The organism is Stappia sp. 28M-7 (assembly GCF_014252955.1).
Classification (GTDB): Bacteria; Pseudomonadota; Alphaproteobacteria; order Rhizobiales; family Stappiaceae; genus Stappia.
On the sequence record NZ_JACMIA010000001.1, the window covers coordinates 225,938 to 454,239 of the forward strand.

A 228,302-nucleotide genomic window follows, 5' to 3' on the forward strand; every position below is an offset into this window, starting at 1 on the left:
AGACGGTGCTCCGCCTCATCGATGTGCCGCAATACATCAACCGCGTGCAGAATCGCGACTTCGATATGGCCACCTTGGTCTGGGGGCAATCGCTGTCGCCCGGCAACGAGCAGCGCGATTTCTGGGGTTCGGACGCCGCCGACCGGCCGCAGTCGCGCAACTATGGCGGCATCAAGAATCCTGCCGTCGACAAGCTGATCGAGCGCGTCATCTTCGCCAAGGACCGCGACGAACTGGTGGCCGCGACCCATGCGCTCGACCGGGTCCTGCTGTGGAACCATTATGTGGTGCCGCAGTTCTATTCCGACGTCGACCGCACCGCCCGCTGGAACAGGTTCTCCCACCCTGCGGAACTGCCGGAATATACGCATGGTTTTCCGGCCATCTGGTGGTGGGATGCAGAAAAGGCGGCGGCTGTTCGGGGGGCGCAGTGATGACGGGTGGCCCGCTGGAAGTGGATCGCAGGCAGGTTCTCGGTGGAGCGATGGCCTTTTGCGCGACGACGCTGTTGCCGCTCGCCTCTCGCGCGGCATCGGCGGCCAGCGGCGCGGATGCGCCGCGGCACGGGCTTTCCGTGTTCGGCGACCTGAAATACGCTCCGGATTTCACCCACTTCGACTATGTGGTGCCGGATGCCCCGAAGGACGGCCGCATCGTGTTCTCGGCGCCGTCCTGGGCCTATAACCAGAACCCGCAGACCTTCAACAGTTTCAACACCTTGATCCTGAAGGGCGACGCGCCGCCGCGTATGGAGCTGTGTTTCGACACGCTGATGGTGCGCGCTCTGGACGAACCGGATGCCGTCTATGGTCTCGTTGCCGAGACGGTGGAGGTCTCCGGGGACGGCAATGTCTATACCTTCTCCCTGCGGCCGCAGGCGCGGTTCCATGATGAGAGCCCGCTGACTGCGGAAGATGTTGCCTTCTCGCTGGTGACGCTCAAGGAGCTTGGGCATCCCTCGATCCGCCAGGTCTTGCGCGAACTTTCCGAGGTTCGTGTCGAGGGCCCGCACAGGGTCGCGCTGCAATTTTCCGGAAAGCAGTCGCGCAAGGTGCCGTTGATCGCGGCGGGCATGCCGATCCTGTCGAAGGCCTATTATTCCCGCTACGACTTCGCCCAAACGACGCTGACCCCGCCGCTGTCCTCCGGTCCCTACAAGGTGGGCCGGCACGAGGTCGGTCGCTTCGTCGAGTACGAGCGGGTGAAGAACTGGTGGGCGGCGGACCTGCCCGTCAGCCGTGGCCACTACAATTTCGACCGTATCCGGCTGGAGTTCTTCCGTGACCGGCAGGTGGATTTCGAGGCGTTCAAGAAGGGCGTGATGACCTTCCGCGAGGAGTTCGTCGCCCGGACCTGGGCGACGGAATACAACTTTCCTGCTGTCGAGGACGGCCGGGTGATCCGCGAGGAGCTCTCGGACGGCCGGCCAGCGGGTGCGCAGGGCTGGTTCCTGAACCTCAGGCGGGAGAAATTCTCGGACCCGCGTGTCCGCAGGGCGCTGGGTCTGGTGTTTGATTTCGAGTGGACCAACACCGCGCTCTTCTTCGACGCCTACAAGCGCACGACGTCCTTCTTCCAGAATTCGCCGATGCTTGCGCAAGGCGAGCCAGATGCTGCCGAACTGGCGCTCTTGGAGCCGTGGCGCGGCAAGGTGCCGGACGAGGTGTTCGGCCCGGCGATCCTGCCGCCGGTTTCGGACGGGTCCGGACAGGACCGCTCCATGCTGCGCGAGGCCGACCGCCTGTTGCGCGAGGCGGGATGCCGGCGAGAGGGGGCACGCCTGCTCCTTCCGAGCGGCGAGCCTTTCGCCTTCGAGTTTCTTTCGAACACAACGACCTTCGAGCGCGTGGTCCTGCCCTATGTCGGCAATCTGGAGCGCCTCGGCATCAAGGCGAATTTCCGTGTGGTCGATCCGGCGCAATACCAGTCGCGGATGAACGACTACGACTTCGATGTCGTCTCTCGGCGATATGCCCTGTCGCCGACCCTCGGCGAGGAAATCCGTCAGATGTGGGGCTCGGAGGCGGCTGACCAGCCCGGCTCGACCAATCTGTCCGGCATCGCCGACCCGGCTGTCGACGCAATGATCGACAAGATTCTTTCCGCATCCACCCGCGAGGAGATGACGGTTGCGGCTCGTGCGTTGGACCGGATCCTGCGTGCCGGCTACTACTGGGTGCCGCATTGGTACAAGGCGGTGCATACGGTCGCCATGTGGGATGTGTTCGGACACCCCGAGAAGCCGCCCACGCATGATTTCGCGCCCGAACTCCATTGGTGGTACGACCGGGAGAGCGCGGAGCGAATCGGCATGCGCTGACATGCAGTACACGTTCCAGGGCACCAGACATTACGGTCGCGGCACGGCGGATGAGCCGGCCGGCGCCCGGAAAACAAGGGATCGCTGACACGATGGGCGCCTACATCCTGCGGCGGCTGTTGCTGATCGTACCGACTCTCGTCGGCATCATGGCCATCAACTTCATCATCATCCAGTTCGCCCCCGGCGGGCCGGTGGAGCGGGTCATCGCCCAGCTTCAGGGGACGGATGTCTCCGCCACCGCGCGCATCTCGGGTGGAGGCAGCGACTTCGCCGGCAGCGGCGCCGATACGGTCGGGGATGCCGCTTCCGCGGGATCGAAATATCGCGGTGCCCAGGGCCTCGATCCGGAGTTCATCAAGGAACTGGAGCGTCAGTTCGGCTTCGACAAGCCGCCGCTGGAGCGCTTCGCCGGGATGCTGTGGGATTATGCCCGCTTCGACTTCGGCGAGAGCTATTTCCGAGATATTTCGGTGATCGACCTGATCGTCGAGAAGATGCCCGTGTCCATCTCGCTCGGGCTCTGGATGACGTTCATCTCCTACGCGATCTCGATTCCGCTCGGCATCCGCAAGGCGGTGCGGGACGGCACGCGCTTCGATGTATGGACCTCCGCCGTGATCGTGGTGGGCTACGCGATCCCCGGCTTTCTCTTCGCGGTGCTGCTGATCGTCCTGTTCGCCGGCGGCTCGTTCCTCGACTGGTTCCCGTTGCGGGGCCTCACATCGGATAACTGGGAGCAGCTGTCCTGGCCCGCGCGCATCGTCGACTATTTCTGGCATCTGGCCCTGCCGCTGACCGCGATGGTGTTGTCGGCGTTCGCGACGGTGACGCTGCTGACCAAGAACTCGTTCCTCGACGAGATCCGCAAACAGTATGTCCAGACAGCCCGCGCCAAGGGGCTGAACGAGCGGCAGGTGCTCTATGGCCACGTCTTCCGCAATGCGATGCTGATCGTGATCGCCGGCTTCCCGGGGGCCTTCATTTCGTCCTTCTTCGCCGGCTCGCTGCTGATCGAGACGATCTTCTCGCTCGATGGGCTCGGCCTGCTCGGCTTCGAGGCGGTGATCAACCGCGACTATGCGGTCGTCTTCGCGACGCTCTACATCTTTTCGCTGATGGGCCTGCTGGTGAATCTCGTTTCCGACCTGACCTACACCTGGATCGATCCGCGGATCGATTTCGAGAGCCGGGAGGTCTGAGGCCATGGACCTGCGGACAGAAACTGCCGGCACCACCGCAACCGCCGCAGTCGGCGCGCATCCCGGCCGGCCGAAGGGCTGGCTGTCGCCGATCAACCGGCGCCGCCTGACCAACTTCAAGGCGAACCGGCGCGGCTACTGGTCGTTCTGGATCTTCCTCGTCCTGTTCGGCCTGTCGCTCATCGCCGAGTTCCTGGTCAACGACCGGCCGGTCGTCGTCGTCTACAAGGACGAGGTGCTTGCACCGATCTTCGTGGACTATCCGGAGGAGAAGTTCGGCGGCTTCCTGGCGGTGACCGATTATCGGGACCCGTATATCCAGGAAGAGATCAACGCCAACGGCTGGATGCTGTGGCCGCCGATCCGCTATTCCTATCGCACGGTCAACAACGAGATCCCGGTGCCGGCACCCGCGCCGCCCTCGTGGCTGCTGGACAAGCAGGAGCGCTGCAGCCGCTATCCGCTCGGCGCCGAGGACCCCAATTGCACGCTCGGCAACTGGAACTGGCTCGGCACCGACGACCAGGGCCGGGATGTCGTCGCGCGGCTGGTCTACGGCTTCCGCATCTCCGTCCTGTTCGGCCTCGCCCTGACGCTTGCCTCCTCGGTGGTCGGCATCGCCGCCGGCGCGGTGCAGGGCTATTACGGCGGTTGGGTCGACCTGCTGTTCCAGCGCTTCATCGAGGTCTGGACGGCGATCCCGACGCTTTACCTGATCCTGATCGTTTCCTCTGTGCTCATCCCGGGCTTCTGGACGCTCTTCACCATCCTGCTCGCCTTCTCGTGGGTGGCGTTGGTGGGCGTGGTGCGGGCGGAGTTCCTGCGCGCCCGCAACTTCGAATACGTGACGGCGGCGAAGGCGCTCGGCGTCGGCAATGCCACGATCATGTGGCGGCACCTGCTGCCCAACGCGATGGTAGCGACGCTGACCTTCATGCCCTTCATCCTGAACGGCTCGATCTCGACGCTGACGGCGCTGGACTTCCTCGGTTTCGGCCTGCCGCCGGGCTCTGCCTCGCTCGGCGAATTGCTGGCGCAGGGCAAGAACAACCTGCAGGCGCCCTGGCTCGGCATCACCGGCTTCATCGTCATCTCGACCATGCTCAGCCTGCTGATTTTCATCGGCGAAGCGGTGCGCGACGCGTTCGACCCGCGCAAGAGCTTCGTGTGAGGACCCCATGACGAGCGAACAGACCAAACGGCCGCTGCTCTCCGTCCGCGAGCTCTCGGTTGCCTTCACCCAGAACGGCGTCACGCAGACAGCGGTCGACCGCATCTCCTTCGACATCGGTCCTGGCGAGACGGTGGCGCTGGTCGGCGAATCCGGTTCGGGCAAGTCGGTCTCCGCCCTTTCGGCGGTGAAGCTGCTGCCCTATCCCTCGGCATCGCACCCGACCGGTGAGATCCTGTTCAAGGGTGAGGATGTGCTCAAGGCCGACGAGGCCGCCCTCCGGCGCATTCGCGGCAACGAGATCTCGATGATCTTCCAGGAGCCGATGACCTCGCTCAATCCGCTGCACAAGGTGGAAAAGCAGATCGCCGAGGTCTTGAAGCTGCATCGCGGCATGGGCGAGACCGCGGCGCGTGCGCGCGTGGTGCAACTGCTCGACCAAGTCGGCATCCGCGATCCCGAGAGCCGACTGCAGAGCTATCCGCACCAGCTCTCCGGCGGTCAGCGCCAGCGCGTGATGATCGCCATGGCGCTCGCCAACGAGCCGGATCTGCTCATCGCGGACGAACCGACCACCGCGCTCGATGTCACCGTGCAGGCACAGATCCTCAAGCTTCTGAAGGAGCTGCAGCGCGACGTCGGCATGGCGATGCTGTTCATCACCCATGATCTCGGCATCGTGCGCAAGGTCGCCGACCGGGTCTGCGTGATGACGAAAGGCAAGATCGTCGAAAGCGGGACCGTGCGCGAGGTCTTCGAGAATCCGCAGCATGAATACACCCGCCACCTGATCGCAGCCGAGCCCAAGGGCAAGCCGCCGGTGACGGACGAGAGCCGGCCGGTGGTGGTGGAAGCGCGCGACGTGAAGGTGTGGTTCCCGGTGAGGCGCGGCCTGCTGCGCCGGACCGTCGATCACATCAAGGCGGTCGACGGCATCGACGTGACGGTCCGCGAAGGCCAGACGCTCGGCATCGTCGGAGAAAGCGGCTCCGGCAAGACGACACTCGGCCTCGCCCTGCTGCGGATGATCTCTTCCACCGGCAAGATCCGGTTCGGTGCCCGCGAGATCGATACGCTGTCGTGGAAGGACATGCGTCCGCTGCGCCGCGACATGCAGATCGTCTTCCAGGATCCGTTCGGCTCGCTCAGCCCGCGCATGTCGGTGGCCGACATCGTCGGCGAAGGCCTCGCCGTGCATTTCCCCGGCATCACCGCGGACGAGCGGGACGCGAGGGTCGCCGCTGCGCTGGTCGAGGTGGGGCTCGATGCCGAGACCCGCTTCCGCTATCCGCACGAGTTCTCCGGCGGCCAGCGCCAGCGCATCTCCATCGCCCGCGCCATGGTGCTGCAGCCGAAATTCGTCATGCTCGACGAGCCCACTTCGGCGCTGGACATGAGCGTGCAGGCGCAGGTGGTCGACCTGCTGCGCGACCTGCAGAAGCGCCATGGCCTTGCCTATCTCTTCATCTCGCACGATCTCAAGGTGGTGCGCGCGCTCGCCAACGAGGTGATCGTCATGCGGTCCGGCAAGGTGGTGGAGGCGGGAGCGGCCGTCGATGTCTTCGACGCGCCGAAGACCGACTACACCAAGGCGCTTATGGCCGCCGCCTTCCGCATGGAAACGGCGGACACCGGCATCGTCAGCGAGTAGGAGCGAGCCGTTCCTTGCGAGGGTGGAAAGACCACGAGGGCAGTCGCGCTCCCCCGGAGCCATCTTTTGCGTGTAAGGCGAGAGGGTATCTTGCTAAACTCGCATGATTGCGAGGGAGAGTTCGATGTATTCCATTAAGGTTCTGATTTGCCTCTCGATTCTGAGCTTTGCGGCGGCCGTTCCGGCATTGGCGCAACAGCAGCTGTCCGGAGATCAGGTGAGGGCGCTCATTGTCGGTAAACGGTTCGGTTCGTCCATCTGGCCGCCTCCAGGCATTACTTTCAAGAAAGACAACCATTTTCGCCTTGCCAACGGAAAGGCATGTGGAGGGAAAGATCCGCATACATACAAGATTGATCGGCATGGGCTTCTGACAATCGAATTCAGAACCTGCGAGGGAAAGAAGGAGCACTCCGACTACTTCTATATTCTGAAAGCGGGAAGCAACTATTACATATCCTCGGCAAGCGGCGGCTACTCTCTACCGTTGCGACGTCGCTGAAGCGGGCGACTACCGGAATCTGGCAAGGGTCTCACTCCAGCCAGCAGGTGGCGCGGCGACCGGCCTTCTCCTGTTCGAGGCCGAGGGTGCGGCGGGTCTTGAAGCCGATCAGCCCGTCGGCCCCGCCGACATCGTGGCCCTTGGCCTCCAGGTCAAGCTGGAGATCGCGCACGGCGCCGCGCGAACGGGTCTTCACGTCCTTCCAGCCTTGCACGAAGCCGGCATTGTTGCCGTAGCGGTCCGCCAGATGGCCGACGAAAAGCGCGTAGACGTCGGACTCGTTGTAGGCCTTCAGCACATAGAAATTGTCGGTGGCGATGAAGGCCGGGCCGTTGCGTCCGGCCGGCATCAGGAGAAAGCCCGGCTGCGCGAGCTCGTGTTGCGGAAACGGGCGGTCCTTGACCCGGCTGACGCCTTCCCTGACCCAGGCCGAGATCGGCTGGCCCCGGTCGGGTCCCTCGCGCGAGCAGGAGACGGAGGCCGGAACCTCGGCCTCATAGCCCCAGTCTCGCCCCTTCACCCAGCCGTGCCAGGCGAGATAGTTGGCGATCGAGGCCAGCGTGTCCGGAACCGAGCGCCAGATGTCGCGCTTGCCGTCGCCGTCGAAATCCACCGCAAGGCGCAGGAAACTGGAGGGCAGGAACTGCGGCTGACCGAGCGCGCCGCCCCAGGAGCTGCGCAGATCCGCGCGAGTGATGTGCCCGTCGGCAAGGATCTGCAAGGCCGCGACGGTCTCCTCGGCGAAGAAGTCGCGGCGGGTTCCCATGAAGGCGCGGGTCGCAAGGGTTCGCAGCGCATCGTTGGGGATACGGGCCGCGCCATAGCCGGACTCGCGGGCCCAGATCGCCAGGAGGATCCGTGACGGCACGCCGTAACGCGCCTCGATCCGCGACAGGGTTGCGGCATGCGTCTGCGCCAGGCGGCGGCCCTGTGCGGCCAGCGCGTTGAACTGGTTGTCGCGGAAATAGCCGGCCGGGGCGCGGAACTCGGACTGGTAGTTGACCGAGGGCGGCCGCTCCGGCCCGTCGGGATCGCCGAGGCCCGGCAGCGAGGTGTCGGGCGACAGGCCCGAGAGCTCACGCCGGATCACGTCCTGCGGCACGCCGGCCGCGCGCGCGGCCGGTATGATGCGCGTTTCGAGGAACCGGTCGAACTTGGCTTGCAGCCCCTGCTGCGCCTGGGCGGTCGGGGCGCAGAGCGTTGCGAGCAGAACTGAAAGCGAAGCGAGAAGGGCGGGCAGGGCGCGGTGCATGACGATCCGTTGCGGGTGGCTGGCTGCGCCAAACCTAGCACGGTGCACCGCGCGGGACGATATGCGGGATCAGAAGGAGGTACGGGCCTTCAGCGCCTGGACCAGCGTCCCCTCGTCGAGATAGTCGAGCTCGCCGCCGACCGGAACGCCATGGGCGAGGCGCGTGACCTTCACGTCCATGCCGCGCAGGCGGTCGGTGATGTAATGGGCCGTGGTCTGTCCCTCGACCGTCGCATTCACCGCCAGGACGATCTCGGTGACATCGCCGGCAGCGACACGCTCGATCAGCTTGTCGATGGTCAGGTCATCGGGCCCGATACCGTCGAGCGGCGACAAGGTGCCGCCGAGAACGTGATATCGGCAGTTCAGCGCCCCGGCACGCTCCAGCGCCCACAGGTCGGACACGTCTTCCACCACAACGATGGTCGCCGTGTCGCGGCGCGGATCGGAGCAGATGGTGCAGGGGTCGCACGTATCGACGGTGCCGCAGGTCTGGCACACGGTCACCCGGTCCACCGCAACGCCCATGGCCTGAGCCAGCGGGACCAGCAGCTGGTCCTTCTTCTTGATGAGGTGCAGCGCCGCACGCCGGGCCGACCGGGGACCCAGCCCCGGCAGCTTGGCGAGCAGCTGGATCAGCCGTTCGACCTCGGGTCCGGCGACCGCCCGGTTGGCCATGGGATCAGAACGGCAGCTTGAAGCCGGCGGGCAGGCCGAGACCGCCCATCAGTTCCTGGGTCTTCTGCTGCAGCAGGGCCTCGGCCTTGGCCTTGGCGTCCTGGTGAGCCGCAAGGATCAGGTCCTCGAGGATCTCGACCTCGTCGGGCTTGGCCATGGACGGGTCGATGCGAATGGACTTGAGCTCGCCCTTGCCGGTCATGGTCAGAGTGACCATGCCGCCGCCGGCGGTGCCTTCCACCGCGACCGAGGCGATCTCTTCCTGCAGCGAGCCCATCTGCTCCTGCATCTGCTTCGCCTGTTTCATCATCTTCAGGAAGTCCATGGGTCTCTCCTTGGGGGCGGTGCGAAAGGGCGCCGGGTCAGTCCCTGCGGATCGGCAGGACGGACCGTGCCGGCTCCCGCCGCCGGATCATGTATCGGGGTCGATTTCGTCTTCGACCGGGGCCATGTCAAGGGGCGCGTCCTCGACGGCGGTCATTCTCACGTCGACGACCTTGGCACCGGGAAAGGCCGAGAGCAGGGCAGCCACGGTGGGCTCGGCCTTGGCATCGGAGAAGAGCTGGCGCTGGCTGGCCTCGCGCTCCTCGTGCAGCGTCGGCCGTCCCTGCGTGCGGGAGACGCTGACGATCCAGCGGGTGCCGGTCCATTCCGAAAGCCGGCGGCCGAGCCGGCCGGCAAGATCGGGGTCGGCGTTTTCGACCGGCTGAAACTCGATTCGCCCCGGCTCGAAGCGCACGAGCCGCATCTGCCGCTCGATCTCGACCTTCAGGCGAATGTCGCGTTTTTCCGCGGCAAGGGCGGCGCAGTCGGCCAGCGAGGCAAGCCCGTGGGACGGCGCCGGCTGGCTGTCGGCAGCGGGCTGGGCGCGGGTCGTCTCCGGGGCAAGTCCTCCTGCCAGGGCCTGCAGGCGCGGCGGCGAACTGGGGGCGGGCTGAGCGTGCGGCGCTTCGCCCGGCAGGGCCTGTGCGGAGGTTCGCATCTGCGCGGAGACGGCGACGGGCTCGCTCGTCGAGGTGGAGGAGGGGGCTCCGGACGAAGTGGCCTGCGCCTGGGGCGCGCTTGCAGCCTGCCCGGCGAAGGAGGTCTCCCCGCCGGACGTCTGCGGCCGGGACGGGGGTGCCGGCAGGCTGGAGCCGAGCGCGGCCGCCTTGCCGTCGCGCAGCATGCGCAGGGCGTCTTCCGGATCGGGCAGGTCGGCAGCATAGGCAAGGCGCACCAGGACCATGTCGGCGGCCAGATGCGGCTTGGGAGCGGCCTGGACTTCCTCGATGCCCTTCAGGAGCATCTGCCAGGCACGCGACAGGAGGCGCAGCGACAGACGCCCGGCAAGCTCGCGACCGCGGGCCCGTTCGGTCTCCGTGACAGAGGCATCATCGCCCGCGTCGGGGACGATCTTCAGCCGGGTGACCAGATGGGTGAACTCGGCAAGATCCGACAGCACGACCACCGGATCGGCGCCGACATCGTATTGCTGGCGGAACTCGGCCATGGCCGCCGCCGCGTCGCCCCGCATCAGATATTCGAAGAGTTCGATGATGCGGGCGCGGTCGGCAAGGCCGAGCATCGCACGCACCGTCTCCGCGCCGATCGCATCGCCGCCGCCTTGGGAAATGCTGCCATGGGCGATGGCCTGATCGAGCAGCGACAGGGAATCGCGCGCCGAGCCTTCGCCGGCCCGGGCGATCAGCGCCAGTGCCTCGTCGGCGACCGCGATGCCCTCGGCCTGCGAGATGCGCCGCAGCAGCCCGACGATCTTGTCGGCATCGATGCGGCGCAGGTCGAAGCGCTGGCAGCGCGACAGGACCGTGACCGGCACCTTGCGGATTTCGGTGGTGGCGAAGATGAACTTCACATGCTCGGGCGGCTCCTCGAGCGTCTTCAGCAGGCCGTTGAAGGCCGACTTCGACAGCATGTGCACTTCGTCGATGATGTAGACCTTGTAGCGAGCCGAGGCCGGCCGATAGCGCGCCGCGTCGGTGATCTCGCGAATATCGTCGATGCCGGTATGCGAGGCGGCGTCCATCTCGATCACGTCGACATGGCGACCATCCATGATCGCCTCGCAATGCACACCCAGCTTTTCGAGGTTCACCGTCGGCCGGTCGGCTTCGCCTGGGACCTCGTAATTGAGCCCGCGCGCGAGAATGCGCGCCGTCGTCGTCTTGCCGACGCCGCGCACGCCGGTCAGCATCCAGGCCTGGGCGATGCGCCCGGTCTCGAACGCATTGCGCAGGGTCTGGACCATCGGCTCCTGGCCGACCAGATCATCGAAGCTTCGGGGGCGATACTTGCGCGCGAGCACCCGGTAGGCGGCGTTGCCGCTGCCCGCGCCGGGAGTGTCTTCGGAAGAAGTGGGGATGAGACCGTCCATGGGTCCAAGCTTAGCGGCGCGGCCGCCGGATGTTGAGGCCTATTCGGTGCGCCAGGCAGGATTTCCCCGCTGCCGCTGACCGGAGCGAGCGTTCTGGCGCCGTTGCACTGCCGCAACCGCGGCCTCGGGCGCAAGTTGCGCCAGATCGGAACCTGAAGGGGAAAGGGTGGGAGGCTGGCACGGTGACCCGTGCCGCGACTCGTTGGGGCTGCTTCCTTCCGGACCTGACCCGGTTGGCGAGTGGCTCGTCCACCACCAACCTCCCGCGCCCTATATCGTGAGTTTCGCCCGCCGATGCAAGGGGAAATCCCGCAAAGATCACCGGTGGCTGTCGCTCTACCCGGTCTCCTGGGCGGCTCTGGCGCGCAGATCCTTGCGGATGATCTTGCCGGTCGTCGTCATCGGCAGGGCATCCACGAAGGCGATCTCGCGCGGATATTCGTGCGCCGCGAGCCGCGACTTGACGAAGTCCTGCAACTCGCTGGCCAGCGCCTGCGACGGGGCATGTCCCTCTGCCAGCACCACATAGGCCTTGACGATTTCGGTGCGCGCCGGGTCCGGCTTGCCGACGACGCCTGCCATGGCGACGGCCAGGTGCCCGATCAGGCAATCCTCGATCTCGCCCGGGCCGATGCGATAGCCGGCCGAGGTGATGACGTCGTCGTCCCGGCCGATGAAGCGCAACCAGCCATCGGCATCGCGCACGCCCATGTCGCCCGTGAGAAGGTATTCACCGGCGAATTTCGCCTGCGTCGCCTCCGGATTGTTCCAGTAGCCGAGAAACATCACTGGGTCCGGGCGTCGGACGCCGATATTGCCTTGCTGCCCGTCGGGCAGCGGCGTTCCCGCAGCATCGACGATGGCGAGGTCGTGACCGGGCACGGCGCGGCCCATGATGCCCGGCCGCGCCGGCATCAGCCGGGCGCAGGACGAGACGATCATGTTGCACTCGGTCTGGCCGTAGAACTCGTTGATGGTGACGCCGAACACCCGCCGGCCCCATTCCACGAGCTCCGCGCCCAGTGTCTCGCCGCCGCTGGCGACTGTCCGCATGTCGAGGCGCAGGTCCGCTGGCGGTTCGCCATACGCCCGCATCATCTTCAGCGCGGTGGGCGGCAGGAAGGCGTTGCGGATCTTCTCGCGGGCGATGAGATCGAAGGCGGCTTCCGCCGTGAACTTGCGGAAGCGGCAGGCGACGACGGTGATGCCGTGATGCAGTGCCGGCATCAGCACGTCCAGCAGCCCGCCGATCCAGGCCCAGTCGGCGGGGGTCCAGATCCGGTCTCCCGGCGCAGGGAACAGGTCGTGGCTCATCTCGACGCCGGGCAGGTGGCCGAGCAGCACCCGCTGGGCATGCAGCGCGCCCTTGGGCTGGCCGGTCGTGCCGGAGGTGTAGATGATGATCGCCGGGTCGTCGGCCAGGGTATCGACTGGCGTGAACGCCGCGGATTGCCCGGCGAGCTCCGCGTGAAGGTCGCTCGCTCCGGGTGCAGCGCCGTCGATCGTGTAGATCGAGGCCAGCTCCGGCAGCTGGTCCCGGATCCGCGCGAGCTTGGCCGCGCCCTCCGCATTGGTCACGACCGCCCGGGTGCCGGAATTGCCGAGCCGGTAGGCCAGCGCCTCATCCCCGAACAGCATGAAGAGCGGAATGGTGATCGCGCCCATCTTGAGCGCGGCGATGTGGGTTGCAGCCGTCTCGATGGCCTGCGGCAACAGGACAGCGACCCGGTCGCCCCGCCGGATGCCGTCGCGCACCAGGAGGTTGGCGATGCGGTTGGACAGGGCCTTCAGGTCGGCAAAGCTGACGACCTCGCGGCGGCCGTCTTCGGAGATGGCGATGATCGCGGTGCGCTCGGGGTCAACGTCGGCCCACTTGTCGCAGATGTCGACGCCGATATTGTAGCGCTCCGGCACCTGCCAGACGAAGCGTGCGGCAAGGTCCTCATAGCTCGTTGCCTCAGGCAGCATCCGCGTCCTCCCCGATGTCATGCCCCGCGCCGGTGCTTCCGGCCTCGTCGTTTCCCTCGTCTGGCATGCCCTCCCGCGGGGAAGGCCGTCAACGGGAAATGGTGTGGTGAACTGCAAGGGGGAGGGGCTGGCGCTCGCATGCGCTCCCGTTATAGTGCGGCTCTCTGTGTCCCTGCCGCCTTCGACGGAGCCTCCATGCAGCCCTTCAGTCTCGACCCGCGGCTTGCGGCCGACAGCCTGGCTGTCGCCGATCTGCCGCTGTCGTCCCTGCGCCTGATGCGCGACAGCCGGTTTGCCTGGTTGATGCTGGTCCCGCGCAAGCCGGAGCTGGTCGAGCTGCTGGATCTGGCGGACGACGAACGCGTCCAGCTGATGCGCGAGATCGCCCTGGTCGGCGAGGTGCTGAAGGCGGAGACGGGGTGCGACAAGCTCAATGTCGGAGCGCTCGGCAATATCGTTGCGCAGCTACATGTCCATGTGATCGCGCGCTTTTCCGGCGACGCCGCCTGGCCGGGACCCGTCTGGGGGTCGGGCGCTGCCGTACCGTACCCTGCCGGCGCGGCCGAAGCCCTTGCGCTGAGGATCGCCGAGCGCTTGCCGAAGATCGCCTGATCCCTTTCCCGCCAGACGCGCCTGATCGAACGAGGACCGCTCCAGCATGACCCACGCGCCCGACACCGCCTTCGGGTTCTCCTATCACGGCAATCCGCTGGACCGCCTGTCCGAGCACAGGGGAGATGCGGACTGGTTGGCTGCGCACCGGGCAGCGCCTGCCGCCCGGTTTGTGTTCCTGTGCGAAGGCAAGCCGCTGGTCGACACGTCCGGTTCGCAGCTCTCGATCCTATGGGAAGAGAAGGCAGGGGCTGCGCTCGCTCCCATCGGCGAGGAAGTGGTCCTGCTCGGCTTCCAGCCGGAGACCGAGGCGCCGGTCTTTGCTGCCACGCTTGCCGCCGACCCGGAGCGGGTCGAGACCGACGGGCGCAAGCTGATCGACCTGCGGTCCCTCGCCTTGCAAGGCGTCCTGCCGCCGGGCCACATGGGCATGCTCGCCCAGGCCAGCTCCCTGCTGCATTGGCACGTCAGCCACCGCTTCTGTTCCAGGTGCGGCTCTCCCAGCACGATGACGCAGGGCGGCTACCGTCGCGACTGCCCAGCCTGCGGCGGGCTGCATTTCCCGCGCACGGATCCGGTGGCGATCATGCTGGTGACCGATGGCGACGCCTGCCTGATGGGTCGGCCGCCGCGCCTGCCGGAAGGCGTGTTCTCGACGCTTGCCGGCTTTATCGAGCCCGGAGAGGCCATCGAGGAGGCAGTGCGCCGGGAAGTGTTCGAGGAATCGGGCATCCGCGTCGGCGATGTCAGCTACATGGCGAGCCAGCCCTGGCCGTTCCCTGCCTCGCTGATGATCGGATGCCACGGCACGGCGATCAGCCGCGACATCACCATGGACGAGGCCGAGCTGGAGGCCTGCCGCTGGTTCTCCCGCGAGGAGGTGACAGCGATGCTGGCGGACACGCATCCGGGCGGGCTCAAGGTGCCGCCCCCGCTGTCCATCGCCCATTGGCTGATTCGCAGCTGGGTCGAAGGGCGGAGCTGATCATGATCCTCGCGCCTGCCGACTGCATCTATCTCACGCATCCGCAGGTGCGCATCGATCCGGCTGTTCCCGTGCCGCAATGGGGGCTGTCGGAGGAAGGGGCTCGGCGCGCGCGGGCAGGGGCCGGGCGGGGCGAATTCGCGTCCCTCACCAATGTCGTCTCCAGCGCCGAGACGAAAGCGGTCGAAACGGCCGAGATCATCGCCGCGCAACTCGGTCTTCCGGTCGTCGTGGACGAACTGATGCACGAAAACGACCGGTCGGCGACCGGCTTTCTGCCGCCGGAAGAGTTCGAGCGCGTGGCCGACGCCTTTTTCGCACAGCCGCAGAACAGCGTACGCGGCTGGGAGCGGGCATGCGACGCCCAGGCGCGGATCGTCGGGCGGGTCGAGGCGCATCTGGAGCGCATCCCGCAGGACGCGCGCGTGCTTTTCGTCGGACACGGCGCTGTCGGCACATTGCTCAAGTGCCATCTTGCTGGCTGGGCGATCGATCGCCGCCACGACCAGCCGCCCGGCGGCGGTTTCTGGTATGTGTTTTCGCGCAGCGCCCTGCGGGAGAAAAACGCCTCCGGTGTGGACTGGCGACCGCTCGACGGATAAGCCGGGCCTGCTTGTGGTCGGCGTGCCGGCTTCCTAAGTGTGAGGCAAGGCAGACGGCGACAAGGACCGCGTTCCCGACATGATTTCTTCCGCTTTGCGCGCGCTTTCCCAGATTTTCGAGCCCCCCTTGCGGGCGATCTTCTGGAAGACGCTGGGCTACACCCTGGTGCTGCTGTTCCTCGTCTGGCTCGGCCTGAATGGCGCCGTCGCAGCCTTTGTCAGCCTGCCCTACCCTTGGCTCGAGACGGTCCTGTCGCTGCTGACCGGCATCGGCGCGGTCTTCCTGCTCGGTTTTCTCGTGGCGCCGGTGACGGCGATCATCGCCGGCCTGCTGCAGGACGACATCGCCGAGGTCGTGGAGAGCAGCGACTATCCTGGCGATCCTGCGGGCAAGGCGCTGCCCCTGTCGGTGGCGCTGCCCCAGGCGATCAAGTTCACCGGCATCGTCATCGCCGGCAACCTGCTGGCGCTGGTGCTGCTGCTGGTTCCCGGCGTCAACCTGATCGCCTTCTTCGTGGTCAACGGATACCTGCTCGGCCGTGAGTTCTTCGAGTTTGCGGCCAGCCGGTTCCGCTCGCCGGAAGAGGCGCGGGCCCTGCGCCGGGCCCATTCCGGCACGGTGTTTATCGCCGGCCTGGCGATTGCCGGCTTTCTTGCCGTGCCGCTGCTCAACCTGCTGACGCCGATCTTTGCGACCGTGATGATGGTGCATCTGCACAAGCGGTTGACCTATAGGTAAGCATCCGCGCGCCGCCCCTTTGCCGACCAAGGAGCCGCATGGCCGGCACCTGCCTTTGGCACGGTGAAAAAATCCGTGTTCCGTCTTATCCGACAGGATATTTTGACGTACCCGTCCGATGGAGTTAGAAGGCGGGTATTCAAGGCCCTGATTTAGCTAACGTTTACGTAAGCGTAAGCCGATGAGGGAGACGGGAGAACAATCCATGTCGGACGTCGGGACGAGAAACAGCCGGCCGCTTTCGCCGCATCTCCAGATCTACAAACCCATCTTCACCATGGTCATGTCGATCGTGCACCGCATCACCGGCTGTGCATTGTATTTCGGCACGATCCTGATGGTGTGGTGGCTGGTGGCCGCAGCGGCGGGCCCGGACTATTTCAACTTCGTCAACGATCTTTACGGCTCGATCCTCGGGCGGCTGGTGCTGTTCGGGTTCACCTGGGCGCTGCTCCACCACATGCTGGGCGGGTTGCGGCACTTCATCTGGGACATGGGGCATGGTTTCGGCCCGCAGGCGCGCGAGTGGCTCGCACGCGCCTCGCTGATTGGCTCGGTGTCCCTGACGATCCTGCTCTGGGTCGTCGGATATGCGGTTCGCTGAGGGAGGCTTGATCCATGACTGACATGCGCACTCCGCTCGGACGTGTTCGCGGCCTCGGCTCGGCCCGGGACGGCACGACTCATTTCTGGCGCCAGCGGGTCACCGCCGTTGCCAACGTCTTCCTCATCACCTTCTTCGTGATCCTGGTGATCTCCCTGCAGGGGGGCGACTACGAGACGGTCACGGCGGCTCTCGCCAATCCCCTGGTGGCGATCGTCATGCTGATGGTGGTGATTTCCGGCGTCTATCACATGAAGCTCGGCATGCAGATCGTCATCGAGGACTATGTCCACGACGAGCTGCCCAAGTTCCTGACGCTGATGGCGAACACCTTCTTCTCGGCATTCATCGGCCTTGCGTCGATCTTTGCTGTCCTCAAGATCAGCTTCGGAGGCTGAACAACATGGCAGGACAAGCCTATTCCTTCGTCGACCACCGCTACGACGTGGTGGTCGTGGGAGCCGGCGGCGCCGGCCTGCGGGCGACCCTCGGCATGGCCGAGCAGGGCCTCAGGACCGCCTGTATCTCCAAGGTCTTTCCGACCCGTTCGCACACCGTTGCGGCGCAGGGCGGCATCGCCGCCTCGCTCCAGAACATGACGCCCGACTGCTGGCAGTGGCACATGTACGACACGGTGAAGGGCTCCGACTGGCTCGGCGACACCGACGCCATGGAGTATCTGGCTCGCGAGGCGCCCAAGGCGGTCTACGAGCTGGAGCACTACGGCGTGCCCTTCTCGCGTACCGAGGACGGCCGCATCTACCAGCGTCCCTTCGGTGGCCACATGCAGAACTACGGCGACGGTCCTCCCGTGCAGCGCACCTGCGCCGCGGCCGACCGGACCGGCCACGCGATCCTGCACACGCTCTACGGCCAGTCGCTGCGCAACAATGCCGAGTTCTTCATCGAGTATTTCGCGCTCGACCTGATCATGTCCGAGGACGGCGTCTGCCAGGGCGTCATCGCCTGGAACCTCGACGACGGCACCATCCACCGTTTCGCCGCCAAGATGGTCGTTCTGGCCACCGGCGGTTACGGCCGTGCTTATTTCTCGGCGACCTCCGCCCATACCTGCACCGGTGACGGTGGCGGCATGGTGGCGCGTGCCGGCCTGCCGCTGCAGGACATGGAATTCGTGCAGTTCCACCCGACCGGCATTTACGGCGCGGGCTGCCTGATCACCGAAGGCGCACGCGGCGAAGGCGGCTACCTGGTCAACTCCGAGGGTGAGCGCTTCATGGAGCGCTATGCACCCTCCGCCAAGGATCTTGCCTCGCGCGACGTCGTCTCGCGCTGCATGACCATGGAGATCCGCGAAGGCCGCGGTGTGGGCAAGAACAAGGATCACATCTTCCTGCATCTCGATCATCTCGATCCGGACATCCTCGGCGAGCGTCTGCCGGGCATCTCCGAATCGGCGAAGATCTTCGCCGGTGTCGACGTCACCAAGGAGCCGATCCCGGTCCTGCCGACCGTCCACTACAACATGGGCGGCATTCCCACGAACTACTGGGGCGAGGTGCTGAACCCGACGGCGGACGATCCGCATGCGATCCAGCCGGGCCTGATGGCCGTCGGCGAGGCCGGCTGCGCCTCGGTGCACGGCGCTAACCGTCTCGGCTCCAACTCGCTGATCGACCTCGTCGTCTTCGGACGCGCGGCGGCGATCAAGGCGGGTGAGGTGATCGACCGCAAGTCGGCCGTTCCGACGCCGAACGAGGCCTCCTGCGACCGGATCATGGGGCATTTCGACCGCATCCGTCACTCCAATGGCGGCACGCCGACCGCGCAGCTGCGCGAGAAGATGCAGCGGGCCATGCAGGAAGACGCGGCCGTCTTCCGTACCCAGGAAAGCCTCGAGCAGGGCTGCCAGCGCCTGTCCCAGATCTGGGGCGAGATGGCCGACCTCAAGGTCACCGACCGCTCGATGATCTGGAACTCCGACCTGGTGGAGACGCTGGAGCTGGAGAACCTGATGGCCAATGCCATCACCACGGTCTACGGCGCCGAGGCACGCAAGGAGAGCCGTGGCGCCCATGCCCGCGAGGACTACAAGGACGGTCCGATGGGCGGTCGCGACGACGAGAACTGGCGCAAGCACACGCTGGCTTGGGTCGACGAGGCCGGCCAGGTGACGCTCAAGTATCGCCCGGTGATCACCGAGCCGCTGACCACCTATGAGGAAGGCGGCATCGACCCGAAGAAGATCGCGCCGAAGGCGCGCGTCTACTGATGGAGACCGCGTACCGGCCGGGCCTTGTCGAGGGCCGTGCCGGTGCGCCTGGAGCCCTGCGGACATGACGGCGGCAGCCACCCTTGTCGACACGACCTCTCCTTTCGGGACCTATCGGGCCCGGGGACTGGCGCGTTTGGCTTGGCGGTTGGCCGACTGGCACGATCTCGCGCCGACCCTGCGCAAGAAGCTCCGGGCGATTGTCGCCCGCCTCTTCGCCGGGCCGTTCGACACCGAGGTCGAGGGGCTCCGTTTCCGGCTCTATCCCGGCTCCAACTATGACGACCGCAAGATCCTGGCGCGCCAGCGACTGCCCGAGCGGGCCGAGCGGCGCTTTCTTGCCGCTCACCTGCGCCAGGGTACGGTCTTCGTCGATGTTGGAGCCAATGTCGGCAGCTACAGCCTTGCCGCCGCGCGTTGCGGTGCCAGTGTGCTGGCGGTGGAGGCCAATCCCGAGACGGCGGGGCGCCTTGCGTTCAACATCGCCGCCAACGGACTGGCGGATATCGACGTGGCGACGGTGGCGGTCGGGGAGAGCTGCGGCACCATGGACCTTTGGAGCGAGCCGAGCAATTGCGGCTTTGCGACCCTGGTGCCGGAACTGACGGAAGAGTGGCAGGGCGACTGGCATGCGCGCCAGGTCCGAGTGCAGCCGCTGGCAGAGATCCTGGCAGGGTACGGCGTGAAACGCGTCGACGTGTTGAAGGTCGATGTCGAGGGATACGAGGACCGGGTTCTGCTGCCCTATATCAGGGCGACGGACCCCAGCGATCATCCCGGCGCGATCCTGCTGGAAACAAACTGCCGCGAGCACTGGCAGGAAGACTGCCTCGCCGTGCTTGCCACCTTCGGCTACCTCGCCGAAGGCGAAACGGAAGACAATGTGCTGTTGAGGCGGTCTGCCTGAACGGCTGAAAACTTGAACGGAATGGATGGCCGGCCCGATCCGGTCGACCGAAACGCGGAGCGACGAGATATGGTACAGCTGACGCTTCCCAAGAACTCCCAGGTGACCCAGGGCAAGGTCTGGGACAAGCCGGCCGGCGCCACCAACCTGCGGGAATACCGCATCTATCGCTGGAACCCGGATGACGGCCGCAACCCGCGCGTCGATACCTATTTCGTCGACCTCGACGATTGCGGTCCGATGATCCTGGACGGGCTCATCTACATCAAGAACAACATCGATCCGACGCTGACCTTCCGCCGGTCCTGCCGCGAGGGCATCTGCGGATCCTGCGCGATGAACATCGACGGGACCAACACGCTCGCCTGTACCCGCGGCATGGACGAGATCGGCGATGGCCCGGTCAAGATCTACCCGCTGCCGCACATGCCGGTGGTGAAGGATCTCGTGCCGGACCTGACGCGGTTCTACGCCCAGCACCGCTCCATCGAGCCCTGGCTGCAGACCACGACGCCGGCCCCGGAGAAGGAGTGGCGCCAGAGCCACGAGGACCGCGCCAAGCTCGACGGCCTCTATGAGTGCATCCTGTGCGCCTGCTGCTCGACCTCGTGCCCGAGCTACTGGTGGAACGGCGACCGCTATCTCGGCCCGGCCGTCCTGCTGCAGGCCTATCGCTGGCTGATCGATTCGCGCGACGAGGCCACCGGCGAGCGCCTCGACAATCTCGAGGACCCGTTCCGCCTCTATCGCTGCCACACGATCATGAACTGCAGCCAGGCCTGTCCGAAGGGCCTGAACCCGGCCAAGGCGATTGCCGAGATCAAGAAGATGATGGTCGAGCGCCGCGTCTAACGCACTCGCCTGTCGCATTTCACCGCGTTTCGAAAGGCCGTCCGGAGCGATCCGGGCGGCCTTTTGCGTTGCCTCAGCTCCAGACCGGGCTTGTGAAGATCGCGATGCTGGACAGGAAGCCGACGGCCCAGGCGAGCGAGCGCGGCGTTGCCCGGTCGGTCCAGTAGCAGAAGATGAAGATCAGCCGCGCGCCGATGAACAGCCCGGCCAGACGGTCGATCCACTCGGCATTCCCGCCCTGCCAAAGCCCGACGATGACGGCAGCGGCAAACAGCGGCAGGGCCTCGAAGCCGTTCGCCTGGGCGGCGGCGGCACGGGCGCGGAAACCCTCTTTCCAGTAGTCCGGATCCCTCGGGCGCGCATTGTCGAAGTCCTTCGACAACTTGCCCGGAAAGGCGGAGAGGATCGGCAGGACAGCGGCGGCGAGGATGCACCAGATGGCGAAGGGCATGAACGGCGTTCCGGTTTGTTGCGCTTCGCAAGAGGTGACCGGATGCCGCCGGAGGGTCAAGCGCGAACCGGTGGACGGGTTGATCCAGCGCAAGGAGTGCCCGGCAGGAGATCGCTAGTTTCGCGCCGATGAAACCAGCGAGGGAACCTTGCATCATGGCCGTGAGCGACTGGAGTGCCTTTCTCGAACAGACGGATCGCCGGATGGGTGATCTGCGTAGCGGAATGCCGGGCGTTGCCAAAGGCTTCCATGAGGTCGCGAAAGCCGCGATCGGAGCCGGCGCGCTCGACTCCAAGACCAAGGAACTGATCGCGCTCGCGATCGGCATTGCCGCGCGCTGCGACGGGTGCCTCGGCTATCACGCCAAGGCGGCTGCCAAATATGGCGCGACCCGCGAGGAAGTGATCGAGGCGATCGGCGTCGCCGTCTACATGGGCGGCGGGCCCTCGATGATCTACGGAGCCGAGGCTCTGGCGGCGTTCGACGCCCTGGCATGATCTGCAAGGGTTGCGGCGGAGAGCGTCTCGCGCCTTCCGATTGCCGCCTTTTCGCCCTGTACAGTCTCCCGGCTCGTCATATTCGCGTTTCCGATCTTCCGTATCACCTGCCCGGGGGCGGAAACGCGATTCGCTTACGCCGCCGGATCTTCTGGCCGGTGGTGGAAACCGGTGCGCGCAATTCCCATCTGCGGTTGCAGGTAGGGCTTGCGTGCAGCAAGGAGTGAAGATGACTGTGAATGTCCTGTTCCTGTGCGATGACAACGCCAGGCTCGGTCCGATGGCCGAGGCTTATCTCAATGCAGATGACGGCCGCAGCATTCGGGCATTTTCCGCGGGTCTGTCGCCCGCTCCCCGCCTGGCCGAGGGGGTGGAGCGCGTTCTGGCCGCCCATGGGCTCCAGAGCGAGGGATTGCAGCCGAAAAGCTGGCAGCTCTTCGCCTTGCCGCACGCGCCGGTTCCCGACGTCGTGGTCGGCCTCAGCGCAGCGGCGCTCGCCGCAACGCGCCGGGTCTGGCCGACTCATGCACGTCTGCTGGAATGGTATGTGGGGCCGCACACGTCGCGACTGGTCGGGCGGGATGCCTTGCGCGACGCGTTTCACGAGCTGCGGCGACGCATCAACCTCGCCCTTGAGGAGGGGCTGTTTCGGCCGGTTGCCCTGCGCCGTATCGCCTGATCGCCGAGGCCGGCTGTATGCCGGTCTCAGCCTCCCAGCGGTTTGCGCGGGCCGTCCGTCAGCGCACCGATCATCCCGAACATGTCCGCAAGCCCTTCGCGCAGGAGACTGAACGCGGAGAAGCTGCGCGGCTCGATCCGGCCGACGATATCGCCCATCTCGAAGGTCAGGTCTGCGGTGAACTTGCGGGCAAGTTGCTGCATGGCCCGGTTGGTCGCCAGGCAATTCATGTAGATGTGCCGGCACCCGCGGTTGCGTGCCGCGATCAGCGTCAGCTCCATCAACCGCGTGCCGATGCCGGCCTGCTGGCAGTTCTGCTCGACGGAGAATGCTGCCTCGGCATTGACGCCATCTTCGAACGGACGCAGTTCCGCTACCGCGCGCAAGAGACCCTCGGCGAAGTAGCCATGGATGACCGTTCCCAGGGTGAAACTGGTATCCGCATAGCACCGCAGGAAAGCATCGCTCGCGGGCATGGCGAAGCGGGCTCGGCGGGCGATCGGATCGAGACGGAGAAGGTGGTCGCGAAACTGCGCGATATCGTTGTAGGTCAGCTTTCTGTAGTAGCCGGTTGCCGGCTTGTCGGTTCGAAACGACATGCGATGCTCCTGATGAGGACAGCACCGCTCCTCGGGTCTCCCCAGACCTGTCATTTTTATATAGAGGGTTCGAGGCGAATTCATGACCGCCACGATCATGTCCGATCACGCTGGTCGGGTCATGATTTGGACCAATTGCCCGCCCATTGAAGGCTCGTCAACCATTTGGTCACCAAAACCGACAAGAATCGGCCGGGACTGCGATAGTCGGTTGCGTTGCAGGTCGAGCGCGTCGTGGCAGGGCTGCCGACTGCCGCTCTAGGGGCCTGCGAGCCGACCGCCAAGGCATAGAACGAGCAAGGACAGACACATCATGACCCGTTCCTCCCGGTATAGCGCGCCTCTCGCTGCTGCGCTTTGTCTGACCGTGGCGCTCGCTGGCTGTCAGCGCCTGGGATACGGAAGCCGGAGCGCGCCGCTGCCGGCCACCCCGACCGCTCCGGTGGCGAGCCAGTCCCTCGAGCCTCTCCAGCCGATGTCGCCGACGCTCGGCCCCGACGGCCAGCCGATTCAGGGCGCCCCTCTCGACGGCAGCCAGACAAACGTTGCCGCCGTCGACCCGTCCGCCGGCACCGCCCCGAGCGGCCCGCCCGCCGGCGCGCGCGAGATCGGCCGCAGCGACATGCTCGGCGGCTGGTCGATTGCCTCCGGCGCGGACAACTGCAAGCTCTTCATGACGCTGACCACCTGGAGCGGCGGCTACCGCGCCAACTCCCGCGGCTGTGCCTCGCCGCAGATGCAGACGATCTCGGCCTGGGACCTGCAGGGCAAGCAGGTGCTGCTGAAGGATGCCAGCGGCGCGACGGTGGCCGAACTCTATGCGACCGGCGCCGAGAACTTCTCCGGCCGCACGACCTCCGGCGCTCCGATCCAGGTCTATCGGTAAGAGCGGCCTGTCGGTCAGCGCCCGTTGTCCGCAATTGCGGCCGGCGGGCAGATAAGCGGAAGGGGCAAGGCAATGTCGGTGTGGCCGGTTCTGGAAGACAGCGAGCTCTCGCCCCGCGCTGCCGCGGTGATCGCGGATATCCGCGCCACCCGGAACACGGACTTCATCAACAATTTCTGGCGGGTTCTTGCCAATGATCCGGCGCTGCTGGAGCGGACCTGGGCCAGCCTGAAGGACGTGATGGCGCCGGGCGCGCTCGATCCGCTGGTCAAGGAAATGCTCTACGTGGCGGTGTCCATCGCCAATGGCTGCGAATACTGCATCCGCTCGCACACGACCGCGGCCCGCGCCAAGGGCATGAGCGAGGCCCAGCTCGGCGAACTCCTGGCGGTCGTCGGCATGGCCAGCGAGACCAATCGCCTGGCGACCGGCCTGCAGGTGCCGGTCGACGACGCCTTCCTCCCCCAAAAGTAACTCTGCGCCGCGGGCGGAATCCTCGGCGCTTGCTCTTGCCCGCTTGCTCGGGCTATCCAGCGAAGCGGAGGCAACCTGCGGGCAACGGTTGCGTTTTCCGGGACCCGGCCCCGGGATCCCGGTTCTTTCAAGGACTGGATCATGGCTTCGACGCAACCGGCAGGACGGACGATTCCGATCGCGCATACGGTCACGGGGCGCTACGACGCGCTGGTCGAGGCCGGTGAAATCGAAAGGGATCCGGCCCAGACCGAAGTCGCGGCCCTGCTCGACCGGCTCAATGCGGTGCTGGCCGAGACCGGCCCGGCCTCCAAGAAGAGCGCGCTCGGCTGGCTGTTCGGCAAGCGCGGCGCCGCCAAGGAACCCATCAAGGGACTTTACGTTTGGGGCAAGGTTGGCCGCGGCAAGACCATGCTCATGGACCTGTTCTTCGACATCGCCGTGATGAAGAAGAAGCGGCGGGTGCATTTCCACGAGTTCATGGCCGATGTGCACGAGCGGGTGCATGCGGTGCGGGCGGCGATCCGCGACGGCAGCATTTCTGGCGACGATCCGATCCCGCCGGTGGCCGCCGACCTTGCCGCCGACACCCGTCTCCTGTGCTTCGACGAGTTCGCCGTCACCGACATCGCCGATGCGATGATCCTCGGCCGGCTGTTCACGCGCCTGTTCGAGCTGGGCGTCGTCGTCGTCGCCACGTCGAATGTTGCGCCCGACGATCTCTATCGGGACGGGCTCAACCGCGGGCATTTCCTCGGCTTCGTCGAGCTGCTCAAGACCCGGGTCGACGTGGTCTGCCTCGACGCACGCACCGACTACCGTCTGGAGAAGCTCGCCGGCGCCCCTCTCTATCTGTCGCCGCTCGGGTCGGAGACCGACCGCGCCGTCGACGATCTCTGGCGCAAGCTCACGCATGGATTGCCGGCGCATGAAGAGGTGCTGGAGATGAAGGGGCGCAAGATCCCTGTCTCGCGCACGGCCGCCGGCGTCGCACGCTTCACGTTTGCGGAACTTTGCGAAAAGCCGCTGGGCGCGGCGGACTATCAGCGCCTGGCGCTGTCCTATCACACCTTCGTAGTGGAAGGCGTGCCGGTGATGGACCTGCCCCAACGCAATGCGGCCAAGCGCTTCATCAACCTGGTGGATACGCTCTACAACAACCGCAACAAACTGATCGTGTCCGCCGAGGCGGAGCCGGAGGGGCTCTACATCGCCACCTCGGGAACGGAATCCTTCGAGTTCCAGCGCACGGTCTCACGCCTTGTCGAGATGCGCTCGCAAGCCTGGCTCAGCGATCCGGCCTGAGGAAATCCGGCTCCGCATTCCGGTTCGCCAGCCCGCCTCTATTCCTTCGATTAGCTTGCACCCACGCGCCAAAGGGTTTAGTGCCATGCGCGGTCGTTGAGAACGGCCGATGCTCCATTTTACGTAAAGGGAAGCAACAGGATATGGCTCGGAACAAGATCGCTCTGATCGGCTCAGGACAGATTGGCGGCACGCTCGCCCACCTCGCCGGCCTGAAGGAACTCGGCGACATCGTCCTCTTCGACATCGCCGAAGGTACGCCCCAGGGCAAGGCGCTCGACCTTGCCGAATCCTCTCCGGTTGACGGCTTCGATGCCAAGCTCTCCGGTGCCAACTCCTACGAGGCGATCGCCGGTGCCGATGTGGTCATCGTCACCGCCGGCGTGCCGCGCAAGCCCGGCATGAGCCGCGACGACCTGCTCGAGATCAACCTGAAGGTGATGGAGCAGGTGGGCGCGGGCATCAAGGCGCATGCCCCGAACGCTTTCGTCATCTGCATCACCAACCCGCTCGACGCGATGGTCTGGGCCCTGCAGAAGTTCTCCGGCCTGCCGGCGAACAAGGTTGTCGGCATGGCCGGCGTGCTGGACTCCGCCCGCTTCCGCTACTTCCTCGCCGAGGAGTTCAACGTCTCCGTCGAGGACGTGACGGCCTTCGTGCTGGGCGGCCACGGCGACACGATGGTGCCGCTGACCCGCTACTCCACCGTCGCCGGCATTCCGCTGCCGGATCTGGTCAAGATGGGCTGGTGCACCGCCGAGCGTCTGGAAGAGATCGTCCAGCGCACCCGTGACGGTGGCGCCGAGATCGTCGGCCTGCTCAAGACCGGCTCGGCCTTCTACGCTCCGGCTTCTTCTGCCATCGCCATGGCCGAGAGCTACCTCAAGGACAAGAAGCGCGTGCTGCCTTGCGCTGCGCATCTGACCGGCCAGTACGGCCTGAACGACACCTATGTGGGTGTTCCGGTGGTGATCGGCGCCGACGGCGTCGAGCGCATCATCGAGATCTCTCTCGAGGGCGAGGAAAAGGCCAACTTCGACAAGTCCGTCGCGTCTGTCGACGGTCTGGTCGAGGCCTGCAAGAAGATCCAGCCGGCGCTTGCCTGAGGACAGTTTCACGGGAGGCCGCTGGCCTCCCGTCTCGCATTGGGCGAGCTCTGTCAAAACCATCCGGGGATAGACACATGAACATCCACGAATACCAGGCCAAAGAGGTTCTCAAGGCCTATGGCGCGCCGGTGGCCAAGGGCGTGGCCATCTTCTCGGCCGACGAAGCCGAGGCCGCCGCAAAGCAGCTTCCCGGCCCGCTCTGGGTCGTGAAGTCCCAGATCCATGCCGGCGGTCGCGGCAAGGGCAAGTTCAAGGAACTCGGCCCCGACGCAAAGGGCGGCGTTCGTCTCGCCTTCTCGCTGGACGAGGTGAAGTCGCACGCGGCCGAAATGCTCGGCAACACGCTGGTGACCAAGCAGACCGGCGCGGCCGGCAAGGTCGTCAACCGCCTCTATATCGAGGACGGCGCGGACATCGAGCGCGAGCTCTACCTCTCCATTCTCGTCGACCGCACCGTCGGCCGTCCGGCCTTTGTCGTTTCGACCGAAGGCGGCATGGACATCGAGGCCGTGGCCGAGGAGACGCCCGAGAAGATCCACACCCTGCCGATCGATCCGGACACGGGCGTGACCGAGGCCGATGCGGCCAAGCTCTGCGATGCGCTGGAGCTGACCGGTGCGGCGCGCGAGGACGGCATGAAGCTGTTCCCGATCCTGCACAAGGCCTTCGTCGAGAAGGACATGAGCCTGCTCGAGGTCAACCCGCTGATCGTCATGAAGGACGGCCGCCTGCGCGTTCTCGACGCCAAGGTCTCCTTCGACGGCAACGCGTTGTTCCGTCACCCGGAGATCGTCGAGCTTCGCGACGTCACCGAGGAGGACGAGAAGGAAATCGAGGCCTCCAAGTACGACCTCGCCTATGTGGCGCTCGATGGCGACATCGGCTGCATGGTCAATGGCGCCGGCCTGGCCATGGCGACCATGGACATCATCAAGCTCTACGGCGCCGAGCCGGCGAACTTCCTCGATGTCGGCGGTGGCGCCTCCAAGGAGAAGGTCACGGCCGCGTTCAAGATCATCACCTCCGATCCGAACGTGAAGGGCATCCTGGTCAACATCTTCGGCGGCATCATGCGCTGCGACGTGATCGCGGAAGGCGTGCTGGCGGCGGTGAAGGAAGTCGGCCTCCAGGTGCCGCTCGTCGTTCGCCTCGAAGGTACCAATGTCGAACTCGGCAAGAAGATCATTTCCGAAAGCGGTCTCAACGTGATCGCCGCCGATGATCTCGACGACGCCGCGCAGAAGATCGTCAAGGCCGTTAAAGGTTGAGCCGCACGCACGCTCGAAACCACGTAGGGCAACGGAAGCTTGGGAGTCGATAGGAGCTTTGGTTCCAATAAACAGCCCGTTGGGAGGAGTTGTGCTGGCATCGTTGGTGCTGAGCATCTTCTCGTTTACAGCGGGTCGCTGCGCCGGTTGGGTGAGATTTGAGAAATGGGTGTCTCTGGCATCCGTTGCCTTGTCTGGCTTGATCTGCGTCGCGGGTTGGATTTTCGCCAGCTATCTATCGGGAAGTGCAAATAACGGGCTCCATCCGATGATGGTTGCTTACTTTGCGTTCCTTGCTTCCGTAGTCTTCCTGATCAACGCCCTAGTGGCATTGTTTGGAATGTGGTTTCGCAGGCGTGCCGTGAAAATGAAGGAAGGCAGCTAGATGTCCATTCTCGTCAACAAAGACACCAAGGTCATCGTCCAGGGCCTGACCGGCAAGACCGGTACGTTCCACACGGAGCAGGCTCTGGGCTACTACGGCACCCAGATGGTGGCCGGCGTGCACCCCAAGAAGGGCGGTGAGAACTGGACCTCCGGTCTCGATTCCGCCGCGTCCCTGCCGATCTTCGCCACTGTCGGCGAGGCGCGCGAGGCAACCGGTGCCGATGCGTCCGTGATCTACGTGCCCCCTGCAGGCGCGGGCGCGGCGATCATCGAGGCGATCGATGCCGAGGTTCCGTTCATCGTCTGCATCACCGAGGGCATCCCGGTCGCCGACATGGTCAAGGTCAAGGCCCGGCTGGAGAAGTCCAAGTCGCGCCTGCTCGGCCCGAACTGCCCGGGCATCCTGACGCCGGAAGAGTGCAAGATCGGCATCATGCCGGGCTCCATCTTCAAGAAGGGCTCGGTCGGCGTCGTCTCGCGCTCCGGCACGCTGACCTATGAGGCGGTGTTCCAGACCTCGAACGCCGGTCTCGGCCAGACCACGGCCGTCGGCATCGGCGGCGACCCGGTCAAGGGCACCGAGTTCATCGACATCCTGGAGATGTTCCTCGCCGACGACGAGACCAAGTCGATCATCATGATCGGCGAGATCGGCGGCTCGGCCGAGGAAGAGGCCGCGCAGTTCATCAAGGACGAGGCCAAGAAGGGCCGCAAGAAGCCGATGGCCGGCTTCATCGCGGGCCGTACGGCGCCTCCGGGTCGCACCATGGGCCATGCCGGCGCCGTGATCTCCGGCGGCAAGGGGGGAGCCGAGGACAAGATCGCGGCGATGGAAGAGGCGGGCATCCGCGTTTCTCCCTCGCCGGCCAAGCTCGGCGAGACCCTCCTTGAGGTCCTGAAGGGCTGATTTTTCGCGATTATCGGTTTTTTTACCGAGTTCGCAGCCACATATGGGGCACGGGAGCTTCCCTCAAGGAAGTTTCCCGTGTACCGCTTTGAACAGGAGCGGCGCGGGACACGCATCGCGCTGCTTCATCCCACATCCGTTTAAACGGGGCGCTGCGTGAAAGGGCTCCCCTCAACAGGCGGGCGGGGGTAACCTCGCTATAGTGATGGCTCGGCAGGACGCGAACAATGCCTTCGCGATGACGTCGTTTCTTTACGGCGGCAACGCAGCGTATATCGAAGATCTTTATGCGCGCTACAAGGAAGACCCCGGCTCTCTCGACGAGACGTGGCGCGACTTCTTCTCCAACCTGGCTGACGAAAAGGCCGACGTGCTCAAGGAGGCGCGTGGCGCATCCTGGAAGCGTGCCGACTGGCCGCCGGCGGCGAATGGCGATCTCGTCAACGCCTTCGATGGCAACTGGGCGCCGGTGGAGAAGGCTCTCGGCGACAAGCTGAAGGCAAAGGCCGAAGAGAAGGGCAAAGCCCTGACCGACGCCGATGTGCAGCAGCAGACGCGCGATTCCGTTCGCGCGCTGATGATGATCCGCGCCTATCGCATGCGCGGCCATCTGCATGCCGACCTCGATCCGCTGAACCTCAAGGAGCAGGTCGATCACGAGGAACTGCATCCCTCGTCTTACGGGTTCACCGAGGCCGACTGGGACCGCAAGATCTTCATCGACTACATGCTGGGCCTCGAGTTCGCGACGCTCCGCGAGATGCTCGAGATCCTCAAGCGCACCTATTGCTCGACGCTCGGCGTCGAGTTCATGCACATCTCCAATCCGGCGGAGAAGGCATGGATCCAGGAGCGCATCGAGGGCCCGGACAAGGAGATCGAGTTCACGCCCAAGGGCAAGAAGGCGATCCTCAACAAGCTGATCGAGGCCGAGGGCTTCGAGAAGTTCCTCGACGTCAAGTATACCGGCACGAAGCGCTTCGGTCTTGACGGCGGCGAGGCCCTGCTGCCCGCGCTCGAGCAGATCATCAAGCGCGGCGGCGCGCTCGGCGTGCAGGAGATCGTCTTCGGCATGGCCCATCGCGGCCGCCTCAACGTGCTGTCCCAGGTCATGGGCAAGCCGCTGCGCGCGATCTTCCACGAGTTCAAGGGCGGGTCGTTCACCCCCGACGACGTGGAAGGCTCCGGCGACGTCAAGTACCACCTCGGCGCGTCCTCGGACCGCGAGTTCGACGGCAACAAGGTTCACCTGTCGTTGACCGCCAACCCTTCGCACCTGGAGATCGTCGATCCGGTGGTGCTCGGCAAGGCACGCGCCAAGCAGGACCAGCTCTCGGCCGTTAACGGCCGCTGGGTCGAGACCACCGAGGTCGATCGCTCCAAGGTGCTGCCGCTGCTGCTGCACGGCGATGCGGCCTTCGCCGGCCAGGGCGTGGTCGCCGAGTGCTTCGGCCTGTCCGCGCTGCGCGGACACCGGACGGGCGGTTCGATCCACTTCATCATCAACAACCAGATCGGCTTCACGACGAACCCGCGCTTCTCGCGCTCCTCGCCGTACCCGTCCGATGTGGCGAAGATGATCGAGTCGCCGATCTTCCACGTGAACGGCGACGACCCGGAAGCGGTGGTCTACGCGGCGAAGGTGGCCACGGAGTTCCGTCAGCTCTTCGGCAAGCCGGTGGTGATCGACATGATCTGCTACCGCCGCTTCGGCCACAACGAGTCCGACGAGCCGGCGTTCACCCAGCCGATCATGTATCGCAAGATCCGCAGCCATCCGACGACGCTGCAGATCTATGCCGAGAAGCTGATCAAGGAAGGCGTCATCACCTCCGACGAGCTCGAGGGGATGCGCGGCGAGATGCGCGCCCGTCTCGACCAGGAGTTCGAGGCAGGGCAGGCCTACAAGCCGAACAAGGCCGACTGGCTGGACGGCAAGTGGTCGGGTCTGAAGCAGGCGCAGGATCTCGACGATCCCCGCCGCGGCCAGACCGCGATGCCGATGGAAGACCTTAAGCTTGTCGGCAAGGCCCTGACGGGCGTGCCGGACGGCTTCAACGTCCACCGCACCATCCGCCGCTTCCTCGACAATCGCGAGAAGATGTTCGAGACCGGCGAGGGGATCGATTGGGCGACCGCGGAAGCGCTCGCCTTCGGTACGCTGCTGCTGGAGGGCCATGCCGTCCGTCTGTCGGGCCAGGATTGCGAGCGCGGAACGTTCTCGCAGCGCCACTCGGTCCTCTACGATCAGGAAGACGAGCAGCGCTACATCCCGCTCAACAACCTGCGCAAGGATCAGGCCCGCTACGAGGTCATCAACTCGATGCTCTCGGAAGAGGCGGTGCTTGGCTTCGAATATGGCTACACGCTGACGGAGCCGAACGCGCTGACCCTTTGGGAAGCGCAGTTCGGCGACTTCGCCAACGGCGCTCAGGTGGTCTTCGACCAGTTCCTGTCGTCGGGCGAGCGCAAGTGGCTTCGCATGTCGGGCCTCGTCTGCCTTCTGCCGCATGGCTATGAGGGCCAGGGGCCGGAGCACTCCTCCGCCCGCCTGGAGCGCTTCCTGCAGATGTGCGCGGAAGACAACATGCAGGTCGCCAACTGCACGACGCCGGCGAACTACTTCCACATCCTGCGCCGTCAGCTGAAGCGCGACTTCCGCAAGCCGCTGATCCTGATGACGCCGAAGTCGCTGCTGCGCCACAAGCGCGTGGTCAGCCGCCTCGACGAGTTCTCGGACGGTTCGGCGTTCCACCGGCTGTTGTGGGACGACGCGCAGCTCGAGGGCTACAGCGACATCAAGCTGAAGCCGGACGACAAGATCCGGCGCGTGGTGATGTGTTCGGGCAAGGTCTATTACGACCTGTTCGAGGAGCGCGAGAAGCGCGGCATCGACGACGTCTATCTCCTGCGCGTCGAGCAGCTCTATCCGTTCCCGACCAAGGCGCTCGTCTCCGAACTGTCGCGCTTCAAGGATGCGGACTTCGTCTGGTGCCAGGAAGAGCCGAAGAACATGGGCTCCTGGTTCTTCGTCCAGTCCTACCTGGAGTGGGTGCTGAGCCAGATCGACGCCAAGCATCCGCGTCCGCGCTATGTCGGCCGTGCCGCTTCCGCGGCGACGGCGACGGGCCTGATGTCGAAGCACATGGCGCAGCTGCAGGCCTTCCTCGACGAGGCCTTCGCCGAGTAGCCTTTGCGGCTCCCGGGCAACGATCCGGGAGCCGGCCTATTCCCGGCCCTCTAGGAGCCGGACACGCAAGACTCCATCGCTAGCGCGCGGAACCGAAGGCGGCTCCGTGCAGCCACCGGATGAAAGAGATTTTGATCATGGCGACCGAAATTCGAGTGCCCACCCTCGGAGAATCCGTGACCGAGGCGACCATCGCCCAGTGGTTCAAGAAGCCCGGCGACAAGGTGAACGCGGACGAGCCCATCGTCGAGCTGGAGACGGACAAGGTGACCGTCGAGGTTCCGGCCCCGGCCTCCGGCACGCTGACCGATATCCTGGTCAAGGAAGGCGACACCGTCGAGGTCGGCGCCCTGCTGGGACAGATTTCCGAAGGCGCCGGCGCGGCCGCCGCCTCACCCGCCAAGGCTTCCGCGCCGAAGGCCGAGAGTGCCAAGTCCGCTCCGGCCGCCTCTGCCTCGGCAGAGACCGTCGACGTGGTGGTGCCGTCCGCTGGTGAGAGCGTCACCGAAGCCGATGTCGGCGAGTGGTTCGTCAAGGTCGGCGACCAGGTCAAGGCCGACGATGTGCTCGTCGAGCTGGAGACCGACAAGGCCGCCCAGGAGATCCCGGCGCCGGTTTCCGGCACCGTGGTGGAGATCTCCGCCAAGACCGGCGACACCGTCACGCCGGGCCAGCTGCTGCTGAAGATCGCAGCCGGTGCTGGCGCTGCCGCTCCGGCCAAGGCGCCTGCTGCCGAGACGCCGGCTCCGGCCGCCAAGGCCGGCACCGACATGCCGCCGGCTCCGGCCGCCGCCAAGATGATGGCGGAGAAGGGCATTGCCGCTGATCAGGTTGCCGGTTCGGGCAAGCGCGGCCAGGTGCTCAAGGGCGATGTGATCGCCGCCGTGGCCACCGGCATGGCGCAGCAGTCCTCCGCCTCTTCGGCTCCCGTTGCCGCGCGTGCGCCGTCGGGTGCCGAGGATGCGGCCCGCGAGGAGCGGGTGCGCATGACCAAGCTGCGCCAGACCATCGCGCGCCGCCTGAAGGATGCGCAGAACACCGCTGCCATGCTGACCACCTACAACGAGGTGGACATGGGTCCGGTGATGGAGCTGCGCTCCACCTACAAGGACCTGTTCGAGAAGAAGCATGGCGTGAAGCTCGGCTTCATGGGCTTCTTCACCAAGGCCGTGTGCCATGCACTGAAGGAGATCCCGGCGGTCAATGCCGAGATCGACGGCACGGACATCATCTACAAGAACTACTGCCACATCGGCGTCGCCGTCGGCACCGACAAGGGCCTGGTGGTTCCGGTCGTGCGCGATGCCGACCAGATGTCCATCGCCGAGATCGAGAAGAAGATCGCCGAGTTCGGCCGCAAGGCGCGTGACGGCAAGCTCGGCATGGACGAGATGCAGGGCGGCACCTTCACCATCTCCAACGGTGGTGTCTACGGCTCCCTCATGTCCTCGCCGATCCTCAACGCCCCGCAGTCGGGCATCCTCGGCATGCACAAGATCCAGGAGCGTCCGATGGTCGTGAACGGCCAGATCGTGGCGCGGCCGATGATGTATCTGGCGCTGTCCTACGACCACCGGATCGTCGACGGCAAGGAAGCCGTCACCTTCCTGGTGCGCGTCAAGGAGAGCCTCGAGGACATCAAGCGTCTCGTCCTCGATCTCTGACGTCGGCGACACGGGTATCGGGCGGACTGCGCCCGGTATCCGCTCCTCGCGAAAGGGCGCAAGGTCACGGGACTGTCCAGCGGAGGCGGGGGATGAACGACACCGTCCGGCGGTTGCAGGCACACTGGGTCTATGGCGGCGCGCTTTCCGGCGCGGTGCTTCTGGTCCTGAGCCCGCTGCTGACCGCCGGCTGGCCCCTGGCCGAACGGCTCGTCTACCTCGCCCTGCCCGTCTACATGCTGCACCAGTTGGAGGAGCATGACGGCGACCGTTTTCGCGCCTTCGTCAATGAGGTGATCGGCAAGGGGCGTGAGGTCCTCAGCGTCCGGACCGTCTTTGTCGTCAACGTCGTTGGCGTGTGGGGCGTGATGGTGCTGACGATCTGGCTGATGCGCTCGGTCTCGCCCGGCTGGGGCCTGATCGGTGTGTACCTGCTGCTCGTCAACGCCGTGCTGCACGTCGCACAGGCCGTGGCCCTGCGCAGGAGCAATCCCGGCCTCTGGACTGCGGTTCTGCTCTTCCTGCCGTTGGGGGTGGTGGCTTTCTCGCAAATCGCCACAATGGCGAACAGCACCCAGCACGCCGTGTCGCTGGCCGTTGTCCTTGCGTTGCATGGCGCCATCGTCGTCGGCGTTCGCCGTCGCCTCGCAGCCAGCTGAGGGAGACTTCCATGGGACTGGATTTCCTGCTCACCGCTCTTGTCGTCGTCCTCGTTCCGGGAACGGGCGTGGTCTACACGGTGGCGACCGGCCTGGCGCGCGGGCGCGTTCCCGGTATCGCCGCCGCCTTCGGCTGCACGCTCGGCATCCTGCCGGCGCTGATCGCGGCGACCTTCGGCCTTGCGGCGCTGCTGCATGCCAGCGCACTGGCCTTCCAGGTGCTGAAATATGCCGGCGCGGCCTATCTCTTCTATCTGGCCTGGCAGGCCTTCCGCGAGGCCGGACCGCTGGCCTTCGACCGGCAGGCAGCCCCCGCCGATCTCGTTGCGGTGGCGCGTACGGGTTTCCTCATCAACGTGTTGAATCCCAAGCTGTCGCTGTTCTTCCTTGCCTTCCTTCCGCAGTTCATCGTGCCGGGCGAGGGAGCCGTCTCCCTGCAGATCCTGTCGATGGGCAGCGTGTTCATGGGGCTGACGCTGGTCGTGTTCATCGGTTACGGGGTCTTCGCCGCCGCGCTCGGTGCCCGCATCCTGCGCAGCCGGCAGGTCATGACCTGGATGAGCCGGACGGTCGCGCTCGCCTTCGCCGGGTTCGGCGCAAGGCTGGCCCTTGCCGATCGCTGACCTGCGCCGCACATGTCCTGAACGGAGAAGCCCATGACCGAGAATGTCGTGATCGTCACAGGCGGCAGCCGCGGCATCGGAGCCGCGTCAGCACTGCGCCTTGCAGGCCCCGGCACCACGATCCTTCTGACCTACGTGTCGAGCCCCGGGCGCGCCGAGGATGTGGTCTCGCAGATCAAGGCCAAGGGCGGGCAGGCGGTGGCGCTGCAGGCGGATGTGGCGAGCGAGGACGACTGCCTGAAGACCTTTGCCGAGGCCGACAGGCTCGGCCGCTTGACCGGTCTGGTGAACAATGCCGGCGTGGTCGACGTCGCGGCGCGGCTGACGGACATGTCCTTTGAGCGGCTGCGGCGCATCTTCGACATCAACGTGCTGGGCACGATCCTGTGTTCCCGCGAGGCCGTGCGACGCATGTCGACGGCCCATGGCGGCAAGGGTGGGGCCATCGTCAACGTCTCGTCGGCCTCGGCCAAGATCGGCTCGCCGGCGCAATATATCGACTATGCCGCGGCCAAGGGGGCGGTCGACACGTTCACCGTCGGTCTTGCCAAGGAAGTGGCGGCCGAGGGCGTGCGGGTCAACGCCGTGCGCCCCGGCATCATCGATACCGAAATCCACGCCTCGGGCGGCGACCCCGACCGGGCGAGGCGCGTGGCGGGCGATCTGCCGATGCAGCGAGCCGGACGGGCCGAGGAATGCGCCGAGGCGATCGCCTGGCTTCTGTCGGACGCTGCCAGCTACACGACGGGCGCGATTCTCGACGTGTCCGGCGGGCGGTCGATCCTGCCCTGACACTGGAACATGGCGGCACGTCCGCCCGAACGAACGAAACAAGAGGCGAATGCTATGTCACAGTTTGATCTCGTCGTCATCGGCACCGGCCCCGGCGGCTATGTCTGCGCCATCAAGGCGGCCCAGCTCGGCCTCAAGGTTGCCGTTGTCGAAAAGCGCGCCACCCATGGCGGCACCTGCCTGAACATCGGCTGCATCCCCTCCAAGGCGATGCTGCACACGTCCGAGCTGTTCGAGGAGGCGGCCGAGCATTTCGAGGACTTCGGCATCAAGGTCGGCAAGCCGAAGCTCGATCTCAAGGCGATGATGGGCCACAAGCAGAAGACCATCGACGGCAATGTCAGCGGCATCGAGTTCCTGTTCAAGAAGAACAAGGTGACGCCGTTCCACGGCACGGGCCGCATTCTTGCCGCCGGCCGGGTCGAGGTGACCGCCGAGGATGGCTCCAAGCAGGAGATCGGGGCGAAGTCCATCGTCATCGCCACCGGCTCCGACGTGGCCCCGCTCCCCGGTGTCGAGATCGACGAGAAGCAGATCGTCTCCTCCACCGGCGCGCTGGAGCTGGACAAGGTCCCGGGCAAGCTGGTCGTCGTCGGCGCCGGCGTTATCGGCCTCGAGCTCGGCTCCGTCTGGCGGCGTCTTGGCTCCGAGGTGACGGTCGTCGAGTTCATGGACAAGATCCTCGGCCCGATGGACGCCGACATTTCCCGCAACTTCCAGCGCATCCTCAAGAAGCAGGGCGTCGAGTTCCACCTGTCCTCCAAGGTCACGGCCGTGGAGAAGACGGGCAAGCAGCTCATCGTCACGGTTGAGCCGGCCGCCGGCGGCGAAGCGGCTGCCAAGACGCTCGAGGCCGATGTGGTGCTCGTGGCCATCGGTCGCCGTCCCTATACCTCCGGCCTTGGCTTGGAAGAGGCCGGCGTGGCGCTCGACGAGCGCGGCCGGGTCAAGACCGACAGCCACTACCAGACCAATGTGCCCGGCATCTATGCCATCGGCGATGTGATCGCCGGCCCGATGCTCGCCCACAAGGCCGAGGACGAGGGCGTTGCCCTTGCGGAGATCCTCGCGGGCCAGGCCGGCCACGTGAACTACGGGGTCATCCCCGGCGTGGTCTATACCAGCCCCGAGGTTGCCGAGGTCGGCAAGAGCGAAGAGTCGCTGAAGGCCGAGGGCATCTCCTACAAGGTCGGCAAGTTCGCCTTCATCGCCAATGGCCGCGCCAAGGCAACCAACCATACCGAAGGCTTCGTCAAGGTGCTGGCCGATGCGGAGACCGACAGGGTCCTCGGCGTTCACATCATCGGCCACGGCGCCGGCGAGATGATCCACGAGGCGGCGGTCCTGATGGAGTTCGGCGGCTCGGCCGAGGATCTGGCGCGCACCTGCCACGCTCACCCGACCATGAGCGAGGCCGTGAAGGAGGCCGCGATGGCCGCCTTCGCCAAGCCGATCCACGCCTGACGACGGGCTCTTCCGGCGCGTTTGCGCCGGGCGGCAAGATGAAAAGGCCCGCGCCGGAGTTCCCGGCGCGGGCCTTTTTCGTGATCGATGCGAGAGGCGTCTCCCGCCGCTGTGTCACTCGGCGGTCTGGGTGTTGGTCTCCTCGGCGGTGTTGCCCGCAACGATGAGGTCGTCGCTGAGATCGTTCGTCGCGACGGAGCCCTGCGGTGCCTCTGCGGTCGTCGTCGGCGTCGTCTTCTGCGACATCTTCGACCAGTTGCACTGGGCCATCGCCGGTGTGGCGGAGAAGGCGATGAGGGCCGCGACGCTCGTCAGTCCTGCAAGAATGCGCATGCTTCTCTCCCTTGCTGGCGGCATGTCGGGGCGACATGCTTCCGGTCTTCCCTCATCAGGGCCGCAACGGATCTTGCGGCCGAAAGTCAAGGAAGACGCTACGTCATAAGGGTAGCGCGCAAGCATGCGGGGGACCAGTTCCCCGGCGTTGAAAGTCGGAAGGCTTAATCGCGTTCGAGAATGGCTGCGTGGAAGCCGTCCTGCACGCCGGCCGTATGCGACTGGATCTTCACCAGGGCCTCGATGCGATGGTTCATCGGGATGATCTCGACCTCGCGGGCGCCGAAAAGACCGGGAAACCGGGCCAGCAATCGGCCATTGGTCAGCCGGATGGCATCGGCCCAGCCCCATTTGCAATCCCGCGGCGAGCAGCGAGTGAAAACGCGCATGCGGGAGACGATCCGGCCGTTGCTGCAGTGGCTTTCGATCTCGATGATGCGGATCTGCTGTGTCGACGCGCGCGGATTGTACCAGCGGCCGGCTTCGGGGATGCGGCAGCGGTTTTCAGCGAAGACGGGAGTGGGAGCGGCGACAATCACCGTCAGGGCGACGACGAAGGGAATCAGGAGGCTCCACATGCCCGATTCTTGTCCGCCGCGCGGAGCGCCGCAAGGGAATTCGATGTTGCAATGCGTCGCGGGTCGAAAAGACCGCGCAGGCCGCCGCCATTCCGCTCATCCGGGCTTGCGGCTGCGCGGATGGGCGCGGTCGTAGGCATCCAGCAGCCGCGCGGCGTCCACCTCCGTGTAGATCTGCGTGGTGGACAGGCTGGCATGGCCAAGCAGTTCCTGGATGGTCCGCAGGTCGCCGCCGCCCGCCAGAAGATGCGTGGCGAAGGAGTGGCGCAGGGCGTGCGGCGTGGCGCTTTCGGGCAGGCCGAGCGCGCGGCGCAGCTTCGCCATCGCCAGCTGGACGATTCGCGGTCCGAGCGGCCCGCCGCGCACGCCGAGGAACAGCGGTCCATCCGCCTGCGGCACGTAGGGGCAAAGGCGCAGATAATCCTCCACCGCATCGCAGACGATCGGCAGCACCGGCACGACGCGTTCGCGCCCGCCCTTGCCGATGACGCGCAGGCTTCTCGTGCCGCGGCGCGGCGCCGTGCGGCCGGTCAGCGACAGGGCCTCGGAGATACGCAGCCCGCAGCCGTAGAGCAGGGTCAGGACCGCGGCGTTGCGTGCCGCGACCCAGGGCTCGGCCTCGTCAGCCGCGTCCGCATCCACCAGGGTCATCGCGTCGCCGGCCGAAACCGGCTTGGGCAGCGAGCGCTTTTGCCGCGGTGGGCGGATCGCGGCGCTGGCGGCGGCATTCACCTCGCCGAGCGTTTCCAGGTAGCGCAGGAACGAGCGGATGCCGGCAAGACCGCGCGCCAGCGTCCGGCTTTCCGCGCCCGTCTGCCGGCGCGAGGCGAGAAAGCCGCGAAAATCGGCCGGCCGCAGCTCTTTCAGAGCTTCCAGCCCCGGCGGCTCGGCAAGATGGTTGGTCAGGAAGCGCAGGAACTGGCGGACGTCGCGCTCGTAGGCGACCAGCGTCCGGTCGGCGAGCCGCCGCTCCGATCCGAGATGGTCGAGCCAGTCTCCGACGGCGGCATTCACGTCGGCTTTGGCCGACACCAGCAGGGAATCAGGGGCGCTCATGGGCTGCCATCCTATCATGCCTGCAGGCAGATCGAGCGGACCGGCCGGGGGGGGGGCGGCCGGTCCGCAGACAAAAGATCAGGACAGAAAATCAGAGGATGCTCTGTCCGGTCTTGGCCCAGTCGGCCAGGAACTGCTCGAGACCCTTGTCGGTCAGGGGATGCTTGACCAGGCCCTTGAGCACTGCCGGCGGGACGGTCGCGACATCCGCGCCCACCAGCGCGCATTCGCGCACATGGTTGGCGGTGCGGATCGATGCGGCCAGGATCTCGGTCTCGAAGCCGTAATTGTCGTAGATGATCCGCATCTCGCGGATCAGGTCCATGCCGTCGATGTTGATGTCGTCCAGCCGGCCGATGAACGGCGAGATGAAGGTCGCGCCGGCCTTGGCGGCGAGCAGCGCCTGATTGGACGAAAAGCACAGGGTGACGTTCACCATGTGGCCGGCGTCGGTCAGGGTGCGGCAGGCCTTCAGGCCGTCGAGCGTCAGCGGCAGCTTGACGGCGATGTTGTCGGCGATCTCGGCCAGCGCGCGGCCCTCGGCGATCATCGCGTCGGCATCGGTCGCGGTGACCTCGGCGGAGACGGGACCCTCGACGATGTCGCAAATCTCTGCAATGACGTCCTTCATCGGGCGTCCGGACTTGAGGATCAGCGACGGATTGGTGGTGACGCCATCGAGCAGGCCGGTCGCGGCGAGATCCCGGATCTCCCCGGTGTCTGCGGTGTCGACGAAGAACTTCATGGCGGCTCTGGCTCCTTATCGGAAACGGGCTTTTGCGGAGTTTCGGGTCGGCGGGGCATCTGCCTCGCCCGGGCCTGACTGCATACCTTAGGATGACGCGCGGCGACAGCCCCGATTCGCCCGCGACCGGGCGGCATGCGGGCGCCGATCTTGGGCAACCGGCAGCAACCGAGCAGGAACGAGGACGCGGGTGAGCGATCTGTTTGGCAATAGCGGCGAGGTGCGGCCGGCGACGGTCGCCAGGGTTCTGCTGCCGGTCGCCATCGGCATGGCCTACAGCTACCGCGTGCCGCCGGGGATGAGCGTGCGGCCCGGTTCCATCGTCCGTGTGCCGCTCGGCCCGCGCGAGGTGGTGGGGGCCGTGTGGTCGCTGGAACCGGAGGGCGGTTCTGCCGCAGGGTCCGTTTCGCCGTCCCGGCTGAAGAACATCCTGCATGTCTATGACGATGCCCCGCCGCTCGACGAGGAACTGCGGACGCTGGTCGACTGGGTGGCCAACTGGACGCTCGCCGCGCCGGGTATGGTGTTGCGCATGGTCCTGCGCTCGGAAGAGGCCCTGGAGAGCGAGCCGCCGCTCGCCGGTGTGCGCCTGTCGTCCGCCGGCACGCGGCCCGAACGCATGACCCCGGCGCGCCAGCGGGTGCTGGAGGTCCTTCAGGACGGCACGGGCTTTACCCGCAGCGGTCTTGCCCACGCGGCCGGGGTGAGTTCGTCCGTGGTCGACGGGCTGCTGACCCATGGCGTTCTGGAAAGCATCGAGCTTCCGGCCGTCCCGCCTTTGCCCAGACCCGATCCGGACTGGTCGCCGCCCCGGCTCACGCCCGCGCAGGCACGTGCCTCGAAAGAACTGGTCGCGGCCGTGGGGCAGGGGTTCCGCACCTTCCTCATCGACGGCGTGACGGGATCGGGCAAGACGGAAGTCTATTTCGAGGCGGTGGCCGAGGCGCTGCGCCAGGGGCGCCAGGCGCTCGTCCTCATTCCCGAGATCGCGCTCACCAGCGCCTTTCTGCAGCGGTTCGAGCGCCGTTTCGCCGTTCTGCCGGCCGAGTGGCATTCGGAGATCGCCACCCGACAGCGCGCGCGGGTCTGGCGCGGGGTTGCCAGCGGCGATGTGCGCGTGGTGGTCGGCGCCCGTTCGGCGCTGTTCCTGCCATTCCGCGAACTCGGTCTCGTCGTCGTCGACGAGGAACATGACGGAGCCTACAAGCAGGACGACCGGGTGCCCTACAACGCCCGCGACATGGCGGTGGTGCGTGGGCATATTTCGCGCTTTCCCGTGGTTCTCGCCTCGGCGACTCCCTCGGTGGAAAGCCGGGTCAATGCCGACCAGGGCCGCTATGTCCGCCTGGAATTGCCCGAGCGCGCCACCGGTGCGCCCATGCCGGAAATCTCGATCATCGACATGCGCCAGGACGGCCCGGAACGCGGGCAGTGGCTGGCGCCCACGTTGCGCCACGCGATCGGCGAGACGCTCTCCGGCGGCGGTCAGGCGCTGCTTTTCCTCAATCGCCGCGGCTATGCGCCGCTCACCCTGTGCCGCTCCTGCGGCCATCGCTTCCAGTGTCCCAACTGTTCGACATGGCTGGTCGAGCACCGTTTTCGTGGTCGCCTGTCCTGCCATCACTGCGGCCACGAGGAACCGAGCCCCGATCATTGCCCGGCCTGCGGCGACACCCAGTCGCTGGTCGCTTGCGGTCCCGGCGTCGAGCGGATCGCCGAAGAGGCGGCGGACCTGTTTCCCCAGTCCCGGGTGCTGGTCCTTTCGTCGGACCTGCAAGGCGGACCCGACCGCCTGCGCCGGGAAATGCGGATCATCGAGGAGGGCGGTGCCGACATCGTCGTCGGCACGCAGCTCGTCGCCAAGGGGCACAATTTTCCGCTGATGCGTCTGGTCGGGGTGGTGGATGCCGATCTCGGCCTTGCCAACGGCGATCCGCGGGCGGCCGAGCGGACCTTCCAGCTTCTGGCACAGGTAACGGGCCGTGCGGGGCGTATCGGCGGCGGCGGGCGCGGCCTGCTGCAGACCTATGCGCCGGAGCATCCGGTCATCCGGGCGCTGGCCTCGGGAGACAGCACGGCTTTCTACGAGGCCGAGATCGCCGCCCGCAAGGCCGCCGGCCTGCCGCCGTTCGGCCGGCTCGCGGCGCTCATCGTCTCCGCGCCCGACAGGGCGAGGGCACAGGACTACGCCCGGCAGGTGGCGCGGCTGTCGCCGGCGAGCCCCGGCCTCACGGTTCTCGGTCCGGCGGAGGCCGCGTTGGCGCTGGTGCGGGGGCGCTACCGATTCCGTCTGCTGGCGATGGCGCCGCGCAATATCGACCTGCAGGCCCTCATGCGGTCGTGGATCGCCCACCTGCCCAAACCCTCCGGCGGGGTGCGCCTGCAGGTGGATATCGATCCCCAGAGCTTCTTCTGAGCAGGGTAAAGGCCCCGTCCGCGGGCATGTTTGCGGGCCGATGACACCTGCTTCGACCATTTTCGGGCCGAATTGCGGCATTTGGACCCCGTGGCGATGTTGCCCCGCATTGAAGCCTGTGCTAATCGAAGCGCGGCTTTCCGGGGGATATGCGACCAAGCGCACTCCGGTGCCAAAGAAAGTTCAGATTTTCCAAAGCCTTGCGATCAGCCCAGCTGGGCGCATCGGCTCAAACCTGCCTAAGAGAGCACGGACCCTGTGACCGACAACGTATCTCTCATTTCAGGTGTGGCGCACCGTTACGCGACGGCACTGCTCGACTTGTCAGAGGAGCAGGGCTCCGTGGCGGACGTCGAGAAGACGCTGGAGGCGTTCGACAAGCTCCTCCAGGACAGCGCAGATCTGCGCCGCCTCGTGGAAAGCCCGGTGTTTTCCGCCGATGAACAGCTCAAGGCCCTGACGGCAGTCCTGGATAAGGCCGGCGTTACGGGGCTGGCCGCCAACTTCCTGAAGCTCGCCGCGAAGAATCGGCGTCTCTTCGCCGTCCCGGGCATGATCGGCGCCTTCCGCGCGGATCTGGCTCGTCGCCGCGGCGAAGTGCCGGCGGATGTCGTGTCCGCGGCGCCGCTCTCGGATGCGCAGCTCTCCGCCCTCGCCGACGCGCTCAATGCGACGACCGGCAAGAAGGTGGTGATTTCTTCGAAGGTCGATCCTTCTCTGATCGGTGGCCTGGTGGTCAAGGTCGGCAGCCGGATGATCGACACTTCGCTCAAGACAAAACTCAACTCCCTCAAGTTCGCGATGAAAGAGGTCGGCTGATGGATATTCGGGCAGCGGAAATCTCCGCCATCCTCAAGGACCAGATCAAGAATTTCGGCCAGGACGCCGAAGTTACCGAAGTCGGTCAGGTTCTTTCGGTAGGTGACGGTATCGCGCGCGTCTATGGCCTCGACAAGGTCCAGGCGGGCGAGATGGTCGAGTTCCCCGGCGGTATCCGGGGTATGGCGCTGAACCTCGAAACCGACAATGTCGGCGTCGTGCTCTTCGGCTCGGACCGTGACATCAAGGAAGGCGACACGGTCAAGCGGACCGGCGCCATCGTCGAGATTCCGGTCGGCAAGGGCCTGCTCGGCCGCGTTGTCGACCCGCTCGGCAACCCGCTCGACGGCAAGGGGCCGATCGAGGGTTCCGAGATGCGCCGCGTCGACGTCAAGGCGCCGGGCATCCTGCCGCGCAAGGGCGTTCACGAGCCGATGTCGACGGGCCTCAAGGCCATCGACGCCCTGATCCCGGTCGGTCGCGGCCAGCGCGAGCTGGTCATCGGCGACCGTCAGACCGGCAAGACGGCGATCATTCTGGACACGTTCCTGAACCAGAAGCCGATGCATGCGACGGACAATGAGGGCGAGAAGCTCTATTGCATCTATGTCGCCGTCGGCCAGAAGCGTTCGACCGTTGCCCAGTTCGTCAAGCAGCTCGAGGAATCGGGCGCTCTCGAGTATTCGGTGATCGTCGCCGCGACGGCGTCCGATCCGGCGCCGCTGCAGTTCCTGGCGCCGTTCTCCGGCACCGCCATCGGCGAGTTCTTCCGCGACAACGGCATGCACGCCGTGATCGGTTATGACGATCTGACCAAGCAGGCCGTGGCCTATCGCCAGATGTCCCTGCTGCTCCGTCGTCCGCCGGGACGTGAAGCCTTCCCGGGCGACGTGTTCTATCTCCACTCTCGCCTGCTCGAGCGTTCGGCCAAGCTCAACGAGGCCAACGGCTCCGGTTCGCTGACCGCCCTTCCGGTCATCGAGACCCAGGGCAACGACGTGTCGGCCTTCATTCCGACCAACGTGATCTCGATCACCGACGGCCAGATCTTCCTCGAGACGGATCTGTTCTTCCAGGGCATCCGCCCGGCGGTGAACGTCGGTCTGTCGGTGTCGCGCGTGGGCTCCTCGGCCCAGATCAAGGCGATGAAGCAGGTTGCCGGCAAGATCAAGGGCGAGCTCGCCCAGTATCGCGAGATGGCGGCTTTCGCCCAGTTCGGTTCGGATCTCGACGCCACGACCCAGCGCCTGCTGAATCGTGGTGCGCGCCTGACCGAGCTTCTGAAGCAGGGCCAGTTCCAGCCGCTGAAGACCCAGGAGCAGGTCGCCGTCATCTATGCCGGCGTCAATGGCTACCTGGACAAGCTGCCGGTCAACAAGGTCCGGGACTTTGAAGAGGGCCTGCTTCTGAACCTGCGCGGCGAACATGCGGATCTCCTGGACGGTATCTGGGAGAAGAAGGCGCTTGACGCTGACCTTGAGGCCCGTCTCAAGGCGGCCATCGAGGCCTTCGCCAAGAACTTCGCCTGACGCGACTGACGGCATCCAGGACAAGGGGCGGCCATGCCGAGCCTGAAGGACTTACGAAACCGGATCGCCTCCGTTAAGGCGACGCAGAAGATCACCAAGGCCATGCAGATGGTGGCCGCGGCGAAGCTGCGTCGTGCCCAGGAGGCGGCCGAGGCCGCGCGGCCCTATGCGGAACGCATGGAGGCCGTCCTCGCCAACCTCGCCAGCGCCTTCGAGGGCCGGGACGATGCTCCGCGCCTCCTCGCCGGCACCGGCAAGGATGACGTGCATCTCCTGCTGGTCGCGACCGCGGAGCGCGGCCTGTGCGGCGGCTTCAACTCGTCGATCGCCAAGCTGGCGCGCGAGCGGGCGAAGTCGCTGATCGCGCAGGGCAAGACGGTGAAGATCGTCTGCGTCGGCAAGAAGGGCTTCGACGCCCTGAAGCGCGATCTCGGCTCGCACATCGTCAAGACGATCGAGCTGCGGCACGTCAAGCGCGTCGCGTTCGAGAATGCCGAGGAGATCGGCACTCTGATCCGCGAGATGTTCGACGCGGGCGAGTTCGACGTCTGCACCCTGTTCTATGCGCGGTTCCAGTCGGTGATCAGCCAGGTCCCGACCGCCCAGCAGCTCATCCCGGCGACCTTCGGCGAGGCGGCGAAGTCCGCCCAGACCGACGCGGTCTACGAGTACGAGCCGGACGAGGGCGAGATCCTGGCGGATCTGCTGCCGCGCAACATTTCGGTGCAGATCTTCCGCGGGCTTCTGGAAAATGCAGCGTCCGAGCAGGGTGCGCGCATGTCCGCGATGGACAACGCCACGCGCAACGCCGGTGACATGATCAACAAGCTGACGCTCAACTACAACCGTCAGCGGCAGGCTCAGATCACCAAGGAGCTGATCGAAATCATTTCGGGCGCCGAGGCGCTCTGACCGGATCGAGACGAGGATAGCAAAATGGCTGACAAAGCAGTCGGGCGGATCACTCAGGTCATCGGCGCCGTCGTCGACGTTCAGTTCGACGATCACCTGCCGGCGATTCTGAACGCCCTTGAAACCGACAACAACGGCAACCGCCTGGTTCTCGAGGTTGCTCAGCACCTCGGCGAGAACACCGTTCGCACCATCGCCATGGATGCGACCGAGGGTCTCGTTCGCGGCCAGAAGGTCGTCGACACGGACGAGCCGATCTCGGTTCCCGTCGGTGCCGGCACGCTGGGCCGCATCATGAACGTCATCGGCGAGCCGGTCGACGAGGCTGGCCCGATCGTCCACGAGACGAAGCGCGGCATCCACCAGGAAGCCCCGAGCTTCACCGAGCAGTCCACCGAGGCCGAGATCCTCGTGACGGGCATCAAGGTCGTCGACCTGCTCGCGCCTTACGCCAAGGGCGGCAAGATCGGCCTGTTCGGTGGCGCCGGCGTCGGCAAGACCGTTCTGATCATGGAGCTCATCAACAACATCGCCAAGGCGCACGGCGGCTACTCCGTCTTCGCCGGCGTGGGTGAGCGTACCCGTGAGGGCAACGATCTCTACTGGGAGATGATCGAGTCCAACGTGAACCGCGATCCCAAGGAGCACGGCGGTTCGACCGAGGGTTCCAAGTGCGCGCTGGTCTACGGCCAGATGAACGAGCCCCCCGGAGCCCGTGCCCGCGTGGCGCTGACCGGCCTGACCGTCGCCGAGCATTTCCGCGACGAAGGCCAGGACGTGCTGTTCTTCGTCGACAACATCTTCCGCTTCACGCAGGCGGGTTCGGAAGTGTCGGCGCTTCTCGGCCGTATTCCTTCGGCCGTGGGCTACCAGCCGACGCTCGGCACCGACATGGGTGCGATGCAGGAACGCATCACCACCACGACCAAGGGGTCGATCACCTCGGTGCAGGCCGTGTACGTGCCGGCCGACGACCTTACCGACCCGGCGCCGGCTTCGACCTTCGCCCACCTCGACGCGACGACGGTTCTTAACCGCTCGATCGCCGAGAAGGGCATCTACCCGGCCGTGGATCCGCTCGACTCGACCTCGCGTATCCTTGATCCGCGCATCATCGGCGACGAGCACTACGAGACGGCCCGTGCCGTGCAGGCGACCCTGCAGCGCTACAAGGCGCTCCAGGACATCATCGCCATTCTCGGCATGGACGAGCTCTCGGAAGAGGACAAGCTCACCGTGGCACGCGCCCGTAAGATCGAGCGCTTCCTGTCGCAGCCGTTCTTCGTCGCCGAGATCTTCACCGGTTCGCCGGGCAAGCTCGTCGCGCTCGAGGACACCATCAAGGGCTTCCAGGGCCTGGTGAACGGCGACTACGACCACCTGCCCGAGGCTGCCTTCTACATGGTCGGCTCGATCGACGAGGCGGTCGAGAAGGCACAGCGCCTGGCCGCCGAAGCGGCCTAAGCACGGGAAGGATCGAGGAACGACATGGCGGGAGCATTCCAGTTCGAGCTCGTTTCCCCGGAGCGGCTTCTTCTCTCGGAAGAAGTCACGATGGTGGTGGTGCCGGGCTCCGAGGGCGAGTTCGGCGTGATGGCCGGACATGCCCCGATGATGTCGACCCTGCGTCCGGGCCTTCTGCGCGTGTCGCGTGAGGCCGGTGCGGATCAGGTCTACTTCGTCCGCGGCGGCTTTGCCGAGGCGGGGCCGAAGGGCCTGACGGTGCTGGCCGAGCATGCGACGTCGCTGAACGATCTCAAGGCGGAAGACATCGCCCGCCAGATCAAGGATGCGGAAGAAGACCTTTCGGACGCCTCCGACGACGAGACGCGCGCACGGGCGACGGCAACGCTCGCTCACCTGCGCGAGGTTCAGGCCGCTCTCAAGGCGGCTTGAAGCCTGCGTCTGGACCCGGCTCCGGCCGGCATCATCGCGAAGATTGAAAAAGGGCGCCTCCGGGCGCCCTTTTTGCGTTTGCCGTTCGGGCGCGGTGAGAGGTAGGACGTCCGCTTCCGGGTGGACAGGACGAGCCAATAGCGGCGAGACTTCCCGCATGCAGGACAGACAGTCACAGGAAACCGAGAGCAGGCCGGCGGCGGCACCGGCGGGGTTCCGCTTGCTGCCGGGGCGGCTCGACCGCGAGGCCCAGCAGGCGCTGCTAGGCGAGATCCGCGCAGTCGTCGCGGCCGCGCCCCTCTTCACGCCGGTCATGCCGCGCACCGGTACGCCGTTCTCGGTGCGCATGACCAATTGCGGCCCGCTCGGTTGGGTGTCGGACAGGGCCGGCTATCGCTATCAGCCGCTGCACCCGGTGACGGGGCAGCCCTGGCCGGCAATGCCGCAGCCGCTGCTGGATCTCTGGCAAGAGTTGGTGCCGGATGCGCCGCCGCCGGAAGCGTGTCTCGTGAACTTCTATGGACCGAAGGCGCGCATGGGGCTGCATCAGGACAAGGACGAGGCGACATTCGAGGCGCCGGTGGTGTCCGTCTCGCTGGGGGCGACGGCGCTGTTTCGCCTCGGCGGCCGGAGCCGCAAGGATCCGACCCGCTCGTTCCGACTGGCCTCGGGCGATGTGCTGGTTCTGGGCGGCGAGGCGCGCCTTGCCCATCACGGGATCGACCGGCTGTTGCCCGGCACCTCGACGCTCGTGCGCGACGACGGGCGCATCAACCTGACCCTGAGGCGGGTGACGCCAGGCTGAGAGTGCGCCGGGCTGCCCCGGCGCGGTCAGGTAAAGACGGCGACGGCGATCAGCGCGGCAATGACCCACAGCGCGATACGGCCCGAGCGGCTGTGCCGGGCCTCCGCGCGGCCGATAGCCTCGGCGGTCGCCGCGTCGAATCGCAGGCCCTTCTCCGCCATGGTTTCGATCTCGCCGGACAGGCGGCCCGCCCGCTCGGCGAGAATCGGCAGATCTGCGGCGAGCCGGCCGAGGGCGGCAAGCCCGCCGGCGGCATCCTGCAGGCGCCCCGCGGGGCCGAGATTGCGCTCGATCCAGCCGCGCACCACCGGCTCGGCCGTCCGCCACATGTCGAGATGCGGGTCGAGCGTCCGGGCGACGCCCTCGACCACGACCATCGTCTTCTGCAGCATGATCAGCTGGGTCTGGGTTCGCATGTTGAACAGCTCGGTCACCTCCAGCAGCTGCGTCAGCAGCCGCGCCATGGAGATCTCCGAGGCATCGTGTCCGTGGATCGGCTCGCCGATGGCGCGGATCGCCTGGGCGAACACGTCGACATCCTGGTCCGATGGAACGTAACCGGCCTCGAAATGCACCTCCGCCACCCGCCGATAGTCGCGGGTGATGAAGCCGAACAGGATCTCGGCCAGAAAACGCCGCTCCGCCTTGCCGAGGCGGCCGGTGATGCCGAAATCGACCGCGACCAGGTTGCCGTCCTCGTCGAGGAAGAGGTTGCCCTGGTGCATGTCGGCATGGAAGAAGCCGTCGCGCACCGCGTGGCGCAGGAACGACTGGATCACCAGCGCGCCGATGGCCGGCAGGTCGTGGCCGTCGGCCTCGATCCCGGCGACGTCGGACAGCTTGCGCCCGGAGATCCACTCCATGGTCAGCACCGCCTTGGCCGTGCGTGTCCAGTTGACCTCCGGCACCCGGAAGCCGGGATCGTCGCGGGTGTTTTCCGCCATCTCGGACAGGGCGGCCGCTTCCAGGCGGAAATCCATCTCCAGCTCGACCGAGCGGGCCAGCGTGTCGACCACTGCGACGGGGCGCAGTCGGCGCGAGGGCGGATGGAACCGCTCCATCAACCGCGCCATCAGATAGTAGCTCTTCAGGTCGCGGCGGAACCGCTCGGCAACGCCGGGACGCAGCACCTTCACCGCCACCTTGCGGCGGGTGCCGTCGGCATCCTCGATCTCTGCCGGGTGCACCTGCGCGATCGAGGCAGCCGCGACCGGCTCCTCGAAACTGGCGAACAGCTGCTCGACCGGGCGGCCGAAATGGCTCTCGATCACCCGCTTGGCCTCTTCCATGCCGAAGGAGGGGATCTGATCCTGCAGCGCGGTCAGGTCGGTGGCGATCTCGCGGCCGACGACATCGGGCCGGGTCGCCAGGAACTGGCCGAGCTTGACGTAGGACGGGCCGAGCCGGGTGAGGGCGTCGGACAGGCGCTTGTCGGCCGCCTTGTCGCGCACCGCGCGCCGCTCCAGCAGACGGATCGTGCGCAGGGCCAGCCGCTGTGCCGGCGGCAGGTCGGGCAGATCGACGACGCCGAAGACGCCTTCGCGCGCCATGACGAAGCCGGCGCGGGCCAGCCGGAAGAGGGATGCTATCGGCATGGGTTCCTCAGATCGCCCAGCCGGAATGCAGGCAGGCAATACCGCCCGAATAGTTCCGATAGCTGACGCGGGAGAACCCGGCCTCGCGGATCATGTCGGCGAAGCGCTCCTGATTGGGAAACTTGCGGATCGATTCCACCAGATAGCGGTAGGGCTCGCCGTCACCGGTGACCATCCGCCCCATGACCGGGATCGCGTTGAAGGAGAAGAAATCATAGACCCTGTCGAGCCCGGCGACGTCCACCTGGCTGAACTCCAGGCACAGGAAGCGCCCGCCACGCTTGAGCACGCGGCGCGCCTCGCTCAAGGCCCTGTCGATGCGCGGCACGTTGCGGATGCCGAAGGCGATCGTGTAGGCGTCGAACGAACGGTCGGGGAAGGGCAGGTCCTCGGCATTGCCTTCGACGAAGCTCAGGCGATCGCCAAGCCCGGCCTTGGCGGCGCGCGCCTTGCCCACTCCCAGCATGGAGCCGTTGATGTCGCAGACCACGGCGCTGGTCGTCTTGCCGCCGCGCTCGACAATGCGCGTGGCGATGTCGCCGGTGCCGCCGGCAACGTCGAGCACCCGGAACGCACGCCGGTCGGCGCGCGGCGGGGCCAGCGACGACACCATCGCGTCCTTCCACAGCCGGTGCAGGCCGCCGGACATCAGGTCGTTCATCAGGTCGTAGCGGTCCGCGACCTGATGGAACACCTCGTTGACGAGGGGCTGCTTTTCGCCGCTGGCGACCTTGCGAAAGCCGAAGCTCGTCGCCATTTCCGGGCCGCTCGTCCGTCCCCGGTCGCTGTCCATGCTGGCCGCCATGAGGCTCTCCATGCGCCTGTGTTTCCGCTGATCGAGGCTTGGCTTACAGCATTTTCGTCAAGAGGTCACGGCTGCTCGCTGCCGCCATCCGCCGCATGTGAAGAGCGCCCGTGCAGGGTCGCTGAACGGCCCCCACTGGAGGATTGACGGGAGCACCGTCTACTTTATGCAGAGGGAGCGCGCGGCCCTGTCCTTCGCGCGCCCTGTCTTGCGGAGATGTCCATGCCCGAATTGCCCGAAGTCGAGACGGTCCGCCGCGGCCTTTCCCCGGTCTTCGACGGGGCGATGATCCTCAAGGTGACGCTCAACCGGGGCGACCTGCGGTTTCCCCTGCCGGCGGACTTTCGCGACCGGCTCGGCGGGCAGCGGATGGTCGCGCTCGGCCGGCGGGCCAAGTATCTGCTGGGCGATCTGGAGGACGGCACCGTTCTGGTGATGCATCTGGGCATGTCCGGGTCCTTCCGCATCGAGGAAGTGGGCGAGGACCGGCCGCAGCCGGTCGCGGCCGATGCGTTCCACTACCCGCGTTCGGTCGACCGGGCGCATGATCACGTCATCTTCCATCTTGAGCATGGCGGCGCGGAGCGGCTGCGCATCGTCTACAACGATCCGCGCAGGTTCGGCTTCATGAGCCTCGTTGCCCGTGCCGAGATCGAGCACCATCCCTGGTTCGCCGCGCTCGGCCCCGAGCCGACCGGCAATGCGCTGGATGCCGGGCATCTGGCGCGGGTTGCGGCAGGTCGGGCAACCCCGCTCAAGGCGCTGCTGCTCGACCAGCGCGCCATTGCCGGGCTCGGCAACATCTATGTCTGCGAGGCGCTGCACCGGGCAAAGCTCAGCCCGCTGCGCAGCGCCGGCACGCTGGCCACCGCGACCGGAGCGCCGACGGCCGGGGCAAAGCGCCTGGTCGACGCCATTCGCGAGGTCATCGCCGAGGCCATCGTCGCCGGCGGCTCGACCTTGCGCGACCATCGCCAGGCCGACGGCGAGCTCGGCTATTTCCAGCATTCCTTCGCCGTTTACGGGCGGGAGGGGGAGCCGTGCCCGCGCCCTGCATGCGGCGGCACGGTCGAGCGTATCGTGCAGTCGGGTCGTTCGACTTTCCATTGCCCCCGCTGTCAGCGGTAGAAGTGGCGCCGGCAGGCCTCGTTCGGGGCCCGCTCGCGAGAAACTGCAAGGTTGCGGCGGCGGGGGCCTTCGGATACCCCTTGAGCCGCGAAGGCGGCGCTGGCTGACGACGCGCCGTCCCATTCCGGGAGGTCCCATGGGATACGAGAATATTCGGGTCGAGAAGCGCGGGCGGGTCGCCCTCGTCACCTTGAACCGTCCGAAGGCGCTGAACGCCCTCAACTCCGAGCTGATCGCCGAGCTCAACGCCGCGCTTGCGCTGTTCGAGAGCGACGACAAGATCGGCTGCGTCGTGCTTACCGGCTCGGAAAAGGCCTTCGCGGCCGGCGCCGACATCAAGGAGATGTCTTCACTCTCCTTCGTCGAGGCCTACAAGACCGACTTCATCACCTCCTGGGATCAGGTGTCGCGGTTCCGCAAGCCGATCGTCGCGGCGGTCGCGGGCTACGCGCTCGGCGGCGGCTGCGAGCTGGCGATGATGTGCGACTTCATCCTGGCGGCCGACAATGCCAAGTTCGGTCAGCCCGAGATCACGCTCGGCGTCATGCCCGGTGCCGGCGGTACCCAGCGCCTGACCCGCTTCGTCGGCAAGTCCAAGGCCATGGAAATGTGCCTGACCGGCCGGATGATGGACGCTGCCGAAGCCGAGCGCTCCGGCCTTGTCAGCCGGGTGGTGCCGCTCGACGAGCTGCTTGAGGAAGCGATGCGGGTCGCCGAGAAGATCGCCGACTTCTCGCTGCCCATCGCCATGATGACCAAGGAAAGCGTCAACCGTGCCTACGAGACGACCTTGGCCGAGGGCGTGCGGTTCGAGCGCCGGGTCTTCCACTCGATGTTCGCCACCGACGACCAGACGGAAGGCATGAATGCCTTCGTCGAAAAGCGCGCACCGCAGTTCAAGAACACGTAAAGAGCCCCCTGCCGGTCGCCAGCGCGGGAGTTTTGCGAGTTTTCGTGACTTTCGCGTTGACGACGGGCAGGTGGCCGCCTATAACGCGGTCGACCGGTGGCGGCCCGTTCCGCCGCCGCTTTCGTTTGACACAGGTGGCTTTGACGCCTTGGTTTGAACGAGTCGGATTGTTCACGTAACGCATCAGGACAGAACATGGCCAACACCCCTTCGGCCAAGAAGGCGGCGCGCAAGATCGAGCGTCGCACGGCCATCAACAAGGCCCGCCGCAGCCGGGTGCGCACTCAGCTGCGCAAGGTTGAGGAGGCGATCGCCTCCGGCGACAAGGCGGCAGCGACGGACGCCCTCAAGGCGGCCCAGCCCGAACTCATGCGGGCGGTCACCAAGGGTGTCTACCACCGCAACACGGCGTCGCGGAAGATCTCCCGCCTGAGCTCCCGCATCAAGGTGCTGGGCGCCTGAGCGTTGCGATCATCGCTAAAGACTTCGAACCCGGCCTTTTGGTCGGGTTTTTCTTTTGCCGGCGTCGCGTCGCGGAGCCGCTAACCGCCTAATCAAGACGAGCGATTCGGGTGCTTCCGAGTGCTTCCGACGTGGCATGAAAACTATTTGTTAATCAACAAGTTAGGATCATGTTGAGGAATGCGGCGATTGCCTCTCGCCGTTTCAGCTCTGTCAAGATTGAGGGTGAGAATTTTTTTTTAGTGCACAGCAAAATGGGCTCGCGCGGGGCTTTTGCGTCGGAAACGCATTGAGTCAAAACGCATTCCAAATGACACCTGCCGCCTCGCCCTCCGGGCATCGCCGACCCCCTGCGCACTGCGCTATCGAAATGGCCGGTGAGTCTGTTGCGGCCCCTGAGGGGGCTGTGTATGGTCTTGTTTATCGGGCGCTCGCCCGGGCAAAATCGCAAAACTAAGAAGACAGAGGCCTCCAGGAGAGCAATGTTATATTTGTGTGAAAAATATACATTGAGTGGTAGTCGCGCGTTCTCCTGGCGGCGGTCCAGTAGTTTACCGGACCTGCGGCTCGCGTATCTGAAGTCGTAGACCGGAAGGACTATCTCCCCTCGTAAGAACCGGATGTTTTTGACTTGCCGTGTCCTTCGGCAGGCCGGGATTTCTGTGTCTTGCGGGCTGCCGTTTGCGGAGACGGCAGGAGATCGGCGCCTGTCGCGGACAGCCAGTGTGGTCTGCCTGCGACGGTTGCGCCCAGGGAAGCCGAAGACTGGAAAGAGGGGCTTGACGATGACTGCACAATCTACTTTCTGTGCCGCTCCGGCGTGGCTGCCATCTGATGGCATCTCGCCCTGATCCATCCCTGCGAGCCGTCGAGCGCGCAAGCGCCGTACGGCCCTCTCGCATCTAGCGACCCGCCCGTATCCGGGGCCGATCAATCGCCCACGTGACCCGCAGGAGGTTGAGGCACGGAAAGCCCCAAGGGGCAGAAGAGATTTCAAGCCGGGCGGGCAGCGCTCACCCGGCGAGGGTTACCTGTCGCTCTTGCGACACCTGGCGGGCCGATGACGGCCTGCGACAAGACCGCGCCGAAACGGCGAAAAACACAACAAGTGCAACGGGTTCTGCGGCGGCGGAGCATCTCGTTGACCATTTGGAGGCGATCACGATGAACTTGCAGGAACTGCCGGCATCCGAGACCGCAGGAATTGATCACTGGACACGCGTCAAAAAGCGCCTGCGCGCCGAGCTCGGCGAGGATGTCTTCACCAGCTGGTTTGCCCGTGTCGATCTGGAGGACCACTCCGACGGCACCGTGCGGCTCTCCGTGCCGACCCGGTTTCTCAAGCAGTGGATCCAGTCCCACTACCGCGAGCGGCTGATGGGCCTTTGGAAGCACGAGTGCGACGACGTTCATCGCATCGAGCTGACCGTGCGCGGCGCCGTGCGTGCCCGCCCGGCGGTTGGCGGCGTGGCGCGCCCCGTGCCGGCGGCCCCGCGGGCGTCCCAGCAGATCAAGCTTGTCGAAAGCCCCGCCTCGGGCAGGGTCGAGACCGTCTCGTCCGGTGTGGCGCGGCCTGCGGCTGCGACCCCGCGCGAAGGCTCCGACGGTCTGGAGGGCGCTTCGCTCGACCCGAAATATACGTTCGATTCCTTCGTGGAGGGCGAGTCCAACGCGCTGGCCCTGGCCGCCGCCCGTCAGGTCGCGACCGCCGCGGCCGTGACCTTCAACCCGCTCTACATCCACGCGTCGGTGGGCCTGGGCAAGACGCACCTGATGCAGGCCGTCGCCTCGGCGGCGCAGGCCTCGGGCCGCCGCGTGCTCTATCTTACGGCCGAGCATTTCATGTACCGCTTCGTCGCGGCGCTGAAGGCCCAGTCCGCCCTTGCGTTCAAGGACACGCTGCGCACCATCGACCTGCTGTTGATCGACGACATGCAGTTCCTGCACGGCAAGCAGGTCCAGCAGGAATTCTGCCATACGCTCAACGCGCTGATCGACGGTGCCCGCCAGGTGGTGGTCGCTGCCGACCGTCCGCCCGCAGATCTCGAGACGCTCGATGATCGCATGCGTTCGCGTCTGGCCGGCGGCCTCGTGGTCTCGATCTCCGAGCCCGATTTCGGCCTGCGCCGCGCCATCCTGACCAACCGCATCGATTGCGTGCGCCGTTCGCATGCCACCTTTGCCGTGCCGGAGGCCGTGCTCGACTACGTCGCGCGCCATGTCGGCAATTCGGGCCGCGACCTGGAGGGCGCGCTCAACCGCCTGATCGCCCACAACCAGCTCACCAACCAGCCGGTGACGCAGGAAATGGCCGAGGCGACGCTGCGCGATCTGGTGCGCAATGCCGAGCCGCGCCGGGTGAAGATCGAGGACATCCAGCGCATCGTCTCCAAGCACTACAACGTGTCCAAGGCCGATCTGCTGTCGGCCCGCCGTACCCGCACCATCGTACGCCCGCGGCAGATCGCCATGTATCTCGCCAAGGTCCTGACCCCGCGCTCGCTGCCGGAGATCGGCCGCCGCTTCGGCAACCGCGACCACACAACCGTGCTGCACGCCGTCCGCAAGATCGAGGACCTCGCGCGATCCGACACCGCGCTCGCGCAGGAGCTCGACCTCCTGAAGCGGATGCTGGACGCCTGATCCTTCATCCGGCAGGCATCGCGGGTGGCATCCCCTTGTCGGGGAGGGCCGCCCGCTTGCGGTTTTCGCAAGGCATTTGCCAAGGATCGCCGGCACTTGCTTTTCGCAGCGCAAAAGGGCAGTGTCTTCGCCCATTTGACCGTCGCGGTTCCCACGATTTTCGACAATGGACGATGCAATGAAAGTGACCCTCGAGCGGACCGATCTTCTGAAGTCCCTGACCCATGTTCATCGTGTCGTCGAGCGCCGCAACACTATCCCGATCCTGTCGAACGTGCTGTTGCGCGCCGACGGCGGACAGCTGTTGCTGAAGGCGACCGATCTCGATCTGGAAATTTCGGAAAAGGTCGCGGCGCTGGTCGAACAGCCAGGCGCGACCACCGTGCCCGCGCACATGATCTACGACATCGTCCGCAAGCTGCCCGAGGGCGCGCAGGTGGCGCTGGAGACCTCGTCGGACAATGCGACGCTGGAGATCCGGGCCGGCCGCTCGCGCTTTGCCCTGCAGATGCTGCCCGAGACCGACTTCCCGGACATCACCGCCGGCGAGTTCACCCATCGCTTCACGCTGGCGTCTCGCGAGCTGCGCTCGCTGATCGATGCCACCCAGTTCGCGATCTCCACCGAGGAGACCCGCTACTATCTGAACGGCATCTACATGCATTCGGTGGCGACCGACGGCGGCGACCGGCTGCGCGCGGTGGCAACCGACGGTCACCGGCTGGCACGCGCCGAGATCCCGGCGCCGAACGGCTCCGTTGGCATGCCGGGCATCATCGTGCCGCGCAAGACGGTCGGCGAGATCCAGAAGCTGCTGGAAGCGCCGGACGCGGAAGCCGCCATCGAGATCTCCGAGACCAAGATCCGCATCACCACCGGCGATGTGATCCTGACCTCCAAGCTGATCGACGGCACCTTCCCGGACTACGGCCGGGTGATCCCGCAGAACAACGACAAGGAAATGCTGGTCGAGCGCGACGAGTTCAAGGCAGCCGTCGACCGCGTGTCCACCATCTCCTCCGAGCGCGGCCGTGCCGTGAAGCTGGCGATCTCCGAAGGGCGCATGATCCTGACGGTGGTCAACCCGGACAGCGGTTCGGCGACCGAGGAACTGGCCATCGACTACGACAGCGATCCGCTGGAGATCGGCTTCAACTCCCGCTACCTGCTGGAGATCACCGGCCAGCTGCGCGGCGACACCGCCTGCTTCCGCCTGGCCGATGCCGGCGCACCGACGCTGATCCAGGACAAGGGCGTGGAAGACGCGCTGTATGTCCTGATGCCGATGCGCGTCTAGCAGCAGCCGGGCTTTTGCCCGCGGCCGACATCTGGTGCCGCGTGCGCCTTGAACGGCCCTGCAGGCGAGCCGCAGGCAAGCGACCCGTAATGGAGGCCGGATGGGCGAGCCGGTCCAGGTTGCCCTCAGCAGCCTGACACTCACCGATTTCAGGAACTATCAGCAGGCGAGCGTCGCATTCGGCGCCCGCCTCGTGGCGCTGGTCGGCGACAACGGCTCGGGCAAGACCAACCTTTTGGAAGCGGTCTCGCTGCTGACGGCCGGACGGGGCCTGCGCCGGGCCCAGCTCGACGACATCCGCCGGCAGGGCGCGGCTGCCGGCTGGAGCGTTGCCGCCCGCGTCGAAGGAGCGGCCGGCGAGACCCGGATCGGCGTCGGCCATGCCCCGGGCGAAACCGGGCGACGGGTGCGCATCGACGGCGCGGATGCCCGCTCCTCGGAACAATTGCTCGATTACATGCGGGTGCTCTGGCTGCTGCCGGCGATGGACGGGCTGTTCACCGGCCCGGCCGGCGACCGCCGCCGCTTCCTCGACCGGCTCGTGCTGGCGATCGATCCCGGACACGGCCGCCGCGTCGCCGATCTGGAAAAGACCCTGCGGGCCCGCAACCGCCTGCTGGAAGAGGGCGGGTCTGCCGCATTTCTCGACGCGGTGGAGGCGCAGCTTGCCCCGCTTGCGGTTGCCGTCGGCTTCGCCCGGCGCGAGACCGTCGCGCTGCTGCAGGCGCGGATCCGCCAGCAGGGCGATCTCGGCCTTCCCTTCCCGCTGGCCGGGGTGGAGCTCGCCGGCGAGTTCGAGCGCGACTGCGAGGGCGTGCCCGCCTACGACATCGAGGACCGCTACCGCGAGCAGCTGGCCGCGACCCGCATGCGCGACCGCGCCGCCGGGCGCACCCTTTACGGCCCCCATCGCAGCGATCTTGCGGTCCGCCACCTTGCCAAGGACATGCCGGCGGCGCTTGCCTCCACCGGCGAGCAGAAGGCGCTGCTGATCGGTCTTGTGCTGGCCCATGCGGAGGTGACTTCGCAGACCGCCGGCATGACGCCGGTGCTGCTGCTGGACGAGGTTGCGGCCCATCTCGACCCCGGCCGGCGCAAGGCTCTGTTCTCTCGTCTGTCGGAACTGGGGCTGCAGGTGCTGATGACCGGCACCGACAGTCAGCTCTTCGTCGATCTTCCCGCAGGCAGCCAGATTCTCCAGGTCGCACAATCGACCATTTCACCCTATATGAAGGACTGAACGGCCGCTTGCGGCGCCGCTGTCAGGCTCGCTCTCCGGTCTCTTGCAGGATTACGCTTTCCATGGATGTTTCCGCGCTGCTCGTCTTCGCTGCGGCCCTGTTCGTCGCGGCCGTCATTCCCGGACCCGGCATCGCCGCCATTGTCGCACGGGTGCTCGCGCGCGGCCGCGAGGGGGCTTTTGCCTTCTGCTTCGGCATCGCGCTCGGCGACGTGATCTGGCTGGGCTTTGCCGTGGCGGGACTGGCCGTGCTGGCCAAGACATTCGGCACCGTATTCCTGATGCTCAAATATGCCGGTGCGCTCTACCTGGCTTATCTAGCCTGGAAGATGTGGACGGCGCCGGCCGATGGCGGCCTGGCAACGCTCGGCCCGGTGCGCAAGGAAAGCCCCTTCGCGCTGGCCATGGGTGGCCTCGCCGTCACCATGGGAAACCCCAAGGTGATGGTCTTCTATCTGGCGCTCCTGCCCAACATCATCGCGTTGGAGACGGTGACCGTGCTCGGGTATGCCGAGCTGTCGCTGATCACCTTTGCGGTGCTTGCCGTGGTTCTGGGCGGATACTGCGTGCTTGCCGAGCGGGCGCGGAAGATGCTCGCCAGCCCAAGGGCCGTGCGACTTCTCAACAGGGTCGCGGGCTCGGTCATGGCAGGGGCCGCGGTCGCGGTTGCGACGCGGTGATCGGCAGAGATCGGAATGCGCCGGTAACGCATTGACTTGAAACGGGAAAACCAAGGCGCATCCGGCCTGCCCCGAAACAGGGCGGCGCCTCCCGCGTCGGGACGGTGCGCAAGGGGCCGAAAGTGGCCGGAAAGCTTGGCGACAGCCGGTTGAACCCCTGTTGCAAGCCCGTATAACTGAACGACACACAAGATCCAGCGAGCGTTTGATTCGAATGAGCGACACTCCGACGGGCAGCGAAAGCGAACCGCAAGCCACCAACGGCGCAGACGATTACGGCGCCGACTCGATCAAGGTTCTCAAGGGCCTTGATGCGGTGCGCAAGCGCCCGGGCATGTATATCGGCGACACCGACGACGGCTCCGGCCTCCACCACATGGTGTACGAGGTGGTCGACAACGCCATCGACGAGGCCCTGGCCGGCCACGCCGACCGCGTTACCGTGACGTTGAACGCCGAAGGCTCGGTCACCGTGACCGACAACGGCCGCGGCATTCCCACTGACCTGCACTCCGAGGAGGGCGTGTCCGCTGCCGAGGTCATCATGACCCAGCTGCATGCCGGCGGTAAGTTCGACCAGAATTCCTACAAGGTGTCGGGCGGCCTGCACGGCGTCGGCGTTTCGGTGGTGAACGCCCTGTCGACCTGGCTCGACCTGCGCATCTGGCGTGCCGGCAACGAGCACCGCATGCGCTTCCGCAACGGCGAGGCCGAGGCCCCGCTGGCGGTCGTCGGCCCGGCGGAAGGGCGCAAGGGAACCGAGGTGACCTTCCTGCCCTCGCCGGAGACCTTCACTCGCATCGAGTTCGATTTCGGCACGCTCGAGCACCGTCTGCGCGAGCTCGCCTTCCTGAATTCCGGCGTGCGCATTCTGTTGACCGACCGCCGCGGCGTCGAGGAGAAGGCCGTCGAGCTGTTCTACGAGGGCGGCCTGGAGGCCTTCGTGCGCTATCTCGACCGGGCCAAGCACCCGCTCATCGAGGCGCCGATCGTCTTGCGGACCGAGAAGGACGGCATCACGGTCGAGGCGGCCATGTGGTGGAACGACAGCTACCACGAGCAGGTGCTGTGCTTCACCAACAACATCCCGCAGCGCGACGGCGGTACCCATCTCGCGGGCTTCCGCGGCGCGCTGACCCGGCAGATGACCGGCTATGCGGAGCAGTCGGGCATCCTCAAGAAGGAGAAGGTCTCGCTGACCGGCGACGATTGCCGCGAGGGGCTGACCTGCGTGCTTTCGGTCAAGGTACCGGATCCGAAATTCTCGTCCCAGACCAAGGACAAGTTGGTCTCGTCCGAGGTTCGTCCGGTGGTCGAGAACGCCATCAGCGCCGCGCTCGCCGAGTGGCTGGAAGAGAACCCGGCGCCGGCGCGCGTGCTCGTCTCCAAGATCGTCGAGGCCGCCTCGGCACGCGAGGCGGCGCGCAAGGCGCGCGAACTGACCCGGCGCAAGGGCGCGCTGGACGTTGCCTCGCTGCCCGGCAAGCTTGCCGACTGCCAGGAACGCGACCCGGCCAAGTCCGAGCTCTTCCTGGTGGAGGGCGATTCGGCCGGCGGCTCCGCGAAGCAGGGCCGCAGCCGCGAGAATCAGGCGATTCTTCCGCTGCGCGGTAAGATCCTCAACGTGGAGCGGGCGCGCTTCGACAAGATGCTGTCGTCGAACGAGATCGGCACGCTGATCACCGCGCTCGGCACGGGCATCGGCAAGGAAGAGTTCAACCTCGCCAAGCTGCGTTACCACAAGATCATCATCATGACGGACGCCGACGTCGACGGCGCCCACATCCGCACGCTGCTGCTGACCTTCTTCTTCCGGCAGATGCCGGATCTGATCGAGCAGGGGCACGTCTATATCGCCCAGCCGCCGCTCTACAAGGTGAAGCGGGGCAATTCCGAGCAGTACCTGAAGGATCAGGAAGCGCTCGAGAACTACCTGATCGACACGGGCCTGGAGGATTGCACGCTGACCCTTGCCAGCGGCGAGGTGCGCAGCGGACACGACCTGCGCGACGTGGTCGAGAAGGCACGGGCGGTCGCCGGGATTCTCGACGGCCTGCATTCGCGCTACGACCGCGACGTGGTCGAGCAGGCGGCCATCGCCGGCGCGCTGAACCCGGACGTGCACGACGATCCGGTGCGCGCGGCGGAAGCGGCCGCCTATATCGCCCGCCGGCTGGACATTCTGGCCGACGAGTTCGAGCGCGGCTGGGAAGGCAAGGTGCTCGACAACGGCGATCTGGTGTTCGAGCGCACGGTGCGCGGTGTTCGGGAGGCGGCGACCATCGACGCGGCGCTGCTCGGCTCGGCCGACGCCCGCAAGCTGGACGCCCGCACCCAGAACCTGCAGGAGGTCTACGTCAAGGCCGCGACGCTGGCCCGCAAGGGCAGCGAGACGGCCATTCGCGGCCCGCGCGCACTGCTCGACGCGGTCTTCGTCCAGGGGCGCAAGGGCATCGCGATGCAGCGCTACAAGGGTCTGGGCGAGATGAATGCCGAGCAGCTCTGGGAAACCACGCTCGATCCGAACGTGCGCTCCCTGCTGCAGGTGAAGGTGCGCGAGGCGGATGCCGCCGACGACATCTTCACCAAGCTGATGGGCGACGATGTCGACCCGCGGCGCGCCTTTATCCAGGAGAACGCCCTCGCGGTCGCCAACCTGGACGTCTGACGCTCTTCGGCCCGCCGGCCGGAATGCTCCAGGCTCGAAACCGGACGCCGGAATCGTGCCGCGGGCATTCCGACGCGGCGGAAAACGCCGGGAAGCGGGATTCTCCCTTTGACAAAGCGGGCCGCCCCCCCTATACGAAGCGGCCAAGACATTCCTCAAAAACAAGCTGCAAGCAACCTATGCCGACAATCAACCAGTTGGTTCGCCTGAACCGTAAGCCGACCGTCAAGAAGTCCAAGACCCCCGCGCTGGGCGGTAACCCGCAGAAGCGCGCGGTTTGCACCCGCGTCTACACCACGACGCCGCGCAAGCCGAACTCGGCTCTTCGTAAGGTCGCGCGTGTTCGCATGACCAATGGCAATGAAGTCACCGCCTACATCCCGGGCGAGGGTCACAACCTGCAGGAGCACTCCGTGGTGCTCGTGCGTGGCGGCGGCCCGAACGACCTTCCGGGTGTGCGCTACCGCGTGATCCGCGGCGTGCTCGACACCCAGGGCGTCAAGGACCGTAAGAAGCGCCGTTCGCTCTACGGCTCCAAGCGTCCGAAGTAAGCTTCCGGCCGGGTCGCACCCGGCAGGGAATTGTCTTGTCGAGGCCTTCCGGACACCCGTCCGGGAGGCCTTGATGTTTTTGGGCTTCAGGATTAGCGGGCACGCGACCTAGAGCGTGCCGGCCTCCAGCCGTTTCAGGCTGCGCGCGGCGGCGTTGAGATAGTCCTTGCGGGTCTCCGCCGACATGCGGTCCCAGGTCCGGTAGGGCTGGGCAAGGCGCGGATTGGCGCCGAGCTTCTCGCGGTTGCGGATCAGGAAGTCCCAATACAGTGCGTTGAACGGACAGGCGTTTTCGCCGGTGCGGTCCTTCACGTCGTACTGGCAGCCGCGGCAATGGTCCGACATCTTGTTGATGTAGTTGCCGCTCGCCGCATAGGGCTTGGAGGCGAGCAGCCCGCCATCGGCGAACTGGCTCATGCCGACCGTGTTCGGCAGCTCCACCCATTCGAACGCGTCCGCATAGACCGCGAGATACCACTCGTGCACCTGGTGCGGGTCGATGCCGGCGATCAGCGCGAAGTTGCCGGTCACCATCAGCCGCTGGATGTGATGCGCGTAGGCCTCGTCCCGGGTCTGGCCGACGACCTCGCGCAGGCAGGCCATCTTCGTCTCCGCGCTCCAGTAGAAGTCCGGCAGCGGCCGGCTCGCGCCGAAATGGTTGGCGTCCGCATAGTCCGGCATTTTCAGCCAGTAGATGCCGCGCACATATTCCCGCCAGCCGATGATCTGGCGGATGAACCCTTCGGCCGAGTTGAGCGGCACGGCACCGTCCAGAAACGCTTGCTCCGCCTCGCGGCAGACGTGCAAGGGGTCGAGCAGGCCGGCATTGATGTAGGGCGACAGGACCGAGTGGTAGAGATACTTCTCCCCGGTCAGCATGGCGTCCTGATAGTCGCCGAAACGCGGCAGGGCCTCCTTGATGAAGCGCTCCAGCGCCGCCTCGGCGTCCTCGGCGGTGACGGCGAAGCGGAACGGGGTGAGCGTGCCGAACCCGTCCGGAAAGCGCGCCTCGACCAGTTCCAGCACCGCCCGCGTCGTCGCGTCCGGCTCAAAGTCCAGCGGGCGCGGCATGAAGAGGTCGGTGTCCGCCGGCTTGCGGTTCTCGCTGTCGAAGTTCCAGCGGCCGCCGGCGGGCTCGTCGCCCTCCATCAGCAACCCGGTCTTGCGCCGCATCTCGCGGTAGAAATACTCCATCCGCAGCTGCTTGCGGCCGTCCGCCCAGGCGGCGAACTCCTTGGCGCTGCACAGGAAACGGCTGTCGGGCAGGATATCGACCGGCAGATTGTGCTCGCTCTCAAGCCCGCGCAAGATCTCCAGCACCCGCCATTCGCCGGGCTCGGTCACCCGGATCCGCGAGGGGCCGTGCCGCGCCACGGCGCGGCCGATCTCGCCCGCAAAGCTGCCGGTATTGTCCGGATCGTCGAGCTCGACATAGTCGACCTGCCAGCCAGCCCGGCGCAAGGCGGCGGCGTGATGGCGCATGGCGGCCAGGATGAAGGCGATCTTCTTGCGATGATGCGGGACGTAGGTCGTTTCCTCAGCGACCTCCATCATCAGCAGTCGTGCGGCGCTCTTGTCGACGTCCTGCAGCGCCGAGAGGCCGAAGGAGAGCTGGTCGCCGAGGATCGGGATGAGGACAGGTTGGGTCATGGCTCGCGGGAGCTGCGGGGAAAGAAGGGTCTCTTCCCGGTTACGCATCCCGGCCTTGCGCGGATCTTGCCCCTCTCGCATCGGGGGCGGGCGGGGACAGCCTGCCGTGTCCCCCATCCCGCCCACGGGGACAAACGAAAGACGCCCGGTCGGTGTCCCGCCGGGCGTCTTCATCAAACTGGCTTTGCAAATTTCGAGACGGATTTTGCAAAATCCCGTCTCAATTTTCGTGTTTTTTGCGACAGCTCGCGCAATCTCGCTCCGCGCGAAGCGGGGACAAGCGCCGGCGTCGGTATCAGGCGGCGATGCGGCGCTGCGCCTTGAAGGCGACCGGGGTGTTCTCGCGGTTGCGGCGACGCTCCTCGGGGGAGATATACACCAGCGCGTGATGCTCGCTGCAGTAGGAAATCCCCGCCTCGACGCGGTTGCGGCACGGGAAGGTGTAGTTGCCGCCGGTGCCTTCGGCCCACTTGCACTGGCCGGCGCGCGGCAAACGGAGTTCGGTCATCGTCCTGTCCTTCAGTCTGGTGACGCCTTTCACTCCGAAGCGCGATCCACGGGGCTTGCCGAGGCATCGGTGTCAGGAGCGCCTGCCAGCGGCCGCGCGTCAAAAAAGCCGGGCCAAGGCCCGGCATCGATCCGATGACTGTAATATAGGTGTCACATTGCCAAAGGCCAAACGCATCTCCGGCATGGGAGCCATGCCTATATTGCAGTGCAGCGATGTGGTTAATGCCGAGCGGTTGCAGTCTTACTTCACCGTTCGCGTTCTTCGCGAAGGTTGGTGACCACCCGGCGGTTCTGCGCCTTGCATTCTTCTTCGGCGCAGTCGCGCACCTTGCGCTCGGTGCCGTAGCCCTTGGCCCAGAGCCGGTTCGGCGAAACGCCCTTGCCGACCAGATAGGCCATGACCGCATTGGCCCGGCGCGTCGACAGGGCCGTGTTGTCGCCGGCGCTGCCCGGATCGTCCGCAAAGCCCTGGATCTTGGCGAACCAGGTCCGGTTGGTCTTGAGCCACTCGGCCTGCTTGTCGAGCGTCATGCGCGCCGTCTCGTCGATGTCGGCCGAGCCGGGCGTGAAATAGGTCCGCCGCCCGACATTGAGCATGAAGGCTTCCTCGCTGCCCGGCTCCATGTTGGCGAAGCCGAGCACCGGCGCGTTGGTGACGTCCGGTGAGGCGACGTTCTCGACCGTGTTGCAGCCGGCCAACAGGGCCGAGGCGACGAGCCCGGCAAAAAGCAGGGGCGAGAGCGGGGCGCGCGGCCGCGCGGCGGGGCGGCCGGTTTCGGGCATCGGAAAGACGGTCACGTGCGCTCCTGATCCTTCGGGGTGCCGGCGCCCAGATGCTCCAGAACCGATACGCGGGTTCCCACGGGGCAACGCTGGTAGAGGTCGATGATGTCTTCTGGGAACATGCGGATGCAGCCCGACGAGACGTCGCTGCCGATGCTCCAGGGCTCCAGCGTGCCGTGCAGCCGGTAGCCGGTATCGGCGCCGCTGTCGTGGTGCAGGTAGAGCGCACGCGGCCCCAGCGGGTTGTTCGGGGCGCCGCCCTCGACCAGTTTCGGCAGGTCGGGCTGGCGCTTGCGCATCTCCGGAGGCGGCACCCAGCGCGGCCACAGCGACTTGCGGCGGACTTGCGCACGGCCGAACCACTGGAAGCCCTCGCGCCCGACGCCGACGCCGTAACGCAGCGCGGTGTTGTTTTCCCAGATCCAGTAAAGGAAGTGGTTGCGGGTATCGACGACCACCGTTCCGGGCGATTCTTGCGAGAAATACTTGACCATCTGCCGGCGCCAGTGCGGCTTGATCACCGAGAAATTGGTGCGCCGATACTGGAACCCGTTGTCGGAGGCGGCCCCGTCGAACCATTTCGAGGACGCGAATGCAGGCATGGGCAGCGAAATGTTCGTCGCCATCGCACCGGCGCCGACCAGCAGCGCACGCCGTGTCATGGATGCCGTCATGCCGTCTCCTCCTCCTGACGGGCAGCCGCTCCCGCTCCGCCCTCGTCAGTATCTGCGAGCGCGGAACAGTCCTATTACTGTCCATCGCGGAGAAAACGTCAATCCTTCGAAGTTTTTCAGTTTGGTGACGGGCGCGGAGAAGGCGTTTCGCCGAAGTCCGCGCCGGCCGCCGACAGCGCCTCGCGCGTGTCGAGATCGAGGCGCGCGGCCTCGCCGATCTCCACCTCTCGCATGGCCGAGGCGTTCTGCCCGATCAGGTGACGGGCGCCCGTGTCGCCCTCCAGCCGCGCCAGCGCGTCGAAATGGCTGCGGTCCCAAAGGACCGGATTGCCACGTTTGCCGTGGGTGGTGGCAAGCACGAGGGTGACGCCCTCATCCGGCCGGTAGGCCTCGATCAGCCGGTCGAGAACGGGGCCGTCGATGCCCGGCATGTCGGCGAGCAGGATCATCGCGGCATCGGCATCCGGTCCCAGGGCCTTGATACCGGTGCGGATCGAGCCTGCCATGCCGTCGGCATAGTCGGGATTGTGCACCAGCGCGACATCGAGCCCGGCAAGCGCGTCGGCGACCTGCTCGGCCATGTGGCCGGTCACCACGGTGAGGCGGGACAGCCCGCTTGCCAGCGCCGCCCTTGCAGCGATGCGCACCAGGGGGTGGCCGCCGATCCGGGCCAGAAGCTTGTTGACGCCGCCCGCCCGCCGCGACTGCCCGGCGGCCAGCAGGATGCCCTCGATCCGCCGACCGCGCGGTGCCGCCTGCAGCGGCTCCAGCGTCGCCTCGCGTGCGGGTTCGCGCGCCACCTCGCGCGGCTGCGGCCGCGTGCCGATCTCCATCAAGAGGCCGCCGACTCCCATGCCGGTGATCTCATGGGGGGTGACCGGCAGGTCCGCCATCAGCCGGTCGAGCACCCAGTCGAAGCCGTTTTCCTTGGGGCTGCGGGCGCAGCCCGGCGCGCCGAGAACCGGCACTCCGCCGACCTCGCCGACGAGCAGCAGGTTGCCCGGGTCGACGGGCATGCCGAAATGCGTGACCGTCCCGCCGGCCTGCCGGATCGCGGACGGGATGACGTCCTCCCGGTCGACGATGGCCGAGGCGCCGAAGACCAGAACCAGCTCCGCCCCGTCCGCGATCAGCGCGGCGATGGCCTTGGCCGTCTCGCCCGCCTCGTGGGCGACCCGGAGCTCGCGGGTGAGCTGCGATCCATAGACGGCCAGGCGGCTTTCGGTGATCCGCCGGGTCTTGTCGAGGGTGGCGGGCTTGAGATGCGCAAGCTGGGTTGCGACCAGCCCGACGGGGCGCGCGCGGAACGGGGCGACGCGCACTGCCCCGCGCACCGCCTGGCAGGCGGCCTCCACATCGGCGCGCGGCGCGGCGAAGGGAATGATCTTGGCCGTCGCCACCATGCGGCCACGGGTGATCCGGGCGTAGGCGGGCAAGGTGGCCAGCGTGATGGCCGGATCGATGCGGTTGGTCCGGTCGACCGCGTCCCTGTCGACCACCAGCAGGCCGTCGGCATCGGCATGGAAGTTGACGCGGCCAGTAAAGGGCGGCTCCAGCGTCATGCCGCCGCCGGACGCAGCCTGCGCGATGCGCCGCGCCGCCTCGTCCTCGTGGCAATCGTCCGGGCCGAGCCGGGCGGCAACGACCTCCGCGATGCCCGCATCCGCGATCCGTGCGATGTCGCTGGCGGTGAGCAGGTGGCCCTTCTTCAGCGCGCCGTCAGCAAGCCGCAGCGTGTGGGCGAGCAGGGCGCCTTCCGCCTCTCGCGTGGCGAGCGGGCCGAACTTCACGGCCGGCCTCCCTCTCCCTTGGGTTCGGGGCTCTTGCGAAGGGCGGCGATGATGTTGGCGAGCACGGCTACGGCGATCTCGGCCGGCGAGGCCGCGCCGATATCGGCGCCGATCGGGGCATCGATGCTGTCGAAAGCGGCCGGTGTCACGCAGGCCTCCAGCAGGCGCTCGCGCCGCTTGCCATGGGTCTTGCGGCTGCCGAGCGCACCGACATAGAAGCACCCGGCCGACAGCGCGGCGGCAAGCGGCACGTCGTCGATCTTCGGGTCATGGGTGAGCGCGGCGAGCGCGGTGTAGGGATCGAGCGCCAGCTGGTCGAGCACGTCGGCCGGCCATTCGGCGAGCAGCGTGCCGTCCGGAAACCGCTCGGGCGTGGCAAAGGCGGTGCGCGGGTCGACGACGGTCACATCGAAGCCGGCGATCTGCGCCATCGGCACCAAGGCCTGGCTGATATGGACGGCGCCGATCAGCACGATGCGCGGCGGCGGCACGCTGACGGTCAGGAAGGCCTGGCCGCCGCCTGCAAGCTCGACCAGCCCGGACTTGCCGGACCTCAGCCTGGCGCGCAGCTCCGCCGCCAGCGGATCGGCGTCCGTGATGTCGCTTGGGGCGACGAGGCGCTGGGCGCCGCTGCCGATCTCGGTGACGAGGATCGCGGGCTTGCGGCCGCTGCGGGCGGCGTTGAAACGGGCAAGGAGCTGTAGGTCCATGAAAGCGGTCCTGAAAATGGGGAGGCGCCGGCGAGCAGCACCTTGAGGCAGGCAAGGCGGATGGCGCGGAAGGGACCTTCCGCGCGCGGGTCAGGACGGCCGTGCCACCGGCTCCACATAGACGCGGATGCGCCCGCCACAGGACAGGCCGACGCGCCAGGCGGTCTCGTCGGCAACGCCGAATTCCAGCATGGCGGGCTTGCCGGTCTCGATCACCTCGGCCGCCTCGGCCACGACCGCGCCCTCGACGCAGCCGCCCGACACCGAGCCCTCGAAGTTTCCGTCCGCATCGATGACGAGATGCGCGCCGACCGGGCGCGGCGCCGAGCCCCAGGTCTCGACCACGGTGGCAAGGGCGACGCGGCGCCCGTCGCGGCTCCAGCTTTCCGCCAGAACCAGCGGATCGATGTCCGTCCGGATTGCATCCTGTTGCATGTCCGTCTCCTTCGTTGCCTCGAATATAGGCCGAGGCCGGCGACCTGCACAGGCTTCCCGTCGCTGGCCTTTGGTCGGAAGGGGATGGCCTCTCCTCGTCATCGCGCACAGCGCTCCAGCGCGGGTGCGGGACCCATTGGCTCCCTTGGCGGGTGTTTTTGCTGCAACCCCTCCCAACATCTTCCCGGATCTTCGGCCTTCGGCCTCGTCCGGGAAGACGAAGGAGAGGCGGAGCAACGTCGGCGGGTGAGGGAAGGTGGTGCCACTTTCTCAAGGTGTCGTCCCGGTTTCGGCGCAGCCGAAGACCGGGATCCAGTAACCCCGGACGGTTCAGCCTGAGCTTCGGCGCTGTTGCCGGAACGCAGCTGGCTTCGCGCCACCATTCGCTCCGGCGGATACTGGACGCCTGCCTGCGCAGGCGTGACAGCCGGGGCCTATTGGTTGCCAGAGCGGTTGCGGGAGTGCGCGTGTCCCTCCATGCGTCTTCCCGGACGAGGCCGAAGGCCGAAGATCCGGGACCGGCGAGCCGGGGGCGCATGAGGTGCGCTCCGAAACCATTCCACCGCCGCCGTGCCTCCCCGGTTCCGGCTCGCGCTTCGCTTGGCCGGAATGACGAACGGGAAGGGTGGTGCAAGGAGGGCGGCGGTCGCTCCCCGCACACAGCTGCAGCAAAGAAAAAGGGCGCCGCAAGCCTGCGGCGCCCTTCGACGTGTCAGCTGTCCGCTGCGGCGTTATTCGGCCGCGGCGCGAAAGGACGGGGCAGCAGCGAGGATCGCGCCGTCCACATGGCTTTCGAACTTGGCGAAGTTGGTGACGAACATGTCCACCAGCTTGGCGGCCTGCGCGTCGTAGGCCTCCTTGTCGGCCCAGGTCGAGCGCGGGTCGAGGATCTTCGGATCGACGCCCGGAACCTCGACCGGAACGGCGAAGCCGAAATTCGCGTCCGTGCGGCACTCGACGTCGCGCAGCGAACCGTCCAGCGCGGCGGAGAGCAGCGTGCGGGTGGCACGGATCGGCATGCGGTTGCCGATGCCGTAGGCGCCGCCCGTCCAGCCGGTGTTGACCAGCCAGCAATCGACCTCATGGGTGGCGATCAGCGAACGCAGCAGGTTGCCGTACTCGGACGGATGACGCGACATGAACGGCGCGCCGAAGCAGGTGGAGAACGTCGCCTGCGGCTCCGTCACGCCCTTCTCGGTGCCGGCGACCTTCGCCGTGTAGCCGGACAGGAAGTGATACATCGCCTGGGCCGGGGTCAGCCGCGCGATCGGAGGCAGCACTCCGAAGGCATCCGCCGTCAGCATGATGATGTTCTTGGGGTGCGGGGCGCGGCCCGTCGGGCTGGCGTTGGAGATGAAGTGGATCGGGTAGGCGCAGCGGGTGTTCTCGGTCTTCGAGCCGTCGTCGAAGTCGGGAACGCGCGTCTGCTCATCGAGCACGACATTCTCCAGCACGGTGCCGAAGCGCTGGGTCGTGGCGTAGATCTCCGGCTCCGCCTCGGCCGACAGCTTGATCGTCTTGGCGTAGCAGCCGCCCTCGAAGTTGAAGACGCCGTCCGGGCCCCAGCCATGCTCGTCGTCGCCGACCAGCGTGCGGGTCGGGTCGGCCGAAAGGGTGGTCTTGCCGGTGCCGGACAGGCCGAAGAACACGGCCGTGTCGCCCTCGTCGCCGACATTGGCGGAGCAGTGCATCGGCATGACGCGGCTGGCCGGCAGCAGGAAGTTCAGCATCGAGAAGACGGACTTCTTCATCTCGCCGGCATAGGAGGTGCCGCCGATCAGGACGATGCGGTTGGTGAAGTCGCAGGCGATCACCGTCTCGCTGCGGCAGCCGTGGCGCGCGGGATCGGCGCGGAAGCTCGGCAGGTCGATGATCGTCATCTCGGGGGCGAAATCCGCCAGCTCCGACGCATCCGGGCGGATCAGCAGGTTGCGGATGAACAGGGAGTGCCAGGCGTATTCGGTGAAGACGCGCACCTTGATGCGGTGGACCGGATCGGCGCCGCCATGCAGGTCCTGCGCATAGAGCGACATGCCCTTGGCATGGGCTGCCATGTCGGCATGGAGAGCGGCGAACTGCTCGGGGCTCATGGAGTTGGAATTGTCCCACCACACGGTGTCGCGGGTGGTGTCGTCGATGACGATGAACTTGTCCTTCGGCGAGCGGCCCGTGTGGACGCCGGTGTCGGCGACGAGCGCGCCGCCATCGGCGACGACGGCCTCCCCGCGGCGCAGCGCATGCTCATAGAGCGCCGGTGCCGTGAGGTTGCGATGAAGTCCGCCGAGCTCCTTCAAGCCGCACATGCCAGCGTCTTTCGAAGAAAGCTCTACGCCCTGATCCGCCATGTTTCCGAGATCCCTGTATCGTATTTGGTTCGACCGGTCCTTCGTGGACCGCTGAGACTGCCGGCTGCCGCGATATGCGTCCTGTCGCGATTTCGCAATATGAGTCCGGTAGCGTGTGAACTGCCGGCGGCCCTGGTGCCGGCGCACGGAACGGCCGTCGACCCCGTGTCGGGTCCGGCCCTGCTGTCTTTTTCGCTTTTGGCAGAGCGAACCTAGTGGATGGCCCCCAAATCAACAAGCGCAACGAAGGTGGCCGGTTCGAGATTAAATCGATTTAATTCACCGTTTCTGCAGTTATAATTATTTTTTAAGGAAAAATAATACGTGTTCCGGCGCCGGTTCCGGTGGAATACTCGTTTCATATCAGATCATTCGCGGATCATCCGTTCGGAACCGCGCCAAATGGTCGCGAAACCGGGCCGCGGGACGGGCCGGACCATGGCGGATTCGCATGGCTGACCGGCCCGGCGCTTTCGGCTATGGTCGGAGCCCGATTGCCCGGCGCAAGACAGCTTCGCGCCCGCTTCCCGCCTTTTCCGTCTCACCCGTCAGGCCAAGATGTCGACACTTCGCAGTCCCGCTCCCGCTTCGGCGGGGCATCATTTCCGCGCAACCGTGGCGCTGGCGCTGCCGATCATCGTGTCGCGCGCGGCGCTCGTCATCATGTTCACCGTCGACACGGTGATGGTGGGGCGGGCGAGCGCTGCCGACCTTGCCTATTTCGGCCTCGGCGTCGCGCCGCAGCTGACCTTGATGATGGTCGCCGTCGGCGCACTGCAGGCCACCGCCGTGCTGGCCTCGCAGGCGCTGGGCGCGGGCGATGCCCCGCGCGCCGGCGCGGTGCTGCGCGCCTCGCTCGCCCATGCGCTGGCGCTCGGCCTCATCTGTCTCTTCCTGTCGATGCTGGCCGAGCCGTTCTTCCTGGCAACGGGACAGGACGCGGACCTGGCCGCGGGCGCCGCGCGCGTCTCGCACGCCTTCGGCTTCGGCATGCCGGGCATCCTGCTTTTCGTCGCCTGCAACCTGTTCATGGAGGCGACCGGCCGGCCCAAGACCGGCATGGTGATCATGCTGGCTGCCAATCTCGTCAACGTGCCGCTGAATGCGCTGCTCGGCTACGGCTGGGGCGGCTGGTTCGCCGCCGGCGGGGCGGAAGGCATCATGATGGCGAGCACCATCGCCCGCACGCTCGCCGGCCTGACCATCCTGACCATCCTGGCGATGCAGGCCCGGCGCGACGACACGTTCCGCATCCTGCCGCGCCGCAGCGCCGGGGCGGCCGCGCTCGGCCTGTGGGCGGACCCGGATGCGCGCCTGCTGCGCCGGCTCGGCCTGCCGATGGGCCTTGCCCAGGGCGTGGAAAGCGCCGCCTTCGCCACCGTCGTGATGATGGCCGGCTGGCTCGGTACCGCGCAGCTTGCCGCCTACCAGACGACGATGAGCCTCGTCACGCTGACCTTCATGATGGCCATCGGCACCGGCGGGGCGACGGCGATCCGGGTGGGCCGGGCCTTCGGCGAGGGCGACATGGCCAATGTCGGGCGCGCCGGCTGGACGGGCATCGCGCTCGGCGGGCTGTGGCCGCTGCCGGTGGCGCTGCTGTTCCTGCTGTCGCCGGAAACGGCGGCAAGGGCCGTGACCTCCGACCCGCGGACGGTCGAGGCGGCGGCGCAGGCGCTCTTCGTCGCCGGCTTCATGCTGTCGATCGACGCGGCGATGGCGGTGACCATCGGCGCCCTGCGGGGGCTTGGCGACGTGTGGTGGCCGACCCTGTGGCAGATCGGGGCGTTCTGGCTGATCGCGATTCCGGTCGCCTATGTGATGGCGATCGTGCTGGCGGTCGGAGCGGGCGGGCTGATCGGCGGGCTGATCGCCGGCATCATCGTCTCCTTCACCGGCCTGTCGTTGCGCTTCGCGCGCCAGAGCGCGATGCGGCGCCTTTCGCCGGTGGTTCCGCTGTAGCGGTCGGCGATTGCTGCCGGGCATCGCCATAATTTATGCGCATTTGCACCCGCAAGGCTGATAAACCAAGACGAGCGAACAAGAAGAACGGGTTCAGGGCTTTCGACCATGCCGACGATCGCACTCGTAGACGACGACCGCAATATCCTGACCTCGGTCTCCATTGCACTGGAGAGCGAAGGATACAGGGTCCATACCTATACGGACGGCTCCTCGGCCCTCGACCGGCTGATCACCGATCCGCCGGATCTTGCCATCTTCGATATCAAGATGCCGCGCATGGACGGCATGGAGCTGCTGCGGCGGCTGCGCCAGAAGTCCGACCTGCCGGTGATCTTCCTGACCAGCAAGGACGACGAGATCGACGAGCTGTTCGGTCTCAAGATGGGCGCCGACGACTTCATCCGCAAACCGTTCTCGCAGCGGCTGCTGGTGGAGCGCGTCAAGGCGGTGCTGCGCCGCGTGCAGCCGCGCGACCCGGCGACGAGCAAGCAGGAAAGCGACAAGCTGCTGGAGCGCGGCGACCTGATCATGGACCAGGAGCGCCACACCTCCATGTGGAAGGGCCAGCCGGTGACGCTGACCGTCACCGAGTTCCTGATCCTTTACGCGCTCGCCCATCGTCCGGGCGTGGTCAAGAGCCGCAACGCCTTGATGGATGCGGCCTATGACGATCAGGTCTATGTGGACGATCGCACCATCGATAGCCATATCAAGCGGCTGCGGAAGAAGTTCAAGCTGGTCGACGACAGCTTCGACATGATCGAGACGCTGTACGGCGTCGGCTACCGCTTCCGCGAGGGCTGACGGCAGCGCCGCGCCCGCCCGGTCGATGCGCGACGCAGGCGGGGCGGCGTGCCTGCAAGGCGTGGCCGGGACGGCCCCGGTCGGGGAAAGTGCCGGGAAAGATGAATGGCGATTGAGGTGGACACGAGCGGGCGTGCCGAGCATGAGGCCGACCGGCGGACGTCTCCTCCGGCCGAGGCCGGGGGCGCGCCGGCTGCTGCCCGCGGTCCCAACAGTCAGCGCCGCTTCCGCAGGCGCATCCTGTCGCGCATCGCCGGCTCGATCTCGCCCTATCTCACCTCCTCGCTGACCCGCCGCATCCTGGTGCTGAACCTCGCCGGCCTGTGCGCGCTGGTCGGCGGCATCCTTTATCTCAACCAGTTCCGCGCCGGGCTGATCGATGCCCGCGTCCAGAGCCTCCTGACCCAGGGCGAGATCATCGCCGGTGCCATCGCCGCCTCGGCGACGGTGGAGACCGACGGGCTGATGGTCGATCCCGAGCAGCTGCTGCAGCTGCAGGCGGGCGAAAGCGTCTCGCCGACCGACGGCTCGCGGCTGACCGACTTTCCGATCAATCCCGAGCGCGTCGCCCCGGTGCTGCGCCGGCTGATCTCGCCGACCCGCACCAGGGCGCGGATCTACGATCCCGAAGGCATCCTGATCCTCGATTCCCGGCATCTTTACGCGCGCGGCCAGATCCTGCGCTTCGACCTGCCGCCGCCGACCACCGAGGAACCGGGCCTGTGGGACCAGATCTGGGCCGACGTGAAACTGTGGTTCCGCCGCGGCGACCTGCCGCTCTACGAGGAGATCGGCGCGGGCAACGGGCGGGCCTATCCGGAAGTGGAGGCAGCGCTCGCCGGCTCGCCCGCCAGCGTGGTGCGCGTGTCCTCGCGCGGCGAGCTGATCGTCTCGGTCGCGGTGCCGGTGCAGCGCTTCCGCGCGGTGCTGGGCTCGCTGCTGCTGTCGACGCAAGGCGGCGACATCGACGCCATCGTGCGGGCCGAGCGCATCGGCATCGTGCGCGTGTTCCTGGTCGCCGCGACGGTGACCATGGTGCTGTCGATCCTGCTGGCCGGCACCATCGCCGGCCCGGTTCGGCGGCTGGCGGCGGCGGCCGAACGGGTGCGCCGGGGCATCAAGTCGCGCGAGGAGATCCCGCAATTCTCCGAGCGGCGCGACGAGATCGGCCATCTGGCGAGTGCGCTTCGCGACATGACCAACGCGCTCTACAACCGCATGGACGCGATCGAGACCTTCGCCGCGGACGTGGCGCACGAGCTGAAGAACCCGCTGACCTCGCTGCGCAGCGCGGTGGAGACGCTGCCGCTGGCCAAGCAGCCGCAGGCGCGCGAGCGGCTGATGGAGGTCATCCAGCACGACGTGCGCCGGCTCGACCGGCTGATCACCGACATTTCCGATGCCTCGCGGCTGGATGCGGAACTGGCCCGCGCCGATGCCGAGCCCATCGACATCTCGACGCTGCTGCTGGGCGTGTGCGATCTGGCCAACGAACGGGCGGCGGCCGGCGAGGCGCGGGTCGAGGTGCATATCAATTCCTCGCGCCGCGACCATCCCTACCGGGTGCTCGGCCATGACAGCCGTCTCGGCCAGGTGGTCAACAACCTGATCGACAATGCCCGCTCCTTCTCGCCCCCCGGCGGCACGGTGCGGGTGACGGCGAACCGAACCGCCGACATGGTCGAGATCATGGTGGACGACGACGGGCCGGGCGTGCGCCCGGAGCTGCGCGAGCGCATCTTCGAGCGCTTCTATACCGACCGCCCGGAATCCGAGGGCTTCGGCAACAATTCCGGCCTCGGCCTGTCGATCTCGCGCCAGATCGTCGAGGCTCATCGCGGCACGATCTCGGTCGCCAACCGCGAAACGGTGGACGCCAAGACCGGCGAGACCCGCATCGACGGCGCCCGCTTCACCGTGCGCCTGCCGGCCGAGAGCCGGGGATGAGCGGCGGCGACACGGTTCATGCCTCCTGCATCCTGGTCGGCAGTGCCGGCATCCTGATCCGCGGCCGCTCGGGCGCGGGCAAGTCGCGCCTCGGCGAGCGGATCCTCAGCGAGGCGCGCTTGCGCGGCCTGCTGGCGCTGGCGGTGGCCGACGACCGGGTGGCGCTTGCCGCCCGCTCGGGCCGGCTGATCGCGAGCTGTCCGCCGCCGCTGGCGGGCCTGTGGGAGCGGCGCGGCGAAGGGATCGTTGAGGTCGCGGCCGAGCCGCGCGCCGTGGTGCGGCTGGTGGTCGACCTGGTGCCGGAGGGCGAGCTGGAGCGCATGCCGGAGAGCGAGGCGATGCGCGTCACCCTGTGCGGGATCGCGCTTGCGCGCCTTGCCGTGCCCTGCGGGCACGAGCAGGACACGGCGCTCGACGTGCTGGCCGTACTGACGGGCCGGGCCTCCGACAGGGCCTGATCCGGGGGCGCTGCGTCAGGGTCCCTGTCGCATCCGCGCGGGACCTTGCGAAAAAGCCGGGGGCCGGGTCCGATTTTTCTTGCGCTGCAGCGTTACCTTGCCGACATTGGGCGCCCGGCATCGAACGACCGGGGGCGGGGAGCGCTCCGTCGCGTGCGGCCCGCGGGTCGCAGCGGCGCAAGACTGCAAGAGGCTAAGGTATTTCTACCGGTCGTTGGATCGGCGGGATATCCGGAAAAAGTCCATTGTGGTATGCGCCACGCCGGCCGCTGAAGGCGGACCGGACGGACGGACAAACGACGGACAGGGCATGATCGGTCTCGTACTTGTTACGCACGGACGATTGGCGGAAGAATTCAAGTCTGCGCTGGAGCATGTCGTCGGCCCGCAAGACCGGGTCGAGACGATCTGCATCGGCCCGGACGACGACATGGAGCAGCGCCGGCAGGACATCCTGACGGCCGTGGAGAGCGTCAATGACGGCTCCGGCGTGGTGCTGCTGACGGACATGTTCGGCGGAACCCCGTCGAACCTTGCCATCTCCGTCATGGACGGCACCAGCATCGAGGTCATCGCCGGCGTCAACCTGCCCATGCTGATCAAGCTGGCCAGCGTGCGCGGCGAAAGCGCCATCGCCGAGGCGGTGGACGAGGCCCGCAAGGCCGGCCAGAAATACATTTCCGTTGCCAGCCAGGTTCTGTCGGGCCAGGGGTGACGGGATGATGGACCAGATGCAAGCGGCCGGGCTCACCCGCGACCTGAAGATCGTCAACCGGCGCGGCCTGCATGCCAGGGCCTCGGCCAAGCTGGTGAAGCTGGTCGAAACCTTCGACGCCGAGGTGGTGGTGATGAAGGACGGCCAGTCGGTCGGCGGCAATTCCATCATGGGCCTGATGATGCTGGCGGCCAGCCCCGGCTGCTCGATCCGCGTTTCCGCCACCGGCACGGAGGCGGAAAGCGCGCTCGCCGCCATCTCCGAGCTGGTGGAAAGCGGCTTCGGCGAGACCGACTGAGGCTTCGCTGCCTTCTTCCATCTAGCTAAATTGCTCCGGCCTCTCCTTCGTCCTCCCGGACGGCGCGCCAGCGCCGAGCCGGGACCGGTGAGCCGAGGGCCTATGGCACATGCCCCCGAACGACACCGGAGCCGCCATGCCTCCCCGATCCCGGATCTTCGGCCTTCGGCCTCGTCCGGGAAGACGCCGAGGAGAGGTCTTGGCCGGAACACCCTATCTCCGGGCTTGCCGAGGGCCCCGCTGGAGTCCGGTTCTGCGTACCTCTGGCCAGAAGGGTGGCCGAGAGGGGGGGCGGAGTGTTGCCGCATGCTTCCATGATCTGTTGGCGCTTCGTTAACCCAAGGGACAGGCACCGGGCCTTCGACTGAAAAGGACATAAAGAAATCTTTATATCCTTATTGCTTTGTATCGGTTTCCGGCCTATAAACCGGGCATCCGCCGGCTGCCTGCATCCGGCGCAAGGCGTTGTCCGCGCCGGACAAGGGGCCGAAAGGCCCGTGTTCCGGCGCCACACATGATCGTGCAAGACGCGCCAGAAAGACGAATTCCGGGGCAGCCCCAGGGTGCCCCAGGACACGGGCGCTGCCGGCTGCTGCCGGTCGCCCCTTCGGGAAATTCCTGTCCCGGACCCCGTTCCGGACGGGCAAGTGCTGTTTCAAACGAAAAGCGAGCGGACGATACGCATGACCACCGCAACCGATTATTACGTCAAGGATCTCTCCCAGGCCGACTACGGCCGCAAGGAGATCGACATCGCCGAGACCGAGATGCCGGGCCTGATGGCCTGCCGCGAGGAGTTCGGCGAGAAGAAGCCGCTCAAGGGCGCCCGCATCGCCGGCTCGCTGCACATGACCATCCAGACCGCCGTGCTGATCGAGACGCTGGTCGCGCTCGGCGCCGAGGTCCGCTGGGCCTCCTGCAACATCTTCTCGACCCAGGACCATGCCGCTGCCGCCATCGCCGCCGCCGGCATCCCGGTCTTCGCCGAGAAGGGCGAGACGCTGGAAGAGTACTGGGACTATTGCGACCGCATCTTCCTCTTCCCGGAAGGCACGGCGAACATGATCCTCGATGATGGCGGCGACGCCACCATGTACATCCTGCTCGGCGCCCGCGCCGAAGCCGGCGAGGACGTGCTCTCCAACCCGGGTTCGGAGGAGGAGAAGATCCTCTTCGCCCAGATCCGCAAGCGCATGGCCGCCAGCCCCGGCTGGTTCACCAAGCAGCGCGATGCGATCCGCGGCGTCTCCGAGGAGACCACCACGGGCGTCAACCGTCTGTACCAGCTGAAGGCCAAGGGCCTGCTGCCGTTCCCGGCGATCAACGTCAACGACAGCGTCACCAAGTCGAAGTTCGACAACAAGTACGGCTGCAAGGAGAGCCTTGTGGACGGCATCCGTCGCGGCACCGACGTGATGATGGCCGGCAAGACCGCCGTCGTCTGCGGCTATGGTGACGTCGGCAAGGGTTCGGCCGCCAGCCTTCGCGGCGCCGGCGCCCGCGTCAAGGTGACCGAGATCGATCCGATCTGCGCCCTGCAGGCCGCCATGGACGGCTTCGAGGTCGTCACCCTGGAGAAAGCGGCCCCGACCGCCGACATCGTGATCACCACCACCGGCAACAAGGACGTTGTGACCCTCGATCACATGCGTTCGCTGAAGGACATGGCGATCGTCGGCAACATCGGCCACTTCGACAACGAGATCCAGGTCGAGGCGCTGCGCAACTACAAGTGGACCAACATCAAGCCGCAGGTCGACATGATCGAGTTCCCGGACGGGAAGCGCATGATCCTCCTGTCGGAAGGCCGTCTGCTGAATCTCGGCAACGCGACCGGCCACCCGAGCTTCGTGATGTCCGCCAGCTTCACCAACCAGGTGCTGGCGCAGATCGAGCTGTGGACCCGTCCGGACGCCTACGACAAGGACGTCTACGTCCTGCCGAAGCATCTCGACGAGCGCGTCGCCCGCCTGCACCTCGCCAAGCTCGGCGTCGAGCTGACGGAGCTGTCGACGGCTCAGGCCGATTATATCGGCGTGAAGACCACCGGCCCGTACAAGCCGGAACACTACCGCTACTGATCGGTCCGGCCGGTCCCCGGCGCATCCGGCAGGCGCAATCCTGCCGGACGCAGGGCGAAATCGGCACCGGAACGAGCTCTGGCCGATCCCTTGACGGGGGCTGTGGATGACACAGCCCCCGTTTACTTTTCGGTAACCGACACTTCTTCGCGATTCGCGTTTGCGTTATGGTCTTTGCGAATCAGGCGGGTCGTAAGGCAGAACTGCTTGAGGCCCGTGTTTTGCGACGGGCCTGATGCGGCAGCCTTATGCGGGCGACCCGATGCGGGTGCCCTGACAGGGCGACAGGGGAAAGAGCGGATGCCGGCGGACGGCTGGGAACATGGGCGCGACCGCGCCGCATGGCGGAGAGTGAGTCGCAAGGCTCGGCTGGGTCTGTCGACCGCGCCGCTGGCCTGGGTCGCCTCCACCGGCCTGTGCCTTGCCAACGATGTCCCCGGGGCCACCCATCCGCTGTTTTCGGGCACCTTCACCCCTGAAAAGGTCGTCTGGATGGCCGCCGTCGGCGGTGCCGTGACCTTTGCCGTGACCGCTGCCGTCACCCTCATCCGCAACATGCGCGCAAGCTCCGGTACGCTGAACACCGCGACCGAGACCAGCGCCCGGCTCGCCGCGCGGCTCGACCGGCTGGAAAGCCTCGTCGCCTCCGACGACCAGCGCATCGTCATGTGGCAGCCCGGCGAGGACGAGCCCTTCGTTGCCGGCATGCTGGAGGAAAGCTCCGGCGTGCCGCGTTCGCCCGCCCGGCTGCTGGCCTTCGGCAGCTGGCTGGAGGCTCGTGCGGCCGGCGCGCTCGAACAGGCCGTCGACCGGCTGCGCCAGCACGGCGAGGCCTTCCGCATGACGGTGCCGACCCGCACCGGCGGCATGGTCGAGATCTGCGGCCGGGTGACCGCCAGCGCACCGGTGCTGCGCCTGCGCGACCTGACCGGCGAGCGCAAGTCGCAGGCCCTCACCGCCGAGCGCAACAGCGCCATGACCCGCGAGCTGCAGACCCTGCGCGCGCTGCTCGACGGCGTGCCCTCTCCGGCCTGGTTGCGCGACGAGGAAGGCGCCCTGGTCTGGGTCAATGCCGCCTATGCGCGGGCGGTGGAAACCGACAGCGGCCAGGCGGCCATCGACGCGCGGGTCGAGTTCCTCGACGCCAAGGGGCGCGGCCAGATGGAGCGCGGCCGCGACGAGAAAGGCCATTCGCGCGCCCGCCTGCCGGCGGTGGCGGCCGGCGCCCGGCGCATCTTCGACGTCACCCAGATCGCGGTCGACTCCGGCACCGGCGGCATCGCCATCGATGTCAGCGAGCTGGAAAACGTGCGCCAGGAACTCGGCCGCACCATCGACTTCCACGCCCGTACGCTCGACCAGCTGGCGACCGCCGTGGCGATCTTCGGCGCCGACCGGCGGCTGCAGTTCTACAACGCCGCCTTCCGCTCCCTGTGGGATCTCGACGCGACCTTCCTGGAGAGCAACCCGAGCGACGGGGCCCTGCTCGATGCGCTGCGCGCCGCGCGCAAGCTGCCCGAGCAGGCCGACTATCGCGGCTGGCGCAACAAGCTGCTGGAAACCTACACCTCGCTCGACGCGCGCGAATTCTGGTGGCACCTGCCGGACGGGCGCACGCTGCGCGTCATCGCCAACCCGCATCCGCAGGGCGGCGTCACCTATATCTACGAGAACGTCACCGAGCGGCTGGACCTGGAAAGCCGCTACAACTCGCTGATCCGTGTCCAGGGCGAGACGCTGGACAACCTGTCCGAGGCGGTGGCGGTGTTCGGGTCCGACGGGCGGCTGCGCCTGTGGAACCCGGCCTTCGAGAACATCTGGGACCTGTCCGACGACCGGCTCGGCGACAGCCCGCACATCACCCGCATCGTCGACATGGAGATGCTGGAGCCGGAAGAGACGGCGACCTGGCGCCAGCTGGTGACGGCGGTGACCAGCCTTGCCGACAACCGCGAGCCGGTGTCCGGGCGGCTGGACCGGGAGAGCGGCGAGGCGATCGACTACGCCACCGTGCCGCTGCCGGACGGCGGCACGCTGGTGACCTTCGTCAATGTGACGGATTCGGTGAATGTCGAGCGCGCGCTGCTCGACAAGAACGAGGCGCTGGAACAGGCCGACCAGCTCAAGAACGCCTTCATCCAGCACGTCTCCTACGAGCTGCGCTCGCCGCTGACCAACATCATCGGCTTCGCCCAGCTGCTGTCCGACCCGAAATTCGGCCCGCTGACCGCAAAGCAGGGAGAGTATGTCGACTACATCCTCTCCTCGTCCTCGGCGCTGCTGGCGATCATCAACGACATTCTCGACCTTGCCACCATCGATGCCGGCATCATGGAGCTCGACATTTCCTCCGTGGATGTGGCGCGGACCGTGCAGGCGGCGGTGGAGGGGTTGAAGGACCGGCTGGCCGACAGCGGCATCGCGCTGAAGCTGACAGTCGCCGACGATGTCGGCGTGATCCAGGCCGACGAGCGGCGCCTGCGCCAGGTGCTGTTCAACCTGATCTCCAACGCGCTGCGCTTCTCCGATGTGGGCGGTACCATCGACGTCGGCTGCCTGCGCACGATGGATGCCATCGAGTTCCATGTCCGCGACCATGGCTGCGGCATCCCCGAGGACATGCTCGACCAGGTCTTCGCCCGCTTCGTCGGCCGCGATGCCGGCCAGCGCCGCCGCGGCGCCGGGCTCGGCCTGTCCATCGTCAAGAGCTTCGTCGAGCTGCATGGCGGCACGGTCTCGATCGAATCGGAAGAGGGGGTCGGCACATATGTCGTCTGCCGATTTCCCTTCGCACCCGACGCCCTCCAGCACGCCGCCGAGTGACCGGCTCCTGCCATGAGCGATACCAGCCCTGCATCGCCGTCCCGGGATGCGGAGCCGTTTCCCGGCGAGATTTCACTATCCTGTCCTGACGAAGCGGCGACCGTCCGCCTGGCCGAGGACATCGCCATCATGCTGCAGCCCGGCGACTGCCTGTGCCTCGTCGGGGACCTGGGCGCCGGCAAGTCGACCTTCGCCCGGGCCTTGCTGCGCGCGCTGGCCGACGATCCCGCGCTCGAGGTGCCGAGCCCGACCTTCACCCTCGTCCAGTCCTATCCGTTCGAGCCGATGCCGGTCGCCCATTTCGACCTCTACCGGCTGGAGGACGAGGAGGAGCTCGACGAGCTCGGCCTCGACGAGATCCTGGAAAGCGGCGCGGCGCTGATCGAGTGGCCGGAGCGCGGCGCCTCGCGGCTGCCGGACAACCGGCTCGTCCTGCGCATTGCCGCCGGCGACACGCCGCAGGCGCGCAAGATCGCCCTGCTGCCGCCGGACGAGACCTGGCGCGCGCGCCTTGAGCGCACGCTGGCGATCCGCCGGCTGATCGAGGGAAACGCGCTTGCAGGCGCTCTGCGCCGCCGCTTCCAGGGCGATGCCTCGGCCCGCCGCTTCGAGACGGTGCGGGCCTCGGGCGCGGACGCGATCCTGATCGATTCCACCCCGCCGCCGCAGCATCAGCCGGTGCTGCGCGACGGGCTGACCTACCGCCAGCTGGTGCATCTGGCCGATGGCGTCGATGCGGTCGTCGCGGTCACCGAGGCCTTGCGGGCGCGCGGCATCTGCGCACCGCGCACATACGGCGCCGATATCGCGGGCGGTCTGGTGCTGCAGGAGGACCTGGGGCGCGGCAAGGTGCTGGACGGCGGCCGGCCGGTGGCCGAGCGCTATCTCGCCGCAGCCGGCGTGCTGGCGCGGCTGCACGGCGCCCCCCCGCAGGCGGACCTGCCGATCCCGCAAGGCTGCGGCGGCGGCAGCTACCGGCTGTCGCGCTTCGACCCGCGGGCGATGCTGGTTGAGGCCGAACTGTTTCTCCACTGGTATCTGCCGCGCATGGGGGGGGAGGTGCCGGACGGACTGGCGGAAACCTTCGCCGGGTGCTGGCAGCCGCTGTTCGAGCGCGCCGCAAAGGACCGCAACTGGGTACTGCGCGACTACCATTCGCCAAACCTGATCTGGCGCGAGGGCGAGAGCGGCGATGACCGCATCGCCGTGGTCGACACCCAGGACGCGATGATCGGCCCGGCCGCCTACGACGTCGCCTCGCTGGCGATGGATGCGCGCGTGGATGTGCCGCAGGAACTGGAGCGGCAGGTGCTCGAGCACTACATCGCCCGGCGGCATCAGACCACGCCCGGCTTCGACGAGGCGGCGTTCCGCCGCGACTACGCGATCATGGGCGCGCAGCGGGCGACCAAGATCCTCGGCATCTTTACCCGGCTCGCGGTGCGGGACGAAAAGCCCGGCTACCTTGTGCATCTGCCGCGCGTGCGCGAGTATCTGGCCCGCTGCCTGCGCCATCCGGAGCTGGCCGAACTGGCCGGCTGGTTCGACGGCCGCCTCGGCGAGACCGGATAGACGGCGCAGGCCCCAAACACCGGCCAAACCAACGGAAAAGAGGCGGACTTGCAGGCAGGATCAGACACGGCAAACGGGGCAGGGGCAAAGGGACCGAAGCGGGCCATCGTGCTGTCGGCCGGGATGGGCAAGCGCATGCGCCCGATCACCGCGACGACGCCCAAGCCGCTGGTCCCCGTCGCCGGGCGGACGCTGCTCGACCGGGCCTTCGACAAGCTGGTGGTCGCCGGCGTCGAGACCGTCGTCGTCAACGTGCATTACCTCGCCGATCTGGTGGAGGCGCATGCCCTGCGCTGGCCGGCGCCGCCCAGGGTGCTGATTTCCGACGAGCGTGCCGAGCTGCTGGAAACCGGCGGCGGTGTCGTCAAGGCGCTGCCGCTGCTGGGCGAGGAGCCCTTCTACCTGCTCAACTCCGACAGCACCTGGATCGAGGGTGTGCGGCCCAATCTGGAGCATCTGGCGAACAGCTTCGACGCTGAGAAGATGGACGGCCTGCTGCTCCTGTCCGGCCTCGTGTCCGCCGTCGGCTATGACGGCAAGGGCGACTTCGTGATGGATGCGGACGGACGCCTTGCCCGCCGGGCTGAGCGCGAGGTCTCGCCCTTCGCCTATGTCGGCGGGGCGATCCTGCATCCCCGGCTGTTCGACGGTGCGCCCGAAGGGGCTTTCTCGCTCAACCGGCTGTTCGACGCGGCGATCGAGCGCGGCACACTGTTCGGGGTGCTGATGGAAGGCATCTGGCTGCATGTCGGCACGCCCGAGGCGATCGATGCCGCCGAGCGGGCCATCCGCGACAGCGCCGCCTGACCGCGTGCGGTCCGACGGCAAAAGGGGAGGCGGAGACCGATGACGGGCGAGGCCAGGACGGGCGAGGCCAAGACGAGCCAGGCAAGCCCGCGTGTCTTTAAGATTTCGCCCTCGGCCCCTTTTCTGAGGACGCTGGTCGATGCCCTGTTCGACGGGCGGCTGGTGCCCGGGCTCGACCCGCGCGCCGATCCGCTGGCGCTGGCTGATCTCACGCTCTACCTGCCGACCCGCCGTGCCGCCCGCTCCATCGCGCCGCTGATCCGCGAGAAGCTGGGCGGGGCGCCGGTTCTGCTGCCCTCGATCCGTCCGCTCGGCGACGTCGAGGAAGACCTGCAGCTGTTGCAGGTCGAGGCTTGGGCGGACGGGCTGCCTCCGGCACTGCCGGAGATGGAGCGGCGCTTTGCTATGACCCGGCTTGTGCAGGCCTGGGAGGGCGCGCTGCGCCGCGAGGTGCTGGGCCTGCCCGCTGGTGCGGTGCTGCGCTCGCCTGCCTCCGCCGCCGATGCCGCGTGGCTGGCCGGAGACCTGCTGGCCCTGATGGACGAGATGGCGACGGAGGAGATCCCGTGGACGGGCCTTGCCGGTCTCGTGCCGGAGGACCACGCCCGCTACTGGCAGATCACGCTGGATTTCCTGAAGATCGCCATGGAGCACTGGCCGGCCTATCTGGCAAGCCGCGAGGCCAGCGACCCGAAGGCCCGGCGCTCGGCGCTGCTGCGGCGCGAGGCCGAGCGTCTGCGCAAGAGCCCGCCGCGCGGTCCGGTGATCGCGGCCGGCGCGACCGGCTCCATTCCCGCCATTGCCGAATTGCTGGCCGTCATCGCCGGCCTGGAGCGCGGCGCGGTGGTGCTGCCCGGCTTCGATGCGGGAATGGACGAGCGCAGCTGGCAGGCGATCTTAGGGAGCGAGGGCGTTTCGGGGAGCCCCAGCCATCCGCAATACGGCATGGCGCGGCTCGCCGGCGCGTTGAAGATCGCCCGCGGCGAGGTGGTGCCGCTGGCGGCGGGCGCGAGCGAGACCCTGCGGCTGCGCGACAGGCTGGTCGCGGAGGCCCTGCGCCCGGCCGAGACGACGGATGTGTGGCCGGCGATCGTTGGCGAGATTTCGCAGGAGGCAAGGGCTGACGCTTTTGCCGATGTCGCGATGATGGTCGCGCGCAACGAGGCGGAGGAGGCGCTCGCTGTTGCCACCGCCCTGCGCTCGGCCATCGAGGACGGCAAGACGGCGGCGCTGGTGACGCCGGACAGGACGCTGGCCCGCCGGGTCGCCGTCGAGCTGTCGCGCTGGGGGCTGCAGTCGGACGACAGCGCCGGTCGACCGCTCGATCAGACCGCGCCCGGCGTGCTGGCCCGCCTTGCCGCGCGGCTGGCGCTGGACGGGCTGGAGCCGGTGGCCCTGCTGGCGTTGCTGAAACACCCGCTGACGCGGCTTGGTTTGCCGTCTAACAAGGTGCGCGCCGCCGCCCGCGCACTGGAGCGCGCCGTGCTGCGCGGACCACGTGCAAGAGCCGGGACGCAGGGTCTTCGCGACGCGGTTGCCGCTGCACGGCATCTGGCGACCGAGAGCGAGACCCCGCCGCGCCTGCCGCGCTGGCAAAAGCTGCATGAGGACGACTGGGACGACGTCGCCGACCTCGTCGACAGGCTGGCCGAGGCGCTGGCGCCGCTGGAACGTCATGCGGAGACCCGCGAGCCGGTGGATGTGGTGCAGCTGGTCGCCGATCATGAGGCGGTGCTGCTGAACCTTGCCCGCGACGAGGACGGCAGCTCCGACGAGCTCTATGCCGGCGAGGCCGGCGAGGGGCTTGCCGCCGCCTTTGCCGAGATGATCGCCGCAGGTCCCTCCGGCCTGCAGGCGCCGCCCGCCGACTGGCCGGACATGTTCATCGCCCTCGTCTCCGGCCTCAATGTCCGCCGCCGCCTGCCGGGCGATCCGCGCATCGCGATCTTCGGCCCGATGGAAGCGCGGTTGCAGGATTTCGACATTCTGGTGCTGGGCGCGCTGAACGAGGGCAACTGGCCGCAGGCGACGCGCAACGACCCCTGGCTCAACCGGCCGATGAAGGGCGGGCTCGGTCTCGACCCGCCGGAGCGTCGCATCGGCGCGGCTGCCCACGATTTCTCGCAGGCGCTCGGCGCGAAACGGGTGATCCTGTCGCGGGCCGAGCGCTCGGGCGGCGCGCCGGCCGTCGCCTCGCGCTGGCTGCTGCGGCTGACGACGCTGCTCGGCGAGGAGGTCACCGCCGAAATGCAGGCGCGCGGCCGCGCGGTCCTGGCGCTGGCCGCCCATCTCGACCGGATCGAGGCGGCGGCAGCACCCGTTGCGCGTCCCGAGCCGGCCCCGCCCGTTGCCGCCCGCCCGCGCCGGATCTCGGTGACCGAGGTGGAGCTGCTGATCCGCGACCCTTATGCGCTTTATGCCCGCAAGGTGCTGGTGCTGGACCCGGTCGAGCCGATCGGCGGCGATCCGGGCGCGGCGGAAAAGGGAACGTTGATCCACGATTGCCTGGCCGAGTTCCTGGACAGCTGGACCGGGCCGTTCGATGAGGCGGCGCTGGCGCATCTCATCGCAATCGGCCGGGCGCAGTTCGCCCCGCTCGATGCCTTCCCGGCGATCCGGGCGGTGTGGTGGCTGCGCTTCGAGCGGATCGCCGCCGCCTTCATCCGCCACGAGGCGGCGCGGGCCGATCTGATCGCCGGCCGCCATCTGGAGATTTCCGGGGCGCTGGAACTTGATCTTTCCCCCGGCGGGCGCGTCACCCTGTCGGCCCGAGCCGACCGCATAGACAGGATGGCCGACGGAAGCCTTGCGGTGATCGACTACAAGACCGGGCAGGCGCCGAGCGACAAGGAGGTCGCCGCGCTGCTGGCCCCGCAGCTGCCGCTGGAAGTGGCGATGATCGGCCGCGGCGCCTTCGGCGAGGTGGACCGCGCGGCCCCCGTCGCAACGCTCGCCTATATGCGCCTGACGGGCGGGCGAACGCCGCTGGAATGGCAGGACAGGACGCCGAAGAACACCAGCGTCGATGAACTGGCCGACGAGGCGCTGGGTCGTACAGTTAAGCTCTTTGCCGGCTATGAAAATCCGCAAAAGGGCTATCTCTCGCGGTCGAGGGTGCGCAAGGAGGCGGAAATGTCCGGCCCGTACGACCATCTGGCGCGGGTGCGCGAATGGGCGCTCAGCGGAGGGGAGGAGGAATGACCACCTTCGAGATTCCTCTGGCGACACGCGAGAGGCAGGCGTTGGCCGCCGACCCGCGCCGCTCGGCCTGGGTTAGCGCCAATGCCGGCTCCGGCAAGACCTTCGTGCTGGCGCGGCGGGTGATCCGCCTGCTGCTCGCCGGCACCGCGCCCTCGCGCATCCTCTGCCTGACCTTCACCAAGGCGGCGGCCTCCGAAATGGCGACCCGCGTCTTCGAGACGCTGGGCTCGTGGATCGCGCTGACCGACGAGGCGCTGGCGAGGGAACTGGAAGTCATCGAAGGCCGGCGGCCGGACGCGCGCGGACTGGCGCGGGCGCGCCACCTCTTCGCCGTGGCGCTGGAAACGCCGGGCGGGCTGAAGATCCAGACGATCCACGCCTTCTGCGAGGCGATCCTGCACCAGTTTCCGCTGGAGGCGAATGTCGCCGGCCATTTCCAGGTGCTGGACGACCGGCAGGCAGCGGACCTGCTCGCCGGCGCGCGAGCGCGCGTTCTCTCGCTGGCCGAGCGCGAGCCGGAAAGCCCGCTGGGCCGGGCGCTGGTGCATCTGGTCTCGGAACTCCCCGACAAGACGGTGGAGGCGGCGCTGGCCGACCTGATCGCCCGCCGCGACACGCTGCGCCGCTGGCTGCAGGATGCCGGGTCGATGGATGCGGCGCTGGCGCAGCTGACCCGTGCCTTCGGCCTTTCGCAAGGCGAAACGCTGGCGCGCCTCGATGCGGCTCTGCGCGAGGAGGTCTCGATCTCGCCGCAGGAGGCGCTGGCATATGCCGAGGCGCTGGCGAGCGGCGGATCGCGCGACAACGAGCGGGCCGAACGTCTGCGCTTGGCGGCCCGGCTCGCCGGCAGCAACAGACCGGACGAGTGGTGGGAGGTCTGGCATCGGGTCTTCCTCAACAAGGACCTGGCGCCGACCAAGGCGCTGGCCACCAAGAAGGTGGAAGAAAACTTCCCGCAGGTGGTCGAGCGGCTTTACGCCGAGCAGGACCGCCTCCTGGCGCTGCTCGAGCGGCGGCGGATCGCCTATGCGCTGGCCGGCACGGAGGCCGCGCTGCGGCTCGCCGATGCGATGCTCGACATCTACGAGCGCGAGAAGACCCGGCGCGGGCTGATGGACTTCGAGGACCTGATCGTGCGCACGGCCAACCTGCTGTCGCGCGACGAGGCGGCCTTGTGGGTGCACTACAAGCTCGATCAGGGTCTCGACCACATCCTGGTCGACGAGGCGCAGGACACCAGCCCGCATCAGTGGCGGGTGGTGCAGGCGCTGGCCGAGGAATTCTTCGTCGGCACCTCCGCCAACGAGCGCGTGCGCACGCTCTTTGCTGTCGGCGACGAGAAACAGTCGATCTATTCGTTCCAGGGCGCGGTGCCGGCCTATTTTGCCGACATGCGCCGCTATTTCGAGCGGCGCGCCAACGAGGCTGCGGTGGACTTCTCGCGGGTCGAGCTGACGCTGTCCTTCCGCTCGCGGCCCGATGTGCTCTCGGCCGTCGACACGGTTTTCGCGGCGCCCGACATGCATGCCGGCCTGTCGCAGGAGGCAGGCGCGCCGATCCACGAAGCGGTGCGCCGCAACGACCCGGGCATGGTGGAGATCTGGCCGCCGGAGGAGCCGGTGGAGCAGGAGATACCGGACGACTGGACCGCTCCGGTCGACCGCATCGGTGCCGACAGCCCGATGCTGCGGCTGGCCGACCGGCTGGCGCGCTCGGTGCGCAGCTGGTGGAAGAGCGGCGAGGCGGCGCCCGGCGACGTGCTTGTGCTGGTGCGCAAGCGCGGACCCTTCGTCGATGCGCTGACACGGGCCTTGAAGCGCGAAGGCGTGCCGGTGGCCGGCAGCGACCGGCTGGTGCTGAACGAGCATATCGCGGTGGAGGACCTCTTGGCGCTGGGCCGCTTCCTGCTGCTGCCCGAGGACGACCTGTCGCTTGCCTGCCTGCTGAAGAGCCCGCTGATCGGCCTCGACGACGATGCGCTGTTCCGCCTCGCTCGGCCGGACGGGGCGAACCTTCGCTCCGGTACGCTGTGGCAGTCGCTGCGCCGACAGGCGGAGGGCGATCCGGCGTTCGAGCGGGCGCGCGAGCGGATCGAGACCTGGCGCGCGCGCGCCGACTTCATGCCGCCCTTTGAGTTCTTCTCCCGCCTTCTGGGCGCCGACGGGGGCCGCCGGGCCTTCCGCGCGCGCCTCGGCTCGGAAGTCGACGACGTGCTGGACGAGTTCCTGGCGGTGACGCTGGCGTTCGAGCAGACCGGCGTGCCGGGGCTGGAGGGCTTCCTCGCCTGGTTCGCGGCGGCGCCCACGGAAGTGAAGCGCGAGCTCAACGCCGCACGCGGCGTGGTGCGGATCATGACCGTGCACGGGGCCAAGGGGTTGGAGGCACCGCTTGTCGTGCTGGTCGACGGGGGCGCGGCGCCGGTCAGCGCCCATCACGATCCGGTGTTCATCGAGCGGGCGATGCCGGGCAATCTCGGCGAGGTTACCGGCCTTGTCTGGAACCCGGTCAAGGCCGAGCGCAGCCCCTGGCACAGCGAGCGGCTGGAGGCCCTGCGCCAGGCGGCGGCCGACGAATATCGCCGCCTGCTCTATGTGGCGATGACGCGCGCCCGCGACCGGCTGATCGTCTGCGGCTGGATGCCGGCGCGCGGCCAGTCGGAGGACTGCTGGCATGCGCTGGTGGCGCGGGCGCTGGAGCCGGACGCCCGCGACGGCGAAGCGGGAGACGGCGGACCCTGCCGCATCTGGCAGCGCCCCGGCACCAAGGCGCCGGCACCGCGCCTTGCCCGGATAGGAGAGGAAACCTCGCAGGAGGCAACTGCACCCGCGCCGCCCTGGCTGTTCGCCCCGGTGGCAGCGCCGGAGCGGCCGCGCCGGCTGCGCCCGTCCGAGGCCTTCGACGAGATGGAGGCGAAGGAAGGAACCGAACCGGTGCCGGCGACCGACCGGCTGGCGGAAGCGCGGGCCGCGCCCGACTTCGCGCTGGAACGCGGCCGCCACCTGCACCGGCTGCTGCAGCTGCTGCCAGAGCTGCCGCCGGCCGAGCGCCGCGCCGCCGGGACGCGCTATCTCGCCCATGCCCTGACCCCGGTCTTTGCGGCACGGGGAGAGCAGCTCCTGAACGAGGCGCTCGGTGTGCTGGAGCATCCCGGCTTTGCCGCCGTCTTCTCGGCCGATGCGCGCGCGGAAGTGCCGCTGGCCGGCACGCTGCGCCTTGCCGACGGCTCGGCCTACGAGGTGTCGGGCCAGATCGACCGGCTGCGCGTCGACGAGGATGCGGTGTGGATCCTCGACTTCAAGACCGACCGGCGGGTGCCGGAGGGGCCGCAGGAGATCGGCGAGGCCTATGTGGTGCAGCTCGCGGTCTATCGCCGGCTGCTTGCCGACATCTGGCCGGGCCGCGCGGTGCGGGCCGCGCTGGTCTATACGGCCGGGCCGAAGCTGGTCGAGCTGCCGGGCGAGGCGATGGATGCGGCGGTGGCCGCGCTTGCGCCCGCGTGACGGAGACTGCGTGACGGAGACTGCGTGACGGAGACCGCGTGAGGGGAGATGCGGACGATCGCTTGCTTGACGCGGGCGGGTCGCCTTCCTACGTTCGGGGCAACGAAAGGATGCGTCGCATCCGCGAGCTTTTGGAAAGGGCATGAGATGGCCACTTCAGTCGTGACCGATGAGAGCTTCGAAACCGACGTCCTGAAGGCGTCCGGCACCGTCGTGGTGGATTTCTGGGCCGAGTGGTGCGGTCCGTGCAAGATGATCGCACCGGCTCTTGAGGAAATCTCCGAAGAGATGAGCGGGCAGGTGAAGATCACCAAGCTCAACATCGACGAGAACCAGAACATGGCGATGAAGTACGGGGTGCGTTCCATCCCGACGCTCATCCTGTTCAAGGACGGCCAGCCGGTCTCCACGCAGATTGGCGCCGCGCCGAAGAACAAGCTGGCCGCCTGGATCCAGACCGCGATCTGACGCCGTCCGGTCCCGGGCGGACCCTGAACCGAATCACGCCGGTCCGGCTTGCCTTCGAAGGCTTGCCGGATCGGTGCGTCTTGCGTGCGATGCCGGGTGGACGACAGTCCGGCCGGCATTGACGCACCGGCGAGACCCGGGCCTCTCCCGCGGGGGAGGCGGACGGGCCAGCCGGTCGGACCAGACCTTTTCTGAAGACGCCGAGCATTGCCGGGAAGACCATGAACGACAGCAACGACAAGACCAATATGAACCCCGAGGATGCCGTTTCCGGTCACGAGGCCGAGAACGGCGGCGAGGCGCAGGCCGCGCTCGACCCGACCGAGGCGCTGCTGGCGGAAAACGCCGAGCTGAAGGATCGCATGCTCCGCACCATGGCGGAGATGGAGAACCTGCGCCGGCGCACCGAAAAGGAAATTCGCGACAGCAAGCAGTACGCGGCGGCCAGCTTCGCGCGCGACATGCTGGGTGTCGGCGACAACCTGCGCCGGGCGCTGGAGGCGATCTCCGCCGAGGTGCGCGATGCGGCCAACGACAGCATGCGAGGCCTGATCGAGGGCGTCGAGATGACCGAGCGCGAGATGCTCAACCAGCTCGAAAAGCATGGCGTGCGCCGCATCGATCCGGCCGGCGAGAAGTTCGATCCGAACTTCCATCAGGCGATGTTCGAGGTGCCGAACACCGAGGTGCCGAACAACACCGTGGTGCAGGTGATGCAGGCCGGCTACGTGATCGGCGACCGCGTGCTGCGTCCGGCGCTTGTCGGCGTGTCGAAGGGCGGGCCGAAAGAGCGCAAGCCCGAGGGCGAGGCCCCGGCGGGCGAGCCCGGCTCGACGGTCGACCGCACCGCCTGACGACGTCTTTCCGGGTCTCGGACGAGGCCCGGTCTCACGCTTTGCGAAAAAGGCGCGCCCCGGGGCGCGCCTTTTGTGTTTGTGCCGGGTCAGCCGTAGCGGCTGAAGACCAGTGCGGCATTCACCCCGCCGAAACCGAAGGCGTTGGACAGAACATGGTCGACCGGCGCCGGCCGGGTACCGTCCGAAATCAGGTCGAAGCCGTCTGCCTCTGCCATCGGGCGGGCGATGTTCAGGCTGGGCGGCAAGGTGTTGTCACGGAGCGCGAGAACCGAGAACACCGCCTCGATGGCCCCGGCAGCCCCCAGCATGTGACCGGTGGCCGACTTGGTGGAGCTGATCGGAACGCGGCCGCGAGCCTCGCCGAGAACCCGCGTCAGCGCTGCCAGCTCCGCCGCATCGCCGACCGGCGTCGAGGTGGCATGCGCGTTGACATAGCCGATGTCGGCGGCCTCGATCCCGGCCATCGCGATGGCGATCTCCATCGCGCGCGCCGCCTCGCGGCCATCCGGCCAGCCGGCCGTCACATGGTGGGCGTCCGTCGTGGTGCCGTAGCCGGACAGGACGGCGAGGGGGCGGGCGCCCCGGCGCTCGGCATGGTCCAGCCGCTCGATGACCAGCATCGCCGCGCCTTCCGACAGGACGAACCCGTCATGGTCCGCGTCGAACGGGCGGGAGGCGCGCTGCGGATCGTCGTTGTAGCCGAAGGAAAGCGCCTTCGCCGCCGTGAAGCCGCCGATGGCGACCGGATCGACGCAGCCTTCCGCGCCGCCGCACAGGGCGATATCGGCCTCGCCCGAGCGGATCAGCCGCATGGCATCGCCGATGGCCTGGGCCGAGGCGGCGCAGGCCGTGGTGGGAGAGCCGGCCGGGCCGTTGAAGCCGAAGCGGATCGACACCTGGCCTGCCGCGAGATTGGGAAGGAACGAGGGAACGACGAAGGGGGAGAGCCGGCGAGGTCCTTCCGTGCGCACCAGTTCGCTCGCCGCGGTGATTGCCGGAACGCCCCCGACGCCGGTGCCGATCTGTGTCGCGGTGCGCGCCAGCTGTCCGGGATCTTCCGGGTGCCAGCCGGCCTGGTCCAGCGCCTCGACCGCCGCGGCCATGGCATACTGGATGAACAGGTCGTTCCGCCGCCGGTCGCGCGCATCCATGCAGCGCTCGGGGTCGAAGCCGTCCGCATCGTCTGCGATGGAGGGAACCAGCCCGGCGATGCCGCATTTCCATCCGCTCGTGTCGAAGCGGGTGTTGGCAACGATGCCGCTTTGCCCTGCGGTCAGCCGGCGCCAGTTCGCCTCGATGCCGGCGCCCAGCGGGGACACGGCTCCTAAACCTGTGACGACGATCGGTACCGACATGCAAGCCTCCTGGTTCGAGTCAGTGATGTGCATATACACATAATGAGGCAAGCACAAGGGACCGATCCGGCCCTCACGGTGCCGCCAGCCGCCGGGCGACGCTGAGATAGATCGCAGCCTCCTCTTCGGTGATGTCCTTCATCACCGACGCATAAGCGTCCGGCCAGGCCTCCAGAAGCGGGTCGAGAACGGCATTGCCCTCCGGCGTCAGCTCGCAAACGCGCTGGTTTCTGGGCAGGCCGGGAACGCGCCGGACCAGCCCCTTCTTGTCCAGCAGGTCGAGATTGCGCGTGAGGCTGGTGCGGTCGAGGGCGATGCGCTCGGCCAGCGCCATGACCGGCTGCCCGGGAAGATAGCGGATCGCCGACAGGAGGAAGAACTGCTGGACGGTGACGCCGTAGGGCTTGAGCCTTGCGTCCCAGCGCTTCAGCAGCGCCCGGGAGGTCGCCACGGTATTCATGATCAGGCAATCGGCAAGGGCTTTGGGCAGGGTCATGCCGCCATTGGAAAGCTGCGCCTTGCGAAGTCAAGACCTCGGCGCGTGCCGCAACACGGGGACAGCGGGCGGGCGCCCCACTTCGCCCGTTGCGAATGCGCGGGGTTACGGCCTAGCATCGCCGCATGGCGACCATGCTCCAGATCCTCGATTTTCTCGGTGTTGCCGTCTTCGCGGTGACGGGGGCCATCGTCGCCTCGCGCCTGCGGCTCGACTGTCTCGCCTTCGTGTTCTTCGCCGTGTTCACCGGCGTCGGCGGCGGCACGCTGCGCGACCTGTTGCTCGATGCACCGGTCTTCTGGGTCGAGAACGAGATCTATCTCGTGGTCTGCATCTCCATCGGCGCGCTGATGTGGTTCGCAACGCCGCTGGTGGAGCGGATGAGCAAGCCGCTGCGCTGGGCCGATGCGATGGGCCTTGCCGCCTATTCGGTGATGGGTGCGGCGAAGACGCTGGCCCTCGGCCATCCGCCGACGGTGGCGGTGCTGATGGGCGTGGCGACCGCTACCTTCGGCGGCATCATCCGTGACACGATCGCCGACCAGCCGTCCGCTCTGGTCAACCCGGAGCTCTATCTGACGCCGGCCTTTGTCGGCGCGGGCGTCTATGTCGGCCTGTTCACCTTCGGCATCGAGGCCTGGCCGGCGGCGATTGCCGGGGTTGCGGCGGCCCTGGTGCTGCGCGGCGGGGCGATCATCTGGGGCTGGAACTTGCCGGCCTACACGCCCCCCTCAGACACGCCTTCCGACAAGCCCTGACGGCAGGGCAGCTGCCCGAAACGAAATCGGCCCGCGCGTCGACTGACGCGGCGGGCCGAAATCCGGATTGTCGAATTTTCGCTGCGGATCAGGCTGCCGAGCGCGAGGTGATCGCCTTGCCGCCATTGCCTTGCTGCTGCGCCTTCAGCCGGTCGGCCTCGGAATGCCAGCGGTCGGCCTCGCGCCGCTTGACGCGGGCTTCCTTGCGCCACTTGCCTTGTGCCGCCCACGAGGCAACGCCGCCGATGAAGACGCCGAAGGCGACGGCCGCGAACAGGATCCAGAACAGCGGCACATCCAGGCTCAAGGCCGGATCGACACGGTTGAACGGGTCGAGCGACAGTGTCACGACATGCCGGTTGGCGACCGCCAGTGCGATCAGCACGATGGCGATCGGCACCAGCACGAGGTTCTTCAGAAAGCGCGTCAATTCCAGTCTCCTGTACGGGCCGTGCCCGCGCGCGGCCGAAAGGCCGCGGGGTCCCTGTCCGATCCGCCTGTGGCCTCGCGGCGCCGGTCAGGGCATCTCAATCGTCGTCGGGGTCTTCCGAACCGTCCCCGTCGTTGAGACGCTCGCGCATCTCCTTGCCGGTCTTGAAGAAGGGAACGAACTTCTCTTCCACATCGACCTTCTGGCCCGTGCGCGGGTTGCGCCCGGTGCGAGCCGGCCGGTTCTTGACCGAAAAGGCGCCGAAGCCCCGAAGCTCGACCCGGTTGCCGCTGCGCAGGGCATCGGTGATCTCGTCGAGGATCGCATTGACGATGTTCTCAACGTCCCGCTGGTAGAGGTGCGGATTCTGTTCGGCGATCCGTTGCACCAGTTCCGACTTGATCATTCGCGTCCCCCTGTTCGGTCGAGACTTTCCGCCGCGTTGCGAGCGTGCCAAACGGACACAAGACCGTCAAGCGCAAGCCCTTCCGGGATGATGGCTCCGGCACCTGCCACCGCCTCGAGGGCGCCGCTGGCGACCCCGGAGCCGAACCAGTGCGCCATCCGGCCGATGAAGGGCAATCCGCCCTCTCTTTCGCGCTGGACCCGCCAGGTGAGGACCGGCAGGTCCGGAGCGACGCCGCGCTCGGTTTCCAGCCATTTCAAGCTGGCTTCCTCGCCGCCGAGATCGTCGATCAGCCCGAGATCGCGCGCCGCCTCGCCGGAATAGACACCGCCCTGGGCGACCGCCCGCACGGCGTCCGTATCCAGGCCGCGGCGTTCCGCCACCCGGGCGACGAACCACTCGTAGCTGTCGTTGATCAATGCCTGCAAATTGTCGCGCACGGCCGGCGGCGTCTCGGAATGGAAGTTGGGCTCGGCCTTGAGGGGGCCGGAGCGGACAACGTCGAACTTGACGCCGAGCGTGTCGAGCAGCCCGCCGAAATTGCCGTACTGGATATAGACGCCGATGGAGCCGGTGATCGAGGTATGCCGTGCGACGATATGATCCGAGGCGATGGCGGTCATGTAGCCGGCGGAAGCGGCCAGCGTGCCGATCTGCGCGACGACGGGCTTCTTCTCGGCCAGCTCGCGCAGCGCCATGTACAGCGTCTCGCCGCCCACCGTGGTGCCGCCCGGGGAGTTCAGGTCGATGATCACCGCCTTCACCCGGTTGTTCTCGGCAAGCTCCTTGATCAGCTTGACCCTGTCGCGGTCGTCGACGATCAGTCCGCCGACCGGAAGCCGCGCGATATGATCGCCGCGTCGGTCGAGCGAGCCGAAAGCCCCGCTCCAGGACAGGATCCCGCCGATTGCCACGATCGCCAGCAGGAAGGCAAATCCCCTCCAGAACATCACCTTCCGGCGCAATCGCCGGCGGTCGACCAGCGCATCCGCATCAAGGGCCATGGGCCAAACCTTTCGCTCTTCCCGTTTTGGGGAGGCCTATCGCTACATGGCTGCGCTCCGGTTGAAAAGCCCGAACTGCAGGAAACGGCCGCTCGACCCTCGTCGCAGCGCTTGCCGGACGCCGCGTCGTCTGGCACTCAGGCGCTCGCCACGTTTTGTTGCGGTGCACGATAACAGGTCGGGGAGGGCCTTACGAACCATGGCGCAAATCACCCTTAACACGCTGGACGCGAACAAGGCGGAGGGCCGCCGCTTCGCGATGGTCACCGCCTATGACGCCGGCTTTGCCCTGGCCGCTGCCGGTGCGGGCATCGAGACGCTGCTGGTCGGCGACAGTCTCGGCATGGTGGTGCAGGGGCGCGGCTCGACCGTTCCCGTGACCATGGGCGACATGGCCTATCACACGGCCTGCGTCCGCCGCGGCGTGGAGCGGGGCGAGCATCGCCCGCTGATCCTGGCCGACATGCCGTTCGGCGCGGCCAATGCGCGCGATCAGGCGGCGGCCAATGCCGCCCGGCTGATGCAGGCCGGCGCCAATGCGGTGAAGATCGAGGGCGGCGCGTGGGTGGCCGAGACGATCCGCCACCTCACCGAGCGCGGCATGCCGGTCTGCGCCCATCTCGGCCTGACGCCGCAGACCGCCGACATGCTGGGCGGGTTCCGCCTGCAGGGCCGCGACGAGGCGGCCGCCGCGCGCATCCGCGAGGAGGCCCGCGTGCTGGAGGAGGCCGGCGCCCGCCTGCTGCTGCTGGAATGCGTCCCGGACGCGCTCGGCAAGGCGGTGAGCGAGGCCGCAACGGTGCCGGTGGTCGGCATCGGCGCGGGGCCTGCGACCGACGCGCAGGTCCTGGTCCTGCACGACATGCTGGGGCTGGGCGAGGGGCGCAAGGCGCGCTTCGTGAAGGATTATCTCGCCGGTCGCGGCAGCATCGCCGCCGCCTTGCGCGCCTTCGGCGAGGAGGTGCGCTCGGGCGCCTACCCGGCCCCGGAACATTGCTACGGCTGAACAGCCCGGGGCACGTGCCGTTCACATCTTCCGGGAACGGGGCAGGGCGTGCCATTCTCGCGCAGGTCACGGCAAGGGAGCGAAAGATGAGCGTTCGGATCGTGCGGCTTGGAACGCCGCGCAGCGAGGGCGAGGGGCCGAGGCTCGGCACCGTGCGCCGGCCGCCGCGGGGTGTGCGCAAGGAAGAGTACGCGGCCGGCAACTGGTACGACACCTGGCTGCCCGAGCTGTCGCCGAGTGCGGAGCTGGTGGCGAGCGCGCGGGCCGCAGAATCGGACGCGGACTGGGCGGCCTTCGTCAAGGCGTTCCGCAAGGAGATGGCAGCACCTGGCCCCGCGCGCCTGCTCGACATGCTCGCGGTGCTGTCGCATTCCGGCACCTTCTCGCTCGGCTGCTACTGCGAAGAGGAGGCCCATTGCCACCGTTCGGTCCTGCGCGAGCTGCTGAGCGAACGCGGCGCCGATATCGCCTGAGCCGCTGCAGCACGGCCCGGACCATCCCGGAAAACCGGCCCGAGACGGAAGCTCCCCGGCTGCAAGGCCCTCCAAAACGAAAAAACCCCGGCCGCAAGGCCGGGGTTCTGTTTTTTGCGATGTCGCTTTTGGCGATCAGTCGTCGGTCTCGCGGGCCTTCAGGGCCGCGCCGAGAATGTCGCCGAGCGAAGCGCCCGAGTCCGACGAACCGTACTGCGCAACGGCTTCCTTCTCCTCGGCGATTTCCAGCGCCTTGATGGAGACCGACACGCGGCGGGTCTTCTTGTCGAACTGGGTGACGCGGGCGTCGAACTTCTCGCCGACCGAGAAACGCTCGGGGCGCTGCTCGGCACGATCGCGGGACAGGTCCGCACGACGCACGAAGGTGGTCAGGTCGGTGTCGACGATCTTGGCCTCGAGGCCGCCGTCCTTCACTTCGACCACTTCGCAGGTGATGATCGCACCCTTGCGCAGCTCGCCGGCCGCAGCAGTGTCGAACGGATCGCCGCCGAGCTGCTTGATGCCGAGCGAAATACGCTCCTTCTCCATGTCGACGTCGAGCACGACGGCGCGAACCATGTCGCCCTTCTTGTACTCTTCGATGACCTGCTCGCCCGGACGGTTCCAGTCGAGGTCGGAGAGGTGGACCATGCCGTCGACGTCGCCGTCGAGACCGATGAACAGACCGAACTCGGTCTTGTTCTTGACCTCGCCCTCGACCTCGGTACCGGTCGGGAACTTCTCGGCGAAGGCCTCCCACGGGTTCTGCAGGGTCTGCTTGAGGCCGAGCGAGATACGACGCTTGACCGGATCGACCTCCAGGATCATCACCTCAACCTCCTGCGAGGTGGAGACGATCTTGCCCGGATGGACGTTCTTCTTGGTCCAGGACATCTCGGACACGTGGATCAGGCCTTCGATGCCCGGCTCCAGCTCGACGAACGCACCGTAGTCGGTGATGTTGGTCACGCGGCCCGTGAACTTGGCATCGACCGGGTACTTGGCCTCGATGCCATCCCACGGATCGGCCTCGAGCTGCTTCATGCCCAGCGAGATGCGGTGCGTGTCCTGGTTGACGCGGATGATCTGGACCTTGACGGTCTGACCGATCGACAGGACCTCGCTCGGATGGTTGATGCGGCGCCACGCGATGTCGGTGACGTGCAGCAGGCCATCGATGCCGCCCAGGTCGACGAACGCACCGTAGTCGGTGATGTTCTTGACCACGCCTTCCATGACCTGGCCTTCCTCGAGGCTCTGGACCAGCTCCGAGCGCTGCTCGGCACGGGTCTCCTCGAGGACGACACGGCGCGACACGACGATGTTGCCGCGGCGCTTGTCCATCTTCAGGATCTGGAACGGCTGCGGGGTGTGCATCAGCGGGGCGACGTCGCGCACCGGACGGATGTCCACCTGCGAACGCGGCAGGAAGGCCACGGCGCCGTCGAGGTCGACGGTGAAGCCGCCCTTGACCTGGTTGAAGATCTGGCCGGTGACCTTCTCGTTCGCCTCGAAAGCGACCTCGAGACGGACCCAGCTCTCTTCGCGGCGAGCCTTGTCGCGCGACAGGACGGCCTCGCCGAGCGCGTTCTCGACACGCTCCAGATAGACCTCGACCTTGTCGCCGATCGAGACGCCGGCGTCGTCGCCGTCACGTCCCTTGACGCCAAATTCCTTCAGCGCGATGCGGCCTTCGACCTTCAGGCCGACGTCGATCACCGCGAGATCCTTCTCGATGGCGATCACGGTGCCGGTGACGACGGAACCTTCGTACAGCTCCTGCTGCTCGAAGCTTTCCTCGAGAAGGGCGGCAAATTCATCGCGGGTAGGGTTCAAACTGCTCATCGAAACTCCTGGCAGCCAAGTCTGGCTCGTCGCCGGCGGGTTTGTGTTGGTCCTGGCGGCTCCTCCATCCGGCAACCCCGCGTTTGTCTGGGGGGCTGCATCCGCGCGCTCCATCTGCCCTTTGGCAACAGGATTGCGCAGGCCGGCGAGGCGGAAGGCGAAACCGCACGCTCAGTCATGTCTTGCGGGAAATGCGTGGCCGTTCTTCACCGAAAGGGGAAAAACACGTCCGCGATCCGCCAGTCTTCGCCCGGCCGGTCGCGGGCGAGCCGGACCATGAGGCCAATGGGCGCGGATGTCGGCACGCGAAGGCAGGCATCCGGCTCGGGCGCGATGCGAAAAAGCGCCGATCTCGTGACCGCTACCTTGCGTGCACGCTATCGACGATATCCACAGCCGCCTTGAACGCGGTTTCTATATCCATTTCCGACGTATCGAGCAAGTCCGCATCGTCGGCCGGTTTCAGCGGCGCCACGGCGCGGCCCGCATCGCGCTGGTCGCGGCGTTCCAGATCGGCCAGCACGCGGGCGTATTCCGCGTCCTGCCCCTTGGAGACGAGCTCCTGGGTGCGCCGGCGCGCGCGCTCGGCAGCGCTTGCCACCACATAGAGCTTCACGTCCGCATCCGGGCACACCACGGTGCCGATGTCGCGCCCGTCCAGCACGGCGCCCGGCGGCTCCTGGGCAAAGCGCCGCTGCAGCCGCACCAGCTCCTCGCGCAGGCCCGGCAGCACGGCGATCCGCGAGGCGGCCTCGCCGATCTCGTGCGCCGACAGCACGTCGCGGTCGAGGCGGGACAGGTCGAGATTGCGCGCCGTCGCCACCGCGACCGCCTCGTCGCCGAGCGGCAGGCCGCGGGCGAGCAGGGCCGCGGCGACCGCGCGATAGGTGAGGCCGGTGTCGAGATGGCGCAGTCCGTAATGGTCGGCCAGCCGGCGCGCCAGGGTGCCCTTGCCCGAGGCCGCAGGCCCGTCGATGGCGATGATCATGCGGCCTGCTCTCCCGTTTCGCTGATGTCGCCTCCGAGCTCCGCGAACAGCGTCTCGAAGGTCGGGAAGCTGGTGGCGATCACCCCGCCGTCGTCCACCGTGACCGGCCGGTCGGCAGCAAGCCCCAGGACCAGGAAGGTCATGGCGATGCGGTGGTCGAGATGGGTGGTGACGGTGCCGCCGCCGATCGGGCCCTTGCGCCCGTGCACCCGCAAGGTGCTCTCGCCTTCCTCGCACTCGATGCCGTTGACGCGCAGGCCGGCGGCGACCGCCGCAAGCCGGTCCGATTCCTTCACCTTGAGCTCTTCCACCCCGAGCATGGTCGTGGTGCCTTCCGCGAAGGCGGCGGCCACGGCCAGCACCGGATACTCGTCGATCATCGAGGGCGCGCGGTCCGCCGGAACCTCGATGCCCTTCAGCCGCGAATGGCGCACGCGCACATCGCCGAGCCGCTCGCCGCCGGTCTCGCGGATATTGGTGATCTCCAGATCCGCGCCCATCTCCTGCAGCGTGGTCAGGAGGCCGGTGCGGTGCTCGTTGAGCAGCACGTCCGCGACCGTCACTTCCGAGCCCGGCACGATCAGCCCCGCGACGATGGGGAAGGCGGCCGAGGACGGGTCGGCCGGCACGGTGACGTCCTGCGGCTGCAGTTCGCCCTGGCCGGTGACGGTGATCACCCGCCCGCCGGTGTCGTCATGGTCGACCTGGATGGTCGCGCCGAAGCCGGCCAGCATGCGCTCGGTATGGTCGCGGGTGGGAATCGGTTCGACGACGGTGGTCTGGCCCGGCGCGTTGAGGCCGGCCAGCAGCACCGCCGACTTCACCTGCGCGGACGGCACGGGCACGCGGTAGCTGATCGGGGCGGGGGTGCCGGGGCCGTGCACCGACAGCGGCAGCCGGTCGCCGGAGCGCGAGATCACCCGCGTTCCCATCATCCGCAAGGGCTCCAGGACGCGGCCCATCGGCCGCTTGATCAGCGAGGCATCGCCCGTGAAGGTGGCGGCGATCGGATGGGTGCCGGCGATGCCGAGGGCAAGGCGCACGCCGGTGCCGGCATTGCCGTAGTCGATCACCGTTTCCGGCTCCACCAGACTGCCGAGGCCGGCGCCGTCGACTGTCCACAGGCCATTGGCATCGCGCTGGATGCGGGCGCCGAAGGCGCGCATGGCGGCGGCGGTGTTGAGCACGTCCTCCGATTCCAGAAGGCCGGAAACCGTGGTCCGGCCGATGGCCAGCGCGCCCAGCATAAGGGCCCTGTGGGAAATGGACTTGTCGCCGGGCACGGTGACCCGGCCCTTGAGCGCGGTGCCGGAGCGGGCCGTCAGCGGCCTTGCGGCGGTGGAGTGGGACATGCTGGATTCCGAAAGCTTGAAGCCGACTGTTGCGTTGCACCTCGTATCATGCTGGAACCGATACGTCACCGTGGGTGTTGCCTCCGTCAGGGGGCCTTTGGCCGCGGTCTTTGGAACGCGCCGGAGAAAGCAACGGGGCGGGCCGACAAAGCGTTTGACGAAGCAGGGCGGATTAGGCTTTGACAGGAAGCCGGGCAGCCTTTATGCGAACGCCCGATTATCTGCAGACAAGGGTTGGAAACGTGGCAAAACCCGATCTTGGCACCAAGCGGCTGTGCGGCGGTTGCGGCACGAAATATTACGACCTCAATCGCGATCCGATTACCTGCCCCAAGTGCGGCACGGTGTTCATCGTGGCCCAGGCGATGCGGGCGAAGACCGCCGCCAAGGCTGCGGTCGTCGAAGAGGATGAGGACGACGTCGAGCTGGACGACGAGGGCGCCGAGATGGTCAGCCTCGAGGAAGCCGACGCGGAGACCGAAGGCGATACCGCCGTCGCGATCGACGACGACGAGGTCGACGAGGAAATCGGCGATGACGATGCCGACGATGTCTTCATCGACGATGAGGACGAGGAAGACGGCGACGTGCCGGGCATCGTGCTCGAGCGCGACGACGAGGACACCGACCGCTGAAAACGGCGTTGTCCACAGGCCCTGAAACTTTTCCTCAGGGCCTGTTCGGGAAAGCGGATTATTCCGCTTGACTTGAGGGGCGGAAGACGTATTTTCCGCCCGCACCGGCAAGACGAACCCAAGCGTCGCCGGACGGTTCGAAGCAAGAGGGTCCCGGAGGTTTCCGGCCAACGGCTTCGGACAAGACACTGGAAGACGGGGCCATAGCTCAGTTGGGAGAGCGCTTGAATGGCATTCAAGAGGTCAGGGGTTCGACTCCCCTTGGCTCCACCAGTCTTCCCCTTCATGTGAAGATCCCCAAGATATCATCATGATGACGCGGGCAAGTGCTTGCCTGCACGTGCGAGCCGCGCGCTCGGGGGCCGCGAACGCGACCTGGGCGATGTCGACCTTGAGCTCGGCCGGACGGTCCGCGCACGGGCCGAACTGCTCCTTGCCGGAGATCACCGCCTCAAGGTGCTTCCCTCGCACTTGCCGCTCCATCCAGATGGCAGGGGCGGGGCCCCCTATTTTCCAGGCATGACAATGGCGGCCGGGACAGAGAACTGTGCACCGGCACAGGCCTCGGGCTGCTTCACTCTGACGGTCCACCAGCCTTCGAACGGCTTGTCGGCCAGTCCTTCGGCGGAGATCGGGTCGGACGCCGGGCAGGCCCTGCTCAAGGCTGCTGCGAGATCCTGCCAGTCCTTCCCGGGGGCGAAGCGAAGAGAGACGTAGGACTGCCCGCTCTCCCGTTTGGCGAGGCCTTGAAGATAGGCAAGGCTGGCCACGCAGACGCAGACGACAACGAACAGCACGAGAATGATCCGGTTTGCCTTGCGGACCTGATTTTGAAGCGTCAGGTATGCGGCAAAACTGGTCACCTTGGACAGGATGGCCCTGAAACGCGCGGTTTCCTGCTCGCTGTCCGCATTCTCGTATTTGGCCCACAGATCCTCCAGGGACCCTATGTCGCTTGGCAGCAGCTCGTCGAGATACGGGTTGAGCATGGTCTGCACCGACGCCTGTTTCAGCCTGTCGCGGGAAAACGCCTTGGGAAACAGGAGTTCCTGCATGGTCATGACGGCAGCCAGGATCGCGACGACCACCACCGCCCCGAAGACAATGCCGAGGCCCAGGTGCTTTTCGCCAAGGTCGGGAAGAATGCCGAAAGACAATCCGCCGGCCAGTACGGCGCCCAAACCGGCCAGTGCGGCCGCAAACCACTTTGCGGTATCCCGCAAGTCCGCCCGCGCCTTGGCGTAGCGATCCCCCTGGGTCTCGTCCGTCATCACCAACTCTCCCCCGGCCTGCTAGAGGACCTTCCGCAGCATGATGGTGATATCGTCGCCGATGTCTCTCGGGGGCCTCGCCTTTCCGGGGAGGATTGGCCTCGCCTTGCGGTGCGTCCTGCTCTTGCGGGCCCTGACCAGGATCCGCAACACGCCTTTGACGGCCGCTTCCCTGTCCGGAAAGACGCCCTTCTTCACGAGAGAATCGAGATAATCGAGAATCTCCTGGTCAAGATCATCGACCCAGCTGCCCATGATGCCCTCATACAATTCGCTATCTTGAAAATGCCTGTCCTGTTCATGGGGCCGGCGGACGGTCCGCAGCGGATCCAAGAGCAAGTCTATCGTTTGAGCCCTGGCGCTTCGGCGGATGGTGCCCCAGCCGCTTGGGAGCACCCGCGCCCAGCAGTTCAGGCCCGGCAATCGGAGCCATCCTCGCGGGGCGAACCCGACCGTTCCGGCCGTGAGACCCGGTCTCCGGTCGTCAGGCGCAAGGCCGTTTCGCCAGACCACCAATCATTGGTGTTCAGTGCGCAAGAGGCAAATAAAAACGTCATCGAACGCAGGGGAAGATGGCGTCTATCGGTCGTATCTTCAGAAAAGGCAGTCTGTGATCCGGGAATTGAATGACTGCCCGAAGAAGTGCGTCTTGCTGGTGCGCTTGGGTGCTGCAGGATATCTGCCCGGATGTCGGGGCGTGCGGGCAGGAAAGACACGACGGGCCAAGGCCGGTTTCAAAAGACAAGGCCACGGCGTGGTTCCGCCGTGGCCTTGATTTTTTGTTTTGCGTGCGGGAGGAGGGCGGTCAGTAGTCCGCCCGGCCGCCCGACATGTCGAAGACCGCGCCGGTGGAGAAGGATGCCCTGCGCGAGGCGACGAAGGCGACGATCTCGGCCAGCTCCTCCGGTGTGCCGAAGCGGTTCATCGGGATCTTGGCGAGAAGCTCCTGGACGTAGCTTTCCGGCCAGCCGTCGAAGATGCGCGTGCGGATCGCGCCGGGGGCGACGCAGTTGACCGTGACGCCGGTGGTGGCGAGTTCGCGCCCCAGCGTCTTGGTCAGCGAGATCACCGCCGCCTTGCTCGCCGCATAGGCGGCGATGCGCGGGCCCGGCTCCTTGCCGGCGACCGAGCCGATGGTGACAATGCGGCCATAGCCGCGCGCCACCATGTCCGGGATCACCGCCTGGCAGCACAGCAGCGTGCCGGTGACGTTGACCTCCATCACCCGCGCCCAGTCCGTGCTGGCGAGTTCCGCCGCCGGCACGTTGGGGCCGGGAATGGCGGCGTTGCACACCAGGATCGAGATCTCGCCGAGCATCTTGCGGGTGGCCGCCAGGGCGGTCGCCACCTCCTCCGGCGAGGTGATGTCGACGGCGCAGGAGTGGGTGGGGCCGATATCGGAGAGCTGCTCGGCACTGTCCTGCGCCGCCTCGCCGTCCTGGTCCCAGATCGCAACGCGCGCGCCTTCCTCCAGCAGCTTGCGGGCGATGGCCTGGCCGAGGCCCCTGGCCGCGCCCGTGACGATGGCGGAACGCCCCTTCATCGGTTGCCCTCCTGCTTCGCGGCGGACCCGCCCTTGCGGGCGCGCATCTTCTCGATCCAGACGCCGATCTCGCCGACGAAGCCCTTGCGGAAGGCGAGGATGCAGGTGAGGAACACGACGCCGATGATCACCGACAGCCACTCGCCCACCTTGTCGGCGAGGAAGTTCTGCAGAAGGATCACGAAGAAGGCGCCGGCCACCGGGCCGCCCAGCGTGCCAAGGCCGCCGAGGATGCACATCATCACCACCTCGCCGCTCAGCGCCCAGTGCAGGTCGTTGAGCGACTCGTAGGACAGCGCCAGCGCCTTCAGCGCGCCGGCCAGCCCGGACAGGGCCCCCGACAGGGTGAAGGCCAGCACCTTGTAGCGGTCGACGTCGTAGCCGAGCGAGATGGCGCGCGGTTCGTTCTCGCGGATCGCGGTCAGCACCTGGCCGAAGGGCGAGGTGACGATGCGGTGGATCGCGAACAGTGCCAGCAGGAAGCAGGCGGCGACCAGGCCGTAGAGGGCCATGTCGTCCTGCAGGTCGATGATGCCGAACAGCGTGCCGCGTGGGATGCCGTGGAAGCCGTCGTCGCGCCCCGTCCACTCCATCTGCATGGCGACGAAGTAGATCAGCTGCGAGATAGCCAGCGTGATCATGGCGAAGTAGATGCCCTGGCGGCGGATCGCCACCGAGCCGGCGAGGAAGCCGATCAGGGCCGCCACCGCGACGCCGGCGAGGATGCCGAGTTCCGGTGGCCAGCCGAGATGCTTCATCGTCACGCCGAGCGCATAGCCGGCCGAGCCGAAGAACATCGCGTGGCCGAAGGACAGCAGCCCGGTGTAGCCGAGCATCAGGTTGAAGGCCGAGGCGAAGATGGCGAAGCACAGGAGCTTCACGATCAGCATCGGGTAGATGAAGGCCGGGGCGACGGCGAGCGCCGCGACGGCCAGCACGATCATGAGGGTGCGGGTGTTGAGCATGGCCTGTCCTCACTGCTTTCCGAACAGGCCGTGCGGGCGAACCAGCAGGACCAGGATCATCAGGACGAAGATCGCGGTGGACGAGGCCTCCGGGTAATAGACCTTCGCCAGCCCCTCGATCAGGCCGAGGCCGAGACCGGTGAGGATGGAGCCGAGGATCGAGCCCATGCCGCCGATCACCACCACGCCGAAGACGGTGATGATGATGGAGTGGCCGATCTGCGGGGTGAGCTGCATCAGGGGCGCGGCGAGCACGCCGGCAAAGGCGGCAAGTCCGACGCCCCAGCCGAAGACCAGGGTGACCAACAGCGGCACGTTGACGCCGAAGGCCTGCACCAGGCTCGGGTTCTCCGTGCCGGCCCGCAAGGTCGCGCCGAGGCGGGTCCGCTCGATCACCAGCCAGGTGATGAGGCACAGGCCGAGCGCCGCGACGATCACCCAGATGCGGTAGATCGGCAGGCGCATGAAGCCGAGGTCGACCATGCCCTGCAGCGACGGCGGCACCGCGTAGCGCAGGCCCGAGACGCCGAAATAGACCCGCACGAAGCCCTCGATCACCATGGTCAGGCCGAAGGTGACGAGCAGGCCGTAGATGTGGTCGAGCTTGTAGATGCGCTTGAGGATCGTCCGCTCGATGACGATGCCGAGGCCCGCCGCCATCAGCGGCACCAGCAGCACGGCCCACCAGTAGCCGAGGCCGAGCGGCTGCAGCAGCAGATAGGCGAGGAACGCGCCCAGCATGTACATCGTGCCATGAGCGAAGTTGACGATGTTCAGCAGGCCGAAGATCAGCGACAGGCCGAGCGACAGCAGCGCGTAGAAGCTGCCGTTGACGAGGCCCAGCAGCAGCTGGCCGTAGAGCACGGGGGCGGGAACGCCGAAGATCTCGGTCATGGTCACACTCCCAGATACGTGCGGATGTCGTCGGCGCGGGCGGCAAGATCGGCTTGCGCGATCTCCTCGACCACACGGCCGTGCTCGATGATGAAGAAGCGGTCGGCGAGCGGGGCCGCGAAGCGGAAGTTCTGCTCGACCATGAGGATGGTGAAGCCGCGGGCCTTGAGATTCTGGATCACCCTGGAGAGCGTCTGCACGATCACCGGGGCAAGGCCTTCGGAGATCTCGTCCAGCAGCAGGATGTCGGCGCCGGTGCGCAGGATGCGGGCGATCGCCAGCATCTGCTGCTCGCCGCCGGACAGGCGGGTGCCGGGGCTGTGCGCGCGTTCCTTCAGGTTGGGGAACATCGCGTAGATCTCGTCGAGCGACATGGCCATGCCGCCGTCGGTCCGGGTCACCGGCGGCAGCAGCAGGTTCTCCTCGCAGCTCAGCGAGGCGAAGATGCCGCGTTCTTCCGGACAGTAGCCGAGCCCGGCCTTGGCGATGCGGTAGGCCGGCGTCGTGCTCATGTCCTGGCCGCGGATCTCCAGCCGGCCGTCGCGCCGGTCGAGAAGGCCCATGATGGCGCGCAGGATCGTGGTGCGGCCGGCACCGTTGCGGCCGATCAGGCTGACCACCTCGCCGCGGCGGACCGACAGGTCGACACCATGCAGCACGTGGCTCTCGCCGTACCAGCCGTTCACTCCCGTCAGGGACAGGACGGTCTCGCCCATCAGTGTGCCCCCTCCAGCTCGGTTTCGCTGCCCATGTAGGCTTCCAGGACCCGCGGGTCGGCGGAGACCTCGGCATAGGTGCCCTCGGCGAGCAGCGCGCCGCGCTGCAGGACCGAGATGCGGTCGCAGATGCCGGCGACGACCTTCATGTTGTGTTCCACCATCAGGATCGTCCGCCCCGCCGAGACCCGCTTGATGAGCTGGGTGACACGTTCCACGTCCTCGTGGCCCATGCCCTGTGTCGGCTCGTCGAGCAGCATCAGCCGCGGTTCCATCGCCAGGGTCGTTGCGATCTCCACCGAGCGCTTGCGCCCGTAGGGAAGGTCGGCCGCCTTGGTCTGGGCGAAGTCCTGCATGTCGACCTGCTCCAGCAGGTCCATCGCCCTGGCGTCGAGGCGCGACAGCACGCTCCCGGGAAGCCAGAACGCATAGGTCGGCGCGTGGCGCCGCTGCAGCGCCACGCGCACGTTTTCCAGCACAGTCAGATGGGGGAACGTGGCCGAGATCTGGAAACTGCGCACCATGCCCTGGCGGGCGAGGGCGGCGGGTTTCTCGCGGGTAATGTCCCGGCCATCGAATACGATCCTGCCCGCGCTGGGCGACAGGAACTTCGTCAGCAGGTTGAAGACGGTCGTCTTGCCGGCCCCGTTGGGCCCGATGAGGGCGTGGATATCGCCCTCCCGGACCCGCAGGGAGACGTCATCGACCGCCCGGAACCCGCGGAACTCCTTGCAGAGTCCAACCGTTTCCAGGATGTGGGTCATGGACTGTATGCTCAGCCCTTGTTGACCAGCGAGCACTTGCTCTGGTCGAGCGGCAGGAAGGCTTCCTCCGCCGGGATGGTCTCGAGCACCTTCAGGTAGTCCCAGTCGTACTGCGACTCTTCTGGCGTCTTGACCTGCACCAGATACATGTCGTGCACCATCATGCCGTCTTCGCGGATCTTGCCGTTCTCGGCGAACATGTCGTTGATCGGCATTTCGCGCATCTTGGCGAGCACCGTCTTGGCATCGGTGGTGCCGGCCGCCTCGACCGCGCGCAGATAGTGCAGCGTGCCGGAATAGTCGCCGGCATTGACCATGTTCGGCATCTTGCCGACACGCTCATAGAAGCGCTTGGACCACTCGCGGGTCTGCTCGGTGCGATCCCAGTAGAAGCCGTCGGCGAAGAGCAGGCCGGACGCCTGGTCGAGGCCGAGGCCGTGGATCTCGTTGATCAGCAGGGTGAAGGCCACCATCTGCTGGTCGCCGCCGAGGCCGAATTCCTTCAGCGCGCGGATGCTGTTGGTGGTGTCGGACGAGGAGTTCGACAGGCCGATCGCCTGGGCGCCGGACGAAATCGCCTGCAGGGCGTAGGACGAGAAGTCGCTGGCCATGAAGGCGGGATGCTTGACGCTGCCGGACAGCGTGCCGCCGGACGACTCGATGGCGCCGGTCACCGCCGCCTCGACCGACAGGCCGTAGGCGAAGTCGGAGACGATCAGGTACCAGTTGTTGACGCCGTTCGCCGCCAGCGCCTTCACCGGCGAGTTGGCGAGCGAGTAGGAATTGAAGGCAAAGTGGACGGCATTGGGCGAGCAGGCATCGCCCGTGATGCGGTCGGAACCGGCGCCGGTCACCACGACCACCTTGTCCTTGGACTGGGCGATCTCCATCACGCCGAGCGCGGCGGCCGAGTTCGACAGGTTGATCACCATGTCGGTGCCGCTGTCGAACGCCTCGCGCGCCTTGGTGACGGCGATGTCCGGCTTGTTCTGGTGGTCGATGAAGTCGGCGTGGATCGGCTTGCCGTTCAGCGTGCCGCCGAAGTCCTCGATCGCCATCTTCACCGCTTCGATGGCGCCCTGGCCGCCGTAGTCGGCGGTCGCGCCGGCCAGATCGGTCATCAGGGCGATCTTGACCTGGTCCTCGTCCGCGAGGGCAGGCATCGTCAGCACAGTGCTCGCCATCAGGGCGAACATGCGGCCATAAACCTTATTCATCGTGTTTCCTCCCGTTTCAGGCTCGCGAGCATGCAGGCGCATCGGCTGGTCCGGCGGGAAGTCCTCGGCTCCCTGCCGCCCTTGAGCGGATTGCCTTGTGTCGCGAGGGGGTGCGCAGATGCTCCCGAAACTTGCGCTTTGGCTTGGGCGGGGTGTCGCGGGTGCGACCCCAGCCGTTGCCCGACGAACGCTAGGGATGCGCAAGGCATGTGTAAAATAGATAATTGACATGCAAACCATAATTAAAAGACATTTCACGCCGACGGCACGCGGGGAGGCAAGGCGATGAAAATCCGGCAACTCGAGTATTTCATGCATGTGGTGAACACGCTGAACATCACCCATGCGGCAGAGCGGGCGAATGTCTCGCAGCCGGCTCTCAGTCGCCAGGTGCAGCTGCTGGAGGAGGAACTGGGCACCCGGCTCGTCGACCGCCGGCCGCGCGGCGTGGCGCTGACCCCGGCCGGCCAGCGGCTCGCCGATCATGTGCGCGCCCTGATGCAGAATGTCGAGCTTATTAAGGAAGACATCATTGCGGCGGAGACCATGCCGGCGGGCTCCTTGCGCATTTCCTCCGCCTATTCCCTGCGCGGGCTGCTGATCGCCGATGTGGTCGCCGAATTCCACCGCCTCTACCCGCAGGTCAATCTGGAGATCCACGAGGGCGTGTCGATCAACGTGCGCGAGGAGCTGGTCACGCGCCATGTCGACCTTGCCATCTATTCCGATCATGGCGCCTCGCGCGGGCTCAACCGGCAGGCGCTGTGCTCCGAAGGGCTGGTGCTGCTCGCGTCGCCTGCGGCGGGCCTGCGCATGGATGCGCCGGTGCCCAGCACCTCGCTGGTCGGGCTCGATCTGGTGCTGACCCCCTCGCCAAACGGCCTGCGCCGGGTGGTGGAGGACCTGTTGCCGCCGTCGGCCACCTTGCGCAATCCGCCGGTGATCGTGGAGACCAACTCGATCATCGTCGATCTGGTCTCGCGCGGCGGTCTGCACAGCATCCTGCCCTATAGCGCCTGCCATCAGGCCTATACGCGGGGCGAGATTTCCATCGCCCCGGTTGCCGGCGTCACCTGGCCTTGGGTCATCGCGACCTCGCGCGACCGGCCGCGCACCGCTGCCATGCGGGTCTTCACCGATCTTCTGCTCGGCCATGCCCGCCGGCTGGCGGCGGACGGGGTCTGGATCACCGCCGAGTTGCCCCCGGAGGACTGACTTCGCGCAAAACGCGAGGATTTCTGCGGACTGACCCCGCGTCGGCGGCCATTGGGCATAGATTAAACTGATCTTGAATTCACAGACATAACATCAGGTTATTCCAGACATATGCGCATTGATTTTGTCCTGTGCGCGCGAACATGCTTGCTTTCCCCGGAAAAGGCCGCATCCCGCGGGTGCCGGCCTGCCAATCCCGGGAGGAAAAATCCGTGGCAACAAACGCCCGTTCGGCCGCCGGCGGCAGCCTGACCCTGCCTGTCGGCAAGAACACGCCCAAGCGCCTCAATCGCAACGTTCCCGAGCCGACCCGCGACGACATGCTGGCGCTCGCCCGCACGATGTTGCGGATCCGCCGCTTCGAGACGCGCACCGAGGAACTGTTCAAGACCGGCGTCATCAAGGGCACCGCGCATTCCTCGGCTGGGCAGGAGGCGATTGCCGCCGGTGCCTGCCTGCCGCTGCGCCGCAGCGACTTCATCACCACCCATCACCGCGGCCACGGCCACTGCATCGCCAAGGGCGCCGACATCGACGGCATGATGGCGGAGCTGTGCGGCAAGCTCGGCGGCATCTGCGGGGGCATCGGCGGCTCGATGCATGTCGCCGATGTGGAGCTGAACATCCTCGGCGCCAACGGCATCGTCGGCGCCTCGATGGGGCTCGGCGTCGGTGCGGCGCTCGCCGCCAAGCAGCGCGGCTCGGACGACGCGGGCATCGCCTTCTTCGGCGACGGCGGCTCGAACGAGGGCATATTCCACGAAGCGCTCAACCTGGCGGCCCTGTGGAAGCTGCCAATCGTCTTCTTCTGCGAGAACAATCTCTACGGCATGTCGACGCCCTTCGAGCAGGCGACGGCCGGCGGATCGGTGGCGGCGCGCGCCGCGGCCTACGGCATTCCCGGCGAGCGGATCGACGGCAACGACCCGGTCGAGGTCTATGCGGCGGTGTCCGAGGCCCTGGCCCGGGCGCGCGCCGGCGAGGGGCCGACCCTGATCGAGGGTCTGACCTATCGCCACGGCGACCATTCGGTGCGCGGCAACCTGCTCGGCTACCGGACCGACGACGAGATCCGCAAGTGGCTGGACGAGGACCCGCTGACCCGGTTGGCTCGCCGCCTTGCCGAGGACTGGGACGTCGATGCGCAGGAATTCGCCGCGCTCGAGGCCGAGGCGTCCGAGGAGATCGAAACGGCGATCACCAAGGCCGAGACCCTGCCCGAGCCCGAACTGCCGATGCTGTTCGACAAGGTGCTGGCGCCGCGCCGCACCCCCCCGGCACCGCCCGCGCCGGGTTCGCGCGCGATCACCTATACCGAGGCGGTGCGCGAGGCGATTGCCCAGTCCATCGAGGGCGACGACACTGTGTTCCTGATGGGCGAGGACGTCGGCCCGGTCGGCGGCACCTTCGGCGTCACCCGCGGCCTGTTCGACAAGTTCGGCCCCGACCGCATCATGAACACGCCGATCTCGGAAGGCGTGATCTCGGGCGCGGCCGTCGGTGCGGCGCTGTCCGGTCGCCGGCCCATCGCCGAGATCCAGATCTTCGATTTCGTCACCTTCATGATGGACCCCATCGTCAACCAGGCCGCCAAGCTGCGCTTCATGCTCGGCGGCAAGGCCTCGGTGCCGGTGGTGTTCCGCGGTCCCCAGGGCGGCGGCATCCGCCTTGCGGCCCAGCACTCGCAGTCGCTGGAAGCCTGGTTCGCCCACATTCCCGGCCTCACCGTGCTGGCGCCGTCCACGCCCTATGACGCCAAGGGCCTCCTGATGGCGGCGATCCGCGACGACAACCCGGTCGTCTTCCTGGAGCACAAGCTGCTCTATCTCGGCGGGGCGGCTCCGGTGCCGGAAGCGCCTTACGAGATCGAGATCGGCAAGGCCGACATCAAGCGCGAGGGCACGGACGTGACCGTGATCGCGACGCTGGCGATGGTCGAGCGCGCCCTGACGGCGGCCGAGACGCTGGCCCGCGAGGGCATCAGCGTCGAAGTCATCGACCCGCGCAGCCTGCGCCCGCTCGACATGGACTGCTTCGTGCGCTCGGTAAAGAAGACCAGCCGCTGCCTCGTCGTGCACGAGGCCTGGCGCACCGGCGGCCTCGGCGCGGAAATCGCCGCGCAGATCACCGAGGAGGCCTTCGACTGGCTCGATGCCCCGGTGGAGCGCATGGGCTCCGCCGAGGTGCCGATGCCCTATAACGACCGGCTCGAGCGCGAGGTGATGCCGAGTGCTGCCGGCATCGCCGAAACGGTGCGCCGCATGTGCCACCGCGATCTTGCGGGGGCCTGAGCCATGAGCATCAACATCCTGATGCCGGCCATCTCGCCCTCGATGACCTCGGGCAAGCTGGTGCGCTGGCACGTCGAACCCGGCACCCGGGTGCGGCAGGGCGACATTCTCGCCGAGCTGGAGACCGACAAGGCGGCGATGGACATCGAGGCGCCGGCCGACGGCGTGCTCGAGACGATCCTCGTGCCGGGCGGCACAGCCGACGTGCCGGTGGAGACCCCGATCGGGATCCTCGCCAGCGGCGCAGTCGAACCGGCAGTCGAACCGGCTCAGGCGCCTGCGCCCGTTGTTGCCCCTGCGCCTGCAGCCGTTGCGGAGCCCGTTCCGGCTCCGGCCCCGGCCGTGGCGGCTGCTCCGGCCGTCGACCCGGATGCGCCGCCCTTGCGGATCTCGCCGCTGGCCCGCCGTCTGGCGCGCGAGATGGGCGTGGAGACGCAAGGCCTGCGCGGAACCGGCCCGAAGGGCAGGATCCTCGCCGCCGACATCCGCGAGGCGGCCGAGCGGCCCGCACCGGCACCCGTTCCGGCTCCCGCTATTGCGCCTGTTGCCGCTCCCGCGCCGCAGGCGGTCCCTGCCGGCGAGGTGGAGCCGCACACGGCGATGCGCCGGACCATCGCCCAGCGGCTGGTCGAGGCCAAGCAGACCGTTCCGCACTTCTATCTGGAGGTCCGCTGTGAGGCCGATGCCCTGCTGGCGCTGCGCAAGGAGCTGAACGCTGCGCTTTCGGCCTCCGGCTCGGATGCCAGGCTGACGGTCAACGACCTGGTGATGAAGGCCTATGCGCTCGCCATCGCCCGCACGCCCGATGCCATGGTTACCTGGAGCGAGGCGGGTCTCGTACGTCACGGCAGCGTCGACATCGGCCTTGCCGTGGCGCTCGAGGGCGGGCTGATCACGCCGATCTTGCGCGACGCCGCCCGGCTGTCGCCCGGCGCCCTGTCGCAGGCCGCGCGCGATGCCATCGCCCGTGCCCGTGCCGGCCGGCTGATGCCGGAGGAGTATTCCGGCGGTCTTGCCGGCCTCTCCAACCTCGGCATGTACGGCGTCAGTGCGTTCTCGGCGATCATCAATCCGCCGCAGAGCATGAACCTTGCGGTCGGCACCACCGAGACCGAGCTGGCGCTGCGCGACGGCCAGGCGGTCGAGGTACAGCGCTTGCGGCTGACCCTGTCGGTCGACCACCGCGCCATCGACGGGGCGGTCGGGGCGCAGCTCTTGCAGCAGCTCAAGACCCTGATCGAGACGCCCCTGCTGCTGGCCTCGTGAGATGGCGATGCTGGAGGAGCTGTTCGACCTCACCGGCCGCGTCGCGCTGATCACCGGCGGGGCGCGCGGCATCGGGCTGGAAAGCGCGCGGCTGCTTGCCGGTGCGGGCGCCGCCGTGGCGCTCGTCGACCGGGACGGGGAGGCGCTGGAGGCGGCCGTGGCCGGCCTTCGGGCCGGCGGGGGGCGCTGTCTTGCCGTCACCGCCGACATTGCCGAGCCGGCGCGCCTGCCGGCCGTGGTCGGGGAGGTGTCGGACTGGGCCGGTGCGCCGGATATCCTGGTCAACAATGCAGCGCTGGTGCAGCGCGTGCCGGCGACCGAGCTGACGCCCGACATGTGGCGGCAGGCGATGGCGGTCAACCTGGATGCCGCGTTCGAGCTGAGCCGTCTCGTCCAGCCCGGCATGGCCGTGAAGGGCGGCGGGGCCATCGTCAACATCGCCTCGATCATGGCGCTGTCGGGCGGGGGCTTCTATCCCATCGCCTCCTACCACGCGTCCAAGGGCGCGATGGTCAACCTGACCCGCGGGCTGGCGATGGAGTGGGGTCCGCTCGGCATCCGCGTCAATGCGGTCGCGCCGACCTGGATCCGCACCGACTTCAACCGGGCGTTCCTCGACCAGCCGGGCGTTTCCGAACCGCTGCTTGCGTCCATGCCGCTCGGCCGTTTCGCCACCCTGCGTGACGCGGCCGCGGCCGTGCTTTATCTGTGCGCCCCGGCGGCGGCCATGGTCACCGGCCATGTGCTGCCCGTCGACGGCGGCTATCTCGCCCACTGACGACATTATGGGAGGATCCATGTCCGTCACGCAAAACCACACCGGCATCACGGTGGCCGACCTCGACCGTTCCGAGGCGATGTTCCGCGATCTCTTCGGCTTCGAGACGATCTCGCGCGCGCCGCGCGACCCAGGCACCATCTCGCGGGTGATCGGCGTCGACGGCTGCCAGGTGGAGATCGCCTATATGCGCAACGGCACGGCGACGGTGGAGCTGCTGTGCTACTCGGCACCGCAAGAGCGCGGCGACTTCCGCCCGCGTCCCTGCGATCTCGGCTCCCTGCATCTCGGCTTCGATGTCGACGACATGGACGAGATGCTGAAGCGCTGCGCCGAGTGGTCGCTGGATCTTCTCGGCGATGTGGTGGTGGTCAGCGCCGGCCCGAACAAGGGCAAGCGCATCGCCTATCTGCGCAATCCCGGCGACGGTGTCGTGCTGGAGCTGATCGAGCGCTAAGCCGCCGCCGACTTGGATTGTCCTGCGTCCGGTGCCCGGCCGGGCGCAGGATGCACGAACGCCCGCGAGGAACCTCCTCGCGGGCGTTCGGTGTTTTGTCGATGCGTCCGGTCAGGCCGCGCGGATGGTCGAGAGGAACTCGTTCATCGCCGTCTGCATCCGGCTGGAGCGGTCGTGCAGGTCGCGGATGGACTCGCGCATCTCGTTGCTGAGCGTGCCGGTGTGGTTGGCCTGCTCGCTGACCTCGATGATCGAGCCGCTGACGCTGCGCGTGCCCTGCGCCGCCTCGGCGACATTGCGGGCGATCTCGTTGGTCGCCGCGTTCTGCTGCTCCGTCGCGGCCGCCATCGCCGAGGTGCGTTGACGGATGGTCTGGACCATCTCGGCAACGGAACCGGTGGCGACGATGGAATCGTCGGCCGCATGGCGCATCTCGGAAATCTGCGTGTCGATCTCCTCGGTCGCCTTGGCGGTCTGCTCGGCCAGCGCCTTGACCTCGGAGGCGACGACGGCGAAGCCGCGTCCCGCCTCGCCGGCGCGTGCCGCCTCGATAGTGGCGTTGAGCGCCAGCAGGTTGGTCTGCTCGGCAATGTCGGTGATCAGCTTCGTCACGTCGCCGATCCGCGCCACCACCTGCTGCAGCTTGCTCACCGCCTGGTTGGACCGCTCGACCTCGGTGGAGGCCTCTGTCACCACCTTGGAGGAGGCATGCACCTGCTCGTTGATCTCGGCGATGGAGGCGGACAGCTCCTCGGTGGCGCTGGCGACGGTGTTGACGTTCTCGGTCGCCTGCTGCGAGGCGGAGGAGACCGACAGCGCCTGGCGCGTCGTGCCCTCGGCGATATCGGCCAGCGCGCCGGCCGTGCCGTTCAGCGTTTCCAGCCCGCCGATCATCTCGCGGGTGATGGTCATCACCGTTTCCTCGAAGTTCGCCGCAACGCGCTCCATCTCGATGCGCCGGCGCTCGGCTGCGTCGAGGCGGGCCTGCTCGGTCTCTTCCTCCAGCTCGCGGGTGCGGATCAGGTTGGCACGGAACACGCCGAGCGCATTGCCCATGCGGCCGATCTCGTCGGCACGGTTGCCGAGGTCGATTTCCTCGTTCGTGTCGCCGTCGGCGAGCTTGCGCACCACGTCGGCGAGCCTTGCGAGCGGCCGCGAGACGATGGCGAAGTTCAGGTAGCCGAGAATGGCGGCAAAGAGCGTGATGAGAACGCCGCTGCCGAGCGCGATCATCTGGGCGGAGGCAAGCTCTGCCCGCTGCTGTGCCAGCAGGGCGGTTTCGCGGTTCTGCAAGGTGGCCTGGAGCTCGGTCACGCCGTCGAACGTCGCATTGAGCAGGCCGGCACCGGTTGGCGTCAGCTCCATGGCACGGGCGAGATCGACCGTTTCGGGTACCCGCATCAGGCGGATCTGCTCGCTGGCGAAGTCAGTGTGCCAGCCGTTCCAGGCGGTGCGGATCGTGTCGGCCTGGCCGGCAAGCGAGCCGTCGAGCGAGGCAAGGCTCGCCTTCAGTTCGTCGATCCGGCCGGAAATGGCCGTGGTCTGGCTCTCGACCTTGCCGACCCAGTCCCGGTTGCCGGTCAGCAGGAAGTTCTTCACCCACAAGGCCTGTTCCAGAACGGCCTCGCGCAGTTCGTCGGCATCGCGCGAGATCGCCGTTACCTGTTCGGCCTGGGTGACCGCATCGGCGGCAGAGATGGTCTTGGACCAGGTGATGGCACCGCCGACGGCGCCGATCAGTGCCAGACACGAGAAGGCGATTGCGCCCTTGGTGGAAACCGAAAGCTTGGCGAGCATGATGTCAGTCCCGGCTTAGCTGGCAGGAGCCGCGCGGCGCGCGAGCTCGGTAAGGTTGAGCTCGACGGTGGCAGCGCCGATCGGCTTGGAGGTTTCGTCGGCGATCGTCAGGTTGAGCTGGGCGACCCAGATCTTGCGATCGCCATCCCACTCTGGCTCGTCGAGGAACACGGCATTGGCGCCATTGGGGAAGGTCTTCTGGAACTTCGCCTCGTCGCCCTGCCAGTAGTCGCCGGTGATAGAGCTCTGCCCGACATTGAGGCCGTTGGCATCCATCACGAAGATCTCGGTATAGAGCCCGAGGGTCTTGGCCTGGACGCGGAGCAGGTAGATGGACAGGGGCGCGGACAGCGTCGCCGAGATCAGCGGCTTGTCGTTGCTCTCGCGCTCGGCCACCCACTGCTGGTCCAGCGCGTCGATTTCCGCCTGGCTGAGATTGCCGCGCAGCTCGTTCTGCGCGTTGATCGACAGCGCCACGATCGGGTTGGCGAGCCATTCGCGGGTCTGGGCGATGAATGCATCGTCGACCAGTGCCTTGATGTCGGGTACCGGCGGCTCGGCCGCCGCCTGTCCGCTCAGCACGAGGGACGACAACAAGAAAATTCCCGCAAGGCGTCGCATTTGGAAGGCTCCTGTCCACAATCGGATCGATTGAGGCTTCCTCTCTCCGGGTTAAAGGAACCTTTAGGTGGGGAAATATAATTTTTGTGCAATGAGAACAAATAGTTGGCAGGTTGCTGGCAAAAATTTGTGCAATTCAGGAGTTGTGGAGCTTTGCCAGATTTGACCTTGGGACAGTTCTCAGGTCTTCCACAGGCCCGAGCTTGCGGGAGAAAAGCAACCGCGATCACCTTAGCAAGTATCGGTCCAATCCCCCGGCAGGAGGGGGCTGAACGGTCCCGCCGAGGCCCTTGCCGAAGCCCTTTCTTGAACTCCACAGCCGCTCTCGCCATATATGACGAGACGGAACGCGTGTGTTCCGGCCGGATGCCGTCAGGGTCCGGCGTGTTGGACGCTCCGGTCTGGCCGGTCAGCCGGCGGACGGATCGTTTGGAATTGGGCCGCTTTGCAAAAGGGCTTGAAGCATATGACGCGTATGTCTGCGTTTTCCTCTCCCCTGCTTCTGGGTTTCGAGGATCTGGAACGGATGCTCGACAGGGTCAGCAAGGGCGCGAATGACGGCTACCCGCCGTACAATATCGAGCGCCTGCCCAAGACCGAGACGCGTGGCGAGATCATCCGCATCACCCTGGCGGTCGCCGGCTTTACCCGGGACCAGCTCGACGTCAGCGTCGAGGAAAGCCAGCTCGTGATCCGCGGACGCCAGGAAGACGACAAGACGCGGCAGTTTCTGCATCGCGGCATCGCGGCCCGGCAGTTCCAAAGGGCCTTCGTTCTTGCTGAAGGGATCGAGATCCTGGGCGCGGAACTGAAGGACGGCCTGCTTTCCATCGATCTCATCCGCCCGGAACCCGAGCGTATCGTGCGCCGTATCGAGATCGACGCGCGGGACTAACCCCGCAACCGATCCCGACGATGCACGGACCGGAGCGGTGGTGCGGCGCATTGCCGGCCACGCGAAAGGAGCGATGCCATGACGTGTGACGAACAGACTTTCACCATGAAGCCCGGCGAATTCCAGGCTCTCGGCACGGGAGAGATCGCCTATGTGAAGGCGATGACCTCCGACGACCTGACCACGCTGTTTCCGCAGGCGCCGCGCATGCGCCCGGGGCTGAACCTGTGGGTTCTGCTCAACGCGGACGGAACGCCGATCATGCTGTCCGACAGCCGCGAGACGGCGCTGGCCAATGCGGCCGAGCACCAGCTCCACACGGTGGCGCTGCACTGACGAGGGGCGCATCCCGGATCTTCCGAGCCCATCCCTCAACGACATGAAAAAGGCCCCGGCTCCATCGCGGAACCGGGGCCTTTTTCATGTCCGGGCGTCAGCTGCGCGCTCCTGGCCCTCAGGCCGCGTTGGAGGCGACCGGCTGGGTCAGGATGGAATAGAGCGCGTCGGCATCGCTGGTGGCGCGCAGCTTGGCGACCGTACCGGGGTCGCGCATGCGCCGGGCAATGCGGGCGAGTGCCTTGAGGTGATCTGCGCCGGCACCTTCCGGCGCGAGCAGGACGAACACAAGATCGACCGGCTGGTCGTCCAGCGCATCGAAATCGATGGGACGCTCCAGACGGGCAAACAGGCCGACAAGCTTGTCCAGGCGGACGAGCTTGCCATGGGGAATGGCGATGCCGTTGCCCACCCCGGTGGAACCGAGGCGTTCGCGCTGCAACAGCGTATCGAAGACATCCCGTTCGGGCAGGCCGGTGACGGCCGCGGCCTTGGCGGCGAGTTCCTGGAGCGCTTGCTTCTTGCTGTTCGCTTTCAGGCTCGGAACGATCGCTTTCGATGTGATGAGATCGTTGAGATCCATAAGGCGACTCTTGGTTCGAGAAACGGAAAGCAACCGGCGCGCCGCCGCATCCCGCTGAGGGGATGCGGCGGGCCGGATTGCGTTGATGGTCTATCGGGCTGCGTTGTCCGGGTCGATCCACCCGTAATTGCCGTCCTTGCGGCGGTAGACGACGTTCACCGTCCCGCTGCCGGCATTGCGGAACACCACCACGGGTGCTTCCGCCAGATCGAGCTGCATCACCGCCATGCCGACGGTCATGGTCTTCACCTTGGCGGCGGTCTCTGCGATCACCAGCGGGGTGAAGTCGGCCGGGACCTCTTCGTCCTCCTCAACGGAAGCAAGGACATAGGAGGTCGCCTCGAACACCTCGCGCCCGTTGGCCGCGCCATTGGCGTGATGATCCTTGAGCTTGCGCTTGTAGCGGCGCAGGCGCTTTTCGATCCGCTCTGCGGCGGCATCGAAGCTTTGGCGCGGGTCCTGGCTGTCGCCCGACACCTGCAGGTCAATGCCGGTGTCGAGGTGGAGGAGGCATTCGGAGCGGAAACCGGATCCTTCGCGCCCGACCGTCACGTGGCCGGTATAGCCGCCGTCGAAATATTTCGAGATGGCTTCAGCGACGCGATCCTCGATATGCGTCCGCAAAGCATCGCCGACATCGACGTTCTTTCCCGATATCCGCAGTGTCATGAGAACCTCTTCTTGTTTTGGTCGTACCGACCCATGCCTGATTATGGCGTGATTCCCGCCAGTTTCATCATGGGCGACCCCACTGTGACAAACCGGGCTCCGAATTGATATCCGCAACCCGACCTATTGCATCCCGGTTCGGGGTCTTGCCTGCAGCACGGCGCCTTCCGGCGGTTCGTCTGCCGGCCGCCTCTCGCGCCCGGATCGCGTCCAAGACGCTGTCCTTGCGCGCGATACGACCATGCGGGCCGTTTCCGGCACGCATGAGCGCGGGTCTATAAGCGTGCGGCTGCGTGAAGTCAAATGGAGTCCGGCTCACGGCATTGCGGCAGTGGCCGGCCCGGAGGCCGATGGCCTCACCAAGTGCCTGAAGAAACAAGGGTTTCATTGCCACCCTGCCTTTCCCTGCCGCCCCGGCCCGACGCCGCGGCTGCGGCGTGCGCGCTGGTTTCAGCCCCTGCCTGCCTTCTTCTCCCTCCGTCTCTGGACGGAGGAGGCGATGCGCAGGGACTCCCGGTATTTTGCAACCGTTCTGCGGGCAATGTCGATCCCCTCGTCCTTCAACATTTTGACGATCGTGTCATCGGAGAGGATGTCGTCGGGGTTTTCCGCGTCGATCAGCACCTTGATGCGGTGCCGCACCGCTTCGGCGGAATGGGCATCGCCTCCGCCGGCGGAGGCGATGGCGGCGGAAAAGAAGTATTTCAGCTCGAAGATGCCGCGCGGCGTTGCCATGTACTTGTTCGAGGTCACCCGGCTGACGGTGGACTCGTGCATCGAGATCGCCTCGGCGATGGTCCGCAGGTTCAGCGGCCGCAGATGCTGGACGCCGTGCACCAGGAAGGCGTCCTGCTGGCGGACGATCTCGCTCGCCACCTTCAGGATCGTGCGCGCCCGCTGGTCGAGGCTCTTGGCCAGCCAGTTGGCGGTCTGCAGGCATTCGGTGAGGAAGGTCTTTTCCGCCTCGTCGCGCGCCTGCCGGCTGATATGGGCGTAATAGGTCTGGTTGACCAGCACCTTGGGCAAGGTGTCGGTGTTCAGCTCCACCGACCAGCCGCCGTCGCGCGCCCGGCGCACGATCACGTCCGGCACCACCGGCTGGATCAGCGTTTCGCCGAAGGAGCTGCCCGGCTTGGGGTCGAGCGCCTTCAGTTCGGCGATCATCTCCTTCAGGTCCTCGTCGTCGACGCCGCAGACCTGGCGCAGCGCCGCATGGTCGTGGCGCGCCAGCAGGTCGATGTTCTCGATCAGCTTTTCCATCGCCGGGTCGAAGCGGTTCTTCTCGATCAGCTGCAGCTTGAGGCATTCGGCGAGCGAGCGGGCGAAGACGCCGGTGGGCTCCAGCGTCTGCAGCACGGTCAGGATGCCGTCGAGCCGTGCCCGCTCGATGCCCATCTTCTCGGCCGTGTCATCGAGGTCGAGGCGCAGGTAGCCGGCGTCGTCCAGATTGTCGATCAGCACCTGGGCGACGAGACGCTCCACCGGATCGGCGATGGCCAGCACCATCTGGTCGCCGAGATGCTGCTGCAGCGACACGTCGGAGGCGACGAAGGCCTCCAGATTGTAATCCTCCGAGGCGCCGCCCGAGCCGGTGCGCGTCGTCAGGCCGGTCTGCCAGGGGTCGCGCTGCTGCGCGTCGCCCGCACCCGCCTCCGCCCGGCCGGTGCCGGGATCGTCGGGATAGATGTTGCTGAGATCGGTGTCGAGGCGCTGGGCGATGTCGCGGGAACTGTCGGACAGCTCCGAGCTCAGCCAGACGTCGCCGTCGCCCTCGCCGCTGCCCTCGTTGCCGCCCTCGTTGCCGGAAGAGGGGGCCTCGCCCGCCTCGCGTTCGCCCGCTCCCTCGCTGCTGCCTTCGCCCTCGCCGGGGCCGCCCTCGCCGTCGGCGCGCTCCAGCAGCGGGTTGCGCTCCATTTCCGCTTCGACATAGCTCGTCAGGTCGAGCGACGACATCTGCAGCAGCTTGATCGCCTGCATCAGCTGCGGCGTCATGATCAGGGTCTGGCCCTGGCGGATCTCGAGCTTCGGCGATAGCGCCATGAAGGCTCCCGGACTGCTGCGGGGCGTTTCGATGCAAAGGTCTGCGGCCGTTCCAGGCGCGCGCCTGCACGGTTGCAGCGGCGGACATGCCCCCGTCCGCCGGCTCCCCGGACCCTGCCTGCCGCGCGCGCGATGTCTGCCGCGCATGCGGGCACGCGTCGCACCTGCCCCCGGCGCGATTGGTCCGCTTCTTGCTTTGTAGCCTAAGGGAGTTTTCGCATCAAAGCGTAAACTGCTCGCCGAGATAGAGCCGGCGCACGTCCGGGTTGGCGACGATCTCGAAGGGCGAGCCTTCCGTCAGCACTTCGCCGGCCGCGATGATATAGGCCCGGTCGATGAGGCCGAGCGTCTCGCGCACGTTGTGATCGGTGATCAGGACGCCGATGCCGCGATGGGTGAGATGGCGCACCAACTGCTGGATGTCGCCGACGGCGATCGGGTCGATGCCGGCAAAGGGCTCGTCGAGCAGCATGAAGGTCGGGCGGCTGGCCAGCGCCCGGGCGATCTCGACGCGCCGCCGCTCGCCGCCCGAAAGGGCGATGGCGGGAGAGTCGCGCAGATGCGTGACGCCGAATTCCTCCAGCAGCGACTCCAGATCGTGCTGGCGCTGCTTGCGGTCCGGCTCCACCACCTCCAGCACGGCGCGGATGTTGTCCTCTACCGACAGGCCGCGGAAGATCGAGGCCTCCTGCGGCAGATAGCCGATGCCGAGCCGCGCGCGCCGATACATCGGCAGGCGGGTGATGTCGAAGCCGTCGAGGCGGATGGTGCCGTGGTCGGGCTGGATCAGCCCGGTGATCATGTAGAAGCAGGTGGTCTTGCCCGCGCCGTTGGGGCCGAGCAGGCCGACCGCCTCGCCGCGCTGGACCATCAGGCTGACATGGCGAACCACCTGGCGCCGCTTGTAGCTCTTGCCGATGCCGTCGACGACGAGCAGCCCGTCCTCGCTCGCCGGATCGTACGGCTGTGCGGCCTCGTCGGTCCGGTCCTGCGTGCCCTGGCGGAAGATGGAGAGGATTTTCAAGGGGTCGGTCCAGGTCTGCGTGGCGCGGGCCCTCGTGGACCGCCTCGTCATTCTCGTCTTGCTGCTGCCTATTTGCATGAAAGGCGGCCGCCGTTCAATCCGCTGCGCGGCCGAGGCCCCGCACGAACGGCCGGCGGAGCGCCCGCCCGCGTCAGTTCTGCGGCGTGGTCTCGCGCAGCGAGTTCGGCTGGATCAGCACCTTGACCCGGCCCGTGTTCTTCGCTTCCAGGTCCGCCTTGCCGGTCTTCAGGTTGACCGTCAGCTTGTTGCCGACCACCACGTTCGGCCCCTGCGACAGCACCACCTCGCCGCCGGTCATCACCATCAGCTGCCGGTTCATGTCGAAGGTGGCGCGCTCGCCGGTCGCCGTCTGGTCCTTGGAGGAAATGTAGACGCGCCCGCTCGCCTCCAGCTTGGAGATGCGCTGGTTGACGCCGCCGGCGGCGGAGCCGTCGTAATGCACGACCAGGCGCTGGGTCTTCAGCATCGCATCGCCCTGGGTGACGACCACATCGCCGCTGAACACCGCGCTCTGGCTCTTGTCCTGCACCTGCAGCTCGCGCGCCTCGATCTGGATCGGTTCGCGTTCGTTGGAGCCGAAGCCGGCGAAGGCGTCGGAAAAGGTCTGCGCCCCGGCGCTGCCGGCGGCGAGCGCGAGGCCGAGAAGGGCGGCCCCCGCAGCGGCCGCGAGGCGGGCGGAAAGGGCGGGCAGGCTGTGCCGCGATGGGATCATGGAGCTTTCTCCGCGTTCGGCGGCATCACCGTCATGGAGATGCCGTCGGTGAAGGTCAGTGTACCCGCGTCCTGGTCGAAACGCATCCGTCCGGCGGTCAGCGAGCCGAAGGAGGAGGTGAGCAGCGTCTTTTCCTCGCTGCGCAGATGGCCGGTCTTCAGGTTGGCGTCGAGCGTGCCGAACCGTGCCGTCTCGCCGCCATTGGTGGTGACATCGACGCCATCGGCGAGCCTCAAGGTTTCCTCGAAGCTGTTATACGTGCCGCGTGCGGCGACAATGCGGACCTGCTGGTCGGCCGACAGGCGCAGGTCGGCGACGATCCGTTCCAGGTCGATGATGCGCGGGTCGCTGATGCGCTGGATCGCCCGGCTCGCCGACACCTTGTAGGAGCGTTCGCCGTCGTGGCCCGACAGTTCGGGACTGTCCATCACCAGGCCGTCGGCGGTGATGGTCACGGCGCCGAAGCCGAGGCCGGAGAGATAGTTGCTGACGGCGATCATCGCGACGATGGCCAGCATCAGCAGGACGCCGAGCCCGGGCACCAGCACGCGCAGGCCGCGCACGTGGCGGCTGTGCCGGCGCGACGCCTTGCGCGCGGCATCGCGGCGGGCTGCCTCGCGTGCGGGATCGTACGCGCCCGCATCTTCGGGCCCGCCGAGATCCTGCCCGTCGAAGGCGGGCTGCAGTCTGTAGGCCTCCTGGTCCAAGCCGTATCCGTCCGTCGGTCCTGTCAGCGCCTGTCTGCCATTCGGGCAAATCCGGCAGGGGGCGCCCGTCGCCCCGTGCCTGTGGTCCTGCCCCTATATAGGCACGCCCGCGCGTGCTGTCTTCCTTCCCCGGAGCGGCGCGCCTGTCGTCCGTTCCTCGCGGGCCGCCGGGGCCGGCCTCAGCTGTGGGCGAAGATGTCCGTATCGTCCCAGCCGGAGAGATCGAGCGCGGCGCGGGTCGGCAGGAACTGGAAGCAGGCCTCTGCGATCTGCGTGCGGCCCTCGCGCTCCAGCCGCTCGGCCAGCTTGTCCTTCAGCGCGTGCAGGTAGAGCACGTCGGAGGCGGCATAGGCGAGCTGCGCGTCGGTCAGGGTCTCTGCCGCCCAGTCGGAGCTCTGCTGCTGCTTGGAGATCTCCACGCCGATCAGCTCGCGGGCGAGGTCCTTCAGCCCGTGCCGGTCGGTATAGGTGCGCACCAGCCGCGAGGCGATCTTGGTGCACCAGACCGGCGCGCAGTCGATGCCGAGCCCGTGCGACAGCACGGCGACGTCGAAGCGGGCGAAGTGGAACAGCTTGGTCTTGGCGGGATCGCCCAGGAGCTTTGCGAGATTCGGGGCGCTGGTCTGGCCGCTGGCGATCTGCACCACGTCGGCGCTGCCGTCTCCGGCCGAGAGCTGCACCACGCAAAGCCGGTCGCGATGCGGCTTGAGGCCGAGCGTCTCGGTGTCGATCGCCACGGCGCTGGCGGTCCGGTAGGCGGCCATTTCGGGCGAAGCGAGGTCGGGCAGGTCGCCGCGATGCAGGCGGATGGTCATGAAAAGGTGCCTCCGGGCGGGATGCGTGTTCAGTGCCTTGTCGAAAGTGACGCTCTTGATATCGGCGTTTTTCGGCCGCGTCCATCATGCGAGAGGCGATGCCGGCAGCGGTTTTGCGGCGGAAACGCACGCAGTATGACACCGCGTCTGCAAGGTCGGGCATCGCAAGGCCCGCCAAAACGAAAAAAGGCCCGGCGAACCGGACCTTTCTCGTGTGCCTCGGACCTATTGGCATGTCCGAGACGAATTTGGTGCCCAGGAGAGGACTCGAACCTCCACGCCCTTGCGAGCGCTAGCACCTGAAGCTAGTGCGTCTACCAATTCCGCCACCTGGGCTGTGAGGCGGGCTTGTAAGGAACGCTTGCGGGCTTGTCAACGGGGGTTTTTGAAACCGCCTGCGTATGTGCAAAACCGGCCTTCACAGACGCCGGTGCAAGGGCTATTGAGACCGGGCAGGCGGGATTTCCGGCTTCCTACGGTCAGGCGCCGCGAATCGGCGCCTCGTTGGCAGGACGAGTCCCGCCCTGAGAGATTCGCAATCCGGCGGCGTGACGGGTGGCGCCGGCAGCGGCGACCCGGGGCACCACCCGCCGACATCCGGGGCCTGCGCCCCATGAAGCACGAATGGTCACAGAGGGAGCGACGGTCATGTCCGCGGCATCTGGTTCGAAGGCCCTGAACGGCAAGCTCGTCACCGTGTTCGGCGGGTCCGGCTTCATCGGCCGCCATGTGGTCCGGGCGCTGGCCCGGCGCGGCTACCGCGTTCGCGTCGCGGTGCGCCGCCCCGATCTTGCAGAACACGTGCAGCCGCTCGGCGCCGTCGGCCAGATCATGCCTGTGCAGGCCAACCTGCGTCATCGCTGGTCGGTCGACCGGGCGGTGGTCGGCTCCGATGCGGTGGTCAATCTCGTCGGCATTCTCTTTGAGGCCGGCGCCCAGACCTTCGACGCGGTGCAGTCCTTCGGCCCGCGTGCGGTCGCCGAGGCGGCGCGCGCCGCCGGCATCGACCGTGTGGTGCATCTGTCGGCCATCGGCGCCGATGCCGATTCGCCCGCGGCCTATGCCCGTTCCAAGGCGGCCGGCGAGCAGGCGGTGCTGGAAACCGCGCCGCAGGCGGTGATCCTGCGCCCCTCCATCGTTTTCGGCCCGGAGGACGATTTCTTCAACCGCTTCGCCTCCATGGCCCGCATGTCGCCGGTGCTGCCGCTGATCGGCGGCGGCGTCACGAAGTTCCAGCCGGTCTTCGTCGGCGACGTTGCCGAGATGGTGGCGCGTGCGGTCGACGGCGAGCTGGCGCCGGGCACGGTCTATGAGCTCGGCGGGCCGGAAGTTCTCTCCTTCCGCGAGTGCCTCGAGACCATGCTCAAGGTGATTCGCCGCAAGCGGGTGCTGGTGCCGCTGCCTTTCGGCGTTGCCCGCATCCAGGCACGCTTCCTGCAGCTGCTGCCCAAGCCGCTGCTGACGGTCGATCAGGTCGAGATGCTGAAGGTCGACAACGTGGTCTCGGAGAAGGCCGAAGCCGAAGGGCGCACGCTCAAGGCGCTCGGCGTCGAGCCGCGTACCCTTGCCGCGATCCTGCCGACCTATCTGGAGCGCTTCCGCGAGCACGGCCAGTACGACGCCAACCGCATGACGGCCGGCCCCGAGGTCTGATCGCCGTTTCATTGACGCGAAATGCTCGCGAGCCGGAGCGGTTGATCGCCGCTCCGGCTCGTTGTCTTTCCGCCGCAGCCCGCATCAGTCGAGCCCGTGCCGCCACAGGCCGAAATCCGAGCCGAGCCGGCGGATACGCTGCCGCTCGCGGCGGCTCAGCCCGTCATCCGGCTCGTAGCCGAAATAGCCGCGCGACAGGCCGATATCGCGCAGTCCCGCCTCGTCCAGCCGCTCCAGCGCGGCCTGCGTGCGGCGCACCGAGCGCCAGCGCCGCCAGCGGGCGGCGAGGGCCCGTGCCGCCCGCGCCAGCAGCAGTGCCGGCAGGAAGCGCGGGGGCGTGGGAAAGTCGTACGGGTCGGGCGCCCTGCGCCCGTTCTTCGGTGCTGTATTGCGGGCGGGGCAGGTCTCGACCGAAGCGGTCCTGATGGCCCCCGTCTTGATGGCCCCCGTCCTGTTCACGCGCATGTCGGTCATGGCTGGCTCTCCTGTTGCCTGGCCGCGTTTCCCGTGAGGCCCGGTGAGGGCGCTGCGTTGTGGAAAGCGGCGATGCGAAGCAGGATGACGGGTGATACCTGACACCAGCGCGTCAGGTATGTTCCGGTCTTGTGATGGCAGGTGATTTTTTCGGCCCCTGAGGCGGCCGGACCTTCGGGAGAAGAGAGCGATGAACGCCATCGAACGGGCGCTCGGCATCCTGTTGCTGCTGACCGGCGGCCAGCGCAGCGCGGCCGAGCTGGCGGAGCGATTCGACGTGTCCGTGCGCACCATCTACCGCGATGTCGACCGGCTGCTGGCGCTGGGCATTCCGGTGGAGGCCGAGCGCGGGGCGGAGGGCGGCTACCGGCTGGCGCGCGACTATCTGCAGCCGCCGGTGGCGCTGACCCGCGGCGAGACGGCGGCTCTGCTGGTGGCGCTGGCCCTGGTGCGCGGCCTGCGCGCGACGCCGCTCCTGTCGGAGCTGGATGCAGCCGAGGCGAAGCTGTTGGCCTCCCTGCCACGTGCCGCGCGCGAGCTCTTCGGGCAAGGGGAGCGCATCGTCGGCATCGAGTGTCCGCCCGCCGACATCTTCCATCCCGAGCCGGACGGGGTCGGCGATGGCGACACCCAGCTTGCCGTCGATCGTTTCATGCAGGGGCTTCTCGCCTCAAAGCGCGTGCGTCTGACCCACGAGAACCCCTATCGCGGCCGCAGCGTCGACTACGACATGGAGCCGCACGGCATCCTGTTCGACCGCGACCGCTGGTACCTGTTCGGCCACGATGTCGACCTGGGCTCGGAGCGGCTGATTCGTGCCGACCGGGTGCGGCAGATCGAGGTTTCCGGCTTCGCCTTCCGCCCGCGTGCCGCGCTCTCGGTGCAGAGCCAGATCGGCCGCGCCTGGCTGTCGCGCGCCATGCGCCGCTGGGAGGGCGAGGGGCGGGTAAGCCGGCTTCTCGTCACGCGCGAGCAGGCCGAGCGCCTGCAGCGCGACTGGTACTATCGCCACGCGATCTTCGGCATGCAGGACGGGGAGGGTGCGGGACGCGGTCTTCTGGAGGTGCGCATCCCCAGCACCGATGCCGAGGTGATCCTGCCGCTGGTGCGCTGGCTCGGGCCGGGGGCGCGCCTGCTTGCCCCGGACGAGCTGCGCCGCCGGCTCGCGCGGGAGCTGGCGGCGATGGCGGCGGAGGCCTCAGCCGATGAGATATAGGCCGGCGAAACCGGCAAGGCCGACGCCGATGCGCCACCAGGCGAAGGGCGCGAAACCGTGCCGGCTGACGAAGTCGAGCAGGCCGCGCACCACGAAGACGGCGGTGACGAAGGCCGCGACGAAACCGACGGCGATGATGGTCACGTCGTCGACCGACAGGATGTTGCGGTTCTTGAAGAGATCGTAGGCGAAGGCGCCCGCCATGGTCGGCATCGCCAGGAAGAACGAAAACTCCGCCGCAGAGCGCTTGTCCGTGCCCAGCAGCAGCGCGCCGGCGATGGTCGAGCCGGAGCGCGAGACGCCCGGCACCATGGCCAGTGTCTGGAAGAAGCCGATGGCCAGGCACAGCCACAGCGGATAGTTCATCACGTCGTCGTAGCGCGGCGGCCGCTTCATCCGGTCGACGGCCAGCAGCGCGATGCCGCCCAGCACCAGCGTGGTGCAGATCAGCGCCGGCGATTCGAACAGCACTTCCTTGATGAAGCTGTGGGCGAAAACGCCGATCACCGCCGCCGGCAGGAAGGCGAGCAGGATGCCGGCGACGAAGCGTCGCGCCTGCCCCTGGTGCGGCAGCGCCATCGCGATGGTCCACAGGCGGTGGAAATAGACGGACAGGATGGCCAGGATGGCGCCGAGCTGGATCAGCACCTCGAAGGTCTTGCCGGTGCTCTCGAATCCGATGAAATGTCCGAGCAGCAGGATGTGTCCGGTGGAGGACACGGGAATGAACTCGGTCAGGCCCTCGACGAGGCCGAGGATCAGCGCTCCGACGAGCGTCTCCGATTGCATGGGCTGGACTCTCCGGTTCCTTGCGGGGGTTCCTTGCGGGAATTGCCGCGTTGTACGACGGCGTGGTGCGGCGTATACGGGGCCCCTGGCAACGGTGCTGCCCGCTCTGCACCGTTTGATTAACCGTAACCGGTTACGATCCTCTTATGCTGACGCTGTATCGCCATCCGTTCTCGCCCCAGTCGCGTTTCGTCCAGCTTGTGCTGGCCGAATACGGCGCAAAGGTGGAGTTCGTCACCGAGCGCCCCTGGGAGCGCCGCCGCGAGTTCCTGATGCTCAATCCGGCCGGGTCCCTGCCGGTGCTGCGGGAAAACGACGGCCCGCCCGTGTGCGGGGCCTTCGCCATCATGGAATATCTCGACGAGACGCGCGGCTATGCGGTCGGCGACCGCCGGCTGATGCCCGACCATCCGGATGCGCGGGCCGAGACCCGGCGGCTGGTCGACTGGGCGGTCAACAAGCTCGACAACGAGGTGATCGGCCCCTTCGTGCGCGAGCGCATCTACAAGCAGGACATGCCGTCCTCGCAGGGCGGGGGATCGCCGGATTCGGCCATCCTGCGCGCTGCGCGCTCCAATATCGGCCACCATCTGCGCTATTTCGGCTATCTTGCCGCCTCGCGCAACTGGCTGGCGGGCGAGCGCCTGTCCTTCGCCGACTTCGCCGTGGCGGCGGAGCTGTCCTGCGCCGACTATATGGGTGAGGTGCCATGGGCGGAGGAGGAAAACGTCAAGGCATGGTACGCGCGGATGAAGTCGCGTCCGAGCTTCCGTCCGCTGCTGGCGGAGAAGATGCTGGGCATGCCGCCGGCGCCGGTCTACGCCGACCTGGACTTCTGAGCCCGCAGCAGGCGGCCCGGCTGAAGGCCTCGCTCTCCGACAAGGCACGGGCGCTCGGCTTCGACGACATGCGCGTCGCCCTCGCCGATGCACCGCCCCGGACCTCCGAAAACCTCGCAAGGTTCATCACCGAGGGCCATCACGGCTCGATGGAGTGGATGGCCGAGACGGCGGAGCGCCGCGCGGCGCCGCAGGCTCTGTGGCCGGATGCGCGCCGGGTGATCAGCCTGGCCCTGTCCTACGCGCCGGATGACGATCCCCTGGCGACGCTCGCCGCGCGCGAGCAGGCGACCATCTCCGTCTATGCCCGCAACCGCGACTATCACGACATCATCAAGGGCCGGCTCAAGGAGCTGGCGCAGCACCTACTGGCGCAGGCCCGGCGCATGGGGCTCGGCGAAGGCGAGGTGAAGGTCTTCGTCGACACCGCCCCGGTGATGGAAAAGCCGCTGGCCCAGCAGGCCGGCCTCGGCTGGCAGGGCAAGCACACCAATCTCGTCTCGCGCCGCCTCGGCTCGTGGTTCTTCCTCGCCGAGATCTTCACCGATCTGGAACTCCCCGTCGACGAGGCCGAGGTCGACCATTGCGGCTCCTGCCGGGCCTGTCTGGAAGTCTGCCCGACGGACGCGTTCCCTGCGCCTTACCGGCTCGATGCGCGCCGCTGCATCTCCTATCTCACCATCGAGAACAAGGGACCGATCCCGCGCGCCTTCCGCGCCGCCATGGGCAACCGCATCTATGGTTGCGACGACTGCCTTGCCGCCTGTCCCTGGAACAAGTTCGCGGTCGAGGCGCGCGAGGCGCGCCTCGTTGCCCGCGACGAGCTGCGCGCGCCTGCGCTCGCCGACCTTCTGCAGCTGGACGATGCGGCGTTCCGTACCCTCTTTTCCGGCTCGCCGATCAAGCGCATCGGCCGCGACCGCTTCCTGCGCAATGTGCTGGTCGCTGCCGGCAATTCCGGCTCGCCCGCACTTGTCGCAAGGGTCGAGCCGCTGCTCGCCGACGACAGCCCGCTGGTGCGCGGAGCCGCCGTGTGGGCGGCCTCGCGCCTGCTGCCGCCGGCACGCTTCGCCGCCCTTGCCGCCGCCGCGCTGGCAGGGCAGCAGGACGAGGAGGTGTGCGAGGAATGGCAGGCGGCCCTCGCCGCCGCCGAGGAGGGGGCGGCCGGCTCGACCTGATCTCAGGCCAGCATGTGGCCGCCGTCGACCGGGATCGCCGCGCCGGTCATGAACCGCGAGGCATCGCTCGCCAGCAGCAGGAACGGCCCGTCGAGATCCTCGTACTGGCCGATGCGGCGCATGGGGACCTGCCGGATCATCGCCTTGCCGGCGTCGGTGTCGAAATAGCCCTGGTTGATTTCCGTCTCGAAATAGCCCGGCTCCAGCGCGTTGACCCGCACGTTCAGCCTTGCGAATTCCAGCGCCAGCGCCCGCGTCATCTGCACGACGCCGGCCTTGGAGACCGCATAGCAGGCGGTGCCCATGCTGACCCGCTCGCCCAGGATCGAGGCGATGTTGACGATGTTGCCGGGCGTTTCCGTCTCGCGCCAGTGGCGGGCGGCGGAGATCGCCATCAGCCAGACGCCGCGCAGGTTGACCGACATCACCGCGTCGAAATCCTCCGCCGTCTGGTCGACGGCAAGGCCGGCCCGGGCGATGCCGGCATTATTGACGAGAATGTCGAGCCCGCCGAGCGCCGAGACCGCGCCGGCAAGGCAGGCATGGATCGCCGCCCCGTCGCCGACATCGAGCGCCAGTGCCGCGGCCTTCGGTGCGCCGAGCTCGTGCAGCTCGCTCACCAGCGCGTCGAGCCGGTCCTGGCGCCGTGCGGCCACGACGATGGAGGCGCCGGCCCGTGCCGCGACCCGCGCGAAATGGGAGCCGAGCCCGCTCGACGCGCCGGTGATCAGCATCCGTTTGCCGGACAGGTCCGCTGAAAGTGTCATGGTGTCCCCCGTGAGCATGTTGCGCCGGAGCGGGACGAGCCTCAGGGAAGGCGCCGCTCGGGCTGGATCGCGCGAGGCCGCAAGGGCGCGGCCCGCAGGCGCGGATGCCGGATCATGGCAGGCGGGGGCGCCGGGCGCCATGGCCGATTGGCCGGCGTGTGGGAACACGCTGGCCTGTGCGCATGGCCAAAGGGGCTTAGCGGGTGAAGGCGGAAAAGGCCTGTACCACGCCCTCGTAGACCGCGCGCTTGAACGGGATGACGAGGCCGGGCAGCTCTTCGGCCCGCTGCCAGCGCCACTCGCTGAATTCCGGCTTGTGGCCGTCCGGGGGTGTCAGGATGTCGATCTCGCTCTCCTCGCCTTCGAAGCGGAAGGCGAACCACTTCTGCGTCTGGCCCTTGTAGCGGGCCTTGTGGCGCAGCGGCACGATGTCGGCGGGATAGTCGTAGGAGAACCACGAGGGCGCCTCCGCGATCAGCGAGATCGAGCGGATCGCCGTCTCCTCGTAGAGCTCGCGGCGGGCGGCCACCAGCGGGTCCTCGCCCGCATCGATGCCGCCCTGGGGCATCTGCCAGCAATAGTCGGGATCGACCCCGCCCTCCGGCGTGCGCTTGCCGGCCCACACCAGGCCGTCGGCATTGAGCAGCATCACGCCCACGCAGGGGCGGTAGTCGGGCAGGGCGGCGGGGCTGAGCACGCGGCAGGTCTCCTGAGGATCGTGGACGGGAGGGAAAGAGGGGAGCGGCCGCGGCCGGCAGGGTGCTACTGGCCGGCGCGGTCGATCGAGGCGCTGATCGGGATGAGCTGCAGCCCGCGCTCTTCCAGGTCGCGCGACCATCTCTCCAGCTCGTCGATGGTCACGGGAAGCGCGCTGGCGACGCCGACGGCGATGCCGCGCGCCCGTGCGGTGCCTTCCAGCTGGAGCAGCCGGGCGGTGATGTCCTTGGGCCGCGGCACATCGTCGATGACCAGGTCCGCGTGGGAGTAGGGCGTGCGCAAGCCGTTTGCCGTCGCCCCGGCCACGCTGCGCGAGGACGAACCGTCGTCGACATACATCAGCCCGCGCCGGGTCACCTCTCCCAACAGCTGTTTCAACGAGTTTTCCGAGGCGGTGAAACGGGCGCCCATGTAGTTCATCACGCCGACATAGTTGCTGATCCGGCTGAGCAGCCACGACAGGCGGTCCTGCATCTCGCCCGGCGCGTTGCTGACCAGCAGCGTGTGCGGGCCCGGATCGTTGTCGGGATAGTCGAACGGCTCCATCGGCAGCTGCAGCAGCAGCTCGTGGCCGGCGCGGCGGGCCTGCTGCATCCAGCGGTCGATGCTGGAGCCGTAGGGCGCGAAGGCGAGGGTGATGTCCGGCGGCAGCCGGTCGATCGCCGCCTGGGTGCTGGTCTGCGACAGGCCGAGACCGCCGACGATGATCGCGATCTTGGGAACGGAGGCGAAGGACTGGCCGACGGGCCGGGCGTAGATGTCGAGCGGCCGCAGCCCGCCCTCCGAGACGGTCGGCAGCTTGCCGTGCGGCCCGCTTTCGCTCACCCGCGCGTCGGGGCGTTCGGACAGTCCCTGTCCGCTGGCCAGCGACGGCATGGCCCGGTCGGTCGCGGGCGCGCTGTCCTGGTTGTCGATGGATTTGGGTTCGAAGCGCGGCCCGAGCGATTCGTCTTCGGCCGCAGCGACCTGGTCGCTGTCCTCGCTCTGGTCGGGCAGGGTCGGGCGGATCTCCACCACGCCGAAATCGCGGGCGGTCAGGCCGTCGAGGGAGCGTTCCAGGGGGATCGACGCGGTGGGCTCGCCGCCGAGCGGGTCGTCGACAACGCCGATCCACACAAGCACGGTCAGGCCCAGCAGGGTGATCATGCCGGCGCCGATCAGCCCGAGCGGCAGATTGAGATATTTCTTCTTGCTCAGCCCGAGGGGAGTCGAGAGGTCATTTCCCGCCATGGTGCCTCATCCGCTTTCAAGACGGGCGGAAGCGGGCTCCCCTCCCCAGGGCGCCCGCATCCGGTCGTTGATCAGTTCGGAACGGCGGCCTTCTGGTCGCCGACCGGCGGGAAGGCGCTGTTCACCTGGACGCCGTTGAGCAGGTCGAGCGCCAGCTTCAGCTGGGCATCGTCCTTGGGGTCCGGCGGCACATAGGCCTGGCTGCCGGACTGCTCCTCGCCCTCGCCCTGCAGGTGGCCGCGCAGGCCCGCCTCGCCCTTGGTCTCGGCGCCGCTGGCGCGCAGTTCCTCGGGCAGCTCCTGCAGCACCTCGATGTCCGGGGTGATGCCCTTGGCCTGGATCGAGACGCCCGACGGGGTGTAGTAGCGCGCCGTCGTCAGCCGGATCGCGCCGTTGGCGCCGAGCGGGACGATGGTCTGCACCGAACCCTTGCCGAAGGACCGGGTGCCGAGCACGGTGGCGCGGCGGTGGTCCTGCAGGGCGCCGGCGACGATCTCGGACGCCGAGGCCGAGCCGCCGTTGATCAGCACGATCACCGGCTTGCCGTTGGCAAGATCGCCCGAGCGGGCGTTGTAGCGCTGGGTCTCGTCGGCGTTGCGGCCGCGGGTCGAGACGATCTCGCCGCGCTGCAGGAAGGCGTCGGAGACGGCGATCGCCTGGTCGAGCAGACCGCCGGGATTGTTGCGCAGGTCGAGCACGAAGCCCTTGAGCTTGTCGGAGCCGATCTTCTTCGCGACCTCGTCCATGCCGTCCTTCAGGCCGTCATAGGTCTGCTCGTTGAACTGGGTCACGCGCAGATAGCCGACCTCGCCTTCCTCGCGGAAGCGCACGGACTTGATGCGGATGATGTCGCGGGTGATCGTCAGCTTGACCGGCTCGGCCACGTTCTCGCGGCGGATCGTCAGCTCGATGCCGGTGTTGATCGGTCCGCGCATCTTGTCGACCGCTTCCGACAGGGTCAGGCCCTGGATCTGCTCGCCGTCGAGATGGGTGATCAGGTCGCCGGCCATCACGCCGGCCTTGAAGGCGGGCGTGTCGTCGATCGGGGTGACGACCTTGACCAGGCCGTCCTCCATGGTGACCTCGATGCCGAGGCCGCCGAACTCGCCCCGCGTCTGCACCTGCATGTCGCGGAAGTGCTTGGGCGACAGGTAGCTCGAATGCGGGTCGAGCGAGCTCAGCATGCCGTTGATGGCCGACTCGATCAAAGCCGCATCGTCGGGAACCTCGACATAGTCGGAGCGGACCCGCTCGAACACGTCGCCGAAGAGGTTGAGCTGCCGGTAGGTGTCGGAGGCGGCGGCATTCGCCACGCCGCTGACACGCACGGGCATCTGCGAGAGGGCGGTGATTGTCGCGCCACCGATGAGCGCACCGACCAGCAACAGGGAAGCTTTCCGAATCATCCGCGAGCCTTTTCTTCTTCGGGCCGAACCCACCAAGGTGTGGGATCGATCGAAACGCCGTCTTTCCTAAATTCAACATAGAGCACGGGTTGCGGTGCCGCGAGATCGAGAGTCGCCGCGCTTGCAACGCGCGTCTCTCCCATCGTCGCGACGGGCTCCCCTGCCAGCACGAACTGCCCCTGCTCGACATTCGTCCGGTCCATGCCGGCAAGAAGGATATGATATCCATCGCCGGCGTTCAGGATCAAGACCTGCCCGTAGGAACGGAACGGTCCTGCATAGACGACCCAGCCGTCCACCGGAGCCACCACCTGGGCATTGGCGCGGGTGGCGATCGAGCGGCCCTGGGTCGTGCCGCCGAAACTGTCCTGCGCCCCGAAGTCCCGCAGCACCGTGCCGGTCACCGGCGTGCCGATGCGACCCTTCGCGTCGGCAAAGGCGATGGCCGGCGCCAGCCGTCCCGGATCGCTGAACGGATCGGACGGGGGCGGGGCGTTGCGCCGGGCCTCGTCGGCTTTGCGGGCGGCTTCCGCCGCGTCGCGCGCGCTGGTGATGTCCCGCTCCAGCGTCGCGATCAATTCCTTGAGAGTGCCTGCCTCCTCGGCGAGCTGGCGTGTGCGGTCGCGCTCCTGCGCCAGTTCCGCTTCGCTCCTCTCATAGTCGCGCTTCTTCGAGGCGACCAGCATTTCCACGCGGGTGCGCTCCTCGGCCAGGCGCCGCCCGTCGGCGACCAGCCGGTCGCGCTCGGCCGCGCTCGATACCTTGAGCTGGCGCAGGGAGGCAAGATCGCTCGCCAGCGCCTGCGCTTCCACATGCAGCTCCGGCATCACCGCGTTGAGCAGCAGGGCGCTGCGCACCGCGCCGAGCGCATCGCGCGGACGCACGGCGAGCGGCGGCGGCGGATGCCGGCCGATTCGCTGCAGTGCCGAGAGCACCTCGGCCAGCACGTCCTGTCGTTTGACAAGGGATGCGCGCACTGCGTCCTCGTTCTCTCCCAGGCGGCGCAGGCGATCTTCCGTCGCCGCCAGCTGCTCTTCGAGCCGGGTGACCCTCTGCGCCGTGCGCAGCAGGTCGGCATTGAGCGCTTCCCGGTCGCGCTCGATGGCGCGAATTTCTCGGGCGAGCGCGGCCTGCCGGTCCGCCGACAGCGACAAATCGCGCGTCAGCGTCGACAGTTCCTCCTCGCGGCGGGCCTTGCGCTCGGCCAGGCTCTCCGGTTGGGAGGCCGTGCCGGATGCGGGGTCCGCGGCGGTGGACGGCTCCTGCGCCGTCTCGATCTGTTCCTCGCTTGCCAGGCCCCGTCCGGGCCCCTGCGGCAACACGCCTGTCGCAAGCGCGACGGCGAGAGGAAGGATCAGCAGCAGATGGCCTGTCCGCATGGCTCTCGGCAGTTGGTCGTATGTTCACCGTTCCGCCCGTTCGGGTCGCGCTGCCGGTCTTGCCGGTGCGGATCCGCCGGACGCGGGGAGCCCGGGAGGGGCTGACTAAGGATGACCAGCTTGCCCCAGGGACGTTAAAGAAACGTCAACCCTAATGAATGGTAAACCCTTCACTCCTGCCTGCGGAAAGAAGGCCTAGACGAGAAATAGGGCGGAATACGGGCAGTCCGCTGCGTCACGCACCGCGGTGATAGGGATGGCCCGAAAGGATGGTCACCGCCCGGTAGAGCTGCTCGGCGGCGAGCGCCCGCACGATCTGGTGCGGCCAGGTCATCCGTCCGAAGGCGAGCTTTGCCCGCGCGGCCTCCAGCAGCGCCTCGCCATGGCCGTCCGGACCGCCGATCGCCAGGGCCAGATCCGCCGTTCCCGCATCCCGGATCTTTTCCAGTTCGGCGGCGAAGGCTTCGCTCGTCATGTCCCGGCCGGTCTCGTCGAGACACAGGATTGCCGTGCCCGCCGGCAGGGCGGCCAGCAGCGCGCGCGCTTCCTCCGCCTTGCGGTCCTGGGCGCGGGGGCTGCGGGATTCGGGCAGCTCCGTCACCGACAGCGGACCGAGCGAGACGCCCCGGCCGGCCTTGTCGATGCGCGATCCGTACCGGTCGAAGAGCTCGCGCTCGGGACCGGCCTTCATGCGTCCGATGCAGGCGATGTGAAGGCGCATGGGCGGGCCGAAACTTTCCAGGTTCTGCGGGTGCGGCGGGATTGGAGGCGGGCGCGGATAGCGATCCTGCAAGGAGCCGGCCCACGAGTGCGGCCACAGGCGGCCTGATGCGGCCGGGCGCACACGGTCCCGCTCGGCCTCGCAGGGCCGTTCTCTCCACCCCTTGCGCCCACGGGGTCCGAACAGCCGGGACCTTGGGGCGCGGGCGGCAGAGACCCTTCGTCCCGCCGGCGCAAGGCCTGGCGGGAGACGGTCCTGTCCGTTTCCTCGCTACGCCGGCATCAGCCGGCGTAGTGTACCGGCGCGCTCACGTCGTCCACCGACCACAGCTTCTCGATATTGTAGAAGGCGCGGACCTCTGGGCGGAACACATGGACGATCACGTCGCCCGCGTCGATGAGCACCCAGTCGCACTGGGGCGTGCCCTCGATCTGGGCGTTGCCGTGGCCGGCATCCTTCAGGTCGCGCAGCAGGTGGTCGGCGATGGCGCCGACATGCCGGTGCGAACGGCCCGATGCGACGATGACCTGATCGGCCATCGGCGACTTGCCGGTGATGTCGATGGTGACGATGTCCTCGGCCTTGGAATCGGCAAGGGAGGCGAGGACGGTGTCGAGCAGGTTCGCACGCTGCTGCGTGCCGGCTGCTGCGGGGTGAGGGGCGGTGGACGCCGTCGCCTCGGTTTCGAAGGTCATGCTCAGACGGATTGCCTTTCATCCGGTTCGTCCGGCCGCATGCCGACGGCTGCACGTCATGGTGCATCCTTTGGGGCTGCGGCCTGATGGATAGGGACGTCTGCCTTGGGCAGGTCGTCCGTTATCCGGCCTTGTACGCCGAAATGCGATACGGCGCGACTCTTCCGGCGCAGGTAAAAGAGTGGCCCTCGTTGGTGGCGTTTTCAAGACATTCCCGGCAACGTGCCGAACGGACCCTTTCACCGGTCCTGCGCGAGCGCGCGGATCCGTGTGGAGGAGGAGGCATCGCGCGGTCCGGTCAGGAAGGTCCAGGCAGGCGGCGCCATGCCCGGCAGCAGCCGCGCATCGGCCTCGTCGAGACGGTTGCCGGCAAAGCTCTGCGCCGCCGGCGAGGCGAGCGCGGGCAGCGTCGCACCCGGCCGGTCGACCACGGCGATGGGCACGCGCGCGAAGATGTCGCGCCAGTCCTGCCAGCGGTGGAAGCCGGCGAGATTGTCCGCCCCCATCACCCAGACGAAGTTGAGCCGCGGCCGCAGCTGCGTCAGCCGTGCCAGCGTGCGCGCGCTATAGGCGGTGCCCAGCTGCGTCTCCAGCGCGGTCACCGTCATGCGCGGATGCCGGGCGATCGCCTCCACCGCATCCAGTCGCCGGGCCAGCGGCGCCAGCTCCGAATGGTCCTTCAGCGGATTGCCCGGCGTCACCAGCCACCACAACCGGTCGAGCCCGAGCCGCGCCAGCGCGATGTCGGCGACCAGCCGGTGGCCGGAATGCGGCGGATTGAACGAACCGCCGAACAGGCCGATGCGGTTGCCCGGCTCGGCATGCGGAATGGCGAGCCGAGGGTCCATTCAGGGGCGCACCTGCCCGGTGCCGTGGACCCGGTACTTGAAGCTCGTCAGCTGCTCGACGCCCACCGGCCCGCGCGCATGCATGCGCCCGGTGGCGATGCCGATCTCCGCGCCCATGCCGAACTCGCCGCCATCGGCGAACTGGGTCGAGGCATTGTGCGTCAGGATCGCCGAATCCACCTCGGCGAAGAACCGCGCGACCGCCTGCGGATCCTCCGCGATGATGCCGTCGGTGTGGTGCGAGCCGTAGGTCTCGATATGCTCGATCGCCGCGTCCAGCCCGTCGACCACGCGCACGGCGAGGATCGCGTCGAGATATTCGGTACGCCAGTCGTCCTCGGTCGCCGCGCGCGCCTGCGGCACGGCAGCGCACACGTCCGCGTCGCCCCGGATCTCGCAGCCCGCCTCGATCAGCGCAGTGCAGACCGGCACCAGCAGCGTGTCCGCCACGGCCCGGTCGATCAGCAGCGTTTCCATCGCCCCGCAGATGCCGGTGCGGCGCATCTTGGCGTTGACCGCCACCTTCAGCGCCATGTCCGGATCGGCACTGCGGTCGATGAAGATGTGGCAGAGCCCTTCCAGATGGGCGAAGACCGGCACGCGCGCTTCCTGCTGCACGCGGGCGACGAGGCTCTTGCCGCCGCGCGGCACGATCACGTCGACGGTGCCCTCGAGCCCGGCCAGCATCTCGCCGACGGCGGCCCGGTCGGTCACCGGCACCACCTGGATCGCCGCTTCCGGCAGGCCGGCGCGCACGAGCCCGCGCGCCAGCGCGGCATGGATGGCAAGGTTGGAGCGGATCGTATCGGAGCCGCCGCGCAGGATCACCGCGTTGCCGGCCTTCAGGCACAGCGCGCCGGCATCCGCCGTCACGTTGGGCCGGCTCTCGTAGATCACGCCGATGACGCCGAGCGGCGTGCGTACGCGCTCGATATGCAGTCCGTTCGGCCGGTCCCAGGCGGCGATCACCGCGCCCACCGGATCGTCCAGCGCCGCCACCGCCTCGATGCCGGCGGCAATCGCCTCGACGCGCTCCTCTGTCAGCGTGCCGCGGTCGAGATAGGCGGCGGTCTGGCCGCCTTCCGTCATCGCGGCGATGTCCTGCGCATTCGCCGCCAGGATCTCGGCGGTCGAAGCGCGCACCTCTTCGGCCATCGCCGCAAGGGCGGCGTTCTTCGTTGCCGCATCCGCCGTCGCCAGCCGGCGCGACGCCGCGCGGGCCTCGCGGCCCATCTGCCGCATCAGTCCCGTGATATCGGTCTTCGCCACCCGTTCAAGCATCGCTGCCGCCTCCCGTCACCGTCTCTCCGGTCTGCCCGCTTAGCACGAGATCGTCCCGGTGCACCATCTCCGCCCGGCCCGCATAGCCGAGGATCGTCTCGATCTCGCGGCTGTTGCGCCCGAGGATCAGTCCCGCTTCGGGGTGGTCGTAGGCGACCAGCCCGCGGCCGATATCGCGCCCGTCCGGGGCCACCAGCCGCACCGCGTCGCCGCGGTTGAAGTCGCCTTCCACCCGGCGGATGCCGGCCGGCAGCAGGCTGCGGCCCGATTCCACCGCGCGGATCGCACCCGCATCCAGGTGCAGCGCGCCGCGCGGCTCCAGATGGCCGCCGATCCACGCCTTGCGGGCGGTGGCGGGCGTCGACCTTGCGAGAAACCACGTCGCCCGGCCGCCCGCTTCCAGATGCGCCAGCGGGTTCATCCGTTTGCCGCTGGCAATCGCCATGGTCGTGCCGGCGGAAGTGGCGATCTTGGCCGCGTCGATCTTGGTGCGCATGCCGCCACGCGACAGTTCGGACCCGGCGGCGCCCGCCATGGACTCGATCTCGCCGGTGATCGCCGCGACCTCGGGCAGGAACACCGCGTCCGGATTGCTGGCGGGCGGCGCGGTATAGAGCCCGTCGACATCCGACAGCAGCACCAGGCAGTCGGCGCTGGCCATGGTGGCGACGCGCGCCGCCAGCCGGTCGTTGTCGCCGTAGCGGATCTCGGAGGTGGCGACCGTGTCGTTCTCGTTGACGATGGGTACGGCGCCGAGCTTCAGCAGGGTGCCCAGCGTCTCGCGGGCGTTGAGATAGCGCCGCCGCTCCTCGGTGTCGCCGAGCGTCAGCAGCACCTGGCCGGCGGTCAGCCCGCGCGCGCCGAGCGCTTCGGCATAGGCCTGGGCCAGCGCCACCTGGCCGACCGAGGCGGCGGCCTGCGCCTGTTCCAGCTTGAGCGGCCCGCGCGGCAGCTTGAGGACGCCGCGCCCCAGCGCGATGGCGCCGGAGGAGACGACGATGAGCTCCGTACCCGCCCGCGCCAGCATCGCGAGGTCGTCGGCCATCGCGTCGAGCCAGTCGCGCTTGAGCCTGCCGTCCTCGACGAGCAGGGCCGAGCCGATCTTGACGACGAGGCGGCGGTGGGAGGAGAGGCGGCCGGCAGCTTTTGCGGTGCCGGCCTTGCTGTCGCTGTCCGTTAGGGCGGACAGCGAATCGGAGAGGGGGGTGGACATCGGGTGTGGTCCGTCAGTTCGGGTGCGCGGCCCGTTGCAGGCGCGCGCGGAAGACAGGGGGGGTGGGGCGGGGCGCCCTCGCGCGCCCCGCCAAGGCGCTCCCGGTCATGGTCGGCCCATCACGGCCCCTCCGTTGCGGCCCGTCTTCATCGCGGGCCTGGTTTCCTGTCTCCGGCGGGCTGTCGCCATCGCCTTGCGTCCTGTCGCGTCGTGTCCGCTTCCCGTGCCTGGCGCCTTACGACGGGCGCCAGGGCTCGCTCGGCATCTGCGGCACGGAGTTCGCTTCCTGCTCGCGGTCGCGGTCGATGGCGCGGCGGATCATCCGCAGGCCCCGGTCGACATTCTCGCCGCTCGCCGAGGACAAGAGCAGCGGCTTCTGTCCGCAGGCTTCCTCCAGGATCGCGGCCCGCTCCGCGCGGGTCTCCTCGTCCAGCGCGTCGACCTTCGACAGTGCCACCACTTCCGGCTTCTCGTCGAGCCCGGCGCCATAGGCGGCCAGCTCCCCGCGCACCACGCGGTAGGCCTCGCCCGGGTCTTCCTGGGTGCCGTCGACCAGATGCAGCAGCGCGCGCGTGCGCTCCACATGGCCGAGGAACCGGTCGCCGAGGCCGATGCCCTCGTGCGCGCCCTCGATCAGGCCGGGAATGTCGGCGAGCACAAAGCCGTTGCCGTCGATCTCGACGACGCCGAGATTGGGATGCAGCGTGGTGAAGGGATAGTCCGCGATCTTCGGCCGGGCCGCCGAAACGGCGGCAAGGAAGGTCGACTTGCCGGCATTCGGCATGCCGACGAGGCCGGCATCGGCGATCAGCTTCAGCCGCAGCCAAATCCACTTCTCCTCGCCCTCCAGGCCGGGATTGGCATGGCGCGGCGCCTGGTTGGTGGACGACTTGAAATGCGCGTTGCCGAAGCCGCCATTACCGCCCTTGAGCAGCAGAAGCCGCTCGCCGACGCGGGTCATGTCGGCCAGCACCGTCTCGTTGTCCTCTTCCAGGATCTCCGTGCCCACCGGCACCCGCAGCACCACATCGTCGCCCTTGGCGCCGGTGCGGTTGCGGCCCATGCCGTGCATGCCGGTCTTGGCCTTGAAGTGCTGGGCGAAGCGGAAGTCGATCAGCGTGTTCAGCCCGTCGACGCATTCGACGAAGACATCGCCGCCGCGTCCGCCGTCACCGCCGTCGGGGCCGCCGAACTCGATATACTTCTCCCGCCGGAACGAGACGGCGCCCGCGCCGCCGTCGCCGGAACGGACATAGATCTTGGCCTGGTCGAGGAACTTCATGCGTCGTGTCTTTCTGCTGGCCCGTCGGGCCGGTCGTCAGGCCTGTACCGGGGCATGTCCCCGGTTCCGGTACTCGAATGTCGTGCGGTCGAGCCGGTAGCAGCGCGCCGGCCGGCTTATCCCGCAGGCCAGGCTCGTGCACTCCGTCCCGCCGATGTCGCGGAAGCCGAGCTTTTCGAGCACGTTCCGCGAGGCGGTATTCTCTGTCATCACGCGGGCCTCGACGGCTTGCGCGTTTCCTGCCCCGAAAATCCAGGCAAGCGCGGTGCCGGCAGCCTCGCTCATGTAGCCGTGCCCCCAGAAGGGCCGGCCAAGCCAATAGCCGATCACCGGCGTTTCGTCCAATCCGCGTAGCGACAACGCGCCGACGAACCCGCTGCCATCGTCGATGGCGAGCTCGAATTTTGCCGGATCGCGGCCGATGCCGGCAAGCCACGTCTCGCCGTCCTCCCGCGAATAGGGGTGCGGCAGGCGCTCCAGCACCCGCGCGATATCGGCATCGTTTGCCAGCTTTGCAAGGCGGTCGAGATCACTGGCGACGGGCGCGCGCAGCGTCAGCCTTGCGCTTTTCAGCAAGGGATGGGCGAGCGTGCTCATATCGCGGCCTCCACCTGGCGCGCGTCGGCGCCCGGACGGCTGGCGTGCTCCAGCCGCAGCACCACGTTCTCCACCTCGCGTCCCAGCGCCAGCGAATGGCGCATCATCCGCCCCGTCCGGCGAAAGCCGAGACGGGCGAGCACCTTGAGCGAGGCGGCATTGTCGGCGAAGGCCCGCGCTGCCATCGCCTGGCAGCGATGGGCGGCAAAGCCCCAGTCGAGCGCGGCCGCTGCGGCCTCGCCGGCATAGCCGAAGCCCTGGAACGGGCGGCCGATCCAGTAGCCGATCGAGGGGCAGTCCGGATGTTCGGCCAGCTCTCCCGGCGCCTTGATGGCGACGAGGCCGATCACGATGCCGCCCAGCGTGACGGCGAAGGCCGCCTCGCCGGTCAGCGGATCCTCGTTGATGGCGGCGGCGACGAATTCCGCCGCCGCGCCGTCCTTCGCCGGCCACGGCATGCCGGTCAGCCAGCGCACGATCTCGTGGTCGCGGCTGCACAGCGTGTCGATGGCTTCCGCGTCCGCCGGCTCCAGCGGGCGCAGCACCAGCCGCCGGGTGGCGAGCCGGTCGCTCAGGCGTCCCTCATTCAGGCCGAGGTGAGGCATGTCATCCGCCCCCACTGCTTGAGGGCGCGCCAGGTGCTGCGGTCGATGGCGAAGCGGTCGACCGAGACCGCACCGCCGGCGCCGCGGGAATGGATCATCCCCTGCTCGACGAACTGGAAGCCGCACTTGACCAGCACCCGCCGCGAGGCGGGGTTGGTGACGCGGGCCGCCGCCGTCAGCCGGTCGGCACCCTGGGCCGCGAAGACATGGTCTACCACCGACTGCGCCGCCTCGGTGGCGTAGCCCTGGCCCCAGAACGGCTCGCCGATCCAGTAGCCCAGATGCAGCGGCTCGCCCTCGTCAGGGGCGCCATAGCCGATGGCACCGATCACGCGGCCCGTCGACTTCAGGCGGATGGCGAACTTGGCGCGCGTCGTCGAGCGGTTCGCCGAAAGGGCGATGAGATTTCGCCCGTCGGCGACCGTGAAGGGATGGGGCATCGATGCCACCATCGTTGCGATACGGCGGTTGTTGGCGAGGAAAACGATATCTGCAAGGTCGTCCGGACGCAGCGCGTCCAGCTTCAGCCTCTCGGTCTCCTGCGGGCCAGCAACCGCGGCCAGACTATCTTCTTCCAGGCTCTCTTCGATATCCGCAACCATGGTGTCCTCCGGCATTGCGACGAAAAGAAAAAGGGGAGATGGCGGCCCATCTCCCCTGATCCGTCGCGATCATGCCGGTTTTGTTTCAAACCGCCGGGTCGATGGGACGCCGGCGGTTCGAACCAAACACGTCGGCTTTACTCTGCTGCGTCTACGAGTGGCATCACGTTGATATACGTGCGTTTGTTGGCCTTGGCCTGGAACGTCACCGTTCCCTCGACGACGGCGAAGATCGTATGATCCTTGCCCATGCCAACACCCGTACCCGGATGCCACTTCGTGCCGCGCTGGCGCGCGATAATATTGCCCGGGACGACCGCCTCGCCGCCGAACTTCTTGATGCCCAGACGTCGGCCCGCGGAATCGCGGCCGTTACGGGACGAGCCACCTGCCTTTTTGTGTGCCATGACGAAACTCCTCGTCGAAAACCTTCAGTCAGCCTTGAATGGCGGCAATCACTTGCCGGCCAGATCCGAAGCCTGCTGGACCCAGTTGTCGCGCTCGATGCGGCCCTTGAAGGAAAGGGCCTCGTCGACGCGGGCGATGTCTTCCGCGGTGAAGGCTGCGACCTGAGCGTAGGTCGTGATGCCCATCGCGTTCAGCTTCTTCTCCAGCACGGGGCCGACACCGGAGATCTTCTTCAGATCGTCGGCGGGCGCATCCGGTGCGGTGAACAGGACCGGGAGTTCGGTCTCGGTGCCTGCATCCTCGGCCTTCTCCGCCTTCGGAGCAGCGGCCTTCTTCTTGGTCGCCGGCTTGGCGCCACCGGTCAGGATGTCGGTGATCTTGACCAGCGTGAAGCTCTGGCGGTGGCCGTTGCGGCGACGCGAGTTCTGCCGACGGCGCTTCTTGAAGATGATGATCTTGCGGTGGCGCGCCTGGTCGACGACCTCGCCGACGACGCTCGCACCCTCGACCAGGGGGGCACCGATCATGGTGGCGGTGTCGCCGCCCACCATCAGGACCTCTTCGAAAGTCACGGTCTCACCCGCCTCGGCCGAGATCTTCTCGACCTTGAGCAGGTCATCCTGGGCGACGCGGTACTGCTTGCCGCCCGTCTTGATCACTGCGAACATGTCTCGCACGTCCTTCTTTTCGTTTTGCTCGCCGGCAGGCCGTCTTTGGTCTACCGGGCTTCGCCTTCCTGCCCTTCGGCGTCCCTTGCGGGAACTTGACGAGGACATTGCCTCTCTTGAAACCGTCCTGCCGGCTCGTCGGGCGGGGCCCTTGAAAGCCTGGCGGAATGGTCTGCCGGTCACCGGAAAAGCCGCAGTCAGGCCCCGTTTTCAAGGGCGTTGGCTGTGGGTTGCGGGGAACGGCGGAGAGCCTCGGGCAACGGATGGGCCTTTGCGGGCCCTTTGCGAAGCAGCGCGACTATACGGATCGGCGATGCAAAGTCAACGCTTGCAAGGGCGGTTTTGTGCGCTTTGCCGCGCGCGCCGGCGCTTTTGTGACACGCGCGCAACCCTTCGATCTTCCATGCGCTCCCGCGCCGGGGGCGCCTTGCCGGCCCGGCGCTGTGCACCGCCGGGGAAAAGTTGCAAGACGCCTCTTGTGCGGCTCGCCGCACTTCGCTATGTACCGTCGCACTTTGAGACCACGACATCTCATATAGCGGAGAGGTGCCGGAGTGGTTGAACGGGGCGGTCTCGAAAACCGTTGAGCGCGCAAGCGTTCCGAGGGTTCGAATCCCTCTCTCTCCGCCATTTCCTGACGTCGCGCTGTCGCCCTTCGGGCTTCGCTCCAGTCGGGGCCGCGCATAAGCTCGGACGGCCCTTGGCCTTGCGAACCCTGCGGGTTCGAAACCCCTCCGCGATACCCCGCCATTTCATCATCGATTGCCGCCGGCAACCGCCTATGTGCCGTCGTTCGATGTCCGGCATGTCGGCGCGAAGCTGCGCGAAAAACCCGCCCGGAATTGGCGCATGGACACCAATGCGCAGGTATCCGCATTCCCCAGATGCTGGGACATTCGCCATCTTCACGGCATGGCCGAGTTGGTCCAGGCCCGCCGCTACCCGCTCAACGAACTGGCGTCCGGCCTCGGTCAGACGGACGCCGCGTGCCTGAAGTTCAGATATTCAGCGACAGCGAGCGTATGACCGGCGATACCATGGGAATGCGTGACCCGAGCCGGATTTGCGGCGGCCGGTTATGGCTTCTGATCGTCGACGCATTTTCGTCCCCGCTCTCGCGGCTGGTGGCTTGAGTCGGGTGAGCCCCTTTCGTCAGTCGAACTGGGCAAGGTTCCCTCGTCAGCAGTGCGGGCAACGCGAACATGGTGTTGAAAATCATCCATTCGCGTCGCCACCATCATGGCCCTGGCATAGATGCCCAGCATTTCAGACCCTGCCCGCATCTGTCGCAGGTTTGACCGTCGCTTTTCGCAGGCCGGCAAGCGTCAGCCCGTAGATGCAGGCGACAACGATGATCAGCGCCACAACCTGATATGCTTCGACAGTATCGCCGAGCAAAGGCACGGCGAGCACCATCGTCAGTGCAGGCCAGGGTGTAGTGATCGAGCTGGCCAGGGAAACGTCGATGTGGCGGACGGCATGGAACCAGACGATCAATTCCAGGAAATAGACCAGCCCCATGATGGCCGACATTGGCTGAAAGATCGCGCTCAGGCCGGCAGCGATGCCCGAAGGAGCCGCGAAAGCTATGATCACCAGCAGGAACGCTGTCGAGATTGCCACCCGAAAGAACGTCACCTGCACGGGCGTAATCGGCGTATTGCTCAGTTCTTCCTTGATGATGACATGCGCAATGCTCCAAAGCAGGGGCACACCGAGAGAGACGAGAAACCAGGGCGACATGCCGGATACCATGAAGGTGCCGGCCGTTCCGAGATAGTAGAGCGATCCGATCAAAATCGCGGTCAGAGCCAGTTCGGCTGCTGTCTTGCGGCGTTTCAGGAAAAGCGTTTCCCAGAGGATGGCGAACAGCGGGTAGGCCTGTATTGCAATCGCCGCATTCGTCGCGCCGGCCTTCTCAACTCCCAGCACATAGAGATAGGTCGAAAGACCGAACAATGCGCCGGTGAACAGCGCCACGAGGATCATCCGTCCGCGCTCGCGGCGCGACAGATCTAGGCCAAAAATCCCTTTGGTCCCGCTCCGTAGTTCAAACCCGAATGCCGGGGCCGCAAAGATCACCTGCCAGACCGACAATGCGAAAGCAAAGCTCAGCGCGCCAATATCCGAAGGGCGCAGGTTTGAGACGATCGGCATGACACCCAGCAATGTGAGGCTGACAAGGGAAAACCCAACGCCTTTCCCGACGGATGGAGAGGTGAATGCCATGACCGAAACTCATTGATTGTGTTGACGACCAACTGAATTGCATCCATGTCTAAATAGGTGCAATCAAAACATTGATCTGATGGCAATTTGGATACCAGACCTGTCGAGCCGCGAAGGCCCGAAATACCTCCAGATTCTGGAGGCCATGGCTGAGGATATTGCGGCGGGCAGACTGGCCGCCGGAACACGCCTTCCGCCGCATCGCGAACTGGCCTATCAGCTCAACCTCTCTCCCAACACGACCAGCCGCGCCTATGCGGAGGCTGTGAAGCGGGCTCTCATCAAGGGGGAAGTCGGTCGGGGAACATTCGTTCGGTCCGCTGATTTCAGTCCAGATCAAGCAGAACCCGAGACACTGCTTCGCGAAAGCCGTGGCCCCATCGACCTTTCACGCAATCTGCCGCTGCCCGGCTTTTCGGAACCCCACATTCGTCGGGTCATGTCGGAGATCGCGAGCGATACGGGCTTGCGCGCGCTGCTCGACTATCAAACCGATACCGATCTGGTTCACCATCTTGAGGCAGGTCAGTCATGGCTCGCGGATTGCGGCGTGGAGGCTTCTCTTGAGTGCATTGTTCCGGTCGCCGGCGGCCAGCATGGCATTTTGTGTACCCTGATGGCCCTTTTAAAGCCGGGCGACTTGTTGCTTGCCGAAGCCTTGACCTACACACCTGTTCTCGCGATGGCTTCGCGCCTCAACCTTCAGACCGGTGCTGTCGCGATGGATGCGCAGGGGCTGATTCCGGAGGCGTTTGAGGCCTGCTGTCGTGAGGCAAACCCGAAAGCGCTCTATCTTACACCGACCCTGCAAGCGCCAACGACGGTGACGCTCTCGGAGGATCGACGCGCCGAGATTGCGCGGATTGCGGACCATTACGGCGTTATCCTGATTGAGGACGATGTCTTTGGGCCGCTCAAATGCGACAAGCCGGCTCCGATCGCGCGATTTGCCCCTGACTTGACAGTCTATGTGACCAGCCTGTCCAAAAGTGTGGCGCCCGGCTTGCGGATCGGCTTCCTTCATGCACCTCGAAAAGTCGCGTCTGCACTACGCCAGTCCGTCAATCTGAGTGTCTGGATGACGCCGCCAATGCCCCTTGAGGTGGCAAGCCGTCTGATCAAAGACGGAACAGCAGCGAGGCTGGCTGAGCAGCAGCGGCAGACGGCAAGCCGCCGCCAGCAGCTCGTTCAACGCGCGTTGGGAATGGATACGGCAAAGCAGTTTTCTGACGGCTTCCATTTCTGGTTGCCGCTGCCAGAAGGCTGGCGAGCCGATGTGTTTCGTTCAGAATGCGCCCGCATGGGTGTTCACATCAGCGAGGGCCGCAGCTTTGCCATGAATGCCGCTGATGCGCCCGAGGCAATCCGCTTGTGCGTCAGCCATGAACCCGGTGAGGAACGGCTCATCCAGGGCCTGGATATCATTGCCGCAGTGCTCCGGCAGAAGCCATGCGGGACACCGCTGACACTATGAGGATGTGGCTGATCGCATTCGGACGATCCCGAGAGCTGGTCGTCTAGGCATCTCGCAACATTCAGCAATTTGAAATGCAAGCCCGATCCTTGTTGCAAATTTGAGAGATGGCAGCTGACGGAGGCGGAGCATTTTCGCCGGAGCGCTGCTCTTTCGCGCCCGGATTTCGTGCGTTTCTGGCCCTGCCTCGCCCCTCCTTGCGCTGCGGATGCGTGCATCCCCACTGCCGAACCAGGCCGGCGTTGCTGCGTCGTTTGAGGATAGACTTGCCCGACTCTGCGGAAAGTGCCGTAATGGGTGCCGGGTTGATCTGGGAACGACGCTGCTGATACGTCGTTGGCTGGTTGAAATTAAGGAAAACGAAGGTGTTTTCCGCGATCATTCGGGCCATCTTTCGAGGATTTTCCCGTGCGCTTTTTCAGCTGCCTATTTACGGAACATGATCTTTGGCTGGTCGCGCTTGCGGCTGCGATCTGCGTCCTCGGCGCCTGGATCTCGATTCGCCTGTTCCTGCGCACCCGCGCGGCGGAGCGCGAGGCGCGGCCCTTCTGGGTGTTTCACGGGGCCGTGGCCGCCGGTTCCACCATCTGGTGTACCCATTTCGTTGCCATGCTCGCCTATCGGCCGGGCGTGCCCGTGTCCTACGACCCGACGCTCACCGGCATCTCGCTGCTGATCGCCGTCGTCTCCGCCGCGGTCAGCCTGGCCATCGCTTCCGGTCGCGGCCGGCTTGCCCCGATGCTCGGCGGCTGCATGTTCGGCGTCGGCGTGTCCGTCATGCACTATACGGGCATGGCCGCCTTCAGCATCGACGGCGCCATCGTCTGGGACATGACCTATGTGGCCGCTTCGCTCGTGCTGTCGCTGGTGCTGGGCGCGGCCGCCTTCGTTGCCGCCACCCGCGAGGGGGTGGTCCTGCAGACCCGCGAGCTGCTCGGCACCGCGCTGCTGGCAGGCTCCATCGTCGCACTGCATTTCACCGGCATGGCAGCGGTCGGCATCGTTCCGGCGGTGCCCCAGCCGGGCGGCGCCACCAGCGAGGATGCCTATGGCGTGCTGGCGGTGGCGGTGGCGGCGGTCGGCGTGCTGGTGCTCGGCACGGGCCTTGCCAGCCAGTTGCTGGACCGCCAGGCGACAGCCCGCACCCGGGCCCGCACCAAGCAGATCCTGGAAAGTTCCGTCGACGGCATCGTCATCGAGACCGCCGGACGCATCGTCGATTGCAACGAGGCCTTCATCCTGCTCAGCGGCATGCAGCGGGAAGCGCTGGTCGGGCGCACCTTTGCCGAACTGGTGCCGCGCGCGCCGTCCTCGGTCGACAAGCTGGTGCGCGCGACGCTGCTCACCGCCGCCGGCGCGCTGCTTCCCGTCGAGGTCGCGGCCCGCGAAGACCGCTACGAGCGGGACGATCTGACCGCCACTCGCTTTTATTCGGTGCGCGACCTGCGCCCGCGCCTCGCCCAGGAAGAGAAGATCTCCTACCTCGCCAGCTTCGACAATCTGACGGGCCTGCCCAACCGCTCCTCCTTCCTGGAGCATCTCGACAGCCAGATCGAGACGCGCCCGGCCAGCGCCCGGATCGCGCTCCTGGCCATCGATCTCGACCGCTTCAAGGAGGTCAACGACGTGCATGGCCACGCGGCGGGCGACCATGTGCTGTGCGTCCTGTCGGACCGCATGCGCACGGCCGTCGGCAAGGAGGCCTTCGTCGCCCGGCTGGGCGGCGACGAGTTCGTCGCCACCGCGCTGGTGCAGGACCGCGAGCAGGCGCTCGGCATCGCCTCGCGGCTCGAGCGCGAGCTCTTTGCTACCGTGCCTTACGACCATGTCGACCTGATCTGCGGCGCCTCCATCGGCATCTCGATCTTCCCCGACGATGCGGGAAGCCCGGCGACGTTGATGAACAATGCCGACCTTGCCATGTACCGGGCCAAGGGTTCGCCCGGCGAGGCGATCTGCTTTTACGAGGAGGGGATGGACGAGCGCGTGCGCGAGCGTCGCGCCATAGCGCTGCAGCTGCGTACCGCGCTTGCGGAAAACCAGTTCTTCCTCGTCTTCCAGCCGCAGGTCTCGGTCCGCGAGAACGAGGTGACCGGCTACGAGGCCCTGCTGCGCTGGCGCCATCCCGAGCGCGGCGTGCTGCTGCCGATGGAGTTCATCCCCATCGCCGAGGACACCGGCCTGATCCTGCCGATCGGCGAATGGGTGTTGCGCACCGCCTGCCGCGAGGCCGCGTCCTGGGACAACGAGCTGAAGATCGCGGTCAACGTCTCGGCGCTGCAGGTCGGCAGCATCGACATGCCCGACGTGATCCACGGCATCCTGATGGAGACCGGCCTGTCGCCGCAGCGGCTGGAAGTGGAGATCACCGAGACCTCTCTGATCCAGGATGCCGAGCGCACGCTGCATATCCTGCGGCGGATCAAGGCGATGGGCGTGTCGATCTCGATGGACGATTTCGGCATCGGCTATTCGTCCCTGTCGACCCTGCGCTCGTTCCCCTTCGACAAGATCAAGCTCGACAAGTCCTTCATGGACGATCTCGACCGCGGGCCGCAGGCCTCGGCGATGATCCGCGCCGTGCTGGCCCTTGGCGAAAGCCTCGATATCCCGATCCTCGCCGAAGGCGTGGAGACCGAGGCGCAGCTGGAATTCCTCACCCAGCAGGGTTGCACCGAGATCCAGGGCTATCTCGTCGGCCATCCGGACGAAAGCGCCGCGGAACCCGGCACGGCCGAGCAGAACCGGATCCTGCCGCCGCCGGTGATGCGGACGCCCCGCACCGGGAGCGGCCGCACCGGTGAGTGAAGCCGCCGGCCGGTCCTTGTCCGATCCTGCCGACGGCCGTCTGCGTCAGCCGATGGCGGTGCGGCCCGGCCAGCGTTCGATGGCATAGCCCGCCTGCTTCGGCCACAGCGCCCGCGTTTCCGCGCCGAGCCGGCGCGCCGCGTGCAGCGGCCAGTTCGGATCGTCGAGCGCCGCCCGGCCGAGCCCGATGAGATCGGCGCGCCCTTGCGTGACCGCCTCCGCCGCCAGCTCCGCCTCGCCCATCAGCCCCACCGCCATTGCCGGCAGGCCGGTCTCCTTGCGGATCTGCGCCGCCCAGGGCAGATACATGCCCGGGCCGATCTCGAAGCGCGAGCCGGTGAAGCCGCCGGCCGACACGTCGATGACGTCGACCCCGCGCTCGCCGACCGCGCGGGAAAAGGCCACGCTGTCCTCGATGGTGCGTCCGCCCTCCAGCCCGTCCACCGCCGACAGGCGCAGGAACAGCGGCATGTCGTCCGGCATCGCCGCGCGCACCGCCTCCACCACCTTGAGCGGGAAGCGCATGCGGTTCTCGGCGCTGCCGCCATAGGCGTCCTCGCGCCGGTTGGACAGCGGCGACAGGAACTGGTTCAGCAGGTAGCCGTGCGCGGCGTGGATCTCGATCAGCTGGAAACCGGCCTCGACCGCCCGTTTCGTCGCCGCGGCCCAGGCCGCCACCTCCGCCTCGATATCGTCTTCGCTCATGGCGCGCGGCATCGGCGCGTCCTCGGCATGGGGCAGGGCGGAGGGCGCCACCGGCTCCCAGTGCTCGGCATCGGCCTCGCGCTCGTCCGTGCCCATCAGCCAGGGCGGGATCGAGGAGGCCTTGCGGCCGGCATGGGCCAGCTGGATGCCGGCGACCGCCCCTTGCGCGCGCAACAGCGCGGTGATCCGCGCCATGCCGGCGATCTGGCCATCGTCCCACAGGCCGGGGCAGCCATAGGTGATGCGTCCTTCGGCCGTCACCGCCGTCGCCTCGACGATCACGGTGCCGAAGCCGCCCAGCGCGAAGCGGCCGAGATGCACGAGGTGATAGTCGCCGACCACGCCGCCGCGCGCCGAATACTGGCACATCGGCGAGACGACGAAGCGGTTGGGCAGGGTCAGCCCGCGCAAGGGGAGGGGCGACAAGAGCTCGGTCATCGAATGTCCTTCCTGGCGATCCGGCCTGAGCTGGCCCTCACCCCGCGGCGGCCCCGCCGCGCCGGGCGGCATCGCGGGGGATGCGGCGGCACGCGTCTTGAACGGGCTGGGCCCTGCGGGGAGGGAAGGCTGGCGGGTCGGCGGATCGGGTTCGGGTAACGGTTTCGGATCAAATAGATGACCAACGGCACCCGCTTGTCCAGTGGGCAGCGGTTGCAGGGCTCGCGTCGGCCGAAGACGCGCCTATTGTTCGCGGCAGATCCGTATGCCGGGGTCCTCGCCGTCCTGCGTCTCCCACTCCTGCAACTGCAGGGCGATGGGCGCGAAGGAGATCTTGCGTTCGTTCACCACCCCGCGCCCGGTCAGGAGATTGAGGTCGCAGCTCAGCGGCTCCTCCTCCTGCAGCGTGTCGTAGGAATTGAAGGTCAGCCCGGCGACGACGAACCGTCCGTCGCGATGGGCGAGCGAGATCGTGTGCTCCCACCGGTTTCGGCCGATGGCGGAGTTCTGCGTGGTGATGGCGATGGAGCCGTTGGCAAGCGCCTTGATCGAGGGCTCCTGGCCGAAGGCGGCCGTGTCGCCGCCGCGCCCGCCCCAGATCTTGTCCGGAACAGCGAGCGCCAGCGACAGTAGGCTGCCGTTCGTCGCCTCCTCGCGCAGGTAGACATAGAGCCCGGCCTGCATGTCGTCGCCGCGCGTTGTCGCCAGAAAGGCCAGGTCCTCGCGGCCGTCCTTGTTCCAGTCGCCGACGGCGGCATCGAGGATGTCCTGCGGGCGGATGTCGGCCGCTTGCGCGCCCGTCTGCCCATCCGCGGTCTGCGCGCCGGCCGGCGCGGCGAGGACCAGCGGTGCCGCGCAAAGAAGCGCAGCGGCGGCGGACAAGGCGAAGGGGCGGGCAATTCGGAGCAATCGAGTCATGCGGGTCTCTCCCTGCCGGACATCCGGCAGGGAGTCCTATCGCCGTGTTCGGCGGCAAATGCCAGCCCGGTTTCGCGCCGGGGCGCGATCCGGCGTGGCGCCTCAGGCCACCGCCTCCACGCCCCGTTCCTCCTGGCGGGCGCTGCGCAGCACGCGGCCCCACCAGGCGAGTTGATCCAGCATCCGCTCCGCCGCCGTGCCCAGATGCGGCAGCGCCTCGAAGCCGGCCCGGCCTTCGCGGATCGCCAGATAGTCGCCGTAGGAGATGTGGACGGCGGCCTTCACCGAGACCAGTTCCAGCTCCGCCGAGATCTGGCGCAGATGCATCACCGCCCGCGCGCCGCCGACGCCGCCATAGGCGATGCTGCCGGCCGGCCGGCGCACCCAGGAGGCATGGTCGAGCGCGTTCTTCAGCACGCCCGTCAGGCTGTGATTGTATTCCGCGACCGTGAAGACATAGGCGTCGCAGGTCGCCACCTTTGCCGCAAAGGCGCTTGCCGCCTGCTTCTGCGCCGTGCTCGCCGCCGGGTCGCCGTAGAAGGGCAAGGGGAAGTCGGCAAGGTCTATGACCTCGACGTCGAAGGCGCCGGTTTTCTCCGCCTGGGCGCAGATCCAGCGGGCGGGCTTGTCGGCAAAGCGGCCCTCGCGGGTGCTGCCGACGATGATCCCCAGCTTCAGTTTGCTCATGGAAGGTCCTTTCGTGTTCGAAAAACGGGGTCAGCCGCGCCGGGGAGCGTGCGCGGCGATCAGCTCGACGGGGATCGAATCGACGCGGGCGATCAGCGGTGCGATCCGCTCCAGATGCGCGGCGAAGTCCGGCGATGCGCGCCAGTTGGCGGCCGCCATCGCGTCGGTGAAGCGGGTGATGACGACGAGGCAGCTGCTGTCGGAGGCCCAGTAGACCTCGTTGCCGAGCCAGCCGGCCTCGCCGGCCGCTTCGCTCAGGCGGGCGATTTCCTGCATCTGCATGTCGAGCAGCCGGTCGGCGGTGCCGCCCGTCGGGGTGAAGATGTTGATCATCGTGTAGGGGAGGGGCGCTTCGGCGGGGGCGAGGCGGGCCGCGGCCGCAGGGGCCGGGACGGGTGTTGCAGTCATTCTGTCGCTCCGGTTGTCTTGTCCGGGCAACGTGATAAAAGTTCAAGTACGCTTTAAGTCAACAGCCGCGCGGACGGTTTTCGCGCCCGCCCGCCGCAAAGGCTCCGCAAGCCATGTCCAGCCCCTCCCGCCGTGCCAAGCCAGGTCCTGTCCTCACCATCCAGCAGGTGGCGCGGCGCAGCGGTGTCGCCGCCTCCGCCCTGCGCTATTACGAGGAGCGCGGGCTGATCTCGGCCGAGCGCGCGGCCTCCGGCCATCGCCGCTTCGAGCGATCCGTGCTGCGGCGCATCGCCTTCATCGTCTTCGCGCAGCGTCTCGGTTTCACGCTTGAGGAGGTGAAGCAGGAGCTCGACAAGCTGCCGAGCGACCACATTCCGACCGGCGCCGACTGGGAGCAGCTGTCGCAGGTCTGGACGCAGCGGGTGGACGAGAGGATCGCCGAATTGCAGCGGCTCAAGCGCGGCCTTGCCGAGTGCATCAGCTGCGGCTGCCTGTCGCTCGCCCAGTGCCGCCTTGCCAATCCCGACGACCGCGCCGGGGCGCTGGGCGCCGGCCCGCGTTACTGGGTCGGCGCGCGCGACATCAAGCAGCTCCTGCCGTAGGTCTCAGCGCTCCGCAGGCTCCAGCCGCACCAGGAGGCGGCCGGCCTCCACCGTGTCGCGTTCGCTTGCTGCGATCTCGGCCACCGTGCCGTCGGCCGCCGCCTTCAGCTCCATCAGGAGCTTCATCGATTCCATCACCACCAGCGTGTCGCCCTTGGCGACCGTATCGCCCGCCGCAACGCGGATCTCGACGACGAGGCCCGGCATCGGCGCGGCGATCCGCTCCGGCGAGGCGCCGTCGCCCGCCGCCCTGTCCTGGCCAAGATCGCCGAGCGGCAGCACCGCGCAGGCGATCTCCGTGCCCGGCCCGCACAGCCACATCCGCCCGTCATGGTGGGCGGCGGCGAAGCTCTCCGCCACGCCATCGCGGGTGATGCGCACCCGGTCCGGCCCCGTCCACTGCGCGGCGATCTCCTGCGTCTCGCCGTCCGTGCCGATGGTTTGCCAGCATCCGGGCCCGCGCGCTTCCAGCACGACGCGGCTCTCGGGTGCAGCCGCATCCACATAGGTCACCCGCGCCGGGCAGCCGGCCTGCGCGAGCAGGCGGAAGCCGGAAAGCGCCTGCCAGGGCGTTGCCGCCGCGCGCGGCCGGCTCGCAAGCGCCGCCGCCGCAAGGGCGAGGCCGTCCGCCTCCGGCGCCCTCCATCCGTCCGGCCAGTTGCGGGCGATGAAGTCGGTGGTGACATTGCCCTGCGCGAAGTCGGGCGAGGCCAGCGCGTCGCGCAGGAACAGCCGCGTGGTGGCCAGCCCCGCCACCTCCAGCCGGTCGAGGCCGGAGAGCAGCTTGCGCCGCGCCGCGTCCCGGTCGGGCCCGTGGGCGATCAGCTTGGCGATCATGGAATCGTACGCCGCCCCGATCTCCGCCCCCGGCTCGATGCCGGCATCGCAGCGCAGTTCCGCAGGCGGCGACCACAGCAGCACCTTGCCCGTGTCCGGGCGAAAGCCGGCGCTGGCGTCTTCCGCCGTCAGCCGCGCCTGGATCGCGTGGCCGTTGCAGGTCACCTCGTCCTGCGTCAGGGCCAGCTTCTCGCCGGCCGCGGCGCGCAGCTGCAGCTCCACAAGGTCGAGCCCGGTGATCTCCTCGGTCACCGTATGCTCGACCTGCAGCCGCGTGTTCATCTCCAGGAAGTGGACTTCCTGCGTCACCGCATCCATCACGAACTCGACCGTGCCGGCGCTGTCGTAGCCGATGGCCCGGCCGAGCCTGAGCGCCGCCTCGAACAGCCGCTCGCGGGTTTCGGGGAGCAAGCCCGGCGCCGGCGCCTCCTCGATCAGCTTCTGGTGATTGCGCTGGACCGAGCAGTCGCGCTCGAACAGGTGCAGCAAGGTGCCGTGCTTGTCGCCGATCAGCTGCACTTCCACATGGCGCGGATTGCGCACCAGCTTCTCGATGAGCAGCCGCCCGTCGCCGAAGGCCCGCTCGGCCTCCGTGCGGGCTGCATCGATGGCAGCCTCCAGCCCCGCCTCGTCGTGGACGGCGCGCATGCCCTTGCCGCCGCCGCCGGCCGAGGCCTTGACCATCACCGGCAGGCCGATCTCGCGCGCGGCCCGCGCCAGATTGCCTGTCGACTGGTCCTCGCCGCTATAGCCGGGAATGCAGGGCACGCCGGCTTCTTCGGCCAGGCGCTTCGCCTCGATCTTGGCACCCATCGCCGCGATGGCCCGTGCGTTCGGCCCAACGAAGGCGATGCCGTTCTCCTCGCAGGCCCGCGCCAGTTCCGGCCGCTCGGACAGGAAGCCGTAGCCGGGGTGGATCGCGCCGGCCCCGCTCGCCCTGGCCGCGGCCATGATCCGGTCGAGGCGCAGGTAGCTGTCGCTCGCCGCCGCCCCGCCGATGGCGATTGCCCGGTCGGCCATCCTCACATGCAGCGCGTCCCGGTCTGCATCGGAATGCACGGCGATGGTGGCGAGCCCCATGCGGCGTGCGGTGCGGATGATGCGGCAGGCGATCTCGCCGCGATTGGCAATCAGCAGGCTGTCGAACATGGTGCGCCTCACATCCTGTAGACCGGCCGCGGGCCGGTGTCCTTGTCGCCGCCCGCGCCCAGCGCCAGGCACAGGCCCAGCACGTCGCGGGTCTGGTCGGGCTCGATCAAGCCGTCGTCCCACAGCCGCGCGGTGGCGTAATAGGGATCGCTCTGCTCCTCGAACTGGGCGCGGGTGCGCCGGTCGAGCTCGGCGATCTCCGCTTCGTTCGCCTGCGATTTCAGGCTGGCCCGGCGCAGCTCCGTCACCACGGTCGCGGCGACATCGGGGCTCATCGTCGCGATGCGGGCATTGGGCCAGGAGAACAGGAAGCGCGGGCGGAAGCCGCGTCCGCACATGCCGTAGTTGCCGGCGCCGTAGGAGCCGCCGACGATCACCGTGTATTTCGGCACGCGCGCATTGGAGACGGCATACACGAGCTTTGCCGAGTGCTTGGCGATGCCGCCGCGCTCGGCGTCGGTGCCGACCATGAAGCCGGTGATGTTCTGCAGGAACAGCAGCGGGATCTGGCGCTGATCGCACAGCTCGATGAAATGCGCACCCTTCAGCGCGCTTTCGGAAAACAGCGCCCCGTCATTGGCCAGGATCCCGACCGGGTAGCCATGGATATGGGCAAAGCCGGTGATCAGCGTCGCGCCGTAGTCGGGCTTGAACTCGGCGAGCTGCGATCCGTCGACCATCGAGCGGATCAGCGCGCGCATGTCGGCCGGGCGCTTCAGGTCCACCGGCGCATGCTCGGACGGGCGCCCGGCGGCAACGAGCGGCGCCAGGGCCTCGCGCGGCGGCGGCGTCACCTTGCGGCCCTCGCCCAGATTGGCGACGATCTCGCGCAGCATGCGCATGGCGCTTTCCTCGTCGGGCGCGACGTGGTCGCTGACGCCGGAGACGGTGGTGTGCATGTCGGCACCGCCCAGCGTTTCGCCGTCGACGATCTCGTTGATCGCCGCCTTGACGATGGGCGGGCCGCCCAGATGGATGCGGCCCGTCCCGCGCACCATGATCACCTGGTCGCTGAGCGCCGGGATATAGGCGCCGCCCGCGGTGCAGCCGCCGAAGACGACGGAGATCTGCGGCAGGCCGGCCGCCGACATCTGGCACTGGCGCCAGAACGCCCCGCCGAAATGGTCCTTGTCGGGAAACACCCGGTCCTGTTCGGGCAGGAAGGCGCCGCCGCAATCGACCAGATAGATGCAGGGAAGGCCGTGCTCCTCCGCCACTTCCTGGGCGCGCGAATGCTTGCGCACCGTCTCGGCGAAGAACGAGCCGCCCTTCACCGTGGCATCGTTGGCGATCAGCATGCAGGGCCGGTCGTGGATCAGGCCGATGCCGGTGACGATGCCTGCTCCCGGCACCTCGCCGCCATAGAGCCCGTGCGCGGCCAGCGGCGACAGCTCCAGAAAGGCGGTGCCGGGATCGAGCGCCAGCTCGATGCGCTCGCGCACGAAGATCTTGCCGCGCTCCGCGTGGCGGGCGCGAAACTTCTCGCCGCCGCCTTGCGCTGCCGCTGCCTGCACCTGTCTCAGTGCGGCCACCAGGTCGTCCATGCCTGCCACGAGCTGCTCCTCCCGTTTGCATTGCCTCGCCCGGTTCGAGACCCTCGGCCCCGGTTGGGTGATTGACAATCTACCTAACGACCGTTAGAAAAACTGTCAACAGGCTGACCCATCAGCCGCATGCGACGAGGCTCGGGGAGGAGATCGCGCAATGCCCGACACGAAATCAGACACGAAATCCGGCACGCAGCCCGATACGGGAACCGCCAGCGAACCGAACGGGAGCGCCCGCGACTGGGTGCGGCTCGACCGGCACGGGCCGGTCGCCGTCCTCGTTCTGGCCGCACCGGAGCAGCTCAACGGCATCCACGCCCCGATGATGCGCCAGCTTCACGCCCGACTGGCCGAGGTCGCGGGCGATGACGCCATCCGCGCGCTGGTGCTGACCGGCGAGGGGCGGGGCTTTTGCGCCGGTGCCCATGTCGGCGAGATGGCGGGTTTTTCCGACAAGGGCCCGGCCGTCGGCCGGCTGCTCGACGAGGGCTGGAACCGCGCGGTGCGCCAGATCCGCGCCCTGCGAAAGCCGGTGGTCGCGGCGGTCAACGGCATTGCCGCCGGCGGGGGTGTCGGTCTGGCACTCGCCTGCGACATCGTGCTTGCCGCCCGCTCCGCCAGCTTCATCCAGGTCTTCGGCCCGCGCCTCGGCGTCGTGCCGGATGTCGGCAGCACCTGGTTCCTGCCGCAGGCGCTGGGCCGCGCCCGCGCGCTGCATCTGATGCTGACCGGCGATCCGCTGAAGGCCGAGACCGCCGCCGACTGGGGGCTGATTGCCGGCTGTGTCGAGGATGGCGAGCTGATGGATGAGGCCCTTGCCCTTGCCGGGCGGCTGGCGCGCGGGCCCGTTGCGGCCTTCGCCGAAATCCGCGAGGCGGTCGCGCAGGGCCTTGCCTCGACCCTCGACACCGCGCTCGACCTGGAGCGCGACGTCAATGCCCGCCTTGCCGGCGGACCCGACTTTGCCGAGGGCACGGCGGCCTTCGTCGAAAAGCGCGAGCCCCGCTTCGGCGGCGCCTGACAATACCAGGATCCTGACAAGACCAGGATCCAGTTTTCGCCGCCGGCAGCAAGGCCGGCCGGCACGCAACACGGGATGGACCGAATGACAGCTTCCGGTTTCGATGTGACCAGCGCCAGCGACTTCTTCTTCGAGGAAGAGCACAAGATGCTGCGCGATCAGGTGCGCCGCTTCGTCGAGGAGGAGATCAAGCCGCATGCCGACCAGTGGGAGCGCGACGGCGCCACCCCGCGCGAGCTGCTGCGCAAGATGGGGGCGCTCGGCTTCTTCGGCATCCGCTATCCGGAAGCCTATGGCGGCAGCGCCATGGACGAACGCGCCACCGTTGTCCTGTCGGAAGAGCTCGGCCGCTGCACCTATGCCGGCGTCGCCATCACCGCGCTGGTCCACACCGACATGGCCTCGGTCCATCTCTTCAATGCCGGCAACGACGCCCAGAAGGCGAAATACATGCCCGGCATCATCAGCGGCGAGACCATCACCGCCGTCGGCGTCACCGAGCCGGACGCCGGCTCCGACGTCAAGGGCATCCGCACCACCGCCCGCCGCGAGGGCGATCACTACGTGCTGAACGGCACCAAGACCTTCATCACCAACGGCGTGCTGGCCGATGTCTACTGCATCGCCGCCAAGACCGGCGGCGACGGGCCGGCCAGCAAGGCGGTGACCATGTTCATCATTGAGAAGGGCATGGAGGGCTTCACCGTCTCGCGCGCCCTCGACAAGCACGGCTGGCGCAGCTCGGACACGGCCGAGCTCTCCTTCGTCGATGTCCGCGTCCCGGCCGAGAACGTGCTCGGCGAGGAAGGGCGCGGCTTCTACGAGATCATGAAGAACTTCCAGAACGAGCGCCTCGTGCTCGGCGCCATGGCCATGGGCGAGGCCCAGGCCGCCATCGAGCTGACGGTCGCCTATGTTCGCGACCGCAAGGCCTTCGGCGCCCCGCTCTGGGAAAAGCAGGCTATCCGCCAGCGCCTCGCCATGCTGTCGTCGCGGGTCGAGGCGGCCCGGCAGATGGTCTACGCCACCGCCGCCCGATCGGCGCGCGGCGAGCAGCTGGTGCGCGAGGTCTCGATGATCAAGGCGCTGTGCGGCGAGCTGGTCAACGAGGTCATGTATGCCTGCGTCCAGTTCCACGGCGGCATGGGCTTCATGCGCGAGAGCACCATCGAGCGCATGTCGCGCGATGCCCGCGTCCAGGCGATCGGCGGCGGGGCGACCGAGGTGATGCTCGAAGAAGTCGCCAAGCGCATGTGACCGCAATGCGCGCCTTCGTGCTGGAAACCGGCTTCGGCCTCGACAACCTGGTGCTGCGGGAGCGGGAAACGCCGATGCCGGGGCCGGGCCAGGTGCTGCTGGAAATGCGCACCGCCTCGCTCAACTACCGCGATCTCGTGGTGGTGGCCGGCGGCCATGGCCGCGCCGTGCGCCCGCCGCTGGTGCCGCTGTCCGACGGCGTCGGCATCGTCGTGGAGACCGGGCCGGGGGTGCGCGACCTTGCCGTCGGCGACCGGGTGGCGCCGGCCTTCTACCAGCACTGGCAGGGCGGGGCTCCGCCCGACGATCTGGAGGCCGGCCGTCTCGGCGGGCCGCTGGACGGCGTGCTCGCCTCCCATTGCGTCTTTCCCGAAAGCGGCCTCGTCAAGATCGCCGAGGGCCTGTCCAATGCGGAGGCGGCAACGCTTCCCTGCGCCGGTGTCACCGCCTGGAGCGCCCTGTCCGAGCCCTGGCCGCTGCGCCCGGGCGAGAGCGTGCTGATCCAGGGAACGGGCGGGGTTGCCTTGATGGCGCTGGCCCTTGCCCGCCGTGCCGGCGCCCATACCATCGTCACCACCTCTTCGCCGATCAAGGCGGCGCGCCTTGCCGCGCTCGGCGCCGATCTCGTCATCGACCGCAATGCGACGCCCGACTGGGCCCGCGCTGTGCGCGAGGCGACGGGCGGGCGCGGCTGCGAGCGGGTGCTGGAGCTCGGCGGCGCGGCGACGCTCAACGATTCGGTCAAGGCGGTGCGCACCGGCGGCACCATCCTGCTGATCGGCAATGTCACCGGTTCGATGGCCGAGCTCTTCCTGCCGCTGGTCCTGACCCGCCGCATCACCCTGCATTCGGTGTCCTGCGGCTCGCGCCAGGCCTTTCAGGCGCTGATGGGCGCGCTGGCGGCGGGCGGCATCCGCCCGGTGGTCGACCGGGTCTTCCCCTTCGAAGAGGCGCACGAGGCCTTCCGCACCCTTGAAAAGGGAGAGCACTTCGGAAACATATGCCTCTCGCTCTCGCAGGACCCGTCCCGTTGACCGCCTCCCTTCCCAAGCCGCAGAAAAAGACGAAGAAGGCGCTCGAGGCGCGGCAGGTCATCATGGCTGCCGCCGCCCGGATGATGCGCGAGCGCGGCTATGCGGACACCTCGCTGCGCGATCTGGCGGCCGAGGTCGGCATGAAGGCCGGCAGCCTCTACTACCATTTCGCCTCCAAGGACGAACTGGCCATCGAGGTCATGCGGCTCGGCGTGCAGCTTGTCTGCGATGCAGTCGACGAGGCGTTGGCGAAGCGGCCGGACGCAAGCCCGCGCGAGCGGATCGTCATCGCCCTCAAGGTCCATCTGGAGACGTTGCTCTCGGCGAGCGATTTCGCCTCGGCCCATATCCGCTGCTACCCCTTCGTGCCCGAAGCGGTGCAGCAGGAACTGCTGGCGACGCGCCGCAACTACGACAAGGTCTGGAGCGCGATCATCCGCGATTACCTCGGGCCGGAGGCCGACGGCCTGCGCGTCCGCTACCTGCGCCACGCCCTGATCGGCGCGCTCAACTGGTCGCTGGAATGGTTCGACCCCGCCCGCGACACCGTGCCGGGCTACGTCGCCGCGCTCGAGCGGCTGCTGCCGCCAGAAACCAAAGCCTGAGACGCTCTCAGCGCTGCGAGGCGGCGACCATCGCGCCGACGCCGATGAAGGCACCGCCCGTCACCCGGTTGAACACCTGTCCCCAGCGCGTCAGCCAGGGTGCCAGCCGCCCGGCCGCGCCCGCCAGCACCACCTCGTAGGCGAACTCCACCGCCGCGTAGGTGCCTGCGAAGATCGCGAACTGCAGCAGGAGCGAGGTGCCCGGCTGCATGAACTGCGGCAGGAAGGTCGAAAAGAAGATCAGCGCCTTGGGGTTCGACAGCGCCACCAGCAGGCCTTGCGTGAAGGCGCGGCGGCGGCTGATCGGGCGTGCCGCCGGGCCGCCCTCGCTCGCCGCCTGGATGCCGGCGGTGAAGGCCGGCGCCCGCCACAGCCGGATGCCCAGCCAGATGAGATAGGCAGCGCCCACCCACTTCACGACGCTGAACAGCATCTCGGAGGTCAGCATCAACGCGCCGAGGCCGGCGAGCGAGGCGCCGATCAGCAGCGCCATTCCGGTGATGCAGCCGAGCGCGGTGAACACGGTGCGGCCGAGCCCGTAGCGGACCCCGTGATTGAGGCAGAGGAGGCCGTTCGGTCCCGGTGTCAGCGACAGGGCGAGCGAGGCCAGCAGGTAGACCAACCACAGATCGAAGCTCATGCCGGCACTCCACACGGGCAGGCGGGGATAACGTGCAGCCGGCGCGAAAACGGTGGGCGGCCGGGCGGCGAACTTTAACACGCGCCGCGCCCGTGGAAAGGGGCTGCGCGCGGCTTGGCGATTTTGCGACGATTGAGACGGGTTCAGCCGATTTCGAGACGGAATTTTGCAAAATCCGTCTCGAAATTCTCAAACCGTTTTCACGGCCGGCATGGCGCCGTTTCGCCAGCTTTCGCAAGGGTTTCGGCTTTCTGCGCCGGTTTGCGGGGTTTCCCTACTTGCCCCGGCCCGCCGCCTGCGGGCTATGGTGCGCCGGGGCGGGCAGCAGCGAGGGACGGCAGGGAATGACGGAATTGCGGACCGGCGGAACGGGCGAGACAGAGGCGGGGCACCAGCCGGGAGCGGGTCATCTTTCGGGCCAGCGCTTCAAGCTTCGGGTCTGGATCACCTCGCGGCTCTGGGCCCAGGTGGTCGCAGGCATGGTGCTGGGCTTCGGCCTCGGCCTGCTGCTCGGCGAAGGCGCCGGCCTGGTGGCGCCCGACACCGCCGAGGCCATCGGCCTGTGGCTGGCGCTGCCCGGCCGCATCTTCCTGGCGCTGATCGCCATGGTCTTGGTTCCGCTGGTCTTTTCGTCCATCGTCGGCGGTCTTGCCGGCGCCGGGTCCGGCGACACGCTGCGGCGGGTCGGGCTCTGGCTCGCAGGCTTCATCCTGGCGACGACGGCGGCAGCGGCGGTCGTCGGCGTGATGCTGGCCGAATGGCTGCGCCCGGGCGCTGCGCTTGTCGGCCTGCGCCAGGCCGGCGCGCCGGCCGTTGCCGGTGTCGAGGCTCCCGATGCCGTTGCCGCGCCGGTCTCCAGCACCTTGCCCGACCTTATCGTCAACGTTCTGCCGCAGAATCCGACCGCCTCCATCGCCCAGGGCGACATGCTCGCGGTCGTGGTCCTCGCCCTGCTGGTCGGCGTCTCGGTGACCCAGATCGACCGCTCGCGCGCGGACCCCTTCCTCCGCCTGATGGAAGCGCTGCTGTCGATCTCCATGAACATCGTCAAATGGGCTATGTTCCTGGCGCCTTTGGCGGTTTTCGGGCTGATGGCGCAGCTCGTCATCCGGGTCGGCCCGGAAACCCTGACCGGAATTTCCGGCTATGTCGGCACGGTTCTGCTCGGTCTCGCCCTGCTGCTCCTGCTTTATCTGGCGCTGGTCGGGCTGATGGGCGGGATCTCGCCGCGCCGCTTCTTTCAGGTGGCCGGCGGCAACCTGCTGCTGGCCTTCTCGACCTCCAGTTCCTCGGCGGTGATGCCGGTGACGATCCAGACGGCGCGCCGGCTCGGCGTGCCCGAAGGGATCGCCAATCTGGTGGTGCCGCTCGGCGCGACCATGAACATGGCCGGAACCGCGCTCTACCAGTCGGTCGCCATCCTCTTCATGGCCCAGCTCGCCGGGGTGGAGCTGTCCTTTGCGCAGATCGGGGTGATCACGGCGACGCTGGTCGCCTCCTCCATCGGGGCTCCGGGCACGCCCGGCGTCAGCATCGCCATTCTGCTGAGCGTTGCTGCCAGCGCCGGCATTCCGGCAGACGGGATGGTGATCATTCTGGGCGTCGACCGGCTGCTCGACATGTGCCGCACGGTGGTCAATGTCGCCGGCGACCTTGTCGCGGCGGTCTGCCTGCGCGGTCTTTCGGAAGACCTGCCGCCGGAACCGGGCGAGCCGGTTCCGGTCTGACGGCCGGCACAAGCTTTTGCCCACAAACGACAAGGGCCGCCGGAAACCGGCGGCCCTTTCTCTTTGCAATCGCAAGACGTTCCGCGGGGAAGCGCGCCTTGCCTGCTTCGCCCTTACTCCGCCGGGGTCTTCTCGGCGGCGGGCGCCGGATGGTCTTCGTCCTTGTGCTTGGGCAGGTGCCCTTCGATCGGGATGCGGCGGAACATCCGCATCACGAAGACGAAGAACACCGGCACGAAGAAGATCGCCAGGATCGTGCCGGAGATCATGCCGCCCATCACGCCGGTGCCGATGGCGTTCTGGCTGCCGGCGCTGGCACCGCTCGCGATGGCCAGCGGCGTCACGCCCAGGGTGAAGGCCAGCGACGTCATCAGGATCGGCCGGAAGCGCAGATGCGCCGCCTCGATGGTGGCGTCGATCAGCGAGCGCCCCTCTGCCATCAGGTCCTTGGCGAACTCGATGATCAGAATGGCGTTTTTCGCCGACAGGCCGACGATGGCGATCAGGCCGACGGTGAAATACACGTCGTTCGGCATGCCGCGCAGCGTCACCGCGGCGACCGAGCCGATCACGCCGAGCGGCACGACGAGCATCACCGCGAACGGGATCGACCAGCTCTCGTAGAGCGCGGCCAGCAGCAGGAACACGAACAGGATGCTGAGGCCGATCAGGAACGGCGCCTGCGATCCCGACTGGATTTCCTGCAGCGACTGGCCCGTCCACTCGTAGCCGAAGCCGGCCGGCAGCTCGCCGGCAAGCCGCTCCATCTCGGCAATGGCATCGCCCGACGAGTAGCCGGGCGCGGCCTCGCCGGAGATGCGGATCGACGGATAGCCGTTATAGCCGACGATCTGCGAGGGGCCTTTGCGCCATTCCACGCTTGCGAAGGCCGAAAGCGGCACCATTCCGCCGTTGTTGTTGCGGACGTTCAGGCGCAGCAGGTCGTTGGTCTGCATGCGGGCGTCCTGGTCGGCCTGCACCGTCACGCGCTGCATGCGTCCCGAGTTCGGGAAGTCGTTGACATAGGTCGAGCCGAGATTGGCCGAGATGGTCGCGTTGATGTCGGCGAAGGCGACGCCGAACGCATTGGCCTTCTCGCGGTCTATGATGAGGTCGACCTGGGCCGCGTCCGGAAGGCCGTCGATGCGCAGGCCGGCCAGGATCGGACTTTGCGAGGCCGCCGCCATCAGCTGGTCGCGTGCGGCGCCAAGCGCCTCGGTGCCGCGTCCGCCGCGGTCCTGCAGGCGGAAGCTGAAGCCGTTCGAGGTGCCAAGGCCCTGGATCGCCGGCGGCGAAAGGGCGAAGGAAATCGCGTCCTTGATGCCGAACAGCTGGCCGTTGGCGCGGCCCGCAATGGCGCCGGCCGCGTCTTCGGGACCGCGCTCGGACCAGTCCTTCAGCGTCACGAAGGCAAGGCCGGCATTCTGTCCGGTGCCGGAGAAGCTGAAGCCGAGAATGCCGACGATGCGCGAGACGGCGCTTTCCTTACCGAAGATCGCCTCGACCTGCTCGATGACCTCCAGCGTGCGGTTGGCGCTCGCCTCGGGCGGAGCCTGGATGTTGACCAGGAGGTAGCCCTGGTCCTCGTTCGGCAGGAACGAGGACGGCAGGCGCATGAAGCCCCAGCCGAGGCCGACCAGCAGGGCGAGATAGATGATCATCATCCGCCCCGCGCGCCGCGAGATCCAGCCGGCGACCGAGCTGTAGCCGCTGGTCGTGCGGGCGAAGCCGCGGTTGAACCAGCCGAAGAAGCCCTTTTTCTCGTGGTGGCCCTGCGGGATCGGCTTCAGCATGCTGGCGCAGAGCGCCGGCGTGAAGGACAGCGCCAGGAAGCCGGAGAACAGGATCGACACGACCATGGTCAGGCTGAACTGCTGGTAGATGACGCCGACCGCACCGGGAAAGAACGCCATCGGCACGAACACCGCCGTCAGAACCAGGGTGATGCCGATGATGGCGCCGGAAATCTGCGACATCGCCTTGCGCGTCGCCGCGCGCGGCGACAGGCCTTCCTCCGCCATGATGCGCTCGACGTTCTCGACCACGACGATGGCGTCATCGACGAGAATGCCGATGGCCAGCACCATGGCGAACATGGTCAGCACGTTGATCGAGAATCCGGCCGCCAGCATGACGGCGCAGGTGCCCAGCAGCGCCACCGGCACCACCAGCGTCGGGATTACGGTGTAGCGGAAGCTCTGCAGGAACAGGAACATCACCACGAAGACGAGGGCGACGGCCTCCAGCAGCGTGTGGATCACCTTCTCGATCGACGCCTCGACGAAGGGCGAGGTGTCGTACGGGATCTCGTAGGCGATACCTTGCGGGAAGAACTGGGCCAGTTCCTCCATCTTGGCGCGCACCGCCTCCGATGCCGCCATGGCGTTGCCGGTCGAGGAGAGCTGCACGCCGATGGCCGCGCTCGGCTGGCCGTTCAGGCGTGTCGAGAAGTTGTAGTCCTCGCCGCCGATTTCGAGGCGCGCGACATCGGAGAGGCGGACCGTGGAGCCGTCGGGATTGGCCCGCAGCACCACCTGGCCGAACTCGTCGAGGGACGACAGCTGCCCCTTGACCAGCACGCTGGCCGAGATCTGCTGGGTGATCGGGTTGGGCAGCGCGCCGATGCGGCCGGCCGCGACCTGGGCGTTCTGCGCCCGGATCGCATTGATGACGTCGCTGGACGTCAGGTTGAGGCCCAGCATCTTGTCCGGGTCCAGCCAGACGCGCATGGACCGCTGGGTCGCGAAGAGCTGGGCGCTACCGACACCCTCGATACGGCGGATCTCGCCGAGCACGTTGCGGCTGAGATAGTCGCCGAGATCGACCACGTTGTAGGAGCCGTCGGTCGAGGTGACCGACACCACCATCAGGAAGCCGGCGCCGGCCTGCTCGATGCGGATGCCCTGCTGGGTGACGATGCCGGGCAGTCGCGGCTCGACGCGGCGCACCGCGTTCTGCACGTCGACCGAGGCCTGCGACACGTCGGTGCCGGGCTGGAACGTCGCGGTGATCGAGATTCGGCCCGACGTTTCGGAGGTGGACTCGAAATAGATCAGCCCCTCGACGCCGTTCAGCTCTTCCTCGATCGGGCGGGTGACGCTGAGATAGGCGTCTTCAGGCGCCACGCCCGGATAGTTGGTCGAGATGGAGATCTGCGGCGGGGCGACGTTGGGATATTGGGCAACCGGCATGAAGGGGATCGCGATCACGCCGGCAAGCGTGATGAAAATGGCGATGACCCATGCGAAGACCGGCCGGTTGATGAAAAAGGACGGCATCAGATCGGATCCTGTGAGACCGGCCCGCAGGCGGCGCGGGAGGGCGCCGGCGGCCGTGGGCGGGCCGTTGAGTCAGGACGGGGCGGGCGCTGCCCCTTGCGTAGGGCGCGCCCGTCCCGACAGGTTATTTGGCCGCGACGGCGGCCGTCTTGCTTGCATCTTCCCAGGGGGTCGCCGCGACCGGTGCGCCGGGGCGCAGCTTCTGGAAGCCCTCGACGATCACCTTGTCGCCGGCGGAAAGGCCCTTGGTGATGACCCAGCGGGTGCCAATGATGCGGCCGGTCTCGACGGAGCGCAGCTCGGCCTTGTCCTCGGCGCCGACCACATAGACCTGAGCCTGGCCGCCGGCGTTCCGCTGCACGGCCTGCTGCGGCACGGCAAGGGCGTTCTGTTCGATTCCCTGCTCGATCAGGACCCGGACATACATCCCCGGCAACAGGTCGCCGTCCGGGTTCGGAAACTCTCCGCGCAGCGTGATTTGCCCGGTCGTGGCGTCGACCGCCGCCTCGGAGAACAGCAGCCGGCCCTTGTGCGGATACTCCTGCCCGTCATCCAGCTTCAGCTGCACGGCCGCCTCTCCGGCGCTCGGTCCGGTCAGCGAACCGACCTCCAGCGAACGGCGCAGGCTCAGCAGCTGGTTGGCGGACTGGGTGAAGTCCGCATAGACCGGATCGAGCTGCTGGATCGTCGCCAGCACGCCGCTGGAGGAATCCACCAGCGCGCCCTCGGTCAGCAGGGCCCGGCCGATGCGGCCGGAGATCGGTGCCCGCACCTCCGAGAAATGCAGGTTCAGCTCGGCCGCGTCGAGACCCGCCTGGGCAATCGCGACATCCGCGTCGGCCTGGGCGAGCGAGGCGATCGCGTTGTCGCGTGCCTGCACGCTGGTCACCCGGCGCTCGTGCAGTTCCTTCTGCCGGTCCGCCTCCTGGCGGGCCTGCAGCTGCACCGCCTGGGCGCGCTGCAGCGTCGCGCGGGCGCTCGCGACCTGGACGCGGAACGGCTCGGGATCGATGCGGTAGAGGACGTCGCCTTCCTGGACGATGCTGCCCTGCTCGAACACCCGTTCGACCAGGATGCCGGAGACGCGCGGGCGCACCTCAGCGATCCGCGTCGGGGCGATACGGCCCGGCAGCTCGTTGGTGATCGGCAGCGTCTCGGCCTTGAGCTCCACGAAGCTCACACCGGTGGGCGGCATGGCGGGCGCGCCACCGGCCTCGTTCTTGCTGGCGACCTCGTTGCAGCCGGCCAGCAGGGCGGCGGCGAGGATCACGGCGGACAATTTGAATTTCATCGGGTCGACCTCTCGGGGGAAGAGGAAAGTGCGGGAGCGGGCACGGATACCGGTGCAGGCACCTGGTCGACGAGCCAGCCGATTTCGGAAATGATCCGGGCACGTTCTTCCGGCGCCCAGTCTTGCAGTCCGAGCCATTCGAGCGACATCAGCCCCTCGATGGCGAGAAAGGCGAGCAACGCGCCACGGGGGCTGCGCGAATTGCCGGTGACCTGCGCGATGCGCTCGCCATAGGTCCGGGCAATCGGCTCGCGCAGGTCGGCATCCTGGGCGAGCGAGGCGAGCAGGCCGAGCGCCACCGCCCGGTCCTCCTCGGTAAGCAGGTGCGAAGCAACCTCTATGCGGGTGCGAATCGCCGCGTTCGGATCGCCGGAAAAATTCGCCGCAGCCTCCTGCTCGCAGGTTGCGTGCGCTGCCAGCCGCCGCTCGACGACGGCTTTGATCAGGGCCTGCTTGGTCTTGTAGTCGTAAAGGACGCTGGCCTTGCTGATGCCGGCCTCACAGGCCACCGCATCCAGCGTCAGGCGCGCAGCACCGTCCCGCATCACGACCTGCTCGGCCGCGTCCAGTACCGTGTCGCGCTTGATTGTCCGCTTGCGTCCCATGCCGATCCCGTTTTTCCAACCGGTTGGATATATATTCTCTCCGGTCAGATGCAACAGGTTTTTTGCAGCGCAACACGAAGTTTTGAAACGGCCGCCGGGCGTCCTCAATCGCCGCCGCGAACCTGAACGGTGCGGCGTTTCGAAGGATGCGGCGCGCGCGAAGTGAGCGTATCGCGCATGCGTCCGGCGGTGCTGCGCAGGGCAGGCACGGCAGGGCGGTCGACGCTGTCGTCGTCGGGCGCGGCGCAGCGCATGGCCACCAGCAGGGCGACGGTTGCCTGGTCGAGCCGCGTCTGCAGCTTCGACAAGGGGGCGGGCCGGCCGATCAGGTAGCCTTGCACCTCGTTGCAGCCTTCCTCGGCCAGAACGCGCAGTTCGTCCGCCTCTTCGACGCCTTCGGCCACGACGCTCATGCCGAGCGCATCGCCCAGCCGGACGATGGTCTCCACGATGGAGCGCGCGCTCGGTGTCTTGCGCATCGCCCGGATGAAGGAGCGGTCGATCTTGATCACGTCGAAGGGGAAGCGCGCCAGATAGCCGAGCGAGGAATAGCCGGTGCCGAAGTCGTCGAGGGCGATGCGCACCCCGAGCGCCTTCAGCGCGGTGAGGATCTGCAGCGCACGCCGGTCGTCGTCGATGAGGACGTTTTCCGTGACTTCCAGCTCCAGCCGCCCGGCGGCGAGACCGGTCGCCTCCAGCACGTCGCGCACCGTCTCGATGAAGTGCTTGTCGCGGAACTGCAGCGGGCTGACATTGACGCTGATGCGCGGGATTTCCGGATGCGCCTGGACGATGGCGCAGGCACGGCGCAGCACCCATTCGCCGATGGCGATGATCCGGCCCGACTGCTCGGCGACGGGAATGAAGTCGTTGGGGCTGATCATCCCCTTTTCCGGGTGATGCCAGCGGATCAGCGCCTCATAGCTGCCGATGCAGCTGCTGCGCAGGTCGAGCCTGGGCTGCAGGTAGAGCTCGAACTCCTCCTGCTCGATGGCCTGCACCAGGTCGGCTTCCAGCAGCCGGCGCTTGAGCAGCGCGGCATCCATGCCTTCCTCGAACAGGCAATAGGTGTTGCGGCCGAGATTCTTGGCCTTGTAGAGCGCTGTGTCGGCGCGCGAGACGATGATCTCGGTGTCCTCGCCATGCAGCGGGCTGACGGCAATGCCGATGCTGGCCCCGCTGCGCAGCGTCAAGCCGTTGCCGCAGTCGATGGGTTGCGACAGGGCATGGACCAGCCGGTGGGCGAGGTCGGCGGCCTGGTTGGCGAAGGCGATCTGGTGCTGGATGATGGCGAATTCGTCGCCGCCCAGACGGGAAATGGTGTCGCTGGCCGGCACGAGCGCGCGCAGCCGGTCGGCGGTCGCGCGGATCACCTGGTCGCCGGCCAGATGGCCGTGGACGTCGTTGATCTCCTTGAACCGGTCGAGGTCGATCATCAGCACCGCGGCCGAGCCGTCGCGTCGGCGGGCGTCGGCCAGGACGGCGGCCAGCCGGTTGGAGAACACGGTGCGGTTCGGCAGGTCGGTCAGCGGATCGTGTTCGGCCAGGTGGCGGATATGCTGTTCGGCCTTCTTGCGGTCGCGCAGGTCGACCATCGCCGACACGCGGGTTCGCTCGCCGCGGTACAGAACCTCACGGGCGCGCACTTCCACGGGAATGCGGGTCCCGTCGGCATGGATGATATGCAGCTCGTAGGGCCCGCTTTCCTTGTGCGACAGCTGTTCGCGAACCCGTTCCCGGTCCTCCTGGGCGATATGCCCGAGCATATCGGTGCCCTTGAGTTCGTCGAGCGAGCAGCCCATCAGCTGTTCCAGCGCATGGTTGCCGTCGATGATGCGCCCCCGCACGGAGATGACGATCGCCTCGAACGTGGCATTGGCGAGGGCGGTGAGCCGCTCGGCTTCCTCCTCGGCCCGCCGCAGCTCCGCCTTGCGCCCGCGGGCAAGCTCCTCGTTCTGGATCGAGTCCATCAGCCGGTTGAACAGGCGGGTCATCCGCTCCGCCTCGTCTCCCGGCTCCACCGGCAGGCGCAGGCTGAGATCGGCGTGCCCCTCGACCAGCCGTCCGACGGCGTCCTCCACATGGCCGATGCCGAGCCTGGTGCCGTGCTCTGCCTCGTTGAGACCACGGATCTCGCCCTCGCGGTCGACGCGCAGCGCGATGACGCGCTTCAGCGCCAGGAAGAAGGCAAGGCCGAGACCGAAGGCAAAGACGAAGTTCAGCGCCGCGCCGCCCGCCTGCACCGCGAGCTGGGCGAGGCGGCCGCCGGCGGGCAGGTTCTCGATCGGGGACAGCAGGGCGAGCCCGAGCGTGCCGACCACGCCGGCAATGCCGTGCACGCCGATGGCGCCGACCGCGTCATCGATGCGCAATTGCCGCTCCAGCACTGAAACGCCGATGACGGCGGCAAGACCGCCAGCCAGACCGATGGCGAGCGCCCCCTGCGTCTGCAGCACCATGCAGCCGGCGGTGACGGCGACGAGGCCGCCGAGCATGCCGGTGAACGCCTTCTCGGGCAAAAGCACGCCCTCGCGCGCCCAGGCGATGACATAGCCTCCGCAGGTGCCTGCGGCGGCCGCCAGCACGGTATTGGCGATGACATGGGCAATGTCGGGCGAGGCCGTGAGCGTCGAGCCGCCGTTGAAGCCGATCCAGCCGACGAACAGCAGCAGGGCGCCGGTGGTTGCCAGGACCGGACTGTGGCCCTGGAAGCGGACCGGCCGGCCCTGCGCATCGAAACGGCCGATCCGCGGGCCGATGACGAGACAGGCGGCAAGCGCGATCCACGCACCTGTGCCATGCACCACGGTGGAGCCGGCGAAGTCGACGAAACCCGCATTGGCGAGGAAGGCACCGGTATTCTCGCCGAGCGCGTTGCCCCAGGCCCAGTGCACGAAGACCGGATAGACGAGGCCCGCGATGAAGACGGAGCAGGCGATATAGGCGGCAAGCGGCATGCGCTCTGCGACCGCGCCCGAAACGATGGTCGCCGCTGTGCCGCAGAACATCACCTGGAAGACGAAGAAGGCGAGCCCCCAGGAATCCACTCCGCCGAGCATGAACAGGGCCGGATCGTAGCCGACCCCGAAGCCGGACCCGGCGCCGAAGGCGAACATGAAGCCGACCCCGGCGAAAACCAGCACGGAGAAGGTGAAATCGAGGAGGTTCTTCTGTGCGACGTTGATGGAGTTCTTCGACCGCACCATGCCTGCTTCCAGCAGCAGGAAGCCGACCTGCATCAGCAGGACGAGCCCGGCGGCGAGCAGGACCCATACAAAGTCGAGGGTGCGGTGCAGCGAAGCGAAGCTCTCGGCCTCCTCCGCGGAGGCGGCGACAGTCGTTGCGACAAGCATGGCCGAGACGGCTAAGCCGGTCGCTGCCAGATGCCGAACCGATGAACCCTGTGCCGCCATATCCCCGCCAGGCCCCCATCTGCCCTTTGTTTGCCAGAGCTTAGGAACCAGCAGTTAAAAACTGATTGAAGTGTTGCATGGATGCAATGAGCGCCATGATTGCAGTTTTCCGCAGCGGTCCGGGTGCTTTCGGAAAGTCGGATATTCATGCTGCATCGCGGCGATGAACTTGCCTTTGCGGCAGTTTCGGCCGTCGGCGACGAGGCTTGCCCGAGGACAAGCGGGCGTGGGCCCGCCGGGCAGGCTTCACATTTGCTCGCGTTGCTTTAGGATCGCGCTCCGATTGCAACCGCCCGCCCTGCGGGCTGCACCAGTTCACGGATACTCCGCCCATGCGCTTTGATCTTCGACATGTCCTTTCTTCAGCCCGCCGTGCCGCGCTCGCCGGCCTTTTCGTGACCGCGAGCCTCGGCTCGGCCACGGCGCAGGACGCAGCGCCCAAGCCGGCGGAAGGCGCGGCGGCGCCCAACTGGATTGTCCAGTGCTCGGAAGCCACCGACAAGGCTCCCAAGCGTTGCCGCGCGCTGCAGAACATTGTCATGCAGGAAGGCGGCCAGCGGCTGCTGACCGTGGTGGTCGAGCCGCGCGAGGGCGCGCCGAACCACGCGCTGGTGCTGGCGCTGCCGCATGGCGTGTTCCTCCCGGCCGGCACCCAGATCCGCGTCGACGAGGGCGAGCCGGTGCCGATGGCGATCCAGACCAGCGATGCCAACGGCGCCTATGCCGGCACGGCGATCAGCGACGAGCTTCTCGCCTCGCTGAAGAAGGGTCAGCGCCTGATCGTTGCCTTCAAGACTGCGCAGCAGCAGGACCTGGCGATCCCCGTGACACTGATCGGCTTCACCTCCGCCTACGGCCAGCTCGGCAGCTGACCGGCGGACGCCGCGGAGCCGCAGCTGACAGGCGGCGGAATGACCGGCAGAAAATCGGAAGGGCAGGCCCGTGAGGACCTGCCCTTTTCGTTTGGAGCGAAAAGCCGCTTGGTAAAGCGTCAGCTGTCCGCCGTGCGGCGGACCAGATCGGCCCAGTTCCGCATCGACCACAGATGCGCGTAGATCACCGGCAGCGCGCCGGCCTTGCGCAGGTCGAGGAAGGCCTCGTCGGACAGCGCGTTCACACGCGCCTCATCGATGATGCTGAAGTCGTTGACGTTGAGCACCTCGCCGTCCGGCAGCGTGAAGCGCCCGGCATTCGGCGCGAACAGCTCGTGCTCGGCGATCTTGCGCATCAAGGCTTCGCTCTCGCGCGTCTCGCGCTGGAAGGCGGCGCAGAAGTCGAGGGCCTTGCGTACGGCCTCGGTCGGCTCCATGCCGTCGAAGAACCGCGTCTCGCCGTCGTTGCGCACCTTGTCGCTGGCCCTGTCGACGCACAGCGCAAACTCGCTCGCCTCGTCGTTGCGCGCCAGGATGAACGGGTAACGCCGCACATAGGACGGTACGTAGGTGTCGGCCGCCCAGGCGCCGTTCTCGTCGACGAAGAGATTGCGGTCCTGGCGCAGGCCCAGAACGGCAACGGCTGCCGGCGGATTGGTGCCGGCGGCAAAGACGATCGGATAGTGCCGGGCGGCGATGCCGAACTCGATGGCGTTGAGCGGCACAGCGTGGGTCTTGGCGGCGAAGCGATAGTCCGGCGCAAGATCGACACCGAGTTCGCCATGGCGATCAGCCCGCAGCGCTTCCGGCCTGCTGTAGAAAAGTGGCAAGGTGGACGGCCCTCCCGGCGCCGGGCGCGGGGTGTCCGTGTCGGCTTGAGTGCTGGTCATCTTGGTCCGTCCTCGATTATGCATTTGTGTTGAATGGCATGTGCCCCACAACGAGAGGGGGCGAATTTCTTGTACAAGTCCAACGGCTGGTTGCCTAGGCCATCCCGCCTTCAATAAGGTTGCAGGATGGCGGTTTGTCCATCGAGGACGCCAGACCGGAGCGGAACGGGGTGCGCATGGCGGGAGATGGCGAAAGCCATACGGGCATCAGCTTCAGCGGGGAGGACATTCGCCTCGACGGAGCGGTCTATCGGGCCTGCATCTTTCGTGAGTGCCGGATGCTCTATCAAGGCGGTCCGCTGCCGGTGCTCGAGGGCTGCCAGTTCATCGATTGCGGCTGGAATTTCGATGGCGCTGCAGCCAATACGCTGCTGATGCTCGGCGCGTTGAACCAGGGCGGGCTCGCCCCGCTGGTCGAGGCGACGCTGGCGGCAATCCGCGACGGCGGCGTGTTGGCGCAGCCTTCCGACGGGCCGGCGCGGACACCGGGGGCGCGGGTGATCGATCTCGGCTTTGGCCGCTTCCCGGTGCCCCGGTTGCGCCGTCAGCCGCGCGCCAGCATCACGGACAAACACGAGGGGGAAGCATGAGCGATCTTGCAAGGGTGACGCTGGCGGATTTCGAGGCGGTTCGCTCCGAGCCGGTGTTGCTGGTGGCCGCGAACGGGTCGCTGGAGCTGTCCATCGACGAGATCCGGCAGATGGGCAGCGGCACCGGCGTGCGCGACGGCGGCGCCTTCTCGGTTGTCTTTCGCGGTCCGCAAGCCCCCTTCGTCGAGCAGGGGATGTATCGGCTGGAAATCGGTGCGGTAGACGCCAGGAATCGGAACGAGCTGGAGTTGTTCCTGGTGCCCGTCGGCAAGGATGCGGAGGGCTGCCTCTACGAGGCCGTGTTCACCTGACGCGGCCTGCTGCCGGCACTGTCGCGCGCGCTGCGGGCGGTGCCGCCGGGCTCACCGGGTTGCCGCAGGCGGGTCCCAGCGCATGAGGTGATAGACGCCCGTCTCGCCACACTTGACGAAGCCAAGGCGCTGATAGAGGCGCATGGCCGGATTGAACTGCTCCACATGGATGCCGACGCCGCGCCCGCCGCGCTCGGCCAGTTCCAGAACATCCGTCAGGATCGCGCCACCCAGGCCCCGGCTGCGCTGCGCCGGCATGAGCGCGACGTCGACGATCCGCAACTCGCTTTCGCGCGTGTCGAGATAAAGCCGCCCGACAGGCTGGCCAGCCAGTTCGATGACCATCCAGTCCGCCTGCGGCATGTGCTGCATGTAGTGGCTGTGTTGCGCCTGGAATTGCTGCGCCAGGAAGGCGGCCTTCTGCTCTGCGCTCCAGGGCACCGGCGCGAGTTCGTCCTCGCGGGTCGAGGCATAGAGACGAAAGAGAAACGGCAGATCAGCTTCCGGCCTCATGCGGCGGAAGACCATTCCCAGCGCGGCGGCGCGTGGCAGCACAGGCAGCGGATCGCCTGCCGATATGACGGGATCCGGGCGGTCGAAACCGTCCGAATCCCGGGTTTGCTCGCTCATGGCCTGCGCTCCGGCATCGGCATGCTGCGCGTTGTCACGGGCGCGGCGGGAAGATGCCCTGCAGAGCGATGATGAACGTCAGAGTTAGATACGGCTGCATGTTGTTATGCGGCTGGCTGCCGCCGTTCACGCCGACCGACTGGGGCGCCATCATCTCGCCTGCCGGCCCGGCCGTGTACTGGTTGCCGGTACGCGGAGAGGCCAGCAAGTTGCCTTCGACGGCGTTGGTGTTGCCGACAGTGAACTGGCTACGCGCCACGGCCTGAACCCGGTGCGTATGCTGCGGCATTTCCGTCTGGAGCAGCGTCACGGTCTCGCTGCCGCTCGACTCGCCGAGATGTCGGAAGCTCAAGCCGGGCCCCTGGCCATGCTGCATGGGCGAGCGGCCCTGCAGGTCTGGCAGCGCGAAGGTCGACTTGCCGTCGCCGCCATAGGTAGTGCCCAGCAGCGAGAACAAGGCGGTATTCTGCGAGATCGGCATCAGCTGACCATCGCAATACGCCCATCCCTTGGGGGCGAAATTGCCAGCGAATATGCGGATTTCCGCAACGAAAGGATCGGACATTGTGAACCTCTCAGGTCGGCGAAGGATAGATGCCGTAAAGCGAGATGATGAAGCTGACGGCGAGATAGGGCGCCATGTTGTTGTGTGGTTGGCTGCCGCCGGTAACCTGGATCGCATTCGGGCCCAACTCGGTGGAGGGCGGCGGTGTCTGCGAGGCGAAGTAGGGATCTCCGGCAGCCGCCGAGGCCAGCACGTGGTTCTGCGGCGACGCTTCCGTGCCCGTCGCCTTGTTGGCGACCAGCATGTGCGAGTGGCTCGGGATCTGCTGCTGGGTCAATGTGACCTCTTCGGATCCTCCTGATTCCGACAACACATAGGCCGGCTGGCCGGGGCCTTGTCCGAAATGCAGCGGCAGACGGCCGCGCAGGTCGGGCAGTGCGAACGTGTTCTGCCCGTCGCCGCCATAGGTGGTGCCGATCAGATTGAAGAGCGTTTCGTTCTCGGCGATGGACAGCAACTGGCCATTGCAGAACTCCCAGCCGAGCGGCGCGAAATTGCCGCCGAACATGCGGATTTCGCCGATATAGGGCATGGACATGAGGGCCTCCCTCGCTTTTGGGAAAAGGTGAAGCTCAATTTGGCGACGGGAAGATTCCCTGCAGCGCAATGCAGAAATTCAGCGTCAGGAACGGCTGCATGTTCTGGTGCGGCTGGCTGCCTCCGACATTCGAGAGGCTGCTCGGCGACATCGTGACCGAGTTGGCAAGCGGCCCATAGAGCAGACCGAGATTGTTGCCGAGATAGTTGTTGGTCGGAGTGTTGGTGTCGACCGCCGTTGCCGAAGCCATCGGCAGGTGGTTGTGCTCGGGCATCTCGGGTGTCGTCAGCGTATGGCTTGTCTCGCCGGCGCGCTGGCCGAGGGTGAACCCGCTTCCCACATGCACCGGTACCCTGCTGCGAAGATCGGGTAGAGCAAAATTGGTCGTCCCGTTGCCGCCATAGGTCGTCCCGAGCAGGGCGAACAGAGCCTGGTTCTGGTTGATCGGCAGAAGCTGACCGTTGCAGAAGGCCCATCCCTTTGGCGGGAAGTTGAAACTCATGATCCTGATTTCCGCAAGAAACGGTTCTGACATTCCGCCCTCCCAGGCGCTTTCGTGTGTCGCGAGCCGTGACCGGGAAAACTAGTCTTGAAAAAGCCCGGCCAAAATGATTGCGCACGGATCCTGTGACAATTTCCAGTCGATATCAAGGGCAAAGAGCACCACTATATTGCGAAAAGTATTTACCTAATCGCGAATTATACAACCTTTAATTAATAAAATGTGCTTTGGGATTGCGCTTCCGGAAAGCGGGGCGGCGGGTGCCACAGTGGAAACCCGACGTTAGGCGGGGCGAGTGCTCCGGGAAAGGCAAACCGCCGCCCCTTTCGGAGCGGCGGTGATACGATCGATGCCTACGGAGCGGTCGGCGTGTTGCAGGTCCCGGTGCCGAAGGTCGTGGACGCCGAGAACGGGTTGATGAAGCTGCCTGTCGTCACCGAAGACTGCTGGCCGGTAAGGAAGATCTCCACCGTCTGCGTGTCCGGATTGAAGTCCGCCGCCTCGTTGAAGGTGCCGCCGAGACCCTGGATCAGGAACGTGCCGGAGGCAGAGTTCTCGATAACGATGTCGCCATTGCCGGCGGGGGCTGTCGAGATCGTGTTGTTCTGGACCTGGAAGCAGACCGTCTGGCCGACCGTGCCCTGGTTGCGCAGGTCGATACCGGTATTGGCGATGTCGGTGCCGTTCACGTTGATCGTGTTGTTCAGGACCTGGACATCGAGGCGGCCGGTGCCTGCATCGCGCCCGCTGGCGAAGATGCCGAAGCCGTCATTGATGGTGATGTTGTTGTTCTGGATGGTGACGGCATTGTTGCCGCTGCCCGAGTTGGTGACGACGATGCCGTCGATCGGCGTTCCTGCCGCTGTCGTCGTCGTCAGCGTGTTGCCGCTGATCGTGCCCTGCAGACGACCGGTGTCGTTGGCGTTGAGCGCGATGATCGCCGGGCCCGTGCCGGCGGTGCCGGCCTGGGTGATGGTATTGCCGGTGATGTTGAAGAACAACTGGCCGTTGCCGGTGGCCGTGCCTGCCACGCCGACGAACTGCGTGCCGCCACCGCCCGGGACAAGCTGGTTGCCGCCGGTGAGGTTGAGCTGCAGGTTGCCGTTGCTGGCGTTTGCAGCGACGCCGCGCGAGGCGTTGTTGGTCAGCGTCGAGCCGGACATGTCGATGCGCAGGTTGCCCGCTGTGTCACTCGTTTGGGCGAGCAAGCCGAGGACGCCCGAGTTGGAGATCGTCGAATTGACGATGGTCAGAAGGTCCGGATTGGACGTGTCGCCCGAGGCCGTTGCCGTGCTGTTGGCGATATCGATACCTGCATCTGCGGCGCCGGTGATGGTGACGCTGTCGAAGCGGCTATCCAGGCCTTCTGCTGCTGTTCCGCGGAGGTTCTGCAGGAAGATGCCGTTCTCGTCTGCCGCGTTGCCGGCATCGGTGATACGGACGCGCGTCAGGTCGAGATTGGTGACGATGGACCCGAAGATGCCGTGGACCCCGGTCGTGGTGATGTCGAGGTTGGTCAGCGCCACGTTGTAGGTGTTGGTCAGCATGATGCCGCTGCCGGTGGAGTTCTGGATCGTGCCGCCGCTGCCCAGGGTCGAGCCCGATCCGGTGACCGCGAAGCCTCCGGTGTTCCCCGTGCTGTCCAGAACGATGCCGTTGACGGCGCCGTTGGTGTTGATCGACTGGAAGGTCACGCCGGCCGCGCCGAACTGGGTGTTCACGAACTGGACGGCGGTGCCCGTTCCGGTATCCACGGTGTTGCCGGTGCCCGTGACCGTCACGGTGCCGCCGCCGGTGGCCAGGAAGCCGGTTCCCGACGTCGTGTTGATGACGAGCCCGCCATTGCTGAAGTTGATCGTCGACCCCGCATTGTTGGCGAGCGACACGGCGGTGTTGGCGCCGCTGGTGACGGCAGCGCTGCCGCCGAACGTGACGGAGGTCCCCGCGGCCAGATCCGAGATGAGGATCGTCGGACCCGTACCGGCCGCGTTGCTCAGGCTCAGGTTGCCGGTCGTCAGAGAACCCGATGTGCCGTCGCTGAGCCTGATCGGCGAGCCCGAGCTGCCGGGATTGTTGATGGTGCCGAGCGTTATGTTCATCGCGGTGTTGCGGATGTCGAGCGCGCGGCCGCCGCCGAAAGACGTGACGTTGAAGGCGGAGACGTTGCCGAGCGTTACGGTGCCGGCATTGTTGGCATAGAGACCGATCGAATTGCTCGTTGAGTAATTGGACGCCGCCTCGAGCGTGAAGCTGCCGGCGTTGTTTTCGAGATAAATGCCGCCGCCGCTCTCGCCCAAATCGTCATTGTCGATGGACACGGAGTTGAGCGTGACGTTTGTCGTGGTGTTGCGGATGTCGATCGAGGCGACACCGGCACCGAGCGCGTTGTTGGTGCTCACGCTGCCGCCGAGGATCGTGAGGATGCCGCCGCTATCGGCATTGATGCCCTGGCCGTTGGCGGTGGTGGTACCCCCTCCGATGTTCCGCTGGAAATCCGTATGGACGAACCTGGTGAATGTGGTTTGCGAGGCCGCATTGTTGTTCTGCAGGAGAAGGCCGTCGCCCCCTGCCGTATAAGCGGCGTCGTTGCGGTTGGAGACCTCCATCTGCGCCTGGAAATCGGCGACGAATGTCGACTGGGCGTTGGTGATCCGGATGCCGGCGTCCTGGGCGTAGTAGATGATGCTCGAAGCGGTCGTGGTGAACGAACCCGAGTTGCCGTCGAGATCGATGCCGTAGGTCATCGAACCCGGCGTGCCGGTGTTGCCGAGGACGAGGCCGTTGAAAATGAAGTCCGCCGAGGAATTGGCGATCCGCACGCCGGTCCCGTTGACATCGAACACACTCGTGTCCGCGACACGGAAAGTGCCGCCTGAGACGTTCTGCAGGTCGACGAAGTTGCCGCTGGACATGCCGGAGGCGGCCGCAGTGTCGAAGAAGACTCCGCCCGTGCCGGCCGCGACCGTGTTCATGATGATGCCGCGGCCGGTCGCCGTGTTGATCGCCTGCGTTCCGCTGCTTGCGACATTCAGCGTCAGCAGCGTTCCGCCCGAGCCGTTTGCGTCGAAGCCGGTGCCGGCATCCGTGTCGATATCGAGCGCGCCGGTGAAGTTGACCGTGGTCGTGTTGCCCGCGCCGAGGTCGATGTCGACGCCTGCGCCGGCCGATCCGGCATTGTTGATGGTGGTCGCGCCAAGGTTGAACGTTCCGGTCGAACCGGTGATCCTGAGGCCGGCCCCGGCCGAACCGGTGACGTTCAGCGTGCCGATGGTCAGCGCGTTGTTGCCGGCCGCGGTCGCGTTGCCGCCCTCGACATAGACGCCCGAACCGGCGGCGTTGGTCGAGTTCACCGTGCCGAAGGTAAGGTTCATCGTAAGCGGATCGAGGAACAGCGCCGTGCCGCCCGTCGTGTCGACCGTGCCGGACCCGCCGCCGTTCAGCGTGAAGACGGTATTGAAGCCGTTCGTCTTGGTATCGACCTCAAGGCCCGTGCCGGCATTGTTGAAGATGTTGAGCGTGGTGAAACCGAGCTCGCCGGTCGTGTCGATGAGTGACAGGCCGTCGCCCTGGACCCGGTTGCTCGTGCCCTGGCCGACATTCAGCGTGCCGCCGGCGACTGCACCGCCTGCGCCGTCGCCGTCGAAATCGACTGCCTGGAACAGGATCCCACCGCCGGTGCCGTTTCCGATCACGGTGTTGTTCGCAAACGAGCGAATACCGACCGAGCTTTCGGTGGTCGAGACGTTCTGGCCGATGATCTGAACGGTGGGTACGCCGGACGCCGCGCTCTCGAAGGTCGTGTTGTCGATGGAGAGCAGCAGGTTGTTGGCGGTTCCAGTTCCGAATTCTTCGACATCGAGCGCCTGGCCGGTCGAGCGGATGGTGTTGGTGCCGGTGAGGTTGAAGGTCAGGACGCCGGTGCCGACCGAGGCGATGCGGATGCCGGCGCCGGAGATATCTCCGGTGTCGCCGTTTCCGCCTGCACCCATCACGATGTCGGACAGCGTCACGGTGTTCGAGATTGCGCCGGTCTGATTGATGAGGATACCGGAGCCGCTGATGTCATCCACCGCGCCGGTCGCGGACGCGCCGAGCGTCAGGCCGGAGATCGAGGCGTTCGCGTTCTGGATCAAGACGCCGTTGCCGCCGGTCGCATCGATCGTGTTGGTGCCGGCCAGCGTGAACGAGCCGACCGCATCATTGTCGACGAGTTGGATGCCGTTGGAGAGCGTGTCCGTGCCGGTGCCGTTGATGTCGATGTTCGTGACTGTGACCGTGGCATCGGAGGTCTGGTAACCGATGCCGTAGGCCTGCGAACTGCCTGCATTGACGGCAATCGTGGATGTCGCCCCCGCATGGCCGACCTGGAACGTGCCGGTGCTGTTGTTGTTGAACGAGATCGCCGAGCCGCGGCTGGAGATCTGTACGCCCGCTCCCGCCGTACCGATGTTCACCGTGCCGTGCGAGCCGTTGAACAGAAAACCGAACTGCGTGTCGTCGATGGTCACGCCGTTCGCACCGGTGCCGATATTGATCGTCGAGGTGCTGGCGCCCGTCGTCTGCACGCCGGCAAAGCTCTGCGTGTTGCTGGAATCGATGTCCAGATTTGCGATCGTCAGCGCGCCGGTCATGGTGAGGTTATTCAGGCTGACGACGTCGTAGGTCGTGGTGCCCGACCGGTTGAAGCTCGCGTTCTGGATGGTGATGCCGCCGGCACCCGACACCGTGTCGAGTTCGATGCCCGCCAGATTGCCGGTCGAGGTGATCTGGTCGAACGTGAAATTTCCGGCACCGATGGCGACCGAGGTGAGATCCAGCGCCCTGGCACCCGAAGTGGTGATCGTGTTGGTGCCGGTAGCCGTCGCCGTCAGCGAGCCTCCGCCCGAGCCGTCCAGGAGCAGGCCGCCCGTCAGCGTCACATCCGACAGGTTTAGCTCCGATGCTCCGGCGGAAGTGGACGCGTGGATGGCGCGGGAGAAGAAGCTGGCTGTCGAGATCGCGCTGGAACGGATGTTGACGTTCGATGCCGCGTTCAAGCCCACTCCAATGCCATGGCCGCTGATGCTGGTATTGGCGATGGAGACATTCTGGACTGTTACCGATCCCGAAATCAGCACCGTGGCGCCGGTTGCCGCCGACGTCAGGATCGGAACCACCGTGTCGAAGCTGCCCGGGGCGGTGATCGTCGAATTGGACGCGATACCGGTAAGTAGGACGCTCGCCGGTGCGCCACCGGCGGCAATGCCCAGCGTCGTGAGGTCGACGCTGTCGCCGCCAGCCATGCCGAGCAGTGCCCGGCCGTCCGAAAGAGTAAGGGATGCAGTGCTGAGATCGATGGTCTGTTGCACGCCGCCGGTCGTCGCATCGACCAGCACGATCACATCGGCGCCGGAGGACATCGCCTGGAATATCGTACCGGGATCGGAGAATGTACCGGTGCCGGACGTGCCGTTCGTGTCGACGACGAAGTAGTTGGCGCCCTGGAGGTTCGTGACGTTGCTCGTGGCAAAGCCGACGTCCTCGAAATCGTACTCGCCGGTCGCGGTGACGCCGGTGGTGACGATGGCGATGTTGCTGGCGACCGCACCGATGTCGATGGTGCTGGCCACGGGAGCGGAACCGTCGCCGTACTGGAACCGCACGCCGTTGGCGATGTTCGAATTGGTCAGATCGATGCCGAACTGGACGCCCTGGATCGTCCCGGACCCGGTGGTCACCACGTCCTGGCTGTTGTCGTAATCGGTGAGATCGATGCCACGCGAGCCGGCCTGGCCGGTGCCGGCGATGTCGAGCGTTGCGAAGGTGATCTCGCCGTCGAACGTGCCGCCCGACAGGTTGAGACCTGTCGCGGAGGCGCCCACACCGGTGATGTCGACATTGCCGAAGGTCATGGCACCGTTGGTACCGGTGGCGCGGATGCCGTTGCCGCCGGTGCCCATGGCGATGGTCATGTTGTCGGTCGTCAGCGTGCCGGAATTGCCGTTGAGCAGCAGTCCGTCGCCGCTGCTGAGCGTCAGGTCGACCGTGCCCAGGTTGACGTTCGCCGCGACATTGGCGAGCGACACGGCCGAACCGGTGGTGCCCGAAACCGTGGTCGTGCCGGAGACGGTGAAGGCGCCGCCGGTGAGGTTGTTCAGCCCGATGCCAGCCGCGCCCGCGACATTGGTATTGGACAGCGATGTCAGGTTGATGCCGCCGGCGGCGATCGCCGTGTTGGAAAGGTTGATGCCCCGGCCGGCATTGGCGGCGACTGTGCCGGCGGCGATGCCGAGCGCGCCGCCCTGCTGGAAGACCACGCCGAAGGCGCTTTCGACGTTGATGTCAAGATTGGTGAAGCTGTACGTGCCCGTCTGGCCGTTGTTGTCGATGAACAGGCCGTCGCCGCCCATCGCCGTGGTTGAGCCGAAATCCACCGTGCCGGTGAAGGACACGGAATGGGCGCCGGTGGCATTGAAGGAGCTGATGCCGGCGCTGCCCGCGCCATTGGCGACCACGGTGCCCGCATGGGTGAGGCTTCCGCCGCCCATCTGGAGCATGAAGAGCACATTGCCCTGCGTGACGTCGATCGAACTGGTGGCATCGAAGTTGAAGTCGGCGGTGCTGCCGTCGATGGCGATCGCGTTGAGGGTTGTCCCGGCGACATCGACATTGGTGGCGTTGATGGTGCCGCCGGCATTGTTGAACGTCAGTCCATGTGCGCCCGACGTGATGGAGATGTTCTCCAGCGTGGTGGTGCCGGTGGTGTTGTCGAGGGTGATCGAACCGTTTGCGCCCGAGCCGGTGGACGTGATGTTGCGCAGGGTCGAATTGGCGGCATTGAGCAAGACGTCGCCGGTATTGCCGGAGAAGGTGACGCCGTCGATCGTGGTGTTGGTCGAGGGCGTGATCTCGATGCCGTAGGTCGAGAAGTTGCTGATCAGCGAGCGCTCGATCACGGTATTGCTGGCACCGGCGACGTCGTGGACACCGCGCGAGGCGGTGCCGTTGCCTTCAAGATGCACGCCGGAAATGCGGTTGCCGGTGGAGCCGAGCGTGACGACGTCGTTGCCGGCCGAAGTGGTCAGCGTCGCCGCGCCGTTGCCCGTCGGGTCGGCGATGACGATGCTCGTCGCAGACAGCAGGATGGTCGGCGGCGCCGTGATGTTGACTGCGACGGACTGGCTGCCGCCGGCGCCGTCACCGAAGCTCAGCAGCTGCACGTTGTCGAGCAGGTTCAGCGTATCATTGGCATTGCTGCCCAGGGCGGTAATCACGTCGCCATTGTCGATCAGGACGATGATGTCGCCCGCGGCAATGGCCGCCTCGGCAGCCGCCAGCGTCATCGGGTTGGAGGCGTCGGAGCCGGAGCCGTCGCCGCCGCCGACCGCGCCGTCAGCATCAACGAAGTAGATCCGGCCAAGGCTGAAGCCGTTGCCCGGGCTGGTCGAGAAGGCGACGTCGCGGAAATTGTAGGTGCCGGCAACCGGGGCGCTGCCGGCATCGATGGCGACCGTCGCCGAGATCGTCGATCCGGTGTCGACCGCATCCTCGCCGTCACCATAGGTGAAGTCGAGATTGGTCGCGCTGTTGAGGAACACGCCGGTGTGGACGCCGGAAATCGAGCTCGAGCTGCCGCCGGCCGCAGTGTCGCCGAGACGGACGGTGCCGCCTCCGAGCGCCCCGCGCAGATCGACCGCTACGGTCCCGGTAGACGCATTGCCGGCAACTGTGAACGTGTCGGCGCTCACGGTGGCGTTGATCGTCGCGCCGGTCAGCTCGACACCGGTGGAATCCGGTGAATTCAGCGTGATGTCGAGTTCGTCGAACGAGATGTCGCCGGTGATCGTGCCGGAAATGTCGATGGCGGCGCTGCGCGCCTCGATCGACGGGACGGGGGTGCCTGTCGGCAGCGGGGTGGCGTGCGGGTTGTTGATCACCGTCCGCCCGAAGGAGATCGCTCCGCTGGTATTGGTGATGCGGATCGCATCTTCCACCGTGTCGGAGATGGTTGTCGTGCCCGTGACGGTGAACGTGCCGCTGTTGCCGGACAGATCGATGCCCACCGTGGAGCCGCCGGTTGTCAGGTTGGCTCCCGGTGTCGATGCCACCGTCAGCGTGTTGAAGTTGAAGGCACCCGAGGACGCGGTTATTTGGATGCCGGTGGCAGGGGTGCGGGAATAGGCTGGACCGGTGAAGTTGACTCGATCCGGAGCGTTGATGGTTGTGGTACCGGTGACAGTGAACGAGCCGGCGAACTGGTCCGCGTAAAGCCGGCCGGTCGTCGTCCCGCCCAGCGTCAGGCTCGACAGGGTGATGTCGCCATTCGCCAGGCCGAAACCGGTTCCCAGGAACATCTGGCCGCCCGTGACCTCGCCATCGGCAATCCCGACCGTCAGGCCGGGGTTGCCCGACCCCAGCGTGAGCGCCTGGTTCACCGCGTTCACGTTGTAGTTGGTGAAGTCGATCCGGCCGATATTTGGGTTTGCCGTGCTCTCGAAGAAAACGGCGCTTCTGACGGCGAGACCCGGAGTGCCGGCGGTAAAGGTCCCGCCGTTGACGGCCTGCAGGCCTGCGGTGGACAGGTCGGAATCGAACGTGACGCCCTGGAAGTTCACTCCATTGCCGAAGAGGCTCGGATCGAAGGCCGTCGCGGAACCCAGCAGCGTGTTGTTGGCGAAGTCGGTGACGGTGATCAGCCCGTTGTTGCCGATGATGCGGACGCCGGTGTCCTCGACCTGGAACGTCGAATTGGAAATCGCGACGACAGCGCTGTCATCACCGCTGGTGGTGACGACGACGCCGTGCTCGCTGGGAGTGGCTGTCGCACCGGACGCTTCGTGGACAATGGTCAGGTTGTCGACGGCAAGCGACAGTGCGCGGGTTGCGCCGGCATCGTTCTGGATGACGTTGAAGCTGTTGAACGAGCTGCCGCTGGCAATCGTGTTGATCGTGCCGCCGTTGACGGCGAACGACCCGTCGAGATTCTGCAGCAGAACCGAGGTCATGTTCGCGTTGGTGGCATTCACCTCGTCCAACGTGATGTCCACGGCCATGTTGGAGATGTTGATCGCCATCGCGTCCGTCGTGGACAGCGTTTCCGTGCCCGCATCGGAAATCCGCAAGGTGCCGCCACCCGAGCCGACAAGCGCGGCAGTCGCAGATGTGACGACCTGGAGACCGCCGTCGAATGCGACAGTAGACGCAGTCCCGCCGTTGTTGACACTCACGCCGACGCTGGTGAGCGCGGTCGTCGTGCCGAGCGAGACCTGACCGCCGAAGGTGACGCTGTTGGCGCCCGTCGCGCCGGCGATGAGGATGCCGGATGCGGTTGTGCCGTTCGACGAGATCGATCCGAAATGGCTGAAACTGCCGCCGACACGTCCCGTGATGGCGACCGCGGCACCCGAACTGTTGAGGACCGAACTGTCGGCGTCGAAGCTGATCGTGCCGTTGCCGCCGGAAACGGCGAGCGAGTTCACACCCGTGATGTCGACATTGGTGCCGGTGACGTTGCCGGCAACGCCGGCCAACGACAGCGCCGTGCCGGTGGTGTTGGAGATCGCAAGGTTGGTGAGCGTGACCGCACCGGTGGTGTTGGTCAGGTCGATGCCCGCGGTCGAGGTGACGCCGCTGATAGTGACGCCGGCGATGCCGGAGCCCGAAACCGCATTGCCGGCCGAGCTGCCGATGATGATGTTGCGGATCGCGTTGCCGTTGGCGAGTGCCAGCGTGGCTCCGCCGCCACCGGAATTGGTCAGCGTTGCCGCGCCCAGGCCCGTCGGATCGGAGACGGCGATGCCGGTGGCCGGCAGGTTGGTGCCGGTAATGTTCAGCGGGATGACGAAGCCGGATTCGGTGAAGGTCCGACCGCCGCCGAACGTGTCGACGGTCTGGCCGTCGTCCAGCGTGAAGGTCAAGCCCGAGGTGTCGATGGCCGAGCCGTCGTTGATCAGCACGAAATTGACCGTGCCGAGCGTCGAGGCCATCGCGATGGCGGTGGCGATGGAGGCGCGGTTGTCGGTGGAGGAGCCATCGCCGGTGCCGGTCGCCGTCGCGGCGACATAGTAGTTGTTCGAGAGGTTGACGGCGAAGTTGAACCCGCCCGTGAAGGCGGTCGAGCCGAAGGCATAGGTGCCGTCGCCCGCATTTACGCCGATGCCGTCGAGGGCATAGTTGCTGCCCGAGATGCTGCCGCCGCCGAACGTGAAGTTGGCGCTGGGGGCCGCACCTGCCGCACCATTGGTGCCGAGCACGACGCCGGTCGCGACAGCGGAGATGTTACCGCCATTGGTGATGGTGACCGTACGGCCGTTCTGCGTGCCGGAAATGTCGATGCCGCGCGAACCGGCGGTGCCGGTGCCGGTGACGTCGAGGCTCGACATGGTGAGCGTCGCATCGCCGCCGGCAAGGTTGAGGCCGGCACCTGCGTCGAGGCCGGCGATGTCGACGTCGCCGAAACTGAAGCTGCCGCCGGTCGATCCGGACAGGTCGATACCGTCGTCGCCCATTCCGGACAGAGTTGTGGTGCCGGTGACGGTGAAGCTGCTGCCGGTGCCGAGCGCCAGCGACAGTGCATCGCCCGCAGCACCGCTGCTGGTGACGCTGGAGAGCGTGATGTTGGTGGCGATGCCGCCGCCGATGGAGGCCGCGCTGCCGCCGGTTGCGGAGATGGAGCCGCCGGAGATGTTGAGCGAGCCGCCGCCGGTCGCCGAAAGTGCGTTGAAGCCGGCCGTGGCGATGTCGAGCCCGCCGGTGAAGGCGATGGCCGAAGACTGGCCGTTGTTGTCGAGGCTGAGGCCGCTGCCGCCGCCGAGCGCGGTGGTGGTGCCGAGCGAGACCAGACCGCCGAAGGTGACGTTGCTGGCCGCCGTCGCGCCGGCGATGGTGATGCCGGATGCGGTTCCACCGTTCGACGAGATCGAGCCGAAATGGCTGAAGCTGCCGCCGATGCGGCCGGTGATCTCGACGGCGGCCCCGCCGGTATTGGTGATCGAGCTGTCGCCGTCGAAGGTGATGGCGGCATTGCCGCCGGAGACGGCGAGAGAGTTCACGCCGGCAATGTCGACATTGCTGCCGGTGACGGTGCCGGTGTTGCCCGACAGCGACAGGCCGGTGCCGCTGCCGTTGTTCACCGCGACATCGGTCAGGATGACCGAGCCGGATGTATTGGCGAGCGAGATGCCGGCGGTGGAGGTGACGCCGCTGATGGTGACGCCGGCGATGCCGGAGCCGGAAATGGCGTTGCCGGCAGCGTTGCCGACCGTGATGTTGCGGACCGCGTTGCCATTGGCGAGCGACAGGGTCGCGACGCCGCCGGACGAGTTGGTCAGCGTCGCCGCGCCCAGGCCCGTCGGATCGGTGATGGTGACACCGCCGGTCGGCAGGTTGTCGCCGGTGATGTTCAGCGGAATGAGGTAGCCGGCCTCGGTGAAGGTGCGCCCGCCGCCGAACGTGTCGATGCTCTGGCCGTTGGCGAGCGTGAAGGTCAGGCCCGACGTGTCGATGGCCGAGCCGTCGTTGATCAGGATGAAGTTGACGGCGCCGAGGCTGCCGGCCTGCGCGATGGCGGTGGCGATCGAGGCGGCATTGTTCGTCGAGGAACCGTCGCCGGTGCCGCTCGCGGACACGTAGAAATTCTGGGTGCTGCTGATGTCGAAATTGAAGGCGCCGGTAAAGGCGGTGGTGCCGAAACCGTAGCTGCCGGTGCCGGACAGGATGCCGATGCCGTCCAGCGCGAACACGTTGCCGGCAACCATGCCGCCGCCGAAGGTGAAGATGGCGTCGGCCGCGGTGCCTGCCGCGCCGTTGGTGCCGAGCACGATGCCGGTGCCGACGTTGGAGATGTTGCCGCCGTTGGTGATGGTCACCGTCCGGCCGTTCTGGGTGCCGGAAATGTCGATGCCGCGCGAGCCGGCAACACCGGTGCCGGTGACGTCGAGGCTGGCCATCGTGACCGAGGCGTCGCCGCCGGCAAGGTTGAGGCCCGTACCGCCGCCAAGGCCGGTGATGTCGACATGGCCGGCGACGATGGTCGCGTTCGTCGTGCCCGAGAGGTCGAAGCCGTCGCTGGATGCGCCCGCGCCGAGGCCGTCGACCGTCGTCGTGCCGGTGAAGTTGAACGTGCCGCCGCCGGTGATGACCACCGCGTCGTCGCCGGTGTTCGTCGCCGTCAGGTTGGCGACGTTGATGATGCCGCCGTTGTTGTCGAAGGACAGCGCATCTCCGGTCACGTTGGAGATGTTGATCGTCGATAGCCGGGTCGTGCCGGTGTTGTTGGCGATCGAGATGCCGTTGGTGCCGCCGTCGATGGTGATGTTCGACAGGGTCGCGGCTTCGTTGTTCAGGAAGATCGACGTGCCGGTGATGCCGCTGAAGGTGAGGCTGTTCAGCGTGGCATTGGTCGCACCGGTGATGCTGACGCCGTCGGTGGCGTTCTGGATCGACAGGTTCGACAGGGTGACGTTGGAGACGTTGTTGCCGCCGATCACCGTGCTGCCGCCCTGCAGGGTCAGCCCGCGGATGAGAACGTCGTCGGCCAGCGTGACGGTGGTGATGCCCGGATCGCCGTCGATGGTGCCGGCGGTGCCCGAAGTCAGGAACGAGGTGGTCAGACCGCTGGACAGGCGTACGGCGATGCTCTCGCCGCCGCCGACCAGCACCTGGCCGGACTGCATGGTGACGCCGGTCGTGGTGACCGTGCCGTCATCGCCCAGCACCACGACGATACCGTCGGTGCCGGCGCTTGTGATGGCCGCCGAAAGGCTCGTCGGGTCGATGAAGCTGCCCGAGCCGCCGCCGGACCGGTTGGCATAGTAGATGCCGCCGTAGACCCGGCCGGTGGTCGGGTTGACGACCGGGATATTGGCAAGGGCGGAGGAGCGCGCGCGGGTGGCGGAGCGAATGCCCTTGTCGCGGCGGATGCCTTCGGCCATGCGCTCGCGGATCGGCGACAGGCGCGAGCGGGTCTCGCTGCCGTCGTCCGTCTGGCCGGCAAAGAGCGGCATGCGGAAGCGCGCGGAGGCGATCGCGTCGAACTCGTCGTCCTTGTCGTAGACGAGCTCGGCACCCAGCGTCAGGCGCGAGCCGGAAATGCCGAGGGCATCGTTGACCTGATATTCGAGGCCGACGCGCGCGCCGGTCTCCATCTTGAAGCCGCTGCGGTCGTAGACATAGCCGCCGACATAGGTGCGCAGCTTCTGGTTCTCGGAAAACGGAGAATCGAAGAGGGCACCGAGCTCGCCGGTCAGGCCGTACAGCAGGCCTTCGGTGCGCTCGATCTGGGCACGCTGCTCGACCAGCTGGTTGCCGACAACGTTGACGCCGGTGGTCACGGTCCGGCTGCCCAGCACCTTCTTGGCGCCCAGCGGGACATGGGCGTTCAGGCGCAGGTCGAAGATGGACGTGAAGGCCTCGAGGCCGAAGGTGGCGCCGAGGTGGTATTCGCTGTTTTCCGTGCGGACGACGTCGACGAAGGCATTGGCGCCGATCACCAGGTCGTCGGCGACCAGCTCGCGCGCGCCGAAGCCGACCGACATGGAGCCGCGCGCGTTCTCGCCGTAGTCGAGACGCAGGTCGAGGAAGACGACGCTGTCCCCGTCCTGGCCGATGGGCATGAACCCTTCGAGGAAGGAGGCGGCTTCCGTTCCGGCCTGGGCGCCGATTTCGCCCCATGCGCCCCAGTAGCGTTCGACCTGGGAGGTTGCATCCTGTGCAGCGGCGGAGCCGGTACCTGCAATGAGCGCTGCCACGCAAGAGGTGGACAGCAACTCGCGACCGGAGACCGCGCGAAAGCGGCTATGGGGGAAACGATAAGAAATGACACCCTCCCAAGGTGTGCATGAACGCTTTCAAAAAAAATCGCACGCGCAAAAGTGGTATCGTGCTGGCAAGTACTTTCCCCAAGATGGCGCCACTTGCAATCGCTGCGCGCGCGAAACAGCCCTTCCCGTAAGGAATCATTAAGGCCTGTTGCCCCGATGTGACACTCGCAACGACTGCCGCCTCGGGCGCGCTATGACCCTGTGTTTCTTGGCAATTATTGAATATTAGAAGGTTGTCCCAGGTCACCTGTCTGCCAGGAGGAAAGCATGACCCACGTGCTGACGCCCGAACCCTTGACCCGCGAGGCCTTTTCCTCGTTCGGAGATGTCATCGAAGCCCGCCACGAGGCGAGCCACCTCATCAACGAGGGGCGCACCCGTAGGTTTCATGCTCTCGCCGAGGCCGAACCCGGCCCGGACGGCAAGCCGATACTCTCGATTTTCCGGGGAACTCCCTGGCCGAGCCCGCTGACCGTGCGGATGCTCGAGCGTCATCCGCTCGGCAGTCAGGCTTTCGTGCCGATGCAGGATCATGCATGGCTGGTGGTCGTCGCCAGCGACGCGCGCCCGGCCGATTGCCGCTGCTTCCTTGCGCGCGGGGACCAGGGCGTCCAGATCGCCCGCGGCGTCTGGCATCACCCGCTGCTGGTGCTCCAGCCCCTGCAGGATTTCCTGGTCGTCGACAGGAGCGGCCCGGGCGTCAACCTGGAGGAAGTGTTCTTCCCCGAGGGCGAGAGCGTGGTCATCGCGCCGATCTGAGCCTCCTGGAGGCTTTGATCAGAAGATCAGACGGGGCAGGGTGGTCGCAATCTGCGGCAACAGCCAGATCAGGCCGACGCCGGCGATCTGCAGGGCGATGAAGGGAATGACGCCCTGGTAGATCTGCCCGGTGGTGACCTCGGGTGGTGCTGCACCGCGCAGGTAGAACAGCGAGAAGCCGAAGGGCGGGGTCAGGAATGAGGTCTGCAGGTTGATCGCGATGAGGATCGACAGCCAGACCGGGTCGTGACCCATCAGGATCAGCACCGGCGCCACCAGCGGTAGCAGGATCACCGAGATCTCGACGAAATCCAGGAAGAAGCCGAGCAGGAAGACCATTGCCATGACGAAGAGCAGGGCAGCGTCCGGGCCGCCCGGCATGTTGGTCAGGAATTCCTCGATCCGGTGATCGCCGCCGAGCCCGCGAAACACCAGCGAGAAGATGCTGGCGGTGAGGATGGTGGCGAAGATCATCGCCGTCACCGACAGGGTCGAGTTCATCACCGGCTTGAGGACATCGGCCCGGAAGGTGCGGGCGAGCGCCTGCAGGATCGCGGCGGCTGCCACGAGGACGAAAACCGTTGCCAGGGCGCCGGCCGCCCAGTCGAGCGGGCCGACGTCGCTGCGCTGCAGGCGAACGGGATGGACCGAGATCAGAACGGCGAGCAGGGCAAGGCTTGCCGCACCGGCGATCACCAGCTTGCGCTGGCCGTTGCCGAAGCGGGCGGAGGCCATCAGCAGCGCGCCGATGGCGCCGACGGCCGCGGCCTCGCCCGGCGTCGCGATGCCGCCGAGGATCGAGCCGAGCACGGCGATGATCAGCAGCACCGGCGGGACGATGGCCCCGGAGATCTCCCGAGCGGAAGGGCGCGCGCCCTCGTGCTGCATGGCCGGGGCGGAGGCCGGCGACAGCCAGGCCTTGACGAGCAGGTAGCCGATATAGATCGCGACCAGCATCAGGCCCGGCAGCAGGGCTGCTGCGAAGATCTGGCCGACCGAGATCGTCTCGATGGTGAACTTGCCCTGGCGGAACTGCGCCTGCTGGTAGGCGTTCGACATCACGTCGGACAGGATGATCAGCAAGGTCGAGGGCGGAATGATCTGGCCGAGCGTGCCGGAGGTGCACACGATGCCGGAGGCGAGCCGGGCGTCGTAGCCGTTGCGCAGCATGGTCGGCAGGGCGATCAGGCCCATCGCCACGACGGTGGCGCCGACGATCCCGGTGGAGGCGGCCAGCAGCGCGCCGACCAGCACGACGGAGATGCCGAGCCCGCCGCGCAGCGTACCGAACAGACGGCCTGCGGTCTCCAGCAGGTCTTCGGCGATGCGGCTCTTTTCCAGCACCACGCCCATGAAGACGAAGAGCGGAATGGCGATCAGCACGTCGTTGGTCATCACGCCGAAGACGCGCTGCCCGAGCGCGCCCAGCAGGCTCATGTCGAACTGGCCGGTGAAATGGCCGAGAATGGCGAACAGCGTCGCGATGCCCGCGAGAATGAACGAGACCGGATAGCCGATCAGGATCGCGACGATCAGCGCGGCGAACATCAGGAGGTCGAGCGGCAGCATCAGGCGCGGGTCCCGTTTTCGGAGGCGGCGTTGGCGTCCTGCGGCGCCGCGATGCGGGAAAGATCACGCAGCAGGCAGGCGATGCCCTGGATGGCCAGCAGCACGCAGAAGGCGGGCACCAGCGACTTGAGCAGGAAGGAGGCCGGGATGCCGCCGACGGAGATGGCGCCCTCCATCACGGCCCAGGAATTGCGCACGGACGGCCAGGACCACCAGGCAAGGATGGCAAGCGAGGGCAGCAGGAAGACCAGAGCCCCCAGCGCGTCGATCACCGCGCGGCCGCGGGTGCCGAACTTCGCGTAGAAGATGTCGACGCGCACATGACCGTCGACCAGCAGCGTGTAGCCGGCGCCCAGCATGAACAGGGCGGCATGCATGTAGAGCACGCCCTCGTTCAGGAAGATGAAGCTGATGCCATAGACGTAGCGCAGTACCACCACGCCGAACTGCAGCAGCACCATGAAGAGCGCCAGCCAGCGCACCAGGGCGCCGACGGAGCGATTGACCAGGTCGAGCCTGTCTGCAAGGCGGGCGAGCACGGGCCTTGTCCTCTCGTGCGGGCGATCAGGGGGAGGATCGCGAGCCGGAGACCGGCCCGCGACCTGTAAGACGGGCGGTGCCAGGGTCCGAAACCGCGTCCGAACCCTAGCAGGTTTTACCGAGGCTTGCTCAGTACTTGTAGTCCATCGCGCGGGCGTTCATCTGCCCGTTGTCGGCATAGACCATGTAGTCGGCGACCGACGAGCGATAGGCGAGGAAGCTCTCGACGATCCGGCGCACCAGCTCGTCGTCGTTCTCGCGCAACTCGCCGATGACCTCGCCGGCGGCGTTGCCCATGGCGACGATGACGTCGTCCGGCAGCTTCTTGACCTGCACGCCCTGCTCGGCGACGAGCTGCTGCAGCGCCATCGCATGCTTGGTCGTGTACTCGGTCCAGACCGGGTTGTAGAGCGACTCGCAAGCCAGCGCGACGGCCTGCTGCAGGTCGGCCGGCAGCGCGTCATAGGCAGCCTTGTTGACCGCGCATTCCTCGGCCGAGGACGGCTCGCCGACGCCCGGCCAGTAGTAGTTCTTGGCGACCTGCTGGAAGCCGAGGGCGGAGTCCGACCACGGGCCGATGAACTCGCCCGCGTCGAGCGCGCCCGACTGCAGCGCCTGGAACATATCGCGCCCGCCCATCGCCTGCACGGCCATGCCGAGCTTGGCGCACATTTCCGAAGCGAGGCCGGTGGTGCGGAAGCGCAGACCCTTCAAGTCGTCGACCGAGTTGATCTCGTTGCGGAACCAGCCGGCCCACTGCGGGCCGGAATTGCCGCACAGGAACGGCTTCAGGCCGAAGCGGCCGTAGATCTCGTCATAGAGCTCCTGGCCGCCGCCATGGGCGAGCCAGCCGAACTGCTCGTCCGCGCGCAGGCCGAAGGGCTGCGAGCCGAACAGCAGGATGCCCTTGGACTTGGAACCCCAGTAGGAGGGGACCGCATGGTAGAGCTCGGCGGTGCCTTCCGACACGGCGTCGAACACGCCGTTGCCCGGCACCAGTTCGCCGGCGGCGTAAAGCTGCACCTCGATGCGGCCGCCCGACAGGGCGGTGATGCGGTCGGCCAGCATCTGCGCGGCGACGCCCGGGCCCGGCAGGTTCTTCGGCCAGGCGGTGACCATCTTCCAGCGCCTTACGTCCTGGGCGATGGCGGGAGCGGCAAGACCGCTTGCAGCGGCGGTGGCGAGGCCGCCGACAGCGGCGGTCTTCAGAAAATCACGTCTCTTCATGGCAGCACAGTCCTCTGGTTGGTTTTTCTTCACAGCATCACGGTGGCCTTTTCGGCCCTTTGAACGTCCCGCGGACCCGTCTCCTCAGTTGCCGAGGATGGCGGGCAGGCGCAGGCCGTGTTCCCTGGCGCAGTCGAGCGCAATGTCGTAGCCGGCATCGGCATGGCGCATCACGCCGGTCGCCGGATCGTTCCACAGCACCCGCTCGATACGGCGGTCGGCATCTTCGCTGCCGTCGCAGCAGATCACCATGCCCGAATGCTGCGAGAAGCCCATGCCGACGCCGCCGCCATGGTGCAGGCTGACCCAGGTCGCCCCGCTCGCGCAATTGAGAAGCGCGTTGAGCAGCGGCCAGTCGGACACAGCGTCCGAGCCATCCTGCATGGCCTCCGTCTCGCGGTTGGGCGAGGCGACGGAGCCGGAATCGAGATGGTCGCGGCCGATGACGATCGGCGCCTTGAGCTCGCCGTTGCGCACCATCTCGTTGAAGGCAAGACCCAGCCGGTGGCGGTCGCCCAGGCCCACCCAGCAGATGCGCGCCGGCAGGCCCTGGAACGAGATGCGCTCGCGCGCCATGTCGAGCCAGCGATGCAGATGGGTGTTGTCGGGCAGCAGCTCGCGCACCTTGGCATCGGTCTTGTAGATGTCTTCCGGATCGCCGGACAGCGCCGCCCAGCGGAACGGACCGACGCCACGGCAGAACAACGGGCGGATATAGGCGGGCACGAAGCCGGGGAAGGCGAAGGCGTTTTCCAGCCCTTCCTCCAGTGCGACCTGGCGGATGTTGTTGCCGTAGTCCAGCGTCGGAACGCCCATGTTCCAGAAGTCGACCATGGCGGCGACGTGCTCGCGCATGGAGGCGCGTGCGGCCTTCTCCACGGCCTTCGGGTCGCTCTCGCGCTTGGCTGCCCATTCGGCCATGGTCCAGCCCTTCGGCAGGTAGCCGTTGATCGGGTCGTGGGCCGAGGTCTGGTCGGTGACGATGTCCGGCTTCACCCCGCGGCGCACCAGCTCGGGAAAGATCTCCGCCGCATTGCCCAGAAGGCCGACGGACTTGGCCTCGCCCGCCTTGGTCCAGCGCTCGATCATCTCCAGCGCCTCGTCCAGCGTTTCCGCCTTCTCGTCGACATATCGCGTGCGCAGGCGGAAATCGATGGATTCGGGATTGCACTCGACCGCAAGGCAGCAGGCGCCGGCCATCACCGCGGCGAGCGGCTGGGCGCCGCCCATGCCGCCGAGACCGCCGGTGAGGATCCACTTGCCCTTGAGCGAACCACCATAGTGCTGGCGGCCGGCCTCAACGAAGGTCTCGTAGGTGCCCTGCACGATGCCCTGGCTGCCGATATAGATCCACGAGCCGGCGGTCATCTGGCCGTACATCATCAGCCCGGCCTTATCGAGCTTGTTGAAGTGGTCCCAGTTGGCCCAGTGCGGGACGAGGTTTGAATTGGCGATCAGCACCCGCGGGGCGTCCTTGTGGGTGCGGAACACGCCGACCGGCTTGCCCGACTGGACGACCAGCGTCTCGTTTTCCTCAAGGTCGCGCAGGGTCGCGACGATGCGGTCGAAATCGTCCCAGGTACGTGCCGCCCGGCCGATACCGCCATAGACGACGAGCTCGTTCGGCTTCTCCGCCACGTCGGGGTCGAGGTTGTTCATCAGCATCCGCAAGGGAGCTTCGGTCAGCCAGGACTTCGCGGTGATCTCGGTGCCGGTGGCCGCCCGCACGGTGCGGGTGTTGTGGCGCGGGTTCGTCATGTGTTTCCTCCGGAGACAAGCGACCCGTCGAGCGCGAGGCGTTCCAGACGGGTGAGAAGGGTCTTGAGATGGACGCGAAGGGCGCCCGCCTTCGCCTCGTCATAGGCGAAGGGCGCGCTCTCGCTCGCCAGATGGGTCGACTGGGCGAGCTCCATCTGGATGGCGTGGACATTGTCGGCCGGCCGGCCGTAGTGGCGGGTGGTCCAGCCGCCCTTGAAGCGGCCGTTGAGGATGCTGGTGTAGCCGTCCGCCCCGCCGCAGACCTCCACAGTGGCCTGCTCGATCAGGGGATGGCAGGTCGCCCCGCCATTTGTGCCGATGTTGAAGTCCGGCAGCGTGCCTTCGAAGAGGAAGGGAATGTGCGAGCGGATCGAGTGGCAGTCGTAGAGGATGGCGACGCCGTGGATCGCCTTCACCCGCTCGATCTCGGCGGCAAGCGCGGCATGATAGGGCGCGTGGAACGCCTCGCGCCGGGCAGCAACGTCGGTTTCGGTCGGAGCCTCGCCGTCCTTCCAGATCGGCACGCCGTCGAAATCCGTCTCCGGCACGAGGCCGGTGGTGTTCTGGCCCGGATAAAGGCTCGCGCCTGCCGGGTCCCGGTTGGCGTCGACGACATAGCGATGGAAGGTCGCGCGCACCGTGGTGGCATCGTCCAGCAGCCCGTCATAGAGCAGGTGGATGTGCCAGTCCGTATCGGCCAGCTCCAGGCCGCGCGCGTTAAGCCGGTTGGCGATCTCTTGCGGCACGTGGGTGCCAGTGTGCGGCAGGCCGAGGACGATCGGGCTCGTGCCCTTGCGGATTTCGACGGGGGTCATGCGGCCTCTCCCAGCGACAGCAGGGCGGCTTCGCTCGCGGCCGTCACGACTTCGCGGCTGGTGACGAGGTGAGCTGCGACCTGCAGATCGGGCGCCATGTAGCGGTCGGCCTCCAGCGGCGCCACATGCTGGCGCAGCCGGGCGACGGCGGCGGCCAGCGGCGCGCTGGTGGCGAGCGGGGCACGATGCTCGATGCCTTCGGCCGCGCACAGCATCTCGACACCGAGAATGACGGCGAGATTGGCGTTCATCCGCTCCAGCCGCCGGGCGCCATGGGCGGCCATGGAGACATGGTCTTCCTGGTTGGCGCTGGTCGGAGTGGAATCGATGGAACAGGGATGGGCAAGGTGCTTGTTCTCGCTCATCAAGGCTGCCGTCGTTACCTCGGCGATCATCATGCCGGAGTTGAGGCCGGGATCGCGGGCAAGGAAGGGCGGCAGGTCGAAGGACAGGGTCGGGTCGACCATCAGCGCCACCCGGCGCTGGGCGATGGCGCCAAGCTCGGCAATCGCCAGCGCGATCTGGTCGGCGGCGAAGGCGACCGGCTCGGCGTGGAAATTGCCGCCCGAGACGATGCGTCCCTCGTCGATCAGCACAAGCGGGTTGTCGGTTGCCGCATTCGCCTCGATCTCCAGCGTGCGGCCGGCCATGCGCAGCAGGTCGACGCAGGCGCCGGCCACCTGCGGCTGGCAGCGGATGCAATAGGGGTCCTGCACGCGGCTGTCGCCGGTGCGGTGGCTTTCGCGGATCTGCGATCCTTCCATCAGGGCACGCATGGCGGCCGCGACCTCGATCTGGCCGCGATGGCCGCGAAGCGCGTGGATCTCCGGCAGCAGCGGGGCGGTCGAGCCCATGATCGCATCGGTGGACAGGCTCGCGGTGAGCACGGTGGCTTCCGCCAGCCGCCATGCGGTGAACAGGCCAGCAAGCGCGCAGGCGGTGGAGAACTGGGTGCCGTTGATGAGGCCGAGACCCTCCTTCGGGCCGAGCACGACCGGCGTGAGCCCCGCTTTTTCCAGCGCGGCGCGGCCGGGCATGCGGGTGCCCTCGTAGTCCGCCTCGCCCTCGCCGATCAGCACGGCGGTCATGTGGGCGAGCGGGGCAAGGTCGCCCGAGGCGCCGACCGACCCTTGCGAGGGAACGCAAGGGGTGATGCCGGCGGCAAGGCAGTCCTCGATCAGCTTCAATACCTCGAAGCGTACGCCCGAGGCGCCGCGCCCGAGCGACAGCAGTTTCAGCACCATCATCAGCCGCGTCGTCGCGCCGTCGAGCAACTCGCCGACGCCGCAGCAATGGGACAGGATCAGGTTGCGCTGGAGCGTCGCCGTGTCGGCTCCCGCGATCTTGACGCTGGCGAGCTTGCCGAAGCCGGTGTTGACGCCGTAGACGGCTTCCTCGCCCATGGCGGCCGCGGCGACCCGCTCGGCCGCGCGCTCGATGTCGGCTTGTGCGCTGCGGTCGATGCGCGCGGGCAGGCTCTCGCGGTGGATGCGTTCGAGCTGGGCCAGCGTGACGCTGCCCGGCGTAAGGGTCATGACGCTCATTGTGCGCCTCCGAAGATGCGTTCGTGCAGCGGGTTGAAGCCGATGCGATAGGTCAGCTCGGCCGGTTCCGCGACGTTCCAGACGGCGAGGTCGGCGCGCTTGCCGGCCTCGATGGTGCCGATCTCGCCGGCAAGGCCGAGCGCCCGTGCCGCCTCGCAGGTCGCACCGGCAAGGCACTCTTCCGGCGTAAGGCGGAACAGGGTCGCGCCCATGTTCATGGCGAGCAGCAGCGAGGTCAGCGGCGAGGAGCCGGGATTGCAGTCGGTGGCAAGGGCGATCGGCACGCGGGCTGCGCGCAGCGCTGCAACGGGAGGCGCCTGCGTCTCCCGCAAGGTGTAGAAGGCGCCGGGCAGAAGCACGGCGACCGTGCCGGAGGCCGCCATCGTATCCACACCGTCCTGGCCGAGATATTCGAGGTGATCGGCGGACAGCGCACCGTATTGCGCGGCAAGCTTCGCCCCGCCGAGATCCGACAGCTGTTCGGCATGCAGCTTGATCGGCAGGCCGAGAGCCTTTGCCCGCTCGAAGACCTGTGCCATCTCGGCCGGGGAAAAGGCGATGCCCTCGCAGAACCCGTCGACGGCATCGACCAGGCCGGCCGCATGCGCCGCCTCGAGGCCCGGCAGCACCACCTCGTCGAGATAGGCCTGCGAGCGGCCCTTGTATTCGACCGGCACCGCATGCGCGGCAAGCCAGGACGTGACGACGCGCACGCCGCGTTCCCGTCCGAGACGGCGTGCGGCTGCAAGCATGCGGATTTCGTCGGCGATGGTCAGGCCGTAGCCCGACTTGATCTCGATGGTGGTGACGCCTTCGCCGATCAGCGTATCGAGCCGGGGCAGGGCGGAGGCGACCAGGTCGTCCTCGCTCGCAGCCCGCGTCGCCGCGACGGTGGAGACGATGCCGCCGCCTGCGCGGGCGATCTCCTCATAGCTCGCCCCTTCGAGGCGCAGCTCGAACTCGCGGGCCCGGTTGCCGCCATGGACGATATGGGTGTGGCAGTCGACGAGGCCGGGAGTGACGAGGCGCCCGCCCAGGGACCGGGATGGCCAGGATGCGTAATCCGCCGGCAGGTCGGCGGCGCTGCCGCACCAGGCGATGCGGCCATCGGTGCCGATTGCGAGCGCGCCGTTTTCGACGAGACCATAGGGGGCGGTGCCCGCGACCATGGTCGCAAGACGCAATGCGGTCAGGACCTCGCCGACGGCGGATCCGGTCGCAGTTTCTGGCATGACCCCTCCCAGGGTTTCCGGTCGGCAGGCCCTTCCGGAGTGCTGCAATATGTGTTTGTTTAATTACGATATGTATGTACATAATTGTCAATCGCAAAAATGAGGCGGACAGGATGCGGATCTGGGCGGAGACGGCCTTGCTGGCCACGGGATGGGCGCGCGACGTGGTGGTGGACATCGCCGCGGACGGGCGGGTCGGCGAGGTTCGGCAAGCAGTTGCCCGGGCCGACGCGGCCGCGGAACGCACCGTCGGGATCCTGCTGCCGGCGCCGGCCAACCTGCACAGCCACGCCTTTCAGCGGGCGATGGCGGGCCTGAGCGAATTCCGCGGCACCGCCGAGCACGACACCTTTTGGACCTGGCGCGAGATCATGTACCGCTTCCTCGGCGCCTTCACGCCAGAGACGGTGGAGGCCGTGGCGGCCTTCGTGCAGATGGAGATGCTGGAGGCCGGCTATGCCGCCTCTGCCGAGTTCCATTACGTCCACAATCAGGCCGACGGCACGCCCTATGACGACCGGGCGGAGCTCTCCCGCCGCATCGCGGCTGCCTCGCAGACCTCGGGCATCGGCCTGACGCTGCTGCCGGTCTACTACACGACCGGCGGGCTCGACCGCCGTCCGTTGGCGGGCGGCCAGCGCCGCTTCGGCTCCGATCTCGAGGGTTTCGCGCGGATCGTCGAGGGGGCCGGGCAGGCGGTGGCGGAGCTTCCCGCCGATGCGCGGCTCGGCATCGCGCCGCATTCGTTGCGCGCGGTGCCGGCAGAGGACCTTGCGAAGGTCGCCGCGATGCGTCCCGCCGATCCGCTGCACATGCATATTGCCGAGCAGACCGGCGAAGTGGAGGAGGTGCTGGCCGCCCATGGCCGCCGTCCGGTCGAATGGCTGTTCGACAATCACGCGGTCAATGAGCGCTGGTGCCTGATCCACTGCACCCATCTGACGGACGGCGAGCGCAAGGCGATCGCGACGAGCGGCGCGGTGGCCGGCCTCTGCCCGATCACCGAATCGAGCCTCGGCGACGGGATCTTCGACGGCGCGCGCTATCTCGCCGATGGCGGCACGCTGGGCGTCGGCTCGGATTCCAACATCCGCATTGCCCTGTCGGAGGAACTGCGCACGCTGGAATATTCCCAGCGCCTGCGCGACCGGCACCGGGCGGTGCTGGCGACGAGCGACCGGTCCTGCGGCCGCAGGCTCTACGACGAGGCGCTCAAGGGCGGGACACGGGCGCTCGGCCGCGACAGTGGAGCGATCCGCACGGGCGCGTGGGCGGATCTCGTTGCCCTCGATGCGGCCTCGCTGCATCTGGAAGGGCTTGCCGGCGATACCCTGCTCGATGCATGGATCTTCGCCGGCGACGACCGGCTGGTGCGTGACGTATGGGCGGCGGGGCGCCATATGGTGCGCGATGGCAGCCATGTCGACCGTGCGCGGATCGAGGCCGGCTACCGCAATGCGATGCAGACCCTGAAGCGGAGCATGTGATGTCACGACCCGTCGTGCCTGCGAAGGACGGCGATCCGGTGCCGGCCGGCATCCGGGTGCCGACATCCTTCCGGGCCATCAAGGCGGAAATCCTCAAGCGCATCAGCGAGCGGGTCTGGTTGCCCGGCGAACTGATCCCGGGCGAGGAGGATCTGGCGCGCGAGTTCGGCTGCGCCCGCGTTACTGTCAACCGGGCGCTGCGGGAGCTTGCGGAGATCGGGCTGGTGGAGCGCAAGCGCCGCGCTGGCACCCGCATCGCCGAGCATCCCTTGCGCGAGGCGCGGCTGGAAATTCCGGTGGTGCGCAGCGAGGTCGAGGCCAGAGGCGCGCAGTATCGCTTCTCGGTTCTCAGCCGCGAGCGGCTGGAGGCGCCGGAGGCGATGCGGGCCCGGCTCGACCTGCCGGCCGGCACGCCGATGCTCCACGTGCGCTGCCTGCATTTCGCCGACAACCGGCCGTGGCAATACGAAGATCGCTGGATCCACATCGCCGCCGTTCCCGATATCGCCGAAGAGCCGTTCGAGCGCATGAGCCCGAACGAGTGGCTGGTTAAGTTTGCCCCTTTTTCGGAAATGGAGATCGGCCTCAGTGCCGCCGCCGCCAGCCGCGAGGAAGCGACGCTGCTCGCCCTCGAGCCGGGCGCGCCGGTCTTCGTGTTCGAGCGCACGACATGGCTGATCGACCAGCCGATCACCCATGTGCGGATGCTGCATCCCCAGTCCTACCGAATGGTCTCGCGCTTCTGATCGCGGCCGCTTAGACGATTGATCGTCCGCCCGTTCACGGGCATAATCGTTTACATAATAAACGATCTGGATGCGGTCCGCCGGGAGGAGCCGGGGTGGCCGCGTCCGCATGGGCTTGGCCCGGATCGGCGACAGCCGGCGGGCAGGGGCGGTCGGCGCAAAGGCGCCGGGACCGTGCAAGGTAACCTGGGAGGACACCGAATGCTTCGACTGAAAACGCTCGCCGTCGCCGCGACGGCGCTGGCCTGTGCCGGCATTTCTCCGGCGTTGGCGCAGGATGTGACCCTGCGCGTGCACCACTTCCTGCCGGCTCCCGCGCCGGTCCCCAAGAATTTCATCACGCCCTGGGCCGAGAAGGTGATGGCCGAGTCCAACGGCCGCATCAAGGTCGAGGTCTTCCCGGCGATGCAGCTCGGAGGCACGCCGCCCTCGCTCTACGATCAGGCGCGCGATGGCGTCGTCGACATCGTCTGGACCCTGCCGGGCTACACGCCGGGCCGCTTCCCGGGTACCGAGGCGTTCGAACTGCCCTTCATGGCCGGCAAGGCAGAGCCCACCAGCCAGGCCTTCTGGGACTTCTACGAGAAGTACCTCACCGACGAGTTCAAGGACGTCCATCCGATCGCGGTGCATGTACACGGCCCCGGCCTGCTGCACGTCAAGGGCGACGGCGTGACCAAGCTGGAGGACATGAACGGCCTCAAGCTGCGCGGTCCGACCCGCCAGACCAACGCGCTGCTCGGCGCGCTCGGCGCGACCCCGGTCGGCATGCCGGTCCCGGCCATGCCCGAGGCGCTGTCCAAGGGCGTGATCGACGGAACCGTCGTGCCGTGGGAAGTGACCACGCCGCTGAAGGTGGCCGAACTCGTCAACAGCCATACCGACTTTGAAGGCTCGCGCGGGCTCTACACGGCGACGTTCGTCTTCGCGATGAACAAGGCGAAATACGACAGCCTGCCTGCCGATCTGAAGGCGATCATCGACGCCAACAGCGGCCGCGAAGTGTCCAAGTGGGTCGGCCGCGTCATGGACGAGGGCGACCTGCCGGGTATCGCTGCCGCCGAGAAGGCCGGCAACACGATCCGCAAGCTGCCGCCGGAAGAGGTGGATCGCTGGAAGGCCGCGGCCGAGCCGGTCGTTGCTGCCTGGGTCGAGGAAGTGTCCGGCAAGGGCTATGACGGCGCCGCCATGGTCGAGGATGCCCGGGCACTGATCACCAAGTACGCCGGCGAGTAACCGGCAGCCCCGCCGGCCGGGCTGCGGCCGGCGGGGCGTCTTTCTGGCGCAAGGATTTCCGTCATGACCGTTCTCGTTGCCGGCGCTGGCATCGCCGGCCTGACGCTCGCCCTCAGCCTGCATCGGATTGGCGTGCCCGTTCGCGTATTCGAGGCGGTGCGTGAGATCCGCCCGCTCGGCGTCGGCATCAACCTGCAGCCCCATGCGGTGCGCGAGCTCGATGAACTCGGACTGCTGGACCGCCTGGATGCCATCGGCCTGAGGACGCAGGAAGTCGCCTATTTCTCCAGTCACGGCCAGCCGATCTGGTCGGAGCCTCGCGGGATGTCCGCCGGCTATGACTGGCCGCAATTCTCCATCCACCGCGGCCGGCTGCAGATGATGCTGCTTGACGCCGTGCGCGAGCGACTGGGTCCCGATGCGGTCACCTGCGGCGTTTCGGTCGCGGGATGGCGCAACATCGACGGCGGTGTCGAGATCGATCTCGTCGAGCGGGAGACCGGCGCTCCGGCCGGCAGCGCGAAGGGCGCTGTCTTCATCGCCGCTGACGGCATTCATTCCACCGCCCGTGCGGGGCTGTATCCGGACGAGGGGCTGCCTGTGTGGGGCGGCATCGTCATGTGGCGCGGCGTCACCCGCGCGCCGCATTTCCTCACCCGCCGGTCGATGGCGATGACCGGCTGCAAGCCGCGCAAGTTCGTCTGCTATCCCATCGAGGACATCACGCTCGACGACGGCCGGCCGGGCGCGGTGATCAACTGGATCGCCGACCTCAGGATGCCGGCGGATCACATCTGGCGGCGCGAGGACTGGAACCGGCCGGGCAATCCCGACGACTTCCTGCCGCGTTTCGACACCTGGCGCTTCGACTGGCTCGACATTCCCGCGCTCATCCGCAATGCGGAGCACATCTTCGAATATCCGATGGTCGACCGGGACCCGCTGCCGCGCTGGACCCATGGGGCGATGACGCTGATGGGCGATGCCGCGCACCCGATGTATCCGATCGGCTCCAACGGAGCGAGCCAGGCGATCCTCGACGCGCGGGTGCTGACCCGCGAGATCCTGCGTCATGGCGCGGTACCGGCAGCGCTCGCCGCCTATGAGGAGGAGAGGCGTCCGGCAACGGCCCGCATCGTCCTCGCCAACCGCGCCGACGGGCCCGACAAGGTGCTCGACGTGGTTGAGGAGCGGGCGCCGGACGGGTTCGGCCGGATCGAGGACGTGCTTTCGCGCGAGGAGCTTCTGGAAACGGCGGCCGGGTACAAGCGGATCGCCGGCTTCGACGTCGAGGCCTTGAACCAGCGCCCGCCGATCGTACCGGCTGCGTGATCATGAGCGCCGGCGCAGGCCAGGGCGAAGGCCCGTCGGGCGCGTCTCTCGACTATGGCCTCCTCAACGAGTTGGTCGGCCACCTCCTGCGCCATGCCTTCCTGCGCGGCCATCAGGTCTTTGGCGAGGTCTTCGCCGGCGAGGCCTTGACGCCGCTGCAGTTCATGGTGCTGGAACTCGTCGACCGCAATCCGGGCATCACCCATCGCGATGTCGCCGCCGCCATGTCCAGCGCGCCCTCGGTGCTGACGACGGCGCTCAAGCCGCTGGTGACCGCCCGGTTGCTGGAACAGGTCCGCGTCGCGCGGGACGGGCGCCGCGTCGCCTATCGCCTGAGCCGCGAGGGGCGGGAGCGGTTCCGCGCCGTGCGGCCGCGCATCGCCGACGCCGAGCGTCGGTTGCTTGGAGATCTGGATGCGGCCGAGGCCGAGGCCCTGCGAGGTTTTTTGCGCCGGATTACCGGGCGTTTTTCCGCCTAAGGGAAAATCCGGATAGGGATCCGTTAAGGTCTTTCCGGGATAGTGTGATCTGTCGCGGGTACGTGTCCTCGGGGAGATGATCGTGTCTGGGTCTCTTGCCGTGCGTCCAATCCGCCGGAGGATGGTTGGCGCGACCTACGAGGTGAGCCGTTCGTGCTCGATATCATCGCCTGCATTACGCTAGATCACAATGCAGCGCTGGTCGCGCTGGCAGCCGGCATGTGCGTGGTCGGTGCGTGGATCAGCTTCCGCCTGTTTCAGCGCGCCCGCGATACTGAAGGCTGGATGCGCGGAGGCTGGCTGTTTCTCAACGGCATGGCCACCGGATCGTCGATCTGGTGCACGCATTTCATCGCGATGCTCGCCTATGAGACGCAGACCGCCGTCTATTTCAATGCGACCCTGACGATCCTGTCGCTGTTTCTCGCCATTGTCGGCTCGGCGCTCGGTTTCGCGCTGGCCTGTAGCGGCCTGTTTCGCCTGGCGCCGGAGGCCGGCGGCGTCGTCATCGGCGCGGCCGTGGCCTGCATGCACTATATCGGCATGGCGGGATATCGGGTCGACGGCCTCATCCATTGGAACCAGAACTATGTGATCGCCTCGGTGATCGCCAGTCTGGTTTTCTCGGCGCTTGCGCTCAACCGGTTCATGCGCCCGACCACCCGCTGGTGCCGGTATGGCGCCACTACAGCACTCGTGCTTGGCATCGTGCTGCTGCATTTCACGGGCATGACGGCGATGACCGTGACGCCGCTCCGGCCGCTCTTCTCGCCGAATGTCGACCAGTTCTCGGCGCTTGCGCTGGCGGTTGCCGGCGTTGGAGCCCTGGTGATCGGCATGGGTGTCGTTACGGCCCTGCTGGACCTGAAAACCCGCGCCACCGCTGATGCCGACCTGCAGCGCCTTTCCGAATTCGATCCTCTGACGGGCCTTGGCAACAGGTCGCTGTTTTCGCGTCGCCTCGAGGAGGAGTGCCTGTGGGCCGACAGCCATGACGGCCGCCTGTGTCTGGTGCTGGTGAATCTCGACGATTTTCGCACGGTCAACGACCTGCGTGGCCATTCGGCCGGCGATGCGCTTCTGGCGGCGCTCGGGGCCCGCGTCGGCAACGGCTTGAGGGCCGGCGAAGTCGCCATGCGCATAGGCGGCGACGAGTTCGCGGTCATGCGCCGGTTGTCCGCGTCCGAAAAGGTCGACGAGTTCCTGGAGCGGCTGGACACCCTGTTCCGCCGCCCCTTGAAGGCATCTGGCATGGTGATGCCCTGTGCATCCGGCATGGGCGTTGCCATCTATCCCGATCATGGCCTGTCCGCCTCGGACCTGCTTGCCAATGCGGGGCTGGCGCTTGCCCGCGCCAAGGACGAGACTCTCGAGCGCACCTGTTTCTCCAACAGCGTCGTGGATCAGGCCGAACGTCACCGTCGGGAGCTCGCGGTGGCCCTGCGCGGTGCTGTCGAGCGCGGCGAGCTTTGCCTCTTTTTCCAGCCGCAGATGGACCTGGCGACCGGCGAGTTTTCCGGCGCCGAGGCTCTCGCGCGCTGGACCCATCCCGACTACGGCTCGGTGTCGCCGGCGGTCTTCATCCCGATCGCCGAGGAGAACGGGCAGATCATCCCCATTGGCGACTGGGTGCTGGAACAGTCCTGCCGCCAGGCCGTAACCTGGGCCAAGCCGGTGAAGGTGGCGGTCAATCTCTCCGCCATTCAGCTGCGCCAGCGCGGCCTGCCCGAGCGCATCGGCGAGATCCTGCGCGAGACCGGGCTCGACCCGGCCCGGCTGGAGATCGAGGTGACCGAATCCTCGTTCATGGCGGACCTCGACCTCAGCCTGCAAATTCTGCGGGAGATCCAGGCGCTCGGCGTCTCGGTCGCGCTCGACGATTTCGGTACGGGCTATTCGGCGCTTGCCAGCCTGCGGGTCTATCCGTTCAACCGGATTAAGCTGGACCGGGGTTTCACCTCCGATCTTGCGGTGTCCGACGAGGCCCGCGCCATCGTGCATTCGGTGCTCATGCTCGGTCAGTCGCTCGGCACGCCCGTGCTTGCCGAGGGCGTGGAAACGGACGAGCAACTGGCTTTCCTGCGTGCTGCCGGCTGCCGCTCTATCCAGGGCTTCCTCTATTCGCGCCCCGTTCCGGCCGGCGATCTGCAGCGCCTGATGCTCGCCCCGCCCGCCCCCGGCCTTTTGGGGAGCGCCCGGCGCATCGTTTCCGCCCGTTTGCCGCAGGCCGCAAACGGCTGAGGGCGCATGCCCTCCGGCGAGCCGAACCTCCCTGTTTTGCAAGGAAGAATCCGGTCCGGTCACCGTCCGGCGCGGGCAGGGCTGTGGCCGGATTCAGTTTAGAATTTTTCTAATATATTGATTTTATTGGAATATTATCTTGACTGTAAAACTCAGAATAGCGTTAGTTCAGCCAATCCCGGCTGGCCGGGACCTTTGATGTCGGGGCCTTTACCCCCGGTGATTGGAGGCTGACGTGATTGGAAGATTGCAGGACCGCTCGCCGGCGTTCGCTCCCGGCGAGGAGGTCGAGACGCTTGTCGTCGAGGGGCTGCGGCGCTGGCTCGCCGGTTATCAGACGGGCAGCATCGAATGCTGGGAAATGGCCTGGTCGCTCTATGCGGGGCGACTGGGCGTCAACCGGGCTCGCCAGGCGGTGACCGGACTGTCCTGTTTCGCCCGGGCGCTGAACGGCTGGGCCAAGTGCGGTCTGTCGCTTCTGCCCTACGACTGCCCGCATCGCTGCGCGCATGAATGCCTTGCGGTCGCACTGGTTGCGTCCTGGCAGCGCGGTGACCGTGAGGCGGCCGCCAACATCGCCGAGGAACTGGTGATCTCCGGCGGCTTGCCGTTCACCCTGGAGGCGGCTGCGAATTTCGCGGACACGCTTCGCCGCCTCGACCTGGTTCTGCCGGATCCCGCCTGCCTTGCCTGCCGTCGGCCCATGCCGGTGGCGATGCTTGCGGCAGCCGAAACCCGGCACTGACTGCCTCTGTGCGTTTCGCGCACGTGTATCGAACCAAACGCTTGAACCGAATGAAAAGGAAGGATCGCCCGAGATGAAGAAAACCCTGTTGCTTGCGACGACGCTGGCGGGCATCGCCCTGCTGCCGGCCGGTCTGGCGCGGGCGGCGGATGCCGCCGCCGTTCTCGACACCTATGGCGACATCGCCGAGGCCGCTTATGCCGAGTCCGTGGCAACCGCCGAGCAGCTGTCCGCCGCCGTCGACGCGCTGATCGCCAAGCCGTCCGACGAGACGCTGGCCGCTGCCCGCAAGGCGTGGCTTGCCGCCCGCCGGCCCTACCAGCAGACCGAGGTCTACCGCTTCGGAAATGCCATCGTCGACGACTGGGAAGGCAAGGTGAACGCCTGGCCGCTGGACGAGGGGCTCATCGACTATGTCGACGCCGGCTATGGCAGCGACAACCCGGAGAACGCCTTCTACACCGCCAACGTCATCGCCAATCCGAAGATCACCGCTGGCGGCCGCGAGATCGACGCGACCGAGATCACCCCGGCGCTTCTGTCGGAAGAGCTGCAGGAAGCCGGCGAGATCGAGGCCAATGTGGCGACCGGCTACCATGCGGTCGAGTTCCTGCTCTGGGGGCAGGACCTCAACGGCACGGACAAGGGCGCGGGCAACCGTCCGGCGACCGACTTCGACACCGCCAATTGCACCGGCGGCAATTGCGAGCGTCGCGCTGCCTACCTGAAGGCTGCGACCGAGCTGCTGCTGTCGGACCTGAAGGAAATGGCCGATGCCTGGAAGGACGGCGGTGCGGCCCGCGCCGAGCTTGCTGAGAAGGGCGAGGCCGGCGGTCTTGCCACGATCCTGACCGGCATGGGCTCGCTTTCCTATGGCGAGCTGGCGGGCGAGCGCATGAAGCTCGGCCTCATGCTGCACGATCCGGAGGAAGAGCACGACTGCTTCTCCGACAACACCCACATGTCGCACTACGACGACGTGATGGGCATCCGCAACGTGTGGTTCGGCCGCTACGAGGGCTTTGCCGGCAAGTCGGTGGAAGGCGCGTCGCTGCGCGATCTGGTCGCTGCCAAGGATGCGGCCGTTGCCGAGGAAGTCACGGCCAAGCTCGACGCGACGCTCGCGGCCTTCGAGGCGCTGCGCGAGCGTGCGGAGACGGTCGAGGCCTATGATCAGATGATCGGCGAGGGCAACGACGAGGGCAATGCGGTGGTGCAGGCTGCCGTCGATTCGCTCGTCGACCAGACCCGCTCCATCGAACGGGCCGTTGCGACGCTCGGTCTCGACCAGATTGCCTTCGAAGGCTCCGACAGCCTCGACAATCCGGGCGCAGTGTTCCAGTAAGCACGCTGATCTGACGAACCGGCCGCGGCGGGGGACACGGGCCCGCCGCGGCCTCCACCCATGTGCCGGCGGCCGGGGCGTCGGGCACTCAGGTAATGCGATCCTTCCATGCCGTCAGCCTATCTTTCCGCCGCTGCCAGCCTGTGTGTGGCTGCGAGCCTTGCCCTGCCCGCCCATGCCGGCGAGGGCGCACTCCCGCACCGGGACGATCTGAGCCCGCGTGATCGCGCCAGGGTCGCCAGGGTGGTTGCCGATCCCGCGGACTTTTCCGCAGCAGAAGCCTTCGAGGCGATGCCGGGCGGGGCTGCGACCTATATCAAGCGCATCAACGTCAATGCGTTCTCGTTTCCTTCCGCCAATATTTCCTTCGAGGACCAGCAGCGGTTCGCGGTCGGCAACGGGCTGTTCCGCAAGTTGTGGGTGTCTTCGCCGTCCTCGACGAACGCGTCGGATGGGCTCGGTCCGCTGTTCAATGCGCGCTCCTGTCAGGGTTGCCACCTCAAGGATGGGCGTGGCCACCCGCCGCGCGACGGCGAGGAGCCGGTGGCCCTGTTCCTGCGCCTCTCGGTGCCGGGCGAGCCGGACCCCGGCGAGCTGCTGCGCCCGGAGCCGACCTATGGAACCCAGTTCCAGAATTACGCTGTTCCCGGCCTGAAGTCCGAGGGCCGGCTGGAGGTTCGCTACAGCGAGACCTCCGTGACGCTGGGCGACGGCACGCTTGTCAGCCTGCGTGTGCCCGACTACCGGATGACCGATCTCGGCTACGGGCCGATGTCGCCCGACGTGCTGGTCTCGCCGCGTGTCGCGCCGCAGATGATCGGCCTGGGGCTCCTCGAGGCGATTCACCCGGGCGATATTCTTGCCGGCGCGGATCCGGACGACAGCGATGGCGACGGCATTTCCGGCCGCCCGAGCTGGCTGCCGGATCCGGCGACCGGCGGCAAGGTGCTCGGCCGGTTCGGCTGGAAGGGCGAGGCGCCGACCGTGCGTGCGCAGTCGGCGGGCGCCTTCGCCGGCGACATCGGCATCTCGACCCCGGACGAGCCCAACCCCTATGGCGACTGCACGCCGGCGCAGACCGAATGCCTGGCCATGCCGACGGGCGAGCAGGCGAATCTCGGCCCGACCGAGGGGCCGGACCCGGTTCTTGAGCTGGTCGACTTCTACTCGCGAAATCTGGCCGTCCCGCGCCGCCGGGATGTCGACGACCCTCAGGTTCTCGCCGGCAAGGCACAGTTTCACGAGCTCGGCTGCGCCAGTTGCCACCGGCCGAAATTCGTCACCTCGCGCAAGGCGGAGCTGGAGGCCCACCGGTTCCAGCTGATCTGGCCCTATTCCGACATGCTGCTGCACGATATGGGAGAAGGGCTTGCCGACAACCGGCCGTTGGCGAATGCCTCCGGCCGGGAATGGCGCACCGCGCCGCTATGGGGTATCGGACTGACCGAGCTGGTGTCGGGGCAGGAAAGCTACCTGCATGACGGGCGCGCCCGCACGCTGGAGGAGGCGATCCTCTGGCATGGCGGCGAGGGGCAGGCGGCCCGCGATGGCTATGCGGCGCTCGATCGCGTGGACCGCGAGGCGCTGTTGCGGTTCCTCAAGTCGCTCTAGGGAGCGGCAGAGCGAAAAGACAGGGACAGGAGCACGGTGATGACGGGTGCGAGACGCGGGTCGCAGCAGCGGTATGGCGGGCGTATGCCGGCCCGGCGATTGACGCGCAGTGCCGGCGCAGTGGTCCTGACTGGTCTGTTGGTTGCAGCCGCTGTGGTGGCGATGCCGCGGCAGGCCGCCGCAGAGATCGACTATTCCCGTTTCTGGCCGCAGACCCTGTCCGGTTTCGCCCTGCCCGCCAGCAATGCGCTGGGCAAGGCGGCACCGGCGCTGGCCAGCGGTATCGAGGCGGCCTGCACCGGCGGGTCGGGTGAGCCTTTCGCGTCCGCCTTCACCGAGGCTGTCGAGGCGGTGGCGCGTCTTTCCATGCTGCGCGTCGGGGCCCTTGCCGACGAGAACAGGCTGGAGCGCATTGCCTTCATTCCCGACGGGCGCGGCGTGGTCCGCCGGCAGGTGACGCGTCTGATCGCGGATCGCGACGAAACGGCGCTGGATGCGACCCGGCTGCGCGGCAAGAGCGTCGCGCTGCAAGGACTGACGGCGCTCGAATGGGTGGCCTTCGACAAGGACGGAAAGGTCCTTCTGGCCGACAGCGGCGAGGAGGGCGCCTATCGCTGCGCCTATGCGGCCGCTCTGGCCGCCCGTCTCGGAGAGACCGCGAAGGAGATTAGCGGCGCCTTTGCCGCGCCCTCCGGCCAGACTGCGCTGTTGCTGACGCCCGCGCCGGAGAACGGCCTCGCCAAGACCCACAAGGAAGCGGCGGGCTTCGTCTTCAACGCGCTGATGACGTCGCTGGAGCTGATCCGCGACCAGATGCTGGCGCCGCTGGTCGGCGAGGGGGCGCCGGCGTCGCGTGTGGCGCGCGTGCCCTTCTCCCGCTCGCACAACGGCACGGCCTATCTGTCCGGCGCGATCGGCGGGCTGTCGCAGGCCTTCTCGGCTGCCGGCTTTGCGCAAGCTTCCGGCGACGGCGAGTGGATCGTCAACACGCTGGACTTCGAGCGCGACAATGCCTTGAAGGCGCTGGCGGCGGTTCCGGCCGATCTGGAGGCCGCGCTGTCCGACAAGGAGGCAAGCGGTCGTCTTGCCTATGTCCTCACGGTTCTGACAGGGCTGCGCACCACGCTTGGCGGAGAGCTTGCCGCCTATCTCGACTTCCGTGGAGGCTTCAATGCTTTGGACGGCGATTGACCGGCGGTCCCTGCTCGTCGGCGGCGGGGCTGCCCTGGCGGCGCTGGCGCTCGGGCCGGATGGGGCTCGAGCCGGCGGGGCGGAGCTCTCCGAGGACCCGCTCTTTGCCGCCGCACGGCGGGAGGCCGACGGCAGCCACAGCATCGTCGTGACCGGCCTCGATGGCATCGACCGCCAGGTGATCCCGCTTCCCGGCCGCGGCCATGATGTCGCTGTTTGCCCGGTCAGCGGACGTTGCCTCGCCTTTGCCCGTCGTCCCGGCACGTTCGCCGTCAGCTTCGATGTGTCCGGCGCCCGTCCTCCGGTCGTGTTCGAGGCCGTGCCCGGCAGGCACTTCTACGGCCATGGTGCCTTTTCGCCGGATGGCCGTCTGGCCTTCGCGACGGAGAACGACTACGTCGCGAACCGGGGCGTGATCGGCGTCTACGATCTCAGCGGCGACCGGCCGCAGCGTGTCGGCGAGTTCTGGTCCGGCGGCATCGGTCCGCACGACATTCTGCCCTTGCCCGATGGGCGCAGCCTCGTCGTTGCCAATGGCGGCATCGAGACTCACCCGAACAAGGGGCGGGAAAAGCTCAACATCGAAACGATGCAACCGAACGTGACTGTGATCGACCGCGAAAGCGGCACCGTGCGCGGCGTAGCGGACCTGCCGGCTCATCTGCACAAGTTGTCGCTCCGCCACATGGCGGTGGGGGGCGCAGGCAAGGTCTGGATCGGCGGCCAATATGAAGGAAGCCTGGAGGAGACGCCGCCGCTGATGGCCTCGCTCGATACGGCCGACGGGCGCTTTTTGCTGCATGATGTGCCTGATGATCTGCGCGGGCGTCTTGCCAACTATGTCGGCTCCGTCACCATGAGCCGCGATGGCGAGGTGGTGGCCGCGTCCTGCCCGCGCGCCGGCCGTATCCTCTATTTCTCCGCCAAGACCGGCGCCTTCTTGTCCAGCCAGCAGCGCGCCGATGCCTGCGGCCTTGCGGCGCTCGATCAGGGCGGCTTCCTGATCTCGGACGGTCAGGGCAGCCTCAGCGAGAGCGGGGACCGCACGGGCGCGCCGATGCTGCTCGCCTCCGGAGCCGGCATTTCCTGGGACAATCACATGGTGGCGATCGATCCGGCCTGAGGAAAGGCTGTCTGCCGCCTCAGACCGTGTCGCTGAAGTCGATCTCGGCCATCAGGTCGCCGGCCAGCGTCTCGAGCGCGGCGGAAAGATCGCCTGCCGACAGATCCACCGGAAGAACGACGTCCACCTGCGCGCGGAACATCCGCTCGCCGCTCATGGAGCCGGCGGACACCTCCGTCTCCAGTTCGGTGATGCTGACGCCCTTGGCCGCCAGCACGGCGGCCACCGCATGCACAATACCCGGATGGTCCTGGCAGATGACGGTCATCCGGGCGACCTGGCCGTGGTTTTCGTGGCTCGCCTCGCTGCGCTTCAGCGTGGTGGCGATGCCGTCGACCGACAGCTGCGACAGCGCGGTTTCCAGCGCCTCGACACGCTCCTGCGGCACCTCGACCCGCACGAGGCCGGCAAAGGTGCCGGCGAGCCGGGACATGGAGCTTTCGATCCAGTTTCCGTCATGGGCGGCGATCACGTCCGACAGCCGTTCGACGAGCCCCGGACGATCATCGGCGATCGCGGTGAGAACCAGCGAAATCATGGACATGGGCGTGCGCCTCCCGGAGGTTTTCCGGCAGGCTAGACCATAGCGCGGTCAATGGAAACCGGAACGAGCCCGGTCTCAGGAGATGCGGCGGCGGCGGTCCGGCGACGAACCGAAGGCGGCGGTGTAGAGCCGGGCCTTGATTCGCGACAGGCGGGCGTAGATCCGCAGCGGCAGGCGCGCCAGCGGCGGCACGACATCGTGGCAGAACGCGACCTTGCGCACATAACCGTGCACTTGCCACTCGAACCAGTTGAAGGCGGGGAAATAGGCGGTGTCGCCGGCGGTGAGCTTGCGCACTTCGCCGTCCGGACCGGTGACCGTGACCGATCCTTCCAGGATGTAGACCGCCTCGTCGCAGCCGAAATACCAGTTGAAGCGACCGTCCGTGCAGTCCCAGACCGACATGTTCGCATTGCGGTCCTGCCCGCTGGCCAACTGCACCGCGCGTGCCTGCGGATCTCCCTCCAGAACCCAGTCCGGATTGATCGGCGCGGGCCGGAGCTCCAGCCCGTCGAGGCGCGCCAATGTCAGGCCGGCCGGCGTGCGGTCGGCTACGCCCATGGCAGCTCCCAGCGCGCTGGCGGACGCAGTGTCGGTCATGGTCGGTCTTCTCCCCTCTTGTGGTTTCTCCCGCTGTACCATCAAGCGGTGAAGAACCGGTTTCCGCAATGGGTGCGTTTTGCCCGCCGCGTTGCCGACAGCAGCTGCCGCATTTGCCCCTTGCGAGGGGCGCAAGGCTCCACTAGCGTGCCCGGCCAATGACGGCGTCCCTGGAGGGACTGAAAGCAAGTCCGGTGGTGACCGACCCAAATCGGGGGTCCAGTCCGGAGCTGTCCGAGCGGTATTCGGTCCGGCGCGACGGCACGGTCGCGCGGGGGCCCTGTCCTGTATCCGGCCGCTTTCACTCTCTCCCTGCGGCGCTGCGCCGGACCTGTCCGGCTTTTCACGCGGGCGCGTGGCCAAGAGGGAGCTTTTGAGATGAAACCAGAATTTGTCTTCGCCGCCGTTTTGGCCGAGCGTCCCGCCCGTTGCGACCGGGGAGGGGTATAATGGCCGACGTGATGAGTGAGACGGGCGAGAAGCTGGGCCTGATGATCTGCGGCCATGGCAGCCGCAACCGTGGCGCCGTGCGCGAGTTCGCGCAGCTTGCCGAGGGGCTGAAGGCGCGCTTTCCCGGATGGCCGGTGGAATACGGCTATCTGGAATTCGCCAATCCGGTGATCAAGGACGGTCTCGACCGGCTGCGCGAGCAGGGCTGCACTCGCATTCTCGCCGTGCCGGGCATGCTGTTTGCCGCAGGCCACGCCAAGAACGATATCCCGTCCGTGCTGAACACCTACCAGGCCCAGCATGAAGGCCTGACAATCACCTACGGTCGGGAACTTGCCGTCGACACGAGGATGATCCGCGCTGCCGGCGACCGCATTCGCGAGGCTCTGGAAAAGGCCGGCGACGATGTGCCGCTGCACGAGACCCTGCTGATGGTCGTGGGACGCGGCGCGTCCGATCCCGACGCCAATTCCAACGTCGCCAAGATCACCCGCATGCTGTGGGAAGGCTTCGGCTTCGGCTGGGCCGAGACGTGCTATTCCGGCGTCACCTTCCCGCTGGTCGAGCCCGGGCTCGAGCATGCGGCGAAGCTGGGCTATCGCCGCATCGTCGTCTTCCCGTATTTCCTGTTCTCCGGCGTCCTCGTCAGCCGCATCTACAACAACACGGACGAGGTGGCGGAGCGTCATCCGGACATCGAGTTCGTCAAGGCCGGCTATCTCAACGACCATCCGCAGGTGATCGACACCATGGCGGACCGGGTCACCGAGATCCTGCAGGGTGCCAACCTGATGAACTGCCAGATGTGCAAGTACCGCGAGCAGGTGCTTGGCTTCGAGGCGGATGTCGGGCGGCCGCAGGAAAGTCACCATCACCATGTCGAGGGCCTTGGCGCGGACGCCGAGTGCAAGCTGTGCGACGACGTATGCACCGGAGCCTGCGAGGAACAGGCGACGGGTCACCACCACCATCATGACCATGGCCATTCGCACGGCCATCATCATCACGGCCACGACCACGACCATCATCATGCGCATGACCACGATCATGGCCACGGGCACCATCACCACGGGCACAGTCATGACCATGGCCACAGTCATGATCATGGGCACGATCACCACCATCCGCCCTATCCCCATGCGGACCATCCGCTGGGGCCGAAGTCGATGAAGAAGCGGACCACATGAGGTGTGGGGCGTGAGCGGCGGCCGTTACGACTACGAGCGCGATCCCGCGCAGATCTATCGCCGCTCCTTTTCCATCGTGCGCGAGGAGGCGGATCTCTCCGCCCTGCCCGAGGCGCTGCATCCGGCCGCGATCCGCATCGTTCATGCCTGCGGCATGCCCGAGGTGGTGGCGGATCTGGCCTGGCGCGGCGATGTCGCGGCGGCGGTCGGTGGCGCCTTGGCTGCCGGCGCGCCCGTCTTCGCCGATGTGCGCATGGTCTGCGAAGGTGTGATCCGCAGCCGTCTGCCGGCCTGCAACGATCTCGTCTGCACGCTCAACGAGCCTCCCGTGCCCGGTCTTGCCCGGCGTCTTGGCACCACCCGTTCGGCCGCGGCCGTTGATCTGTGGCGCGACCGGCTCGAGGGAGCTGTCGTGGTTGTCGGCAATGCGCCGACCGCGCTGTTTCATCTGCTGGAGCGGATCGGCGAGGGCTTTCCGCGCCCGGCCGCGATCCTCGGCTTCCCGGTCGGCTTCGTCGGCGCGGCGGAATCGAAGGAGGCTCTGCTGGAGAGCCCGCTCGGTATCCCCTGCCTGGTGCTGCGCGGCCGGCGCGGCGGATCGGCCATCGCCGCTGCCGCGGTCAATGCGCTGGCTGCCGGGGTGCCGGAGGAGGACCCGGCATGAGCCTTGACGACAAGGCGCGACGCGCCCCCTGGCTGACCGTGATCGGCCTCGGCGAGGAGGGTGTCGAGGGACTTTCTCCGATTGCCCGGCAGGCGCTTGCCGATGCGAAACGCGTCTTCGGCGGGGCCCGTCATGGCGAGCTTGTCGCCCCGCTCGGAATCGAGGTCGAGACCTGGCCGAGCCCGTTCCACAAGGGGCTGGAAGCGCTGCTCGCCGCGCGCGGCGAACCCGTTGCGGTGCTGGCGAGCGGCGATCCCATGTGGTTCGGTGTCGGCTCGACGCTGGCGCGCTCCGTGCCGGTGGAGGAAATGCTGGTGCTGCCGGCGTCGTCGTCCCTGTCGCTCGCCGCCGCACGGCTCGGCTGGCCGTTGCAGGACATCGAGATCCTGTCGCTGCATGGCCGTCCGATCGATCTGTTACGCGCCGTTCTTCATCCCGGCGCCAGGGTGCTTTGCCTCACCTCGGGTGCCCGGGCAGCGGAAGAGATCGCCGACCTTCTCGTCGACGAGGGCTATGGCGCGAGCCGGCTGACCGTGCTGGAGCATCTCGGCGGACCGGCCGAGCGGATCCTGTCGGGAAGTGCCGAAGGCTGGCGCGGCGAGGTTGCCGCCCTCAACGTCGTGGCACTCGAGGCGGTCGCGGTGCGCGACACGCCGCTGCGCCCGCGTCTGCCCGGCCTGCCGGACGATGCGTTCCGCCATGACGGCAAGATCACCAAGCGCGAGGTCCGCTCGGTGACGCTCGCCCGCCTGATGCCCATGCCCGGTGCCCTGTTGTGGGATATCGGCGCGGGCTCGGGGGCTGTCGCCATCGAATGGCTGCGCGCGGCGCCCCGCAGCCGGGCCATCGCACTGGAGCCGGACGACACCCGCCGCGCCACCGCGCGGGCGAATGCCTCCGCCCTCGGCGTGCCGCATCTCGACCTTCGCCCCGATGCGGCGCCGGATGGCCTTGAGGGTCTGCCGGCGCCCGATGCGATTTTTCTCGGCGGCGGCCTGACCGCAACTGGCACGCTGGAGGCGGCACTCGCGGCGCTGCGGCCCGGCGGCCGGCTTGTCGCCAATGCGGTGACGCTGGAAAGCGAGGCAATCCTTCTTGCCGCCCACGCCCGCCACGGCGGCGAGCTGGTGCGCATCGCGGTGTCGCGGGCCGGTGCCGTCGGCGGCATGACCGGATGGCGCCCGCTGATGCCGGTGACCCAGTGGAGCCTGATCCTCCCATGACTGCTGGAACCCTTTACGGCGTCGGCCTCGGGCCGGGCGATCCGGACCTGATTACGGTGAAGGCGCACCGGCTGATCTCGGGCGCGCAGGTCGTCGCCTATCCGGCGCCCGACGACGGCGAGAGCTTCGCCCGCTCCATCGCGGCGGCGATCATCCCGCCGTCCGCCCGCGAGATCCCGATTGTAGTGCCGATGCGCGTCGAGCGCTTCCCGGCACAGGCGGTCTATACCCGCGCGGCCGAGGAGATCGGCGAAGTCCTCGCCTCCGGCACCGATGTTGTGACGCTGTGCGAGGGGGACCCGTTCTTCTACGGCTCCTTCATGTATCTGTTCGAGCGGCTGTCGCGGCGCTTTCCTTGCGAGATCGTGCCGGGCGTGACCTCGCTCACCGCGTGTGCTGCCCGCCTTGCCCGGCCCTTGACCGCGCGCAACGATGTGCTGACCGTCATTCCCGGACCGCTGCCGGACGAGGAGATCGCGGCGCGGATCGAGGCGGCGGGCGCCATCGCCATCATGAAGGTCGGGCGCCACCTGCCGCGCCTGCGCCGTTTGATCGAGGGGCTGGGCCTCATCGATCATGCAGGCTATGTGGAGCGGGCGACGCTGCCGGCGGAAAAGGCGATGCCTCTTGCCGATGTGACGGAAGCCGCCGCCCCCTATTTCTCGATGATCCTGATCTACAAGGGAGACGAAGCGTGGATGCTACCGCCGCAATCCTCGTCCTGACGCCGGCGGCGGAGCCTGTCGCGCGCCGCATCGCGGCCGCTCTGCCGGGTGCCACGCTGCACGGGCTCGCCCACCGGGTGCCCGGCCTCGACGTTTCCTTCGCCGAGACGCTGAACCATATCCGTGCGCTCTATCAGGCCGGCACGCCCATCGTCGGCGTCTGCGCCTCCGGCATCCTGATCCGCGCGCTGGCCGCCGTGATCGAGGACAAGCGGTCCGAGCCGCCGGTTCTCGCCGTCTCCGAGGACGGGGCGAGCGTCGTGCCGCTGCTCGGTGGCCATCGCGGCGCCAACTCGCTCGCCCGCCAGGTGGCGGATGCGCTGGACGGCCATGCCGCGGTGACGACGCAGGGCGACACGGCGCTGGGCGTTGCGCTCGATTCTCCGCCCAAGGGCTGGTGGCTCGCCAATCCGCAGGATGCCAAGGGCATCATGGCGCGCCTCCTGGCCGGAGAGCCCGTCACTCTCAAGGGCGATGCCCCCTGGATCAGCCGCTCGCGCCTGCCGCTTGCGGACAAGGCGGAGATGGAGATCGTCGCCAGCGTCGAGGCTGTCGCGCCCGGTGCCGACCGTCTCGTCTATCACCCGCGCCGCCTCGTCGTCGGTGTCGGTTGTGCCAGGGGCTGCCCGGCGGAAGAACTTTCCGCGCTGGTGCGCGAGACGCTTGCCGGCGCCGGCCTTGCCGAAGGGGCTGTGGCGCTTGTCGCGACCCTCGACCTCAAGGCGGACGAGGCGGCGGTCAACGCGCTCGCCGCTCAGCTCGGTGTGCCGCTGCGCGTCTTTCCCGCCGCCCGGCTGGAGCAGGAGGCGCCGCGCCTTGCCAATCCCTCGGACGTCGTCTTCGCCGAGGTCGGTTGCCACGGCGTGTCCGAGGGCGCGGCGCTTGCCGCCACCGGGGCCGACGGCTCGCTGCTGGTCGAAAAGCGCAAGACCGCCAATGCAACCGTTGCCGTCGCCCTTGCGCCGGGGCCGGTCGACCAGGCCGAGGCGGGGCGCCCGCGCGGCCGTCTCTCGGTGATCGGCATCGGGCCGGGCCGCGACGACTGGCGCACGCCGGAAGCCTCGCGCCTGCTTGCCGATGCGGACGAGGCGGTCGGATATTCGCTCTATCTTGACATCGTCGCGCCGCTGATCCAGGGCAAGCAGCGTCATGCCTTCCCGCTCGGCGCGGAGGAGGAGCGCGTCCGCTTCGCGCTGGAACGTGCCGGCGAGGGCCGTTCGGTGGCGTTGGTGTCGTCAGGCGATGCCGGCATCTATGCCATGGGCGCGCTGGTCTATGAGCTTTTGCACCGTGACACCGCCGAGGGCGGCGTTTCGGATGCGGCAAAGCGTGTCGAGGTGGTCAACGCTCCCGGCATCTCGGCATTGCAGGCGGCGTCCGCGCGCATCGGCGCGGTGCTCGGCCACGATTTCTGCACCATCTCCCTTTCGGATCTCCTGACCCCGTGGGAGGCGATCGAGCAGCGGCTGAAGGCCGCCGCAGCCGGCGATTTCGTCGTCGCCTTCTACAATCCCGTGTCGAAGCGCCGCCGCACCCAGCTTGCCGCCGCACGCGAGATCCTGCTTGGCGCCCGTCCGGCCGATACGCCGGTGGTGCTCGGCTACAATCTCGGCCGCGAGGGCGAGACGGTGACCGTGACGACGCTCGGCGAGCTGTGCGTCGACGATGTCGACATGCTCACCACAGTGCTGGTCGGCTCGTCTGCCTCGCGCGCGGTCATGACCGGCTCGGGCCGTCCCTTCGTCTACACCCCCCGCGGCTACGCCAAGCGCATCGAGGAAAAGCTGTGACCGTCCACTTCATCGGCGCCGGGCCCGGCGATCCCGACCTCATCACCGTTCGCGGGCTGAAGCTGATCGAGGCTTGCCCCGTCTGTCTTTACGCGGGCTCGCTGGTGCCGGAGGCCATCGTGGCAGCGGCGCCCGAGGGTGCGCGCGTCATCGACACCGCGCCGATGACACTCGACGAGATCATGGCGGAGATCGAGGCGGCGCATGCGCGCGGCGAGGATGTGGCGCGGGTCCATTCCGGCGATCCTTCGCTCTACGGCGCGATTGCCGAGCAGATCCGCAGGCTGAAGGAGAAGGACATTCCCTTCGACGTGACGCCCGGTGTGCCGGCCTTCGCCGCTGCCGCTGCCGCCCTCGGCCAGGAACTGACCGTGCCGGAGATCGCCCAGACCGTGATCCTCACCCGCACGACGATGAAGTCCTCCGACATGCCGAAGGGCGAGGACCTTGAAACGCTCGGCAAGAGCGGCGCGACGCTGGCGATCCACCTGTCCATCCGGAACCTGCGCGAGATCGAGCGCCAGCTCGTCCCGCTCTACGGTGCCGACTGTCCGGTGGTGGTCGCCTACCGCGTCGGCTGGCCGGACCAGAGCTTCATCCATGGCACGCTCACCGACATTCGCGAGAAGGTGCGCGAGGCCAAGATCACCCGCACGGCGCTCATCTTCGTCGGCCGGGCGCTGCAGCCGCAGGCGGATTTCCGCGACAGCGCGCTTTATCATGCCGACCATGTCCACGTGCTGCGGCCGAAAAAAAAGAAAACGACTAAAACCGAGGCCTGAAGCAGCACGCCGGGCCGTCATTTGCATCTCGCGGCGCCTCTCCTTAGGCTTGGGCCATCCCAACAGCCAAAGGAGAGACCCGCCATGGAGACGGACAACCCGCTCTTGCAACGTGCCTATGCCCTGGATGGCGACAGGGAGCGTATCCGCGATCTCTATGCCGACTGGGCCGGCAGTTACGACGAGGACACGGTCGCCGGCATGGGCTATGTCGCCCCGGCGCTTGCCGCCGAAGCGCTGGCGCGCGAGATCGGCGAGGGGGCCGGCGCCGTGCTGGATGCCGGGTGCGGTACCGGCCTTGTCGGCCTGGAATTGAGCCGGCGTACGAAAGCGGATATCGACGGCGTCGATCTCAGCCCCGGCATGCTGGAGCAGGCCTCAGAGAAGGGCGTTTACCGGCAGCTTGCCGAGGCGGATCTGACCCGTCCGCTGGATCTGCCCGACAATGCCTATGACGGGGTGGTGAGCGTCGGCGTCTTCACCAGCGGCCATGTCGGACCGCAGGCCATCGACGAACTGGCGCGTGTTGCGCGTCCCGGCGCGCCGCTTGTCGTGACCGTGCACGAGAAGGTCTGGGAGAGCGACGGCTATCCGGCGCATCTCAAGACGATGGAAGACAGGGGCATCGCCCGCATCCGTGCCATCCGCGATTCGGCCTATCACGAAAAGGAAGGCTATCGCTGCAAGCTCTGCCTGCTCGAGGCCGCCTGACTTTTCGCCTGGTCGGCCGGGGTCACACCCGGTCGATTAGGTGGATAAACGAGCCCGACACGCGGCCGACGCGCAGTCCGACATCGCCGAACGGCGCTCCAAGTGCATCTCTTGCCTCGAACAATCGCTCAGCCTGCCCCTCGCGCACGATGGTCGCGTAGTGGAATTCGTGACCCGTCAGCTCGCCCTGCCACGGCGCACCGGGAAGGGCCTTGAGCCGCCGGTAGCCGAGATGCCGCTTGCGTGTCGCAAAGCTCGTTTCCAACGGCAGCAGCCCGAGCATCGCGTGCCGCGCCCCTTCGGCGTCCGTCAGATGCTCGCCGAGCACCATGTAGCCGCCGCACTCGCCGTAGATCAGCGCGCCGCGTGCCGCGGCTGCCTGCATCCCCTGCCGGAACCGGCCGGCCGCCGCGATTCGTTCCGCATGCAGCTCCGGGTAGCCGCCGGGCAGGTAGATCGCGTCGCACTGTGCGCCGGGAGCCTCGTCGGCAAGGGGCGAGAAGAACGACAGCTCGGCCCCCTGCGCCTGCCAGCCCGACAGCAGATGCGGATAGGCAAAGGCGAAGGCGGTATCGCGAGCGATTGCGACGCGCTGGCCGGGCGGTGGCAGCGTCGCGGCCGCGGTCGATTCACTGCGCGCCAGCGGAGATGCCAGTGCGCGGAGCGCATCCAGATCGCAGCTCTCGGCGACGCGCGCGGCCGCATGCTCCAGGAACCCTGCGAGATCGCCGTGTTCTCCCGCCTGCACCAGACCGAGATGGCGCTCGGGCAGATCGAGCCCGGCATCGCGCGGCACAGCACCAAAGATAGGCATGGCGATGCCGGCAAGCGCTGCTCGCAGCATCTCCTCGTGGCGCGGGCTGCCGACCCGGTTGAGGATTACGCCGGCGACGGCCACATCCGCGCGGTGGTCGCGAAAGCCCCGCACCAGCGCGGCGACAGACTGCGACTGCTTTCCCGCATCCACCACCAGAACGACCGGCAGGCTTAGACGTGCGGCAAGATCGGCGGTCGAGCCGCTGCCGTCGGCGGCGCCGTCGAAAAGGCCCATGACGCCTTCGACCAGCAACAGGTCGGCAGTCTCGGCCTGGGCCGAGGCCAGTCTGTCGATGAGAGCGCCGCGCATGGCGAAGGGGTCGAGATTGACGCAAGGCCCGCCGCTGGCGGCAGCATGGAAGGCGGGGTCGATATAGTCGGGCCCGGTCTTGGCGCTGGCGACCCGGATCCCGGCCTTGCGATAGGCGGCGAGCAGGGCGAGCGTGAGCGTGGTCTTGCCGCTGCCGGACGCCGGTGCGG

Annotated in this window: 198 protein-coding genes, 3 tRNA genes and 1 other RNA gene (2 of these 202 running past the window's edge); 107 read left to right on the top strand and 95 right to left on the bottom strand. The window is 67.3% G+C overall.

Annotated elements, in window-relative coordinates:
- From H7H34_RS01050 to H7H34_RS01075, 6 genes are all read left to right on the top strand, one after another.
- A protein-coding gene (locus H7H34_RS01050; RefSeq protein WP_185926390.1) for an extracellular solute-binding protein crosses the window boundary here: on the top strand, positions 1-434 show its final stretch. It extends 1,498 nt beyond the left edge of the window; the window shows 434 of its 1,932 coding nt (coding positions 1,499-1,932); its start codon lies off the left edge, out of view; the stop codon is at positions 432-434.
- Positions 434-2,320, top strand: coding sequence for an extracellular solute-binding protein (locus H7H34_RS01055; RefSeq protein WP_185923974.1), 1,887 nt, complete (start codon positions 434-436; stop codon positions 2,318-2,320). The genes H7H34_RS01050 and H7H34_RS01055 overlap by 1 nt, the downstream gene beginning before the upstream one ends.
- Positions 2,321-2,412: 92 nt before the next feature.
- Complete coding sequence (locus H7H34_RS01060; protein WP_120270542.1) at positions 2,413-3,522, top strand: microcin C ABC transporter permease YejB; 1,110 nt, start codon at positions 2,413-2,415, stop codon at positions 3,520-3,522.
- Between the two features lie 4 nt (positions 3,523-3,526).
- The gene (locus tag H7H34_RS01065) at positions 3,527-4,693 is read left to right on the top strand and encodes an ABC transporter permease (RefSeq protein ID WP_120270541.1); all 1,167 of its coding nucleotides are present in this window, start codon (positions 3,527-3,529) and stop codon (positions 4,691-4,693) included.
- Positions 4,694-4,700: 7 nt separating this feature from the next.
- A complete protein-coding gene (locus H7H34_RS01070; protein ID WP_185923975.1) occupies positions 4,701-6,344 on the top strand; it encodes an ABC transporter ATP-binding protein in 1,644 nt (547 codons plus the stop codon).
- Between the two features lie 124 nt (positions 6,345-6,468).
- Positions 6,469-6,846, top strand: coding sequence for a hypothetical protein (locus H7H34_RS01075; protein WP_147421910.1), 378 nt, complete (start codon positions 6,469-6,471; stop codon positions 6,844-6,846).
- Positions 6,847-6,877: 31 nt separating this feature from the next.
- Here H7H34_RS01075 and H7H34_RS01080 read toward each other — a convergent pair whose 3' ends face one another.
- The 6 genes from H7H34_RS01080 to H7H34_RS01105 all read right to left on the bottom strand — a co-directional run bounded on the left by H7H34_RS01080 (position 6,878) and on the right by H7H34_RS01105 (position 13,118).
- Complete coding sequence (locus tag H7H34_RS01080; RefSeq protein WP_185923976.1) at positions 6,878-8,098, bottom strand: lytic murein transglycosylase; 1,221 nt, start codon at positions 8,096-8,098, stop codon at positions 6,878-6,880.
- Between the two features lie 69 nt (positions 8,099-8,167).
- Complete coding sequence (gene recR, locus H7H34_RS01085) at positions 8,168-8,776, bottom strand: recombination mediator RecR (protein WP_120270538.1); 609 nt, start codon at positions 8,774-8,776, stop codon at positions 8,168-8,170.
- A 4-nt stretch (positions 8,777-8,780) separates the two neighbouring features.
- The gene (locus H7H34_RS01090) at positions 8,781-9,101 is read right to left on the bottom strand and encodes a YbaB/EbfC family nucleoid-associated protein (protein WP_067223300.1); all 321 of its coding nucleotides are present in this window, start codon (positions 9,099-9,101) and stop codon (positions 8,781-8,783) included.
- An 87-nt stretch (positions 9,102-9,188) separates the two neighbouring features.
- On the bottom strand, positions 9,189-11,150 hold the full coding sequence (locus H7H34_RS01095) for a DNA polymerase III subunit gamma/tau (RefSeq protein ID WP_185923977.1): 1,962 nt from the start codon (positions 11,148-11,150) through the stop codon (positions 9,189-9,191).
- Between the two features lie 166 nt (positions 11,151-11,316).
- Positions 11,317-11,414, bottom strand: an RNA gene (ffs, locus tag H7H34_RS01100) — signal recognition particle sRNA small type.
- 72 nt (positions 11,415-11,486) lie between these two features.
- A complete protein-coding gene (locus H7H34_RS01105; protein WP_185923978.1) occupies positions 11,487-13,118 on the bottom strand; it encodes an acyl-CoA synthetase in 1,632 nt (543 codons plus the stop codon).
- A gap of 195 nt (positions 13,119-13,313) precedes the next feature.
- Between H7H34_RS01105 and H7H34_RS01110 the strand changes: the two genes are divergently transcribed.
- From H7H34_RS01110 to H7H34_RS01150, 9 genes are all read left to right on the top strand, one after another.
- A complete protein-coding gene (locus H7H34_RS01110) occupies positions 13,314-13,730 on the top strand; it encodes an HIT domain-containing protein (protein ID WP_120270535.1) in 417 nt (138 codons plus the stop codon).
- Positions 13,731-13,776: 46 nt separating this feature from the next.
- Complete coding sequence (gene nudC, locus H7H34_RS01115; RefSeq protein WP_185923979.1) at positions 13,777-14,715, top strand: NAD(+) diphosphatase; 939 nt, start codon at positions 13,777-13,779, stop codon at positions 14,713-14,715.
- Between the two features lie 2 nt (positions 14,716-14,717).
- Positions 14,718-15,317 (top strand): histidine phosphatase family protein, encoded by a 600-nt coding sequence (locus H7H34_RS01120; RefSeq protein WP_185923980.1) that lies wholly within the window; start codon positions 14,718-14,720, stop codon positions 15,315-15,317.
- A gap of 79 nt (positions 15,318-15,396) precedes the next feature.
- The gene (locus tag H7H34_RS01125; RefSeq protein ID WP_120270532.1) at positions 15,397-16,056 is read left to right on the top strand and encodes a sulfate transporter family protein; all 660 of its coding nucleotides are present in this window, start codon (positions 15,397-15,399) and stop codon (positions 16,054-16,056) included.
- A gap of 205 nt (positions 16,057-16,261) precedes the next feature.
- Positions 16,262-16,660: a succinate dehydrogenase, cytochrome b556 subunit gene (gene sdhC / locus H7H34_RS01130; protein ID WP_120270531.1), complete on the top strand. Its 399-nt coding sequence runs from the start codon at positions 16,262-16,264 to the stop codon at positions 16,658-16,660.
- A gap of 14 nt (positions 16,661-16,674) precedes the next feature.
- Positions 16,675-17,058, top strand: coding sequence for a succinate dehydrogenase, hydrophobic membrane anchor protein (gene sdhD, locus H7H34_RS01135; RefSeq protein ID WP_120270530.1), 384 nt, complete (start codon positions 16,675-16,677; stop codon positions 17,056-17,058).
- A 5-nt stretch (positions 17,059-17,063) separates the two neighbouring features.
- Positions 17,064-18,893: a succinate dehydrogenase flavoprotein subunit gene (gene sdhA / locus H7H34_RS01140; RefSeq protein WP_185923981.1), complete on the top strand. Its 1,830-nt coding sequence runs from the start codon at positions 17,064-17,066 to the stop codon at positions 18,891-18,893.
- Positions 18,894-18,957: 64 nt separating this feature from the next.
- The gene (locus H7H34_RS01145; protein WP_120270528.1) at positions 18,958-19,800 is read left to right on the top strand and encodes an FkbM family methyltransferase; all 843 of its coding nucleotides are present in this window, start codon (positions 18,958-18,960) and stop codon (positions 19,798-19,800) included.
- A 69-nt stretch (positions 19,801-19,869) separates the two neighbouring features.
- Positions 19,870-20,652: a succinate dehydrogenase iron-sulfur subunit gene (locus H7H34_RS01150; RefSeq protein ID WP_120270527.1), complete on the top strand. Its 783-nt coding sequence runs from the start codon at positions 19,870-19,872 to the stop codon at positions 20,650-20,652.
- Positions 20,653-20,725: 73 nt separating this feature from the next.
- Here H7H34_RS01150 and H7H34_RS01155 read toward each other — a convergent pair whose 3' ends face one another.
- Entirely contained in the window at positions 20,726-21,103 is a 378-nt protein-coding gene (locus H7H34_RS01155) for an MAPEG family protein (RefSeq protein WP_185923982.1), read from the bottom strand.
- 155 nt (positions 21,104-21,258) lie between these two features.
- Here H7H34_RS01155 and H7H34_RS01160 point away from each other — a divergent pair, with 155 nt between their 5' ends.
- Together H7H34_RS01160 and H7H34_RS01165 are read left to right on the top strand one after the other, a co-directional pair.
- The gene (locus H7H34_RS01160; protein ID WP_185923983.1) at positions 21,259-21,600 is read left to right on the top strand and encodes a carboxymuconolactone decarboxylase family protein; all 342 of its coding nucleotides are present in this window, start codon (positions 21,259-21,261) and stop codon (positions 21,598-21,600) included.
- Between the two features lie 229 nt (positions 21,601-21,829).
- Positions 21,830-22,279 (top strand): arsenate-mycothiol transferase ArsC, encoded by a 450-nt coding sequence (locus tag H7H34_RS01165; RefSeq protein WP_185923984.1) that lies wholly within the window; start codon positions 21,830-21,832, stop codon positions 22,277-22,279.
- A gap of 26 nt (positions 22,280-22,305) precedes the next feature.
- Here the strand turns inward: H7H34_RS01165 and H7H34_RS01170 are convergent, their stop codons facing one another.
- Positions 22,306-22,878: a GNAT family N-acetyltransferase gene (locus H7H34_RS01170; protein WP_185923985.1), complete on the bottom strand. Its 573-nt coding sequence runs from the start codon at positions 22,876-22,878 to the stop codon at positions 22,306-22,308.
- Between the two features lie 313 nt (positions 22,879-23,191).
- Here H7H34_RS01170 and H7H34_RS01175 point away from each other — a divergent pair, with 313 nt between their 5' ends.
- The 13 genes from H7H34_RS01175 to lpdA all read left to right on the top strand — a co-directional run bounded on the left by H7H34_RS01175 (position 23,192) and on the right by lpdA (position 37,606).
- Positions 23,192-23,764: an AprI/Inh family metalloprotease inhibitor gene (locus H7H34_RS01175; RefSeq protein ID WP_120270524.1), complete on the top strand. Its 573-nt coding sequence runs from the start codon at positions 23,192-23,194 to the stop codon at positions 23,762-23,764.
- Positions 23,765-23,836: 72 nt separating this feature from the next.
- A complete protein-coding gene (locus tag H7H34_RS01180) occupies positions 23,837-24,238 on the top strand; it encodes a carboxymuconolactone decarboxylase family protein (protein ID WP_120270523.1) in 402 nt (133 codons plus the stop codon).
- Between the two features lie 141 nt (positions 24,239-24,379).
- Entirely contained in the window at positions 24,380-25,543 is a 1,164-nt protein-coding gene (zapE, locus tag H7H34_RS01185) for a cell division protein ZapE (protein ID WP_185923986.1), read from the top strand.
- A 143-nt stretch (positions 25,544-25,686) separates the two neighbouring features.
- Positions 25,687-26,649 (top strand): malate dehydrogenase, encoded by a 963-nt coding sequence (mdh, locus tag H7H34_RS01190; protein WP_120270521.1) that lies wholly within the window; start codon positions 25,687-25,689, stop codon positions 26,647-26,649.
- Between the two features lie 77 nt (positions 26,650-26,726).
- Positions 26,727-27,920 (top strand): ADP-forming succinate--CoA ligase subunit beta, encoded by a 1,194-nt coding sequence (gene sucC / locus H7H34_RS01195; protein WP_185923987.1) that lies wholly within the window; start codon positions 26,727-26,729, stop codon positions 27,918-27,920.
- Between the two features lie 91 nt (positions 27,921-28,011).
- Positions 28,012-28,305: a hypothetical protein gene (locus H7H34_RS01200; RefSeq protein ID WP_185923988.1), complete on the top strand. Its 294-nt coding sequence runs from the start codon at positions 28,012-28,014 to the stop codon at positions 28,303-28,305.
- Positions 28,306-29,214, top strand: coding sequence for a succinate--CoA ligase subunit alpha (sucD, locus tag H7H34_RS01205; RefSeq protein ID WP_120270519.1), 909 nt, complete (start codon positions 28,306-28,308; stop codon positions 29,212-29,214). It begins immediately after the preceding gene.
- 205 nt (positions 29,215-29,419) lie between these two features.
- Positions 29,420-32,404 (top strand): 2-oxoglutarate dehydrogenase E1 component, encoded by a 2,985-nt coding sequence (locus H7H34_RS01210; RefSeq protein ID WP_120270518.1) that lies wholly within the window; start codon positions 29,420-29,422, stop codon positions 32,402-32,404.
- Between the two features lie 137 nt (positions 32,405-32,541).
- Positions 32,542-34,068 carry a 2-oxoglutarate dehydrogenase complex dihydrolipoyllysine-residue succinyltransferase gene (gene odhB, locus H7H34_RS01215; protein ID WP_185923989.1) on the top strand — a complete coding sequence of 509 codons (1,527 nt, stop codon included), beginning with the start codon at positions 32,542-32,544 and terminating at the stop codon, positions 34,066-34,068.
- Between the two features lie 92 nt (positions 34,069-34,160).
- Positions 34,161-34,727, top strand: a complete 567-nt coding sequence (locus H7H34_RS01220) for an HXXEE domain-containing protein (RefSeq protein WP_185923990.1) — start codon at positions 34,161-34,163, stop codon at positions 34,725-34,727.
- An 11-nt stretch (positions 34,728-34,738) separates the two neighbouring features.
- Complete coding sequence (locus tag H7H34_RS01225) at positions 34,739-35,350, top strand: LysE family translocator (protein WP_185923991.1); 612 nt, start codon at positions 34,739-34,741, stop codon at positions 35,348-35,350.
- Between the two features lie 33 nt (positions 35,351-35,383).
- Positions 35,384-36,142, top strand: a complete 759-nt coding sequence (locus tag H7H34_RS01230; RefSeq protein WP_185923992.1) for an SDR family oxidoreductase — start codon at positions 35,384-35,386, stop codon at positions 36,140-36,142.
- Positions 36,143-36,196: 54 nt separating this feature from the next.
- A complete protein-coding gene (gene lpdA / locus H7H34_RS01235; protein ID WP_185923993.1) occupies positions 36,197-37,606 on the top strand; it encodes a dihydrolipoyl dehydrogenase in 1,410 nt (469 codons plus the stop codon).
- Between the two features lie 114 nt (positions 37,607-37,720).
- On the opposite strand, the gene H7H34_RS01240 is transcribed toward lpdA, so the two are convergent.
- The 4 genes from H7H34_RS01240 to fsa form a co-directional block, all read right to left on the bottom strand.
- Entirely contained in the window at positions 37,721-37,939 is a 219-nt protein-coding gene (locus H7H34_RS01240; protein ID WP_185923994.1) for a hypothetical protein, read from the bottom strand.
- Positions 37,940-38,103: 164 nt separating this feature from the next.
- Positions 38,104-38,517, bottom strand: coding sequence for a hypothetical protein (locus tag H7H34_RS01245; protein ID WP_185923995.1), 414 nt, complete (start codon positions 38,515-38,517; stop codon positions 38,104-38,106).
- A 96-nt stretch (positions 38,518-38,613) separates the two neighbouring features.
- Positions 38,614-39,573, bottom strand: a complete 960-nt coding sequence (locus H7H34_RS01250; protein WP_185923996.1) for a tyrosine recombinase XerC — start codon at positions 39,571-39,573, stop codon at positions 38,614-38,616.
- A gap of 91 nt (positions 39,574-39,664) precedes the next feature.
- Complete coding sequence (fsa, locus tag H7H34_RS01255; RefSeq protein WP_067223394.1) at positions 39,665-40,318, bottom strand: fructose-6-phosphate aldolase; 654 nt, start codon at positions 40,316-40,318, stop codon at positions 39,665-39,667.
- A gap of 190 nt (positions 40,319-40,508) precedes the next feature.
- Here fsa and H7H34_RS01260 point away from each other — a divergent pair, with 190 nt between their 5' ends.
- The 7 genes from H7H34_RS01260 to H7H34_RS01290 all read left to right on the top strand — a co-directional run bounded on the left by H7H34_RS01260 (position 40,509) and on the right by H7H34_RS01290 (position 48,695).
- The gene (locus tag H7H34_RS01260; protein WP_371811335.1) at positions 40,509-42,734 is read left to right on the top strand and encodes a primosomal protein N'; all 2,226 of its coding nucleotides are present in this window, start codon (positions 40,509-40,511) and stop codon (positions 42,732-42,734) included.
- A gap of 258 nt (positions 42,735-42,992) precedes the next feature.
- On the top strand, positions 42,993-43,553 hold the full coding sequence (locus tag H7H34_RS01265) for a F0F1 ATP synthase subunit delta (RefSeq protein WP_185923997.1): 561 nt from the start codon (positions 42,993-42,995) through the stop codon (positions 43,551-43,553).
- Positions 43,553-45,082, top strand: a complete 1,530-nt coding sequence (gene atpA / locus H7H34_RS01270) for a F0F1 ATP synthase subunit alpha (protein ID WP_067223399.1) — start codon at positions 43,553-43,555, stop codon at positions 45,080-45,082. Before H7H34_RS01265 ends, atpA begins: the two co-directional genes overlap by 1 nt.
- Positions 45,083-45,115: 33 nt before the next feature.
- Complete coding sequence (locus H7H34_RS01275; protein ID WP_067223402.1) at positions 45,116-45,994, top strand: F0F1 ATP synthase subunit gamma; 879 nt, start codon at positions 45,116-45,118, stop codon at positions 45,992-45,994.
- 24 nt (positions 45,995-46,018) lie between these two features.
- Positions 46,019-47,458, top strand: a complete 1,440-nt coding sequence (atpD, locus tag H7H34_RS01280; protein WP_067223405.1) for a F0F1 ATP synthase subunit beta — start codon at positions 46,019-46,021, stop codon at positions 47,456-47,458.
- 24 nt (positions 47,459-47,482) lie between these two features.
- Positions 47,483-47,890 carry a F0F1 ATP synthase subunit epsilon gene (locus H7H34_RS01285; protein WP_067223406.1) on the top strand — a complete coding sequence of 136 codons (408 nt, stop codon included), beginning with the start codon at positions 47,483-47,485 and terminating at the stop codon, positions 47,888-47,890.
- 157 nt (positions 47,891-48,047) lie between these two features.
- Positions 48,048-48,695, top strand: coding sequence for an alpha-ketoglutarate-dependent dioxygenase AlkB family protein (locus H7H34_RS01290; RefSeq protein WP_185923998.1), 648 nt, complete (start codon positions 48,048-48,050; stop codon positions 48,693-48,695).
- A gap of 26 nt (positions 48,696-48,721) precedes the next feature.
- On the opposite strand, the gene ubiB is transcribed toward H7H34_RS01290, so the two are convergent.
- Both ubiB and ubiE read right to left on the bottom strand, forming a co-directional pair.
- Complete coding sequence (gene ubiB / locus H7H34_RS01295; RefSeq protein ID WP_120270511.1) at positions 48,722-50,290, bottom strand: 2-polyprenylphenol 6-hydroxylase; 1,569 nt, start codon at positions 50,288-50,290, stop codon at positions 48,722-48,724.
- 7 nt (positions 50,291-50,297) lie between these two features.
- Positions 50,298-51,083 carry a bifunctional demethylmenaquinone methyltransferase/2-methoxy-6-polyprenyl-1,4-benzoquinol methylase UbiE gene (gene ubiE, locus H7H34_RS01300; protein ID WP_371811447.1) on the bottom strand — a complete coding sequence of 262 codons (786 nt, stop codon included), beginning with the start codon at positions 51,081-51,083 and terminating at the stop codon, positions 50,298-50,300.
- 234 nt (positions 51,084-51,317) lie between these two features.
- Here ubiE and mutM point away from each other — a divergent pair, with 234 nt between their 5' ends.
- The 9 genes from mutM (at position 51,318) to rpsL (ending at position 62,674) form a co-directional block, all read left to right on the top strand.
- On the top strand, positions 51,318-52,223 hold the full coding sequence (mutM, locus tag H7H34_RS01305) for a bifunctional DNA-formamidopyrimidine glycosylase/DNA-(apurinic or apyrimidinic site) lyase (protein ID WP_185923999.1): 906 nt from the start codon (positions 51,318-51,320) through the stop codon (positions 52,221-52,223).
- 136 nt (positions 52,224-52,359) lie between these two features.
- Positions 52,360-53,133, top strand: coding sequence for an enoyl-CoA hydratase (locus tag H7H34_RS01310; RefSeq protein WP_120270509.1), 774 nt, complete (start codon positions 52,360-52,362; stop codon positions 53,131-53,133).
- 195 nt (positions 53,134-53,328) lie between these two features.
- Positions 53,329-53,595 carry a 30S ribosomal protein S20 gene (gene rpsT / locus H7H34_RS01315; RefSeq protein ID WP_067223418.1) on the top strand — a complete coding sequence of 89 codons (267 nt, stop codon included), beginning with the start codon at positions 53,329-53,331 and terminating at the stop codon, positions 53,593-53,595.
- Between the two features lie 1,164 nt (positions 53,596-54,759).
- Positions 54,760-56,238: a chromosomal replication initiator protein DnaA gene (gene dnaA, locus H7H34_RS01320; protein ID WP_185924000.1), complete on the top strand. Its 1,479-nt coding sequence runs from the start codon at positions 54,760-54,762 to the stop codon at positions 56,236-56,238.
- 178 nt (positions 56,239-56,416) lie between these two features.
- Positions 56,417-57,535, top strand: a complete 1,119-nt coding sequence (gene dnaN, locus H7H34_RS01325) for a DNA polymerase III subunit beta (RefSeq protein ID WP_067223421.1) — start codon at positions 56,417-56,419, stop codon at positions 57,533-57,535.
- A gap of 100 nt (positions 57,536-57,635) precedes the next feature.
- Positions 57,636-58,775, top strand: coding sequence for a DNA replication/repair protein RecF (gene recF / locus H7H34_RS01330; protein WP_185924001.1), 1,140 nt, complete (start codon positions 57,636-57,638; stop codon positions 58,773-58,775).
- A gap of 62 nt (positions 58,776-58,837) precedes the next feature.
- On the top strand, positions 58,838-59,455 hold the full coding sequence (locus H7H34_RS01335) for a LysE family translocator (protein ID WP_120270507.1): 618 nt from the start codon (positions 58,838-58,840) through the stop codon (positions 59,453-59,455).
- A gap of 214 nt (positions 59,456-59,669) precedes the next feature.
- The gene (gene gyrB, locus H7H34_RS01340) at positions 59,670-62,123 is read left to right on the top strand and encodes a DNA topoisomerase (ATP-hydrolyzing) subunit B (RefSeq protein ID WP_120270506.1); all 2,454 of its coding nucleotides are present in this window, start codon (positions 59,670-59,672) and stop codon (positions 62,121-62,123) included.
- Between the two features lie 179 nt (positions 62,124-62,302).
- Positions 62,303-62,674 (top strand): 30S ribosomal protein S12, encoded by a 372-nt coding sequence (rpsL, locus tag H7H34_RS01345; RefSeq protein ID WP_067223430.1) that lies wholly within the window; start codon positions 62,303-62,305, stop codon positions 62,672-62,674.
- 108 nt (positions 62,675-62,782) lie between these two features.
- Here the strand turns inward: rpsL and H7H34_RS01350 are convergent, their stop codons facing one another.
- The 8 genes from H7H34_RS01350 to H7H34_RS01385 form a co-directional block, all read right to left on the bottom strand.
- Positions 62,783-64,324, bottom strand: coding sequence for a cryptochrome/photolyase family protein (locus H7H34_RS01350; RefSeq protein WP_185924002.1), 1,542 nt, complete (start codon positions 64,322-64,324; stop codon positions 62,783-62,785).
- Between the two features lie 295 nt (positions 64,325-64,619).
- On the bottom strand, positions 64,620-64,832 hold the full coding sequence (locus H7H34_RS01355; protein WP_158194652.1) for a hypothetical protein: 213 nt from the start codon (positions 64,830-64,832) through the stop codon (positions 64,620-64,622).
- Positions 64,833-65,080: 248 nt separating this feature from the next.
- Positions 65,081-65,632, bottom strand: coding sequence for an OmpA family protein (locus tag H7H34_RS01360; RefSeq protein WP_371811336.1), 552 nt, complete (start codon positions 65,630-65,632; stop codon positions 65,081-65,083).
- A complete protein-coding gene (locus tag H7H34_RS01365; protein WP_185924003.1) occupies positions 65,629-66,291 on the bottom strand; it encodes a L,D-transpeptidase in 663 nt (220 codons plus the stop codon). Before H7H34_RS01365 ends, H7H34_RS01360 begins: the two co-directional genes overlap by 4 nt.
- A gap of 116 nt (positions 66,292-66,407) precedes the next feature.
- Positions 66,408-68,081: an NTP transferase domain-containing protein gene (locus H7H34_RS01370; protein ID WP_185924004.1), complete on the bottom strand. Its 1,674-nt coding sequence runs from the start codon at positions 68,079-68,081 to the stop codon at positions 66,408-66,410.
- Positions 68,078-68,791, bottom strand: a complete 714-nt coding sequence (locus H7H34_RS01375) for an XdhC family protein (RefSeq protein WP_185924005.1) — start codon at positions 68,789-68,791, stop codon at positions 68,078-68,080. The genes H7H34_RS01370 and H7H34_RS01375 overlap by 4 nt, the downstream gene beginning before the upstream one ends.
- Positions 68,792-68,881: 90 nt before the next feature.
- Entirely contained in the window at positions 68,882-69,226 is a 345-nt protein-coding gene (locus H7H34_RS01380) for an XdhC family protein (RefSeq protein ID WP_185924006.1), read from the bottom strand.
- 731 nt (positions 69,227-69,957) lie between these two features.
- Positions 69,958-71,571: a phosphoenolpyruvate carboxykinase gene (locus tag H7H34_RS01385; protein ID WP_120270500.1), complete on the bottom strand. Its 1,614-nt coding sequence runs from the start codon at positions 71,569-71,571 to the stop codon at positions 69,958-69,960.
- A gap of 558 nt (positions 71,572-72,129) precedes the next feature.
- Here H7H34_RS01385 and H7H34_RS01390 point away from each other — a divergent pair.
- The 14 genes from H7H34_RS01390 (at position 72,130) to grpE (ending at position 93,064) form a co-directional block, all read left to right on the top strand.
- The gene (locus H7H34_RS01390) at positions 72,130-73,533 is read left to right on the top strand and encodes an MATE family efflux transporter (protein ID WP_185924007.1); all 1,404 of its coding nucleotides are present in this window, start codon (positions 72,130-72,132) and stop codon (positions 73,531-73,533) included.
- Between the two features lie 108 nt (positions 73,534-73,641).
- A complete protein-coding gene (locus H7H34_RS01395) occupies positions 73,642-74,340 on the top strand; it encodes a response regulator transcription factor (RefSeq protein ID WP_067223449.1) in 699 nt (232 codons plus the stop codon).
- 105 nt (positions 74,341-74,445) lie between these two features.
- Positions 74,446-76,287, top strand: a complete 1,842-nt coding sequence (locus H7H34_RS01400) for a sensor histidine kinase (RefSeq protein ID WP_120270498.1) — start codon at positions 74,446-74,448, stop codon at positions 76,285-76,287.
- Positions 76,284-76,745, top strand: a complete 462-nt coding sequence (locus tag H7H34_RS01405) for an HPr kinase/phosphorylase (protein WP_185924008.1) — start codon at positions 76,284-76,286, stop codon at positions 76,743-76,745. Before H7H34_RS01400 ends, H7H34_RS01405 begins: the two co-directional genes overlap by 4 nt.
- 310 nt (positions 76,746-77,055) lie before the next feature.
- Positions 77,056-77,460 (top strand): PTS sugar transporter subunit IIA, encoded by a 405-nt coding sequence (locus tag H7H34_RS01410; RefSeq protein WP_120270496.1) that lies wholly within the window; start codon positions 77,056-77,058, stop codon positions 77,458-77,460.
- Between the two features lie 4 nt (positions 77,461-77,464).
- A complete protein-coding gene (locus H7H34_RS01415; protein WP_120270495.1) occupies positions 77,465-77,758 on the top strand; it encodes an HPr family phosphocarrier protein in 294 nt (97 codons plus the stop codon).
- A 683-nt stretch (positions 77,759-78,441) separates the two neighbouring features.
- The gene (ahcY, locus tag H7H34_RS01420) at positions 78,442-79,839 is read left to right on the top strand and encodes an adenosylhomocysteinase (RefSeq protein ID WP_120270494.1); all 1,398 of its coding nucleotides are present in this window, start codon (positions 78,442-78,444) and stop codon (positions 79,837-79,839) included.
- Positions 79,840-80,190: 351 nt separating this feature from the next.
- Positions 80,191-82,662: a PAS domain-containing sensor histidine kinase gene (locus H7H34_RS01425; RefSeq protein ID WP_209006127.1), complete on the top strand. Its 2,472-nt coding sequence runs from the start codon at positions 80,191-80,193 to the stop codon at positions 82,660-82,662.
- A gap of 12 nt (positions 82,663-82,674) precedes the next feature.
- A complete protein-coding gene (gene tsaE / locus H7H34_RS01430) occupies positions 82,675-84,234 on the top strand; it encodes a tRNA (adenosine(37)-N6)-threonylcarbamoyltransferase complex ATPase subunit type 1 TsaE (protein ID WP_185924010.1) in 1,560 nt (519 codons plus the stop codon).
- A 48-nt stretch (positions 84,235-84,282) separates the two neighbouring features.
- Complete coding sequence (locus tag H7H34_RS01435; RefSeq protein ID WP_256431499.1) at positions 84,283-85,041, top strand: nucleotidyltransferase family protein; 759 nt, start codon at positions 84,283-84,285, stop codon at positions 85,039-85,041.
- 39 nt (positions 85,042-85,080) lie between these two features.
- On the top strand, positions 85,081-88,242 hold the full coding sequence (addB, locus tag H7H34_RS01440; protein ID WP_185924011.1) for a double-strand break repair protein AddB: 3,162 nt from the start codon (positions 85,081-85,083) through the stop codon (positions 88,240-88,242).
- A complete protein-coding gene (gene addA / locus H7H34_RS01445) occupies positions 88,239-91,742 on the top strand; it encodes a double-strand break repair helicase AddA (protein WP_209006128.1) in 3,504 nt (1,167 codons plus the stop codon). The genes addB and addA overlap by 4 nt, the downstream gene beginning before the upstream one ends.
- A 147-nt stretch (positions 91,743-91,889) precedes the next feature.
- Positions 91,890-92,210, top strand: coding sequence for a thioredoxin (gene trxA / locus H7H34_RS01450; protein WP_067223472.1), 321 nt, complete (start codon positions 91,890-91,892; stop codon positions 92,208-92,210).
- Between the two features lie 221 nt (positions 92,211-92,431).
- Positions 92,432-93,064, top strand: a complete 633-nt coding sequence (grpE, locus tag H7H34_RS01455) for a nucleotide exchange factor GrpE (RefSeq protein ID WP_067337262.1) — start codon at positions 92,432-92,434, stop codon at positions 93,062-93,064.
- 89 nt (positions 93,065-93,153) lie between these two features.
- Here the strand turns inward: grpE and fabF are convergent, their stop codons facing one another.
- A complete protein-coding gene (gene fabF / locus H7H34_RS01460) occupies positions 93,154-94,422 on the bottom strand; it encodes a beta-ketoacyl-ACP synthase II (RefSeq protein ID WP_185924013.1) in 1,269 nt (422 codons plus the stop codon).
- Positions 94,423-94,495: 73 nt separating this feature from the next.
- Positions 94,496-94,918 (bottom strand): MarR family winged helix-turn-helix transcriptional regulator, encoded by a 423-nt coding sequence (locus H7H34_RS01465; protein ID WP_120270486.1) that lies wholly within the window; start codon positions 94,916-94,918, stop codon positions 94,496-94,498.
- Positions 94,919-95,043: 125 nt separating this feature from the next.
- Here H7H34_RS01465 and H7H34_RS01470 point away from each other — a divergent pair, with 125 nt between their 5' ends.
- Positions 95,044-95,676 carry a trimeric intracellular cation channel family protein gene (locus tag H7H34_RS01470; protein ID WP_120270485.1) on the top strand — a complete coding sequence of 211 codons (633 nt, stop codon included), beginning with the start codon at positions 95,044-95,046 and terminating at the stop codon, positions 95,674-95,676.
- Between the two features lie 88 nt (positions 95,677-95,764).
- Here H7H34_RS01470 and H7H34_RS01475 read toward each other — a convergent pair whose 3' ends face one another.
- From H7H34_RS01475 to sppA, 3 genes are all read right to left on the bottom strand, one after another.
- On the bottom strand, positions 95,765-96,106 hold the full coding sequence (locus tag H7H34_RS01475) for a LapA family protein (RefSeq protein ID WP_120270483.1): 342 nt from the start codon (positions 96,104-96,106) through the stop codon (positions 95,765-95,767).
- A 97-nt stretch (positions 96,107-96,203) separates the two neighbouring features.
- Positions 96,204-96,512: an integration host factor subunit beta gene (locus H7H34_RS01480; protein ID WP_120270482.1), complete on the bottom strand. Its 309-nt coding sequence runs from the start codon at positions 96,510-96,512 to the stop codon at positions 96,204-96,206.
- Positions 96,509-97,516, bottom strand: a complete 1,008-nt coding sequence (sppA, locus tag H7H34_RS01485; protein ID WP_185924014.1) for a signal peptide peptidase SppA — start codon at positions 97,514-97,516, stop codon at positions 96,509-96,511. Before sppA ends, H7H34_RS01480 begins: the two co-directional genes overlap by 4 nt.
- Positions 97,517-97,715: 199 nt before the next feature.
- Here sppA and panB point away from each other — a divergent pair, with 199 nt between their 5' ends.
- Both panB and H7H34_RS01495 read left to right on the top strand, forming a co-directional pair.
- Positions 97,716-98,522: a 3-methyl-2-oxobutanoate hydroxymethyltransferase gene (gene panB, locus H7H34_RS01490; RefSeq protein ID WP_185924015.1), complete on the top strand. Its 807-nt coding sequence runs from the start codon at positions 97,716-97,718 to the stop codon at positions 98,520-98,522.
- A gap of 86 nt (positions 98,523-98,608) precedes the next feature.
- Complete coding sequence (locus H7H34_RS01495) at positions 98,609-98,995, top strand: DUF488 domain-containing protein (RefSeq protein ID WP_185924016.1); 387 nt, start codon at positions 98,609-98,611, stop codon at positions 98,993-98,995.
- 135 nt (positions 98,996-99,130) lie between these two features.
- Here H7H34_RS01495 and rpsA read toward each other — a convergent pair whose 3' ends face one another.
- From rpsA to aroA, 3 genes are all read right to left on the bottom strand, one after another.
- Positions 99,131-100,840, bottom strand: coding sequence for a 30S ribosomal protein S1 (gene rpsA, locus H7H34_RS01500; protein ID WP_067223490.1), 1,710 nt, complete (start codon positions 100,838-100,840; stop codon positions 99,131-99,133).
- Between the two features lie 361 nt (positions 100,841-101,201).
- Positions 101,202-101,828, bottom strand: coding sequence for a (d)CMP kinase (cmk, locus tag H7H34_RS01505; protein WP_067223492.1), 627 nt, complete (start codon positions 101,826-101,828; stop codon positions 101,202-101,204).
- The gene (gene aroA, locus H7H34_RS01510) at positions 101,825-103,180 is read right to left on the bottom strand and encodes a 3-phosphoshikimate 1-carboxyvinyltransferase (protein ID WP_120270476.1); all 1,356 of its coding nucleotides are present in this window, start codon (positions 103,178-103,180) and stop codon (positions 101,825-101,827) included. Before aroA ends, cmk begins: the two co-directional genes overlap by 4 nt.
- Before the next feature lie 242 nt (positions 103,181-103,422).
- On the opposite strand from aroA, the gene H7H34_RS01515 reads away from it, so the two are divergent.
- Both H7H34_RS01515 and H7H34_RS01520 read left to right on the top strand, forming a co-directional pair.
- Positions 103,423-103,815: a TIGR02300 family protein gene (locus tag H7H34_RS01515; RefSeq protein WP_120270735.1), complete on the top strand. Its 393-nt coding sequence runs from the start codon at positions 103,423-103,425 to the stop codon at positions 103,813-103,815.
- Between the two features lie 197 nt (positions 103,816-104,012).
- Positions 104,013-104,088 (top strand) — tRNA-Ala (locus tag H7H34_RS01520).
- Between the two features lie 233 nt (positions 104,089-104,321).
- Here the strand turns inward: H7H34_RS01520 and H7H34_RS01525 are convergent.
- From H7H34_RS01525 to H7H34_RS01560, 8 genes are all read right to left on the bottom strand, one after another.
- Entirely contained in the window at positions 104,322-105,086 is a 765-nt protein-coding gene (locus H7H34_RS01525) for a hypothetical protein (RefSeq protein WP_185924017.1), read from the bottom strand.
- A gap of 21 nt (positions 105,087-105,107) precedes the next feature.
- Positions 105,108-105,509, bottom strand: a complete 402-nt coding sequence (locus tag H7H34_RS01530; protein WP_185924018.1) for a hypothetical protein — start codon at positions 105,507-105,509, stop codon at positions 105,108-105,110.
- 382 nt (positions 105,510-105,891) lie between these two features.
- Complete coding sequence (locus tag H7H34_RS01535) at positions 105,892-106,629, bottom strand: SDR family NAD(P)-dependent oxidoreductase (RefSeq protein ID WP_097175903.1); 738 nt, start codon at positions 106,627-106,629, stop codon at positions 105,892-105,894.
- Complete coding sequence (locus H7H34_RS01540) at positions 106,626-107,594, bottom strand: branched-chain amino acid ABC transporter permease (RefSeq protein WP_185924019.1); 969 nt, start codon at positions 107,592-107,594, stop codon at positions 106,626-106,628. Before H7H34_RS01540 ends, H7H34_RS01535 begins: the two co-directional genes overlap by 4 nt.
- Before the next feature lie 9 nt (positions 107,595-107,603).
- The gene (locus H7H34_RS01545; protein WP_067223533.1) at positions 107,604-108,488 is read right to left on the bottom strand and encodes a branched-chain amino acid ABC transporter permease; all 885 of its coding nucleotides are present in this window, start codon (positions 108,486-108,488) and stop codon (positions 107,604-107,606) included.
- A gap of 2 nt (positions 108,489-108,490) precedes the next feature.
- Complete coding sequence (locus H7H34_RS01550) at positions 108,491-109,204, bottom strand: ABC transporter ATP-binding protein (RefSeq protein ID WP_185924020.1); 714 nt, start codon at positions 109,202-109,204, stop codon at positions 108,491-108,493.
- Positions 109,204-109,968, bottom strand: a complete 765-nt coding sequence (locus H7H34_RS01555; RefSeq protein ID WP_067223537.1) for an ABC transporter ATP-binding protein — start codon at positions 109,966-109,968, stop codon at positions 109,204-109,206. The genes H7H34_RS01550 and H7H34_RS01555 overlap by 1 nt, the downstream gene beginning before the upstream one ends.
- Before the next feature lie 11 nt (positions 109,969-109,979).
- Positions 109,980-111,185, bottom strand: coding sequence for an ABC transporter substrate-binding protein (locus tag H7H34_RS01560; RefSeq protein WP_083206439.1), 1,206 nt, complete (start codon positions 111,183-111,185; stop codon positions 109,980-109,982).
- Between the two features lie 285 nt (positions 111,186-111,470).
- On the opposite strand from H7H34_RS01560, the gene H7H34_RS01565 reads away from it, so the two are divergent.
- The 5 genes from H7H34_RS01565 to H7H34_RS01585 all read left to right on the top strand — a co-directional run bounded on the left by H7H34_RS01565 (position 111,471) and on the right by H7H34_RS01585 (position 117,192).
- Positions 111,471-112,400: a LysR family transcriptional regulator gene (locus tag H7H34_RS01565; protein WP_067223540.1), complete on the top strand. Its 930-nt coding sequence runs from the start codon at positions 111,471-111,473 to the stop codon at positions 112,398-112,400.
- A 212-nt stretch (positions 112,401-112,612) separates the two neighbouring features.
- A complete protein-coding gene (locus H7H34_RS23650; protein ID WP_371811337.1) occupies positions 112,613-114,691 on the top strand; it encodes an alpha-ketoacid dehydrogenase subunit alpha/beta in 2,079 nt (692 codons plus the stop codon).
- A 3-nt stretch (positions 114,692-114,694) separates the two neighbouring features.
- Entirely contained in the window at positions 114,695-115,957 is a 1,263-nt protein-coding gene (locus tag H7H34_RS01575; RefSeq protein WP_185924021.1) for a dihydrolipoamide acetyltransferase family protein, read from the top strand.
- 7 nt (positions 115,958-115,964) lie between these two features.
- Positions 115,965-116,735 carry an SDR family NAD(P)-dependent oxidoreductase gene (locus H7H34_RS01580; RefSeq protein WP_185924022.1) on the top strand — a complete coding sequence of 257 codons (771 nt, stop codon included), beginning with the start codon at positions 115,965-115,967 and terminating at the stop codon, positions 116,733-116,735.
- Positions 116,736-116,754: 19 nt separating this feature from the next.
- Positions 116,755-117,192, top strand: a complete 438-nt coding sequence (locus tag H7H34_RS01585) for a VOC family protein (protein ID WP_185924023.1) — start codon at positions 116,755-116,757, stop codon at positions 117,190-117,192.
- Between the two features lie 111 nt (positions 117,193-117,303).
- On the opposite strand, the gene H7H34_RS01590 is transcribed toward H7H34_RS01585, so the two are convergent.
- Both H7H34_RS01590 and H7H34_RS01595 read right to left on the bottom strand, forming a co-directional pair.
- A complete protein-coding gene (locus H7H34_RS01590; protein WP_185924024.1) occupies positions 117,304-118,989 on the bottom strand; it encodes a methyl-accepting chemotaxis protein in 1,686 nt (561 codons plus the stop codon).
- A 15-nt stretch (positions 118,990-119,004) separates the two neighbouring features.
- Complete coding sequence (locus tag H7H34_RS01595) at positions 119,005-119,586, bottom strand: hypothetical protein (RefSeq protein WP_245164937.1); 582 nt, start codon at positions 119,584-119,586, stop codon at positions 119,005-119,007.
- A 490-nt stretch (positions 119,587-120,076) separates the two neighbouring features.
- Between H7H34_RS01595 and H7H34_RS01600 the strand changes: the two genes are divergently transcribed.
- Both H7H34_RS01600 and H7H34_RS01605 read left to right on the top strand, forming a co-directional pair.
- Complete coding sequence (locus H7H34_RS01600; protein WP_120270732.1) at positions 120,077-120,505, top strand: Hsp20 family protein; 429 nt, start codon at positions 120,077-120,079, stop codon at positions 120,503-120,505.
- 78 nt (positions 120,506-120,583) lie between these two features.
- Positions 120,584-120,841, top strand: coding sequence for a BQ00720 family protein (locus H7H34_RS01605; RefSeq protein ID WP_120270455.1), 258 nt, complete (start codon positions 120,584-120,586; stop codon positions 120,839-120,841).
- Positions 120,842-120,959: 118 nt separating this feature from the next.
- On the opposite strand, the gene ptsN is transcribed toward H7H34_RS01605, so the two are convergent.
- The 8 genes from ptsN to H7H34_RS01645 all read right to left on the bottom strand — a co-directional run bounded on the left by ptsN (position 120,960) and on the right by H7H34_RS01645 (position 127,748).
- Positions 120,960-121,424: a PTS IIA-like nitrogen regulatory protein PtsN gene (ptsN, locus tag H7H34_RS01610; protein ID WP_067223557.1), complete on the bottom strand. Its 465-nt coding sequence runs from the start codon at positions 121,422-121,424 to the stop codon at positions 120,960-120,962.
- 90 nt (positions 121,425-121,514) lie between these two features.
- Complete coding sequence (gene hpf / locus H7H34_RS01615; RefSeq protein ID WP_120270453.1) at positions 121,515-122,093, bottom strand: ribosome hibernation-promoting factor, HPF/YfiA family; 579 nt, start codon at positions 122,091-122,093, stop codon at positions 121,515-121,517.
- 450 nt (positions 122,094-122,543) lie between these two features.
- The gene (rpoN, locus tag H7H34_RS01620) at positions 122,544-124,133 is read right to left on the bottom strand and encodes an RNA polymerase factor sigma-54 (protein WP_120270451.1); all 1,590 of its coding nucleotides are present in this window, start codon (positions 124,131-124,133) and stop codon (positions 122,544-122,546) included.
- Between the two features lie 220 nt (positions 124,134-124,353).
- A complete protein-coding gene (gene lptB / locus H7H34_RS01625; RefSeq protein WP_185924025.1) occupies positions 124,354-125,208 on the bottom strand; it encodes an LPS export ABC transporter ATP-binding protein in 855 nt (284 codons plus the stop codon).
- A gap of 100 nt (positions 125,209-125,308) precedes the next feature.
- Positions 125,309-125,890 (bottom strand): lipopolysaccharide transport periplasmic protein LptA, encoded by a 582-nt coding sequence (gene lptA / locus H7H34_RS01630; protein ID WP_120270447.1) that lies wholly within the window; start codon positions 125,888-125,890, stop codon positions 125,309-125,311.
- Entirely contained in the window at positions 125,887-126,597 is a 711-nt protein-coding gene (lptC, locus tag H7H34_RS01635) for an LPS export ABC transporter periplasmic protein LptC (RefSeq protein ID WP_199681493.1), read from the bottom strand. The genes lptA and lptC overlap by 4 nt, the downstream gene beginning before the upstream one ends.
- Positions 126,598-126,776: 179 nt before the next feature.
- Positions 126,777-127,412 carry a ribonuclease D gene (locus H7H34_RS01640; RefSeq protein WP_185924026.1) on the bottom strand — a complete coding sequence of 212 codons (636 nt, stop codon included), beginning with the start codon at positions 127,410-127,412 and terminating at the stop codon, positions 126,777-126,779.
- Positions 127,413-127,661: 249 nt separating this feature from the next.
- Positions 127,662-127,748: transfer RNA gene (locus tag H7H34_RS01645), tRNA-Leu, on the bottom strand.
- Positions 127,749-128,060: 312 nt separating this feature from the next.
- Between H7H34_RS01645 and H7H34_RS01650 the strand changes: the two genes are divergently transcribed.
- Positions 128,061-129,065: a complex I NDUFA9 subunit family protein gene (locus H7H34_RS01650; protein WP_185924027.1), complete on the top strand. Its 1,005-nt coding sequence runs from the start codon at positions 128,061-128,063 to the stop codon at positions 129,063-129,065.
- Positions 129,066-129,149: 84 nt separating this feature from the next.
- Here the strand turns inward: H7H34_RS01650 and H7H34_RS01655 are convergent, their stop codons facing one another.
- Positions 129,150-129,539 carry a YjiS-like domain-containing protein gene (locus H7H34_RS01655; protein WP_158592747.1) on the bottom strand — a complete coding sequence of 130 codons (390 nt, stop codon included), beginning with the start codon at positions 129,537-129,539 and terminating at the stop codon, positions 129,150-129,152.
- Positions 129,540-129,729: 190 nt separating this feature from the next.
- Between H7H34_RS01655 and H7H34_RS01660 the strand changes: the two genes are divergently transcribed.
- On the top strand, positions 129,730-130,755 hold the full coding sequence (locus H7H34_RS01660; RefSeq protein ID WP_185924028.1) for a helix-turn-helix transcriptional regulator: 1,026 nt from the start codon (positions 129,730-129,732) through the stop codon (positions 130,753-130,755).
- Here the strand turns inward: H7H34_RS01660 and H7H34_RS01665 are convergent.
- Positions 130,738-131,544: an undecaprenyl-diphosphate phosphatase gene (locus tag H7H34_RS01665; protein ID WP_185924029.1), complete on the bottom strand. Its 807-nt coding sequence runs from the start codon at positions 131,542-131,544 to the stop codon at positions 130,738-130,740. The genes H7H34_RS01660 and H7H34_RS01665 overlap by 18 nt on opposite strands.
- A 146-nt stretch (positions 131,545-131,690) precedes the next feature.
- Between H7H34_RS01665 and H7H34_RS01670 the strand changes: the two genes are divergently transcribed.
- Complete coding sequence (locus tag H7H34_RS01670; RefSeq protein WP_120270437.1) at positions 131,691-132,383, top strand: glutathione S-transferase family protein; 693 nt, start codon at positions 131,691-131,693, stop codon at positions 132,381-132,383.
- A complete protein-coding gene (gene queG / locus H7H34_RS01675) occupies positions 132,281-133,561 on the top strand; it encodes a tRNA epoxyqueuosine(34) reductase QueG (RefSeq protein WP_185924030.1) in 1,281 nt (426 codons plus the stop codon). Before H7H34_RS01670 ends, queG begins: the two co-directional genes overlap by 103 nt.
- A 2-nt stretch (positions 133,562-133,563) precedes the next feature.
- Here queG and H7H34_RS01680 read toward each other — a convergent pair whose 3' ends face one another.
- The 16 genes from H7H34_RS01680 to H7H34_RS01755 form a co-directional block, all read right to left on the bottom strand.
- Entirely contained in the window at positions 133,564-134,328 is a 765-nt protein-coding gene (locus H7H34_RS01680; protein WP_185924031.1) for an SDR family NAD(P)-dependent oxidoreductase, read from the bottom strand.
- A gap of 196 nt (positions 134,329-134,524) precedes the next feature.
- Entirely contained in the window at positions 134,525-135,025 is a 501-nt protein-coding gene (locus H7H34_RS01685) for an RNA pyrophosphohydrolase (RefSeq protein WP_371811338.1), read from the bottom strand.
- A gap of 65 nt (positions 135,026-135,090) precedes the next feature.
- Positions 135,091-136,275, bottom strand: coding sequence for a divergent polysaccharide deacetylase family protein (locus H7H34_RS01690; protein WP_209006130.1), 1,185 nt, complete (start codon positions 136,273-136,275; stop codon positions 135,091-135,093).
- 71 nt (positions 136,276-136,346) lie between these two features.
- The gene (locus tag H7H34_RS01695) at positions 136,347-137,681 is read right to left on the bottom strand and encodes a S41 family peptidase (protein ID WP_120270430.1); all 1,335 of its coding nucleotides are present in this window, start codon (positions 137,679-137,681) and stop codon (positions 136,347-136,349) included.
- Entirely contained in the window at positions 137,678-139,060 is a 1,383-nt protein-coding gene (locus tag H7H34_RS01700; protein WP_185924033.1) for a murein hydrolase activator EnvC family protein, read from the bottom strand. Before H7H34_RS01700 ends, H7H34_RS01695 begins: the two co-directional genes overlap by 4 nt.
- A gap of 235 nt (positions 139,061-139,295) precedes the next feature.
- Positions 139,296-139,781: a 23S rRNA (pseudouridine(1915)-N(3))-methyltransferase RlmH gene (rlmH, locus tag H7H34_RS01705; RefSeq protein WP_120270426.1), complete on the bottom strand. Its 486-nt coding sequence runs from the start codon at positions 139,779-139,781 to the stop codon at positions 139,296-139,298.
- 281 nt (positions 139,782-140,062) lie between these two features.
- Positions 140,063-140,476 (bottom strand): ribosome silencing factor, encoded by a 414-nt coding sequence (gene rsfS, locus H7H34_RS01710; protein WP_185924034.1) that lies wholly within the window; start codon positions 140,474-140,476, stop codon positions 140,063-140,065.
- A 239-nt stretch (positions 140,477-140,715) separates the two neighbouring features.
- A complete protein-coding gene (locus tag H7H34_RS01715; RefSeq protein ID WP_185924035.1) occupies positions 140,716-141,324 on the bottom strand; it encodes a nicotinate-nucleotide adenylyltransferase in 609 nt (202 codons plus the stop codon).
- The gene (locus tag H7H34_RS01720) at positions 141,325-142,605 is read right to left on the bottom strand and encodes a glutamate-5-semialdehyde dehydrogenase (protein ID WP_185924036.1); all 1,281 of its coding nucleotides are present in this window, start codon (positions 142,603-142,605) and stop codon (positions 141,325-141,327) included.
- Entirely contained in the window at positions 142,598-143,818 is a 1,221-nt protein-coding gene (gene proB / locus H7H34_RS01725; RefSeq protein WP_120270419.1) for a glutamate 5-kinase, read from the bottom strand. The genes H7H34_RS01720 and proB overlap by 8 nt, the downstream gene beginning before the upstream one ends.
- A 235-nt stretch (positions 143,819-144,053) precedes the next feature.
- A complete protein-coding gene (gene obgE, locus H7H34_RS01730) occupies positions 144,054-145,100 on the bottom strand; it encodes a GTPase ObgE (RefSeq protein ID WP_120270418.1) in 1,047 nt (348 codons plus the stop codon).
- Between the two features lie 36 nt (positions 145,101-145,136).
- Positions 145,137-145,697 carry a GNAT family N-acetyltransferase gene (locus H7H34_RS01735; protein ID WP_120270416.1) on the bottom strand — a complete coding sequence of 187 codons (561 nt, stop codon included), beginning with the start codon at positions 145,695-145,697 and terminating at the stop codon, positions 145,137-145,139.
- Positions 145,694-146,302: a GNAT family N-acetyltransferase gene (locus tag H7H34_RS01740; RefSeq protein WP_120270414.1), complete on the bottom strand. Its 609-nt coding sequence runs from the start codon at positions 146,300-146,302 to the stop codon at positions 145,694-145,696. Before H7H34_RS01740 ends, H7H34_RS01735 begins: the two co-directional genes overlap by 4 nt.
- A complete protein-coding gene (locus tag H7H34_RS01745) occupies positions 146,284-146,904 on the bottom strand; it encodes a GNAT family N-acetyltransferase (RefSeq protein ID WP_185924037.1) in 621 nt (206 codons plus the stop codon). The genes H7H34_RS01740 and H7H34_RS01745 overlap by 19 nt, the downstream gene beginning before the upstream one ends.
- A 137-nt stretch (positions 146,905-147,041) precedes the next feature.
- Positions 147,042-147,311, bottom strand: a complete 270-nt coding sequence (rpmA, locus tag H7H34_RS01750) for a 50S ribosomal protein L27 (protein ID WP_120270412.1) — start codon at positions 147,309-147,311, stop codon at positions 147,042-147,044.
- A gap of 48 nt (positions 147,312-147,359) precedes the next feature.
- Positions 147,360-147,980, bottom strand: coding sequence for a 50S ribosomal protein L21 (locus H7H34_RS01755; protein ID WP_120270410.1), 621 nt, complete (start codon positions 147,978-147,980; stop codon positions 147,360-147,362).
- A gap of 540 nt (positions 147,981-148,520) precedes the next feature.
- Between H7H34_RS01755 and H7H34_RS01760 the strand changes: the two genes are divergently transcribed.
- Positions 148,521-148,610 (top strand) — tRNA-Ser (locus tag H7H34_RS01760).
- A 636-nt stretch (positions 148,611-149,246) separates the two neighbouring features.
- Here the strand turns inward: H7H34_RS01760 and H7H34_RS01765 are convergent.
- Entirely contained in the window at positions 149,247-150,209 is a 963-nt protein-coding gene (locus H7H34_RS01765) for a DMT family transporter (protein ID WP_185924038.1), read from the bottom strand.
- 79 nt (positions 150,210-150,288) lie between these two features.
- On the opposite strand from H7H34_RS01765, the gene H7H34_RS01770 reads away from it, so the two are divergent.
- Positions 150,289-151,683, top strand: coding sequence for an aminotransferase-like domain-containing protein (locus H7H34_RS01770; RefSeq protein WP_185924039.1), 1,395 nt, complete (start codon positions 150,289-150,291; stop codon positions 151,681-151,683).
- A 61-nt stretch (positions 151,684-151,744) separates the two neighbouring features.
- On the opposite strand, the gene H7H34_RS01775 is transcribed toward H7H34_RS01770, so the two are convergent.
- Positions 151,745-152,065, bottom strand: a complete 321-nt coding sequence (locus tag H7H34_RS01775) for a hypothetical protein (protein WP_185924040.1) — start codon at positions 152,063-152,065, stop codon at positions 151,745-151,747.
- A gap of 26 nt (positions 152,066-152,091) precedes the next feature.
- Between H7H34_RS01775 and H7H34_RS01780 the strand changes: the two genes are divergently transcribed.
- Positions 152,092-154,491, top strand: coding sequence for a bifunctional diguanylate cyclase/phosphodiesterase (locus H7H34_RS01780; RefSeq protein WP_120270404.1), 2,400 nt, complete (start codon positions 152,092-152,094; stop codon positions 154,489-154,491).
- A gap of 45 nt (positions 154,492-154,536) precedes the next feature.
- Here H7H34_RS01780 and H7H34_RS01785 read toward each other — a convergent pair whose 3' ends face one another.
- The 4 genes from H7H34_RS01785 to H7H34_RS01800 all read right to left on the bottom strand — a co-directional run bounded on the left by H7H34_RS01785 (position 154,537) and on the right by H7H34_RS01800 (position 157,647).
- The gene (locus H7H34_RS01785) at positions 154,537-155,634 is read right to left on the bottom strand and encodes an NADH:flavin oxidoreductase/NADH oxidase (protein ID WP_185924041.1); all 1,098 of its coding nucleotides are present in this window, start codon (positions 155,632-155,634) and stop codon (positions 154,537-154,539) included.
- A gap of 243 nt (positions 155,635-155,877) precedes the next feature.
- The gene (locus tag H7H34_RS01790; protein WP_185924042.1) at positions 155,878-156,552 is read right to left on the bottom strand and encodes a hypothetical protein; all 675 of its coding nucleotides are present in this window, start codon (positions 156,550-156,552) and stop codon (positions 155,878-155,880) included.
- 102 nt (positions 156,553-156,654) lie between these two features.
- Positions 156,655-157,239: an NADPH-dependent FMN reductase gene (locus tag H7H34_RS01795; protein ID WP_185924043.1), complete on the bottom strand. Its 585-nt coding sequence runs from the start codon at positions 157,237-157,239 to the stop codon at positions 156,655-156,657.
- Between the two features lie 30 nt (positions 157,240-157,269).
- Positions 157,270-157,647 carry a putative quinol monooxygenase gene (locus H7H34_RS01800; RefSeq protein ID WP_185924044.1) on the bottom strand — a complete coding sequence of 126 codons (378 nt, stop codon included), beginning with the start codon at positions 157,645-157,647 and terminating at the stop codon, positions 157,270-157,272.
- 113 nt (positions 157,648-157,760) lie between these two features.
- On the opposite strand from H7H34_RS01800, the gene soxR reads away from it, so the two are divergent.
- A complete protein-coding gene (soxR, locus tag H7H34_RS01805; RefSeq protein WP_185924045.1) occupies positions 157,761-158,249 on the top strand; it encodes a redox-sensitive transcriptional activator SoxR in 489 nt (162 codons plus the stop codon).
- Between the two features lie 3 nt (positions 158,250-158,252).
- Here soxR and H7H34_RS01810 read toward each other — a convergent pair whose 3' ends face one another.
- Entirely contained in the window at positions 158,253-160,235 is a 1,983-nt protein-coding gene (locus H7H34_RS01810) for an acetyl/propionyl/methylcrotonyl-CoA carboxylase subunit alpha (protein WP_185924046.1), read from the bottom strand.
- Positions 160,236-160,243: 8 nt separating this feature from the next.
- Entirely contained in the window at positions 160,244-161,779 is a 1,536-nt protein-coding gene (locus H7H34_RS01815) for an acyl-CoA carboxylase subunit beta (protein WP_185926397.1), read from the bottom strand.
- A gap of 160 nt (positions 161,780-161,939) precedes the next feature.
- On the opposite strand from H7H34_RS01815, the gene H7H34_RS01820 reads away from it, so the two are divergent.
- From H7H34_RS01820 to H7H34_RS01835, 4 genes are all read left to right on the top strand, one after another.
- Positions 161,940-162,803: an enoyl-CoA hydratase-related protein gene (locus H7H34_RS01820; protein ID WP_185924047.1), complete on the top strand. Its 864-nt coding sequence runs from the start codon at positions 161,940-161,942 to the stop codon at positions 162,801-162,803.
- 84 nt (positions 162,804-162,887) lie between these two features.
- The gene (locus tag H7H34_RS01825) at positions 162,888-164,060 is read left to right on the top strand and encodes an acyl-CoA dehydrogenase family protein (RefSeq protein WP_120270388.1); all 1,173 of its coding nucleotides are present in this window, start codon (positions 162,888-162,890) and stop codon (positions 164,058-164,060) included.
- 5 nt (positions 164,061-164,065) lie between these two features.
- Positions 164,066-165,094: a zinc-dependent alcohol dehydrogenase family protein gene (locus H7H34_RS01830; RefSeq protein WP_185926398.1), complete on the top strand. Its 1,029-nt coding sequence runs from the start codon at positions 164,066-164,068 to the stop codon at positions 165,092-165,094.
- Positions 165,091-165,699 (top strand): TetR/AcrR family transcriptional regulator, encoded by a 609-nt coding sequence (locus H7H34_RS01835; RefSeq protein WP_185924048.1) that lies wholly within the window; start codon positions 165,091-165,093, stop codon positions 165,697-165,699. The genes H7H34_RS01830 and H7H34_RS01835 overlap by 4 nt, the downstream gene beginning before the upstream one ends.
- 7 nt (positions 165,700-165,706) lie before the next feature.
- Here the strand turns inward: H7H34_RS01835 and H7H34_RS01840 are convergent, their stop codons facing one another.
- On the bottom strand, positions 165,707-166,339 hold the full coding sequence (locus H7H34_RS01840; RefSeq protein ID WP_120270383.1) for a LysE family translocator: 633 nt from the start codon (positions 166,337-166,339) through the stop codon (positions 165,707-165,709).
- A 344-nt stretch (positions 166,340-166,683) separates the two neighbouring features.
- Between H7H34_RS01840 and H7H34_RS01845 the strand changes: the two genes are divergently transcribed.
- Positions 166,684-168,066 carry a dicarboxylate/amino acid:cation symporter gene (locus tag H7H34_RS01845; RefSeq protein WP_185924049.1) on the top strand — a complete coding sequence of 461 codons (1,383 nt, stop codon included), beginning with the start codon at positions 166,684-166,686 and terminating at the stop codon, positions 168,064-168,066.
- Positions 168,067-168,179: 113 nt separating this feature from the next.
- Here the strand turns inward: H7H34_RS01845 and H7H34_RS01850 are convergent, their stop codons facing one another.
- The 4 genes from H7H34_RS01850 to amt all read right to left on the bottom strand — a co-directional run bounded on the left by H7H34_RS01850 (position 168,180) and on the right by amt (position 176,593).
- Positions 168,180-171,344 carry an efflux RND transporter permease subunit gene (locus tag H7H34_RS01850; RefSeq protein WP_185924050.1) on the bottom strand — a complete coding sequence of 1,055 codons (3,165 nt, stop codon included), beginning with the start codon at positions 171,342-171,344 and terminating at the stop codon, positions 168,180-168,182.
- A 124-nt stretch (positions 171,345-171,468) separates the two neighbouring features.
- Complete coding sequence (locus H7H34_RS01855; RefSeq protein ID WP_185924051.1) at positions 171,469-172,635, bottom strand: efflux RND transporter periplasmic adaptor subunit; 1,167 nt, start codon at positions 172,633-172,635, stop codon at positions 171,469-171,471.
- A complete protein-coding gene (locus H7H34_RS01860) occupies positions 172,632-173,294 on the bottom strand; it encodes a TetR/AcrR family transcriptional regulator (protein WP_245164939.1) in 663 nt (220 codons plus the stop codon). Before H7H34_RS01860 ends, H7H34_RS01855 begins: the two co-directional genes overlap by 4 nt.
- A gap of 50 nt (positions 173,295-173,344) precedes the next feature.
- On the bottom strand, positions 173,345-176,593 hold the full coding sequence (gene amt, locus H7H34_RS01865; protein ID WP_185924052.1) for an ammonium transporter: 3,249 nt from the start codon (positions 176,591-176,593) through the stop codon (positions 173,345-173,347).
- Between the two features lie 392 nt (positions 176,594-176,985).
- Between amt and H7H34_RS01870 the strand changes: the two genes are divergently transcribed.
- On the top strand, positions 176,986-177,525 hold the full coding sequence (locus H7H34_RS01870; protein ID WP_185924053.1) for an invasion associated locus B family protein: 540 nt from the start codon (positions 176,986-176,988) through the stop codon (positions 177,523-177,525).
- Between the two features lie 119 nt (positions 177,526-177,644).
- Here the strand turns inward: H7H34_RS01870 and H7H34_RS01875 are convergent, their stop codons facing one another.
- Positions 177,645-178,415 (bottom strand): SapC family protein, encoded by a 771-nt coding sequence (locus H7H34_RS01875; protein WP_120270370.1) that lies wholly within the window; start codon positions 178,413-178,415, stop codon positions 177,645-177,647.
- 134 nt (positions 178,416-178,549) lie between these two features.
- Between H7H34_RS01875 and H7H34_RS01880 the strand changes: the two genes are divergently transcribed.
- Positions 178,550-179,005, top strand: coding sequence for a hypothetical protein (locus tag H7H34_RS01880; RefSeq protein WP_185924054.1), 456 nt, complete (start codon positions 178,550-178,552; stop codon positions 179,003-179,005).
- Positions 179,002-179,316, top strand: coding sequence for a DUF6916 family protein (locus H7H34_RS01885; RefSeq protein WP_185924055.1), 315 nt, complete (start codon positions 179,002-179,004; stop codon positions 179,314-179,316). Before H7H34_RS01880 ends, H7H34_RS01885 begins: the two co-directional genes overlap by 4 nt.
- A 51-nt stretch (positions 179,317-179,367) precedes the next feature.
- Here H7H34_RS01885 and H7H34_RS01890 read toward each other — a convergent pair whose 3' ends face one another.
- From H7H34_RS01890 to H7H34_RS01910, 5 genes are all read right to left on the bottom strand, one after another.
- Positions 179,368-179,946, bottom strand: a complete 579-nt coding sequence (locus H7H34_RS01890; RefSeq protein ID WP_185924056.1) for a GNAT family N-acetyltransferase — start codon at positions 179,944-179,946, stop codon at positions 179,368-179,370.
- A 34-nt stretch (positions 179,947-179,980) separates the two neighbouring features.
- On the bottom strand, positions 179,981-180,511 hold the full coding sequence (locus H7H34_RS01895; RefSeq protein WP_185924057.1) for a phage tail protein: 531 nt from the start codon (positions 180,509-180,511) through the stop codon (positions 179,981-179,983).
- Between the two features lie 10 nt (positions 180,512-180,521).
- Positions 180,522-181,049, bottom strand: a complete 528-nt coding sequence (locus H7H34_RS01900; RefSeq protein WP_120270361.1) for a phage tail protein — start codon at positions 181,047-181,049, stop codon at positions 180,522-180,524.
- A gap of 34 nt (positions 181,050-181,083) precedes the next feature.
- Complete coding sequence (locus tag H7H34_RS01905) at positions 181,084-181,584, bottom strand: phage tail protein (protein WP_067223661.1); 501 nt, start codon at positions 181,582-181,584, stop codon at positions 181,084-181,086.
- A 320-nt stretch (positions 181,585-181,904) separates the two neighbouring features.
- Complete coding sequence (locus H7H34_RS01910; RefSeq protein ID WP_185924058.1) at positions 181,905-195,296, bottom strand: hypothetical protein; 13,392 nt, start codon at positions 195,294-195,296, stop codon at positions 181,905-181,907.
- 321 nt (positions 195,297-195,617) lie between these two features.
- Between H7H34_RS01910 and H7H34_RS01915 the strand changes: the two genes are divergently transcribed.
- Entirely contained in the window at positions 195,618-196,109 is a 492-nt protein-coding gene (locus H7H34_RS01915) for an ureidoglycolate lyase (RefSeq protein ID WP_185924059.1), read from the top strand.
- Between the two features lie 18 nt (positions 196,110-196,127).
- Here H7H34_RS01915 and H7H34_RS01920 read toward each other — a convergent pair whose 3' ends face one another.
- From H7H34_RS01920 to hutI, 7 genes are all read right to left on the bottom strand, one after another.
- Positions 196,128-197,678 (bottom strand): TRAP transporter large permease, encoded by a 1,551-nt coding sequence (locus H7H34_RS01920; RefSeq protein ID WP_120270355.1) that lies wholly within the window; start codon positions 197,676-197,678, stop codon positions 196,128-196,130.
- On the bottom strand, positions 197,678-198,217 hold the full coding sequence (locus H7H34_RS01925; RefSeq protein ID WP_371811339.1) for a TRAP transporter small permease subunit: 540 nt from the start codon (positions 198,215-198,217) through the stop codon (positions 197,678-197,680). Before H7H34_RS01925 ends, H7H34_RS01920 begins: the two co-directional genes overlap by 1 nt.
- 130 nt (positions 198,218-198,347) lie before the next feature.
- A complete protein-coding gene (locus H7H34_RS01930; protein ID WP_185924060.1) occupies positions 198,348-199,445 on the bottom strand; it encodes a TRAP transporter substrate-binding protein in 1,098 nt (365 codons plus the stop codon).
- Between the two features lie 84 nt (positions 199,446-199,529).
- A complete protein-coding gene (gene hutU, locus H7H34_RS01935; protein WP_097175863.1) occupies positions 199,530-201,203 on the bottom strand; it encodes a urocanate hydratase in 1,674 nt (557 codons plus the stop codon).
- The gene (gene hutG, locus H7H34_RS01940) at positions 201,200-202,018 is read right to left on the bottom strand and encodes an N-formylglutamate deformylase (RefSeq protein WP_185924061.1); all 819 of its coding nucleotides are present in this window, start codon (positions 202,016-202,018) and stop codon (positions 201,200-201,202) included. Before hutG ends, hutU begins: the two co-directional genes overlap by 4 nt.
- Positions 202,015-203,562, bottom strand: coding sequence for a histidine ammonia-lyase (gene hutH, locus H7H34_RS01945; protein ID WP_185924062.1), 1,548 nt, complete (start codon positions 203,560-203,562; stop codon positions 202,015-202,017). The genes hutG and hutH overlap by 4 nt, the downstream gene beginning before the upstream one ends.
- A complete protein-coding gene (gene hutI / locus H7H34_RS01950) occupies positions 203,559-204,794 on the bottom strand; it encodes an imidazolonepropionase (RefSeq protein ID WP_185924063.1) in 1,236 nt (411 codons plus the stop codon). Before hutI ends, hutH begins: the two co-directional genes overlap by 4 nt.
- Positions 204,795-204,907: 113 nt before the next feature.
- Here hutI and H7H34_RS01955 point away from each other — a divergent pair, with 113 nt between their 5' ends.
- The 11 genes from H7H34_RS01955 to H7H34_RS02005 all read left to right on the top strand — a co-directional run bounded on the left by H7H34_RS01955 (position 204,908) and on the right by H7H34_RS02005 (position 218,330).
- On the top strand, positions 204,908-206,281 hold the full coding sequence (locus H7H34_RS01955; RefSeq protein ID WP_185924064.1) for a formimidoylglutamate deiminase: 1,374 nt from the start codon (positions 204,908-204,910) through the stop codon (positions 206,279-206,281).
- A complete protein-coding gene (locus H7H34_RS01960; protein WP_120270345.1) occupies positions 206,281-207,027 on the top strand; it encodes a GntR family transcriptional regulator in 747 nt (248 codons plus the stop codon). Before H7H34_RS01955 ends, H7H34_RS01960 begins: the two co-directional genes overlap by 1 nt.
- A 201-nt stretch (positions 207,028-207,228) precedes the next feature.
- Positions 207,229-208,263: a TRAP transporter substrate-binding protein gene (locus tag H7H34_RS01965; protein WP_120270343.1), complete on the top strand. Its 1,035-nt coding sequence runs from the start codon at positions 207,229-207,231 to the stop codon at positions 208,261-208,263.
- A gap of 63 nt (positions 208,264-208,326) precedes the next feature.
- A complete protein-coding gene (locus H7H34_RS01970) occupies positions 208,327-209,595 on the top strand; it encodes a flavin-dependent oxidoreductase (protein WP_185924065.1) in 1,269 nt (422 codons plus the stop codon).
- A 2-nt stretch (positions 209,596-209,597) separates the two neighbouring features.
- Positions 209,598-210,074 (top strand): MarR family winged helix-turn-helix transcriptional regulator, encoded by a 477-nt coding sequence (locus H7H34_RS01975; RefSeq protein WP_185924066.1) that lies wholly within the window; start codon positions 209,598-209,600, stop codon positions 210,072-210,074.
- Between the two features lie 153 nt (positions 210,075-210,227).
- Positions 210,228-212,315, top strand: coding sequence for a putative bifunctional diguanylate cyclase/phosphodiesterase (locus H7H34_RS01980; protein WP_120270337.1), 2,088 nt, complete (start codon positions 210,228-210,230; stop codon positions 212,313-212,315).
- A gap of 235 nt (positions 212,316-212,550) precedes the next feature.
- Positions 212,551-213,060, top strand: a complete 510-nt coding sequence (locus H7H34_RS01985; protein WP_185924067.1) for a hypothetical protein — start codon at positions 212,551-212,553, stop codon at positions 213,058-213,060.
- Between the two features lie 73 nt (positions 213,061-213,133).
- Positions 213,134-214,405 carry an imelysin family protein gene (locus tag H7H34_RS01990; protein ID WP_120270334.1) on the top strand — a complete coding sequence of 424 codons (1,272 nt, stop codon included), beginning with the start codon at positions 213,134-213,136 and terminating at the stop codon, positions 214,403-214,405.
- Positions 214,406-214,513: 108 nt separating this feature from the next.
- On the top strand, positions 214,514-216,016 hold the full coding sequence (locus tag H7H34_RS01995; protein WP_185924068.1) for a di-heme oxidoreductase family protein: 1,503 nt from the start codon (positions 214,514-214,516) through the stop codon (positions 216,014-216,016).
- Positions 216,017-216,154: 138 nt separating this feature from the next.
- Positions 216,155-217,207, top strand: coding sequence for an imelysin family protein (locus tag H7H34_RS02000; RefSeq protein ID WP_185924069.1), 1,053 nt, complete (start codon positions 216,155-216,157; stop codon positions 217,205-217,207).
- Positions 217,188-218,330 carry a DUF1513 domain-containing protein gene (locus H7H34_RS02005; protein WP_185924070.1) on the top strand — a complete coding sequence of 381 codons (1,143 nt, stop codon included), beginning with the start codon at positions 217,188-217,190 and terminating at the stop codon, positions 218,328-218,330. Before H7H34_RS02000 ends, H7H34_RS02005 begins: the two co-directional genes overlap by 20 nt.
- A gap of 19 nt (positions 218,331-218,349) precedes the next feature.
- On the opposite strand, the gene H7H34_RS02010 is transcribed toward H7H34_RS02005, so the two are convergent.
- Together H7H34_RS02010 and H7H34_RS02015 are read right to left on the bottom strand one after the other, a co-directional pair.
- Entirely contained in the window at positions 218,350-218,874 is a 525-nt protein-coding gene (locus H7H34_RS02010) for a glycine cleavage system transcriptional repressor (RefSeq protein ID WP_209006132.1), read from the bottom strand.
- A 75-nt stretch (positions 218,875-218,949) separates the two neighbouring features.
- A complete protein-coding gene (locus H7H34_RS02015; RefSeq protein ID WP_185924071.1) occupies positions 218,950-219,474 on the bottom strand; it encodes a cupin domain-containing protein in 525 nt (174 codons plus the stop codon).
- Positions 219,475-219,923: 449 nt separating this feature from the next.
- On the opposite strand from H7H34_RS02015, the gene H7H34_RS02020 reads away from it, so the two are divergent.
- The 7 genes from H7H34_RS02020 (at position 219,924) to H7H34_RS02050 (ending at position 227,006) form a co-directional block, all read left to right on the top strand.
- Positions 219,924-221,111, top strand: a complete 1,188-nt coding sequence (locus tag H7H34_RS02020) for a sirohydrochlorin chelatase (protein ID WP_245164941.1) — start codon at positions 219,924-219,926, stop codon at positions 221,109-221,111.
- Between the two features lie 10 nt (positions 221,112-221,121).
- A complete protein-coding gene (locus tag H7H34_RS02025; RefSeq protein ID WP_371811340.1) occupies positions 221,122-221,775 on the top strand; it encodes a precorrin-8X methylmutase in 654 nt (217 codons plus the stop codon).
- Positions 221,772-222,998, top strand: coding sequence for a precorrin-6y C5,15-methyltransferase (decarboxylating) subunit CbiE (gene cbiE / locus H7H34_RS02030; protein ID WP_185924073.1), 1,227 nt, complete (start codon positions 221,772-221,774; stop codon positions 222,996-222,998). The genes H7H34_RS02025 and cbiE overlap by 4 nt, the downstream gene beginning before the upstream one ends.
- Positions 222,995-223,723, top strand: coding sequence for a precorrin-2 C(20)-methyltransferase (gene cobI / locus H7H34_RS02035; protein WP_185924074.1), 729 nt, complete (start codon positions 222,995-222,997; stop codon positions 223,721-223,723). Before cbiE ends, cobI begins: the two co-directional genes overlap by 4 nt.
- The gene (gene cobJ, locus H7H34_RS02040) at positions 223,693-225,513 is read left to right on the top strand and encodes a precorrin-3B C(17)-methyltransferase (RefSeq protein ID WP_185924075.1); all 1,821 of its coding nucleotides are present in this window, start codon (positions 223,693-223,695) and stop codon (positions 225,511-225,513) included. The genes cobI and cobJ overlap by 31 nt, the downstream gene beginning before the upstream one ends.
- Entirely contained in the window at positions 225,510-226,295 is a 786-nt protein-coding gene (gene cobM / locus H7H34_RS02045) for a precorrin-4 C(11)-methyltransferase (protein ID WP_185924076.1), read from the top strand. The genes cobJ and cobM overlap by 4 nt, the downstream gene beginning before the upstream one ends.
- A gap of 84 nt (positions 226,296-226,379) precedes the next feature.
- Positions 226,380-227,006 (top strand): class I SAM-dependent DNA methyltransferase, encoded by a 627-nt coding sequence (locus H7H34_RS02050; protein ID WP_185924077.1) that lies wholly within the window; start codon positions 226,380-226,382, stop codon positions 227,004-227,006.
- A 22-nt stretch (positions 227,007-227,028) separates the two neighbouring features.
- On the opposite strand, the gene H7H34_RS02055 is transcribed toward H7H34_RS02050, so the two are convergent.
- Positions 227,029-228,302 carry the 3' portion of a cobyrinic acid a,c-diamide synthase CobB gene (locus H7H34_RS02055; protein ID WP_185924078.1) on the bottom strand. The gene runs 40 nt beyond the window's last position, so 1,274 of the gene's 1,314 nt are visible here — the last part of the coding sequence; its start codon lies beyond the right edge, outside the window; its stop codon occupies positions 227,029-227,031.

Bases quoted from the DNA above. Each gene is read 5' to 3' on its own strand.
- H7H34_RS01180 (WP_120270523.1), top strand. From the start codon at position 23,837: ATGTCGGTGTGGCCGGTTCTGGAAGACAGCGAGCTCTCGCCCCGCGCT.
- H7H34_RS01740 (WP_120270414.1), bottom strand. From the start codon at position 146,302: ATGCCTCACCTCGGCCTGAATGAGGGACGCCTGAGCGACCGGCTCGCC.
- H7H34_RS01955 (WP_185924064.1), top strand. From the start codon at position 204,908: ATGCGGATCTGGGCGGAGACGGCCTTGCTGGCCACGGGATGGGCGCGC.
- sdhC (WP_120270531.1), top strand. From the start codon at position 16,262: ATGTCGGACGTCGGGACGAGAAACAGCCGGCCGCTTTCGCCGCATCTC.
- H7H34_RS01120 (WP_185923980.1), top strand. From the start codon at position 14,718: ATGATCCTCGCGCCTGCCGACTGCATCTATCTCACGCATCCGCAGGTG.
- H7H34_RS01160 (WP_185923983.1), top strand. From the start codon at position 21,259: ATGGCCGTGAGCGACTGGAGTGCCTTTCTCGAACAGACGGATCGCCGG.
- H7H34_RS01365 (WP_185924003.1), bottom strand. From the start codon at position 66,291: ATGACGGCATCCATGACACGGCGTGCGCTGCTGGTCGGCGCCGGTGCG.
- H7H34_RS01465 (WP_120270486.1), bottom strand. From the start codon at position 94,918: ATGACCCTGCCCAAAGCCCTTGCCGATTGCCTGATCATGAATACCGTG.
- H7H34_RS01855 (WP_185924051.1), bottom strand. From the start codon at position 172,635: ATGAAATTCAAATTGTCCGCCGTGATCCTCGCCGCCGCCCTGCTGGCC.
- H7H34_RS01640 (WP_185924026.1), bottom strand. From the start codon at position 127,412: ATGACCATCCGCCTGCATCGCGGCGACCTGCCCGACCTCGCTTCGCCC.
- H7H34_RS01875 (WP_120270370.1), bottom strand. From the start codon at position 178,415: ATGACCAGCACTCAAGCCGACACGGACACCCCGCGCCCGGCGCCGGGA.
- H7H34_RS01290 (WP_185923998.1), top strand. From the start codon at position 48,048: ATGCAGGACAGACAGTCACAGGAAACCGAGAGCAGGCCGGCGGCGGCA.
- hutH (WP_185924062.1), bottom strand. From the start codon at position 203,562: ATGAGCGTCATGACCCTTACGCCGGGCAGCGTCACGCTGGCCCAGCTC.
- H7H34_RS01525 (WP_185924017.1), bottom strand. From the start codon at position 105,086: ATGACGGACGAGACCCAGGGGGATCGCTACGCCAAGGCGCGGGCGGAC.
- tsaE (WP_185924010.1), top strand. From the start codon at position 82,675: ATGAGCGATACCAGCCCTGCATCGCCGTCCCGGGATGCGGAGCCGTTT.
- H7H34_RS01145 (WP_120270528.1), top strand. From the start codon at position 18,958: ATGACGGCGGCAGCCACCCTTGTCGACACGACCTCTCCTTTCGGGACC.
- H7H34_RS01995 (WP_185924068.1), top strand. From the start codon at position 214,514: ATGCCGTCAGCCTATCTTTCCGCCGCTGCCAGCCTGTGTGTGGCTGCG.
- H7H34_RS01970 (WP_185924065.1), top strand. From the start codon at position 208,327: ATGACCGTTCTCGTTGCCGGCGCTGGCATCGCCGGCCTGACGCTCGCC.
- H7H34_RS01830 (WP_185926398.1), top strand. From the start codon at position 164,066: ATGCGCGCCTTCGTGCTGGAAACCGGCTTCGGCCTCGACAACCTGGTG.
- ptsN (WP_067223557.1), bottom strand. From the start codon at position 121,424: ATGGATCTCAACGATCTCATCACATCGAAAGCGATCGTTCCGAGCCTG.
- H7H34_RS01105 (WP_185923978.1), bottom strand. From the start codon at position 13,118: ATGCTGCCTGAGGCAACGAGCTATGAGGACCTTGCCGCACGCTTCGTC.
- sucD (WP_120270519.1), top strand. From the start codon at position 28,306: ATGTCCATTCTCGTCAACAAAGACACCAAGGTCATCGTCCAGGGCCTG.
- H7H34_RS01575 (WP_185924021.1), top strand. From the start codon at position 114,695: ATGAGCATCAACATCCTGATGCCGGCCATCTCGCCCTCGATGACCTCG.
- H7H34_RS01410 (WP_120270496.1), top strand. From the start codon at position 77,056: ATGATCGGTCTCGTACTTGTTACGCACGGACGATTGGCGGAAGAATTC.
- H7H34_RS02010 (WP_209006132.1), bottom strand. From the start codon at position 218,874: ATGTCCATGATTTCGCTGGTTCTCACCGCGATCGCCGATGATCGTCCG.
- H7H34_RS01550 (WP_185924020.1), bottom strand. From the start codon at position 109,204: ATGGGCGAGACCGTCCTGTCCCTGACGGGAGTGAACGGCTGGTACGGC.
- H7H34_RS01565 (WP_067223540.1), top strand. From the start codon at position 111,471: ATGAAAATCCGGCAACTCGAGTATTTCATGCATGTGGTGAACACGCTG.
- addA (WP_209006128.1), top strand. From the start codon at position 88,239: ATGACCACCTTCGAGATTCCTCTGGCGACACGCGAGAGGCAGGCGTTG.
- H7H34_RS01350 (WP_185924002.1), bottom strand. From the start codon at position 64,324: ATGACCCAACCTGTCCTCATCCCGATCCTCGGCGACCAGCTCTCCTTC.
- H7H34_RS01250 (WP_185923996.1), bottom strand. From the start codon at position 39,573: ATGAGCGCCCCTGATTCCCTGCTGGTGTCGGCCAAAGCCGACGTGAAT.
- H7H34_RS01230 (WP_185923992.1), top strand. From the start codon at position 35,384: ATGACCGAGAATGTCGTGATCGTCACAGGCGGCAGCCGCGGCATCGGA.
- H7H34_RS01275 (WP_067223402.1), top strand. From the start codon at position 45,116: ATGCCGAGCCTGAAGGACTTACGAAACCGGATCGCCTCCGTTAAGGCG.
- H7H34_RS01720 (WP_185924036.1), bottom strand. From the start codon at position 142,605: ATGCTTGAACGGGTGGCGAAGACCGATATCACGGGACTGATGCGGCAG.
- H7H34_RS01055 (WP_185923974.1), top strand. From the start codon at position 434: ATGACGGGTGGCCCGCTGGAAGTGGATCGCAGGCAGGTTCTCGGTGGA.
- aroA (WP_120270476.1), bottom strand. From the start codon at position 103,180: ATGTCCCACTCCACCGCCGCAAGGCCGCTGACGGCCCGCTCCGGCACC.
- H7H34_RS01795 (WP_185924043.1), bottom strand. From the start codon at position 157,239: ATGAGCAAACTGAAGCTGGGGATCATCGTCGGCAGCACCCGCGAGGGC.
- H7H34_RS01560 (WP_083206439.1), bottom strand. From the start codon at position 111,185: ATGAATAAGGTTTATGGCCGCATGTTCGCCCTGATGGCGAGCACTGTG.
- lpdA (WP_185923993.1), top strand. From the start codon at position 36,197: ATGTCACAGTTTGATCTCGTCGTCATCGGCACCGGCCCCGGCGGCTAT.
- H7H34_RS01845 (WP_185924049.1), top strand. From the start codon at position 166,684: ATGACGGAATTGCGGACCGGCGGAACGGGCGAGACAGAGGCGGGGCAC.
- soxR (WP_185924045.1), top strand. From the start codon at position 157,761: ATGTCCAGCCCCTCCCGCCGTGCCAAGCCAGGTCCTGTCCTCACCATC.
- H7H34_RS01390 (WP_185924007.1), top strand. From the start codon at position 72,130: ATGTCGACACTTCGCAGTCCCGCTCCCGCTTCGGCGGGGCATCATTTC.
- H7H34_RS01850 (WP_185924050.1), bottom strand. From the start codon at position 171,344: ATGCCGTCCTTTTTCATCAACCGGCCGGTCTTCGCATGGGTCATCGCC.
- sppA (WP_185924014.1), bottom strand. From the start codon at position 97,516: ATGGCCCTTGATGCGGATGCGCTGGTCGACCGCCGGCGATTGCGCCGG.
- rsfS (WP_185924034.1), bottom strand. From the start codon at position 140,476: ATGACCTTCGAAACCGAGGCGACGGCGTCCACCGCCCCTCACCCCGCA.
- H7H34_RS01125 (WP_120270532.1), top strand. From the start codon at position 15,397: ATGATTTCTTCCGCTTTGCGCGCGCTTTCCCAGATTTTCGAGCCCCCC.
- H7H34_RS01355 (WP_158194652.1), bottom strand. From the start codon at position 64,832: ATGACCGAACTCCGTTTGCCGCGCGCCGGCCAGTGCAAGTGGGCCGAA.
- H7H34_RS01905 (WP_067223661.1), bottom strand. From the start codon at position 181,584: ATGTCAGAACCGTTTCTTGCGGAAATCAGGATCATGAGTTTCAACTTC.
- H7H34_RS01245 (WP_185923995.1), bottom strand. From the start codon at position 38,517: ATGTGGAGCCTCCTGATTCCCTTCGTCGTCGCCCTGACGGTGATTGTC.
- rpsT (WP_067223418.1), top strand. From the start codon at position 53,329: ATGGCCAACACCCCTTCGGCCAAGAAGGCGGCGCGCAAGATCGAGCGT.
- H7H34_RS01540 (WP_185924019.1), bottom strand. From the start codon at position 107,594: ATGCTCAACACCCGCACCCTCATGATCGTGCTGGCCGTCGCGGCGCTC.
- H7H34_RS01680 (WP_185924031.1), bottom strand. From the start codon at position 134,328: ATGACACTTTCAGCGGACCTGTCCGGCAAACGGATGCTGATCACCGGC.
- hutU (WP_097175863.1), bottom strand. From the start codon at position 201,203: ATGACGAACCCGCGCCACAACACCCGCACCGTGCGGGCGGCCACCGGC.
- H7H34_RS01240 (WP_185923994.1), bottom strand. From the start codon at position 37,939: ATGCGCATTCTTGCAGGACTGACGAGCGTCGCGGCCCTCATCGCCTTC.
- H7H34_RS01745 (WP_185924037.1), bottom strand. From the start codon at position 146,904: ATGGTTGCGGATATCGAAGAGAGCCTGGAAGAAGATAGTCTGGCCGCG.
- mdh (WP_120270521.1), top strand. From the start codon at position 25,687: ATGGCTCGGAACAAGATCGCTCTGATCGGCTCAGGACAGATTGGCGGC.
- H7H34_RS01660 (WP_185924028.1), top strand. From the start codon at position 129,730: ATGAACGCCATCGAACGGGCGCTCGGCATCCTGTTGCTGCTGACCGGC.
- H7H34_RS01770 (WP_185924039.1), top strand. From the start codon at position 150,289: ATGGCAATTTGGATACCAGACCTGTCGAGCCGCGAAGGCCCGAAATAC.
- H7H34_RS02050 (WP_185924077.1), top strand. From the start codon at position 226,380: ATGGAGACGGACAACCCGCTCTTGCAACGTGCCTATGCCCTGGATGGC.
- ahcY (WP_120270494.1), top strand. From the start codon at position 78,442: ATGACCACCGCAACCGATTATTACGTCAAGGATCTCTCCCAGGCCGAC.
- hutG (WP_185924061.1), bottom strand. From the start codon at position 202,018: ATGACCCCCGTCGAAATCCGCAAGGGCACGAGCCCGATCGTCCTCGGC.
- H7H34_RS01665 (WP_185924029.1), bottom strand. From the start codon at position 131,544: ATGCAATCGGAGACGCTCGTCGGAGCGCTGATCCTCGGCCTCGTCGAG.
- atpD (WP_067223405.1), top strand. From the start codon at position 46,019: ATGGCTGACAAAGCAGTCGGGCGGATCACTCAGGTCATCGGCGCCGTC.
- hpf (WP_120270453.1), bottom strand. From the start codon at position 122,093: ATGACACTGCGGATATCGGGAAAGAACGTCGATGTCGGCGATGCTTTG.
- rpmA (WP_120270412.1), bottom strand. From the start codon at position 147,311: ATGGCACACAAAAAGGCAGGTGGCTCGTCCCGTAACGGCCGCGATTCC.
- H7H34_RS01895 (WP_185924057.1), bottom strand. From the start codon at position 180,511: ATGTCCGATCCTTTCGTTGCGGAAATCCGCATATTCGCTGGCAATTTC.
- H7H34_RS01785 (WP_185924041.1), bottom strand. From the start codon at position 155,634: ATGACCGAGCTCTTGTCGCCCCTCCCCTTGCGCGGGCTGACCCTGCCC.
- H7H34_RS01375 (WP_185924005.1), bottom strand. From the start codon at position 68,791: ATGGACCTACAGCTCCTTGCCCGTTTCAACGCCGCCCGCAGCGGCCGC.
- H7H34_RS01735 (WP_120270416.1), bottom strand. From the start codon at position 145,697: ATGAGCACGCTCGCCCATCCCTTGCTGAAAAGCGCAAGGCTGACGCTG.
- H7H34_RS01765 (WP_185924038.1), bottom strand. From the start codon at position 150,209: ATGGCATTCACCTCTCCATCCGTCGGGAAAGGCGTTGGGTTTTCCCTT.
- recF (WP_185924001.1), top strand. From the start codon at position 57,636: ATGGGCGAGCCGGTCCAGGTTGCCCTCAGCAGCCTGACACTCACCGAT.
- addB (WP_185924011.1), top strand. From the start codon at position 85,081: ATGACGGGCGAGGCCAGGACGGGCGAGGCCAAGACGAGCCAGGCAAGC.
- H7H34_RS01715 (WP_185924035.1), bottom strand. From the start codon at position 141,324: ATGGACCCTCGGCTCGCCATTCCGCATGCCGAGCCGGGCAACCGCATC.
- H7H34_RS01840 (WP_120270383.1), bottom strand. From the start codon at position 166,339: ATGAGCTTCGATCTGTGGTTGGTCTACCTGCTGGCCTCGCTCGCCCTG.
- H7H34_RS01090 (WP_067223300.1), bottom strand. From the start codon at position 9,101: ATGGACTTCCTGAAGATGATGAAACAGGCGAAGCAGATGCAGGAGCAG.
- rpoN (WP_120270451.1), bottom strand. From the start codon at position 124,133: ATGGCGCTATCGCCGAAGCTCGAGATCCGCCAGGGCCAGACCCTGATC.
- H7H34_RS01915 (WP_185924059.1), top strand. From the start codon at position 195,618: ATGACCCACGTGCTGACGCCCGAACCCTTGACCCGCGAGGCCTTTTCC.
- H7H34_RS01755 (WP_120270410.1), bottom strand. From the start codon at position 147,980: ATGTTCGCAGTGATCAAGACGGGCGGCAAGCAGTACCGCGTCGCCCAG.
- ubiB (WP_120270511.1), bottom strand. From the start codon at position 50,290: ATGCCGATAGCATCCCTCTTCCGGCTGGCCCGCGCCGGCTTCGTCATG.
- H7H34_RS01165 (WP_185923984.1), top strand. From the start codon at position 21,830: ATGACTGTGAATGTCCTGTTCCTGTGCGATGACAACGCCAGGCTCGGT.
- H7H34_RS01930 (WP_185924060.1), bottom strand. From the start codon at position 199,445: ATGAAGAGACGTGATTTTCTGAAGACCGCCGCTGTCGGCGGCCTCGCC.
- zapE (WP_185923986.1), top strand. From the start codon at position 24,380: ATGGCTTCGACGCAACCGGCAGGACGGACGATTCCGATCGCGCATACG.
- H7H34_RS01415 (WP_120270495.1), top strand. From the start codon at position 77,465: ATGATGGACCAGATGCAAGCGGCCGGGCTCACCCGCGACCTGAAGATC.
- odhB (WP_185923989.1), top strand. From the start codon at position 32,542: ATGGCGACCGAAATTCGAGTGCCCACCCTCGGAGAATCCGTGACCGAG.
- H7H34_RS01555 (WP_067223537.1), bottom strand. From the start codon at position 109,968: ATGACCCACATCCTGGAAACGGTTGGACTCTGCAAGGAGTTCCGCGGG.
- H7H34_RS01285 (WP_067223406.1), top strand. From the start codon at position 47,483: ATGGCGGGAGCATTCCAGTTCGAGCTCGTTTCCCCGGAGCGGCTTCTT.
- H7H34_RS01605 (WP_120270455.1), top strand. From the start codon at position 120,584: ATGACGTGTGACGAACAGACTTTCACCATGAAGCCCGGCGAATTCCAG.
- fabF (WP_185924013.1), bottom strand. From the start codon at position 94,422: ATGTCGGTACCGATCGTCGTCACAGGTTTAGGAGCCGTGTCCCCGCTG.
- H7H34_RS01975 (WP_185924066.1), top strand. From the start codon at position 209,598: ATGAGCGCCGGCGCAGGCCAGGGCGAAGGCCCGTCGGGCGCGTCTCTC.
- H7H34_RS01310 (WP_120270509.1), top strand. From the start codon at position 52,360: ATGGGATACGAGAATATTCGGGTCGAGAAGCGCGGGCGGGTCGCCCTC.
- lptB (WP_185924025.1), bottom strand. From the start codon at position 125,208: ATGACGAGGCGGTCCACGAGGGCCCGCGCCACGCAGACCTGGACCGAC.
- H7H34_RS01395 (WP_067223449.1), top strand. From the start codon at position 73,642: ATGCCGACGATCGCACTCGTAGACGACGACCGCAATATCCTGACCTCG.
- H7H34_RS01800 (WP_185924044.1), bottom strand. From the start codon at position 157,647: ATGACTGCAACACCCGTCCCGGCCCCTGCGGCCGCGGCCCGCCTCGCC.
- H7H34_RS01590 (WP_185924024.1), bottom strand. From the start codon at position 118,989: ATGCTCGCCAAGCTTTCGGTTTCCACCAAGGGCGCAATCGCCTTCTCG.
- H7H34_RS01585 (WP_185924023.1), top strand. From the start codon at position 116,755: ATGTCCGTCACGCAAAACCACACCGGCATCACGGTGGCCGACCTCGAC.
- cbiE (WP_185924073.1), top strand. From the start codon at position 221,772: ATGAGCCTTGACGACAAGGCGCGACGCGCCCCCTGGCTGACCGTGATC.
- H7H34_RS01655 (WP_158592747.1), bottom strand. From the start codon at position 129,539: ATGACCGACATGCGCGTGAACAGGACGGGGGCCATCAAGACGGGGGCC.
- H7H34_RS01810 (WP_185924046.1), bottom strand. From the start codon at position 160,235: ATGTTCGACAGCCTGCTGATTGCCAATCGCGGCGAGATCGCCTGCCGC.
- H7H34_RS01060 (WP_120270542.1), top strand. From the start codon at position 2,413: ATGGGCGCCTACATCCTGCGGCGGCTGTTGCTGATCGTACCGACTCTC.
- recR (WP_120270538.1), bottom strand. From the start codon at position 8,776: ATGGCCAACCGGGCGGTCGCCGGACCCGAGGTCGAACGGCTGATCCAG.
- cmk (WP_067223492.1), bottom strand. From the start codon at position 101,828: ATGATCATCGCCATCGACGGGCCTGCGGCCTCGGGCAAGGGCACCCTG.
- H7H34_RS01210 (WP_120270518.1), top strand. From the start codon at position 29,420: ATGGCTCGGCAGGACGCGAACAATGCCTTCGCGATGACGTCGTTTCTT.
- rpsL (WP_067223430.1), top strand. From the start codon at position 62,303: ATGCCGACAATCAACCAGTTGGTTCGCCTGAACCGTAAGCCGACCGTC.
- H7H34_RS01990 (WP_120270334.1), top strand. From the start codon at position 213,134: ATGAAGAAAACCCTGTTGCTTGCGACGACGCTGGCGGGCATCGCCCTG.
- H7H34_RS01220 (WP_185923990.1), top strand. From the start codon at position 34,161: ATGAACGACACCGTCCGGCGGTTGCAGGCACACTGGGTCTATGGCGGC.
- H7H34_RS01400 (WP_120270498.1), top strand. From the start codon at position 74,446: ATGGCGATTGAGGTGGACACGAGCGGGCGTGCCGAGCATGAGGCCGAC.
- ubiE (WP_371811447.1), bottom strand. From the start codon at position 51,083: ATGGACAGCGACCGGGGACGGACGAGCGGCCCGGAAATGGCGACGAGC.
- H7H34_RS01815 (WP_185926397.1), bottom strand. From the start codon at position 161,779: ATGGACGACCTGGTGGCCGCACTGAGACAGGTGCAGGCAGCGGCAGCG.
- H7H34_RS01095 (WP_185923977.1), bottom strand. From the start codon at position 11,150: ATGGACGGTCTCATCCCCACTTCTTCCGAAGACACTCCCGGCGCGGGC.
- H7H34_RS01965 (WP_120270343.1), top strand. From the start codon at position 207,229: ATGCTTCGACTGAAAACGCTCGCCGTCGCCGCGACGGCGCTGGCCTGT.
- H7H34_RS01900 (WP_120270361.1), bottom strand. From the start codon at position 181,049: ATGTCCATGCCCTATATCGGCGAAATCCGCATGTTCGGCGGCAATTTC.
- gyrB (WP_120270506.1), top strand. From the start codon at position 59,670: ATGAGCGACACTCCGACGGGCAGCGAAAGCGAACCGCAAGCCACCAAC.
- rpsA (WP_067223490.1), bottom strand. From the start codon at position 100,840: ATGAGCAGTTTGAACCCTACCCGCGATGAATTTGCCGCCCTTCTCGAG.
- H7H34_RS02005 (WP_185924070.1), top strand. From the start codon at position 217,188: ATGCTTTGGACGGCGATTGACCGGCGGTCCCTGCTCGTCGGCGGCGGG.
- rlmH (WP_120270426.1), bottom strand. From the start codon at position 139,781: ATGCGCCTTCACATCGCCTGCATCGGACGCATGAAGGCCGGTCCCGAG.
- sdhA (WP_185923981.1), top strand. From the start codon at position 17,064: ATGGCAGGACAAGCCTATTCCTTCGTCGACCACCGCTACGACGTGGTG.
- H7H34_RS01065 (WP_120270541.1), top strand. From the start codon at position 3,527: ATGGACCTGCGGACAGAAACTGCCGGCACCACCGCAACCGCCGCAGTC.
- H7H34_RS01080 (WP_185923976.1), bottom strand. From the start codon at position 8,098: ATGCACCGCGCCCTGCCCGCCCTTCTCGCTTCGCTTTCAGTTCTGCTC.
- H7H34_RS01670 (WP_120270437.1), top strand. From the start codon at position 131,691: ATGCTGACGCTGTATCGCCATCCGTTCTCGCCCCAGTCGCGTTTCGTC.
- dnaN (WP_067223421.1), top strand. From the start codon at position 56,417: ATGAAAGTGACCCTCGAGCGGACCGATCTTCTGAAGTCCCTGACCCAT.
- H7H34_RS01700 (WP_185924033.1), bottom strand. From the start codon at position 139,060: ATGCGGACAGGCCATCTGCTGCTGATCCTTCCTCTCGCCGTCGCGCTT.
- H7H34_RS01920 (WP_120270355.1), bottom strand. From the start codon at position 197,678: ATGCTGCCGCTCGACCTCCTGATGTTCGCCGCGCTGATCGTCGCGATC.
- H7H34_RS01825 (WP_120270388.1), top strand. From the start codon at position 162,888: ATGACAGCTTCCGGTTTCGATGTGACCAGCGCCAGCGACTTCTTCTTC.
- fsa (WP_067223394.1), bottom strand. From the start codon at position 40,318: ATGAAGTTCTTCGTCGACACCGCAGACACCGGGGAGATCCGGGATCTC.
- trxA (WP_067223472.1), top strand. From the start codon at position 91,890: ATGGCCACTTCAGTCGTGACCGATGAGAGCTTCGAAACCGACGTCCTG.
- H7H34_RS01175 (WP_120270524.1), top strand. From the start codon at position 23,192: ATGACCCGTTCCTCCCGGTATAGCGCGCCTCTCGCTGCTGCGCTTTGT.
- H7H34_RS01695 (WP_120270430.1), bottom strand. From the start codon at position 137,681: ATGATTCGGAAAGCTTCCCTGTTGCTGGTCGGTGCGCTCATCGGTGGC.
- H7H34_RS01480 (WP_120270482.1), bottom strand. From the start codon at position 96,512: ATGATCAAGTCGGAACTGGTGCAACGGATCGCCGAACAGAATCCGCAC.
- H7H34_RS01775 (WP_185924040.1), bottom strand. From the start codon at position 152,065: ATGATCGCGGAAAACACCTTCGTTTTCCTTAATTTCAACCAGCCAACG.
- H7H34_RS01405 (WP_185924008.1), top strand. From the start codon at position 76,284: ATGAGCGGCGGCGACACGGTTCATGCCTCCTGCATCCTGGTCGGCAGT.
- atpA (WP_067223399.1), top strand. From the start codon at position 43,553: ATGGATATTCGGGCAGCGGAAATCTCCGCCATCCTCAAGGACCAGATC.
- H7H34_RS01820 (WP_185924047.1), top strand. From the start codon at position 161,940: ATGCCCGACACGAAATCAGACACGAAATCCGGCACGCAGCCCGATACG.
- H7H34_RS02020 (WP_245164941.1), top strand. From the start codon at position 219,924: ATGGCCGACGTGATGAGTGAGACGGGCGAGAAGCTGGGCCTGATGATC.
- H7H34_RS01650 (WP_185924027.1), top strand. From the start codon at position 128,061: ATGTCCGCGGCATCTGGTTCGAAGGCCCTGAACGGCAAGCTCGTCACC.
- H7H34_RS01535 (WP_097175903.1), bottom strand. From the start codon at position 106,629: ATGAAGGGGCGTTCCGCCATCGTCACGGGCGCGGCCAGGGGCCTCGGC.
- H7H34_RS01690 (WP_209006130.1), bottom strand. From the start codon at position 136,275: ATGGCGGGAAATGACCTCTCGACTCCCCTCGGGCTGAGCAAGAAGAAA.
- grpE (WP_067337262.1), top strand. From the start codon at position 92,432: ATGAACGACAGCAACGACAAGACCAATATGAACCCCGAGGATGCCGTT.
- H7H34_RS01890 (WP_185924056.1), bottom strand. From the start codon at position 179,946: ATGAGCGAGCAAACCCGGGATTCGGACGGTTTCGACCGCCCGGATCCC.
- sucC (WP_185923987.1), top strand. From the start codon at position 26,727: ATGAACATCCACGAATACCAGGCCAAAGAGGTTCTCAAGGCCTATGGC.
- H7H34_RS01545 (WP_067223533.1), bottom strand. From the start codon at position 108,488: ATGACCGAGATCTTCGGCGTTCCCGCCCCCGTGCTCTACGGCCAGCTG.
- H7H34_RS01385 (WP_120270500.1), bottom strand. From the start codon at position 71,571: ATGGCGGATCAGGGCGTAGAGCTTTCTTCGAAAGACGCTGGCATGTGC.
- H7H34_RS01075 (WP_147421910.1), top strand. From the start codon at position 6,469: ATGTATTCCATTAAGGTTCTGATTTGCCTCTCGATTCTGAGCTTTGCG.
- H7H34_RS01960 (WP_120270345.1), top strand. From the start codon at position 206,281: ATGTCACGACCCGTCGTGCCTGCGAAGGACGGCGATCCGGTGCCGGCC.
- H7H34_RS01870 (WP_185924053.1), top strand. From the start codon at position 176,986: ATGCGCTTTGATCTTCGACATGTCCTTTCTTCAGCCCGCCGTGCCGCG.
- cobI (WP_185924074.1), top strand. From the start codon at position 222,995: ATGACTGCTGGAACCCTTTACGGCGTCGGCCTCGGGCCGGGCGATCCG.
- H7H34_RS01150 (WP_120270527.1), top strand. From the start codon at position 19,870: ATGGTACAGCTGACGCTTCCCAAGAACTCCCAGGTGACCCAGGGCAAG.
- H7H34_RS01070 (WP_185923975.1), top strand. From the start codon at position 4,701: ATGACGAGCGAACAGACCAAACGGCCGCTGCTCTCCGTCCGCGAGCTC.
- H7H34_RS01600 (WP_120270732.1), top strand. From the start codon at position 120,077: ATGACGCGTATGTCTGCGTTTTCCTCTCCCCTGCTTCTGGGTTTCGAG.
- dnaA (WP_185924000.1), top strand. From the start codon at position 54,760: ATGAACTTGCAGGAACTGCCGGCATCCGAGACCGCAGGAATTGATCAC.
- H7H34_RS01170 (WP_185923985.1), bottom strand. From the start codon at position 22,878: ATGTCGTTTCGAACCGACAAGCCGGCAACCGGCTACTACAGAAAGCTG.
- lptA (WP_120270447.1), bottom strand. From the start codon at position 125,890: ATGATCCCATCGCGGCACAGCCTGCCCGCCCTTTCCGCCCGCCTCGCG.
- nudC (WP_185923979.1), top strand. From the start codon at position 13,777: ATGACCCACGCGCCCGACACCGCCTTCGGGTTCTCCTATCACGGCAAT.
- H7H34_RS01885 (WP_185924055.1), top strand. From the start codon at position 179,002: ATGAGCGATCTTGCAAGGGTGACGCTGGCGGATTTCGAGGCGGTTCGC.
- sdhD (WP_120270530.1), top strand. From the start codon at position 16,675: ATGACTGACATGCGCACTCCGCTCGGACGTGTTCGCGGCCTCGGCTCG.
- H7H34_RS01495 (WP_185924016.1), top strand. From the start codon at position 98,609: ATGAGCGTTCGGATCGTGCGGCTTGGAACGCCGCGCAGCGAGGGCGAG.
- H7H34_RS01110 (WP_120270535.1), top strand. From the start codon at position 13,314: ATGCAGCCCTTCAGTCTCGACCCGCGGCTTGCGGCCGACAGCCTGGCT.
- H7H34_RS01335 (WP_120270507.1), top strand. From the start codon at position 58,838: ATGGATGTTTCCGCGCTGCTCGTCTTCGCTGCGGCCCTGTTCGTCGCG.
- H7H34_RS01470 (WP_120270485.1), top strand. From the start codon at position 95,044: ATGGCGACCATGCTCCAGATCCTCGATTTTCTCGGTGTTGCCGTCTTC.
- H7H34_RS01155 (WP_185923982.1), bottom strand. From the start codon at position 21,103: ATGCCCTTCGCCATCTGGTGCATCCTCGCCGCCGCTGTCCTGCCGATC.
- queG (WP_185924030.1), top strand. From the start codon at position 132,281: ATGGTACGCGCGGATGAAGTCGCGTCCGAGCTTCCGTCCGCTGCTGGC.
- hutI (WP_185924063.1), bottom strand. From the start codon at position 204,794: ATGCCAGAAACTGCGACCGGATCCGCCGTCGGCGAGGTCCTGACCGCA.
- H7H34_RS02015 (WP_185924071.1), bottom strand. From the start codon at position 219,474: ATGACCGACACTGCGTCCGCCAGCGCGCTGGGAGCTGCCATGGGCGTA.
- H7H34_RS01380 (WP_185924006.1), bottom strand. From the start codon at position 69,226: ATGCAACAGGATGCAATCCGGACGGACATCGATCCGCTGGTTCTGGCG.
- panB (WP_185924015.1), top strand. From the start codon at position 97,716: ATGGCGCAAATCACCCTTAACACGCTGGACGCGAACAAGGCGGAGGGC.
- amt (WP_185924052.1), bottom strand. From the start codon at position 176,593: ATGCTTGTCGCAACGACTGTCGCCGCCTCCGCGGAGGAGGCCGAGAGC.
- H7H34_RS01580 (WP_185924022.1), top strand. From the start codon at position 115,965: ATGCTGGAGGAGCTGTTCGACCTCACCGGCCGCGTCGCGCTGATCACC.
- mutM (WP_185923999.1), top strand. From the start codon at position 51,318: ATGCCCGAATTGCCCGAAGTCGAGACGGTCCGCCGCGGCCTTTCCCCG.
- obgE (WP_120270418.1), bottom strand. From the start codon at position 145,100: ATGAAGTTCCTCGACCAGGCCAAGATCTATGTCCGTTCCGGCGACGGC.
- proB (WP_120270419.1), bottom strand. From the start codon at position 143,818: ATGTCCACCCCCCTCTCCGATTCGCTGTCCGCCCTAACGGACAGCGAC.
- H7H34_RS01790 (WP_185924042.1), bottom strand. From the start codon at position 156,552: ATGACTCGATTGCTCCGAATTGCCCGCCCCTTCGCCTTGTCCGCCGCC.
- H7H34_RS01225 (WP_185923991.1), top strand. From the start codon at position 34,739: ATGGGACTGGATTTCCTGCTCACCGCTCTTGTCGTCGTCCTCGTTCCG.